At 62.1% G+C, this 186,925-nt stretch carries 184 protein-coding genes, 2 pseudogenes and 1 riboswitch (1 of these 187 running past the window's edge); of the genes and pseudogenes, 92 read left to right on the forward strand and 94 right to left on the reverse strand.

Annotation, left to right across the window (positions count from 1 at the left end; genetic code table 11):
* The 3 genes from BLT00_RS07685 to gcvH form a co-directional block, all read left to right on the forward strand.
* A protein-coding gene (locus BLT00_RS07685) for an ABC transporter permease (protein ID WP_063323877.1) crosses the window boundary here: on the forward strand, positions 1 to 622 show its 3' portion. It extends 995 nt beyond the left edge of the window; 622 of the gene's 1,617 nt are visible here — the last part of the coding sequence; its start codon lies off the left edge, out of view; its stop codon occupies positions 620 to 622.
* 155 nt (positions 623 to 777) lie between these two features.
* Positions 778 to 1,860: a glycine cleavage system aminomethyltransferase GcvT gene (gene gcvT / locus BLT00_RS07690; protein ID WP_063323878.1), complete on the forward strand. Its 1,083-nt coding sequence runs from the start codon at positions 778 to 780 to the stop codon at positions 1,858 to 1,860.
* A 53-nt stretch (positions 1,861 to 1,913) separates the two neighbouring features.
* On the forward strand, positions 1,914 to 2,297 hold the full coding sequence (gene gcvH / locus BLT00_RS07695) for a glycine cleavage system protein GcvH (protein WP_092149147.1): 384 nt from the start codon (positions 1,914 to 1,916) through the stop codon (positions 2,295 to 2,297).
* Positions 2,298 to 2,596: 299 nt separating this feature from the next.
* On the opposite strand, the gene BLT00_RS07700 is transcribed toward gcvH, so the two are convergent.
* The 5 genes from BLT00_RS07700 to BLT00_RS07720 form a co-directional block, all read right to left on the reverse strand.
* On the reverse strand, positions 2,597 to 2,917 hold the full coding sequence (locus BLT00_RS07700; protein WP_170867266.1) for a DUF2388 domain-containing protein: 321 nt from the start codon (positions 2,915 to 2,917) through the stop codon (positions 2,597 to 2,599).
* 65 nt (positions 2,918 to 2,982) lie between these two features.
* Positions 2,983 to 3,432, reverse strand: coding sequence for an NfeD family protein (locus tag BLT00_RS07705; RefSeq protein ID WP_063323881.1), 450 nt, complete (start codon positions 3,430 to 3,432; stop codon positions 2,983 to 2,985).
* Between the two features lie 9 nt (positions 3,433 to 3,441).
* Complete coding sequence (locus BLT00_RS07710; protein WP_063323882.1) at positions 3,442 to 4,362, reverse strand: SPFH domain-containing protein; 921 nt, start codon at positions 4,360 to 4,362, stop codon at positions 3,442 to 3,444.
* Between the two features lie 125 nt (positions 4,363 to 4,487).
* Positions 4,488 to 6,272 (reverse strand): type IV pilus assembly ATPase TfpB, encoded by a 1,785-nt coding sequence (locus BLT00_RS07715; protein WP_092149144.1) that lies wholly within the window; start codon positions 6,270 to 6,272, stop codon positions 4,488 to 4,490.
* A 144-nt stretch (positions 6,273 to 6,416) separates the two neighbouring features.
* The gene (locus tag BLT00_RS07720; protein ID WP_092149141.1) at positions 6,417 to 6,755 is read right to left on the reverse strand and encodes a hypothetical protein; all 339 of its coding nucleotides are present in this window, start codon (positions 6,753 to 6,755) and stop codon (positions 6,417 to 6,419) included.
* Between the two features lie 126 nt (positions 6,756 to 6,881).
* On the opposite strand from BLT00_RS07720, the gene BLT00_RS07725 reads away from it, so the two are divergent.
* Positions 6,882 to 7,352, forward strand: coding sequence for an Lrp/AsnC family transcriptional regulator (locus tag BLT00_RS07725; protein WP_092149138.1), 471 nt, complete (start codon positions 6,882 to 6,884; stop codon positions 7,350 to 7,352).
* A gap of 125 nt (positions 7,353 to 7,477) precedes the next feature.
* Here the strand turns inward: BLT00_RS07725 and BLT00_RS07730 are convergent, their stop codons facing one another.
* Complete coding sequence (locus BLT00_RS07730; protein ID WP_063325205.1) at positions 7,478 to 8,845, reverse strand: CYTH domain-containing protein; 1,368 nt, start codon at positions 8,843 to 8,845, stop codon at positions 7,478 to 7,480.
* 158 nt (positions 8,846 to 9,003) lie between these two features.
* Here BLT00_RS07730 and argE point away from each other — a divergent pair, with 158 nt between their 5' ends.
* From argE to BLT00_RS07745, 3 genes are all read left to right on the forward strand, one after another.
* Entirely contained in the window at positions 9,004 to 10,161 is a 1,158-nt protein-coding gene (gene argE / locus BLT00_RS07735) for an acetylornithine deacetylase (protein WP_063323886.1), read from the forward strand.
* 132 nt (positions 10,162 to 10,293) lie between these two features.
* Positions 10,294 to 11,592, forward strand: coding sequence for an amino-acid N-acetyltransferase (gene argA, locus BLT00_RS07740; protein WP_063323887.1), 1,299 nt, complete (start codon positions 10,294 to 10,296; stop codon positions 11,590 to 11,592).
* Between the two features lie 473 nt (positions 11,593 to 12,065).
* Positions 12,066 to 13,388, forward strand: coding sequence for an OprD family porin (locus BLT00_RS07745; protein ID WP_063323888.1), 1,323 nt, complete (start codon positions 12,066 to 12,068; stop codon positions 13,386 to 13,388).
* A gap of 120 nt (positions 13,389 to 13,508) precedes the next feature.
* On the opposite strand, the gene BLT00_RS07750 is transcribed toward BLT00_RS07745, so the two are convergent.
* A complete protein-coding gene (locus tag BLT00_RS07750) occupies positions 13,509 to 13,937 on the reverse strand; it encodes a type VII toxin-antitoxin system HepT family RNase toxin (protein ID WP_092149135.1) in 429 nt (142 codons plus the stop codon).
* Positions 13,927 to 14,322, reverse strand: a complete 396-nt coding sequence (locus tag BLT00_RS07755) for a type VII toxin-antitoxin system MntA family adenylyltransferase antitoxin (RefSeq protein ID WP_063323890.1) — start codon at positions 14,320 to 14,322, stop codon at positions 13,927 to 13,929. The genes BLT00_RS07750 and BLT00_RS07755 overlap by 11 nt, the downstream gene beginning before the upstream one ends.
* Positions 14,323 to 14,655: 333 nt before the next feature.
* On the opposite strand from BLT00_RS07755, the gene BLT00_RS07760 reads away from it, so the two are divergent.
* From BLT00_RS07760 to BLT00_RS07790, 7 genes are all read left to right on the forward strand, one after another.
* Positions 14,656 to 15,294 carry a peroxiredoxin gene (locus BLT00_RS07760; RefSeq protein ID WP_092149132.1) on the forward strand — a complete coding sequence of 213 codons (639 nt, stop codon included), beginning with the start codon at positions 14,656 to 14,658 and terminating at the stop codon, positions 15,292 to 15,294.
* Between the two features lie 329 nt (positions 15,295 to 15,623).
* The gene (ssuE, locus tag BLT00_RS07765) at positions 15,624 to 16,217 is read left to right on the forward strand and encodes an NADPH-dependent FMN reductase (protein ID WP_063323891.1); all 594 of its coding nucleotides are present in this window, start codon (positions 15,624 to 15,626) and stop codon (positions 16,215 to 16,217) included.
* A gap of 90 nt (positions 16,218 to 16,307) precedes the next feature.
* A complete protein-coding gene (locus BLT00_RS07770; protein ID WP_092149130.1) occupies positions 16,308 to 17,273 on the forward strand; it encodes a sulfonate ABC transporter substrate-binding protein in 966 nt (321 codons plus the stop codon).
* 24 nt (positions 17,274 to 17,297) lie between these two features.
* Positions 17,298 to 18,446 (forward strand): FMNH2-dependent alkanesulfonate monooxygenase, encoded by a 1,149-nt coding sequence (gene ssuD / locus BLT00_RS07775; RefSeq protein WP_092149127.1) that lies wholly within the window; start codon positions 17,298 to 17,300, stop codon positions 18,444 to 18,446.
* 7 nt (positions 18,447 to 18,453) lie between these two features.
* Positions 18,454 to 19,236: an aliphatic sulfonate ABC transporter permease SsuC gene (ssuC, locus tag BLT00_RS07780; protein ID WP_092149124.1), complete on the forward strand. Its 783-nt coding sequence runs from the start codon at positions 18,454 to 18,456 to the stop codon at positions 19,234 to 19,236.
* On the forward strand, positions 19,233 to 20,039 hold the full coding sequence (gene ssuB / locus BLT00_RS07785) for an aliphatic sulfonates ABC transporter ATP-binding protein (RefSeq protein WP_092149120.1): 807 nt from the start codon (positions 19,233 to 19,235) through the stop codon (positions 20,037 to 20,039). The genes ssuC and ssuB overlap by 4 nt, the downstream gene beginning before the upstream one ends.
* Positions 20,040 to 20,127: 88 nt before the next feature.
* Positions 20,128 to 20,343, forward strand: a complete 216-nt coding sequence (locus BLT00_RS07790) for a TOBE domain-containing protein (RefSeq protein ID WP_003177394.1) — start codon at positions 20,128 to 20,130, stop codon at positions 20,341 to 20,343.
* A gap of 178 nt (positions 20,344 to 20,521) precedes the next feature.
* Here the strand turns inward: BLT00_RS07790 and BLT00_RS07795 are convergent, their stop codons facing one another.
* The 3 genes from BLT00_RS07795 to BLT00_RS07805 all read right to left on the reverse strand — a co-directional run bounded on the left by BLT00_RS07795 (position 20,522) and on the right by BLT00_RS07805 (position 22,539).
* On the reverse strand, positions 20,522 to 21,493 hold the full coding sequence (locus BLT00_RS07795) for a CorA family divalent cation transporter (protein WP_092149117.1): 972 nt from the start codon (positions 21,491 to 21,493) through the stop codon (positions 20,522 to 20,524).
* 40 nt (positions 21,494 to 21,533) lie between these two features.
* Positions 21,534 to 21,716 carry a hypothetical protein gene (locus tag BLT00_RS07800; protein ID WP_092149114.1) on the reverse strand — a complete coding sequence of 61 codons (183 nt, stop codon included), beginning with the start codon at positions 21,714 to 21,716 and terminating at the stop codon, positions 21,534 to 21,536.
* Between the two features lie 109 nt (positions 21,717 to 21,825).
* Positions 21,826 to 22,539 (reverse strand): MgtC/SapB family protein, encoded by a 714-nt coding sequence (locus tag BLT00_RS07805; RefSeq protein WP_092149111.1) that lies wholly within the window; start codon positions 22,537 to 22,539, stop codon positions 21,826 to 21,828.
* A 558-nt stretch (positions 22,540 to 23,097) separates the two neighbouring features.
* On the opposite strand from BLT00_RS07805, the pseudogene BLT00_RS30885 reads away from it, so the two are divergent.
* Positions 23,098 to 23,181 (forward strand): annotated as a pseudogene (locus BLT00_RS30885) (transporter); the annotation flags it as partial.
* Positions 23,182 to 23,209: 28 nt separating this feature from the next.
* On the opposite strand, the gene BLT00_RS07810 reads toward BLT00_RS30885, so the two are convergent.
* Positions 23,210 to 23,842 carry a TetR/AcrR family transcriptional regulator gene (locus tag BLT00_RS07810; protein WP_063323896.1) on the reverse strand — a complete coding sequence of 211 codons (633 nt, stop codon included), beginning with the start codon at positions 23,840 to 23,842 and terminating at the stop codon, positions 23,210 to 23,212.
* A gap of 286 nt (positions 23,843 to 24,128) precedes the next feature.
* Positions 24,129 to 25,505 (reverse strand): glutamine synthetase family protein, encoded by a 1,377-nt coding sequence (locus tag BLT00_RS07820; RefSeq protein ID WP_014340747.1) that lies wholly within the window; start codon positions 25,503 to 25,505, stop codon positions 24,129 to 24,131.
* A 278-nt stretch (positions 25,506 to 25,783) separates the two neighbouring features.
* On the opposite strand from BLT00_RS07820, the gene BLT00_RS07825 reads away from it, so the two are divergent.
* The 8 genes from BLT00_RS07825 to BLT00_RS07860 all read left to right on the forward strand — a co-directional run bounded on the left by BLT00_RS07825 (position 25,784) and on the right by BLT00_RS07860 (position 34,964).
* The gene (locus tag BLT00_RS07825) at positions 25,784 to 26,560 is read left to right on the forward strand and encodes a gamma-glutamyl-gamma-aminobutyrate hydrolase family protein (protein WP_092149108.1); all 777 of its coding nucleotides are present in this window, start codon (positions 25,784 to 25,786) and stop codon (positions 26,558 to 26,560) included.
* A gap of 40 nt (positions 26,561 to 26,600) precedes the next feature.
* Positions 26,601 to 27,959, forward strand: coding sequence for a glutamine synthetase family protein (locus tag BLT00_RS07830; RefSeq protein ID WP_018610575.1), 1,359 nt, complete (start codon positions 26,601 to 26,603; stop codon positions 27,957 to 27,959).
* A gap of 58 nt (positions 27,960 to 28,017) precedes the next feature.
* The gene (locus BLT00_RS07835) at positions 28,018 to 29,382 is read left to right on the forward strand and encodes an aspartate aminotransferase family protein (RefSeq protein WP_092149105.1); all 1,365 of its coding nucleotides are present in this window, start codon (positions 28,018 to 28,020) and stop codon (positions 29,380 to 29,382) included.
* Between the two features lie 196 nt (positions 29,383 to 29,578).
* The gene (locus BLT00_RS07840) at positions 29,579 to 30,676 is read left to right on the forward strand and encodes a polyamine ABC transporter substrate-binding protein (protein ID WP_024617271.1); all 1,098 of its coding nucleotides are present in this window, start codon (positions 29,579 to 29,581) and stop codon (positions 30,674 to 30,676) included.
* Positions 30,677 to 30,860: 184 nt separating this feature from the next.
* Positions 30,861 to 31,958 carry a polyamine ABC transporter substrate-binding protein gene (locus BLT00_RS07845; protein WP_092149102.1) on the forward strand — a complete coding sequence of 366 codons (1,098 nt, stop codon included), beginning with the start codon at positions 30,861 to 30,863 and terminating at the stop codon, positions 31,956 to 31,958.
* 62 nt (positions 31,959 to 32,020) lie between these two features.
* Positions 32,021 to 33,163: an ABC transporter ATP-binding protein gene (locus BLT00_RS07850; protein ID WP_063323901.1), complete on the forward strand. Its 1,143-nt coding sequence runs from the start codon at positions 32,021 to 32,023 to the stop codon at positions 33,161 to 33,163.
* Positions 33,160 to 34,080 carry an ABC transporter permease subunit gene (locus BLT00_RS07855; protein WP_063323902.1) on the forward strand — a complete coding sequence of 307 codons (921 nt, stop codon included), beginning with the start codon at positions 33,160 to 33,162 and terminating at the stop codon, positions 34,078 to 34,080. The genes BLT00_RS07850 and BLT00_RS07855 overlap by 4 nt, the downstream gene beginning before the upstream one ends.
* Positions 34,077 to 34,964: an ABC transporter permease subunit gene (locus tag BLT00_RS07860; RefSeq protein WP_063323903.1), complete on the forward strand. Its 888-nt coding sequence runs from the start codon at positions 34,077 to 34,079 to the stop codon at positions 34,962 to 34,964. Before BLT00_RS07855 ends, BLT00_RS07860 begins: the two co-directional genes overlap by 4 nt.
* Positions 34,965 to 35,199: 235 nt before the next feature.
* On the opposite strand, the gene BLT00_RS07865 is transcribed toward BLT00_RS07860, so the two are convergent.
* The 4 genes from BLT00_RS07865 to BLT00_RS07880 all read right to left on the reverse strand — a co-directional run bounded on the left by BLT00_RS07865 (position 35,200) and on the right by BLT00_RS07880 (position 41,031).
* Complete coding sequence (locus BLT00_RS07865) at positions 35,200 to 35,541, reverse strand: carboxymuconolactone decarboxylase family protein (protein WP_003206631.1); 342 nt, start codon at positions 35,539 to 35,541, stop codon at positions 35,200 to 35,202.
* Positions 35,542 to 35,642: 101 nt separating this feature from the next.
* On the reverse strand, positions 35,643 to 38,051 hold the full coding sequence (locus tag BLT00_RS07870; protein WP_092149099.1) for a penicillin acylase family protein: 2,409 nt from the start codon (positions 38,049 to 38,051) through the stop codon (positions 35,643 to 35,645).
* Positions 38,052 to 38,407: 356 nt separating this feature from the next.
* On the reverse strand, positions 38,408 to 40,531 hold the full coding sequence (locus tag BLT00_RS07875; RefSeq protein WP_092149096.1) for a type III effector: 2,124 nt from the start codon (positions 40,529 to 40,531) through the stop codon (positions 38,408 to 38,410).
* An 11-nt stretch (positions 40,532 to 40,542) separates the two neighbouring features.
* Positions 40,543 to 41,031: a type III secretion system chaperone family protein gene (locus BLT00_RS07880; RefSeq protein WP_092149093.1), complete on the reverse strand. Its 489-nt coding sequence runs from the start codon at positions 41,029 to 41,031 to the stop codon at positions 40,543 to 40,545.
* Between the two features lie 185 nt (positions 41,032 to 41,216).
* Between BLT00_RS07880 and BLT00_RS07885 the strand changes: the two genes are divergently transcribed.
* Positions 41,217 to 42,347, forward strand: coding sequence for a transglycosylase SLT domain-containing protein (locus tag BLT00_RS07885; RefSeq protein ID WP_092149090.1), 1,131 nt, complete (start codon positions 41,217 to 41,219; stop codon positions 42,345 to 42,347).
* A 126-nt stretch (positions 42,348 to 42,473) separates the two neighbouring features.
* Here the strand turns inward: BLT00_RS07885 and BLT00_RS07890 are convergent, their stop codons facing one another.
* Positions 42,474 to 43,631, reverse strand: a complete 1,158-nt coding sequence (locus tag BLT00_RS07890; protein ID WP_063323908.1) for a serine hydrolase domain-containing protein — start codon at positions 43,629 to 43,631, stop codon at positions 42,474 to 42,476.
* Between the two features lie 140 nt (positions 43,632 to 43,771).
* Here BLT00_RS07890 and BLT00_RS07895 point away from each other — a divergent pair, with 140 nt between their 5' ends.
* Positions 43,772 to 44,989, forward strand: coding sequence for a cytochrome P450 family protein (locus BLT00_RS07895; RefSeq protein ID WP_092149087.1), 1,218 nt, complete (start codon positions 43,772 to 43,774; stop codon positions 44,987 to 44,989).
* 187 nt (positions 44,990 to 45,176) lie between these two features.
* On the opposite strand, the gene BLT00_RS07900 is transcribed toward BLT00_RS07895, so the two are convergent.
* Positions 45,177 to 45,773, reverse strand: coding sequence for a GNAT family N-acetyltransferase (locus BLT00_RS07900; RefSeq protein ID WP_063323910.1), 597 nt, complete (start codon positions 45,771 to 45,773; stop codon positions 45,177 to 45,179).
* Positions 45,770 to 46,321, reverse strand: a complete 552-nt coding sequence (locus BLT00_RS07905; RefSeq protein ID WP_092149084.1) for an RNA polymerase sigma factor — start codon at positions 46,319 to 46,321, stop codon at positions 45,770 to 45,772. Before BLT00_RS07905 ends, BLT00_RS07900 begins: the two co-directional genes overlap by 4 nt.
* A gap of 310 nt (positions 46,322 to 46,631) precedes the next feature.
* Here BLT00_RS07905 and BLT00_RS07910 point away from each other — a divergent pair, with 310 nt between their 5' ends.
* The 12 genes from BLT00_RS07910 to BLT00_RS31820 all read left to right on the forward strand — a co-directional run bounded on the left by BLT00_RS07910 (position 46,632) and on the right by BLT00_RS31820 (position 57,782).
* Positions 46,632 to 47,759 carry a TyeA family type III secretion system gatekeeper subunit gene (locus tag BLT00_RS07910; RefSeq protein WP_092149081.1) on the forward strand — a complete coding sequence of 376 codons (1,128 nt, stop codon included), beginning with the start codon at positions 46,632 to 46,634 and terminating at the stop codon, positions 47,757 to 47,759.
* On the forward strand, positions 47,756 to 49,843 hold the full coding sequence (sctV, locus tag BLT00_RS07915; protein ID WP_063323913.1) for a type III secretion system export apparatus subunit SctV: 2,088 nt from the start codon (positions 47,756 to 47,758) through the stop codon (positions 49,841 to 49,843). Before BLT00_RS07910 ends, sctV begins: the two co-directional genes overlap by 4 nt.
* Before the next feature lie 157 nt (positions 49,844 to 50,000).
* Positions 50,001 to 50,894: an FHA domain-containing protein gene (locus BLT00_RS07920; RefSeq protein WP_092149078.1), complete on the forward strand. Its 894-nt coding sequence runs from the start codon at positions 50,001 to 50,003 to the stop codon at positions 50,892 to 50,894.
* Positions 50,894 to 52,252, forward strand: coding sequence for a FliI/YscN family ATPase (locus BLT00_RS07925; RefSeq protein WP_072348948.1), 1,359 nt, complete (start codon positions 50,894 to 50,896; stop codon positions 52,250 to 52,252). Before BLT00_RS07920 ends, BLT00_RS07925 begins: the two co-directional genes overlap by 1 nt.
* Positions 52,239 to 52,658, forward strand: a complete 420-nt coding sequence (locus BLT00_RS07930) for a type III secretion protein (RefSeq protein WP_092149075.1) — start codon at positions 52,239 to 52,241, stop codon at positions 52,656 to 52,658. Before BLT00_RS07925 ends, BLT00_RS07930 begins: the two co-directional genes overlap by 14 nt.
* Positions 52,651 to 53,220, forward strand: coding sequence for a type III secretion protein (locus BLT00_RS07935; RefSeq protein WP_256571631.1), 570 nt, complete (start codon positions 52,651 to 52,653; stop codon positions 53,218 to 53,220). Before BLT00_RS07930 ends, BLT00_RS07935 begins: the two co-directional genes overlap by 8 nt.
* A complete protein-coding gene (gene sctQ, locus BLT00_RS07940) occupies positions 53,217 to 54,320 on the forward strand; it encodes a type III secretion system cytoplasmic ring protein SctQ (RefSeq protein ID WP_092149072.1) in 1,104 nt (367 codons plus the stop codon). The genes BLT00_RS07935 and sctQ overlap by 4 nt, the downstream gene beginning before the upstream one ends.
* On the forward strand, positions 54,317 to 54,970 hold the full coding sequence (gene sctR / locus BLT00_RS07945; protein ID WP_063323918.1) for a type III secretion system export apparatus subunit SctR: 654 nt from the start codon (positions 54,317 to 54,319) through the stop codon (positions 54,968 to 54,970). Before sctQ ends, sctR begins: the two co-directional genes overlap by 4 nt.
* A gap of 9 nt (positions 54,971 to 54,979) precedes the next feature.
* Positions 54,980 to 55,234, forward strand: a complete 255-nt coding sequence (sctS, locus tag BLT00_RS07950; RefSeq protein ID WP_092149069.1) for a type III secretion system export apparatus subunit SctS — start codon at positions 54,980 to 54,982, stop codon at positions 55,232 to 55,234.
* The gene (gene sctT / locus BLT00_RS07955) at positions 55,234 to 56,031 is read left to right on the forward strand and encodes a type III secretion system export apparatus subunit SctT (RefSeq protein ID WP_092149066.1); all 798 of its coding nucleotides are present in this window, start codon (positions 55,234 to 55,236) and stop codon (positions 56,029 to 56,031) included. The genes sctS and sctT overlap by 1 nt, the downstream gene beginning before the upstream one ends.
* 15 nt (positions 56,032 to 56,046) lie before the next feature.
* Positions 56,047 to 57,147: a type III secretion system export apparatus subunit SctU gene (gene sctU / locus BLT00_RS07960; RefSeq protein ID WP_063323920.1), complete on the forward strand. Its 1,101-nt coding sequence runs from the start codon at positions 56,047 to 56,049 to the stop codon at positions 57,145 to 57,147.
* 116 nt (positions 57,148 to 57,263) lie between these two features.
* A complete protein-coding gene (locus BLT00_RS31820; RefSeq protein WP_170846014.1) occupies positions 57,264 to 57,782 on the forward strand; it encodes a type III effector in 519 nt (172 codons plus the stop codon).
* 124 nt (positions 57,783 to 57,906) lie between these two features.
* Here BLT00_RS31820 and BLT00_RS07970 read toward each other — a convergent pair whose 3' ends face one another.
* From BLT00_RS07970 to BLT00_RS08035, 14 genes are all read right to left on the reverse strand, one after another.
* Positions 57,907 to 58,356: a type III secretion system chaperone gene (locus BLT00_RS07970; RefSeq protein ID WP_092149063.1), complete on the reverse strand. Its 450-nt coding sequence runs from the start codon at positions 58,354 to 58,356 to the stop codon at positions 57,907 to 57,909.
* A gap of 206 nt (positions 58,357 to 58,562) precedes the next feature.
* Entirely contained in the window at positions 58,563 to 58,940 is a 378-nt protein-coding gene (locus BLT00_RS07975) for a hypothetical protein (protein WP_063323922.1), read from the reverse strand.
* A gap of 6 nt (positions 58,941 to 58,946) precedes the next feature.
* Positions 58,947 to 59,156, reverse strand: a complete 210-nt coding sequence (hrpT, locus tag BLT00_RS07980; RefSeq protein WP_063323923.1) for an HrpT family type III secretion system protein — start codon at positions 59,154 to 59,156, stop codon at positions 58,947 to 58,949.
* The gene (sctC, locus tag BLT00_RS07985; protein ID WP_092149060.1) at positions 59,153 to 61,303 is read right to left on the reverse strand and encodes a type III secretion system outer membrane ring subunit SctC; all 2,151 of its coding nucleotides are present in this window, start codon (positions 61,301 to 61,303) and stop codon (positions 59,153 to 59,155) included. The genes hrpT and sctC overlap by 4 nt, the downstream gene beginning before the upstream one ends.
* A complete protein-coding gene (locus BLT00_RS07990) occupies positions 61,296 to 61,733 on the reverse strand; it encodes a type III secretion system chaperone (RefSeq protein WP_092149057.1) in 438 nt (145 codons plus the stop codon). Before BLT00_RS07990 ends, sctC begins: the two co-directional genes overlap by 8 nt.
* On the reverse strand, positions 61,720 to 61,944 hold the full coding sequence (locus tag BLT00_RS07995) for a type III secretion protein (protein WP_014340714.1): 225 nt from the start codon (positions 61,942 to 61,944) through the stop codon (positions 61,720 to 61,722). The genes BLT00_RS07990 and BLT00_RS07995 overlap by 14 nt, the downstream gene beginning before the upstream one ends.
* Positions 61,945 to 62,506: 562 nt before the next feature.
* A complete protein-coding gene (gene sctL / locus BLT00_RS08000; protein ID WP_092149994.1) occupies positions 62,507 to 63,100 on the reverse strand; it encodes a type III secretion system stator protein SctL in 594 nt (197 codons plus the stop codon).
* Positions 63,078 to 63,668 carry a type III secretion protein gene (locus BLT00_RS08005; RefSeq protein WP_092149997.1) on the reverse strand — a complete coding sequence of 197 codons (591 nt, stop codon included), beginning with the start codon at positions 63,666 to 63,668 and terminating at the stop codon, positions 63,078 to 63,080. Before BLT00_RS08005 ends, sctL begins: the two co-directional genes overlap by 23 nt.
* Entirely contained in the window at positions 63,665 to 64,552 is an 888-nt protein-coding gene (sctJ, locus tag BLT00_RS08010; RefSeq protein ID WP_092150000.1) for a type III secretion system inner membrane ring lipoprotein SctJ, read from the reverse strand. The genes BLT00_RS08005 and sctJ overlap by 4 nt, the downstream gene beginning before the upstream one ends.
* A gap of 14 nt (positions 64,553 to 64,566) precedes the next feature.
* Positions 64,567 to 64,941 (reverse strand): type III secretion system inner rod subunit SctI, encoded by a 375-nt coding sequence (gene sctI / locus BLT00_RS08015; RefSeq protein ID WP_092150003.1) that lies wholly within the window; start codon positions 64,939 to 64,941, stop codon positions 64,567 to 64,569.
* 52 nt (positions 64,942 to 64,993) lie between these two features.
* Positions 64,994 to 65,905, reverse strand: coding sequence for a type III secretion protein (locus BLT00_RS08020; RefSeq protein ID WP_175456258.1), 912 nt, complete (start codon positions 65,903 to 65,905; stop codon positions 64,994 to 64,996).
* A 59-nt stretch (positions 65,906 to 65,964) separates the two neighbouring features.
* Positions 65,965 to 66,174: a type III secretion system major pilin HrpA gene (locus tag BLT00_RS08025; protein ID WP_003177441.1), complete on the reverse strand. Its 210-nt coding sequence runs from the start codon at positions 66,172 to 66,174 to the stop codon at positions 65,965 to 65,967.
* A gap of 93 nt (positions 66,175 to 66,267) precedes the next feature.
* A complete protein-coding gene (locus BLT00_RS08030; RefSeq protein WP_063323931.1) occupies positions 66,268 to 67,191 on the reverse strand; it encodes a sigma 54-interacting transcriptional regulator in 924 nt (307 codons plus the stop codon).
* A gap of 402 nt (positions 67,192 to 67,593) precedes the next feature.
* Complete coding sequence (locus BLT00_RS08035; RefSeq protein ID WP_092150006.1) at positions 67,594 to 68,169, reverse strand: DUF6436 domain-containing protein; 576 nt, start codon at positions 68,167 to 68,169, stop codon at positions 67,594 to 67,596.
* Positions 68,170 to 68,277: 108 nt separating this feature from the next.
* On the opposite strand from BLT00_RS08035, the gene BLT00_RS08040 reads away from it, so the two are divergent.
* Complete coding sequence (locus BLT00_RS08040) at positions 68,278 to 69,225, forward strand: phospholipase BipL (RefSeq protein ID WP_092150009.1); 948 nt, start codon at positions 68,278 to 68,280, stop codon at positions 69,223 to 69,225.
* A 94-nt stretch (positions 69,226 to 69,319) separates the two neighbouring features.
* Here the strand turns inward: BLT00_RS08040 and BLT00_RS08045 are convergent, their stop codons facing one another.
* Entirely contained in the window at positions 69,320 to 70,063 is a 744-nt protein-coding gene (locus BLT00_RS08045; RefSeq protein WP_063323934.1) for a DUF2059 domain-containing protein, read from the reverse strand.
* Positions 70,064 to 70,204: 141 nt separating this feature from the next.
* Here BLT00_RS08045 and BLT00_RS08050 point away from each other — a divergent pair, with 141 nt between their 5' ends.
* Together BLT00_RS08050 and BLT00_RS08055 are read left to right on the forward strand one after the other, a co-directional pair.
* Entirely contained in the window at positions 70,205 to 70,837 is a 633-nt protein-coding gene (locus BLT00_RS08050; protein WP_072349205.1) for a 2OG-Fe(II) oxygenase, read from the forward strand.
* Positions 70,838 to 70,839: 2 nt separating this feature from the next.
* Positions 70,840 to 71,331: a 2-thiouracil desulfurase family protein gene (locus BLT00_RS08055; protein ID WP_092150012.1), complete on the forward strand. Its 492-nt coding sequence runs from the start codon at positions 70,840 to 70,842 to the stop codon at positions 71,329 to 71,331.
* 171 nt (positions 71,332 to 71,502) lie between these two features.
* Here the strand turns inward: BLT00_RS08055 and BLT00_RS08060 are convergent, their stop codons facing one another.
* Positions 71,503 to 72,876: a GTPase/DUF3482 domain-containing protein gene (locus tag BLT00_RS08060; protein ID WP_092150015.1), complete on the reverse strand. Its 1,374-nt coding sequence runs from the start codon at positions 72,874 to 72,876 to the stop codon at positions 71,503 to 71,505.
* A complete protein-coding gene (locus BLT00_RS08065) occupies positions 72,869 to 74,236 on the reverse strand; it encodes a DUF2868 domain-containing protein (protein ID WP_092150018.1) in 1,368 nt (455 codons plus the stop codon). The genes BLT00_RS08060 and BLT00_RS08065 overlap by 8 nt, the downstream gene beginning before the upstream one ends.
* A gap of 86 nt (positions 74,237 to 74,322) precedes the next feature.
* On the opposite strand from BLT00_RS08065, the gene BLT00_RS08070 reads away from it, so the two are divergent.
* Positions 74,323 to 74,835: a dihydrofolate reductase gene (locus BLT00_RS08070; protein WP_092150021.1), complete on the forward strand. Its 513-nt coding sequence runs from the start codon at positions 74,323 to 74,325 to the stop codon at positions 74,833 to 74,835.
* A gap of 60 nt (positions 74,836 to 74,895) precedes the next feature.
* On the opposite strand, the gene BLT00_RS08075 is transcribed toward BLT00_RS08070, so the two are convergent.
* Positions 74,896 to 76,287 (reverse strand): L-cystine transporter, encoded by a 1,392-nt coding sequence (locus BLT00_RS08075; protein ID WP_092150024.1) that lies wholly within the window; start codon positions 76,285 to 76,287, stop codon positions 74,896 to 74,898.
* A gap of 242 nt (positions 76,288 to 76,529) precedes the next feature.
* Between BLT00_RS08075 and BLT00_RS08080 the strand changes: the two genes are divergently transcribed.
* Positions 76,530 to 77,585 (forward strand): HAD family hydrolase, encoded by a 1,056-nt coding sequence (locus BLT00_RS08080; RefSeq protein ID WP_092150027.1) that lies wholly within the window; start codon positions 76,530 to 76,532, stop codon positions 77,583 to 77,585.
* Positions 77,586 to 77,833: 248 nt separating this feature from the next.
* On the opposite strand, the gene ilvD is transcribed toward BLT00_RS08080, so the two are convergent.
* The 4 genes from ilvD to BLT00_RS08100 all read right to left on the reverse strand — a co-directional run bounded on the left by ilvD (position 77,834) and on the right by BLT00_RS08100 (position 83,232).
* A complete protein-coding gene (gene ilvD / locus BLT00_RS08085) occupies positions 77,834 to 79,675 on the reverse strand; it encodes a dihydroxy-acid dehydratase (RefSeq protein ID WP_092150030.1) in 1,842 nt (613 codons plus the stop codon).
* Between the two features lie 258 nt (positions 79,676 to 79,933).
* The gene (locus BLT00_RS08090) at positions 79,934 to 81,139 is read right to left on the reverse strand and encodes an MFS transporter (protein ID WP_092150033.1); all 1,206 of its coding nucleotides are present in this window, start codon (positions 81,137 to 81,139) and stop codon (positions 79,934 to 79,936) included.
* Positions 81,140 to 81,384: 245 nt separating this feature from the next.
* Complete coding sequence (locus BLT00_RS08095; protein ID WP_003206543.1) at positions 81,385 to 82,581, reverse strand: class I SAM-dependent rRNA methyltransferase; 1,197 nt, start codon at positions 82,579 to 82,581, stop codon at positions 81,385 to 81,387.
* 111 nt (positions 82,582 to 82,692) lie between these two features.
* Positions 82,693 to 83,232, reverse strand: coding sequence for a type 1 glutamine amidotransferase domain-containing protein (locus BLT00_RS08100; protein ID WP_063323944.1), 540 nt, complete (start codon positions 83,230 to 83,232; stop codon positions 82,693 to 82,695).
* Between the two features lie 232 nt (positions 83,233 to 83,464).
* On the opposite strand from BLT00_RS08100, the gene BLT00_RS08105 reads away from it, so the two are divergent.
* Genes BLT00_RS08105 through BLT00_RS08115 form a run of 3 tightly spaced genes read left to right on the forward strand, consistent with a single transcriptional unit; the run spans position 83,465 to position 85,496 of the window.
* Complete coding sequence (locus tag BLT00_RS08105; protein ID WP_170845996.1) at positions 83,465 to 84,280, forward strand: HDOD domain-containing protein; 816 nt, start codon at positions 83,465 to 83,467, stop codon at positions 84,278 to 84,280.
* A 30-nt stretch (positions 84,281 to 84,310) separates the two neighbouring features.
* Positions 84,311 to 85,123 (forward strand): bifunctional DNA-formamidopyrimidine glycosylase/DNA-(apurinic or apyrimidinic site) lyase, encoded by an 813-nt coding sequence (gene mutM, locus BLT00_RS08110; protein ID WP_003206537.1) that lies wholly within the window; start codon positions 84,311 to 84,313, stop codon positions 85,121 to 85,123.
* Positions 85,124 to 85,175: 52 nt separating this feature from the next.
* Positions 85,176 to 85,496: a multidrug transporter gene (locus BLT00_RS08115; protein ID WP_092150036.1), complete on the forward strand. Its 321-nt coding sequence runs from the start codon at positions 85,176 to 85,178 to the stop codon at positions 85,494 to 85,496.
* A gap of 161 nt (positions 85,497 to 85,657) precedes the next feature.
* Here BLT00_RS08115 and BLT00_RS08120 read toward each other — a convergent pair whose 3' ends face one another.
* From BLT00_RS08120 to BLT00_RS08140, 5 genes are all read right to left on the reverse strand, one after another.
* A complete protein-coding gene (locus BLT00_RS08120) occupies positions 85,658 to 85,909 on the reverse strand; it encodes a YfhL family 4Fe-4S dicluster ferredoxin (protein ID WP_003206534.1) in 252 nt (83 codons plus the stop codon).
* Between the two features lie 137 nt (positions 85,910 to 86,046).
* A complete protein-coding gene (gene coaD / locus BLT00_RS08125) occupies positions 86,047 to 86,526 on the reverse strand; it encodes a pantetheine-phosphate adenylyltransferase (protein ID WP_003177462.1) in 480 nt (159 codons plus the stop codon).
* A 251-nt stretch (positions 86,527 to 86,777) separates the two neighbouring features.
* Complete coding sequence (locus BLT00_RS08130) at positions 86,778 to 88,373, reverse strand: GMC family oxidoreductase (protein ID WP_063323947.1); 1,596 nt, start codon at positions 88,371 to 88,373, stop codon at positions 86,778 to 86,780.
* A gap of 84 nt (positions 88,374 to 88,457) precedes the next feature.
* A complete protein-coding gene (locus tag BLT00_RS08135) occupies positions 88,458 to 89,003 on the reverse strand; it encodes a twin-arginine translocation pathway signal protein (RefSeq protein ID WP_092150039.1) in 546 nt (181 codons plus the stop codon).
* A gap of 27 nt (positions 89,004 to 89,030) precedes the next feature.
* Complete coding sequence (locus tag BLT00_RS08140) at positions 89,031 to 90,461, reverse strand: coniferyl aldehyde dehydrogenase (protein WP_092150042.1); 1,431 nt, start codon at positions 90,459 to 90,461, stop codon at positions 89,031 to 89,033.
* 148 nt (positions 90,462 to 90,609) lie between these two features.
* Here BLT00_RS08140 and BLT00_RS08145 point away from each other — a divergent pair, with 148 nt between their 5' ends.
* Both BLT00_RS08145 and BLT00_RS08150 read left to right on the forward strand, forming a co-directional pair.
* The gene (locus BLT00_RS08145; RefSeq protein WP_003206524.1) at positions 90,610 to 91,281 is read left to right on the forward strand and encodes a TetR/AcrR family transcriptional regulator; all 672 of its coding nucleotides are present in this window, start codon (positions 90,610 to 90,612) and stop codon (positions 91,279 to 91,281) included.
* Positions 91,282 to 91,314: 33 nt separating this feature from the next.
* Positions 91,315 to 92,169 (forward strand): sulfurtransferase, encoded by an 855-nt coding sequence (locus BLT00_RS08150; protein WP_092150045.1) that lies wholly within the window; start codon positions 91,315 to 91,317, stop codon positions 92,167 to 92,169.
* A 131-nt stretch (positions 92,170 to 92,300) separates the two neighbouring features.
* Here BLT00_RS08150 and BLT00_RS08155 read toward each other — a convergent pair whose 3' ends face one another.
* From BLT00_RS08155 to BLT00_RS08170, 4 genes are read right to left on the reverse strand one after another with little or no spacing between them, the layout of a single operon-like run.
* A complete protein-coding gene (locus tag BLT00_RS08155; RefSeq protein ID WP_092150090.1) occupies positions 92,301 to 93,299 on the reverse strand; it encodes a hydrolase in 999 nt (332 codons plus the stop codon).
* A gap of 31 nt (positions 93,300 to 93,330) precedes the next feature.
* Positions 93,331 to 93,942: a 16S rRNA (guanine(966)-N(2))-methyltransferase RsmD gene (gene rsmD / locus BLT00_RS08160; protein WP_092150048.1), complete on the reverse strand. Its 612-nt coding sequence runs from the start codon at positions 93,940 to 93,942 to the stop codon at positions 93,331 to 93,333.
* Positions 93,942 to 95,432 (reverse strand): M16 family metallopeptidase, encoded by a 1,491-nt coding sequence (locus BLT00_RS08165; protein WP_092150051.1) that lies wholly within the window; start codon positions 95,430 to 95,432, stop codon positions 93,942 to 93,944. Before BLT00_RS08165 ends, rsmD begins: the two co-directional genes overlap by 1 nt.
* Positions 95,425 to 96,780 carry a M16 family metallopeptidase gene (locus BLT00_RS08170; RefSeq protein ID WP_072346190.1) on the reverse strand — a complete coding sequence of 452 codons (1,356 nt, stop codon included), beginning with the start codon at positions 96,778 to 96,780 and terminating at the stop codon, positions 95,425 to 95,427. The genes BLT00_RS08165 and BLT00_RS08170 overlap by 8 nt, the downstream gene beginning before the upstream one ends.
* Positions 96,781 to 97,124: 344 nt before the next feature.
* Between BLT00_RS08170 and ftsY the strand changes: the two genes are divergently transcribed.
* The 4 genes from ftsY to rpoH all read left to right on the forward strand — a co-directional run bounded on the left by ftsY (position 97,125) and on the right by rpoH (position 101,212).
* Positions 97,125 to 98,558, forward strand: a complete 1,434-nt coding sequence (gene ftsY, locus BLT00_RS08175; RefSeq protein ID WP_092150054.1) for a signal recognition particle-docking protein FtsY — start codon at positions 97,125 to 97,127, stop codon at positions 98,556 to 98,558.
* The gene (gene ftsE / locus BLT00_RS08180) at positions 98,555 to 99,226 is read left to right on the forward strand and encodes a cell division ATP-binding protein FtsE (RefSeq protein WP_003177474.1); all 672 of its coding nucleotides are present in this window, start codon (positions 98,555 to 98,557) and stop codon (positions 99,224 to 99,226) included. The genes ftsY and ftsE overlap by 4 nt, the downstream gene beginning before the upstream one ends.
* Entirely contained in the window at positions 99,223 to 100,245 is a 1,023-nt protein-coding gene (gene ftsX / locus BLT00_RS08185) for a permease-like cell division protein FtsX (protein ID WP_063323955.1), read from the forward strand. The genes ftsE and ftsX overlap by 4 nt, the downstream gene beginning before the upstream one ends.
* 112 nt (positions 100,246 to 100,357) lie before the next feature.
* Positions 100,358 to 101,212 (forward strand): RNA polymerase sigma factor RpoH, encoded by an 855-nt coding sequence (gene rpoH, locus BLT00_RS08190; RefSeq protein WP_003177476.1) that lies wholly within the window; start codon positions 100,358 to 100,360, stop codon positions 101,210 to 101,212.
* Positions 101,213 to 101,392: 180 nt separating this feature from the next.
* Here rpoH and mtgA read toward each other — a convergent pair whose 3' ends face one another.
* Positions 101,393 to 102,115: a monofunctional biosynthetic peptidoglycan transglycosylase gene (gene mtgA / locus BLT00_RS08195; RefSeq protein WP_063323956.1), complete on the reverse strand. Its 723-nt coding sequence runs from the start codon at positions 102,113 to 102,115 to the stop codon at positions 101,393 to 101,395.
* 73 nt (positions 102,116 to 102,188) lie between these two features.
* On the opposite strand from mtgA, the gene BLT00_RS08200 reads away from it, so the two are divergent.
* Positions 102,189 to 102,560: a DUF423 domain-containing protein gene (locus BLT00_RS08200; protein WP_092150057.1), complete on the forward strand. Its 372-nt coding sequence runs from the start codon at positions 102,189 to 102,191 to the stop codon at positions 102,558 to 102,560.
* A 23-nt stretch (positions 102,561 to 102,583) separates the two neighbouring features.
* Here the strand turns inward: BLT00_RS08200 and BLT00_RS08205 are convergent, their stop codons facing one another.
* Positions 102,584 to 104,551: an acyltransferase family protein gene (locus BLT00_RS08205; protein WP_092150060.1), complete on the reverse strand. Its 1,968-nt coding sequence runs from the start codon at positions 104,549 to 104,551 to the stop codon at positions 102,584 to 102,586.
* Positions 104,552 to 104,813: 262 nt separating this feature from the next.
* On the opposite strand from BLT00_RS08205, the gene thiS reads away from it, so the two are divergent.
* Genes thiS through trmB form a run of 3 tightly spaced genes read left to right on the forward strand, consistent with a single transcriptional unit; the run spans position 104,814 to position 106,598 of the window.
* Entirely contained in the window at positions 104,814 to 105,014 is a 201-nt protein-coding gene (gene thiS, locus BLT00_RS08210) for a sulfur carrier protein ThiS (RefSeq protein ID WP_018609493.1), read from the forward strand.
* Positions 105,015 to 105,068: 54 nt separating this feature from the next.
* A complete protein-coding gene (locus BLT00_RS08215; RefSeq protein ID WP_003177480.1) occupies positions 105,069 to 105,863 on the forward strand; it encodes a thiazole synthase in 795 nt (264 codons plus the stop codon).
* A gap of 9 nt (positions 105,864 to 105,872) precedes the next feature.
* The gene (trmB, locus tag BLT00_RS08220; protein WP_018609495.1) at positions 105,873 to 106,598 is read left to right on the forward strand and encodes a tRNA (guanosine(46)-N7)-methyltransferase TrmB; all 726 of its coding nucleotides are present in this window, start codon (positions 105,873 to 105,875) and stop codon (positions 106,596 to 106,598) included.
* Between the two features lie 144 nt (positions 106,599 to 106,742).
* On the opposite strand, the gene BLT00_RS08225 is transcribed toward trmB, so the two are convergent.
* The 10 genes from BLT00_RS08225 to BLT00_RS08270 form a co-directional block, all read right to left on the reverse strand.
* On the reverse strand, positions 106,743 to 107,066 hold the full coding sequence (locus BLT00_RS08225) for a DUF3392 domain-containing protein (protein WP_003177482.1): 324 nt from the start codon (positions 107,064 to 107,066) through the stop codon (positions 106,743 to 106,745).
* Between the two features lie 21 nt (positions 107,067 to 107,087).
* A complete protein-coding gene (hemW, locus tag BLT00_RS08230; RefSeq protein ID WP_092150063.1) occupies positions 107,088 to 108,287 on the reverse strand; it encodes a radical SAM family heme chaperone HemW in 1,200 nt (399 codons plus the stop codon).
* Positions 108,284 to 108,880 (reverse strand): RdgB/HAM1 family non-canonical purine NTP pyrophosphatase, encoded by a 597-nt coding sequence (rdgB, locus tag BLT00_RS08235; protein WP_092150066.1) that lies wholly within the window; start codon positions 108,878 to 108,880, stop codon positions 108,284 to 108,286. Before rdgB ends, hemW begins: the two co-directional genes overlap by 4 nt.
* Entirely contained in the window at positions 108,877 to 109,311 is a 435-nt protein-coding gene (locus tag BLT00_RS08240; protein WP_092150069.1) for a DUF4426 domain-containing protein, read from the reverse strand. The genes rdgB and BLT00_RS08240 overlap by 4 nt, the downstream gene beginning before the upstream one ends.
* Positions 109,312 to 109,336: 25 nt before the next feature.
* A complete protein-coding gene (gene metW / locus BLT00_RS08245) occupies positions 109,337 to 109,957 on the reverse strand; it encodes a methionine biosynthesis protein MetW (protein ID WP_003206492.1) in 621 nt (206 codons plus the stop codon).
* A 7-nt stretch (positions 109,958 to 109,964) separates the two neighbouring features.
* Positions 109,965 to 111,104 (reverse strand): homoserine O-succinyltransferase MetX, encoded by a 1,140-nt coding sequence (locus tag BLT00_RS08250; protein WP_063323960.1) that lies wholly within the window; start codon positions 111,102 to 111,104, stop codon positions 109,965 to 109,967.
* 262 nt (positions 111,105 to 111,366) lie between these two features.
* The gene (locus BLT00_RS08255; RefSeq protein ID WP_092150072.1) at positions 111,367 to 111,660 is read right to left on the reverse strand and encodes a DUF167 domain-containing protein; all 294 of its coding nucleotides are present in this window, start codon (positions 111,658 to 111,660) and stop codon (positions 111,367 to 111,369) included.
* Between the two features lie 5 nt (positions 111,661 to 111,665).
* On the reverse strand, positions 111,666 to 112,256 hold the full coding sequence (locus BLT00_RS08260) for a YggT family protein (protein WP_063323962.1): 591 nt from the start codon (positions 112,254 to 112,256) through the stop codon (positions 111,666 to 111,668).
* Positions 112,257 to 112,266: 10 nt separating this feature from the next.
* Positions 112,267 to 113,085, reverse strand: a complete 819-nt coding sequence (proC, locus tag BLT00_RS08265; protein ID WP_072346212.1) for a pyrroline-5-carboxylate reductase — start codon at positions 113,083 to 113,085, stop codon at positions 112,267 to 112,269.
* 35 nt (positions 113,086 to 113,120) lie between these two features.
* On the reverse strand, positions 113,121 to 113,807 hold the full coding sequence (locus BLT00_RS08270) for a YggS family pyridoxal phosphate-dependent enzyme (RefSeq protein WP_077508447.1): 687 nt from the start codon (positions 113,805 to 113,807) through the stop codon (positions 113,121 to 113,123).
* 53 nt (positions 113,808 to 113,860) lie between these two features.
* Here BLT00_RS08270 and BLT00_RS08275 point away from each other — a divergent pair, with 53 nt between their 5' ends.
* On the forward strand, positions 113,861 to 114,895 hold the full coding sequence (locus tag BLT00_RS08275; protein WP_092150075.1) for a type IV pilus twitching motility protein PilT: 1,035 nt from the start codon (positions 113,861 to 113,863) through the stop codon (positions 114,893 to 114,895).
* A gap of 182 nt (positions 114,896 to 115,077) precedes the next feature.
* Here BLT00_RS08275 and BLT00_RS08285 read toward each other — a convergent pair whose 3' ends face one another.
* A complete protein-coding gene (locus BLT00_RS08285; RefSeq protein ID WP_063323966.1) occupies positions 115,078 to 115,689 on the reverse strand; it encodes a C40 family peptidase in 612 nt (203 codons plus the stop codon).
* Positions 115,690 to 115,938: 249 nt separating this feature from the next.
* On the opposite strand from BLT00_RS08285, the gene BLT00_RS08290 reads away from it, so the two are divergent.
* Positions 115,939 to 116,367: an NINE protein gene (locus BLT00_RS08290; protein ID WP_003206477.1), complete on the forward strand. Its 429-nt coding sequence runs from the start codon at positions 115,939 to 115,941 to the stop codon at positions 116,365 to 116,367.
* Between the two features lie 123 nt (positions 116,368 to 116,490).
* Here BLT00_RS08290 and BLT00_RS08295 read toward each other — a convergent pair whose 3' ends face one another.
* The 7 genes from BLT00_RS08295 to gshB form a co-directional block, all read right to left on the reverse strand.
* Entirely contained in the window at positions 116,491 to 117,762 is a 1,272-nt protein-coding gene (locus BLT00_RS08295; RefSeq protein ID WP_072346220.1) for a dihydroorotase, read from the reverse strand.
* Positions 117,759 to 118,763, reverse strand: a complete 1,005-nt coding sequence (locus BLT00_RS08300; RefSeq protein ID WP_003177495.1) for an aspartate carbamoyltransferase catalytic subunit — start codon at positions 118,761 to 118,763, stop codon at positions 117,759 to 117,761. The genes BLT00_RS08295 and BLT00_RS08300 overlap by 4 nt, the downstream gene beginning before the upstream one ends.
* Positions 118,764 to 118,787: 24 nt before the next feature.
* The gene (pyrR, locus tag BLT00_RS08305; RefSeq protein WP_003206474.1) at positions 118,788 to 119,294 is read right to left on the reverse strand and encodes a bifunctional pyr operon transcriptional regulator/uracil phosphoribosyltransferase PyrR; all 507 of its coding nucleotides are present in this window, start codon (positions 119,292 to 119,294) and stop codon (positions 118,788 to 118,790) included.
* Positions 119,295 to 119,379: 85 nt separating this feature from the next.
* Positions 119,380 to 119,817 carry a Holliday junction resolvase RuvX gene (ruvX, locus tag BLT00_RS08310; RefSeq protein WP_003177497.1) on the reverse strand — a complete coding sequence of 146 codons (438 nt, stop codon included), beginning with the start codon at positions 119,815 to 119,817 and terminating at the stop codon, positions 119,380 to 119,382.
* Positions 119,817 to 120,386, reverse strand: a complete 570-nt coding sequence (locus BLT00_RS08315; RefSeq protein WP_003206472.1) for a YqgE/AlgH family protein — start codon at positions 120,384 to 120,386, stop codon at positions 119,817 to 119,819. Before BLT00_RS08315 ends, ruvX begins: the two co-directional genes overlap by 1 nt.
* Before the next feature lie 209 nt (positions 120,387 to 120,595).
* Positions 120,596 to 121,492: an energy transducer TonB gene (locus tag BLT00_RS08320; RefSeq protein WP_057449546.1), complete on the reverse strand. Its 897-nt coding sequence runs from the start codon at positions 121,490 to 121,492 to the stop codon at positions 120,596 to 120,598.
* A 77-nt stretch (positions 121,493 to 121,569) separates the two neighbouring features.
* Positions 121,570 to 122,523 carry a glutathione synthase gene (gene gshB / locus BLT00_RS08325; protein WP_063323969.1) on the reverse strand — a complete coding sequence of 318 codons (954 nt, stop codon included), beginning with the start codon at positions 122,521 to 122,523 and terminating at the stop codon, positions 121,570 to 121,572.
* A 223-nt stretch (positions 122,524 to 122,746) separates the two neighbouring features.
* Here gshB and BLT00_RS08330 point away from each other — a divergent pair, with 223 nt between their 5' ends.
* From BLT00_RS08330 to madM, 15 genes are all read left to right on the forward strand, one after another.
* A complete protein-coding gene (locus BLT00_RS08330; RefSeq protein ID WP_003206467.1) occupies positions 122,747 to 123,175 on the forward strand; it encodes a response regulator in 429 nt (142 codons plus the stop codon).
* Between the two features lie 48 nt (positions 123,176 to 123,223).
* Positions 123,224 to 123,589, forward strand: a complete 366-nt coding sequence (gene pilH, locus BLT00_RS08335) for a twitching motility response regulator PilH (RefSeq protein WP_063325209.1) — start codon at positions 123,224 to 123,226, stop codon at positions 123,587 to 123,589.
* Between the two features lie 10 nt (positions 123,590 to 123,599).
* Complete coding sequence (locus tag BLT00_RS08340; RefSeq protein ID WP_072346228.1) at positions 123,600 to 124,139, forward strand: chemotaxis protein CheW; 540 nt, start codon at positions 123,600 to 123,602, stop codon at positions 124,137 to 124,139.
* Positions 124,140 to 124,232: 93 nt separating this feature from the next.
* Complete coding sequence (locus BLT00_RS08345; protein WP_092150081.1) at positions 124,233 to 126,296, forward strand: methyl-accepting chemotaxis protein; 2,064 nt, start codon at positions 124,233 to 124,235, stop codon at positions 126,294 to 126,296.
* A 185-nt stretch (positions 126,297 to 126,481) separates the two neighbouring features.
* The gene (locus BLT00_RS08355; protein ID WP_092150084.1) at positions 126,482 to 132,415 is read left to right on the forward strand and encodes an Hpt domain-containing protein; all 5,934 of its coding nucleotides are present in this window, start codon (positions 126,482 to 126,484) and stop codon (positions 132,413 to 132,415) included.
* Complete coding sequence (locus BLT00_RS08360; protein WP_072346234.1) at positions 132,408 to 132,887, forward strand: chemotaxis protein CheW; 480 nt, start codon at positions 132,408 to 132,410, stop codon at positions 132,885 to 132,887. The genes BLT00_RS08355 and BLT00_RS08360 overlap by 8 nt, the downstream gene beginning before the upstream one ends.
* Before the next feature lie 764 nt (positions 132,888 to 133,651).
* Positions 133,652 to 135,322: a malonate decarboxylase subunit alpha gene (mdcA, locus tag BLT00_RS08370; protein ID WP_092150706.1), complete on the forward strand. Its 1,671-nt coding sequence runs from the start codon at positions 133,652 to 133,654 to the stop codon at positions 135,320 to 135,322.
* On the forward strand, positions 135,323 to 136,198 hold the full coding sequence (locus tag BLT00_RS08375) for a triphosphoribosyl-dephospho-CoA synthase (RefSeq protein ID WP_092150709.1): 876 nt from the start codon (positions 135,323 to 135,325) through the stop codon (positions 136,196 to 136,198).
* Positions 136,198 to 136,497, forward strand: a complete 300-nt coding sequence (locus tag BLT00_RS08380; protein WP_003206454.1) for a malonate decarboxylase subunit delta — start codon at positions 136,198 to 136,200, stop codon at positions 136,495 to 136,497. The genes BLT00_RS08375 and BLT00_RS08380 overlap by 1 nt, the downstream gene beginning before the upstream one ends.
* Positions 136,490 to 137,341 (forward strand): biotin-independent malonate decarboxylase subunit beta, encoded by an 852-nt coding sequence (locus BLT00_RS08385; protein WP_092150712.1) that lies wholly within the window; start codon positions 136,490 to 136,492, stop codon positions 137,339 to 137,341. Before BLT00_RS08380 ends, BLT00_RS08385 begins: the two co-directional genes overlap by 8 nt.
* Positions 137,338 to 138,141 (forward strand): biotin-independent malonate decarboxylase subunit gamma, encoded by an 804-nt coding sequence (gene mdcE, locus BLT00_RS08390; protein ID WP_092150715.1) that lies wholly within the window; start codon positions 137,338 to 137,340, stop codon positions 138,139 to 138,141. The genes BLT00_RS08385 and mdcE overlap by 4 nt, the downstream gene beginning before the upstream one ends.
* Complete coding sequence (locus BLT00_RS08395) at positions 138,135 to 138,758, forward strand: malonate decarboxylase holo-ACP synthase (protein ID WP_175456265.1); 624 nt, start codon at positions 138,135 to 138,137, stop codon at positions 138,756 to 138,758. The genes mdcE and BLT00_RS08395 overlap by 7 nt, the downstream gene beginning before the upstream one ends.
* On the forward strand, positions 138,755 to 139,675 hold the full coding sequence (gene mdcH / locus BLT00_RS08400) for a malonate decarboxylase subunit epsilon (protein WP_092150718.1): 921 nt from the start codon (positions 138,755 to 138,757) through the stop codon (positions 139,673 to 139,675). The genes BLT00_RS08395 and mdcH overlap by 4 nt, the downstream gene beginning before the upstream one ends.
* Before the next feature lie 67 nt (positions 139,676 to 139,742).
* Positions 139,743 to 140,135 (forward strand): malonate transporter subunit MadL, encoded by a 393-nt coding sequence (gene madL / locus BLT00_RS08405; RefSeq protein WP_072346252.1) that lies wholly within the window; start codon positions 139,743 to 139,745, stop codon positions 140,133 to 140,135.
* 5 nt (positions 140,136 to 140,140) lie between these two features.
* Positions 140,141 to 140,905: a malonate transporter subunit MadM gene (madM, locus tag BLT00_RS08410; protein ID WP_092150721.1), complete on the forward strand. Its 765-nt coding sequence runs from the start codon at positions 140,141 to 140,143 to the stop codon at positions 140,903 to 140,905.
* Between the two features lie 110 nt (positions 140,906 to 141,015).
* Here madM and BLT00_RS08415 read toward each other — a convergent pair whose 3' ends face one another.
* Entirely contained in the window at positions 141,016 to 141,930 is a 915-nt protein-coding gene (locus tag BLT00_RS08415) for a LysR family transcriptional regulator (protein WP_092150724.1), read from the reverse strand.
* A gap of 292 nt (positions 141,931 to 142,222) precedes the next feature.
* Here BLT00_RS08415 and BLT00_RS08420 point away from each other — a divergent pair, with 292 nt between their 5' ends.
* Positions 142,223 to 142,840 (forward strand): PAQR family membrane homeostasis protein TrhA, encoded by a 618-nt coding sequence (locus BLT00_RS08420; RefSeq protein WP_018609564.1) that lies wholly within the window; start codon positions 142,223 to 142,225, stop codon positions 142,838 to 142,840.
* A 40-nt stretch (positions 142,841 to 142,880) separates the two neighbouring features.
* Here BLT00_RS08420 and BLT00_RS08425 read toward each other — a convergent pair whose 3' ends face one another.
* Positions 142,881 to 143,600 carry a 16S rRNA (uracil(1498)-N(3))-methyltransferase gene (locus BLT00_RS08425; protein ID WP_092150727.1) on the reverse strand — a complete coding sequence of 240 codons (720 nt, stop codon included), beginning with the start codon at positions 143,598 to 143,600 and terminating at the stop codon, positions 142,881 to 142,883.
* 156 nt (positions 143,601 to 143,756) lie between these two features.
* Positions 143,757 to 145,163: an adenosylmethionine--8-amino-7-oxononanoate transaminase gene (locus BLT00_RS08430; RefSeq protein WP_092150730.1), complete on the reverse strand. Its 1,407-nt coding sequence runs from the start codon at positions 145,161 to 145,163 to the stop codon at positions 143,757 to 143,759.
* Between the two features lie 224 nt (positions 145,164 to 145,387).
* Between BLT00_RS08430 and BLT00_RS08435 the strand changes: the two genes are divergently transcribed.
* From BLT00_RS08435 to BLT00_RS08445, 3 genes are all read left to right on the forward strand, one after another.
* Positions 145,388 to 147,145: a flavin monoamine oxidase family protein gene (locus tag BLT00_RS08435; RefSeq protein ID WP_092150733.1), complete on the forward strand. Its 1,758-nt coding sequence runs from the start codon at positions 145,388 to 145,390 to the stop codon at positions 147,143 to 147,145.
* Between the two features lie 775 nt (positions 147,146 to 147,920).
* Entirely contained in the window at positions 147,921 to 148,472 is a 552-nt protein-coding gene (locus BLT00_RS08440; protein WP_092150736.1) for a cytochrome b, read from the forward strand.
* A 32-nt stretch (positions 148,473 to 148,504) separates the two neighbouring features.
* The gene (locus tag BLT00_RS08445) at positions 148,505 to 149,101 is read left to right on the forward strand and encodes a YceI family protein (RefSeq protein ID WP_063323987.1); all 597 of its coding nucleotides are present in this window, start codon (positions 148,505 to 148,507) and stop codon (positions 149,099 to 149,101) included.
* A gap of 244 nt (positions 149,102 to 149,345) precedes the next feature.
* Here BLT00_RS08445 and BLT00_RS08450 read toward each other — a convergent pair whose 3' ends face one another.
* The 4 genes and pseudogenes from BLT00_RS08450 to ahcY all read right to left on the reverse strand — a co-directional run bounded on the left by BLT00_RS08450 (position 149,346) and on the right by ahcY (position 154,889).
* Positions 149,346 to 151,214 carry an RNA helicase RhlE2 gene (locus BLT00_RS08450; RefSeq protein WP_175456266.1) on the reverse strand — a complete coding sequence of 623 codons (1,869 nt, stop codon included), beginning with the start codon at positions 151,212 to 151,214 and terminating at the stop codon, positions 149,346 to 149,348.
* A 261-nt stretch (positions 151,215 to 151,475) separates the two neighbouring features.
* A pseudogene (locus BLT00_RS08455) lies at positions 151,476 to 152,257 on the reverse strand (substrate-binding periplasmic protein).
* A 209-nt stretch (positions 152,258 to 152,466) separates the two neighbouring features.
* Entirely contained in the window at positions 152,467 to 153,312 is an 846-nt protein-coding gene (gene metF, locus BLT00_RS08460; RefSeq protein ID WP_092150742.1) for a methylenetetrahydrofolate reductase [NAD(P)H], read from the reverse strand.
* Positions 153,313 to 153,479: 167 nt separating this feature from the next.
* On the reverse strand, positions 153,480 to 154,889 hold the full coding sequence (ahcY, locus tag BLT00_RS08465; RefSeq protein WP_092150745.1) for an adenosylhomocysteinase: 1,410 nt from the start codon (positions 154,887 to 154,889) through the stop codon (positions 153,480 to 153,482).
* A 23-nt stretch (positions 154,890 to 154,912) separates the two neighbouring features.
* A riboswitch (S-adenosyl-L-homocysteine riboswitch) is annotated at positions 154,913 to 155,020 on the reverse strand.
* A 191-nt stretch (positions 155,021 to 155,211) separates the two neighbouring features.
* On the opposite strand from ahcY, the gene BLT00_RS08470 reads away from it, so the two are divergent.
* Together BLT00_RS08470 and BLT00_RS08475 are read left to right on the forward strand one after the other, a co-directional pair.
* Positions 155,212 to 155,613 (forward strand): acyl-CoA thioesterase, encoded by a 402-nt coding sequence (locus tag BLT00_RS08470; RefSeq protein ID WP_003206420.1) that lies wholly within the window; start codon positions 155,212 to 155,214, stop codon positions 155,611 to 155,613.
* 87 nt (positions 155,614 to 155,700) lie between these two features.
* Entirely contained in the window at positions 155,701 to 156,582 is an 882-nt protein-coding gene (locus tag BLT00_RS08475) for a formate/nitrite transporter family protein (protein WP_092150748.1), read from the forward strand.
* Positions 156,583 to 156,620: 38 nt separating this feature from the next.
* Here BLT00_RS08475 and BLT00_RS08480 read toward each other — a convergent pair whose 3' ends face one another.
* Both BLT00_RS08480 and BLT00_RS08485 read right to left on the reverse strand, forming a co-directional pair.
* A complete protein-coding gene (locus BLT00_RS08480; protein ID WP_092150751.1) occupies positions 156,621 to 158,564 on the reverse strand; it encodes a patatin-like phospholipase family protein in 1,944 nt (647 codons plus the stop codon).
* Positions 158,565 to 158,807: 243 nt separating this feature from the next.
* A complete protein-coding gene (locus BLT00_RS08485; RefSeq protein ID WP_063323994.1) occupies positions 158,808 to 159,968 on the reverse strand; it encodes an MFS transporter in 1,161 nt (386 codons plus the stop codon).
* Positions 159,969 to 160,162: 194 nt separating this feature from the next.
* On the opposite strand from BLT00_RS08485, the gene BLT00_RS08490 reads away from it, so the two are divergent.
* Complete coding sequence (locus BLT00_RS08490) at positions 160,163 to 160,996, forward strand: EamA family transporter (protein WP_092150781.1); 834 nt, start codon at positions 160,163 to 160,165, stop codon at positions 160,994 to 160,996.
* Between the two features lie 52 nt (positions 160,997 to 161,048).
* Positions 161,049 to 161,432: an MAPEG family protein gene (locus tag BLT00_RS08495; protein WP_063323995.1), complete on the forward strand. Its 384-nt coding sequence runs from the start codon at positions 161,049 to 161,051 to the stop codon at positions 161,430 to 161,432.
* Positions 161,433 to 161,513: 81 nt separating this feature from the next.
* On the opposite strand, the gene BLT00_RS08500 is transcribed toward BLT00_RS08495, so the two are convergent.
* Positions 161,514 to 162,701, reverse strand: coding sequence for a murein transglycosylase A (locus BLT00_RS08500; protein WP_092150754.1), 1,188 nt, complete (start codon positions 162,699 to 162,701; stop codon positions 161,514 to 161,516).
* A gap of 127 nt (positions 162,702 to 162,828) precedes the next feature.
* Here BLT00_RS08500 and BLT00_RS08505 point away from each other — a divergent pair, with 127 nt between their 5' ends.
* Complete coding sequence (locus tag BLT00_RS08505) at positions 162,829 to 163,278, forward strand: c-type cytochrome (RefSeq protein ID WP_063323997.1); 450 nt, start codon at positions 162,829 to 162,831, stop codon at positions 163,276 to 163,278.
* Between the two features lie 62 nt (positions 163,279 to 163,340).
* On the opposite strand, the gene BLT00_RS08510 is transcribed toward BLT00_RS08505, so the two are convergent.
* Entirely contained in the window at positions 163,341 to 163,736 is a 396-nt protein-coding gene (locus BLT00_RS08510; protein WP_063323998.1) for a DUF1090 domain-containing protein, read from the reverse strand.
* Positions 163,737 to 163,826: 90 nt separating this feature from the next.
* The gene (gene ligB / locus BLT00_RS08515) at positions 163,827 to 165,500 is read right to left on the reverse strand and encodes an NAD-dependent DNA ligase LigB (protein ID WP_092150757.1); all 1,674 of its coding nucleotides are present in this window, start codon (positions 165,498 to 165,500) and stop codon (positions 163,827 to 163,829) included.
* A gap of 206 nt (positions 165,501 to 165,706) precedes the next feature.
* On the opposite strand from ligB, the gene BLT00_RS08520 reads away from it, so the two are divergent.
* Positions 165,707 to 166,327 (forward strand): LysE family translocator, encoded by a 621-nt coding sequence (locus BLT00_RS08520; RefSeq protein WP_092150760.1) that lies wholly within the window; start codon positions 165,707 to 165,709, stop codon positions 166,325 to 166,327.
* Between the two features lie 80 nt (positions 166,328 to 166,407).
* On the opposite strand, the gene metK is transcribed toward BLT00_RS08520, so the two are convergent.
* The 3 genes from metK to BLT00_RS30915 are packed head-to-tail and all read right to left on the reverse strand — an operon-like array spanning position 166,408 to position 168,875.
* Positions 166,408 to 167,598 carry a methionine adenosyltransferase gene (gene metK, locus BLT00_RS08525; RefSeq protein WP_003177547.1) on the reverse strand — a complete coding sequence of 397 codons (1,191 nt, stop codon included), beginning with the start codon at positions 167,596 to 167,598 and terminating at the stop codon, positions 166,408 to 166,410.
* Between the two features lie 19 nt (positions 167,599 to 167,617).
* Entirely contained in the window at positions 167,618 to 168,613 is a 996-nt protein-coding gene (locus tag BLT00_RS08530) for an ArsR/SmtB family transcription factor (protein WP_092150763.1), read from the reverse strand.
* A gap of 31 nt (positions 168,614 to 168,644) precedes the next feature.
* Positions 168,645 to 168,875, reverse strand: a complete 231-nt coding sequence (locus BLT00_RS30915; RefSeq protein ID WP_139197653.1) for a hypothetical protein — start codon at positions 168,873 to 168,875, stop codon at positions 168,645 to 168,647.
* A 30-nt stretch (positions 168,876 to 168,905) separates the two neighbouring features.
* Between BLT00_RS30915 and tkt the strand changes: the two genes are divergently transcribed.
* The 6 genes from tkt to fba all read left to right on the forward strand — a co-directional run bounded on the left by tkt (position 168,906) and on the right by fba (position 175,165).
* Positions 168,906 to 170,903 carry a transketolase gene (tkt, locus tag BLT00_RS08535; protein WP_063324002.1) on the forward strand — a complete coding sequence of 666 codons (1,998 nt, stop codon included), beginning with the start codon at positions 168,906 to 168,908 and terminating at the stop codon, positions 170,901 to 170,903.
* Positions 170,904 to 171,050: 147 nt separating this feature from the next.
* Positions 171,051 to 172,106 carry an erythrose-4-phosphate dehydrogenase gene (gene epd / locus BLT00_RS08540; protein WP_063324003.1) on the forward strand — a complete coding sequence of 352 codons (1,056 nt, stop codon included), beginning with the start codon at positions 171,051 to 171,053 and terminating at the stop codon, positions 172,104 to 172,106.
* A 24-nt stretch (positions 172,107 to 172,130) separates the two neighbouring features.
* The gene (locus BLT00_RS08545) at positions 172,131 to 173,294 is read left to right on the forward strand and encodes a phosphoglycerate kinase (protein ID WP_063324004.1); all 1,164 of its coding nucleotides are present in this window, start codon (positions 172,131 to 172,133) and stop codon (positions 173,292 to 173,294) included.
* A gap of 31 nt (positions 173,295 to 173,325) precedes the next feature.
* Positions 173,326 to 173,550 (forward strand): YajG family lipoprotein, encoded by a 225-nt coding sequence (locus BLT00_RS08550; protein WP_092150766.1) that lies wholly within the window; start codon positions 173,326 to 173,328, stop codon positions 173,548 to 173,550.
* 56 nt (positions 173,551 to 173,606) lie between these two features.
* Complete coding sequence (locus BLT00_RS08555; RefSeq protein ID WP_063324006.1) at positions 173,607 to 173,939, forward strand: MliC family protein; 333 nt, start codon at positions 173,607 to 173,609, stop codon at positions 173,937 to 173,939.
* Between the two features lie 161 nt (positions 173,940 to 174,100).
* Complete coding sequence (fba, locus tag BLT00_RS08560) at positions 174,101 to 175,165, forward strand: class II fructose-bisphosphate aldolase (protein ID WP_003177554.1); 1,065 nt, start codon at positions 174,101 to 174,103, stop codon at positions 175,163 to 175,165.
* Positions 175,166 to 175,261: 96 nt separating this feature from the next.
* Here fba and BLT00_RS08565 read toward each other — a convergent pair whose 3' ends face one another.
* From BLT00_RS08565 to BLT00_RS08590, 6 genes are all read right to left on the reverse strand, one after another.
* On the reverse strand, positions 175,262 to 175,576 hold the full coding sequence (locus BLT00_RS08565) for a type II toxin-antitoxin system RelE/ParE family toxin (RefSeq protein ID WP_092150769.1): 315 nt from the start codon (positions 175,574 to 175,576) through the stop codon (positions 175,262 to 175,264).
* Complete coding sequence (locus BLT00_RS08570) at positions 175,576 to 175,854, reverse strand: ribbon-helix-helix domain-containing protein (protein ID WP_092150772.1); 279 nt, start codon at positions 175,852 to 175,854, stop codon at positions 175,576 to 175,578. The genes BLT00_RS08565 and BLT00_RS08570 overlap by 1 nt, the downstream gene beginning before the upstream one ends.
* A gap of 184 nt (positions 175,855 to 176,038) precedes the next feature.
* Positions 176,039 to 176,323 carry a fructose-bisphosphate aldolase gene (locus tag BLT00_RS08575; protein ID WP_092150775.1) on the reverse strand — a complete coding sequence of 95 codons (285 nt, stop codon included), beginning with the start codon at positions 176,321 to 176,323 and terminating at the stop codon, positions 176,039 to 176,041.
* Positions 176,324 to 177,061: 738 nt separating this feature from the next.
* Positions 177,062 to 177,730: a polysaccharide lyase family 7 protein gene (locus BLT00_RS08580; protein ID WP_063324009.1), complete on the reverse strand. Its 669-nt coding sequence runs from the start codon at positions 177,728 to 177,730 to the stop codon at positions 177,062 to 177,064.
* Positions 177,731 to 178,059: 329 nt separating this feature from the next.
* Positions 178,060 to 178,728 carry a polysaccharide lyase family 7 protein gene (locus BLT00_RS08585; protein WP_092151176.1) on the reverse strand — a complete coding sequence of 223 codons (669 nt, stop codon included), beginning with the start codon at positions 178,726 to 178,728 and terminating at the stop codon, positions 178,060 to 178,062.
* 280 nt (positions 178,729 to 179,008) lie between these two features.
* Entirely contained in the window at positions 179,009 to 179,674 is a 666-nt protein-coding gene (locus BLT00_RS08590; RefSeq protein WP_063324011.1) for a polysaccharide lyase family 7 protein, read from the reverse strand.
* Positions 179,675 to 179,997: 323 nt separating this feature from the next.
* Between BLT00_RS08590 and BLT00_RS08595 the strand changes: the two genes are divergently transcribed.
* Genes BLT00_RS08595 through BLT00_RS08605 form a run of 3 tightly spaced genes read left to right on the forward strand, consistent with a single transcriptional unit; the run spans position 179,998 to position 182,968 of the window.
* Positions 179,998 to 182,121, forward strand: a complete 2,124-nt coding sequence (locus BLT00_RS08595) for a putative bifunctional diguanylate cyclase/phosphodiesterase (RefSeq protein WP_092151173.1) — start codon at positions 179,998 to 180,000, stop codon at positions 182,119 to 182,121.
* Positions 182,122 to 182,163: 42 nt separating this feature from the next.
* Positions 182,164 to 182,667 carry a M48 metallopeptidase family protein gene (locus BLT00_RS08600; protein WP_092151170.1) on the forward strand — a complete coding sequence of 168 codons (504 nt, stop codon included), beginning with the start codon at positions 182,164 to 182,166 and terminating at the stop codon, positions 182,665 to 182,667.
* Between the two features lie 4 nt (positions 182,668 to 182,671).
* On the forward strand, positions 182,672 to 182,968 hold the full coding sequence (locus BLT00_RS08605; protein ID WP_092151167.1) for a winged helix-turn-helix domain-containing protein: 297 nt from the start codon (positions 182,672 to 182,674) through the stop codon (positions 182,966 to 182,968).
* Positions 182,969 to 183,048: 80 nt separating this feature from the next.
* On the opposite strand, the gene BLT00_RS08610 is transcribed toward BLT00_RS08605, so the two are convergent.
* A complete protein-coding gene (locus BLT00_RS08610) occupies positions 183,049 to 183,501 on the reverse strand; it encodes a GNAT family N-acetyltransferase (RefSeq protein WP_092151164.1) in 453 nt (150 codons plus the stop codon).
* Positions 183,502 to 183,760: 259 nt separating this feature from the next.
* Between BLT00_RS08610 and BLT00_RS08615 the strand changes: the two genes are divergently transcribed.
* Positions 183,761 to 184,498, forward strand: a complete 738-nt coding sequence (locus tag BLT00_RS08615; RefSeq protein ID WP_063324015.1) for a substrate-binding periplasmic protein — start codon at positions 183,761 to 183,763, stop codon at positions 184,496 to 184,498.
* A 93-nt stretch (positions 184,499 to 184,591) separates the two neighbouring features.
* Here the strand turns inward: BLT00_RS08615 and yccS are convergent, their stop codons facing one another.
* Positions 184,592 to 186,763 carry a YccS family putative transporter gene (gene yccS, locus BLT00_RS08620; RefSeq protein ID WP_063324016.1) on the reverse strand — a complete coding sequence of 724 codons (2,172 nt, stop codon included), beginning with the start codon at positions 186,761 to 186,763 and terminating at the stop codon, positions 184,592 to 184,594.
* Positions 186,764 to 186,925 lie beyond the last annotated feature (162 nt).

The following is a 186,925-nucleotide window of genomic DNA, read 5'->3' on the forward strand; positions in this document are numbered from 1 at the left end:
GGCCGCGCTGATCACCGTTTGCGTGGCCTTGCTGCTGGCGTTCGCCCGACGGCTGGCGCCAACCCGTCCGATTCGTGCCGGCGTCGGCCTGGCGAACCTGGGCTATGCCTTGCCCGGTTCGGTGCTCGCGGTGTCGATCATGCTTGCATTCAGCTACCTGGACCGTGAGCTGGTCATCCCGCTGTCGACCTGGCTCGGAGGGGCAGGCAAACCGTTATTGCTGGGTAGCCTGTCGGCACTGTTGCTGGCGTATCTGGTGCGCTTTTTGGCGGTGGCCTACGGTCCGTTGGAGAGCAGCCTGGCGCGCATTCGCCCGTCTTTGCCCGAGGCTGCACGCAGCCTTGGGGTCAGTGGGCCACGACTGTTTTTCAAAGTGTATCTGCCCTTGCTGTTGCCCGGCACTTTGAGCGCGGCGTTGCTGGTGTTCGTCGACGTGCTCAAGGAAATGCCCGCGACGCTGCTGATGCGCCCGTTCGGCTGGGACACGCTGGCGGTGCGGATCTTCGAGATGACCAGCGAAGGGGAGTGGGCCCGGGCCGCGCTGCCGGCGCTGACGTTGGTACTGGTGGGGTTGTTGCCAGTCATCGGATTGATACGACGTTCGGCCCATCGAAACAGCTAGGTGCCAGTCCCACCTCATGCGGCTACAATGCGCGGCATTCGGTGCGGTCCGTCTGTCGGACCGGGCAACTGAGAACGTCAGAAAACTCCTTTTTTCAGATGTTCGCGCTATGCAGTGCCCGTCCGCACCTTCGCCAAGCCCGGAAGGAGAAACCCATGGGACAGCGTACGCCTCTGTATGACCTTCATCTCGCCCTCGGCGCGAAGATGGTCGATTTTGGCGGTTGGGATATGCCTTTGCATTACGGCTCGCAAGTCGAAGAACACCATCAGGTGCGTCGCGACTGCGGAGTGTTCGATGTATCCCACATGACCGTGATCGATGTCGACGGCCCCCAGGCCAAGGTTTGGCTGCAGCGTTTGCTGGCCAATGACGTCGATCGCTTGCAGGACACAGGCAGTGCCCTGTACAGCGCGATGCTCAATGAGCGCGGCGGCATCGTCGACGACATGATTATCTACCGTGTCGAGGACGGTTATCGATTGGTCTTCAACGCCTCGACTCGTGATCAGGATCTGGCCTGGATGCAGGCACAGCTCGGTGGCTACGACGTGCAGCTGCATGAGCGCCCCGAATTGGCGATGCTGGCGATCCAAGGCCCCCAGGCCCGGCAGAAGATTGCCGAACTGGTGACGCAACCGCGTGGGCAAATCATCCAGCAACTCAAGCCTTTCGAAGGGCGCGCCGACGGCGAATGGTTCATCGCCCGGACCGGCTACACCGGCGAAGATGGCTTGGAAATCGTCTTGCCTGCCCAGGAGGCCCCGAGTTTCTTCAACGACCTGGTAGGGGCCGGCATTTCGCCAATTGGCCTCGGCGCCCGCGACACCTTGCGCCTGGAGGCCGGCATGAACCTCTACGGCCAGGACATCAATCAAGACGTTTCGCCCCTGGCCTCGAACATGGCCTGGAGCATCGCCTGGGAACCGGCGAGCCGTCCGTTCATCGGGCGCAGTGCGCTGGAAGCCGAGCTTGCCAGCGGTGTACAGCACAAACTGGTCGGGCTGGTGCTGGAAGAGCGGGGTGTTTTGCGCGCCCATCAGGTGGTTCGCATCGCCAATGTTGGCGAAGGGGAGATCACCAGTGGTAGTTTTTCTCCTACGCTTAGCAAGTCGATCGCCCTGGCACGTGTTCCGATGGCAACCGCCGACCGTGCCGAGGTAGAAATTCGTGGTAAGTGGTACCCGGTACGGGTGGTCAAGCCGACCTTCGTCCGCCATGGCAAAACCCTGATCTAACCTTTTTGCGGCGGGCCGCTGGCCGCTGACACTTTCTATTGAGGACACAGAATATGAGTGATATCCCTGCCGAACTGCGTTTTGCCGAAAGCCATGAGTGGGCACGCCTGGAAGCTGACGGTACCGTCACCGTGGGCATCAGCGATCATGCGCAGGAAGCCCTGGGCGATGTGGTCTTTGTCGAGCTGACTGAAGTCGGTAAGGTCTTTGGCGCAGGTGACCAGGCCGGTGTGGTTGAGTCGGTCAAGGCTGCTTCCGACATCTATTCCCCGATTGCGGGTGAAGTGATCGCGATCAACGACGAGCTGAGTGGCGTGCCGGAGTCGCTCAACTCCAATCCTTACGGTGCCTGGATCTTCAAGCTCAAGCCGAGCAACACAGCTGATTTGGACAAGTTGCTTGATGCGGCAGGCTACAAGGCTGCTATCGGCGAATAAGGACGACTGCACCTGTGGGAGCGAGCTTGCTCGCGATAGCGGTGGATCGATCGTTCCCACGCTCCTGCGTGGGAATGTCGCCAGGGACGCTCCGCGTTCCGCTTCTGGAATGTGACGCAGAGCGTCACGGGATGCATCCCCACGCAGAGCGTGGGGACGATCAGCTTCAAGCCAATCCACGGGTTGTCTGGGCTGACGCCTTCGCGAGCAAGCTCGCTTCCACAGGGGGGGTAGCCTCGGGATGTTCGCCGGACAAAAAAATGCCGCTCAATGGAGCGGCATTTTTTATTGGCCGGGAATCACTCCTGGGCGACGGCGTTTTTCGCCAGGATAGCGTTGGCCAGTTCCATGTCGGTGGCTTGCAGGCCTGGGTTGTCAGCACGCACTTTCTGCATCGCCGCTTCCAGGTAAGGGCCACGAATACCGCCGTCACTGGCGACGAAGCTGCCGGCATCATCCTGGGCGGCGACGATCAGCTTGTGATCCTTGAAAGTCAGGTAGGTGGAACCGGTGGTTGCACCGGATGAGATGACGTTACGCCAAAACGTGTCGGCCATTGCCGAGCCAACAGGAAGAGACAGCAAGGCTAGGGTAGCGACAGCAAGTTTGAGACGCATGATAGGTGACTCCACTGGGTTAACTATGACGTTGGATTACCCGCGCCTCTATTCAGTTCCATGACTTCTCAGTCAGCCCGTTCCACCTGCAGCACCGCCCCTTCCTGCGCCACCACCCTGACTCGCGTGCCCACGGACGACTCGGGCCCCTTGGCCAGCCAGACGCTGTCGGCCACCTTGATCTTGCCACGGCCATCGACAATCGCTTCATGAACCTGGAAGACCTTGCCGATCAGCTCTTGCCCGCGCAGGTTCAGGTGCGGTTGATCGCTTTGGCGCACCGCGCTGCGCTGGCGCTGCCACCAGTACAGTGCCGTTGCGATGGCGAACAGGCCGAACAACAGGAACTGCAGCTCCCACGGCATCTGCGGCAGGATGAACGTGAGCACGCCAACTGCCGCGGCGGCCATGCCGATCCACAGCAAGTAGCCGCCGGCACCGAACACTTCGAGGATCAGCAGGATGACGCCCAGCGCCAGCCAGTCCCAGTACGACAGGTGTTGCAGGAACATCCACATAGGCGTGCCTCAGGTTTTCTTGCTATCGAAGGTGGCCTTGACGATCTCGCCAATGCCGCCGACCGCACCGATGACCTGGCTGGCTTCCAGTGGCATCAGGATCACCTTGCTGTTGTTGGCCGAAGCCAGTTTGCCCAGCGCATCGATGTATTTCTGCGCGACGAAGTAGTTCACGGCCTGGACGTTGCCGTCGGCAATCGCCTGGGACACCACTTGGGTGGCCAGCGCTTCGGCTTGCGCCTGGCGCTCGCGGGCTTCGGACTCCAGGAACGCGGCTTGACGGCTGCCCTCGGCCTCGAGGATTTGCGCCTGCTTCTTGCCTTCGGCGGTGAGAATCGCCGACGCTCGCAGGCCCTCGGCTTCGAGGATCTGGGCACGCTTGATACGTTCGGCTTTCATCTGCCCCGACATGGCGGCCATCAGGTCGGCTGGCGGGCTGATGTCCTTGATCTCGATCCGGGTGATCTTGATGCCCCACGGCGCTGTGGCTTCATCGACGGTGCGCAGCAGTTTTTCATTGATACCGTCGCGCTGGCTCAGCATCGCGTCCAGCTCCATGGACCCCAGCACGGTACGGATATTGGTTTGCAGCAGGTTGCGGATGGCGTGCTCGAGGTTGTTCACCTCGTAGGCCGCCTGGGCCGTATTGACCACTTGGAAGAAGCACACGGCGTCGATCTGCACCGTGGCGTTGTCGGCGGTAATGACCTCCTGGGGCGGGATGTCCAGTACGCTTTCCATGACATTGATCTTGCGCCCGATGCGATCCATCACCGGGATGATGATGTTCAGGCCGGGCTTGAGCGTGTTGGTGTAGCGCCCGAACCGCTCGACGGTCCATTGGTAGCCTTGGGGCACGACCTTGAACCCCATGAACAGGATGGCGACCACGAGGCCGATGAAAAGTAAAAGTACGCTACCGATCTGCATGACGGTTCCCTGTGCGAATTGAGATGGACCTGCGAGCCCTGAGTGTAGGGCACGCGGCCAGTATCTTCGCTATGGTCCGTTCCGCTTTGTTTGTGGGATCTTTCTGCCCCTGAGCCAGACAGTTCCTACTTCTGCTCGCTTTGCGGCGTCACCCGCAGCACTTCCTCGACCGTGGTCAAGCCCGCCGCCACCTTTTGCGCCCCCGACAGGCGCAGGCTGCGCATGCCTTCCTTGAATGCCTGGCGGCGTACCGCCAGCAGGTCGGTGTCGGGGTGGATCAAGGCCTTGACGCTGTCGGTCAGTTGCATGATTTCGTAGACGCCGGCGCGGCCGCGGTAACCGGTGTCGCGGCATTCCAGGCAGCCGACGGCCTGTTGGGCATTGCTCGGCAACGGTGCCTGCCAGGGCCGCGTCAGGGTCTGCCAGTCGTCTTCGTCCAGGGTCAGCGGGGCCTTGCATTGCGGGCACAGGGTGCGCACCAGCCGTTGGGCCATGACCCCGAGCACGGTGGCCTTGATCAGGTAATGGGGCACACCCAGCTCCAGCAGGCGACTGATGGCGCTCGGCGCGTCGTTGGTGTGCAGCGTCGACAGCACAAGGTGCCCGGTGAGCGCCGCCTGGATCGCCATCTCGGCGGTCTCCAGGTCGCGGATCTCACCGATCATGATGATGTCCGGGTCTTGTCGCATCAGTGCCCGCACCCCGGCGGCGAAGGACAGGTCGATGTTGTGCTGGACCTGCATCTGGTTGAAGGAGGCCTCTACCATTTCAATCGGGTCCTCGATGGTGCAGAGGTTCACTTCCGGCGTCGCCAGTTTCTTGAGCGTGGTGTAGAGGGTGGTGGTCTTGCCGGAACCGGTAGGCCCGGTCACCAGGATGATGCCGTTGGGCTGGCGGGTCATGTCCTGCCAGCGACGCAGGTCGTCGGCGGAGAATCCGAGTTGGTCGAAATCCTTGAGCAACACTTCCGGGTCGAAAATCCGCATGACCATTTTTTCGCCGAACGCCGTGGGCAAGGTCGACAAACGCAATTCCACTTCGCCGCCATCCGGGGTCTTGGTCTTGACCCGGCCGTCCTGGGGTTTGCGTTTTTCCGCGACGTTCATCCGCCCCAGGCTCTTGAGACGGCTGACGATTGCCATCGTGACCTGCGGCGGGAACTGATAGACGGTGTGCAGCACCCCGTCGATGCGAAACCGCACGGTGCCCTGCTCGCGGCGCGGTTCGATGTGGATATCACTGGCGCGCTGCTGGAAGGCGTACTGGAACAGCCAGTCGACAATATTGACGATGTGGGCGTCGTTGGCGTCCGGTTCCTGGTCGCTGGCGCCCAGGTTGAGCAACTGTTCGAAATTGCTCAGGTTGCTCGGTTGCTGATCGACCGTGGTGGCGCCGCTGACCGATTTGGCCAGGCGATAGAACTCCACGCTCAAGCGCTGGATGTCCACAGGATTGGCGACCACCCGCTTGATCGGTAGCTTGAGCACGTGGGTCAGGTCGGCTTCCCAACTGTTGACGTAGGGCTGTGCGCTGGCGACGGTGACGGCGTCACGATCGACCGCCACCGCAAGGATCTTGTGACGCTGGGCAAAGGCATAGGACATCAAGGGGGTCACGGCCGCGACGTTGATTTTCAACGGGTCGATGCGCATGTAGGGCTGGTCGGCCTGCTGGGACAACCACAAGGTCAGGTTCTCCAGGTCCAGGCGCTTGCCGGGCCGGCTGAGGTCGTCCAGGTGCTGGTTGGCGATGAACTCCAGCGGATGCAACTGGCTATTGGCGCTGTGGCGTCGGCGGGCGTTCAGCGCGGTTTCGGCTGAATCCTGGCTGATGAGGCCCTGGGTGACCAGTTGGCGCAGCAGATCGTTGAGGTCCAGCCAGCGGTCCTGAGTGGCGTGTTTGGTGGACATGCGGGTTCCTATTGGACAATTGCAGCAAAGCCGCGATACAGACGCTTCGGCGTCCTCGCTCGGTCTGCAAAAGAATAGTCCCGACCCCGTAGACCGTTGGGCCACTACCCGACCAATGCGTTACCAATTCTTGCCCGTGGGCGTTCAGCAGACGGCTTGGGCCGGCCCAACGTGCGCAATATCAGCGTCTTGCAGGTCCACCGAACAGACGCTGATCAGGTTACGTAATTTTTCAGCGATGACCTGGGCACGGTGCCAGCTCAGCCCGTCCATGACGATGTCCAGCGATAGCACATCGCCTGGGCGTTCGACATGAACCTGCTGCGGCGTCAGGCCCTGCAAGGCAAACAGGTTCAACGCCCGACACAGTAAATCCGGCTCGGCTTCGGCCAATATCCGGTACTGCACCCGACAATGGGTATTGGCGGCGTGCCAGACGTCGGCGCGGGTCGGGGCTATGGCAACGGCTTCGAGTGGGGGCATGTTCGGTCTCCTTGGTGGCGGGAGAAATATTTACATGCGAGTCGGGGTATTTCTTATCTAAGATGAGTGATTCTGGCGATATTTTGAATCGCTTGATTTTCTAAATCAGTCATTTTGGGTTTGATTATGCACAGCGAATTGGATGGCTACGACCGCAGGATACTGGCGTTGCTGCAGGAGGATGCCTCGCTGTCCAGTGCACAGATCGCCGAACAGGTCGGCTTGTCTCAATCGCCATGCTGGCGGCGGATCCAGCGGATGAAGGACGAGGGCATCATTCGTGGCCAGGTGACCCTGCTGGATCGCAAGAAAATCGGCCTTAACACGCAGATCTTCGCCGAAATCAAACTCAACGCCCGCGGCCGTTCGAACTTCACCGAGTTCACCGAGGCGATCCGCGGCTTCCCCGAAGTACTGGAGTGTTACGTGCTGATGGGGTCGGTGGATTTTCTGTTGCGCATCGTCACGGCGGACATCGAGGCATATGAGCGATTCTTTTTCGAAAAGCTGTCGATGGTGCCGGGGATCCAGGAAGTGAACTCGATCGTGGCGCTGTCGGAGATCAAGTCGACGACGAGTTTGCCGGTGGTGCGCTGAGTTCTGTGGAGGATGTGCTGGCCCCATCGCGAGCAAGCTCGCTCCCACAGTTGATCATCAGCGGCCACTAGATGTGGTTACAACGCTGAACCCCTGTGGGAGCGAGCTTGCTCGCGATGGCGGCGTCACAGGCGCAGCAAAGTCTTCCAAGCCCGATTCTGGTACACCGCAATCGCCTGTTGCTTGCGCGCATCCAGCGTTTCGTCGGTGATCGGTTGGTTGGCCAATTGCGCCAGTTTGTTCAGTTCACCGTAGAGGCGATCCATTTCCGGGATCTCCAGCACATGGCGGGCGTGGTGCAGCCAGGCCTGGATGCGTTCGATGCGCGGCAGTTGCTCGGCCAGGTCTTCCGGCTGCTGCTGGTAGCGTTGCAGTTGCAGGGACGACGACTCTTCGCCGAGCAGGCGCGGCAGCCAACTGCCCAGTTGCGCCGCGCCCTGGCGATTGCCACGGGTGTTGCGCTCGGCGGCCCAGCTGCGAGCCAGCAGCCAGCGTGAAGTGTTGAGGGAAAACAGGCCCCAACGCGGGTCTTGCAGCTCTTCAAGGAACTGTTCCGGTGCCGCCTTGCGCACGTCTTCGTCATCCAGGCCGGCCTGGACCAGTGGGCGCCAGTCTTCCAGCAACGCGTCCAGGGCCAGGCGCAAATCGTGGGTCGATTGGCGCGGCGCGGCCTGGCCGAGGCTGCTGAGCAGGGCACGCAGTTCGGCGAGGTTTTCCACCCAGTCCTGCAGCAGGCGCCAATGGCCGTTGAAACGGTATTGTTCGGCCAGGCGCTGGCTGCTGCCGAGCAGATGCCAGCTCAGCGCGGCGAAGGCGTCATCCAGCGGCGTTTCGGCGGTCAGTTGTGGCGCTGGCAGGCTCAGGGCGTAGCTGCCCGCGTCGTACAGGCGATAGCCACGCTCGGCCTTGCTGATGTCGCAGGGCATCAGGGGCAGGGTCGCGGCCAGCTCGGCGGCCAGTTCCAGCAGGGCGGCGGGTTCGCCTTCGCGCAGTTCCAGCTCCAGTTCGCAGATTTCTTCCTTCTGCTTGCCGACCACCACATGGCCCAGGTCCAGGGCGGCTTCGATGACCACCTTGCTTTTGCCACGGCCCCAGGCAATTTCAGCGCGTTCGCGAACGAAATCGGTGGTGAAGATGGCCTTGAGGGTTTTCTTGTCCAGTTCGGCCAAGGCCTCTGGCCAGCATTCGCCATCGAGCTTCTTCAGGTCGAGCTTGGCCTTGGGCAGGTGCCAATCGTACTCGTTGCGCTCGGACAGGCCGGCGACGCTTTGGCCGCGGGTCTTGAGGGTCTGGATCACTTCTTCGCCATCGCGACGCAGGCGCAGGGCGACCTTGGCCCGGGCCAGGTCACGCTCCGGCGTGTCGAAATACTGGTTCATCAGTTCGTGGCGTTCCCAGCCACTCTTGTTGCGTTTTTTCAGCAGCGGGTGCTCGCGCAGGGCTGCCAGGGTCTCGCGGCTGACGCGGAGTTTGATTTCGGTTTCTTTCTGCATGGCCGGAAAATCCAGGGATCGGGTGTGCAGCCGGGGGAAGGTGTGGCTGCCAAGGTCGTGCAGTGTACAGGACTCGCTCATCCTACGCGCCGCGGCGGTTTATTCCTTGCGCCAGATGGTTCTATGATGGACATCAATCTGTAAGCCCGGAGTCAGCGATGCCTTTGCCGTCCATGAAAGATCAATTCGCTGCCCTGATCGCCGCCCCTTCGGTCAGTTGTACCCAGCCTGGGCTGGACCAGTCCAACAGTGCCGTGATCGAGCTGCTGGCGGGTTGGCTCGGCGACCTTGGGTTCTCCTGCGACATCCAGCAGGTCAGCCCCGGCAAATTCAACCTGCTGGCCAGTTTCGGCAGCGGCCCCGGCGGCCTGGTACTGGCTGGCCACAGCGACACGGTGCCGTTCGACGGCGCGTTGTGGCAGACCGATCCGCTGAAGCTCACCGAGGTCGATGGCCGCTGGGTGGGCCTGGGCAGTTGTGACATGAAGGGTTTTTTTGCCTTGGTCATCGAAGCGGTCAAGCCGCTGCTGGACCAACCGTTCAAGCAACCGCTGCTGATCCTCGCGACCTGCGACGAAGAAAGCTCCATGGCCGGCGCCCGGGCCCTGGCCGATGCCGGGCGACCACTGGGGCGTGCGGCGGTGATCGGTGAGCCGACCGGCCTGCGGCCGATTCGCTTGCACAAAGGCGTGATGATGGAGCGCATCGACATTCTCGGGCGCAGCGGCCATTCCTCCGATCCGAGCCTGGGCCACAGCGCGCTGGAAGCCATGCACGATGCCATGGGCGAACTGCGCGGGCTGCGCCTGCGATGGCAACGTGAGTTCCGTAACCCGCAGTTCACCGTGCCACAACCGACCCTGAACTTCGGCTGCATCCATGGCGGCGACAATCCCAACCGCATCTGCGGCCAATGTTCCATGGAATTCGACCTGCGCCCCCTGCCGGGCATGGACCCGCAAGTGCTGCGGGCGGCGATCCAACAGAAGCTCGACCCCATCGCCGAACGCCATAAAGTCAAGATCGACTACGCACCGCTGTTCCCCGAAGTGCCACCATTCGAGCAGGCCGAAGACTGCGAACTGGTACGGGTGGCCGAGCGACTCACCGGCCATCGTGCCGAAGCAGTGGCGTTCGGCACCGAAGCGCCTTATCTTCAGCGCCTTGGCTGCGAAACCCTGGTGCTTGGTCCTGGCGATATCGCCTGTGCCCACCAGCCGGGTGAGTACCTTGAAATGTCACGTTTGCAACCTACCGTACAGCTGTTGCGTCAGTTGATCGGACATTACTGCCTGACGCCGGTCACCGCCGGCTAAATTGCCCGTATCCGGGCCCGTATTCATGAGGAGAACGCGCGTGTCGCCAAGCCTGTTCCGACGATAACCACCAGCCCGCTGTGCGTTCCGTTTCGTCTTTTTTCGGCTGTTATTTATTACAGGCCCAGGTTCATGCCCGAATACGTCAATTGGCTTCGTCACGCTTCGCCCTACATCAACGCCCACCGCGATTGCACCTTCATCGTCATGCTGCCCGGCGATGGGGTGGAACACCCTAATTTCGGCAACATCGTCCATGACCTGGTGTTGTTGCACAGCCTCGGCGTGCGCCTGGTGCTGGTCCATGGTTCGCGCCCGCAGATCGAAACCCGCCTCGCTGCGCGGGGCCTCACGCCGCATTATCACCACGGCATGCGCATCACCGATGCCGCGACCCTGGAGTGCGTGATCGACGCGGTCGGCCAGCTGCGCATCGCCATCGAGGCCCGCCTGTCCATGGACATGGCGTCCTCGCCCATGCAGGGCTCGCGGCTGCGGGTCGCCAGCGGCAACCTGGTCACTGCGCGTCCCATCGGTGTGCTCGAAGGAGTGGACTATCACCACACCGGTGAAGTGCGCCGGGTCGATCGCAAGGGCATCAATCGGCTGCTGGACGAGCGCTCCATCGTGTTGCTGTCGCCGTTGGGTTATTCCCCCACCGGAGAGATCTTCAACCTGGCCTGTGAAGACGTTGCCACACGGGCGGCCATCGACCTGGCGGCCGACAAGCTGCTGTTGTTCGGCAGCGAGCAGGGGTTGATCGGCGAAGATGGCAGGTTGGTGCGCGAGCTGCGTCCGCAGCAGGTGCCGGCTCATATACAGCGCCTGGGCAGTGACTACCAGGCCGAACTGCTGGATGCGGCGGCCCAGGCCTGCCGTGGCGGCGTGGCCCGTAGCCATATCGTCAGTTACGTCGAAAACGGTGCGCTGCTGGCCGAGCTGTTCACCCGCGATGGCAGCGGGACGCTGGTGGCCCAGGAGCAATTCGAGGTGGTGCGCGAAGCGGCCATCGAAGATGTCGGCGGCCTGCTGGACCTGATCAGCCCGCTGGAAGAGCAGGGAATCCTGGTGCGTCGCTCCCGCGAAGTGCTGGAACGCGAGATCGAACAATTCAGCGTGGTCGAGCGCGAAGGCATGATCATCGCCTGCGCGGCGTTGTACCAGATCGCCGATTCGGATGCCGGGGAACTGGCCTGCCTGGCGGTGAACCCGGAATACCGCCATGGTGGCCGGGGCGATGAACTGCTGGAGCGAATCGAAACCCGGGCCCGCGCCCAGGGGCTCAAGACGCTGTTCGTGCTGACGACCCGCACCGCCCACTGGTTCCGCGAACGTGGTTTCGAGCCCAGCAGCGTCGAGCGCCTGCCGGCGGCGCGGGCGTCGCTCTACAACTATCAGCGTAATTCGAAAATCTTCGAAAAGGCCTTGTAACCCCCTGGTCATTCCTACCTGCGGGGGACTGTCGCAGGTTGCGTCTTTTTGATTTCAAACAATGAATCGTCAGACGCATAGCGATCAAGATCGCAACCTTCGCAGTTCCCGGCGCGTAGCCAATGAGTATCTAGAGCAGGCCTCTACGCCGGGGATTTCCTTTCTGGGAGGTCCCGACAGAAAACCATTCAGTAATCAGCAGGCTGGCCGATACGCCGGGTCACGGTTGACGAAGCTTTGATGGCGGCTATATTTCCAAACGAGCTGAAAACTGTTGAAACAATTCTTTTTGGGATTATAAAAAATCCATTATCCTGCGGGCCGGTGTAGAGGGGTTAGACCATAGTCGTAGTCATAAATGCTTACGATTGACTTGTCAGTCACGGTCTGGCGCTAATCGCGCATCCGCGGAATCCGGGCGTTCGATCCGGAGCCAAAGATACACAAGAATTAGAAAACGAGAGGAGCGAAGCATGAACAAGTCCACCTTGGCCCTGGCAGTGGCCGTTGGGGTTCTGGCGCAGCAGGCAGGCGCCGCCGGTTTTATCGAAGACAGCAAGGCTACCTTGGGTCTGCGCAACTTCTACATCAACACGGATAACCGTGATTCGGCTGCTACAACGAACAAGTCTGAAGAATGGGGCCAAGGTTTCGACCTGCGCTTCACTTCCGGCTACACCCAAGGCACCGTCGGCTTCGGTATCGATGCTATCGGCCTGCTGGGAATCAGGCTGGATTCGGGCGGCGGTACCAACGGTGCCTCCAATAACAGCTACGGCGGCACGGTCTTCCCGAGCAAGTCCAACGGCGAAGCGGTGGATAACTTCTCCAGCCTGGGCCTGACCGCCAAGGCGAAGATATCCCAGACCGAGCTGAAGCTGGGCACCCTGCAGCCAAAACTGCCGGTCATCGTGACCAACGATGGTCGTCTGCTGCCGCAAACCTTCCAGGGTGGCCAGATCACCTCGAACGAGATCAAGGACCTGACGCTCGTCGGCGGCCAGATCGAGCACGCCAAGGGGCGTAACTCAAGCAACAACGAGGAGTTGTCCATTGCCGGTGCGAACGGTCGTACCGCCAGCGGTCGTGACAGCAACAAGTTCATCTACGGTGGCGGTGACTACAAAATCACCAAGGACCTGACTGCCCAGTACTACTACGGCAACCTGGAAGACTTCTACAAGCAACACTTCCTGGGCCTGATCCACAACTGGGCCATCGGCCCGGGTGTACTGAAGTCCGACCTGCGTTATTTCAACAGCCGCAGCGACGGCGCCAATGGTCATGACTCCACCTACTACACCACTGGCTACTATGGCGGCAGCGTCACCAAGGGCAAGGTCGACAACAACCTGTACAGCGGCCTGTTTCTGTACACCGTTGCCGGTCACACCTTTGGTGGTGGTTACCAAGCGAGCAACGGCGACAGTGATTTCCCTTGGCTGAACCAGGGCGACGGGTCGTCGGCTTACCTGACCACCGACATGCAAATCGCCAAGTTCGCCCGTGCCGGTGAACGTACCTGGCAGGGTCGCTACTCGTACGACTTCGCCAAGCTCGGCGTTCCTGGCTTGACCGCTGGTGTCATCTACCTGCGCGGCGACAACATCGACCACGCCACTGGTGACAAGACCGAGTGGGAACGTGACATCACTGTTGGCTACGTCGTACCGGAAGGTGCGCTGAAGAACGTTGGCGTGATGTGGAAAAACGCTACCTGGCGTAACGACATCCCAGGTCAGCGCGACCAGGATGAAAACCGCCTGATCGTCAGTTATTCGATCCCGCTGCTGTAAGCAACGCGCTCACCTGACGAAAAAAAGCCCCGCCCGGCATCACGCCGGACGGGGCTTTTGCGTTTTCGGCGGCAGGTAGCAAGCTCTATCCCTTACTCCTTCTGCCGCGACGACCCAGTGCTATGACGCCGACTCCCTCGCGTCCTTACGCAGGACGAACGCACTGAATGCTAGGAAATCGTCCAGATGGCCGGTAATGATCGCAACCATGATCGGCAGTTGCAGAGCTTGATAGTCATGCACGGCGATGTTCCTGAAGCCCACCATGTTCTTCAGATTTTTCACCAAACCTTCTTCCACCCAGCCACTTTGGAAAAGCAACTCGAACACATCCCGGGAGCTTTGCGGGACACCCAACCGCTCACGTCGAATCAAATGCTGCCCTATATCCAGCGCCGCTTCACATGCACGCTGGATATTCAGAACAGCCGAATCCTGGCGAGTGAAATCGGTGGCAAATGTAGCGGGATCCTTCTCGTATTCCTCCCGCACCCGGGCGATACAACGCTCGATACTCGCTGCTTTGTTGATCAGTACGTCATCGGCCATACACGCTGCCTTCTTCCTGAATATCCTTGAGCAAGCCTGCCCGAGCCTCGTCGAGAGCGGTCTTTTCGCTGAGAACAAAACACTCGAACAACCCCGCCTGTACGTCGCGGGCCCAGAGTCTCTGGCCTCGGGTCACGATCTGATATTGCATGACGGTGGTTGTCGCACGTAGGTCAATCAGATCCACCGGACTGCCAGCGATATCTGCCAAATCCCCTGAAAGCTGCCATAACGACACAGGGTCAACCTCGCCGGACAAGAGCACGGCCAAATCGACATCACTGTCAGGCCCGGCGGTTCCCTGCGCATGGCTACCAAACAGGTAAACCGCCAGCAGACCAGGGAGGTGGTTTTGCAGATGAGTTAATAAGGCTTGAGTGTTCATGCTGCCTATCCTAGCCGCTCGTCCTCAAATCGCCTCAATAATTTCCGTAGTGTGGGTATAAAACAAAAAAAGCCCCGCCCGGCAGCACGCCGGGCGGGGCTCTTGCGTTTCGGGTCTGGCCCACCCCTGTAGCCTTCCCCGAACCTTCTCCTCTTTTCAGCAACTCGAGGCCTTCTCGAACCTCGGAAATGATCTTGGGCCGCTATGCGCCAGGACGCCAGTGAACAGTTTTTTATATTCATTAATGATCTAAATAAATGGGTATTCATTCTTTTTAAAGCAATGAAAACCGGTGCACAGTTGGTCCCACAACAACCATCCAGGAGCCCCACCATGAGCCTCAGACTCGGCGACATCGCCCCCGACTTCGAACAGGATTCCAGCGCCGGCAAGATCCGTTTCCACGAATGGCTCGGTGACAGCTGGGGCGTGCTGTTTTCCCACCCGGCGGATTTCACCCCGGTGTGCACCACCGAGTTGGGCCTGACCGCCAAGCTCAAGGATGAATTCGCCCAGCGCGGGGTCAAGGTCATTGCCCTCTCGGTTGACCCGGTGGACTCGCACCACAAATGGATCGAGGACATCAACGAGACCCAGAACGCCGTGGTCAATTTTCCGATCCTGGCCGATGCCGATCGCAAGGTGTCGGACCTGTACGACCTGATCCATCCCAACGCCAGCGACACGTTGACTGTGCGTTCCTTGTTCGTGATCGACCCGAACAAGAAGATCCGCCTGACCATTACCTACCCGGCCAGCACCGGGCGCAATTTCAATGAGATCCTGCGGGTGATCGACTCGCTCCAATTGACCGACAACTACAAAGTCGCCACTCCGGCCAACTGGCAGGACGGTGATGAAGTGGTGATCGTGCCGTCGCTCAAGGATGAAGAGGAACTCAAGCAGCGCTTCCCCAAGGGTTACCGCGCCGTGAAACCTTACCTGCGCCTGACCCCACAGCCCAATCGCTGAGGCAACACCTGAACCTGATCTGATGATCGTTCCCACGCTTGCGTGGGAACGCCTCAACGGACGCTCCGCGTTCGGCTTTTGGGACGCAGAGCGTCCCTGGCTGCATTCCCACGCAGAGCGTGGGGAACGATCAGTACCTGTGCACCAAGGGTTTTGGCCGTTTCGACGGCCTTTTTTATTGCGCCAAGGAAAAGACATTGCATATCTCAAAATTGCATAACCAAATGAATAAATATGATTTATGGATATATAAATCCCCTGTTATGGTTTGCCCCATACAGCGAGATCGCCCACCGCGAATCGCACGTGACAGTTAAGGAAGGGTAGGCATGTTGGTCGTCTCACTCGGTGGCAGTCCCAGTCAACGCTCCCGCTCCGGGGTGCTGCTGGAGCGGTCGCAACGCTGGTTGCAGCAGCAAGGTGTGGAAGTGGTGAGCTATCAGGTGCGCGACTTCCCGGCCGAAGATCTGCTCCATGCCCGTTTCGACAGCCCTAAGGTGGTCGACCTGCTCCAGCAGATCGAAAATGCCGACGGCCTGTTGATTGCCACGCCGGTGTACAAGGCGTCTTTTTCCGGTGCGCTGAAGACCGTACTGGACTTGCTGCCTGAACGGGCCCTGGCCCATAAGGTGGTGTTGCCGATGGCAACCGGCGGCAGCATCGCCCATATGCTGGCGGTGGATTACGCCCTCAAGCCGGTGTTGTCGGCGCTCAAGGCCCAGGAAATGCTCCATGGGATCTTTGCCGAAGACAGCCAGATCGCTTACGGCGAAGGCAGCGCCCAGGCGCAATTGGCGCCGGCCCTGCAGCAGCGCCTGGACGAGGCGCTGGAACAGTTTTTCAGCGCCATGGCCCGCCGGCCCAGGCCGCTGGACCCCAGTGTATTGAACGAACGTTTGTTGAGTGCTCGCTGGAGCATTTGAACCCCTGACACTCTGATTCAACTCACCTTACTCAGCCGCCAACGGCCCAGCAGGTGCAGCCAAAACCCCACAGCAAAAAGGAGAGGCGCCATGCGCACTGTCATTTTGCGTCGCGGGCTGGTCGCTCTGTTTGCTGCGGCTGTGTCCCTCGGCGTCATTACTCAAGCTCAAGCCGAGACCTTGCGGATCGGTTACCAGAAATACGGCACCCTGGTGCTGCTCAAGGCCAAGGGCTCGTTGGAGAAACGCCTCGCCGCCCAAGGCGTGGACGTGCAATGGACCGAGTTTCCCGGCGGCCCGCAGTTGCTGGAAGGCTTGAACGTCGGCTCCATCGACTTCGGCGTGACCGGTGAAACCCCGCCGGTGTTTGCCCAGGCCGCGGGCGCCGATCTGCTCTATGTCGCTTATGAGCCACCGGCACCCACCAGCGAAGCCATCCTCGTGCCCAAGGGGTCGGCCATCCAGTCGGTGCAAGACCTGAAGGGCAAGAAAGTCGCGCTGAACAAAGGCTCCAACGTCCACTACCTGCTGGTGCGGGCGCTGGAAGATGCCGGCCTGGAATATTCCGACATCCAGACCGTGTTCCTGCCTCCGGCCGACGCCCGCGCCGCTTTCGAGCGTGGCAGCGTCGACGCCTGGGTGATCTGGGACCCGTACCAGGCTGCCGCCGAACAGCAATTGCAGGCACGCACCCTGCGTGACGGCAAGGGCATCGTCGATAACCACCAGTTCTACCTCGCCACCAAACCCTATGCGCAAAAGAATCCTCAGGTCATCACGACGCTGGTGGAAGAGGTGCGCGCAGTGGGGGAGTGGTCCAAGGCCAATCCTGACGACGTGACCAAGCAGGTATCGCCGCTGCTGGGCCTGCCGGCGGACATCACCCTGACGTCGGTGAAACGCCAAGGCTACGGGGCGCTGTTTCTCACGCCGGAAGTGGTGGCGGCACAACAGAAAATCGCTGACAGCTTCTACCAGCTCAAATTGATTCCCAAGCCCTTGAGCATCAAGGACGTGATCTGGACGCCGCCGGCGGCCGTTGCGAAAGCGCAGTAATTCGATCCCTTAGGAGACCACTCCATGAGCCTCAATATTTTCTGGTTCCTGCCTACCCACGGTGACGGCCACTACCTTGGCACCGCCGAAGGCGCCCGCGCCGTCGATCACGGCTACTTGCAACAGATCGCCCAGGCAGCGGATCGACTGGGTTTCGGTGGCGTGCTGATCCCCACCGGGCGTTCCTGCGAGGACTCCTGGCTGGTGGCCGCTTCGTTGATTCCCGTGACCCAGCGCCTGAAATTCCTCGTTGCCCTGCGCCCCGGGATCATTTCCCCGACGGTGGCCGCGCGTCAGGCTGCGACCCTCGACCGGTTGTCCGGCGGGCGGGCGCTGTTCAACCTGGTGACCGGCGGCGACCCGGATGAGTTGGCCGGCGACGGCCTGTTCCTTGACCACGAGCAACGCTACCAGGCGTCGGTGGAATTCACCCGTATCTGGCGTCGGGTGCTGGAAGGCGAAACCGTGGATTACGACGGTGAGCACATCAGTGTGAAGGGCGCCAAGCTGCTCTACCCACCGATCCAGCAACCGCGTCCGCCGCTGTATTTCGGCGGCTCGTCGGAAGCCGCCCAGGACTTGGCAGCCGAGCAGGTGGAAATGGTGCTGACCTGGGGCGAGCCGCCAGCAGCCGTCGCGGAAAAAATCCAACAGGTGCGGGCCAAGGCCGCGAAGCTCGGTCGCACCGTACGCTTCGGCATCCGCTTGCATGTGATCGTGCGCGAGACCAACGCCGAAGCCTGGCAAGCGGCCGACCGGCTGATCTCCCACCTGGACGACGAGACCATCGCTCGGGCCCAGGCTTCCCTGGCGCGCTTCGACTCAGTGGGCCAGCAACGCATGGCCGCCCTGCACGGCGGCCGTCGCGACAAGCTGGAAGTCAGCCCCAACCTCTGGGCCGGCGTCGGCCTGGTGCGTGGCGGCGCGGGTACGGCGCTGGTGGGCGATGGCCCGACCGTGGCGGCGCGGGTCAAGGAATACGCCGGGCTTGGCATCGACACCTTCATCTTCTCCGGTTATCCGCACCTGGAAGAGTCCTATCGCGTGGCGGAACTGCTGTTCCCCCACCTGGACGTGGAGCGCCCGGAACTGCCGAAAAGCCAGGGTTATGTGAGCCCGTTCGGTGAAATGGTCGCCAACGATATTCTTCCCAAAGCCGCGTCCCAGAGCTGAGGCGGCCATGAAGAAAATCATCCACAACCTCGCGCCCTGGGCGGTGCCGCTGCTATTGCTGGCGGTATGGCAACTGTCGGTGTCGACCGGTTGGTTATCCACGCGGATCCTGCCAGCACCCGTGGCCGTGATCGAAGCCGGGGTCAACCTGGTGCGCAGCGGCGAGATCTGGACGCACCTGGCGATCAGCGGCTGGCGGGCAGCCGTCGGATTCCTGATCGGCGGCGGCATCGGCCTGGCCCTGGGCTTCATCACTGGTTTGTCGAAATGGGGCGAGCGTCTGCTGGACAGTTCCGTGCAAATGCTCCGGAACATCCCGCACCTGGCGCTGATTCCGTTGGTGATCCTGTGGTTTGGCATTGATGAGTCGGCGAAGATTTTCCTGGTGGCGCTGGGGACGTTGTTCCCGATCTACCTCAACACCTACCACGGCATTCGCAACGTCGACCCGGCACTGGTGGAAATGTCCCGCAGCTACGGTTTGTCTGGCTTGCGCCTGTTTCGCCAAGTGATCCTGCCTGGCGCCCTGCCTTCGATCCTGGTGGGCGTGCGCTTTGCCCTGGGTTTCATGTGGCTGACGCTGATCGTGGCGGAAACCATCTCGGCCAGCGCCGGCATCGGCTATCTGGCGATGAATGCCCGGGAGTTCCTGCAGACCGATGTGGTGGTGTTGGCGATTCTTCTCTACGCCGTGCTGGGCAAATTGGCCGACCTTGCCGCCCGTGGGCTTGAGCGGGTCTGGCTGCGTTGGCACCCGGCCTACCAGGTGGACAAGGGAGGTGCCGCATGACCGCCCAACAACCTCCGCGCCTGCTGCGTGGCATCCCGCTGGCAGTGCGCAAGCTGCAAAAAACCTTCGGTACACGCCAGGTGTTGCGCGATATCGACCTGCATATCCCGGCCGGACAGTTCGTGGCCGTGGTCGGTCGCAGTGGCTGTGGCAAAAGTACCTTGCTGCGGTTGCTGGCCGGTCTCGATCAACCCACCGACGGCCAACTGTCGGCGGGCTCGGCAGCGTTGAGTGCCGCGCAACAGGACACGCGGTTGATGTTCCAGGAAGCGCGTTTGCTGCCTTGGAAAAAAGTCATCGACAACGTCGGCCTTGGACTAAAGGGCAACTGGCGCTCGCAGGCGCTGCAAGCACTGGAAGCCGTCGGTTTGGCCGACCGTGCCCATGAGTGGCCGGCGGCGCTGTCCGGCGGGCAGAAACAACGAGTGGCCCTGGCCCGCGCGCTGATTCATCAGCCACGCCTGTTGCTGCTCGATGAACCCTTGGGGGCGCTGGACGCACTGACCCGCATCGAGATGCAGCAACTGATCGAAAACCTCTGGCAGCAGCACGGCTTTACGGTGTTGCTGGTGACCCATGACGTCAGCGAGGCGGTAGCGATTGCCGATCGGGTGATCCTGATCGAGGACGGCCAGATCGGCCTCGACTTGCCTATCGACCTGCCGCGCCCACGGGTTCGCGGCTCACATCGCCTGGCGAGCCTGGAAACCGAAGTCCTCAACCGCGTGCTGTCCTTGCCCGGCCAACCGCCGGAACCGGAACCCGTTTCACCCTTGCCCACGCAATTGCGGTGGGCGCAGTGAGGCAGTTGCAAGCTTCAAGCTATAAGCGACAAGTCAAAGCAAATCGGCTTTTTACTTGCCGCTCATTTCAACCCCCAGGAGAAATCGTATGACTATCAAAGCCATCAACGTACGCAACCAGTTCAAAGGCACCATCAAGGAAATCGTCGAAGGCGACGTGCTGTCGGAAATCGACGTGCAGACCGCGTCGGGCATCGTCACTTCGGTCATCACCACCCGCTCGGTCAAGGAGCTGGAGCTGGCGATTGGCAGCGAAGTGATTGCCTTCGTCAAATCCACCGAGGTGTCGATCGCCAAGTTGTGAGCGATGGTTCACCCGCAGCCCCGGACGGCGTGAGCCTTTCGGGGTTTTTACTTGCTCAGGCTGCATCAGTTCTGGCGTGTCCAATGAGAGCTTCCTGCACCTTTTTGCAGCCAATCTTCAAGGCAACTGGCGCGTCGAGAAAGATCACGTTCGTCGACGAGCCAGTAAGCACTTTCAACTAGCGCAGCCAACCCTTGCGCTTGATATAAACAAGCGGGAGAACCGCAGCCGAAAGTGTCAGCCCCATTGAATAGATGAAACCGTGCTCCCACGAAAGCTCGGGCATTACCGCGAAGTTCATGCCGTAGAACGTGCCAACCAGGGTGGGCGGCAGGAAAACGGCGGTGATGATGGTGAACACCTTGACGATTTGGTTCTGTTTTATGTTGAGAATGTTCGTCACGGCATTTTGCAGGTACCGTACTTTTTCGTGTTCGAAGTAGGCATGCTCCTTGACGCCCGCAACGTCGGCTGTGAGTTCATTCACAAGGCCCTGCAAATCAGCTTCGGTGGTGTTGTCCACCTCGCTGCTCAGGTATCGCACTGTGCGTGCAAGCGAGAGTTGTGCCTCAATACAGAGAGAGATCAGCTCTTCCTTGTCGTTGAGTGCGCGCATCGTTTCGATCAGGTCCGGTACGCCCAACTCCTTACCATTCGCGTTGTAGCCATCGGAGATTTCGGAGATCTCCTCGGTACTCCTCTCCAACTCGTCGGCAATACGGTCGATGACAGCGTCAGCGCCGTCGTTGGCCATCTGTAGTAACACTCGTAGTATTGCCTTCGGACTTTGGGTATTGGCCGGCTTTCGGCGCAAGCGCTGAAGGGCGACATCAAAAGGGCGGAAGTGCGCGTCATCGCAGAGAATCGCTACCACCTGCTCACCCAAGACAAAGGTCACGCCTCCAAAATGCGGGGTCCCGCTTGCATCCAATGCAAGCAGTTTCGAGCGCATGTACAGAAAATGACCATCCTCTATGACGCTACTGTTTTTCGGGGCGGTTTCGATGCCAAAACGCTGTTGTAGATTCGCGCTTTCTTCGACCGTTGGTGCGTTTACCTCAAACCAAACGACCTCATGATCATGCTCCGGCTGAGGTAGCCCCTGAGCGATGGAAAGTGTTGCGTGATTGTTGATAATGCTGCGGATCATGTCTGATTACTCGTAGATGGGGCATTGTATGAGCAATGCCCTACTTGGACGTTGGATTGAGCTCGCTGTGGGAAGGCGAGGTTGATGATGTCGTGGTTTCCTGGTCCGGTGGCTGCATGTAGTGCACCGCCGTCATGACTATTGCGAGCACCAGATACAACACGATCACCGCAACGATCACTTCGTTCTCAAGGCTGGTGCGGTTTGGCGGCTTCTTTTTCATGGCAAGCTCCTGGGTTCGTCTTTACGGAGGGGAATAAAACCGGAGGACGAGTTGCTGGTGTCTCCGGTGTGTGCTGACGCCGACGGTGCGGCGTATATCGGCAGGGTGTTTACTCGTCTTGCAGATTGCTGTTGAGCAGTTGCCAACGTACAGAACTCACCCCTTTTTCCAGGCTCACCCGGCTGGCCAACTGTTCCAGTTGCGCCGGGCTTGCGGGTGTGCCGATAAGTTCAGCGCGTACTTCGAGTTTGTCCGGGTTGGCCAAGTCTTCACTGTGCAGTGATTGCAAGCGCAGCGCGCTTCCGCTCAAGCCATGCAGGACGAGGGTGCGCACATGCACTTCATCCTCCGCCCGGCAGACAATGTTGAAAGTAAAGCGCTGATCAACTTCAACGGCGGCGGCTGCGCCCTGGCGATTGATACGCTGGGCGGCCTCGCGTAGGAGGATGTTGGCGCAGAGCACCACCAGCGTTCCGATGGCGGCCTCCAGCATATGTCCCATGCCTGACAAAATGCCTATTGCAGCGGAGCACCAAAGCGTCGCGGCAGTATTGAGACCCCGCACATTCAGGCCTTCGCGCATAATCACGCCGGCACCCAGAAAGCCAATGCCTGATACGACTTGAGCGGCTATCCGCGCGGCCCCCGAGCTGTCACCGGTGGCGGTAAGTAGTGAAACCATGACGAACAAGGCCGCGCCGGTCGAAACCAGGGCATTGGTACGCAATCCAGCCAGACGCTGGCGTAGTTGACGTTCGGCACCTACCAGGGCGCCTAGAGTGAGCGCGACGGTCACGCGCAGAAAAAAGATTGTCCAATCCATTATTCACTTCCATACCGACGATTTGTTCGCAGAGCGAACAGAGTTTTGGGAATGGATCGCGAAGGCTGAGCGAAGGCCCACAGATGCGCTAAGCACTTGCGTGCTGGCACTGGGCGAGTTCATGGGGAAGGAGGCTTTGAATCCCGAGCCGGGACCGAAATACCACTATCCGCCGTAAGACGGCAAGACAGTGGCAGAGAGGGGGTCTGCTGGACTAGCTTGCCGTTTTAGCCTGTCGTGATCGACTGGGGTAACTGTCCAAGACTGGACTCCTGTGTGGACTAAAAAGCGGGGGCGAAAGTAAATTCTTTAAATGCAGAAATCAAGAAACAGCCGGGGGGGATTTGTTTCAGTTCGCGTCAGACATTGTCCCCCGGTCGCTATCACCAGCCCCTTGATCAAAGCAAACCGTGCGCAAGACCGAGGCGGGGACCCTTGCACGGAGTTGTGTTCGTTCAGGTTGGTTCTATGACAATTGGCTCCATGGCCAGGGCGAACACGTCGACGTCGTTGGGCAAGCTCGAGACGGCCAGATCGGCTTCGACCTGCCCATCGACCGGCGTCAAGGAGTTGGAATTGGCCATCGGCAGCGAAGTGCTTGCCTTCGTCAAATCCACCGAGGTGTCTATCGCCAAGTTGTGAGCGATGGTTCACCCGAGCGTGGTAACGATCAATCAGAACGCTTGGGCAAATACGGCGGCAGGTACAACCCCAGGTAGGCATCGAATACCCGCATGCCTTCTTCGGCCATGCGCGGTGTGATGTGGCCGTGCTGTTGTATCGAGCGGGCGTAGACGCGGTCGCCCAGTTCCATGGCCAGGGCGAACACGTCGACGTCGCCGGGCAGGGGCGGCAGGGCGAAATGGTGGTCGAACACCTTGTGCATCAAGTCACTCAGCTCAAGGTCGTGTTGGCGGTCGGCCTGGGTGACTTCGGTCAGGCCGTGCTGGGCCAGGATCAGCTGGCGAGCGGCGGCGTCCTGGTTGTAGATGGCGAGCATGCGCTGTTCCACCAGCCGTGACAGGTCGTGCCAATGGTTCAGCGCTGCATGATCGATCGGTGCTTGCAGGCCCGCGCGAAAAGCGGCGTGGACGTCGGCGGTCAGGGCTTCGAGCAGGGCCGGGACGCTGGCGAAAAAATGGTACACGGAGGAGGGCGGGATCCCGGCGCGCTCGGCGACGCTGTAGATCGACAAGCTGGCCACGCCTTCGGCGGCAAGCAGCGTCCGGGCGGCATCGAGAATGGTGTCGATCCGGGCCTGGCTGCGTGCGCGGGGTTTGCGAGGGGTGGCGATGCGCGTCATGGCTGTCTCCTGCGGGGCTGGCGGGCATTGTACGCAGAGCGAGGGGAGGGTCCATAGCGGCGCTTGGGAAGAAAGGCATCCCTGTGGCGAGGGAGCTTGCTCCCGCTGGGCTGCGAAGCAGCCCCGAAGTCAGCCACTGCGGTGCTTCAGGTTGACCGATTAAGCCTTTTTGGGGCTGCTGCGCAGCCCAGCGGGAGCAAGCTCCCTCGCCACAATGGGTGTTGTGAACAGCCAAAAAAAACGCCGCAGCCTTTAGGGCCGCGGCGTTTTTCTTTACAGCAACCCCTTACACGGTATGCAGGTACCAGTTGTACTCGAGGTCGGAGATGGAGTGTTCGAACTCTTCCAGCTCACTTTCCTTGCAGGCCACGAAGATATCGATGTATTTCGGATCGATGTACTTGGCCATGACTTCGCTGTCGTCCAGTTCGCGCAGGGCATCGCGCAAGTTGTTCGGCAGGCTTTGCTCGTTCTGCTCGTAGCTGTTGCCTTCCACCGGCGCACCGGGCTCGATCTTGTTGACCAGGCCGTGGTGCACGCCTGCCAACACGGAGGCCATCAGCAGGTACGGGTTGGCATCGGCACCGGCAACGCGGTGTTCCAGGCGCACGGCATCGGCCGAACCGGTAGGGACGCGCAAAGCCACGGTGCGGTTGTCCAGGCCCCAGGTCGGCGAGTTCGGCACGTAGAACTGTGCGCCGAAACGACGGTAGGAGTTGACGTTCGGGCAGAGGAAAGCCATCTGCGCGGGCAGGGTCTCGAGCACACCGCCGATCGCGTGACGCAGTGCGGCGTTCTGCTCGGGATCCTCGCTGGCAAAAATATTCTTGCCATCTTTATCAAGAATCGAGATGTGGACGTGCAGACCATTACCCGCCTGGCCCGGATACGGCTTGGCCATGAAGGTGGTGTCCATTTCATGGTCGTAGGCGATGTTCTTGATCAGACGCTTGAGCAGGACCGCATAGTCGCAGGCCTTGATCGGGTCGGCCACGTGGTGCAGGTTCACTTCGAACTGCGCCGGAGCACTTTCCTTGACGATGGCGTCGGCGGGAATGCCTTGCTCCTTGGCCCCTTCCAGAATGTCCTGGAGGCAATCGACGTATTCGTCGAGGTCATCGATCAGGTAGACCTGGGTCGAGTGCGGGCGTTTGCCGGAGATCGGCGAGCGCGGCGGTTGTGGGCGTCCATTCACGTTCTCCTGGTCGATCAGGTAGAACTCCAGCTCGAATGCGGCGCAGATGGTCAGGCCCAGTTCATCGAACTTGGTCACGACTTGGCGCAGGACTTCACGTGGGTCGGCGAAGAAAGGCTCGCCTTCGAGTTCGTGCATGGTCATCAACAGTTGCGCAGTAGGGCGCTTCTGCCAGGGTTCATTGCACAGGGTGTCAGGGATTGGATAACAGATCCGGTCAGCGTCGCCGATGTCCAGGCCCAGGCCGGTGCTTTCCACCGTAGAGCCATTGATATCCAGGGCAAATAAAGAGGCCGGCAGGTTGATGCCTTTCTCGTAAACCTTGTGGAGGCTGGTGCGTTCTATGCGCTTGCCGCGCACCACACCATTCATATCCGCAATCAGAAGGTCAACGTACAGAACCTCAGGATGTTCCTTAAGGAACGCGTTCGCTTCGTTAAGCTGAACGGCACGCGGGGGTACCGACATGATGCAACACCTTTGTTGTTAAAAATATCAATCATTGATCTCTTCGAAAGCCAGTCAACCCGAACGGCATGCCGAAGTCAAGCAGGGCCTTTTTTGCCCTAAAAAAGCACCTCAAGGGCTTTTTTGAGGCAATTTGGGGCGTTTTTTTCCCTTTAGAGGGCTTGGCGCCCGCAGGCTTGAGCGGGCCGTGTTGTATTTTTTACGGGGGTGTTGTGTAAAAAAATGAACAAGGCTAAGCTCGATTCAAACCCATAACAGCAATAATACCGGGGTGCTTCATGTCTCGCCTGCCGTTAATCGGCGTCACCACCTGCTCCAGGCAGATTGGTCTGCATGCTTATCACATCAGTGGCGAAAAATATTCCCGGGCTGTCGCAACAGCCGCCAAGGGCATGCCAGTGCTGATCCCGTCCCTGGCGGAGCTGTTCCCGCCGTCCGATATTCTGGACGCCCTGGACGGCATTCTTCTGACTGGCTCTCCTTCCAATGTAGAACCTTTTCATTACCAGGGCCCGGCCAGTGCGCCAGGCACTGCTCATGATCCTGCACGGGACGCCACCACCTTGCCGCTGATCCGCGCCGCTGTCGATGCGGGTATCCCGGTGCTGGGCATTTGCCGAGGTTTCCAGGAGATGAACGTAGCCTTTGGCGGCAGCCTGCATCAGAAAGTTCATGAAGTCGGAACGTTCATCGATCATCGTGAAGACGATACTCAAGCGGTGGATGTCCAATACGGTCCTGCCCATGCCGTACATATCCAGCCTGGTGGTGTACTTGCAGGGTTGGGGTTGCCCCAGCTAATAGAAGTCAACTCGATCCACAGCCAAGGCATCGAGCGCCTGGCACCTGGGTTGCGGGCCGAAGCGGTGGCCCCCGACGGCCTGATCGAGGCTGTTTCGGTGCCAGGAGGCAAGGCTTTTGCTTTAGGTGTGCAATGGCACCCCGAATGGGAGGTAAGCTCTAACCCGCACTACCTTGCGATTTTCCAGGCATTTGGCGATGCCTGCCGAGCAAGGGCAGCACAACGCGACGCCGATGCGTCAAACAACGCCTGACGACTAATAGCCGTCAGGAAACTCACGCCTAGAGGCATTTATGAGTAACAACCTCGACCAGCTCACCGATTGGTTGAAAGACCACAAGATCACAGAAGTCGAATGCATGATTGGCGACCTCACCGGTATCACCCGGGGCAAGATCTCGCCGACCAACAAGTTCATCGCCGAGAAAGGCATGCGCCTGCCCGAGAGCGTTCTGCTCCAGACCGTTACGGGCGACTATGTCGAAGACGACATCTATTACGAACTGCTCGACCCTGCCGACATCGACATGATCTGCCGCCCGGACGAGAACGCAGTATTCCTTGTGCCCTGGGCCATCGAGCCCACAGCCCAGGTCATCCACGACGCTTACGACAAGCAGGGCAACCCCATCGAGCTGTCGCCGCGCAACGTGCTCAAGAAAGTACTCAAGCTCTACGCCGACAAGGGTTGGCAGCCGATCGTCGCGCCGGAAATGGAGTTCTACCTGACCAAGCGCAGCGACGACCCGGACTTTCCGCTGCAACCGCCCGTTGGCCGCTCCGGCCGTCCGGAAACCGGCCGGCAGTCCTTTTCGATCGAAGCGGCCAACGAATTCGACCCGCTGTTCGAAGACGTCTACGACTGGTGCGAACTGCAGGAACTGGACCTCGACACCCTGATCCACGAGGACGGCACGGCGCAGATGGAAATCAATTTCCGTCATGGCGATGCCCTGTCCCTGGCCGACCAGATCCTGGTGTTCAAGCGCACCATGCGCGAGGCGGCACTCAAGCACGACGTGGCTGCCACCTTCATGGCCAAGCCCATGACCGGTGAGCCGGGCAGTGCGATGCACCTGCACCAGAGCATCATCGACAAGGAAACCGGCAAGAACGTCTTCTCCAATGAAGACGGGACCATGAGCGATCTGTTCCTGCACCACATCGGTGGCCTGCAGAAATTCATCCCCGAGCTATTGCCGCTGTTCGCCCCCAACGTCAATTCGTTCCGTCGCTTCCTTCCGGACACGTCGGCGCCGGTGAACGTGGAGTGGGGCGAAGAGAACCGCACCGTGGGCCTGCGCGTGCCGGATGCCGGGCCGCAGAACCGTCGGGTGGAAAACCGCTTGCCGGGCGCCGATGCCAACCCGTACCTGGCGATTGCCGCCAGCCTGCTGTGTGGCTTCATCGGCATGGTCGAAGGCATCAACCCGAGCGCGCCGGTGGTGGGCCGAGGCTACGAACGCCGCAACCTGCGTTTGCCGCTGACCATCGAAGACGCCCTGGAACGCATGGAAAACAGCACCACCATCGAGAAATACCTGGGCAAGAAATTCATCACAGGCTACGTCGCGGTCAAGCGGGCCGAGCATGAAAACTTCAAGCGCGTCATCAGTTCGTGGGAGCGGGAATTCCTGCTCTTCGCCGTCTGAAGCGCCGGGCGAGGCTGCTTCTGGCAGCTTCGCCCTCACCGATAAAAGGAGAATTGGCATGACCCGCAACAACCCGCAAACCCGTGAATGGCAGGCCCTGAGCAACGATCACCACCTGGCGCCGTTCAGCGACTTCAAACAGCTCAAAGAGAAAGGCCCGCGCATCATCACCCACGCCAAGGGTGTCTACCTCTGGGACAGTGAAGGTAACAAGATCCTCGACGGCATGGCCGGCCTCTGGTGCGTGGCCGTCGGTTATGGCCGCGAGGAACTGGCCGACGCCGCCAGCCAACAGATGCGCGAGCTGCCGTACTACAACCTGTTCTTCCAGACGGCCCACCCGCCAGTGCTGGAGTTGTCCAAAGCCATCGCCGACATCGCCCCAGAAGGCATGAACCACGTGTTCTTCACCGGTTCCGGCTCCGAAGGCAACGACACCATGCTGCGGATGGTCCGCCACTATTGGGCGATCAAGGGCCAGCCGAACAAGAAAGTCATCATCAGCCGCAAGAACGGTTACCACGGTTCGACCGTGGCCGGCGCGAGCCTGGGTGGCATGACCTATATGCACGAGCAGGGCGACCTGCCGATCCCGGGCATTGTCCACATCGCCCAACCTTATTGGTTCGGCGAAGGCGGCGACATGAGCCCCGAAGAGTTCGGCGTGTGGGCGGCCAACCAGTTGGAAGAAAAGATCCTGGAGCTCGGCGTGGACAACGTTGGCGCCTTCATCGCCGAGCCGATCCAGGGCGCCGGTGGCGTGATCGTACCGCCGGACAGCTACTGGCCGCGCATGAAGGAAATCCTCGCCAAGTACGACATCCTGTTCGTGGCCGACGAGGTGATCTGTGGTTTCGGTCGTACCGGTGAGTGGTTCGGTACCGATCACTACGGGTTGAAACCGCACATGATGACCATCGCCAAGGGCCTGACCTCCGGCTACATCCCCATGGGCGGGCTGATCGTGCGTGACGACGTGGTCGCGGTGCTCAACGAAGGCGGAGACTTCAACCACGGGTTTACCTACTCCGGTCACCCGGTGGCCGCAGCGGTGGCCCTGGAAAACATCCGCATCCTGCGCGACGAAAAGATCATCGAGCGTGTCCACAGCGAAACGGCACCCTATTTGCAGAAGCGTTTGCGGGAACTGAACGATCATCCTCTGGTGGGTGAAGTGCGCGGTGTCGGTTTGCTGGGAGCGATCGAACTGGTCCAGGACAAGGCCACGCGCAAGCGCTACGAAGGCAAGGGCGTGGGCATGATCTGCCGGCAGTTCTGCTTCGATAACGGGCTGATCATGCGCGCGGTGGGCGACACCATGATCATTGCGCCGCCGCTGGTGATCAGCAAGGCCGAGATTGATGAGTTAGTGGCCAAGGCGCGGCAGTGCCTGGACCTGACGCTCAGTGCGTTGCAAGGCTAAGTGCTAGGCTCTGAGCGAGGTGCCTGCAAGGGCCTCGCCCAGCGAGAATAAAAGGCTGGGCTTGTGTTGAAAGCCTGGCCTGTAACTTGCCAGACTACCGACCGTTCAAGTTGTCCGCGAGCCGGCTACTGAACGTGGCTAAGAAGAATAACTGGAGCACTTTTTCATGAAGGCATTAGGCATGAAGACATTAGGTATGAAGATAGCTGGCAAGACCCTCCTGGCCATGTCCCTGATGGGCGTGATGGCGGGTGCCGTTCAGGCGGACGATAAAGTGCTGCACGTCTATAACTGGTCCGACTACATTGCGCCGGACACCGTCGCCAAGTTCGAGAAAGAATCGGGGATCAAAGTCGTCTACGACGTATTCGACAGCAACGAAACCCTGGAAGCCAAGTTGCTGGCCGGCAAGTCCGGTTATGACATCGTGGTGCCGTCGAACAACTTCCTGGCCAAGCAGATCAAGGCCGGGGTCTACCAGAAACTCGACAAGTCCAAGTTGCCCAACTGGAAAAACCTGAATACCGACCTGCTCAAGGCCGTTTCGGTGAGCGACCCGGGCAATGAACATGCCTTCCCGTACATGTGGGGTTCGATCGGCATCGGCTTCAACGCCGAGAAGGTCAAGGCTGCCCTCGGTGCCGACGCTCCAACCAACTCGTGGGACTTGCTGTTCAAGCCGGAAAACGCCGCCAAGCTGAAAGCCTGTGGCATCAGCTTCCTCGACTCGCCGACCGAAATGATCCCGGTGGCGCTGCATTACCTGGGCTATCCGACCGACAGCCAGGACAAGAAGCAACTGGCTGAGGCCGAGGCGCTGTTCCTCAAGATCCGTCCTTCGATCGGCTACTTCCACTCCTCCAAGTACATCTCCGACCTGGCCAACGGCAACATCTGCGTAGCGGTCGGCTACTCGGGCGACATCTACCAGGCCAAGTCCCGTGCGGCCGAAGCCGGCGGCAAGGTTAAAGTCAGCTACAACATTCCGAAGGAAGGTGCTGGCAGCTTCTTCGACATGGTCGCCATCCCCAAGGATGCCGAGAACGTCGAGGGTGCCTACAAATTCATGACCTTCCTGCAAAAGCCGGAAATCATGGCTGAAATCACCGACACCGTGAGCTTCCCGAACGGCAACGCGGCCTCTACGCCGCTGGTCAGCAAGGAAATCACCAGCGACCCGGGCATCTACCCGCCGGCAGACGTGCAAGCCAAGCTTTACGCGATTGCCGACCTGCCAGCCGCGACCCAGCGGATCATGACCCGCAGCTGGACCAAGATCAAATCCGGTAAATAAGCCGGCCTGAAGCATCTTCCTGTTGTCGCTGCCATCGCGGCGGCGGCAACAGGAGCCATTAAATAACTAAAAGTTTTGCTGGATCGGTTTATCGAAGGTAAGTTGCGCGCCGGTTTTGTTGCAGGGCCTCTCATGGTCAAGTAACGGGGGCAACTTGGGCCCAACTATTTAAGAGGACCTCCACGTGCCAGTCTTTTCTTTGTTACGCAACGCCTTGCTGGTCGGTGCCGGCCTGACGCTCGCCGTCAGCGTCCAGGCCGCCTCCACCGTGCATATTTATAATTGGTCGGACTACATCGGCGAGACCACCCTGGCGGATTTTGAAAAAGCCACGGGCATCAAGCCGGTGTATGACGTGTTCGATTCCAACGAAACCCTGGAAGGCAAGTTGCTGGCCGGGCGTACCGGTTATGACGTGGTGGTGCCGTCCAACCACTTCCTCGGCAAGCAGATCAAGGCCGGGGCGTTCCAGAAGCTCGACAAGGCGCAGTTGCCCAACTATGCCAACCTCGACCCTGTGCTGCTCAAGCGCCTGGAAAAGAACGACCCAGGCAACCAGTACGCCGTGCCTTACCTGTGGGGCACCAATGGCATCGGCTACAACGTCGAGAAGATCAAGGCGGTCCTGGGCGTCGACAAGATCGACTCGTGGGCCATGCTGTTCGAGCCGGAAAACATCAAGAAGCTCTCCAGCTGCGGCGTCTCGTTCCTCGACTCCGGCGATGAGATGATCCCGGCGATGCTCAATTACCTGGGCCTGAACCCCAACAGCGAAGACCCTGAAGACTACAAGAAGGCCGAGGCCCAGCTCCTCAAGATCCGGCCTTACGTGACCTACTTCAATTCCTCCAAGTACATCTCCGATCTGGCCAACGGCGAGATCTGCGTGGCCGCCGGTTTCTCCGGCGACATCTTCCAGGCCCGCGAACGTGCCAGCGAAGCCGGCAAGGGCGTCGAAATCGCCTATGTGATTCCCAAGGAAGGCGGCAACCTCTGGTTCGACATGCTGGCGATTCCGCGCGACGCCACCAACATCAAGCAAGCGCATGCCTTTATCAACTATGTGCTCAAGCCTGAAGTCATCGCCCAGGTCAGCGACACCGTCGGTTATGCCAACCCGAACCCGAAGGCTGGCGAGCTGATGGATCAGAAAGTACGTACCGACGAAGCGGTTTACCCACCGCAAGCGGTCGTCGACAAGCTCTACGTCAACTCCGAGTTGCCGCCCAAGATCCAACGACTCATGACCCGCAGCTGGACCAAGGTCAAGTCGGGTAAATAACGTCAACATTCTAAAGGTTCGTCCGCGTGGGGCGAACTGCAAATTCTGTGGGAGTTTCGTAAATGGCAGTTGCCTCCGGCGCCTATAAGAAAGCCCTCGAGGGCGACCAGACACCCAAGCAGGTGTTGGTCAAAATCGACCGGGTCACGAAGAAGTTCGACGAGACGATTGCCGTGGACGATGTGTCCCTGGAAATCAAGAAAGGCGAGATCTTCGCCTTGCTCGGCGGTTCGGGATCGGGCAAATCCACCTTGTTGCGCATGCTGGCTGGTTTCGAGCGGCCTACCGAAGGGCGAATTTACCTCGACGGTGTGGACATCACCGACATGCCGCCCTACGAGCGGCCGATCAACATGATGTTCCAGTCCTACGCCTTGTTCCCCCATATGACCGTGGCGCAGAACATCGCCTTCGGCTTGCAGCAGGACAAGATCCCGAAAGCCGAGATCGATGCCCGCGTGGCTGAAATGCTCAAGCTGGTGCAGATGAGCCAATACGCCAAGCGCAAGCCGCACCAGCTCTCTGGCGGCCAGCGCCAGCGCGTGGCCCTGGCCCGTTCCCTGGCCAAGCGGCCGAAGCTGTTGTTGCTCGACGAGCCGATGGGGGCCCTGGACAAGAAGCTGCGCTCGCAAATGCAGCTTGAGCTGGTGGAGATCATCGAGCGGGTTGGTGTGACCTGCGTCATGGTGACCCACGACCAGGAAGAGGCCATGACCATGGCCGAGCGCATCGCGATCATGCACCTGGGCTGGATCGCCCAGATCGGCAGCCCGATCGACATCTACGAAACCCCGACCAGCCGGCTGGTCTGCGAGTTCATCGGCAACGTCAACATCTTCGAGACCGAAGTGGTGGACGACGCCGAAGGCCACGCGGTGCTGACCTGCAAGGACCTGGACCGCAACATCTACGTGGGCCACGGCATCAGCACCTCGGTGCAGGACAAGTCCGTGACCTATGCCATTCGCCCGGAAAAACTGCTGGTCACCGCCGAACAACCGACCTGCGAGAACAACTGGTCCAGCGGCAAGGTCCATGACATCGCCTACCTGGGCGGCCACTCGGTGTTCTACGTCGAGTTGCCGAGCGGCAAGCTGGTGCAGTCCTTCGTCGCCAACGCCGAGCGCCGCGGCCAGCGTCCGACCTGGGGCGACCAGGTATTCGTCTGGTGGGAAGACGACAGCGGCGTGGTACTTCGCTCATGAACATGCGCAAACTCAAACGCCGACTCGACCGAATAACGCCCGGTGGCCGCCAACTGGTCATCGGGGTGCCCTTCATCTGGCTGTTCCTGTTCTTCATGCTGCCGTTCTTCATTGTCCTGAAGATCAGCTTCGCCGAAGCCGACGTAGCCATCCCGCCGTACACCGAGATCTACAGCTACGTCGACCAGAAGCTGCAGGTGCTGCTCAACCTCGCCAACTACGCGATGCTGAGCGAGGACGAGTTGTACATCGCCGCCTACCTCGGCTCGCTGAAAATGGCCCTGATCAGCACGGTCTTGTGCCTGCTGATCGGCTACCCGATGGCCTATGGCATCGCCAATGCCCGCAAAGAGATGCAGACGGTGCTGGTGCTGCTGATCATGATGCCGACCTGGACCGCGATCCTGATCCGCGTCTACGCGTGGATGGGCATCCTCAGCAACAACGGCTTGCTCAACGGCTTTTTGCTGAGCATGGGTTTTATCAACGAACCGCTGCAGATCCTCAACACCAACCTGGCGGTGTATATCGGGGTCGTCTACTCCTACCTGCCGTTCATGATCCTGCCGCTGTACGCCAACCTGGTGAAACATGACCCCAGCCTCTTGGAGGCCGCGTCGGACCTGGGTTCGAGCACCTTCAACAGTTTCTGGAAAATCACCGTGCCACTGTCCAAGAACGGCATCGTCGCCGGTTGCATGCTGGTGTTCATCCCCGTGGTGGGCGAGTTCGTGATCCCGGAACTGCTGGGTGGCCCGGAAACCCTGATGATCGGCAAAGTGCTGTGGCAGGAATTCTTCAACAACCGTGACTGGCCGGTGGCATCCGCCCTGGCGGTGGTGATGCTGGCGATCCTGATCGTGCCCATCATCCTCTTCAACCGCAGTCAGGCCAAAGAAATGGAGGGCAAGGAATGAAGCGCTTCAGTTTTTCAAGCCTGATGCTGGTGCTGGGTTTGCTGTTCATCTACGCACCGATGCTGATCCTGGTGATCTACTCGTTCAACGCCTCGAAACTGGTGACGGTGTGGGGTGGCTGGTCGATCAAGTGGTACGTCGGCCTGCTGGACAACAGCCAGTTGATGGGGTCGGTGGTGCGCTCGCTGGAGATCGCCTGCTACACGGCGATTGCCGCGGTGGCCCTGGGTACGCTGGCGGCTTTCGTGCTGACCCGCATCACCCACTTCAAGGGCCGCACGCTGTTCGGCGGCCTGGTCACCGCGCCACTGGTGATGCCGGAAGTCATCACCGGCCTGTCGCTGTTGCTGCTGTTCGTGGCCATGGCCCAGATGATCGGCTGGCCTCAGGAGCGTGGCATCGTCACGATCTGGATTGCCCACACCACGTTCTGCGCGGCGTATGTGGCGGTGGTGGTCTCGGCGCGCTTGCGTGAGCTGGACCTGTCCATCGAAGAAGCGGCCATGGACCTCGGTGCGCGACCGTGGAAGGTGTTCTTTTTGATCACCATCCCGATGATCGCACCGTCACTGGCAGCGGGGGGCATGATGTCGTTCGCGCTGTCCCTGGACGACCTGGTGCTGGCGAGCTTCGTCTCCGGCCCGGGTTCGACGACCTTGCCGATGGAAGTGTTCTCGGCGGTGCGCCTGGGTGTGAAACCGGAAATCAACGCCGTGGCGAGCCTGATCCTGCTGGCGGTGTCGCTGGTGACTTTCCTGGTTTGGTTCTTCAGCCGCCGCGCCGAAGAAAGCCGTAAGCGGGCGATCCAGCAAGCCATCGAAGAAAGCGCCGCCGACTCCTGGAAACAACCGGAAGTGCGTCGGGCCGAGACCGCTCCGGTTTAATCGGACACTGAGTAACTGTGGGAGCGGGCTTGCTCGCGAAAGCGGTGTGACAGTCGACGAAGATGTCGATCGTTCCCACGCTCTGCGTGGGAATGCATCCGGTGACGCTCTGCGTCACCTTGCAGAAGCGGAACGCGGAGCGTCCCTGGCGGCATTCCCACGCGGAGCGTGAGGAACGATCGATACCTGTGGGAGCAAGCTTGCTCGCGATAGCGGCCGGCAGGTTATTGGCCGTTCACTTCTTCAACGCGTCATGGGCCTCCAGCGCGCGCAGGGAGTAGATATAGGCCGCGCCCGCGTTCAGGGACACCGCGGTGGCCAGGGTGGCGGCGATTTCTTCGCGGGTGGCGCCGGCCTTGATGGCGGCGTCGGTGTGTACGCCGATGCAACCGTCACAGCGCGTGGTGATGGCGACGGCGATGGAGATCAGCTCACGGGTCTTGGCATCGAGCACGTCGTTTTCAGCCGCGGCTTCGTCCAGGGCCATGTAGGCCTTGACCATCTTCGGATTGCTTTTGCCCAGGGCGCCAAAGGCGCTCTTGATGGTAGGCAGCAGCTCGGACCAGTTATTGAACATTGCATTGACTCCTGTGAGAGGGGGCGGGGTGTTGAACCCTTGTAGTCTTGACCATCAATGACGATTGAGCTTGTTGGTAATGAAAATTACACCCGCCAGAATCAGTGCGAGCTCCTCGCCGGTAATAGTTTCAGGGTCGCGCGGGTATTGGCCACCACTTCTTCCTCGGCCAGGTGCGCCTGGTGATAGACCCCTTCGATGTACGCCTCGGCCTGATCCTCGTAATGCTTGTCGAAGGGCACGCCGCTCTGGCCGACCGGATTGATGGTGACGCTATGGGCCGGATCGGCGAAGTCGATGATCCGCCGGGTAGAAGGACCATAGGTCACCGGCCAAGGGGCCGGACCGATTTTGGCCGATTGGTTGTTGGGCACTTCATGGGTGCCGGGGGCCGCAAACGGACCGACATTGAAGATCCGGTCCAGCGGCTTTTGCAGACCCAGCGGATGACCATGGGTCAGGGTATGAGCCTTGCCCCACTGCCATTGCGTGGCATCGTCACCCAGGGTGGTCCGCAGGTGGGCCAGGCTTTTCTTCCAGGCAATGTTCACCGTGTCGGCACGGGTTTCCACGCCCAGCGTCGTGCGGTCATCCCACCACGGTGAATCCTTTGAAGCCGCCAGGCGTGGCAGGGCTGCGTCGATCACCCGGGTCGACAGGGCGGTTTCGAAGAAGCCGTCACCCAGTTCATCGTGCAGGGCGGCGTCGGCCAGGTTGAACAGGAACTGGTTGAACAGCGTGGCGCTGATGGAATCCAGCGGGTAATCGCCTTGCCATTGGGCCAGTTGCTCCACCCATTTGCGCTCCTGCGGATCGCTGACCACCTCGCGCAACACCGGCAACAAAGGCGCGAGCAGGCGCGGGCCGTAGGCGGTGGTGGTGCCCAGTTGCAGTTTCTGGGTGGTTTCGATGTCCCACTTCGCCTGCTTGTCGCTGAGCTGGTGGTTGAGTTGCTGGCCACGGTCGGCGAGGTTGTAATAACCGGGGATCTCGATGCCGCTGGCCGGCACCGGCTGGAAATTGGCCGAAACGATGTAGCCCCGCGCCGGGTTCTCTTCCTGCGGGTTGCTGCTGAACGGATAGAAACCTTCCTTTTCCGCCTCCGGGCTGCTGCCATCGAGAATGAAGCCGGGCTTCACGCCGACTGGCCGCTTGGGCAGTTGCGCGGCGGCCCACCAGCCGATGTCCCCCTTGGCGTTGGCCCACACCACGTTCAGCCCCGGCGCGTGGATCTTGGCCGAAGCGCCGCGAGCCTTGGTGAGGGTGTCGGCGCGGTTGAGCTGGTAAAAGGCATCGAGGATCGGGTTGCGGCTTTCCAGGAACCCCCACCACATCGCGACCGGGGTCTTGCCGGCGTTCGCGCCGAGGGCATCGTTGACGATCGGGCCATGGGGCGACTGGCGCAGCACCAGCGTCACCGGCGCCTGGCCCTTGACCGCGATCTGCTGCTCGCTGCGGGTCATGTCCACCCATTTGTCGCGATACCAGACCTGTTCGGGATTGTCCGGGTTGACCTTCTCGGCGATCAGGTCCAGGTCGTCGTTCTGGAACATGGTGATGCTCCAGCCAAAATCCCGGTTCATACCCAGCGTCGCGAAGGGCAGCAGTGCCTGGTATTGCCCGTAGAGTTCGAACCCCGGGGCCGACAAGTGCGCCTCGTACCACACCGAAGGCGTGGAAAAACGGATGTGTGGGTCACCCGCCAGCAACGGCTTGCCGCTGTGGGTGCGGCTGCCGGAGACCGCCCAGGCATTGCTGCCCTCGAACTGCGGCAGGCCGTTATCAGCCAGGGCCTGCTCGCTCAGGCGGGCCAGGGCGTCGAGGTCTTTCCAGTCGGCGGCAGCCAGCGGCAGGCTGCCCTTGCGACCTTCGGCCAGCACGCCCTGAGGCTGCCAGTCGAGGTCGAAAATGTTCAGGTAGTTGGCACCCAGCACATCGCGCACGTAGGTCAGCAGGGGGTCGGTGCGAAAGGCGGCGGCGAAGCTGTAGGCCATGTAGCCGGTAATGCTCACGGTGTCTTCGGCGGTGAAGGGGCGCTTGGGAATGCCCAGCACATCGAATTCCACGGGACGGGTGTGGCTGTCCTGGTAGGCGTTGATCCCATCCAGATAGGCTTGCATGGCGAGCCAGGCCGGGGATTGTGGGTCCTGCTCGGTCACGTAGGCCGCGGCACGTTCGCGAATGCGCAGGCTGCGCATCAGCTTGTCGGTGTCGAGCAGTTTCGGCCCCAGCACCTCGGCCAGCTCACCACGGGCGAGGCGGCGCATGATCTCCATCTGAAACAGCCGATCCTGGGCATGGACATAACCGAGGGCGCGGTACAGGTCGGTTTCGTTCTCGGCGCGGATATGCGGCACACCGCGTTCGTCGTAGCGCACCGTCACCGAGCCATGCAGCCCTTGCAACTGCACCGTGCCTTGGCGGGTGGGCTGCTTGCTGTAGAGGTAGCCACCCGCGACGATGATCGCGGTGACGATCAATGACAGGAAGGCGATGAGGGTGCGTTTCATGGTGATTCCTTATTCTGGTGACAGCGGTCCCTTGGTGTCGCTGTTGATTCCCTGTGTAGCATAGGGCTGCTTCCCGGCGCATCGTCCGTCGGAGGGATTTTCTCCAAGTCGCCTCGCGGGCCAGAGTATAGGCGGTGGAAGGTTTCAGGCAGCGGCTGGGCTTTGGAGGTCGGCGCGGCGAATCGGAAGGCTATCGTTGATCGGCATGGCAATCACGTCGGTCGTCGTCGAAGCGCAAAGGGATGTGAGTCGGCGTGTGTCGCGAGGGCCGGCCACAGGAGGCTCCTGCGGCCGGCGTAGAAGGACGGTTTCAACCGATGGGCGTCAAGCCAGCGAAAGATAGCCCGGCGGGTTCATCAGCTTGGCCGGGTAGTGGGTGCAGGTTCGTTGGACGGCCCGCCCTGGGGCCGCGCTTCGCCTCGCTCTGCCAGTTGAATGTTATCGCCAGAGGCTTTTTTGGGCCGCGGTGCCAGGCTTTGGGCCCATTCGGTACCCAGGTTAAGCCCCGCGATAGCGGTTTGCGGAACGACCTGGGTAAGGCCGCGGGTCACGTGGTAGGTATTTTCCAGGTCGCGCCGCCAGCCTTCCGGCTGGGTGTGGGGCAGGCCGTCTCGGTTTGGATTTGTCACGTTCTGCAGCGGTACGTTTGCTCGCTTGGTCAGGTCGTCTTTGCCGCTCAGCGCCTTGTTTTCGAGCGGTGCCGCCACACTGTTGGCGAAGAACGGAAGCAGCGTCAGGCCGGAGGAGAAGAAGGTTGTGACAATCTGCTCCATTTTTTCCCGCACTTCCGGGTTTTCACCCACCGCGGCTGCGTCGCCCACGGCTGTACGCATGGCGACCCCTTCGCCTACGCCAACGATCCGGTTGGCGAGGTCGCTGACGTTGGCCATGCTGATCGGGTTGAGCTTTCCTGTCGCTTCGGAAAACGCCTTGGGTAACAGTTCGCCCCAGTTGCGGTTTTCCTTGGTCACCCGGTAGGTGGGAATCTCCTCATCACCGTGGGTTTGCGCATATTTCGCCACTGCCTGGCCCCCCGCCATGAAGGTGCCGCCTACTGCTGAGGCCGTTGTGCGGGCGATGATGCCGCCGGCATTTACCGAGGTGAATTGATCAATGGTATCGCGCACGGCATGGGCGGCACCGAAGGCGAGGTAGCCGGTGAAGTCACCACTCATGGTGCCAAAGTTGTTCGCGTTCTGTTTGAGCTTGAAGTCGTTGCGCTTTTGCTCCTGTGTGAGGTCGAGGGCATCGCGTCCAGCGTTCTCGACCCGACGTCCGTCCTGGGTGACGACTTGCAGGGCCTTGGGATAGACCGACATTGGATCGACTTTTTCCAGGCCGGCGCCGATGGTCTTGTCGACGACGACCTGGACGAATGGGCGGATGCCGTCGCTGATCACCTTGTGGGCGGCGCCTAGGACAGTCGAGGTCGCCGCGACATGCTTGCCGTAGGAGGCGTCCGCCATTTTTTCATCAATCGACGCTGTGATCGCGCCAAAGTGGCCCGCAGACGCCACGCCCTGCGGGATCCCCGCCCCGGCGAACACCGCCAGGCCGGTTACAAAGCCGCTTTTGGTCTTGAGGTCGGCGACATAGTCCTGGCGTGCGACGTTCTTCAGTGCGGTGTCCAGCACCTCGTTTTTCTTCGTCGCCGTCGCCAGTTCGCTTGGCGTGTTCGGCTTGTCGTCATCAGTCTTGAGCAACTCGCCAAGCTCCCCCTGGACCTCGAGCAACTGATCCAGTTGATCTTTCGCCAGGTCGCGTTCGGGTTGGGAAAGGCTCTCGTTGGTCGCGGCACTCTGCGCGTGCTCGATTCGGCTTTCCATGAAGGTATTCAAGCGCGTGGGCATGTCTTGCGTCATGGCTTGCATGACACCCTTGGCATAACCGCGGAAGGCTTCATGGCTATTTTTCAGCAGTTGGCGATCGTTCCCTTCCGGGGTTTTATCAATGACTTCCTGGCACAACGAATGATAGGCGCCAAGGGTATTACCCATGCGCTCGCAGTGTTTGTCCCAGACCGCCTTGAAACCGCCGTCCTCTTTCCGGTCGTCCTCATTCTTGGCCAGGTACTCGTTGAAGTCCTTGACGAATGCCTCGGTTTCTTCGTGGCCCGACAGCATCGGGTGTGGCGTGCCGCCGAGTGCGGCGAGATGCTTCTGTACATCTTGATAACTTGTGCCTGGCGCGTAGCCCAATACCTTGCCTTCCAGGCTCATGTGCTCACGTGCATAGCCAATGGGGTCGCTCTCAGGGTTTTTCTTGCCGAGGCTGGTGACCAGTCCTGTCAGGCGCTGTTGCCTGGTTCGGAGTGTTTGCTGGGTCTTGTCGGTCGCCTGTCCTTCGAAGTGATAAGGCACCAGGGGATTGGTGGAGGGACGAACCTGCCCGGACAGGCTGGTTCCCACTGGCGTGATCCGATCGTCCTGCTGGTGCAACGCCGCCGAGCTGGTGCTTCGTCCTACTGATAAATCTGGCATGTCGTGTTCTCCTAGATTGACAGGGCGCTGTTGAGCCCGGTGCTACGGGGGGTGGGTTTGTGCTGGGTGGTCTTGGCGGTGTCGTTTGGGCTGGCACCGTCGAAGAAGTAGCCATCGCGCCAAATCAGCGCCATGTCGGCGGCACCGCCCATCAGCCCGAGCAGGCGCTCGGCCGTGAGGGTTTCCAGGGGGACGTGGCCGATCAGGATCACCTGTTCGCTGTCGCGGTTGTAAGACAGGGAAGGGCAGAACGCGCCGCTCAGCAGGTACAGGTTGGTTTCCAGCAGCCGTTGCAGGACCGCTTCCCGATTCGCCACCGGCAATGGCCCGAAGCTGCAGTAGATAAAGACGTCTCCCTCACCCACGCCAGGGGTGTGCTTCAGGGAAAAGTCCACATCCTTGACCGACAGGTTCGCCTGCTCGTAGAACGCTGCCGGGGTAGGAATCATTGTGAGTTCGCAGAGCTGATCGATCAGCTTGCAATAGGTGGGTGACGCCATGAGTGACCTCGCATTGTCATCCAGGCGCCGACGAGCGCCTGCTGCCCATGGTGAGTGACAGCTGCGGCATTTCGGTTCCAACCGAGCCCCTGCCGCACGATCACGGCGTGCCGGACGAGCCGCGTGGAACCGCTGCCTTGCGATCTGCCACCCAATGGCGCCACCTCACTCAAGGTTGACCGCCCATGCCTCGATCACTTGCACCTTTGCCGGCCCTTCGCTTCGTCCCCAAAGGGTTGTCCATGCTGGCCATGGGGACCTTGCTGTATGGCTGCCAGCACCTCGAACCGCAGTTGACCATCGGTGATCCGTCCGCCAACGAGCCTTACCGCTCGCAACTGCGCTGGCTTGAGCCGGCGCCTACGGACACGATCATTCAGATCGGCGAGTCATCCCCGCAAGGCGGCGGCAGCCTGTGGACGCGCATGCGCCAGGGGTTTTCCTTGCAGGCCAAGACCCAGGGTGTGGCGCGTATCGATGAGCAACGCCGCTGGCTGATGGATCGCCCGGCTTTTCTCACCCAGACCGGGCGTGCCGGCAGCCGTTACTTGCATTTCATCGTGGGTGAACTGAACAAGCGCAACATGCCGCTGGAACTGGCGCTGCTGCCAGCCATCGAGAGCGGGTTCAATCCGAACGCCCAATCACCGGCCCAGGCCCTGGGCCTCTGGCAATTCATTCCCGCCACGGGGCGCCGCTATCAATTGCAGCAGCGGGGTGACTATGACGAGCGCCGGGACATTCCGTCATCGACGCGGGCCGCCCTGGATTATCTGTCCTACCTGCACGATTACTTCGACGGCGACTGGCTGCTGGCGCTGGCTGCCTACAACGCCGGGGAAGGGCGCGTACGCGACGCCATCACGCGCAATCGCGCCCGCGGCCTGGCGACCAACTATTGGAACCTGTCGTTGCCCGGCGAGACCCAGAACTATGTGCCGCGGCTGCTGGCGCTGTCGCAACTGGTGAATGCGCCCGCCGACTATGGCGTGAGCCTGGCGCCCATCGCCGACCAGCCGTATTTCCAGATGGTCGCCTTGTCGCAGCCGGTGGACCTGGCGCACCTGGCGCAGTTGTCCGGTGTTCATGAACGAGAATTGCGCATGCTCAACCCTGCCGCGCGCGGCAGGGCCAGGGGGCGCCTGCTGATGCCCCTGGACGCATCGCGCAGGTTGCTGGCCCAACCGGACATGATCGCCAAGGCCGCGCTGCCCCGCGTAGCCGGTAGCGAAGAACAAGTGGTTGCCTCACCCGGCACCGGCACCGGCACGGCCGAGCCGCAGGTGGCGGAGGTGGTAGTGCCGCCAGGGGTGTGAGCCGGTTGCTTCCAGAAGCGGAACGCGGAGCGTCCCTGGCGGCATTCCCACGCGGAGCGTGGGGAACGATCTTCCGCAGCCTGATCTTTCGCTTAAGTGAGTAGCATCGAGCCGGTCATCCAGGGTTTACAGGCAGCCCATCGCGACATTGGCCAGGCCGCGCGCGCGTGGGTCCATCAAGACGTAGGAACCAATGGTGTTGCAGGCGAAGCCGAACGCCACGCCGCGTTCAGGGTCGGCAAACCCGATGGTGCCACCGGCGCCCATGTGGCCGAACGCCTCGTTGCCCATGCCATAACTGCCGTTCGCCACGTCCGGCTGGTTGAGCATGATGCCCAGGCCGAAACGCGTTGGGGTCTGGATGGTCGGGTCGTATTCGGCGCTGTGCTCGCGCAACATTTCGTTGAGCAGCGGTGACTCCAGCAGTTGCCCGTCGAGCAGGCCTGCGTAGAACGCCGCCAGGCTGCGGGCATTGCCGTGTCCGTTGGCCGCTGGTTGGGTCATGCGTTTCCAGCCCGTCTCGTTACTGCGTCCCAGCACCATGGGCGGGTTGGCGAAGGCCAGCGCGCTCATGGCGGTCGGCTCGTTGAGCACGTCCTTCAACACCCGGCCAAACGCTTCGTCGTCGATCTCGTCTTTGGTGCGCGCCATGTAGGCACAGCGGGCGATGGTCGCGTCGTCCAGGCCGAGGTGGAAGTCCAGCCCGAGCGGCACCGCCACGCGTTGGTGAATGCTTTGCGCCGGCGTCAGGCCATCCACCCGGCGTAGCAATTCGCCGAGGATCCAGCCGAACAGCAAGGGTGAATAGGTCTGCTGTTCCCCAGCCGCGGCCCAGGGAGTTTCCTCGGCGATCAGGTCGGTCATGGTGTCCCAGTCGTAGAGGGTTTCCGGTGCCAGGGGCGTGCGCAGCGCAGGCAACCCGGCACGGTGGCAAAGCACCTGGCGCAGGGTGATCGACGCTTTGCCGGCGTTGGCGAAGGCCGGCCAGTAGTGGCAGACCGGCGCGTCCAGGTCCAGGCGTCCTTCGCCGACCAGCTGCATGATCGCCACCGCCGTGAAGGGCTTGGTGCAGGAAAACAGATTGAGCAGCGTGTCGCGCTGCCAATGGCTGTCCGGCTCCGGCCCGGCAGTGCCGGCCCACAGGTCGATAACGGTTTCGCCGTCAATCTGGATGCAAAGGGCGGCGCCGCGTTCGAAGGGGCTTTGCATCAGCCGGATAAACGCCTCTTTGACCGGTTCGAAACGAGTGTCGCATTGGCCATGGATTGCAAGTGCACGCGTCATGTCAGCTCCACGCAAGGGTTGGTGTTTTCCCTTGAGTGACCGTGGCCGTGCAAACGGTTCACCGGCAGGTAACCCACATGGATCTTTTTTGGCGCGCCCGGCCACTCAGGAGCAACGATTCATGCCTCTGGAGAGTGTTCATGGCTTACGAGCGTACCCTTGATTTGAATAGCGACGCCTTTCGTGGCGAGGCTTATCGGCATTATGCGGCGCTGCGCCAGGCGTCCCCGGTGTTCCTCAGCCAGGCCGAAGGGCAGTTGCCGATGTGGTACGTCACCGGTGCGCGGGAAGTCGAGGAGGTGCTGCTGGACAACGAGCGCTTCGCCCGTGACCCGTCGCGGATCGATGCGCAGTTCGCCGCGATGCTCGGCGGCGAACAATCCATCGCGTTTCTTAACGACCACATGCTCAACCGCGATGGCGACAGTCATCGCCGCTTGCGTCGCCTGGTCAACAAGGCCTTCACGTTGAAGGCGGTGAATGCCCTGCGGCCGCGTATCGAACAGATCGCCGAGACGTTGCTGGAACCCGTGTGGTCGAGCGGCCAAATGGACGTGGTGAGCCAATATGCATTCCCGTTATCGATCACTGTCATCGCCGAATTGCTTGGTGTCCCCGCACAAGATCGTGACGATTTCCGCCGCTGGTCCCACATGATCGTCCAGCAGGTGGGGCATGACCTGAGCGAGTTGCAGCATTGCTACAAGGAATTCGCGGGCTACATGCTCGCGTTGATCGACCAGCGTCGAGCACAGCCGGGCGATGACCTGGTTTCGGCGCTGGCGCAGGTCGAGGAAGAGGGCAGCATGCTCAGCCAGAGTGAGCTGTGCAGCATGATCGCGCTGCTGATCATCGCCGGGCACGAAACGTCGGCATCGATGATCGGCAATGCGATGCACATGCTCGTGCAGCACCCGAAGGTGCTGGCGCAATTGCGTGACGAGCCGGCGTTAATGCCTGGCGCGGTCGAGGAGCTTCTGCGCTATGACTCGTCGGTGGAACGGGCCATGGTCCGCTTCGTTACCCGGGACACCGAACTGGCCGGACAACGCTTGCTACGCGGGCAACTGCTGATTGCGGTGGTGGGCTCGGCCAATCGTGACGAAACGCTGTGTGCAAACCCTGACACGCTCGACATCGCCCGACCGGCCTGCCCGCACATGTCGTTCGGCAAAGGCACGCACTATTGCCTGGGCGCGTCGTTGGCCCGGCAGGAATTGGAAATCGCCTTGAACACACTTCTTCGGTGCTGCCCTGGGCTGCAATTGGCGGTCGATCCCGGCGCCGTACGCTGGCGCTACGTGCCCAACTTCAGGGGGCCGGAGGCGTTGCCGGTGTGTTGGTCGGTGGATGGATGACCGAGGTCTTCCTGAAAAAGGGGCTGCTGCGCAGCCCAGCGGGAGCAAGCTCCCTCGCCACGGGTTTATCGACTGAACAGCAGGGGCTGCGGGGGCTGTGCAAAAAATGGCATCGGCTCGAATGAGCGCAGGCCCATGCCTTGGAAAGAGGCGGCTCGCCCGACGTCCAGCCGGACGAGCCGTGGACTCACGCCAGGCTGGCCTCCTCGTTTTGCGCTGGCGCTGAAAGGGAGATGGATGCCGTGTCGCCTGGCGTCAGGTGCAGTCCATAGAGCACGACGTCCGCACGGTTATCAGCGAACCGGGCAATCCCTGGGAAGCGTCCCCATTGGGTCGCGCCGAGCCCTTGTACGCCGCGTTTGCTGGCCTCGTTGTGCTCGATGATCCAGGCCACCAGCGTCTCGAAACCATACTGCCTGGCCAACACCACCGCAGCTTGGCCAAGGCGGATGCCGACGCCGCTGCCGATGTGGTCGCTGCGTACGTAGATCGACACTTCACCGGTCAATCGGCAGGCCTGGGCTCCCCAACAGAAGCGGTTGACGATCAACCAGGCGACGACTTCGCCAGCGCGTTCGAGCACGTAGATCGGATCACCCTCCTTGACGAAACAGTCGACGAAAAACGTCATTTCCTTCAGGGAAAACGCTCTGAGCACGGGGGAGCTGGTACCTCCCAGAGCGCTTTCGTTGAAGATATCTGTCATCACCGGCAAGTCGTCGGGGGTGTAGCGGCGCACGCCGCGTGGCAGGTCGGGCCGGCTGTTCAAACGATTGTGGGTCATGGCCGGGCTTCTCCATAGACGCTTCGTTTGAGTTGTTCACGCGCGCGAAACAACCTTGAACGCACGGTACCAATGGGGACGCCCAGCCGCTCGGCGGCATCGCGGTAGCTGCTCTCGGTGTCCACGGCGGTCCACAGGGTATCGCGCATGTCCTTGGGCAACTCGTCCATGGCTAACAGCGTGCGGTCCAACAGCCGACGGTTGTCGCACAGTTCACTCAGGTCAATGTCGTCACTGGACTCGCTGAACTCGCTCTCATCGAACGTGCTCAGCGGTGGCTGCGCATAGAAGCGACGGAAGTGGTTGCGGATCAGGTTGAGGGCGATGCCGCACAACCAAGTGTCCTGCTTTGCCAGCCCTTTGAACTTCTGCTGGTTGCGCCAGGCTTCCAGGTACGTGAGCTGGATGATGTCGTCGGCGTCGTCTTGATTGAGTACACGTTTTTGCACAAACAGACGCAGCTTGCGTTCCTCGCCGAAGCAGATGTCTGGCGCACCTGTGGGGGCCGGGGAGGTTTGCGGGGGGGCCATGAGATTCAGGCTGTTCATTAATAAATCCCTCTGAGTAGGTTCCATAGCGCCGATCAAAATGTCGACGTTTCCCCCGTCAGCAGGACCTGTGCCAAGCCGGATTTGTGAGTTATCTGTCTGATAATTAAGTGTTTTTTACTAGTGCTTTTGCTCTATTTGTGCAAGGGCATGCACAGCCGTCCCAAGCGCCACTGCATGAAATTGCACCGAGCGAACGCTCGGGCAGGAAACCCTTGCGAACCGGTCAGAAAGGGCCATGGCCGCTGATGGAACTGAATGCTGGATAGCCGCCACCCACTGAGCGTCCGAAACCACGCTCACGGCCATCATGAAAGTAGAAGCCCCGACAAATGCGCATATTGCCGCCAACCTTGCCCAGGCCGTTTCGGCCGTCGTGGGCATTGGCAAGCCTGTCGAATCGTTTCAGGCCGTGCAGTCCAATTCGATGGAGGAGGTCGGCATGACCTTCAGCCATCATGTGGAGCGTAATACCAAGGCGCTGAGCCAGCGGCGCATCCGCAATGCCCGCAGTGAGGTGGGCCAGGTGCGCGTCGAGACGCGGGAGCAGTTGGAAGAGTGGTACGACCAACTCGGCCACCCAGGCAAGCAAAGCCTGGGGGCGATGGCCGCCCAGGCGGGTTTGTTGTTATGTGGCGAGCCGGTGCTTGAAGAGGTGGTGCAGTCCACCGGTGGTGACCCGGCCCGTACCGACCTGATCCTGCAGCAAGCCTTGCGCGAGGCCGAAGTTCAAGGTCGTCTCGTCGAAGCCCAGCGCGCTCGCGACTACCTGCAACTATTGCGCGAGCGTTATGGCGCGCAGATCCAGGCGGGCATGAACATCGCCGAGGCCTTGCGCGCTGCGGGCGGCGATCCCGAACTGCGCCAGGCGGTACGGCGGCTCTATTACGACACCGTGGTGCTCAAGCAATCGTTGCCCACCATGATGCAGGCGTTGCTTGGCTTGTTCGGCGAGGCGGCCTTCGTGCCGGGGCTGGACATGATGCGCCGGGCACTGGCTGACGATATCGCGGCGCACACACCGTCACGTCCTACCGCCCTGTTGCGCACGTTGTTGATCGGCCTGGCCGCCTCGACGCAACTGGGCAGTGTCCTGCACAGCTGCCGCCGTTTGCTCGAGCAACTGGCCTGCAGTTGCCCGGCCAGCCAGCTCACGGCGGTGCTGTTGCTCCAACGCATGCTGGGGTTTGTCAGCAGTGGCCTGTCGGCGGCGGAAGTACGGCGTATCGGGCGTGAACTGGGTGGAGAAGAGGAGCGGGACCAACTGGTCTCCCTGAACGGCCTGTACCCTTTGCTCAAGCGTTTGCCGCTACCTCTCTGGCGGGATAGCAAAAGCCGACAGACCGCGCTGAAGAACCTGTTGGTGCTGCTCGATGAGCGTTCCCGTGGCGAGCCCCGAAGCCAGACCGCTGCCCCGGTGATTGGAGCACGCTCATGATCGCCCTGTTGAACAAAGTCGCCAACGAAGCGGTGCGACGCATCGAGGTGGTCGGGGCGTTCGTGGTGCTGGGCATCGTGTTCATGCTGATCCTGCCCTTGCCGACCTCGGTGGTCGATGCGCTGATCGCGATCAACATCTGCATCTCCTGCCTGCTGATCGTGCTCTCGCTGTACCTGCCGCGACCGTTGGCGTTTTCCTCGTTTCCGGCGGTGCTGCTGCTGACCACGCTGTTCCGGCTGGCGTTGTCGGTGGCGACCACCCGGTTGATCCTGCTCCAGGGCGACGCCGGTCATATCGTCCAGGCGTTCGGCGATTTTGTAGTGGGGGGCAACCTGGCGGTCGGGCTGGTCATCTTCCTCATCCTGACGGTGGTCAACTTCCTGGTGATCACCAAGGGCTCGGAGCGGGTCGCCGAAGTGGCGGCGCGGTTCACCCTGGACGCGCTGCCGGGCAAGCAGATGTCCATCGACAGCGACCTGCGCGCCAACCTGATCGATGTCAGCGAAGCCCGGCGGCGTCGCGAGGAATTGAACAAGGAAAGCCAGCTGTTCGGTGCGATGGACGGGGCGATGAAGTTCGTCAAGGGCGATGCCATCGCGGGTTTGGTGATCGTGGTGATCAACCTCATCGGCGGCTTTTCGGTGGGCATGATGCAGCATGACATGGGCGCATCCGAATCGATGCACTTGTACGCCGTGTTGACCATCGGTGACGGTCTGATCGCGCAGATTCCGGCCCTGCTGATTTCTCTTACTGCGGGCATGATCATCACCCGCGTATCGCCGCAAGGGGAGCCGGCAGGCAGTAGCGTCGGCAAGGAAATCGCCCAGCAGTTGACCGCCGAACCCAAGGCCTGGGTGATCGCTTCGGTGGGAATGCTCGGCTTCGCGGCCTTGCCCGGCATGCCCACGCTGGTGTTCATTGTCATCGCCTTGATCACCGGCACCGCCGGCATCGTCCAGCTCTACTCGCGCGCCCGGCTGGCCCGCCAGGGCGACCAGCCAGCGGAGGTTGTGGCCCCGGCACAGAACGGCGCCGAAGACCTGCGCAGCTTCGACCCGACCCGTGCCTATCTTCTGCAGTTTTCCAAAGCCATGGAAGGCAACGCGGCCGCCGAGGAAGCCATCCAGGCGATCCGCAAAAAGCGTAACGCGCTGGTGGCCGGCTTTGGCCTGACCCTGCCGCCCTTCGAGATCGAATACAGCGCGCTGCTGGAAGACGACGAGTTCCGCTTCTGCGTGCACGAGGTGCCGATGTTGCGGGCAACTTTCGGAGAGCGCGTGGCCGTGGCGCGCGGGCCGCTGCCGTTGGAACCGCGCGACGGGCAGGTCGGCAGCGAGGTGCGCGACGAGCAGCAGTGGCTCTGGCTGACGCCTGACGATCCGCTGCTGGCGGATGAACGCGTGGAAGCGGTGTCGGCCGCCGAGTTGCTGGTGGAGCGGATGAGCCGCGCGATGTTTGCCACGGGCCCACAATTCTTGGGGCTGCAGGAGAGCAAGTCGATTCTCAGTTGGCTCGAAGCGGGCCAGCCAGAGTTGGTGCAGGAACTGCAGCGGACCATGCCATTGGCCCGTTTCGCTGCCGTGCTCCAGCGCCTGGCCGGCGAAGGTGTCCCGCTGCGCGCGGTGCGGCTGATCGCCGAGTCCTTGATCGAGCACGGGCAGCACGAGCGCGACGTCGGTGCGCTGACCGACTACGCGCGCATCGCCCTGAAGTCGCAGATCTATCACCAGTACCGCGACGAAGATGGCCTGCACGTGTGGCTGTTGACGCCGGAAACCGAAGGCCTGTTGCGCGATGCGCTGCGCCAGACCCAGACGGAAACCTTTTTTGCCCTGGAAAGCCTGCATACCCGCGCCTTGGTCATGCAGTTGCGCGAAGGCTTCCCGTTGCGCGCCAAGCGCGTGGCCGTGCTGTTGGTGGCGCAAGACCTGCGGGCTCCGCTACGCGATTTGTTGCGCGACGAATTCAATCACGTGCCCGTGCTCGCCTTCAGCGAGTTGCACAGCAACGCCCAGGTCACCGTGCTGGGGCGCTTTGACCTCGAGCAGGAAAAGCTACGGATGGAGGATGCCGCGTGACGGGCTTGTCTTGGCACGCCAGCAGCGGTGGCTCCACGTAACGATGCAAATCCAGGTGCGTTCGATGGCCTGGCTGTGACAGAGGACGGGGGCCGCCGGTGCCCCGTCGTACAACCGGATCGTGGGCGAGCGTCTGTCGCCCCTTGAGGAATTGACCATGTTCGAACTGCGAGTCTTGAGTGGTCTGCACCGAGGTGCGGCGTTGCCGCTGGTTGGCGAGCAATGGGTGGTCGGGGCGGCGGAGGAGGCCGATCTGGCGCTATACGATCCGGGCATCTGTGGGCGTCACGTGGGCCTGCGGCAGGTGCAGGGCCAGTGGCTGCTGGAACGGCTGGAGGGCACGGTTTGCGATGGACAAGGCCAGCCTTGGGCCGCGACCGAGCCCTTGCAGAGCAATGCTCCGTTTGCCGTGGCAGGCGTCTGGCTGTGCCTGGCCCCGGCCGATCAGCCCTGGCCCGAAGAGGCGGCGCTGGACGACGCTGCGCATCTTGCGCTGGACCGGGAAACCCCGAAGCCCGCCGTGCGGCCGTCGTGGCCCAAGCGCCTGGCCATTGCCGCGGCGGTGATCACCGTCGCCTCCAGCGCCTGGGCCTTTACCAGCCAGCCGGCGCAGACTGTGGCACGCAGCCCGGCCCAGCAGCTCAAGCAGACCAAGGTGGCCTTGGACAATGTCGAGGCGGTCCGCCTGGAGCTGGATCGCATGTTGCAGGAGCGCGATTTGGACGCCGGTGTACGGGTCGAGAGCCAGGACGACCGGCTGGTCCTGGTGGGTGAGTTGCCGCGCCCGCGCCTGGCGATGGTCGAACGACTGATCGAGCGCTTCCACGACCGCTACGAAACGCCGATCGGGATCACGGCCAACGTCAAGGAACGGCTGACGAAGCTGCCGTTCCAGATCGCCCAGATCGTGGGCGGCAAGCACGGTCACGTGGTCACCGCCGATGGTCGTCGGTTGTTCCTGGGCGACCAGATCGATGGCCTGCGCTTGACTGCCATCGACAGCGGCAAAGTCACCTTCGAGGGCGACCAACGCTACGAGGTCACCTGGTGATGACGCAGGCGGCCATCGCGCGACTGGAGGCCTGGGAGGCCGGGCAATTGGCGCACTTGCGTCGCTTCGCGCCGGTCATGGTGCGCGGACGGGTGCAGCGGGTCAGCGGCATCTTGTTGCAGTGCCGGCTGCCGGGGGCGCAGATCGGCGACCTCTGCCGGGTCGAGCGCGACGCCCGCGAGCCGCTGCTCGCCGAAATTGTCGGCTTCGACCAGCACGATGCCTTGCTCAGCGCCTTGGGCGGGCTGGAGGGCGTCCGGGTCGGGGCAGCGGTGGAGCCGCTGGGCATGCCGCATCGGGTGTGCGTGGGGCCGCAGTTGTTGGGCCAGGTGCTGGATGGATTCGGCCGGCCGCTGGTGGATGGCGGCGCGGGAGCCTTCGCCGGTGCGCATGTGCCGAATGCGTCGCAGGTGATTGGCGAGGCCCCGGCGCCCACCGCGCGACCGCGCATCCAACGGCCTTTGATGACCGGCGTACGGGCCATCGACGGCCCGCTGACGCTCGGCGAAGGCCAGCGTGTGGGGCTGTTCGCCGGCGCCGGTTGTGGCAAGACCACACTGTTGGCGGAGATTGCGCGGAACGTTGACTGCGATGTCATCGTGTTCGGCCTGATCGGCGAGCGTGGGCGCGAACTGCGTGAATTCCTCGACCATGAGCTGGATGATGAACTGCGTGCCCGTGCGGTGCTGGTGTGCGCCACCTCCGATCGCTCCAGCATGGAACGCGCCCGCGCAGCGTTCACCGCGACGGCATTGGCCGAGGGTTTTCGTGCCCGGGGCCAACGCGTGCTGCTGCTCATCGACTCGCTGACCCGCTTCGCCCGGGCCCAGCGTGAGATCGGCCTGGCCGCCGGCGAGCCGTTGGGGCGTGGCGGCCTGCCGCCGTCGGTCTACAGCCTGCTGCCGCGCCTGGTCGAACGGGCCGGGCTGACCAACGAGGGCGCTATCACCGCGTTTTATACGGTGCTCATCGAGCAGGATTCCATGAACGATCCCGTGGCGGATGAAGTACGTTCGCTGCTCGACGGTCACATCGTGCTGTCACGCAAGCTCGCGGAGCGCGGTCACTACCCGGCAATCGATGTGCTGGCCAGCCTGTCGCGAATCTTGGCCAATGTGGCCGAGGCGGAGCACCTGCGGGCGGGCATCAATCTGCGTCGGTTGTTGTCGGCCTATGAGCAAATCGAACTGATGTTGCGCCTGGGCGAATACCAGGCCGGTGCCGACCCCTTGACCGACCTGGCGGTGGAGTCACGTGGCGCCCTGGACGCCTTCCTGCGCCAGGACCTGCGTGAGCCGGAGCAGTTTGCTTCCACGCTCGCCCACCTGCAGCAGTTGACCGCCTATGTCCCGGGTTGATCTGGACGCCCTGGCGCCGATACGCCGCCACCGCGAAGCGCAAGCCGAACGGGCGTGGCGCCAGCAGCGTGAGCGTTTGCGTGAACGCGAAGCCGCGGTTGTCGCCGCGCGCGCGCAAATGCAGGCGACCCGTGAGCAACAGGCGGTGCAGCGCGAGGCGTTGTACGGCGAGCACCGTGGCCGAGCGTTGAGTGTGTGCGAACTGAATGCGTGGAATACCCAGGAACGTCGCTTGATTGGCGAACTGGCCGAGCAAGCGCGGGCATTGCAGGCGCTGGACGATGAACAGGCGCAGCAGGCCCGGCACACGGCCGCTGCCCAGCAGCGGCTACAAGGGCGCCGGCGAGATCTGGAAAAGCTCAGCGCAATGATGGAGTACCTGGTGGAGCCCCCCAGCGATGAATGAGCACAGCGTGCGCGGTGGGCCGACACCGCATGGCAGTCCCCCGGCGGCCCCCGTTCGGCATCCGCCTCGAGCGTACGAGCAACCGCCTGCCCAGGTGAGTCGGGCAAGCCGTCCGGTGGAGCGTGAGTCCGCCCCTGCCAGCGGACGCGACCCGGACCTGCCGGCAGGCAGCAGTGACGGTTACTGGTTCCGTCAGTGGGTCGATGCGCCACGGGGCGGTGCGCAGGATGACAGCGCCGGCACCGGTTCGCTGTCGGGCCTGGTGAACCTTTCGAGCGGCGAAGAGGAGGCGTTTGTCGACCAGCTCACGCCACGCTTGCGCGCCACCCTCGACCAGCAATTGGACCTGCTACTGCATCTGCCCAATCTGGGCCGCATCAAGGTCTCCGCCCGGCGGCCAGGCGGGGCGTGCGGGTGGGACATCGGCCTGAGCAGCGAAAGTGCAGACGTACAGACGCGGCTGTCGAGTCGATCCGGTCGTCTCGAAGAGGCGCTGACCCAAAGCCTGGGCCAGCCGGTCAGCGTGCGCGTAGCGCAGGAAGAAGAGGTTGGCGCGACATGACAGTCCATGCATTGGTGCTGCCGACGGTGGGCAGCGAGGACGCCACCGCCCGGCGGCTATTGGGAATTGGCGTCCGGTTGCCCTTCGAGGTGGCGGGCGAGACGGGCCTGCTGGAACTGACTCCGGGCGGCGTTGCGGCTGGGAGCACGCCGTGTGTGCTGGCGTGTGCCCATGGTGTCTTTACCTTGGACGAGGCCGGCGCGGTGCTCAGCCTGTTCGGTGAATGCCCGGTGGTCCTGCCTGCCGAACCCGGGCCGGATGACACGTGGTTCTGGTCGCTGTTCCAGCAAACCCTGAGCGAGCCCCTGCGCCAGGCCTTCGGTTTTATCAAACCAGCGGCCGGAGCCGCGGTGCAGGGCATTGCCTGCCGGCTCGACGTGAGGGTGGGCACGGCCCGCGTCACGAGCCATCTGGAAATGACCAGTGCGACCTTGCTGGGGCTGCTTCGCACCGATCCCTGGCAACGGCGAGCCGCGCCAAGGATCGAGGGCTTTGCGCTGCGTGTCCCGTTGGAACTGGGACACCTGGCGCTGGCCGCCGGGCAGGTGGCGACGTTGCGCCCCGGTGATGTGTTGGTGCCGCAAACCCCTTTGTTCGATTCATCCGGCCAAGGGCTGATTCGCCTGGGCCGGCATTGTTTGCAGGTGCGGGTACACAGCCGTGCCGCGCCGTTGCGCCTGACCTTGCTCGCTCTGGAGGAGACCGTTATGAGCACCACCGCCGACACCGACATCCTGACGCCGGACTGGGACGATAGCACCGGCTATGAACCTGACGAGCAAACTGGCGAGGCGACTGAGCACCCGCTGTCGGCCTATGCCGCTGAAACCGAGGTGGCACCGATGACGGAGCCGGTCGCTGCCGATCTCCCCGAGCGTTTCGACGACCTGCCGCTGGCGCTGACGATACGCTGCGGTCATTTGCACCTGACCTTGGGCGAGCTGCGCAATCTGGCGCCCGGCGCGGTGCTGCAAGTGCCAGGTGTGGCACCGGGGACGGCGGCGCTGTTTTATGGCGAACGAGCTCTGGCCCAGGGCGAGCTGGTCGAGGTCGATGGCCGATTGGGTCTGCAAATCGCCCGCGTGGATGTGGCTGGATGAGCTTCCAGGGGGTCGACCCCTTTCTGCTGGCGCTGTTCATTGGTGGGATTTCGTTGGTCCCCCTGCTGCTGATTATCTGCAGCGCCTTTCTCAAGATAGCCATCGTGTTGACGATCACCCGTAACGCCATCGGTGTGCAGCAGGTGCCACCCAATATGGCCCTGTATGCCATTGCCCTGGCCGCGACGCTGTTCATCATGGCGCCGGTGGGCCACAACATCGCCGAACAGCTGAAGGAACAGCCGCTGGATTTCAGCAGCACCGAGGCGTTGCAAGGTTCTGCGCTGAACGCGGTAAAACCGTTGCAGGCTTTCATGTCGCGCAACACCAACCCGGACATCCTCGCCCACCTGCTGGAAAACACCCAGCGGATGTGGCCCAAGGAACGCGCCGAGCAGGCCAGCCGCGACGATCTGATGCTGCTCATTCCGGCCTTCATGCTGTCGGAGCTCGAGGCCGGTTTCCAGATGGGATTCCTGATCTATATCCCGTTCATTGTCATCGACCTGATCGTGTCCAACCTGCTGCTGGCACTCGGCATGCAGATGGTCGCGCCCATGACCATTTCGTTGCCGCTCAAGCTGCTGATTTTTGTCCTCGTGCAGGGCTGGACGCAATTGCTCGACAGCCTCTTCTATTCCTATCTTTGAGGACGTGCGATGGACGCGCTGACGTTGTTTAAGGAAGGCATGCTGCTGGTGGTCCTGCTCTCCGCACCGCCCTTGATCGTTGCGGTGATCGTCGGTGTACTGACGTCCCTGGTGCAGGTCTTGATGCAGATCCAGGACCAGACCTTGCCCTTCGGCATCAAGCTGGTGGCGGTCGGGCTGACCTTGCTGGTGACGGGCCGCTGGATCGGTGTGGAGCTGCTTGGACTGTTGCGTCGGGCATTCGAAATGATGGCCAACACCTGATGACGGCCCAGGCTTTCGTCCCGTATTTCGACTTGCTGCTGTCGATCGCGCTCGGCATGGCGCGGATTTACCCGGTCGCTTACCTGGTCCCGGTGTTTTGCTTCCAGCACCTGCGAGGCTTGCCGCGCCATGCCGTTGTGTTTGCCCTGGGCATGTTGCCGGCGCCCGGTATTCGCCAGGCGCTGATCGATGCCCAGGTCAATTGGTTGTCGCTGGCCGGGTTGATGTTCAAGGAGCTGGTGCTGGGCTTCTTGCTCGGGGTGCTGCTGGCGATGCCGTTCTGGTTGTATGAATCGGTGGGCGCCTTGCTGGACAACCAGCGCGGTGCGCTCATCGGTGGCCAGTTGAATCCGGCACTCGGCACCGACACCACGCCCCTGGGCCTCTTGTTCAAGGAGATGACGATCTTGCTGCTGGTCACCACCCTGGGCATTGGCACGTTGACCCAGGTGATCTGGGACAGCTACCTGGTGTGGTCGCCCACCGTTTGGTTCCCATTGCCTGGCGCGGATGGCTTCGGCGTGTTTCTCGGGCTGCTCGCCGAAATGTTCATGCACATGATGCTCTACGCGGCGCCCTTTATCGGCTTGCTGTTGCTGGTGGAGTTCAGCCTGGCGCTGCTCAGCCTGTATAGCCCGCAATTGCAGGTGTTCGTCCTCGCCATGCCGGCCAAGAGCCTGATTGGCCTGGGCTTCCTGCTGTTCTACCTGCCCACGCTGTGGGACGCGATGACTGGCCGTCTTGCTCGCTATGGCGAAATCCGGCATCTGCTTCACCTGTTGTTGCAGGCGCCCTGAAGGAGGGCTTCGCCCATGAGCGAAGACAGTGGCGAAAAGACCAAGCGGGCGACGCCGAAGAAGATTCGCGACGCGCGCAACAAAGGCCAGGTCGGCCAAAGCCAGGACTTGAGCAGCCTGCTGGTGCTTGCGGCGATCACCGAAGTGGCATTGACCCAGGCCGACGACAGCATGCAGGCCTTGGGGGACATGGTGGCATTCCCGCTGCATCGGCTGGATGTCGACTTCGTGCGTGCCTTCGAGGAAACCTTGGCCCACGCCGGTGGCGTGCTGCTCAACTTCACCTTGATGACCGTAGGGTTGGCGATCGTCACGCGCCTGGTGGCCGGTTGGATACAGTTCGGTTTCCTGTTCGCCCCCGAGGCCCTTCAGCCGGACCCGAACCGCTTGAACCCGATGAACCAGGCCAAACAGATGTTCTCCGGCCAGGCGCTGATCAACCTGTTCATGGGGCTGGTCAAGGCCGTGTTTATCGGCACCGTGATTTATCTGGTGACCCTGCCGGCACTCGGGTCATTGATCAGCCTGGTCAACGGCGACCTGCACAGCTATTGGCGCGGGCTGGCCAGCCTGTTTCGGCACATCATGCACATTTGCCTGGGTGTATTGCTGGTGCTGGCGATCCTCGACTTCGGCCTGCAGAAATATTTCTTCGCCAAGCGCCTGCGCATGAGCGAGGAGGAAGTGCGCAAGGAGTTCAAGGAAATGGAAGGCGACCCCCACGTAAAAATGCATCGCCGCAGCCTGGCCCGGCAATTGGTCGACCAGCCCGTCAACAAAGAGACCAAGCCGGTGGAAGACGCCGACATGCTGGTGGTCAACCCCACCCACTTTGCCGTCGCGCTGTTGTATCGTCCCGAGGAAACGCCGCTGCCGCAGTTGATCGTCAAAGGCGTCGATGCCGAGGCCCGGGCGCTGATCGAGCGGGCCAAGGCGGCCCGGGTTCCGGTCATCCAGTGCATCTGGCTGGCGCGCACGATCTACCGTGAAGATGTCGGCGGCTACATCCCCCGGGAAACGCTCCAGGCGGTCGCCCACATTTATCGGGTGTTGCGCGAACTGGATGACGAGGCCAAGGGCGAGGTCATCGAGATTCCGGAATTGAACCAGCGTTGAGGTCGATGGAACCGATGCATACGCGGTTGCCACTCAGGGAGTGAGCCAGGCTCGTCCGCAGGATCCGGCCTGCCGACAGTGCCCACCACACAGACATCGACTCGTGGAGGATTCCCATGCCCGAACCCAGTTCCCTGACGAGCCCCTTAAGGGGCACAGGTGCCCTGCACGGCACCGACAGCTTATCGCCATCGCGCTCCCCTTCGCTGAGCCAGCGACCCCGTGAGGCGCAGCAGCGCGAAGGCACCCAAAGCCTGCATGGCCGGGGACGTTCCTCCTCGACGCCACCGGCAATGCATCAGCGTGGCCGCCCCCGAGCGCGGGACGCCAATCACGCGGCGCCGTCGAATGACACGCAACCGCTGAATGACACGCAAACGTCCAGTCCCGCTTCGGAATCTCGCACGCCGGACTCTTTCATGCGCGAGATGGAAACCCGTCAAAAGCAGTTGATGGAAAAGCAGTTCGAGATGCAGATGGGGATGGAAGAGCGCCAGAGCACCATGATGCTCATTAAAAGCTCCGCCGACATGGCCAAGTTGATGAGCGATACGGTGACGGAGGTCACCAAGGGCTTCATGGACAGTGCAAGGAAAGTCATGCAGGAGGGTGGCGAGGCGATGAAGCTTCGATAAAGCGATGAGCCCATATAAAGCGGCGCAGGAGCTGTCGAGTGCAACGAGGCTGCGATCTTTTCAATGACACTTGAATTTCAAGCGAAAGATCAAGAGATCGCAGGCTTCGCCAGCTTCTACAGGGTTAGCCCAGTCGGGTGCGGTTGGTGTTGAGCGAGGCCGGACGAGGGCTGCCCGGCGGTGCAGGCACCGCCAAGCGCGCTCGAATGTCGCCGACCTGGGCGACGAAACCGACGATCCAATGGCAGAACCGCGCCTCGTCGAGCATCGCCAGCGGACAATGGGCACATAAGCGAACGCTGCCCTTATCGTCCAGGGCCAGCCAGCTGCCGCCGAGCAGATCCAATCGAAAATTGAGTTCCAGCAGCCGCTTGTGCAAGCCGGGCGCGTGGGCAGGTACATCGATGGAGCTATGGAGGATGGCGACATCGCCGTGATCGGGCAACTCGATGACCACGGCTTCGCGGTTGCTCGCGTCATACAGCGCGCACACGCCACCTTCCAACTGCAAGTGCGCATGCAAATGTTCCGCGAGGGCCGAGATCAAGCGCTGGGCAAGCGGTGCGACGGTCATGGAAAACCTCTCTCATAAAGTCTCTGGATGAATCACTGTGGCGAGGGAGCTTGCTCCCGCTGGGCTGCGCAGCGGCCCCAAAACCATTCAACGCGGTGCACCGGGAGATACCGTTTGCGGTAGTTTTTACGACTGCTGCGCAGTCGAGCGGGAGCAAGCTCCCTCGCCACGGGTTCAGTGTTGCTCCTGGGTGAACAGCATTGCCCTCAATACGTGGCCGAGTAATCATCGAGGTCTTCCAGGCCCAGCAGCGACAGCTGACGGGACTGGATTTCATCAAGCAGCTCAGTGGATAGCGGCGCGTCGGGCAGCGCCTGCCAGACCACGAGTGCCCGCTGCGGATCGAGAAATACGAACAGCTGCGCGTAGTCCGCCGGCTGGGCGAAACGCCGTTCGAGGGCATGCTGGATCTGGTTTGCACGCAGCGCCTGGCTTTGTATTTGTAAGGCGAGCCCCACGCTGTGTGGCTCGCGTCGCAGACAGAACTCAATGCCTGGGGCTATTTCCCAATACGTCGCGATGCCGGCGATGATGTTCTTCTGGAAGGCCTGGCGAGTGCTTACGCTGTGTACCGAAAAAGACATAGCGTTTCAGTTCTCCAATGGGACGACCGTATGGTCCAGTGGGTGTTCGGGGGAGCCAAGGCCGCCGCGCATGCCGGGTGACCACCAGATCACCAGCCGACCGTTGTCCGGTTCGGCGCGGCTGCAGGCATCGCCCTGGCAGCCTGAGCGGTACGCGCAGCCGGCGAATACCGGCAGGCTCAGCAATAAAACGAGCAGCAGTGGCGTGCGACTCATGGCAGGGTCCTCGCGCTGGTTTGCAGAAGAGAAGGGCGCTCGCCGCCTGGCGTGCGTGTGGGTTGTTTCATGACCACGAACACTTCCGTTTCCTCACCGGGCTCAAGCCACACCTTCGGCCAGGCGGAGGTGGCCAGGGCCCAGCGGCTACCGCAACTCGCTTCGTCGAAGCGCAACCTTTGCTGGCCATCGTTGCGTACCACGCCGACGGCGATGCCGTAATCGGGGCCGGCGAACCATTGGGCCCGGGCAGCGTCCAGCGATAGCCCGGGTTGCAACGCGCACAATGTGTCGGGCGAATAAGGAATCGACGCCGCTTGCTTGAACGTGGCCGGAATGTTGCCGTCGGCGAGTTGGGCGAGCACATCGCTGACCTCGATACGACCGACGGGGCGGGTGCCGTTGCGACGCTCTTCCAGGCGGGCCATGGCGCTGTCGACCTGTTCGCGGTCAAGGGCGGAGATGTAGCGGGCCGGGTCGACCTGGTCACCGATCAGGCGAGGCGTCAGGATGAATACCCGTTCGCGGCGACTGGTCTCGCGCGTGGTCGAGGAAAACAGCAGCGGCCCGATCAGCGGGATGCGACCCAGCCATGGCACTCGTTCGAGGTTGTCGCCGGTCTCTTCGGTATGAAAACCGCCTACCACCAATGACCGGCTTTCCCCCATGACAGCCTGGGTGCTGACCACGCCCCGGCGCACGCTGGGCGTCTGCTGGCCGACTTCCGAGGGTTCGATGCGGCCGTCCTCGATGTCCAGGGACATCTGGATCTGATTGCGGCCCCCGGTCTCGATGGCATGGGGCACGACCTGCAAGCTGGTGCCTGCGGTGATGGGCTCGACGGTGGCGACGCGCTCGCCGATGGCCGAGATGTACTCCGTCCGGCTGAAGTCGATGACCGCCGGCTGGTTCTCCAGGGTCAGTACCGAAGGATTCGCCACCACCGAGGCCAGGCCACGGCCCTCCAGGGCCCGCAGTTGCGCGGAAAAATCGCCGTAGTCCTGAATGAACACCGTCGAGCTGGCACCAGGGCGAATCATCGAGGCGCCGCCGATCAGGTCGCCGCTCTCGACGTTCCAGTTCGAGGCCAGCTCAGCCAGTTGCGTGCGGTCGATGTCGAGGATGATCGCATCGATTTCCACCAGCTTGCGCGGCACGTCCACATCGCGAATCAGCGGCGTGTAGATTTCCCGCCGCTTGGGTGCGTCGTAGATGAGCACCGCGTTGTTGCGCACGTCGGCTTCGACGCGGATCTTGCCCCGAGCGCCTGCACCGCTGTTCGCGCCGGACGGTACACGGCTGGTATTCGGCCGACCCATGCCGTTCAACGCCAACTGTTCGATATTGCCCATGGTCATGGACTGCTGGGTCTGCATGTTCTGGAACGATGCTTGGGGCGAGGCCGTCTGCATGCCCCCCGACACGGCGCTGCGACTTTCCAGCAAGCCTTTCAGGATGCTGGCGACGCCGGGGATGACCAGCGTTTCGCCGCGGTACTTGACGTTGCGGTCGGCGGCGGTGGCATAGCGCAGCGGAAAACTGATCACTTCCTGCTTTTCCTCGGGGGTCTTGCGCGCTTCGGCAAACTGCGCCACCAAGCGCACATAGCGTTCCGGGCCGGAGACCAGGACCACGCCTTCGTCGGGTAACTCACCCCAGCCGAAGCGCGGATCCAGCAGGCCGATGTCGGTCAAGGCTTGCTTCATGTCCGGCACGGCGTCGGCGGACACTTCCAGGCGTGTGGAGTCCTGGTTCTGCAAGGGGCTGACGTACAGCGTGTTGCCATACATGAACCACTGGAAGCGATTTTCCAGGCCGAGCCTGTCGAGGAACGCTTGGGGACTTTCGGCGCGCATCCGCCCGTCGACGGTGCCTTTCACCGTGCCGTCGATTACCAGTTGCACGGCGAAGGTATTGGCGAAGTCGCCGAGTACCTTGGCCAGCGGTGTGTTCTGGGCGTCGTAGGCGTAAGGCGTGTTCTTCCAGTCGGTCGGTATGGCCGCCTCTGCCGGCATGCCAGCGCCAAGCGCGCCGGCCAATACCAGTGCGATCAGCGAAGGTTTCGCCCAGCGGCGTGCGATCGACTGGCGAAGGTGTACCTTGCCTGCGGTCATCAAGCGGTACGGTGCAAGCCACCTGTTAGGCATGGCGGATTCCTGTTCCGAGCAAGTGAGAGTGCGAGAGGCGTCGCGCCACAGGCGCGGCAACGGCACGTTGGTCTTTATTGAGAATGGATTGCCAGGTGTCACGCTGGTTGAGCAGTGCTTCGAGCACCTCGATCAAGTCGTCGATGTGCCCGTCCAGCGGCACTTGCGCCAGCAGCCACAACCGACCGTCTTGCGGCGAACGAGCCAGCGCGCCGGGAAATCGCGAGAGGCTTGGGTGCGCCAGCCGAAGCAGGTCTTCCAGAACCACCTCATGGGTCACCGGGACGGTCAGTTCGACCGATGCCAGCAGGCCTTCGTCGAGCTTGCTGAACGTTGCTTCGCCATCGTCGATGACAACGGTGAACCGCTCCGGGCCATCGACGTTGGCGTTCCAGCGGGTGAGCTGTGTGCGCAGCTCATGGCATTGCATCGATGATCGCCTTGGCGAGGTTGTGATGGGCTGTGGTCTGTTGAGTCGCTGCGTTCACCGCGACGGACATGCCGTTCATGCTGGTCAGGAATGAGTGCATGTCGTCGAGCGACTGACTTTCTGCTGCGTTCATCGCAGCGTTGTTGACGTTGTCGGTCGCGCGTTGGAAGTAGGTGTCGAGGCGGCGCTGGACGGCATCGGTGGAAGACATGGGCGGTTCCTCTGGGCTTGGGCATATTCACGAGGTGAGTGGCGCCTGTGCGGTTGGCGGTTCCGCGTGAATGAGGAAAAAATGGGCGTCGGGATGTGGGGCGCGGTTCTCTTGTGTGGGCTTGCTCGCGATGGCGGCCTGACAGCCGGCCATGCTCTTGTTGACTGCGTACATATCCATTGCTGCGGTAACGGCCACTTAGGGTTCCGCCCTTACGGCGTCTCACTTTTGAGAAGCGCAAAAGTAAGCAAAACGCTTTTGCCCCACCACTCGGTGCCTCGCTAGGGCTCGGCATGCCCGAACGCAGGCATTGCTCCGTGGGCCCGCCGCGAAGGGCCATCCATGGCCCAGCGCGGCTATCCCGGCATCCATGCCGGGATGCCCACTACGCAATACCTGCGTTCGGCCAGCGTGGTTAACGGGGCGCCGAGATCAACGTCCACCGCGAGGCGGCCTTATAGCCGACCTGGTTCTGGGTGATCGTGTTTCTCCTGTGGGATCACAGGTATGGCAGTCACCACCAATCCTCTGTGGGAGCGAGCTTGCTCGCGAAAGCGATGGGTCAGCTTGCGGTGATGGGTTGTGGTTCGGGCAGGCGTAGGGTTTCGACGGCGGTGGGCCAGTCGAGCAGGTATGTACCGCCCGGCGTTTCCAGCTTCAGTTGATGTCGTTCCATGTCGACATCGGCCATCGGCGTCCAGGGGCGTCGGCCGTCGATGCCCAGGCTCTGGGTCAGGCTTGCCAGGTCTTCAGGATGACAGCGAAGGGTGGCGCTGACCGGGTCGTCCTGACGCGACGCCAGTTGGCGGACGAGTGCATCGATGCGTGCCTGCTCCGGGACTTCGTTCAACAGCGTCCCCAGGGCCTCGTTGACCACGTGTGCAGCACTCGTCTCGATTCGCTCCCACATGGCTTGACGCTGGGCTTCCCAGGCGGCGAGCACGGTTTCGGCCTTTTCCCAGAATTGTGCTTGAGCCTCGAGCACGGTCGCGTCCGCCTCTGCGCTGGCGCGTCCAAGCAATTGCGCGGCCTGCGCCTGGGCCTGCTCGAGGATGACCTGTGCGCGGGCACAATCGACCAGGGTTTCGCGAGCGATGTAGGGCTGCGACAGGCCTTGGCCATCGGGGCGCAGTTCAAGCGAACGCCGAGCGAGCATCGTGTCTCTCCGTTTGGATAGGTGCCGAGGGTGCCAGGCTTTGCTCAGCTTTCCAGCAGGCGGACTGCCAAAGCGTATTCAGCTTGGCGGCTGGCGGTTGAGGGGCGGGTGCCGATTCGATGGCGATGATTCTGTCGCGTGGGAACGCCAGGCGCGCCCGTTCCCAGGCCTGTTCGCCCAGCCAGGCACGCAGCAGGGCGAGCGGATCCTGGTCTTGTTCGAGCCAGTGTCCCGGGCGCAGGGCTTTGGCTGTGCGCTCGCACCAGGCCCGGTCCTGCACCGAAAGTGCCTGTGTTGCCGTTAACGGTGCGCAGGTGCTTGCCACCAATTCGCAGGCAAGGACCAAGGTCCGGGGCGTGCCGCAGAACAGCGATTGCAGCGCCGGGCTGGGTTGGGGGGGCGTGCACGGCGTCATACCGAAGCTGCGGGCAAGCGCGGCATGCTGCGCTCGGGCGAGGGCGTCGATCTGTGGCGCGGTCAGCAGGCAAAGCGCTGACGAATACCAGCCCCGGTCTGCTTCGCGCCAGGCGAGGGTCCACCAGCGAACCCATGCAATCTCCGCCGTCATGCGGCGGTCCCGTTATGGTCGGGTTTGGTCCCTGGGTTTTTCACGGCGAACAGCCCAGGTGTCATGCTGCTTTGGGGGGCGGCGGGCGTCCCGGCTGGTTTGGTGAGCGTGCGATCGAGAAATCGTGGCAGTACCAACACGCCGTTGCGCCACAGCCGATAGAGGCCATACAAGACGCCCATCAGGATGGCGAGCAAGGTGATACTTGCCGTCACGGTCACCGCCCGCCAATAGCCGATGTCGTCGGCCTGCATGAGGAAGGGGCCGAAATACGCCATCTTGCGCCGTTCCTGATACGGCGCGGCGGGAACGAATACCACCGATAGCTTGGCCGGATTCTGGGCGGCGTCGGCCATGCCGGGAATCCCGCTGGCGACCAGGTTGCGCACGCGCGGGGTGATGCTGTCGGGGTCCAGCGCACGGGTATGCTTGATAAACACCGAGGCCGATGCGGGTTGGACCGGCTCACCCGGGGCCACCCGTTCCGGCAGGACCACATGGACCCGGGCGAGCACCACGCCATCTATTTGTGACAGCGTCGATTCGAGCTCCTGGGACAGCGCATAGATGTAGCGGGCACGCTCCTCCATCGGCGTGGAAATGACCCCTTCCTTGCGGAAGATCTCCCCCAGGCTGGAACGTGAGCGACGCGGCAGGCCGGCGGCTTCGAGTACCTGGACGGCGCTGTTCATGTCGGCAGGCTCGACCAGCACGGTCAACCCGTCTTTGTCGACTTGCTTGCTCGCCTCCACGTTCTTGTTCGCCAACTCGGCGATCACTTCGTTGGCATCCTGCTCGGAAAGATGGCTGTGCAGCGCCGTCCGTTCGTCGCAACCGGTGAGCAGCAGGCACAGCAACAGTGTCGAGAACGCGCGCTTGGACATGACCGGCCTTCCCTTTACTGAAGATTGGTGAGCTTCTCGATGGCCTGGGAGCCTTTGCTGACCACTTTCGCGGTCATCAGGCTTTCCAGGTGGAAGGACGACAGTGAGCGGTTCGACTGCAACATGTCCTGCGGGTCGGCAGTGCGGATGGCCTTGAGCATGTCCCGGTTGGCGCGGTCGTCCAGGCGCTGCAGTTCACCGGAGCGGCTCGACAGCGAGTCAATGATGCGTGCCGCGACATTGTTTTCGCTGTTCGGGGCGGGGGCTTTTTCGCGCATTTGTGCATTGAACCAACTGACATCGCTGGTCTCGGCACTCGCTGGTGGCCTGGCGCTCGTTTTGGCGGACGTGGAGGCGAGGTTGCTGGGGTCGATGGCGTGTATGTCCACGGAATGTCTCCTGTTTCAACGGTCGGTTTGAAAACTCAAAGGTCGGGTGCCTTCAGGCGCACATCAGCCTCAAGACGTTGCGAGCGCTACCGGTGACGCTCAGGTGAAACTCGATTTCTTCCCGGTTGCGCCGGGCACGCTGACGCGGCGGGGCTTGCTGGCCGGCCAGGCGGGCGAGGGCGAAGTCCAGCTCTTCCAGGGCAAGCTGGAACAACCGGGTTTCGCGAGCATCCAGCGCGGTGCCGCGGGCAATGCGTTCGGTCCATGTCCACCGTTCTGCGTCGAGGGTCGCTGGCGGGGGATAGCGCGTCGGATGCTGGTCCATGAACGCGGCGATCTCGAACAACAGGTCCTGGTCGTCTGGTTCATACCGCGCCTGGCCGTCACCTTCGTCGATGTCCAGCAGCGTCAGCAGTTTCCTGCGGCCCAGGACCGCGATGATCTTGAGCAGCAGCGACAGGCTCGCGTCATGACGACTGCGCCGCGTGGCGTGATCGCCCTCGATCTCCCAGGCGCCGAACAGCGCGCCGCAGAAGGGGTTGTTGGCATTGCCGAAATCGCTTTGGCTGTCGACATCGTTGTCACCGATGGGCTGCCGGCGATAGGCGAACATCTGGGCCAGATCGTTGAACAGGTCTTCATTGGAATAGGCGTCATCGATATCGACGTCGAGATTGGAGCCGGTGCCGCTGTTGATTTCTTCGAGGATGTCTTCCAGTACCAGGCGCAAAGGGTCTTGGGTCTCTGCGGCGAATCCGTCCTGGGGGCTCGGCCAACCCGGTCGAGACTGTCCGCCCGCCGAACCCTTTTCGTTGCCCCACTGGACGAGCGACTCTCGCAACCGGTCGCCGGCTCCGTGCAGCGCCAGGTGCAGGCTTGGCGGAGCCGGCGCAGGACGCAGCGTGGGGTCGTCATGGGACAGGTCCCTGAGAGCTCGAAGGCTGTCTGGCAAGTCGATGTGCATAGGGCCTCCTCGCATCGCGCTTGAGGTTACCCCGCCGGAGCGGGGCTGAAGCGGGAGGGTCAGAATCGTATGTTTTTCGAGGCTTCCCCCATGGCGGTGATGGCTTTGGTTGCGGTGTCCATCGACCCTGCCGCGATTGCGTTCATGGTGTCAGCGACCAGTTTCTTCTGGTCGAATTCGGATTTCATGGTTGTCATCGCAGCCGAGGTCGCGTCCATCTGCTGCATGGCAGCCGTGGAAGCCGCGAGAGAAAGTCCACCAAAACTCATAGTCGTATCTCCGGGTTGTGGAATGGCGAGACGATCGTGAGCGTCTCGCTGGTTAAGTGGCGACCGTTGCGTAAACGGTTCCACCAATCTCACTCAACTCGTCGATATTTGCAGGCACTTCATCCGGTAATAAAGCGTGCGCCGGGCGATACCCAGTTCGGCGATGACCTTGTCGATGCAATGATGGTGGCGGCGCATGCAGTCCTCGATGAGGATTTTTTCGAACTGCTGCAGGTGTTCTTTCAACTTGAGTGTCGAGCTGCTGTGTTCCAGTTGCTCGGCGCGGGGCAGTGCCGGCAAGCCGAGTACGTACCGCTTGGCGGCGGACTGCAGCTCGCGGATGTTGCCAGGCCAGGCGTAACCGAGCAGTTGGCGCAACAGCGCTGGCGACGGCGCGACGTAGGGCCGGTCAAGTGCCTGGGCTTCCCGGCGCACCAGCGACTGGAACAGCGGCACGATGCGCTCCTTGCGGCTGCGCAGTGGCGGCAGCTTGAGGCTGATGATGTTCAGGCGAAAATAAAGGTCCCTGCGAAACTCGCCACGTTCGACCATTTCTCCCAGCGGGCACTGGGCGGAGGCGATCACTCGCATGTTCACCGGGATGTTCTGGGTCGAGCCCAGGCGCTGGACCGTCCTGGACTCCAGGACTCGCAGCAGCTTGGCTTGCAGGCCCAACGGCATGCTGTCGATTTCGTCCAGGTACAGCGTGCCGTTATGTGCGGCTTCGACGAACCCCGCGCGATTTTGGCTGGCCCCGGTGAATGCGCCGGTGTTGGCCCCGAAGAGCTGGCTCTCGGCGAGGGTTTCGGGAATGGCGGCGCAGTTGATGGCCACGAACTTGCCGGAGCAGCCGGACATGCGATGGATCTTTTCTGCCAGCGTGTCTTTACCGGTACCCGTCTCGCCGCGCAGCAACACATCGATCATGAGCGGAGCGACGCATTGGACGAACGCCTCGAGGTTGAGGGCATCTTCTTTATAGGGATTGGAAAGTGCAGCGCATAGCAGCTTTTGCATCACTGACGATTCCATTTCTTGTTTGGTTAGAAGGGTCGACAAGTTGAACGATGAAAAGGCGTGTGAAACTTCCTCGAGTTGGCGCCGCCGCGCGACTGCACAGTAATAAACATTTTGCTGGTCACGAGGTTTAGAGAAGAGATTAAAAAAAAGTTCATGCCGGCACGGCCGCTGTTAATCGATTCAGCTAAACGGTCAACCGGGCTGAAATGCCCTGAACAACCCGTCTGGCATGGGGCACAGGCCGAAAATGAGCGGTGATGGCGTCGTTTCGAGAAATTGGATCCGACAAACGGTTCAGCCCAGGCCCTTACTTTGAGCAAGAGCTCTAGAAGCGAGCACTAGTCTCAACTTTGTCGCCGCCCAAGAGGGGTAGGTGTAATACGCGTTGTAGTTAATTCGTCAGTTTGAAACCGCCCATGGGCAATAACAGCCCACCGCCAACGTGTGTGTCGCACTAACTTCCCGGCCGACACTCAACGCCTCGAGAATCGGCTCGATGAAGCTGTTGTTCGAGTTGCAGGTCAGGCCTTCGCTGTAGGGGCCGAAGTACGCCAGTTTGCCGCTGCGATCCCAGATCGCTACGGCCGGGCTTGCAGGAATCTGGCTTGAACCGGGGAGCGCCGGGAGGGTTTTCAAGTGGCTCAACGTGGCCGGCAGCTGACCTTGGCTGCCGGCTTTTTGTACCGCATAAAACTCGACGCCTTGCGGTACATATTTATCGACCAACTCGGCAAGGTGTTGCTGGTTGCCGACGTTGCACGGGCACGCCGGGTCCCAGAAATGCACCAGGCGTATTGCGCCGGGGCCGGCCAGATCGGCAGGCAGGCGCAGCGGGTCGCCGGAAAACACCGCGGTGTGTTGGCTGAAAGCGCGCAGGAAACGGCCTTGGAACCAGTCGTAGGCTATCCACAATACGACGGCGCATCCGAGGGCGAGCAGGCTGGCGAGCAAGGCTGTGCGGTGGGACGGGCGCATGGAGTCGATCCTCTGAAGCCGCGTAGCTTGCCATGCCTGCCGCGACAGATGAATATCGCAGGCCTACAAAGTCTGTTTCGCGCGATGCGCCTATGCCTGGAAATCTTGATGCCTGCCACTTTCGCCCCCGATCTCCTGCGTGCCAGCCTGAAGCCGCTGGCCCAGTGGCAAGCCCTGTCCGAGCAAGCCCAGGCCTACCAGCGGTTCTATGGCCTGGACTTTCCCCAACGCAGCGTGCGCAAGGGATTGGGGCGTTTCGAGGTGGGTGGGTATGAGCTGGTCAGCCAGGTCTGGTGGCCGGAAAAAGCCGTGGCGACCTTGTTTGTGTTCCACGGTTATTACGATCACATGGGGCTGTATCGCCACTTGATCGAGTGGGCTCTGGAGCAGAAGTTCGCGGTGATCGCTTGTGATCTGCCGGGCCACGGCCTGTCCAGTGGCGAGCGCGCCAGCATCGAGGATTTTGCCGAGTACCAGGCCACCCTGCAGGGCCTGTTGGCCGAGGCCGGGACACTCGACCTGCCGCAACCCTGGCACCTGTGCGGGCAAAGCACCGGCGGGGCCATTGTCGTCGATCACGTGCTCAACCAGGGCGCACAGAGCCCGGCCCAGGGCCAGGTCATCCTGCTGTCACCCCTGGTGCGGCCGCGGGCCTGGGGCTGGTCGCGCCTGAGTTATTACCTGCTCAAACCCTTCGTAAGGGGGATTGCCCGACGTTTCAGCGAGAACTCCACCGACCCGGACTTCCTGCCGTTCCTGCAAGCCGACCCGCTGCAACCACTACGCCTGCCCACCGCCTGGGTGGGCGCGTTGGGGCAATGGATCAAGCGTATCGAAGCCGCCCCGAGCAGCCCGCGCCAGCCATTGATCGTGCAGGGACAGGCGGACATGACGGTGGATTGGGTGCACAACCTGCAAGTGCTACGCAGCAAGTTCGATCGGCCGCAGGTGTTGATGTTGCCCGAGGGACGCCATCACTTGGCGAATGAGGCGCTGGCTTTGCGGCAGGAGATGTTTGGGTTTTTGACGAAGCGGATGAGCCGGGTTCGGCGGTGACCGGGCTATTGCTATCGCGAGCAGGCTCGCTCCCACAGAGTGTTGAGCTGCGAGATCCAATGTGGGCGAGCTTGCTCGCGATGGCGGCGCTGAACTACTGCCCGAGATTCTGCCCCACCGCCAACCCCGCCCGAATCGCCGCCAGGGCCGCTTGATAATAAGCCTGGCCCTCGGTCGATTCGGCGAAGGTGGCGAACTCTTCCAGCTCGGTATCCGTCAGGTCACGGTAGACGTACAGCAGCGTGTTGTTCAGGTCCGCGCCGATCTGTTCCATTAACCGCTGGCGCTGGCTGTCGAGCATGCCCTGGGCCTGGCCGCCGCCCAGCAGCCCCGGGATCATCGAACTCAGGCTGTCGGCCGCCACGCCGGCGATCGCCAGGCTGACTTCGGCGCCGGCCTCGCGGGCGGGCAGGGCCTGGGCCAGGTGGCCGATGATCAACAAGCGGTTGTCGCTGGCTGGCATCTTCGGCAGGCCCTTGGCGTTTTTCGCCAATTGATCACGCCGGGTCGCCAGCAACTCGGCCGCCACGACCTTGCGGCCCAGAGGCGACTGGAAAAAGCTCAGGGCCGGGCTGGGGTCACGCAAATTCTTGCGCATTTGCGCCTCGGCCCGCTGGTCCATGGCCTGGGGGGCGAAACGTTGATTGCTGTTGTTCACCAGGGCCTGGAACACCGCCGGCGGCAGGCTGCTCTGATAGCGCTGCTGGGCGGCGCTCAAGGCGTCATTGAAATGCGCCCGCTGTTCCGGCCAACCGGCGACCTTGTACAACTGGTCGTAGCTGTCTGCCCAGGCGGGCAAAACGCAGAACATCAACAGTGAGAAAAGCAAACGGCGCATAGGGACTCCTGTCAGCAGCCGACTATTCTCCGTGGGGTGTGGGGTCTTGTCGAGAATTCGTATCAAGTTCGTACGACGGTGCTATCTGGCGGCAAAAAACCTGCCGAGCGTCGCTGTTGGTTTTACAGGCACAGGCATACTATGCGCGCCATGCAAATACCTTCTGATCACCCGCTGCTGTTACGTATCGTCGACGACCTGGCCGAGCGCGGCTGGTCGCAGCAGGACCTCTTCCTGCCGGAGGCGCTGACCCGCGCCCTGGCGGCCGAATGCCGCCAGCGTGCCGCCGAGGGCGAACTGGCCCCGGCAGCGGTCGGGCGCGGGCCGTTCTCGGAGATCCGCGAAGGGATCCGGGGTGATCACATTCAGTGGATCGAACCCGGCCAGGCGCAAGCCTGCGACCATTACCTGGCGCTGATGGACAGCCTGCGCGAGGCGATGAATCGCGGGTTGTTCCTGGGGCTGGAAGACTTCGAAAGCCACTTTGCCCTCTATCCGCCTGGCGCGTTCTACCTCAAGCACGTCGACCGCTTCCGCGATGACGACCGACGCACAGTGTCGGCGGTGCTTTACCTCAATGACGACTGGTTGCCGGAACACGGCGGCCAGTTGCGCATGTACCTGGACGAAAGCCTGGAACAGGACGTGGTGCCCATCGGCGGTTGCCTGGTGGTGTTCCTGTCGGGGGATATTCCCCATGAAGTACTGCCGGCCACGCGTGATCGCCTGTCCTTGACCGGTTGGTTCCGCCGTCGCGGCAACGAGTTGTTCTGAAGATGGAAAAGATCCTGGTCAGTCGCTGCCTGCTCGGGCATCGCGTGCGCTACGACGGCGGCGCCAGTGGGCCGTTCGATCAATTGCAGCAATGGCTCGACGAAGGCCGGATCGTGGCGCTGTGCCCGGAAGTCGCCGGCGGTTTGCCTACGCCCCGGGCGGCGGCGGAGATTCCCGGCGGACAGGGTGGGCAAGTGCTCGACGGCCAGGCACTGGTCATCACCACTGACGGCGAAAATGTGAGTGCGCAGTTTTTGTCCGGTGCGCATCAAGCGCTGGCGTTGGTGCGCGAACACGGCATTCGGATCGCCGTGCTCAAGGCCAATAGCCCATCGTGCGGCAACCTGTTGACCTATGACGGAACGTTCAGCGGTGCGAAGGTCAGCGGCGAAGGCGTGACGGCGGCGTTGCTCAAGCGCCATGGCGTGCAAGTGTTCAGTGAGCTGGAATTGCCTGAAGCGGCGGCGGCCCTCAAGGCCTTGATCGACGACTGATGGATTGCTTTTGTGGCGAGGGAGCTTGCTCCCGCTGGGCTGCAAAGCAGCCCTAAAACCTGACACCTCGGTGCATCAGATCAATCACATTTTGGGGCTGCTGCGCAACCCAGCGGGAGCAAGCTCCCTCGCCACAGGGTTTTGTGTACTTGGCACAAGGTTTTGTGTCGTTCAGAGCTGCTCAGCCAACTGCTCAATCAGCTCCTGGCGTTCTGCCTGGCTCAATCGCGGTTGAGGGTTCAGCGACGACCACTGCGGATGCGCCCGCGCCTTGTTCAAGGCGTCGGGCAGCTTGCCCTCGCGCCAGGTCTTGTCCTGGGGCGTGGCGATGCGGATGCTGTCCATCGCCGCATGGCCGCGCTGGTCGAGGGCTTGCAGCAGTTGGCGTTGGCGCAGGGCCAACAGGCGCAGCACGCTGTCGTCCACGGTCAATTCCCGTTGCCCCTTGAGCTTGCCCATCAGCCGGTTGCCATAGCTACGGGCGGTTTGCAGGGTGCCGCCGACAATGGCCCCGGCCAGGGCGGCGGCGCCAAGGGTCAGGCCGCCCACCAGCAAATCGACGCCGGCCCCGGCCGCTGCGCCCGCCGCGATCCCGCCACCGACGCGTACGCCCAGTTGCTTGAGGGTCTCGGGGTTGAACAGGTCATCGCCCCAGCGCCCGTCGAGCAGCGGCAGATCGCTGGCAGCGGCGTCCTGGGGACGAAAAGCGTAAAGCTTGAGCAGGGCCTCGACGCAGCGCTGCTCGCGCTGACGCACCGCTTTGCGCAGTTCACTGATGGCCTCGCGTTCCAGTTCGGCGTCGCTGGCGACGCTGCGTCGGCAGGCGGCGCAGTCGATCAGCAGTTCGGCGATCAAGCGCGCCGCGCTCTGCTGGCGGGCCAGGCGTTGGGCCTGTTGATCGGCGACCAGGCGTTCCAGTTGCCCACGGGCGCTTTCCAGCAACAGCGCGAGGCTCTCATACAGGCGTCGCTCGCCGTCTTCGGGCGGAGCCACACTGTCAAAACGCACCAGGGCGTGCAGCCCCAAGCGCGCCAGCGCTTCGCGCCAGTCGGGCTCGCGATGGTGGGCGCTGCTGACGAAATTCAACACCGGCAGCAGCGGCTTGCCACAACTGGCGAGGACTTCCAATTCATCGCGGTACTTGGCCAGCACCGGCTCCCGGGCGTCGATCACATAAAGCCCGGCGTCGCTGGCGAGCAGTTGTCGCAGCACTTTGGCTTCTTGTTCGAAGCGTTGCCGCGCCTCGCTGCCCTCGAGAAAGCGGGCCAGGCGCGCCGGGCCGTCGAGGCGTTCGCCAGGACGCTCCAGGCGCTCGAGGTAATCGAGCAGGGCGATGGCGTCTTCCAGGCCCGGCGTGTCGTACAGTTCCAGCAGCGCTTCGCCGTCCACCGACAGGCGCGCACCTTCGACATGGCGGGTGGTGCTCGGGCGATGGGACACTTCGCCGAAGCCGACGTCGCGGGTCAAGGTGCGCAGCAGCGAGGTCTTGCCCACGTTGGTGTGGCCGACCACCGCCAGCTTCAGCGGCTTCATGGGTTCAGTCATGGCCGGTCTCCAGCCAGTTCAAGGGCATGCAGTCGGCGAAGGGCAACTGCAACTGTTGCAGTGCGGTGTGCCAGTCGCCCAGGCGCTCGGCGTCCAGCGCTTCGCCAGGCGGCGCCTGCAACAACCAGACGCGGGTGGCGCCGGCACTGCGGGCTAGCTCGGCGATCAGCGCCAGGCTGCCGCGGTCCGGCGAACGGCGTGGGTCGCAGGCAATTGCCAGGCGCGCCGGCGCAAAGCGCGACAATTGTTCGAGAAGTTTGTGGCGCGACTCGCGGCTGTCGAGAATGCCGGCGCTTTTCACGGTTTCGGGCAGCTTGGGCGGCCAGGGCCGATCGTCCAACTCGATTGCCACCAGCAGCGCGCCGTCGCTGTTTATTGCACTGACAGCATTTTCGATGGGATGCAATTGCGCGGGGGCGGCGTCGTTGACGCCCAGTCGCTCGCTGCTGGGCATCAGCCGTTCACGCAATTGGGCGTAGCCCGGCAGGTTCAGGTCCAGGCGCAGCGTGGCGCGACCGCGCCGCCAGCGCCACAGGCACAACAGTGCCAGGCACAAGCGCGGCAGCAGGCCATAGACCAGCAGCACACCGACCAGCCAGGCAGCCCAGGCCTGGCGCGCACTTTCGATGTTCAGGGCGGCATCGCCACTGGCGCGGATCATTTCCACCGTCGGCACGCTGAAGCCCAGCAGGGCGGGCAGCGCACCGAGGGCCTGGGTCATGGCGACGAAGGTCTCGCCGCCGAGGAGGGTGGTTTCCCAGACGAAGCCGTAGCGCCGGGTCGCCATCAACATCAGTACGATGACCAGCGCGCTGAGCATCGCCAGCAGCCACAGGCCATTGACCAACACGCCGAGGGCCCAGCGATTGAGCTTGTGCCGTTGCAGCAACAGCAGCAGGGCCGGCGCCAGTTGGGCGGCCTTGGCATCGCGGGCGAGTTTTTCGCTGAGCCACAACCACAGGCGTCCCAGCGTGGCACCTTGCTCGCCAGCGAATACCAGGCCCAGGGCCCAGCTGATGAGCAGGATCAGGTTCAGCCCCAACAGGCTGCCCAAGGCCCAGAACACATTGACCGGTGCCTGCCCGTCGCCGAGTGCGGCAAACCCCAGGCCGGCGCCGCTGATGATGGCGATCAGCGCCAATGCGATCAGCGCCAGGCGCGCCCCTTGCAACCAATGGCGCAGGGCCTCGGTAAGGCCATCGCGCTCGGCCAGCCAGCGGGCGCGGTGGTGGATGCGAGTGGCTAAGTCGCCGCCGGCCGCACGGGCCAGGCGATTGGCTTCCTGGTCCTCGAGCGGGCCGGCGTGTTCTTCACGCAGGCGTATCGTCTCGGTCAACCAGAGGTTCTGCAGTACTGTCACGAGGGTTTCCGTTGCTCGAATGAGGGTTGAGCATAACCGCTGTGAAGCCTGTCGGGGTACGCCGAGCCTCTGGTATCCTCGCCGCCATGAACAAAACTCTCCCCCTAAGCCTGATCGCAGCCCTCGGTGAAAACCGTGTGATCGGCGTCGACAACAGCATGCCCTGGCACCTGCCGGGGGATTTCAAATACTTCAAGGCCACCACCCTGGGCAAGCCGATCATCATGGGACGCAAGACCTGGGATTCCCTCGGTCGACCGCTGCCGGGACGCCTGAACATCGTGGTCAGCCGTCAGCCGGGCCTGGTGCTGGAAGGCGCGGAGGTTTTTTCCACGCTGGAGGCGGCGGTGGCGCGGGCCGAGGCGTGGGCAATGGAACAGGGCGTCGATGAGCTGATGTTGATTGGCGGCGCGCAACTGTACGCCCAGGCGCTGGCGCAGGCGGATCGGCTGTACCTGACCCGCGTGGCCTTGAGCCCGGAGGGGGATGCGTGGTTTCCGGAATTCGATTCGAGCCAGTGGACGTTGGTCTCGAACCAGCCGAACCCGGCTGAAGGGGACAAGCCGGCCTACAGCTTCGAGGTGTGGGAGAAACGTTGAGACAAGCGTAGATCGTTCCCACGCAGCGTGGGAACGATCAATCGATCAGGTGCCACCCCATCAAGCGTGTACCAACTCCCCATGCGCCTCGGCATCGAGCAACGCCTTGTCAGTCTGCTGCATCACCTGGCTGGTAATCGCCCCGGCGGTGATCGAGCCGCTGACGTTCAACGCCGTACGGCCCATGTCGATCAGCGGTTCGACGGAAATCAGCAACGCCACTAGCGCGACCGGCAACCCCATGGCCGGCAGCACGATCAGCGCGGCGAACGTCGCGCCGCCACCGACCCCGGCCACACCGGCCGAACTCAACGTCACAATCGCCACCAGCGTCGCGATCCACAACGGATCCAGCGGGTTGATGCCCACAGTCGGCGCGACCATCACCGCCAGCATGGCCGGATAAAGGCCGGCACAACCGTTCTGGCCGATGGTGGCGCCGAACGAGGCGCTGAAGCTGGCGATCGTCCGTGGAATGCCGAGGCGGCTGGTCTGGGCTTCAATGCTCAACGGGATGGTGGCCGCGCTTGAGCGGCTGGTGAAGGCGAAGGTCAGCACCGGCCAGATCTTGCGGAAAAAGCGCAACGGGTTGATCCCGGCAGCAGACACCAGCAGGCCATGGACCACGAACATCAGGCCCAGCCCCAGGTACGACACCACGACAAAACTGCCGAGCTTGATGATGTCCTGCGGGTTGGAACCGGCCACCACCTTGGTCATCAGCGCCAGCACACCGTACGGCGTCAGCTTCATCACCAGGCGCACCAGGCGCGTCACCCAGCTTTGCAGGGTGTCGATGGCGTTGATCACTTTCTGGCCTTTCTCCACGTCGTCCTTGAGCAACTGCAGCGCCGCGACCCCGAGGAACGCGGCGAAGATCACCACGCTGATGATCGAGGTCGGCTTGGCCCGGGCCAGGTCGGCAAAGGGGTTTTGCGGAATGAACGAAAGCAGCAATTGCGGGACATTCAGGTCGGCGACCTTGCCGGCGTAGTCGCTCTGGATCACTTGCAGGCGCGCCAGTTCCTGGGGGCCGGCCACCAGGCCTTCGGCGGTCAGGCCGAACAGGTTGGTCAGGCCAATACCGATCAGCGCGGCGATGGCGGTGGTCAGCAGCAGCGCGCCGATGGTCAGGAAGCTGATCTTGCCCAGGGACGAGGCGTTATGCAGGCGGGCCACGGCGCTGAGGATCGAGGCGAAGACCAGCGGGATAACGATCATTTGCAGCAACTGCACGTAGCCGTTGCCCACCAGGTCGAACCAGCCGATCGAGGCCTTGAGCACCGGGTTGCCGGCGCCATAAATCGTGTGCAGGGCGAGACCGAACGCCACGCCCAGTACCAGTGCCAGCAGCACTTTCCTGGCCAGGCTCCAGGTGCGGTGACGGGTTTGTGCCAGGCCGAACAGCAAGGCGAGGAACACCAGAAGATTGAGGGTCAGCGGCAGATTCATCAAAAAGACTCCGACAAGGCGTGCCAGTCGCCCGAAGCCGCGACTGTGAGCCGGGAAGCCTAACAGCCTGATAACTAATGAATTAATACTAAAAACGCATGTAGATTGTCGTTTATGGAATAAGGCAGCGACGTTTACGGATATGTCGCTGGCGCAATCAAGACGCAGGCGGTCGCGGGTAGGCGAGGACTGTCACAAGCATTTGTTAGCGTCGAGTTCTTTTGAACCCGGGAGAAATGCCGATGAAACTCGCACCTCGTTTTCTCGCTGTCGCCTTGAGCCTTGGTCTCGCCGGCCAGGCATTGGCCACCGATCTCAAACACTGGCCGGCGGAACAAGCCAAGGCTCTGGAGACGATGATCGCGGCCAACGCCAACAAGGGTAACTACGCGGTGTTCGACATGGACAACACCAGTTACCGCTACGATCTGGAAGAGTCGTTGCTGCCGTTCATGGAGAACAAGGGCCTCATCACCCGGGAAAGCCTGGACCCATCCTTGAAGCTGATGCCGTTCAAGGACACCGCCGATCACAAGGAAAGCCTGTTCAGCTATTACTACCGCCTGTGCGAAGTGGATGACATGGTCTGCTACCCATGGGTGGCCCAGGTGTTCTCCGGCTTCACCCTCAAGGAACTCAAGGGCTATGTCGACGAGCTGATGGCGTCCGGTAAACCGGTGCCGACCACCTATTACGATGGCGACAAGGTGGTCCAGTACAACGTCAACCCGCCGAAAGTCTTCACCGGCCAGGCCGAGCTGTACAACAAGCTGATGGAAAACGGCATCGAGGTCTATGTCATGACCGCCGCTTCCGAAGAGTTGGTGCGCATGGTCGCCTCCGATCCGAAGTACGGCTACAACCTCAAGCCGCAGAACGTCATCGGCGTGACCACGCTGCTCAAGGACCGCAAGACTGGCGAGCTGACCACCGCGCGCAAGCAGATCACCGCCGGCAAATATGATGAGAAGGCCAACCTCGGCCTGGAGTACACGCCTTACCTGTGGACCCCGGCGACCTGGATGGCCGGCAAGCACGCGGCGATCCTGACGTACATCGACGAATGGAAAAAACCGGTGCTGGTCGCTGGCGACACGCCGAGCAGTGACGGCTACATGTTGTTCCACGATGTGGACGTAGCCAAGGGCGGCATCCACCTGTGGGTCAACCGCAAGGACAAATACATGACCCAGATTAACGGCATGATGGCCAAGCACGCTGCCGCCCAGGCCAAGGAAGGACTGCCGGTGACAGCGGACAAGAACTGGGTGATCGTCAAGCCGGAAGATATCCAGTAACACGGCATCAAAGAGGCAAGGTATTGCCTTTGTGGCGAGGGAGCTTGCTCCCGCTGGGCTGCGTAGCAGCCCCAAAACCTCCAAATGCGGAGCATCAGACACACCGCACCTGCCGGTTTACGACTGCTTCGCAGCCGAGCGGGAGCAAGCTCCCTCGCCACGGGGAATCATGTGGTTCCAGAGTCCGAACAGGCGCCCAAAAAAAGCCCCGCACTTGGCGGGGCATTTTTTATTGCGACTAACGACGCTTACAGGCCGTCAAGCATCGCCTTGTTACGCACCGCGCCCTTGTCGGCGCTGGTGGCGAGCAGGGCGTAAGCCTTGAGGGCCGTGGTGACTTTGCGTGGACGCACTTCCACCGGTTTCCAGCCTTTGTTGTCCTGTTCGACGCGACGCCCGGCCAGCTCCTCGTCGCTGATCAACAGGTTGATCGAGCGGTTCGGAATGTCGATCAGGACCTTGTCGCCGTCCCGCACCAGACCGATGGCGCCGCCCGCCGCAGCCTCCGGCGAAGCGTGGCCGATGGACAGGCCCGAGGTGCCGCCGGAGAACCGGCCATCGGTCAGCAAGGCGCAGGCTTTGCCCAGGCCCTTGGACTTCAGGTAGGAGGTTGGGTAGAGCATTTCCTGCATGCCCGGGCCGCCTTTCGGACCTTCGTAGCGAATGATCACGATGTCACCGGCCTTCACTTCGTCAGCGAGGATGCCGCGCACCGCGCTGTCCTGGCTTTCGAAAATCTTCGCGTTGCCTTCGAACACATGGATCGACTCGTCGACGCCGGCGGTTTTCACCACGCAGCCGTCCAGGGCGATGTTGCCGTAGAGCACGGCCAGGCCGCCTTCCTTGGAATACGCGTGCTCGACGCTGCGGATGCAGCCGTTTTCACGGTCGTCGTCCAGGGTCTCCCAACGGGTCGACTGGCTGAACGCGGTTTGCGTCGGAATGCCCGCCGGGCCGGCCTTGAAGAAGTGGTGAACGGCCTCGTCGGTGGTCTGGGTGATGTCCCACTTGGCGATGGCCTCGGCCATGCTCTTGCTGTGCACGGTCGGCAGGTCGGTGTGCAACAGGCCACCACGGGCCAGGGAACCGAGGATGCTGAAGATCCCGCCGGCGCGGTGCACATCTTCCATGTGGTACTTCTGGATGTTCGGCGCGACCTTGCACAGTTGCGGCACGTGACGGGACAGGCGGTCGATGTCGCGCAGGTCGAAATCGATCTCGGCTTCCTGGGCAGCGGCCAGCAAGTGCAGGATGGTGTTGGTGGAACCGCCCATGGCGATGTCCAGGGTCATGGCGTTTTCGAACGCCTTGAAGTTGGCGATGTTGCGCGGCAACACCGACTCGTCGTTCTCACCGTAGTAGCGCTTGCACAGCTCGACGATGGTGCGGCCGGCCTGCAGGAACAGCTGTTCGCGGTCGCTGTGGGTGGCCAGGGTGGAGCCGTTACCTGGCAAGGCCAGGCCCAAGGCTTCGGTGAGGCAGTTCATCGAGTTGGCGGTGAACATGCCGGAGCACGAACCGCAGGTCGGGCAGGCGCTGCGCTCGTACTCGGCAACCTTCTCGTCGGAGGCGCTGGAGTCGGCGGCGATCACCATGGCGTCGACCAGGTCGAGGCCGTGGCTGGCAAGCTTGGTCTTGCCCGCTTCCATCGGGCCGCCGGAGACGAAGATCACCGGGATGTTCAGGCGCAGGGCGGCCATGAGCATGCCCGGGGTGATCTTGTCGCAGTTGGAAATGCACACGATGGCGTCGGCGCAGTGGGCATTGACCATGTATTCGACGGAGTCGGCGATGATCTCGCGGCTGGGCAGCGAATAGAGCATGCCGTCATGGCCCATGGCGATGCCGTCGTCCACGGCGATGGTATTGAATTCCTTGGCAACGCCGCCCACGCGTTCGATTTCCCGGGCGACCAACTGACCCAGGTCCTTGAGATGCACGTGACCCGGTACGAACTGGGTGAAGGAGTTGGCAATGGCGATGATCGGCTTCTTGAAGTCGTCATCCTTCATCCCCGTGGCGCGCCACAAGGCACGGGCGCCGGCCATGTTGCGGCCATGGGTGGATGTTTTCGAGCGGTAATCAGGCATGGAGCACTCCGGGCGGCTAATCAGATATCAAAGGGGAAGTGAGCTTCTGTTGACGTTCTGGAACACCGGGGATTGGCCGAGTGTCCGGAAGTGGCCGATGACTTTGCAGGATCGCTGCGCGCCTCAGCATGAGCTCATAAACCCGCCGGGGATGAATGGCGATGAATGTCGCGATTCTACACCGCTGGCGCCAGGATGAAATGACGCAAAGCGCTGATCGGGCGCCAATGTCGCGCTTGAGATGACGACTGGCAACGCTCAGCCGGCCAACAGCGCCCTGTGACGGTGCCGGGCCAGGCTATTGAGCCCCAGCCCCAGGGCGCTGAGCAGCATCAGGCACAGGGCCAGCGTCATCTGCCTGTCCAGCGGGGTGAGGCTGATCGCAGCACTGGTCAGGCCGCCGACGATGAAGATCAGCACGCTGCCGGCCGAGGCGGACGTACCGGCTTGCTCCGGGAATCTGTTCATTGCCAGGGTATGGGCCGCCGCCCGGGCAATGGTCGTTCCGGCGGTGCACACGATCATGGGCAGCAGCAGGGTGGTGACCGACAAGCCCAATTGGCTGGAGAGCCCAAGCATCAGGATCCCCGCCGCCAGGATCAGGCCAAGGCCTGTGATGATTTGCGTCTGGGGGGCGATTCGATTGCTCAGCACGGTCGCCACCGCTCCGCCGCCGATATAAGCCAGTCCGTAGCCCAGCAGTGCCCACGAAAAGGCCTCGGGCGAGAGTTGTAACTGATCGATGAGCAGCAGCGGCGAAATGACGATAAACGAAAAGTGGCAGGAAAAGGCCAGTGCCGATGTCAACCAATAGGTCATGAAGCTGAAGTCGCCACAGACCTTTCGATAAGACGCAATGAAGTCCAGGCGCTGGCGTGGGCGACCCGCGGGGGAAGGTTTGAGTAACAGGCTGGCGCCCACAAACACGCCGATCGCCAGGGCCACGAACACCAGGAAGCTGCCTCGCCAGCCCATCCAGCTTTGTAGCCCGGTGCCGGCCAGGGGCGAAACGGAAATGAAAATGCCGCCGCAGGTGACCAGGAATATACGCAGTCGCTGCTGCTCCCCGCCTGTGAACAAGTCCTGTATCAACGCCTGGGACAGCACGAAACAACCGCAGCCCAAGGCCTGGACGACGCGGAAGAACAGAAAGGACCAGTAGCCATCGGTGAGCACGCAACCTGTTGCCCCAACCGCTGAAACGCTGATCCCGATCAGCAGCAGGTTCTTTCGCCCCATGACGTCGGAGAGTGGGCCAACCAGCAGTTGCGAAAGGGCGATGCCCACCGCGAACAGGCTGACAGACAGGGCAATGTCCGACGATGGACGTTCGAACTGCTCGGACAGGGCGGGGAACGAAGGCAGCACGACGTCGATTGGAAAGACCCCGAGCAGTGTCAGGGTCAGCAATAGGCCGACGGTGGCGGGTTTGTGGGTGGCCAGGTGGTTTTGCGGATCAGTCATCGAACAGTTCCAGGACGTACCTGAGGGTCGCTTTCAATCCTAATGCGTCATGCCAGCCAGGCGAGGGGGAGATTGAGTAGGAAGGTTCTGGTAATGACGTGGGGGGACTCCTACAGACGTTTGCTACTTATTGACTTTTGCGCCAGGGACTTATTCAGGCACGCAAAAAAACGCAGCCAAGGTTGCGGTCAGAATGCAATTGGAGTGCGCGGGGCACAGCGCTACGGCACTGGCCCCGCCTGGCCTCAGCTGTTGGGCAACAGCCGGCAGGTGATGCTCTTGATGTAGCGGGTTTCGGCAATGGCCGGGTGTACCGGATGGTCCGGCCCCTGGCCGCCGCGTTCGAGCAGTTGAATGTTGCGGTCCAGGTGACGAGCGCTGGTCAGCAGGATGTTTTGCAGGTCGTCTTCGGGCAGGTGCATCGAGCACGATGCGCTGACCAGGATGCCGTCCTTGCTGAGCAGGCGCATGGCTTGTTCGTTGAGGCGGCGATAGGCGCCCTCACCGTTTTTCAGGTCTTTCTTGCGCTTGATGAAAGCGGGTGGGTCGGCCACGATCACGTCGAAGCGTTCTTCGCTGGCCTTGAGCTCCTTCAGGGCTTCGAACACGTCGCCTTCGATGCAGGTCAGCTTCTCGGCGAAGCCGTTCAGCGCGGCGTTGCGCTCGACACCGTCGAGGGCAAAGGCCGAAGCATCGACGCAGAACACTTCACTGGCGCCGAACGCTGCGGCTTGCACGCCCCAGCCGCCGATGTAGCTGAACAGGTCCAGGACGCGCTTGCCCTTGGCGTACGGGGCCAGGCGTGCGCGGTTCATGCGGTGGTCGTAGAACCAGCCGGTTTTCTGGCCTTCCATGACCGGCGCTTCGAACTTCACGCCGTTCTCTTCCAGGGCGACCCACTCCGGCACCAGGCCGAACACGGTCTCGACGTAGCGGTTCAGGCCTTCGGCGTCACGGGCTGCGGAGTCGTTCTTGAACAGGATGCCGCTGGGCTTGAGCACCTGGGTCAGGGCGGCGATCACGTCGTCCTTGTGGGCTTCCATGGTGGCAGAGGCGATCTGCACCACCAGGATGTCGCCGAAACGGTCGACCACCAGGCCTGGCAACAGGTCGGAATCACCGTAGACCAGGCGATAGAACGGCTTGTCGAACAGCCGCTCGCGCAGGGACAACGCCACGTTGAGGCGGTGCACCAGCAGGGATTTGTCCAGCGGCAGCTTCACGTCGCGGGACAACAGCCGGGCGCAGATCAGGTTGTTGGGGCTCATCGCAACGATGCCCAGCGGCTTGCCGCCGGCGGCTTCGAGGATGGCCTGGTCACCGGCCTTGAAGCCGTGCAGCGGGGTGGCGGCTACATCGATTTCGTTGCTGTAGACCCACAGGTGGCCGGCGCGCAGGCGACGGTCGGCGTTGGCTTTGAGGCGCAGGCTAGGCAGGGACATGACGTCGCTCCGGAAAAAAGAGCGGGAGTATACCGTGTTGCAACCGTGGCGGGGCTGGTGGTGGACATGTGGTGAGGAAGCGGGCTCCCTCACCACGGTATCGGGCAGGTTTCAGGCGGACAACGCGCTGATCAACTCGCGGTTGAACGCCGGAATGTCATCGGGCTGACGGCTGCTGATCAACGTGCCGTCCTTGACCACTTCCTTATCGACCCAGTTCGCGCCGGCGTTGACCAGGTCATCCTTGAGGGTCTTGTAGCTGGTCATGGTCTTGCCCTTGACCAGCCCGCTCGACACCAGCAACCAGCCGCCATGGCAAATCACCGCAATGGGCTTGCCCGCCGCCTCGAAGCCCTTGACCAGTTTCTGGGCATCGGTGTCGATGCGGATGGTGTCGGAGTTCTGCACGCCACCGGGCAGCACCACGGCGTCGTACTGTTCGACATTGGCCGCCTTGAAGGTCAGGTCGATCCGAAAGTCGTCGGCCGGCTGGTCATGGTTCCAGCCTTTGACCTGGCCTTCGCGGGCCGAAACGATGTCAACTTTGACGCCGGCCTGTTCCAGCGCCTGTTGGGGGCCGGTCAGTTCGGCCTGTTCAAAACCGTCGGTCACGAGGATGGCGACACGTTTGTTGTTCAGGGAGCCAGGCATGAAAAATCTCCTCAAGCTGAGTGGCTGGGTTGCCGACTCAAGCCTTATGCAGGCTTGGCTGTCGGCCCTGTAAGGTCCGAAGCCAATGCCTGAAGGAAAGTTCCGCCGATCTACCCGGCGGTGTATCGGATCCATCTTTAAGGGTTAGAATCCCCGCCTGACACCGGAGTGTGTACTCATGTCCAAAGAACTTTCCGCCGAACAAATCCAACAGTCCTTGCAAGGCATCAGCGTGCCGCCCCAGCCGCAGATCATGGTGGATCTGCAGATGGAGCAGTACATGCCCGATCCGGACCTGGAGACCATCGCCAAGCTGATCTCCCACGATCCGGGTCTTTCCGGGGCCTTGCTCAAGATCGTCAACTCGCCGTATTACGGCCTGCGCAACAAGATCACCTCGATCCAGCGAGCGGTGAATCTGCTGGGCAGCCGTTCGATCATCAACCTGATCAATGCGCAGTCGATCAAGGGCGAGCTGCACGACGACGCCATCGTGACCCTGAACCGCTTCTGGGATACCGCCCAGGATGTGGCGATGACTTGCCTGACCCTGGCCAAGCGCGTCGGCCTGGAGAACGGTGACGAAGCCTATGCGCTGGGGTTGTTCCACGATTGCGGGGTGCCGTTGATGCTCAAGCAGTTCCCCAGCTACATGGGCGTGCTGGAAGAGGCCTACGCCAATGCCAGCGCCGAGTGCCGGGTAGTGGACACCGAGAATCGTGAGTTCAACACCAACCATGCGGTGGTCGGTTACTACACTTCCAAATCCTGGCGCCTGCCGGATCACGTCAGCCAGGCCATCGCCAACCACCACAATGCCCTGGCGATTTTCAGCGACGAGTCTTCACGCAATAACAGCCAGTTGAAGAATCTGCTGGCGATCCTGAAGATGTCCGAGAACATCTGTGCGTCCCACCGGGTGCTCGGCAATCAGGCCGAAGACCACGAGTGGGATTGCGTCGGGAGCCTTGTGCTCGATTACATCGGGTTGTCGGAATACGACTTCCAGACCCAGAAACAGGAAATTCGCGACCTCGCCACTCGTTGAGTGCGGGGCTTCGCCTGATTCGAGAGCCTCATGCCAGAACTGCCGGAAGTCGAAACCACCCGTCGCGGCATCGCGCCCCATCTTGAAGGCCAGCGGGTCAGCCGCGTGGTGGTCCGCGACCGCCGCCTGCGCTGGCCGATCCCGGAAGATCTCGACGTGCGCCTTTCGGGCCAGCGCATCGTGCAGGTGGAGCGGCGGGCCAAGTACCTGTTGATCAATGCCGAGGTCGGCACGTTGATCAGCCACCTGGGCATGTCCGGCAACCTGCGCTTGGTGGAAGTCGGCATGCCGGCCGCCAAGCACGAGCACGTCGACATCGAGCTGGAATCCGGCCTGGCCTTGCGCTACACCGACCCTCGCCGCTTTGGCGCGATGCTCTGGAGCCTCGACCCGTTCAATCACGAGTTGTTGATTCGCCTTGGTCCCGAGCCGTTGACCGACCTGTTCGATGGCGAACGATTGTTCCAGCTCTCGCGGGGGCGGTCCATGGCGGTCAAGCCGTTCATCATGGACAACGCGGTGGTGGTGGGGGTGGGCAATATCTACGCGACCGAGGCCCTGTTCGCCGCCGGCATCGACCCGCGCCGGGCCGCCGGAGGCATTTCCCGGGCGCGTTACCTGAAGCTGGCGATCGAGATCAAGCGCATCCTCGCCCATGCCATCGAGCGCGGTGGCACCACGCTGCGGGACTTTATCGGCGGGGATGGCCAACCCGGCTATTTCCAGCAGGAACTGTTCGTCTACGGCCGGGGCGGGGAGCTGTGCAAAGTCTGCGGCACGGGGCTGCGGGAAATCCGCCTGGGCCAGCGCGCCAGCGTCTGGTGTCCACGCTGTCAGAGCTGATTTGTCCTACGGTCTATAGTCAGTAGTATTGATTTAGCCGAAGGATCGCCCGATGAAACTGCTTCGACCTGTCGTTCTAGCGCTGCTGCTGAGTGTCGGTTTGCCTGCCCTGGCAAGCGAAGGCAGCGGCGATCCGCGCTACACCATCCAGAACCCGCCGGCCTTCGCCATGCTCGGCGACCTGCTGATTGCTCGTCCGCTGCTGCTCGCCGCCACGGTGATTGGCGCCGGGGCATTCGTGGTGTCGTTGCCCTTTACCGCGCTGGGCGGCGGGGTCGGCGATGCGGGGAAGGCGTTGGTGGTGGACCCGGCCAGGGCCACGTTCGTGCGATGCCTGGGGTGTGTGGGGGAGGGGTTTGAGCGGCAGGAGTGAGGCCGGCAACTGAGTCTTGGTGCTGCTGATGGCCCCTTCGCGAGCAAGCCCGCTCCCACAAGGGATTTGCTTAAGATACACATGCTGTGGACATAGCCGATCTCTGTGGGAGCGGGCTTGCTCGCGAAGAGGCCCGCACAAACGCTACAGAGGCTTCTGGCTCAAGCTTTGCCAGTAATCTTGCGATATTTCGCCATCAACTGTTCTTCAGTTTCCGGATGAGCCTCGTCCAGGGGGATGCAATCCACCGGGCAGACCTGTTGGCACTGGGGTTCGTCGTAATGGCCGACACACTGGGTGCACAAGTTCGGGTCGATGACGTAGATCTCTTCGCCTTGGGAAATGGCCTCGTTCGGGCATTCGGGTTCGCAGACGTCGCAATTGATGCAGTCGTCGGTGATGATCAGGGACATGCGGGCTCCTGCCGGGGCGTTGGGCCCGGGCATATGAAAAACGTATGGGCGCAATTGTGCCGCATTGGCGAGCGCAGTGCACGCGGGCGCGATGGACTGCGCTGTGCCGGGCTGCGAAGCGGGTCGCAGCCCGCGGGTTATTTCTTGAAGCGCAGGGTTAGCGCATCGGCCACGGCCGGGTGGACGAACTTGGTGATATCACCGCCCAACGCCGCGATTTCCCGGACCAGGGTCGAGGAAATGAAGGAATAACGCTCCGACGGCGTCAGGAACAGGCTCTCGACGTCCGGTGCCAGTTGGCGGTTCATGTTGGCCAGTTGGAACTCGTACTCGAAGTCCGAGACCGCCCGCAGGCCGCGCAGGAACACATTGGCGTTCTTTTCCTTGGCAAAGTGCGCCAAAAGCGTCGAGAAGCCGACCACTTCCACGTTGGGCAGGTGCTTGGTGACCTCGCGGGCCAGTTCCACACGTTGTTCCAGCGGGAACAGCGGGTTTTTCTTCGGGCTGGCGGCGACGGCAATGATCACGTGGTCGAACAGGCGCGCGGCGCGTTCGACCAGATCGCCATGGCCCTTGGTAATAGGGTCGAAGGTACCTGGGTACAACACTCGGTTCATCGCGTCGTCCTGGCGGGAGTCCGTTGGGGAGTCGGATGGTATCGCAGCCTTCTCGGTCGGCCAAGTCGGCTGTTGCGTAAGAAAGCACTATAGACGGTGCGAATAATCCGGATATTCAGATGTTCGGTAAGCCCGTGGCGAGGGAGCTTGCTCCCGTTTGAGCGCGAAGCGCTCACAAAATGGGTCTGCTGCGCAGCCCAGCGGGAGCAAGCTCCCTCGCCACGGGTTCGTTGTTTTTTTCAATAAATGGTTCATGGGTTTTTCAGGCGTTCGGCCAGGGCCGTCGCTAATTGCGCGGTCAGCCCATACACCGATAATTGCGGGTTGGCGCCGATGCTGGTGGGGAACAGCGAGCCGTCATGGATCGACAGGTTGCCCAGTTGGTGATGGCGGCCAAGGCTGTCGGTGACAGCGGTTTTCGGGTCTTCCCCCATGGCGCAACCGCCCATCACGTGGGCGCTGCCCAGGCGTGTGCGGTACAAAGCCAGGTCGAGTCCGTCGATCAGTGTGCGGGCTTCGGCCAGGGTCTTAACGTAGCGGGCATCGCTGTGCAAGGGCATGACCGCCTTGGCGCCGCCGGCAAACTGGATCTCGGCCATGCTGTGGAAGGCCCGGCGCAAGCCATCCCAGGCATACGGCGTAACGGGATAATCGAGTACGGGCGTGCCGTCGCTGCGCAATTCGACGCTGCCGCCGGGGCTGTCCGGATGAAAGCCGTCGCGCAACAGTGCCAACATGGCGTGGGTATGGGGCAGTCGGGACATGTGCAAGGCGTTCTCGGGACCGAACCCGCCCAATAGCGTCGCGGCCAGGGCCGGGTGCAAGGGCGGGACTTCAAGCTTGTAGGACATTTTGCCGGTGGTGCCGTCCTGCCATTGGAAATGATCCGAATAAATCGATTGCGGCGCGCCGTAGAACGGGTTGATGACCTCGTCGAATTGCCCGGCGGACATGTTCACCAGATGCAGGAAGGTGCGTTTGCCCAGGCGTCGATGTGGATCCGGCGCGTCGGAGCGCAGCAGCAGGCCTGGACTGTTGATGCCGCCGCCCGCCAACACATAATGCCGCGCCTTGACGGTGATGCGCCGCCCTGTCGGCGCCACGCAACGCTCGTCCATGGCTTGGCACTCGAGGCCGATGACGGCATCGTTTTTGATCGTCAGACGCTCGGCCCGCGCCAGGTAAAGCAGCGCGCCGCCCTTGTCCAGCGTGGCCGGGATGGTGGTGACCAGCATCGACTGCTTGGCGTTGGTCGGGCAGCCCATGCCGCAATAGCCCAGGTTCCAGCAGCCGCGTACGTTGCGCGGGATGACGTGCCAGGCGTAGCCCAATTGTTCACAACCTTTGCGGATCACGTCGTTGTTGGCATTGGGCGGAATCAGCCACGGCGCCACGCCCAGGCGTTGTTCCATCTGCGTAAACCAGGGCGCCATTTCAGCGCGGCCGTGGCCTTTTACGTTGTGCTCGGCAGCCCAGTGGTCGAGGGTCTGGTCGGGCGTGCGGAAGCTGGAGGTCCAGTTGATCAGCGTCGTGCCGCCGACGGCCCGGCCCTGGAGAATGGTGATGGCGCCGTCCTTGCTCATGCGCCCGAGGCCTTCCTGATACAGGCTGCTGTAGGCCTGGTCTTCGAGCAGTGTGAAGTCATGACTGGTCTTGAGCGGACCTTCCTCGATCAGTAACACGCGGTAGCCGGCGGCGCTGAGGATTTCGGCCGTGGTGCCGCCGCCAGCACCGCTGCCGACGATGGCCACGTCCGCTTCCAGGGTCAGGTCCTGGGTCAGTTGCGCACCGTTGTAGGTGGTCCAGCCACGGGCCAGGCCTTCGCGGAAGGGATCGGGTACGGGCATGTGCAGGGTTCTCTTATTATTATGGATTGACGATGAAGAACCCTGTGGGAGTGGGCTTGCTCCCACAGGAGTTGGGCCTGGCTTTCAAATCTTGGGCGGTCCTGGATACCCGCAGTGCGCCCAGGCTTCGGATTGGGTGTACCAGGCCATCATCACCAGTTGCAGCAACGAGCTATGGCCTTGACGCAGCAGATCCAGCGAACTGTTTTCCCACCGCCCGAGGAACTGGTGGATGTCATCGGCGCTGGCGTTTTCCCACGAGCCCCAGACCCCGGTCAGCGGCCCACGGGTAATGCCCAGCGTGAGCACGTCGAACAGCTGGCGCGTGAGTTTGAGCATGGCGGGGGACAGGTGGGCCAGGCTGCTGTCCAGGCTTCGCAGGGTCGCGTCCGTGGCGGTACTAATCTGTCCGGCGGCCACTGCGCCGTCCAGCATCACGGGGATGACGCTGCGTAAAAATGGCAGGTCGCTGTCGCGCAGGGCCGCCAGGCCGTTGCTCGGTTGGCTGGGCGAGCAACCGCTCAGGCTGGCGCCCAGGCCGACGGTGGCCAGGAAGGCGCTGGCGCCGAGGCTGAACGTCAGCAGGCCGCGCCGTGACAGCGCGGGTGTATCGGTGAGGCTTGGGTTCATTATTGTTATTACCCGGGAAGAGGCGCGTCAGCGGACAAACAGCTTCTGGATCAGTTTCTGCAAAGGCTTGCCGTAGGGCGGATAAATCAGCTTCGCGGCGTTGAATCGCTGTTTGGTCAGCACGCCCTTGGCCTTGCTGAAGGTCAGGAAACCCTCATGTCCGTGGTAATGCCCCATTCCCGAGGGCCCGATGCCGCCGAACGGCAAGTCGTCCTGGGCGACGTGCAGCAGCGTGTCGTTCAGGCAGACACCGCCGGAATGGGTTTCATGGAGTACACGGTTCTGTTCGGCCTTGTTGTAGCCAAAGTAGTAGAGCGCCAGCGGGCGGGGGCGCTGATTGATGTAGGCGAACGCCTGATCCAGATTGTCATAGGGCACGATGGGCAGCAGCGGGCCGAAGATCTCGTCCTGCATGACGGTCATCTCGTCGCTGACGTTGAGCAGCAGGCTGTGGGCCATGCGGCGGTCCTGGCCCTGGTCGAACAGTTCGATCAGCAGCGCGCCCTTGCTGGTGGCGTCGCTGATGTAGCCGTTGAGTCGCGCCAGCTGTCGTTCGTTGATGATTGCTGTGTAGTCCGGGTTGTTCGCCAGGGTCGGATAAAACCCGCGTACCGCCTCGCGATAGGCCTCAACGAACTCGCCGACGCGATTCTGCGGTACCAACACGTAGTCCGGGGCGACACAGGTTTGCCCGGCATTCAGGGTTTTGCCGAAGGCAATGCGTTCGGCGGCATCCTTGATGGGGATATCGACCGACACGATGGCTGGCGATTTCCCACCCAGCTCCAGAGTGACCGGGGTCAGGTTTTCGGCAGCGGCCCGCATGACATGCTTGCCGATGCTGGTGGCGCCGGTGAACAACAGGTGATCGAAGGGCAGCTTGGAAAACGCCATGCCGATTTCCGCCTCGCCAAGCACCACGCAGACCAGGTCCTGGGGGAAGACCCGGGCCAGCAATTGCTTGAGCAGCAAGCCGGTCGCCGGTGTCGATTCGCTGAGCTTGAGCATCACCCGGTTGCCCGCAGCCAATGCCCCTACCAGCGGCCCGATGGCCAGGAACAGTGGGTAGTTCCATGGCACGATGATGCCGACCACGCCCAACGGCTGATAGATCACTTTGGCCGATGCCGGTTGAAAGGCCATGCCCACCTTGCGCCGGGAGGGTTTCATCCAACCCTGGAGATGTCGGCTGGCGTAATGGATACCGTGCAGGCTCGGCATCAGCTCGGCCAGCAGTGTTTCGTCGGCGCTGCGGTGGCTGAAATCCTGGCTGATGGCGTCGATCACGGCTTGTCGTTCGTTGCTCAATACCTCGCGCAGTGCCTTGAGCCATTGTCGGCGCTGTTCGGCCGGTGGCATTGGATGGGCGGCGTAGGCCTGGCGCTGGGCATCGAAGAGCGACCGCAGCTCGTCCAGTTGTTGTTGAGACTCGTGCAGGTAGGCAACGTCGGCAGGCATCGTCGGGCACCGGATATTATTAGAGTGGGTGTTTTCTAGAGCTTATACTCTAGAAAGTCAATGGCATCCGTAACGGCGATGGGTTTTTCCTGTGACCGATAGGTCGTAAGATGCCGATCAATGCCTTCGTCGAATTAAAGCCCAAACCATGGCCCCACGAATGAAAACCAGCGAGCGCATCGTGCAAAACAGCCTCGAGCTGTTCAACCAGCAAGGCGAGCGCAGCGTCAGCACCAACCACATTGCCGCCCACATGGACATGTCCCCAGGCAACCTCTATTACCACTTCCCCAACAAGCAGGCGATCATCGCCGTGCTGTTCAGTGAATACGAGAACCTGGTGGACAGCTTCCTGCGCCCGCCCCAGGGCCGTGCGGCCACGGTGGAGGACAAGCGCTTCTATTTGCAGGAGCTGCTGGCGGCCATGTGGCGCTACCGTTTTCTGCACCGGGACCTGGAACATCTGCTTGACAGCGATCCGGACCTGGCGGCGCGCTATCGACGGTTTTCCCAGCGCAGCCTGATCCACGGCACCGCTATTTATGAAGGTTTCGTTGCCGCCGGCATCCTGAAGATGGACCGGGTGCAGATCGAGTCCCTGACCCTCAATGCCTGGATCATCCTCACGTCCTGGGTGCGGTTCCTGTGCACCACGCGGGAAAACTTCAGCCACCTGAGCGAGCAGGCCATCAAGCGTGGCGTGTACCAGGTACTGGTGTTGGAGGCCGGGTTCGTGACCGATCAGGCCCGCGAAGAGGTGGATGCGCTGTTCAAAGAGTATTACGTCCCCCTGGCCCAGACCCTGGAGGAAGGGCAGTAGGACCGACCCCCGACTTAGCCACAGGAGTTCACCATGCCCATTGCGCAACTCATCAGCCCTCAAGCCCTCGAAGAGCGGCGATCACAGCCGGGGCTGGTCATCCTCGATTGCCGTTTTGCCCTGGAAGACCCGGATTATGGCCAGCGCAGTTATGCCGAAGGCCACATCGCCGGTGCGTCGTTCGCAGACCTTGAACGCGACCTGAGCGGGGCGGTGACCAAAGGCGTGACCGGGCGTCATCCGCTGCCGGAGCCGGGGGCCTTGATCGAGCGCCTCAAGGCCTGGGGAATCGATAACGACAGTGATGTCGTGCTGTACGACGACGGTCCCGGTGCCTATGCCGCGCGGGGCTGGTGGTTGCTGGCCTGGCTGGGCAAGCGCGATGGCGTGTACATCCTCGACGGCGGGCTCAAAGCCTGGCATGCCGCCGGCTTGCCCTTGAGCCTGGATCCGCCGCAGAACAGTCGCGGGAACTTCAGCGGGGCACCGGACGCGAGCTTGGTGCTCAGCGCCCAAGCGCTGCAACAACGCCTCGGCCAACCGGACATGACCCTGCTGGATGCCCGGGCGTTGCCGCGATTCAAAGGTGAAGTCGAGCCCATCGACCCGATAGCCGGGCATATCCCGGGCGCCCAGTGCGCGGCGTTTACCGATAACCTGGGCGCCGATGGGCGCTTCCTGCCGGCCGACCAGCTCAAGCAGCGCTTCGCCGAAAAACTGGGCGAGCGCTCGCCCACCGACCTGGTGGCCTATTGCGGCTCCGGCGTGACGGCGTGTCATAACCTGTTTGCCTTGTGCCTGGCCGGGTATCCCTTGGGGCGGTTGTACGCGGGCTCGTGGAGCGAGTGGATCAATGATCCCCGGCGGGGCGTGGCGAAGGGCGAGTGATGTGATTGGCCAGGGCGCTTTTGTGTGGCGAGGGAGCTTGCTCCCGCTTGAGTGCGCAGCACTCACCTGAGGGGGCCGCTTCGCAGCCCAGCGGGAGCAAGCTCCCTCGCCACAGAAAACCAAGCCACGGTTCAGCCCCGACCCAGATGGGCCAGCCATGTCGGAATCCGCCGCTCCAGGTAATACCCCGGGCGCCGCAGGGTTCCGTCGACAAACCCCACATGCCCGCCCCGGGCGTGCAGTTCAATCCGGGTCGAGGCGGATAATTCGTCCGGTTCTGGCAGGCTGTGAGGGAACACAAAAGGATCGTCGGCGGCCTGGATGACCAGGGTCGGCGTGCAGATGCCCGCCATGAAATAACGGCTGGAGGCACGGCGGTAGTAATCCGCGGCATCGGAGAACCCGTGCAGTGGCGCCGTCACCCGGCCGTCAAAGTCCCAGAAGGTGCGCATGTTTTCCAACGGGCCAAGCGCTGCCAGGGTCGCCAAGCCTTCGTGGCGTCCGTCGTGCTGGAACTGACGTTGCTTGTTGCGTACATAGGCCACGAGCTGGCGCATGAAATGCGCCTGGTAGAACCTGGAGAATCCTTGGCCGATGCGATCGGCACACTGGTCGAGGCGAAACGGCACCGAGACCGCCACCGCCCCTTGCAACTGGCTGTCGCGGCCGGTTTCCCCCAGATGCTTGAGCAGCACATTGCCGCCCAGTGAATAACCCACCGCAAACAGCGGTGCCAGGGGGCGGCGGGCGCGCAAATGGGTGATGGCGGCGGCGAGGTCTTCGCTGACGCCCGAGTGATAGCTGCGGGGCAGCAGGTTCGGCTCACCCGAGCAGCCACGCCAGTTCAAGGCCGCACTGGCCCAACCCTGGCGACCGAGAGCCTGTTGCAGTCCGGCCACGTAAGGTGAGTTGGAAGAGCCGGTCAGCCCGTGAAGCACCAGCACCAGTGGTGCCTCGGCGCTGTGGGGGCCGTGCCAGTCAAGGTCGAGGAAATCACCGTCTTCCAGCCACAGGCGCTCGCGTTGGCGCTCGATGTGTGTGGTCTTGCGCCATAGCGGACCCCACAAAGTCTGCAGGTGTGGGTTGCCAAGGCCCGGGGCGGGGACGAAACGCTCAGATGCGGCGGACATCATTATTGTTCTCGATGCACTGGTCAGCCGTTCAGTCAATGTCCTTTGCCAAACGCTGCCACAACGCGTAATACACCCGTCCGGATTTCTGCTCGCGATGCAAGCGCCAATTGCCCGGCAAGCCCAAGGTGGACGGGGCGGTCTCGCTTTCAGTGTAGACCCAGGCATCCTCGGCCAACCACTGACGTTCCTCGAGCAAGGTGCAGACCGTCGGCAACAGGTTTTGGTTGAAAGGTGGGTCGAGGAACACCAGGTCGAAAGGCGTTGCCGGTTGGCTGTCCAGGTAGCGCAGGGCGTCGGCGGTCTGCACCTGGCCGACGGTGCAGCGCAGGGTGCCCAAATGTTCTTTCAGGCTGGAGACAGCCAGGTTGCTGGCGTCCAGCGCCTGGCCCATGGCGGCGCCACGGGACAGGGCCTCGAGAAACAGCGCGCCGCTGCCGGCGAACGGGTCGAGCACCCGGGCACCCGCCACGTAGGGTGCGAGCCAGTTGAACAGGGTTTCGCGCACGCGGTCCGGCGTGGGGCGCAGGCCCGGGGCGTCCGGGAAGCTCAAGCGCCGGCTGCGCCATTCGCCGCCGATGATACGCAACTGGTTCACACCGTTATGCACGGGTTTCTTGCTGGAATTCGATGGGCGGGCCATTAGTGCTCCGGAACTCCGAGCGGCTGCTCGGCAGGTTTGTCAGTGGGGGGCGGCAGCGGCTTTTGCGGCACGCTCGGGCCGGCGGTGACGATGACCATTTTGTCGGTGCTCAGGTGCTTGTTCAGCGCGGCCTTGACCTGATCGACCGTCAGTTCCTGGGACTGACGCATGAAGTCCTCCAGGTAGCTCAGCGGCAAGTCATAGAAGCCCATGGCGCCAAGCTGGCCGACGATATCGGAGTTGCTGGCAGTGGACAGCGGGAAACTGCCGGCCAACTCACGCTTGGCGTCGTCGAGTTCTTTCTGGGTGGGACCGTTCTTGAGGTAGTCGGCGAACACGTCCTGCACCAGTTTCAAGGTGCCTTCGCTCATCTCGGCGCGGGTCTGCAGGTTGATCATGAACGGGCCCCGGGCCTGCATCGGCGTAAAGCCGGAATACACGCCGTAGGTCAGGCCACGTTTTTCCCGCACCTCGGTCATCAGTCGGGTACCGAAACCACCGCCGCCAAGAATCTGGTTACCCAGGGAGACGGCGGCAAAGTCCGGGTCGTCCCGGTCGATGCCCAGTTGCGCGAGCATCAGGTTGGTCTGCTTGGATGGGAACTCGATGTGCTGGACGCTTGCTTTCGGCTCTACCGGCGCCGGGGTTTTCGCCAGGGCCGGGCCCTTGGGCAACGCAGCGGACACCTGGCTGGCGACCGCTTCGGCCTCGGCGCGGGACAAATCCCCCACCAGCGCGATCACCGCGTTGCCGGCGGTGTAGGCCTTGGCGTGGAATGCCCGGGCCTGGGCCAGGGTGATCGCTGGGATGCTTTGCGCGGTGCCGTCGCTGGAATGGGCGTAGGGGTGATCGCCATACAGGCGCTTCATCAGTTCCAGGCCCGCCAGTTTGCCGGGGTTCTGTTTCTGGTACTCGAAACCGGCGAGCATCTGGTTCTTGATGCGGGCGAAGGAGTCGGCAGGAAAGGTCGGTTTGCCGACGACTTCGGCGAACAGCTTCAACGCCGGCTCACGCTTGTCGGCTGCGCTGAGGCTGCGCAGGGACGCCACGGCCATGTCGCGGTAGGCGCCGTTGCCGAAGTCTGCACCGAGGCTTTCGAAACCTTGGGCAATGGCGCTGACGTCCTTGCCGGCCACGCCTTCGTTGAGCATGGCGTTGGTCAGCAGCGCGAGGCCAGGGGCGTCGCCGTCCTGGCTGCTGCCGGCGGCGAAGGTCAGGCGCAGGTCGAACATTGGCAATTCGCGGGCTTCGACGAACAGCACCTTGGCGCCGTCGGCGGTTTTCCAGGTTTGCACGTCGAGCTGGCGGTGGCTGGGGGCTTTACCGTCCAGTTCCGCCAACGATTGCAGCTTGTTGCCGGACTTGGCGTTATCCAATGCCTGGCTGGCGGTGACGTCGGTGGTCGGCGACAGATAGAACGCCAGGGAGCCGGCCAGGACGATGAGCGCCAGGCCGATCAATGCCGGGCGCCGTGATTTGCGCTCACTCATGAGCTTTCTCCTCGGGCAGGACATGCGCAACGCTCAGGCGCGAGCGGGTGAAATACAGCTGGGCTGCCTTCTGGATATCTTGCGGAGTCACGCTTTGTAGTTCAGCGAGTTCGGTGTCCATCAGCTTCCAGGACAAACCGACGGTCTCCAGCTGGCCGATGGCGGTGGCCTGGCTGGTGATCGAGTCGCGCTCATACACCAGGCCAGCGATGACCTGGGCGCGTACGCGTTCCAGCTCTTCGGCAGTCGGGGCGGTGGTCTTCAGTTGATCGAGCAAGCGCCAAAGCCCTGCCTCGGCCTGGGCCATGGTTTTGTTTTTCTGGGTATTGGGCGCCGCCGACAAGGTGAACAGCGAATCCCCACGGGTGTAGGCGTCGTAGTTCGACGAGCCGCCGGACACCAGTTCTTCGCCGCGCTCCAACTGGGTCGGGATCCGACCGCTGTAACCGCCGTCCAGCAAGGCGGAGATCAGTCGCAGGGCATTGACCGAACGCTTGTCGGTCGCCGTGGCGATGCTCGGGACGTTGAAGGCCAGCATCAGGCTCGGCAGTTGGGTCTGTACATGCAGGGTGATCTGGCGTTCGCCGGGTTCGGCCAGCTCCAGGGGAATCTTTGCGGTCGGTACGTCACGCCGGGCCACCGGACCGAAATAGCGCTGGGCCAGGGCCTTGACCTCATCCGGCGTCACATCGCCGACCACCACCAGGGTCGCATTGTTCGGGGCGTACCAGGATTCGTACCAGTGGCGCAGCTCGCCGACGGTCATCCGGTCCAGGTCGGCCATCCAGCCGATGGTCGGCGTGTGATAACCGCTGGCCGGGTAAGCCATGGCCTTGAAGCGCTCGTAGGCCTTGGACATGGGCTTGTCGTCGGTGCGCATGCGGCGTTCTTCCTTGATCACTTCGATCTCGCGGCTGAACTCCTCCGGCGGCAGGCGCAGGCTGGCCATGCGGTCGGCTTCCAGTTCGAAGGCCACGCCCAGGCGGTCGCGGGCCAGTACCTGGTAATAGGCGGTGAAGTCATCGCTGGTGAAGGCGTTCTCTTCGGCACCGAGGTCGCGCAGGATCAGCGACGCTTCGCCGGGACCGACTTTTTCGCTGCCCTTGAACATCATGTGCTCAAGGGCGTGGGACAAACCGGTCTGGCCTGGCGTTTCGTAGCTGGAGCCAACTTTGTACCAGACCTGGGAGACCACCACCGGCGCACGATGGTCTTCGCGCACGACGACTTTCAGGCCGTTGTCGAGGGTAAATTCGTGGGTGGGTTGTGGATCGGCAGCCAAGGCTGAAAAGGGCAGACAAACTGTGCTGAGCAGCAGGCCTGCGGCGCGGCGGGCAAGAGCATTCATTCGTGTTTAAACCTGTTGGGTTGCCTGCTTGGCCTTAGCCTCAGCAGGCGAGGAGGTGCTAGGATACTGATCCGTTTTACTGGCGGCCACGCCTATCGGGCCTTTTATCGGTCCGGGGTTGTCTGGGTTCCCCGGAGAAATGTCGGGTTTACTCGTTGATCCCGGCGTTTTCGCCGATGATGCCGTACCAGTCCTTCGAAAAAATCGACTTTGTGGTGTCCTTGGGACGCTTCGACAAAATGTTGCGCGTGAACAAGCTGGATCAAACGCAGTCTGTTCAGCATTGAATATTTATCACCGAGGCGCCCTTGTGGCGCGTCGCTACCGTGAGATAGCCGTCCTCCATGTTTGGTTCCAACGACGACAAGAAGACCCCAGCTGCGGCTGGCGAGAAAAAAGGCCTGTTCGGATGGCTGCGCAAGAAGCCGCAGGAAACCGTCGTCGAACAGCCACAACCGCTGCCTGAATCCGCCGCCGAGGCAGTGGCCGAAGAAACCGCGCCCATCGTCCTGCCGATTGCCGAGCCGGTGCTGCAACCGGTCGAGCCTGAGCCCGTTGTCGAGCCGGTGGCCGAGCAGCCGCTGACCCCGCCCGCCGAGCAAACCCCCTGGCTGACCTTGCCGGTGGCGGAAGAACCGGTCGCGCTGGTCGAGGAAGCGGCGCCGCATGTCACCCCGCCGATTCCAGCGCCGACGCAGGTTGTCGAGGCGCCAGTCATCGACGCTGTCGTTGAGCCGCCGGTCGCCGTCGTTGCGCCCGTGGTTGCGCAAGCCGCACCTGAGTCGGCACCTGCGCTGTTGGAAACCATCGCCCCCGTCGAGCCCGTCCGTAGCACCGAGGAAAACAAGGTCGGTTTCTTCGCCCGCCTCAAGCAGGGCTTGTCCAAGACCAGCGCCAGCATCGGCGAAGGCATGGCCAGCCTGTTCCTGGGCAAGAAAGTCATTGATGACGAATTACTGGAAGACATCGAGACCCGCCTGCTGACCGCCGACGTCGGTGTAGAGGCCACCTCGGTGATTATCCAGAGCCTGACCCAGAAGGTCGCGCGCAAGCAGCTGACCGACGCCGATGCACTGTACAAGTCCCTGCAGGGCGAGCTGACCAGCCTGCTCAAGCCGGTGGAAAAACCGCTGGTGATCGCCTCGCAGAACAAGCCGTTCGTGATCCTGGTCGTCGGTGTCAACGGTGCTGGCAAGACCACTACCATCGGTAAGCTGGCGAAGAAGCTGCAGCTCGAAGGCAAGAAAGTCATGCTGGCCGCCGGCGACACCTTCCGCGCCGCCGCCGTCGAACAGCTGCAAGTGTGGGGGGAACGTAACAAGATCCCGGTCATCGCCCAGCACACCGGCGCGGACTCCGCTTCGGTGATCTTCGACGCCGTGCAGGCCGCCAAGGCCCGTGGCATCGATGTGTTGATTGCTGACACGGCCGGTCGCCTGCACACCAAAGACAACCTGATGGAAGAATTGAAGAAGGTGCGCCGGGTGATCGGCAAGCTCGACGCCGACGCACCCCACGAAGTGCTGCTGGTGCTGGACGCCGGTACCGGCCAGAACGCCATCAACCAGGCCAAGCAATTCAACCAGACCGTCGAACTGACCGGGCTGGCCCTGACCAAACTCGACGGCACCGCCAAGGGCGGGGTGATTTTCGCCCTGGCCAAGCAATTCGGCCTGCCCATTCGCTACATCGGCGTGGGTGAAGGCATCGACGATTTGCGCACCTTTGAAGCCGAGCCCTTTGTCCAGGCACTGTTTGCCGAGCGGGAGCATTCATGATTCGTTTCGAACAGGTCGGTAAACGCTATCCGAACGGTCACGTCGGCTTGCATGAGCTGAGCTTTCGGGTCCGTCGGGGCGAGTTTCTGTTTGTCACCGGCCATTCTGGCGCCGGTAAAAGTACCTTGTTGCGCCTGCTGCTGGCGATGGAGCGGCCCTCCACCGGCAAACTGCTGCTGGCCGGCCAGGACCTGAGCACCATCAGCAATGCCCAGATCCCTTACCTGCGGCGGCAGATCGGCGTGGTGTTCCAGAATCACCAGTTGCTGTTCGATCGCACGGTGTTCAACAACGTCGCGTTGCCGTTGCAGATCCTGGGCCTGTCCAAGGCCGAGATCATCAAGCGCGTGGATTCGGCCCTGGAGCGGGTGGCCCTGTCGGACAAGACCGACTTGTACCCGGGCGACCTGTCCACGGGTCAGCAACAGCGCGTTGGCATCGCCCGCGCCATCGTCCACCGCCCGGCCTTGCTGCTGGCGGACGAACCCACCGGTAACCTCGACCCGCGCCTGGCGGCGGAGATCATGGGCGTGTTCGAAGACATCAATCGTCTGGGGACCAGTGTGCTGATCGCCAGTCACGACCTGGCGCTGATCGCGCGCATGCGTCACCGCATGCTCACGTTGCAACGCGGTCGATTGATCGGTGACGGGGAGGCTGGCGTATGAGTGCTACTCGCAGCCCAAAAGTGGCCGAACGCGTGGCCCCGAAGGCCTCCGATCCGCAGCCGCAAAAGAAAAAACGCGACGATGACGACGGTCCGGACTTCGCCACGCTGCTGCGCGCCTGGATCGAAAGTCATCGCGCCAGCCTGCTGGACAGCCTGCGGCGCCTGGGCAAGCAGCCTATAGGCAGCTTCTTTACCTGCATGGTGATGGCGGTTGCCCTGAGTCTGCCCATGGGGCTGTCATTATTGCTAAACAATGTCGAGCGCCTGGGCGGTTCCTGGCAGCGCGCGGCGCAGATTTCCCTGTACCTGCAGATGGACGCGAGCCCCGGTGAAGGCCAGGCGCTGCGCGAGCAGATCAAGGCCATGCCGGGCGTAGCCGATGCCGAATACATCGGGCGCGAACAGGCGCTTGAGGAGTTCCAGCAGCAGTCCGGCCTGGGCGAAGCCCTCAAGGAGCTGCCGGAGAATCCGCTACCGGGCGTGGTGCTGGTGACGCCGAATGAGGTCGACAAGCCGACCCTTGAAGCATTAAGACAAAGACTTTCCGAGTTGCCGAAGGTACAACAGGCGCAACTTGATCTAGTCTGGGTCGAGCGTCTTGCGGCGATCCTCAAGCTCGGCGACCGGTTTGTCTTCGGTCTGACGGTGCTGCTGGTTTCTGCATTACTTTTGGTGATAGGCAATACCATTCGTCTTCATATTGAAAACCGCCGCACCGAGATAGAAGTGATTAAACTCGTCGGCGGTACGGACAGTTATGTACGCAGGCCCTTCCTTTATATGGGGGCGCTGTATGGCTTCGGTGCCGGGATTCTATCCTGGGGCGTATTGGCGTTTGGCCTGGACTGGCTGAACGATGCGGTTGTGGGGCTGGCCGGTTTGTACGGCAGTGATTTTGCGCTGGCCGGAGTGCCAGTCGCCGACGGTCTATCGCTCTTGCTTGGCGCGGTGCTGTTGGGTTATATCGGTGCATGGATTGCGGTCGCACGCCACTTGCGTGAGCTTGCGCCAAAATAGAGTTTTTTGCGCGTATTGACCTTTCGGTTTTTGTGGGAACTTGTCCTACGGTTCCCGGTCAATTTTCGCAGTGCTGAACTGCACGAGTTATGTGAGTCGGAGGTTTTTTCGTATGACCACTTCTTTGCAACCTGCTTATGCTCTGGTCCCGGGTGCGAACCTGGAGGCCTATGTGCACACGGTGAACAGCATCCCCTTGCTGACCCCCGAGCAGGAGCGTGAACTGGCCGAGAGTCTCTATTATGAGCAGGATCTTGAGGCGGCTCGGCAGATGGTGCTCGCCCACCTGCGTTTTGTCGTACATATCGCCCGCAGCTATTCCGGCTACGGGCTGGCCCAGGCCGACCTGATCCAGGAAGGCAACGTCGGCCTGATGAAGGCGGTCAAGCGCTTCAACCCGGAAATGGGCGTGCGCCTGGTGTCGTTTGCCGTGCACTGGATCAAGGCGGAAATCCACGAGTTCATCCTGCGCAACTGGCGCATCGTGAAAGTCGCGACCACCAAGGCCCAGCGTAAGCTGTTCTTCAACCTGCGCAGCCAGAAGAAGCGCCTGGCCTGGCTGAACAACGAAGAAGTCCACCGCGTGGCTGAAAGCCTGGGCGTAGAGCCGCGGGAAGTGCGCGAGATGGAAAGCCGCCTGACCGGCCATGACATGGCCTTCGACCCGGCCGCCGAAGCGGACGACGACAGCGCTTTCCAATCGCCGGCCAACTACCTGGAAGACCACCGGTACGACCCGGCACGTCAACTGGAAGATGCCGACTGGAGCGACAACTCCAACACCAACCTGCACGAAGCCCTGGAAGTGCTGGACGAGCGCAGCCGCGACATCCTCTACCAGCGCTGGCTGGCCGAGGAAAAAGCCACGCTGCACGACCTGGCGCAGAAGTACAACGTGTCGGCCGAGCGGATTCGTCAGCTTGAGAAGAGCGCGATGAACAAGCTCAAGGTGTCGATTGCGGCTTGACCTGCGGCAATGCCCTTAAAAAACGCCCCGATCAGCGATGATCGGGGCGTTTTTGTTCGGGCTTGATAGTTTGAATTCACTGCCAATTCTGTTGGAGCGAGCCTTTGTGGCGAGGGAGCTTGCTCCCGCTGGGCTGCGTAGCAGCCCCAAGCATTTGCCTGACACACCGAGTCGTCGGGGCTACTGCGCCCAAGGTGCTCGCCGCGAATCATTGAGCCCCAGCAAATAACTGTCGCCCCCCAACTGGCTCATCTGCTGGCGAATCCAGCTCGCCCTGCGCAGCACGTAAGGGCTCGGCCGGCTGGCGCTCCATTTCCGCGGGTTAGGCAAGACCGCCGCCAACAGGCTGGCCTGCTGCCGGGACAGCGCGTCGGCGCTGACGCGAAAATGATGCCGTGCTGCGGCTTCGGCCCCGAACACACCGTCATCCCACTCGACGCTGTTGAGGTACACCTCAAGGATCCGCTGCTTGGGCCAGAACACCTCGATCAGTGCGGTGAACCAAGCCTCGAGCCCCTTGCGCAGCCAGCTGCGGCCCGACCACAGGAACAGGTTCTTGGACACTTGCTGGCTGAGGGTGCTGGCGCCGCGAATCGAACCGCCACGGCCGTTGTGGGCGAACGCCGCCTGGATCGCGCCGATGTCGAAGCCCCAATGCTCGGGGAATTTCTGGTCTTCGCCAGCAATCACTGCCACTTTCAGGCTATCGGAGATCTGGTCCCAAGGCTGCCAGGTGCGCTGCAGGTCGATCGGTTCGCCGCCGAACCAGGATTCAACCTTGCGCTCGATCATCAGCGCCGTGAACGGTGGCGGCACCACGCGAAACAACAGCACCAGCACAACACTGCCGACGGCGAACCAGAGCAGGGCTTTAACGAATCGTCGAAACAGTAAACGCAGCATAGAGATGGCTTGGCCGAACCCGTCGAGCGGGCCATTATACAGACCCTGCCCACCGAGTCTGATTGGAGTTCTCATGTTGCGTAGCTTTCTGATGCTGGCTGCTTTTTTCGGCTTCACGGGCGTGGCACTGGGAGCATTTGCCGCCCACGGCCTGAAAAACCGCCTGAGCGCCGAGTACCTGGCGATTTTCCACACCGGGGTCACCTATCAACTGGTGCATACCCTGGCGTTGCTGGGCGTTGCGCTGCTGGCCACGCACATCCCCGGGCGCATCGTCACTTGGGCTGGGGTCTCTTTTGTGGTGGGCATCCTGTTGTTCTCCGGCAGCCTGTACCTGTTGACGCTTACGGGCATCAGCAAGCTGGGCATCATCACACCGTTCGGCGGCGTGGCGTTCCTGATCGGTTGGCTGTGCCTGGGTCTTGCCGCCTGGCGCCTCGGTTAACGGTGCCGACAATTTGCACGCTTTCAGCCATTGAGCAGGGCTTTCATGAAAGAAGGCGCAAGGAGGCGATTGCCATGGCCGCTGAGGTGATCACCGTCGCGAAAAATCGGTTTGTCGTCGCGATAGGCCGAACAAGTCGGGCCTGGACACAGCAGCGGCAGCGGATCCCAGATGCGTAGCATCGAATATTGACGGGCCAAGCGGTCGAGCAGCGCCATTTGAGCTGCCCGTAGCTGATCAAGTCGATCTCGCGTGATGGTGAACCCGGGGGTGCAGATCGGGTTCATCCGGTTGAACCAGTCCGAGCAGCGATAGGGCGGGGCTTTGAACAGCGGCATGGGCGCATTGATCAGCACCCGCACCTCGGCAGCCATCAAGCGCCTCAGGACCGTTTCAGCAGAAATCCGAGCCTCCTCCATCTTCCCGGGCGTGAGCTCAGCAAGCACGTCATTGAACACGGTTTCCTCGCCCCGTGCCCATTCGCGCCCTGCCAGCTCCGGCATGCGTAAAGAGGCGAGAAAGACGATATCACCCGGTTTGGCCCGCGCCTCGATGTCGCGCAAGGCCTTTTCCCGGGCTGGGGCGCAGGCACCCTGTGGGTCGGGTGCGATAAGACTGGCCACCGGGCAGCCGCCGCGCTCGTATTCCACGACCCTGATGCCGAGTTGTCGTGAGGCGAGGCTCAGCATTGTGCGATAGGCCGCTGCGTGCGAATCACCGAAAACAAACAACTGGCGACCCTGCAATGGCGAGTCATTGATGGATTCGCTGGCCGGCCGTTGCGGTAGCCGCCTGGAGAACCAGGTATAGGCATCGCGGGTCTGGCTCAGTGACACGGCTTCGGGGTTTTCGCTGACCCAGCGCGCACCTGACCATGACAGGGCGAGCGCGCAAAGCCCTGAGGTAATGGTGATCCAGGCGCGGCGTTGGAACATCGAATCGCCGGTGCGCAGCGGGGTCTCGACCCAGTGATAGGAGGCAGCAGCCAATGCCATGACGATCACCGGGTAGGCCAATTGCACGACCAGCAGCTCCAGGCCGGTGGTCCAGCGCAGGAGCACCAGAACCGGCCAATGCCAGAGATACAGGGAGTAGGACAGCCGGCCGATGTAGGTTGCGGGCGACGATTGCAGCAATCGCAACAGCCGCGATGAGGGCGCGGTTTCCTGCGCCACGGCTGCAATGATCAACAGCGTGCCCGAAACCGTGATGAGCGCCCAGGGGAAGGGGAACTGTCTTTCATCGGCGAGAAACAATCCGCTGGTCACCAATGCGAGTCCGCCGAGCAAGGCGACCTGGGATACGAAAGGCGATGTTGGAGCGAGGCGTCCTGTTGCGATCATCTGGAAGAGGATCGCTCCTGCGGCCAACTCCCAGAATCGACTGGGCAGCAGATAGAAGGCTTCATGAGGGTGGTCCCGTGTCTCAAAGGCGCTATAGGCCAGTGATACCTGCGCCAGCAGAGGCAGCAAGGTCCAGACCAGTTTGCTGCGCTCCCGGTAGCGCAACCAGAGGAAATGGATGAGGGGAAAAACCAGGTAGAACTGCTCTTCTACCGCCAGGGTCCATGTGTGGGTGTAGGGGTTAAGCTGAGTGGAAGGTGAGAAGTAGGTGTCGGTGTTCCACGCCAGCACGAAGTTGCTCAGGCCGAAGAAGGCGGCCAGCCTGGTGCGGTCATTCTGGGCGCTGAGCCAGGCTTGCGGCACGAACATCGCCGAGAGCATCCCGCACGCCAGCAGCATTGATAGCAAGGCCGGCACGATACGCAGGAATCGTCGGCGATAGAAATCCGCCAGATAGGCCACGAAGCTCAGGTTGGCGCGAGCGGACAGCGACTGGCTGATGACGTAGCCCGAGATGACGAAGAAGATATCGACGCCGGTAAATCCACCGGGCAAAGCCTTCAGAAAGTCGGCGTGGAAAATGATCACGCTCAGGACTGCAAATGCGCGCAAGCCGTCGATGGCGGGAATATGCTGAGTGCTGGCCACAGGCGCCTCTCGTGGTTCTTCCTTTTGTGAGATTCATTTGGAGGCAAAGAATATAGGTGGGGTACGGCGCGGCTTGAACCGTGAAGTTGTTTCAGGGTTAGTCCCCGTTTACGACATGGGTGGTTGAGGTGCGTCCTGAAAGCCGAGCCTTGCCGCCGGGCGGCTGGGCTGACCGGGCGGTCCATTTCATGACGAATGGCTTGGGTCCCCCAGACTGATCGGGCTAGAATGCCAGCCCCTAAAAATGATGGCGGCATCCGGCATGCGCATTCAGTTGAACGGTGAACCCCTTGATCTGCCCGACGGTGAAACCGTTGCGGCCCTGCTGACCCGTCTGGAACTCACCGGGCGTCGGGTGGCGGTGGAACTCAATCTGGATATCGTCCCGCGCAGCCAGCACGCCGAAACCACCTTGAACGACGGCGACAGCGTCGAAGTGGTCCACGCCATCGGCGGCGGCTAGTCGCCTCGGTTTCGCAGCCTTTCGCAAGAACCTCACCCCAACAGAGGATTTCCCATGAGCATCGTTCGTAGCGACAAGCCCTTCGTCCTGGCCGGTCGTACCTACCAGTCGCGCTTGCTGGTAGGCACCGGCAAATACCGCGACATGGAAGAAACCCGCCTGGCCATCGAAGCCTCGGGCGCCGAAATCGTGACCGTCGCCGTGCGCCGGACCAACATCGGCCAGAATCCGGGCGAACCGAACCTGCTGGATATCCTGCCGCCGGATCGCTACACGATCCTGCCGAACACCGCCGGCTGCTTCGATGCCATCGAGGCCGTGCGCACCTGCCGCCTGGCCCGTGAACTGCTCGACGGCCACAACCTGGTGAAGCTGGAAGTGCTGGCGGACCAGAAAACCCTGTTCCCCAACGTGATCGAAACCCTCAAGGCCGCCGAAACCCTGGTCAAGGAAGGTTTCGACGTGATGGTCTACACCAGCGATGACCCGATCATCGCCCGCCAGTTGGCGGAAATCGGCTGCATCGCGGTCATGCCGCTGGCCGGCCTGATCGGCACGGGCCTGGGGATCTGCAACCCGTACAACCTGCAGATCATCCTGGAAGAAGCCAAGATCCCGGTGCTGGTGGATGCCGGTGTCGGTACCGCCTCCGACGCCACGATCGCCATGGAGCTGGGTTGCGAAGCGGTGTTGATGAATTCCGCCATCGCCCACGCCCAGCAGCCGATCCTGATGGCCGAAGCGATGAAACACGCGATTGTCGCCGGTCGCCTGGCGTACCTGGCTGGCCGCATGCCGAAAAAACTTTACGCCAGCGCCTCCTCGCCGCTGGATGGTCTGATCAAGTAAGAGCCATTGATGACTGAATCGAACGACACGCCGGTCCTGCCGGAAGAAGGCGAAGAGCGCCAGCACCGCCGCATCAAGAGTTTCGTGATGCGCGCCGGGCGCATGACTGAAGGCCAGCAGCGCGGCCTGGAGCAGGGTGCGCCGCTGTTTGTCCTGCCGCTTGCCGATGCGCCGGTGGATTTTGACCAGGTGTTCGGCCGCTCGGCCCCGCGCTCGCTGGAAATCGGCTTCGGCATGGGGCATTCGTTGCTGGAAATGGCCGCCGCTTCGCCGGAGCAGGATTTCATCGGTGTGGAAGTCCACCGTCCCGGTGTCGGTGCGCTGCTCAACGGCGTGCTGACCCAAGGGCTGACCAACCTGCGGGTCTACGATTGCGACGCCATCGAAGTGCTCAACCGCTGCGTGGCCGACAACAGCCTCGACCGACTGATGCTGTTCTTTCCGGACCCTTGGCACAAAAGCCGTCACCACAAGCGCCGTATCGTCCAGGCGTCGTTCGCTGAGCTGGTGCGCAGCAAGTTGAAGGTCGGTGGTGTGCTGCACATGGCCACGGACTGGGAACCCTACGCCGAATACATGCTGGAAGTGATGAACGTCGCGCCGGGCTATCGCAACCTGGCCGAAGACGGCAAGTGCGTCCCGCGCCCGGCTGAACGGCCGATCACCAAGTTCGAGCGCCGTGGCGAGCGGCTGGGGCATGGGGTTTGGGATTTGAAGTTCGAGAAGTTGGCGTAAAACCCGAAGATCCTGTTGAAATGGGATCTCCTGTGGGAGCGAGCTTGCTCGTGATGGCGGCATAGCAGCCAACATTGATGTTGGATGTTATGGCCCCATCGCGAGCAAGCTCGCTCCCACAGTTGTTTTGTGGTGTCTGAGGGATCAGCGCCGATCCGCCACCACGCCAATCAACACCAGCACCACCAACAACACCGGCGCCAGGCTGTAGTTGTTGAACTGGCTCAAGCCCCGGACGACCCACGGCGTGGCATAGATCAGTGCCGCGCCGCTGCCGATCATGCACAGCAGGGCGATCAACGGTACGCGCAAGGCGCCGGCGATGCTGCCCAGGCGTTGCTCGACCCAGCCCTTGATGTCGGCACCAAACAACACCAGCAGGCAGCCTACCAAGGCCAGGGAGATTTCCGACAGGTTGCTGCGGCTCCAGCGGGACACGGTGGCGAGCAGGTCGAGTACCAGATCCATTCGATTTCCTTGTTTGGGTAATTAGCTCAAAAATGTCTGCAGCAAGTCGTTGAGAAACAGCTGTCCGCGCTCGGTGGCCGCCAGACGTGTCGGTTCGACCTGCAACAGCCCGCTTTGTTCGGCCTCGCGCCGGCCTTCGGCCAGGCTTTGCAGGGGCAGGCCGGTGCGCTGCGGAAATAGTTGCGCGTCAACGCCTTCGGTCAGGCGCAGGGCGTTCATCAGGAACTCGAACGGCAGCTCTTCGTTGGTCAGGGTTTTCTCCCCGGCCAGGAAGCGCTTGGCCGGGTTGAGATAGTCCTTGGGCAGGCGGGTCTTCCAGGTGCGTACGATGCGCCCGTCCGGATGGCTGAGCTTGCCGTGGGCACCGGCACCGATGCCGATGAAGTCGCCGAAACTCCAATAATTGAGGTTATGCCGCGCCGCCCGACCGGGTTGGGCGTAGGCCGAGACTTCGTATTGGGCGTAGCCGTGCTCGGCCAGCAGGGCTTGCCCGGCTTCCTGGATGTCCCACAGCGTGTCGTCTTCGGGCAAGGTCGGCGGCTGGTTCCAGAACACCGTGTTCGGCTCCAGCGTCAGTTGGTACCAGGACAGGTGGGTCGGCTTCAAGGCGATGGCTTGGCGCAGGTCGCCCAGGGCGTCGTCGAGGGACTGCTCGGGCAGGCCATGCATCAGGTCCAGGTTGAAGTTATCGAACCCGGCCCGACGGGCCATGCCGGCGGCGCGTACCGCCTCGTCACCGTTGTGGATCCGTCCCAGGGCCTCGAGCTTGGCCTGCTGGAAGCTCTGGATGCCGATGGACAGGCGATTGATGCCCAAGGCCCGGTAAGCGACGAATTTTTCTTGCTCGAAGGTGCCGGGGTTGGCTTCCAGGGTGATTTCAATGTCCTGGGCGAAGGGTATCCGCGCCTCGACACCCTTGAGCAACCGCCCCAGGGCTTGGGCGCTGAACAGGCTCGGGGTGCCGCCACCAAAAAAGATCGAGCTCAACGGGCGACCATGGGCCGCATGCAGATCCTGGTCGAGGTCGGCCAGCAAGGCGTCGACATATTCCTCTTCCGGCAACTGCGGGCTGGCGGTGTGGGAGTTGAAGTCGCAATACGGGCATTTGCGCACGCACCACGGGATGTGGACGTACAACGCCAGGGGCGGCAGCACTGGCAGTGGCACCCGAGGTGTTTGTGCACCGCCGTGAATCAGCGGTGCGGGAGAATCAATGGTCATTGCAGGCCCAGGCGTTGACGCAGCAGGGCCATGGCGCGGGCGCGGTGGCTCAGCTGGTTTTTTTCCACCGGGCCCAGTTCGGCGCTGGAGCAATTGCGCTCCGGCACCCAGAACAACGGGTCATAGCCAAAACCGTGCTCGCCGCTGGCTTCGGTGAGAATGCGCCCGTGCCACAGGCCTTCGCAGAGGATCGGCAGCGGATCATCGGCATGGCGGACCAGGGCCAGCACACACACGAACTGCGCGCCGCGCTCGGCTTCGGGCACGTCCTTGAGGGCGTCGAGCAGCTTGGCGTTGTTCGCCGCGTCACCTTTGCCGTCAGCGTAACGGGCCGAGTAAATGCCTGGCGCGCCGCCCAGGAAGTCCACGGCCAGCCCGGAATCGTCGGCCAGCGCTGGCAGGCCCGAGATGCGTGCGGCATTGCGGGCCTTGAGGATGGCGTTCTCGACGAACGACAGGCCGGTCTCTTCCGGCTCCACCTGGCTGAACTCGCCAATCGAGCGTAACTGCACCGCCCCGCCGAGCATGGCCTGCAGTTCCTTGAGTTTGCCGGCGTTGTGGCTGGCCAGTACGAGTTGGGTGAAATTGATCATTGGCCCGGGAACAGTTCCTGGTTGAAGTTGATGGTGTTGATCTTGTCGCCGGTTTTCACCTTGATCTCGAAGGTGCGGGTTTCCTGTTGGTCCACTGGATACTGGGCGATGTAATAGATCGCGCCTCGTTCGGTGATCTGGCGGAAGGAGAGGGGGACTGTCTTGCTGGTCAGGTCCTTCACCGTGCCGCTGACGTCGGCGATCAATGGCTTGCCGCTTTTGATCACCGAGACATTGATCACGCCTTGGTTCTTGCTGCGAATCAGCTCGGCAGCCTTGGCGATATCCGGCGTCAGGAAGGTGGAGTTGAAGGTGTTGTAGTGCACGGTGATATCACCGAACACTTCCTTGCGCTCGCCCTTGATAGCGTCGGCGGCCATGGCGCCAACGCTCAGGCAAGCGGTGATGAGAAACAACGCTAGACGGTTCATGTCGTGCTCCTGGTGAGGCCGGGGCTCACACCGCGACCTGATAATCGGTAAGGCCTGGGCTGCTGACCCGATAGATGCCTATTTCACCTAACAGATTAGGCCATAGCTTGCTGGCCCACCCGTGGCGGTGCTGCTGGTCCACGGCCAGGCGATCGATGACCTTGGCTTCACGCTCGCGGCACAGCGCTTCGAAATCCTCGAAGGTGCAGAAGTGGATGTTCGGCGTGTTGTACCAGGTGTAGGGCAGGAACTCCGAGACCGGCATGCGGCCCTTGCTCGCCAGGTACCAGCGGCAACGCCAGTGGCCGAAGTTGGGAAAGGTGATGATGCACTGGCGCCCAACCCGCAGCATTTCGTCGAGGATCTTGTCCGGGTAGTGCACCGCTTGCAGGGCTTGGGTCATGACCACGATGTCGAAGCTATTGCTGGCAAAGTTGCCCAGGCCCTTGTCCAGGTCCTGCTCGATCACGTTGATGCCCTTGGCGACGCACTCGGCAATGTTGTCCGGGTCGTTTTCCAGGCCGTAGCCGCTGACTTGCTTGTTGTCCCGCAGCCAGGTCAGCAGTTCGCCGTTGCCGCAGCCCAGGTCGAGCACGCGGCTGCCGGCGGGGATCCATTCCTGGATGATTTCCAGATCGGCTCTCATGGCATCCTCACAGCGTTATACGGTTCATGTAGTTGCCGAACGCCTGCAGGTAGCGCGGGATCGGGATCAAAAAGGCGTCGTGACCCTGGGGCGCGTCGATTTCCAGGTAGCAGACGTCCTTGCGCGCGGCCATCAGCGCGTCCACCAGCTCCCGCGAGCGCGCCGGGGAGAAGCGCCAGTCGGTGGTGAACGACATCACGCAGAACTTGGCGGTGGCATTGGCGAAGGTTTTCGCCAGGTTATCGTCGAAGTTCGCTGCCGGATCGAAGTAGTCCAGTGCCTTGGTCATCAACAGGTAGGTGTTGGCGTCGAAACGCCCGGAGAACTCTTCACCCTGATAACGCAGGTAGCTCTCGACCTGGAACTCGACGCTGTGGAAGTCGTAGTTGAGCTTTTCGCTCTTGAGGCCACGGCCGAATTTCTCGCCCATGGAGTCGTCGGACAGGTAGGTGATGTGCCCGACCATCCGCGCCAGCATCAGCCCGCGCTTGGGGATCACGCCGTGTTCCTGGAACGAGCCGCCGTGGAATTCGGGGTCGGTGAGGATCGCCTGGCGCGCCACTTCGTTGAAGGCGATGTTCTGCGCCGACAGCTTGGGCGCCGAGGCGATTGCCAGGCAGTGGCGCACGCGGTCCGGGTAGGTGATGGTCCACTGCAAAGCTTGCATGCCCCCCAGGCTGCCGCCGATCACGGCGGCCCACTGGCCGATCCCGAGGCGGTCGGCCAGGCGTGCCTGGCTGTGGACCCAGTCTTCCACGGTCAGCACCGGGAAGTCGGCACCGAAAGGTTTGCCGGTGTCCGGGTTGAGGCTGCTGGGGCCGGTGGAGCCGTTGCAGCCGCCCAGGTTATTCAGGCTGACCACGAAGAACTTGCTGGTATCGATGGGCTTGCCCGGGCCGATGCAGCTGTCCCACCAGCCGGGCTTGCGGTCGTCGACGCTGTGGTAGCCGGCGGCGTGGTGATGCCCCGACAAGGCGTGGCAAATCAGCACGGCATTGCTCGCCGTGGCATTGAGGGTGCCGTAGGTTTCGTAGATCAGGTCATAGGCTGGCAACGAACGGCCGCAGGCCAGGGCCAGGGGCTCGCTGAAATGCGCCATTTGCGGCGTCACCAGACCAACGGAATCGGGGGGAAAGGCAGCTGGCATCGACCCTGCTCGCGTTGAAATGAGGCGTAAGTCTAAAGACCGCTGTGGCAGGCGGCAAGCAACGGGCGGCGCTGATTGTTCCTTGAGTGAAAACCCTGTGCCGGATGAGTTTCCTTGTGGCGAGGGAGCTTGCTCCCGCTGGGGCGCGAAGCGGCCCTATCAGGCCGATGTCCCGTACCATAGGTAATAGCGCGTTGCCTGGTTGGGGGCTGCTTCGCAGCCCAGCGGGAGCAAGCTCCCTCGCCACAGGGTTGGTCATTCATCAGGTGGGCCGGACGAGGCCCGGCAACTCCGGCAGCTTCTTCGGCGAATGAATCCGCACCCGCTTCTGCCGGTTCAACTCGCCACTGATCAGGCTGACCTGGCTCTTGGACACGCCAAACGCCTTGGCCAGGAACGCCATCAGGTAGGCGTTGGCCTTGCCCTCGACCGGCGGGGCGGTGAGGCGGATCTTCAGGCGGTCACCGTGCAGCCCGGCGAAATCATCGCTGCGGGCGGCCGGTTGCAGGTGACACTCCAGGATCAGGTCGTCGCCATCCCAGCGAAAGTAGCTCACTGGGGTCAGATCAGCAGGCGCAGGATTTCCGGCATCATGGTGATCGCCGCCAGGTTGTTGATCACCAGCATGTCGATCAGCTTGAGCACCATGAACGCCAGGATCGGCGAGATATCCAGGCCGCCAAGGTTCGGCACGATACGACGGAACGGCGCCAGGGCCGGTTCGCAGATCTGGTTGACCAGTTCGGCACCTGGGTTATGGCTGCCCGGCGCGACCCACGACAGGATCACGCTGATGATCATGGCGAAGAAGAAAATCTTCAGGAACAGCGCGGTCACGCCAATGAGCGACCAGATCAGCAGTTGCAACGGGTTGCCGGTGGTGCCGTAGGTCAGCAGCAGGGTCAGGGCCATCAGCGCCAGTTGCACCAGGATCGCCAGTACCAGCGAGGACATGTCCAGGCCGAACACGCTTGGGATGATCCGGCGCAGTGGCTTGAGCAGCGGCTGGGTGGCCTTGACGATGAACTGGCAGAGCGGGTTGTAGAAGTTCGCGCGCACCAGTTGCAGCACGAAACGCAGCAGCACGATCAGCAGGTACAGGCTGCCGAGGGTTTGCAGCACGTAGACCGCTGCAGTGTTCAATCCAATCATGAATAACTCCTTATTGGCCCAGTTGTTCGGCCATTTCGGCCGAGCGGTGCGCGGCGGCGCCGAGTGCTTTTTCCACCAGGGCTTCGAAGCCCCCGGCCTGGAACGATTTGATGGCCGCTTCGGTGGTGCCGGCCGGCGAGGTCACGCGGCGGCGCAGCTCGGCCGCGTCGACGTCGCTGGAGACAGCCATGTGTGCGGCGCCTAGTGCGGTCTGCAAGGTCAGTTGGGCAGCGGTTTCCCGGGGCAGGCCGAGTTTCTCACCGGCGGCGGTCATGGCTTCGATCAGCAGGAAAAAGTACGCCGGGCCCGAGCCGGAGACGGCGGTGACGGCGTCCAATTGCTGTTCGGTGTCCAGCCACAGTGCCAGGCCGACAGCCGACAGCAGTTCCTCGGCCTGCTGGCGTTGTGCGGCGGACACTTGGGAAGTAGCGAACAGGCCGCTGACGCCCTGGCGCAGCAGTGCCGGGGTGTTGGGCATGCAGCGTACGATCGGCTGCTCGCCGAGCCAGTTGTTCATGCTGGCGCACGTGATGCCGGCGGCAATCGACACCACCAGTTGATGAGGCTTGAGGCTTGGGCGCAGGGCCGCGCAGACGGTTTTCATCGCTTGCGGCTTGACCGCCAGCACGATGACGTCCGCGCCGTCGATGGCCTGGGCGTTGTCGGCGAAGGTTTGGATGCCGTGTTCGCGGCTCACCCGGTTGCGGGTCTCTTCACCCGGATCGCTGGCGCGGATCAGGGAAGCGTCCAGGCCCTTGGCCCGCAGGCCGCCGATCAGGCTGGCGGCCATATTGCCGGCGCCGATGAAGGCAATACGCGTGTTGCTCATGACAGGTCCTTATAAAGAGATGAGTCGGCCATGTTTCAGGATTGACCGTAGTCGCGGGCGCCGAACAGGGCCGTTCCGATGCGCACCCAGGTGGCGCCTTGGGCAATCGCTGACTCAAGGTCGTGGCTCATGCCCATGGAAAGGGTGTCCAGCGGTAGCGCCAGGCTGGCTTGCAAGCGTTGGACCGCGGCGAAGGCAGCATCCTGGGCGGCGCGGTCTTCGGTGGGTTCGGGAATCGCCATCAATCCGCGCAGTTTCAGGCGGGGCAGGGCGCTGATAGCGCTGGCCAGGGCGGGCAGGTCCGCTGGGGTGCAGCCGGATTTGCTGGCTTCACCGCTGACGTTGACCTGAATGCAGATGTTCAGCGGTGGCAAGTCGGCCGGACGCTGCTCGGACAGACGCTGTGCAATTTTCAAGCGATCCACGGAATGCACCCAGTCGAAATGTTCGGCGATAGCGCGCGTCTTGTTCGATTGAATGGGGCCGATGAAGTGCCAGATCAAGGGCAGGTCGGTCAGTTCGAGCTGTTTGCCCAAGGCTTCTTGCAGGTAGTTCTCGCCGAAGTCCCGCAGGCCGGCGGCATAGGCTTCGCGCAGGGCCTGGACGGGTTTGGTCTTGCTCACGGCCAGCAGTTTGACACTGTGTTCGGCACGCTGGGCGGCCTGCTCCGCAGCGCGGATGCGCGAACTAACCTGAGCGATGTTGTCTGCTATCGTGGACATAAAGAAGCGCCAGCGGTGAGGTTCGCGGCATTCTACTGGAATTGAGGAGCGCTATGGATATCACTGAGTTACTGGCGTTCAGCGCCAAGCAGGGCGCGTCGGACCTGCACCTGTCCGCCGGGCTGCCACCGATGATCCGCGTTGATGGCGATGTCAGGCGCATCAACCTGCCGGCATTGGACCACAAGCAGGTTCATGAACTGATCTACGACATCATGAACGACCGGCAACGAGTAGATTACGAAAAGTTTCTGGAGACCGATTTTTCCTTCGACGTGCCGGGCGTGGCGCGGTTCCGGGTCAACGCCTTCAACCAGAATCGCGGTGCGGGGGCGGTGTTTCGGACCATTCCGTCGAAAGTCCTGACCATGGAAGACCTGGGGATGGGCGAGGTATTTCGCAAAGTGACCGAGGCGCCTCGCGGACTGGTGTTGGTGACCGGGCCCACCGGTTCAGGCAAGTCCACCACCCTGGCGGCCATGATCGATTACTTGAACAGCCACAAGCACCATCACATCCTCACTATCGAAGACCCTATCGAATTCGTTCACGAACCGCGCAAATGCCTGATCAACCAGCGTGAGGTGCACCGCGACACCCAGGGTTTCTCCACGGCCCTGCGTTCGGCCCTGCGGGAGGACCCGGACGTGATTCTGGTGGGGGAGATGCGCGACCTGGAGACCATTCGCCTGGCGCTGACAGCCGCGGAAACCGGGCACCTGGTGTTTGGCACCCTGCACACCACATCGGCGGCCAAGACCATTGACCGGGTGGTGGACGTGTTCCCCGGTGACGAGAAGTCCATGGTTCGTTCGATGCTGTCGGAATCACTGCAGGCGGTGATTTCCCAGACGCTGGTCAAGAAGATCGGCGGCGGCCGAATCGCGGCGCATGAAATCATGCTGGGCACCTCGGCCATTCGGAACCTGATCCGTGAAGACAAGGTGGCGCAGATGTACTCGGCCATCCAGACGGGGGGGGCGCTGGGAATGCAGACGCTGGATATGTGTTTGAAGGACTTGGTGAGCAAAGGCCTGATCAGTCGCGAGCATGCGCGGGAGCGGGCGCGTACGCCGGATAATTTCTGAGGCGGGGAAACGGTCAGTAAGGCCTGATACGGTCCCTGTGGCGAGGGAGCTTGCTCCCGCTGGGCCGCGAAGCGGACCCAAAATAATGGGGTCCACAGAGATCATTGGTCTGTTTTGGGGCGGCTGCGCCACCCAGCGGGAGCAAGCTCCCTCGCCACAGGGGGGCCGGTGAGCGCTTCAGATTAGCGCTGAACCACGCGCATCGCACCCGGCTCTTTCGGCAGCACGCGCTTGGCCACCACGTAATGGGTGTCCCAGTACGGTTTGTTCAAGGTGTCGATGCTCACCGACTTGCCACGGCGCGGGGCGTGGATGAAGCGGTCGTTGCCCAGGTAGATGGCCACGTGGTTGACCCGGCGGCTCTTGAGCTTGAAGAAGATCAGGTCACCGGGCTTGAGGTCCTTGCGCTCGACTTTCTCGCCATGACCGGCGGCCATGGCGTTGGAGGTGCGCGGCAGGTCGAAGGTGGCGTCGTTGAAGGCGTATTTCACCAGTCCGCTGCAATCGAAACCTTTACTTGGGCTACTGCCGCCCCAACGATAAGGTGTGCCCAGTACATTCACGGCGCGACTCAACACATTGCTGCTCGCTTTGGTCGCCATCGGCGGGACCAGCTTGCTGTTGGTCGTGCTCACGCGCTGGGCGCTTGGCTTGTCCTTGCTCAAGGAGGCAGAGACATGGGATTTCGGGGTATAGCCGTTGACGTTGGGAAGACGTTGCTCACGATTGGTGGCGTGGGCGGCCAGTGGCAATAATAGGCAAATGGTTAGCCATGTCTTGAAAAATGGACGCATTAGGCAAGGCTCTTAAAGGTTGGCGCGCAACTTTATAACAGCTTTTTTTGCCATTCCGAGGCCGTTTGTCGATTCGAAACGCAGCGAAAAACCCGGCGAAATGCGACAAGTTGACCTGATTGTCCGACAGAACCCCTATATCACGGGGCTTTCGCCGGTTCGAATCGCCCAGGACCGCTTGTCGGCTGGACACGAAAAAGTCACAAAAACTCCGAAAAAATTTATCTATCGAGGCAAAAGAGGCCATTCATGAACAGCTATCAGCAGGACGCAATCCGCGATACCCACAGCAAAGTCATTGGGTATCTGCTGTGGATTTTCGGTTTTACCGGCGCCCACCGTTTCTATTACGGCAAGCCGGTCACGGGCACGATCTGGTTCTTCACCTTCGGCCTGCTGGGCATTGGTTGGCTGATCGACCTGTTCCTGATCCCGGCCATGGATCGCGAAGCGGACCTGCGGTTTACCCCGGGGCCTATCGAGTACAGCGTGGCGTGGATTCTGCTGACGTTTCTCGGGGTGCTGGGCGTACACCGCATGTACCAGGGCAAATGGCTCAGCGGGATCCTTTACTTGCTGACTGGCGGGGTATTTTTCCTGGGGGTGCTATATGACTTCTGGACGCTGAATGATCAGGTGTCGATCCGTAATGCGCAGAAGCGTGGGGCTTTTCAGTAAGACCTGGTCGCCTGCATCGCGAGCAAGCTCGCTCCCACACTGGATTGAGGTGTTCACACATCATGTGTTCACCAAAGATCCACCTGTGGGAGCGAGCTTGCTCGCGATAGGTGCGGCGCGGTATCAGGCCTGGTGAGTAATCCGCCCATCCATCAGGGTGTAACGCACCGCACCCGGCAGGCTATGGCCGATGAACGGGCAGTTGTCACCCTTGGAGCGCCAGGCTTCCCCGGCCACGGTGGACGCGGCGGGGTCGAACAGCACCAGGTCCGCCGCGGCGCCCACCGCCAGTTTCCCCGCCGGCAATTGCAGCGCCTGGGCCGGGCCGTCGCTCAGGCGTGCCAGCAGGGTCGGCAGGTCCAGCAAGCCGTCTTCCACCAGCGTCAGGGCTAGCGGTAGCAGCAGTTCGACACTGCTGATGCCCGGCTCGGTGGCGCCGAACGGTGCCAGCTTGGCATCGCGCTCATGGGGTTGGTGGTGGCTGGAGATGGCCGAGATCACCCCGGATTTCACCGCCTCGCGCAGGCCATCGCGGTCGGCGCGGGTGCGCAGTGGCGGCTGGACGTGGTAGACGCTGTTGAAGTCGATCAGCGCTTCGTCAGTCAGGATCAACTGGTACAGCGCCACATCGGCGGTCACCGGCAAGCCGCGGGCCTGGGCCTGGGCGATCAGTGCCGCACCGCGAGCACTGGTCAGTTGGCTGAAGTGCGCGCGCACGCCGCTTTGCTCGACCAACAGCAGGTCCCGGGCCAGGGCCACGGTTTCGGCGGTTTCCGGGATGCCCGGCAGGCCGAGGAAACTGGCGGTCGGGCCTTCGTGGGCCAGGCCACCTTCGGCCAGGTCGTGGTCCTGGGAGTTGAAGATCACCGTCAGGCCGAAGGTCGCCGCGTATTCCAGGGCACGGCACAGGGTACGGGTGTTGCGGAAACTGTTCAGGCCGTTGCCGAACGCCACGCACCCGGCGTCGCGCAGGGCGATGAGTTCGGCCAGTTGCTCGCCGTCCAGGCCCTTGCTCAGTGCGCCAATCGGGAAGACCTTGGTGTTGCCGGCCTCGCGGGCACGGTCGAGGATCAGTTCGGCGACGGCCGAGGTGTCCAGCACCGGTTTGGTCTGCGGCGGACAGCACAGGCTGGTCACGCCCCCGGCGGCGGCGGCCCGGGTTTCGCTGACGATGCTGCCTTTGCGGCTGTAGCCCGGTTCGCGCAGGGCGACGTTCAGGTCCACCAGGCCAGGGGCGGCCACCAGGCCATGGGCGTCGAGGACCTCGACGGCCACGAAGCCGACCGGAGCGGCGCCCAGGGCGACGATCTTGCAGGCATCGATATGGATATCAGTCACTTGATCCAGGCCACTGGCTGGATCGATCACGCGTGCGCCGAGAATGCTGAGCTTCACTGGGCGTTCTCCTGGTCGAATTGGCGCTGGGCCGTTTGCCCGCTCATGGCCATGGACAGCACGGCCATGCGGATGGCGATGCCGTAGGTCACCTGGTTGAGGATCACTGAGTGTGGCCCGTCAGCCACCGCTGATTCGATTTCCACGCCGCGGTTGATCGGTCCCGGGTGCATGACGATGGCGTCCGGCTTGGCCCCGGCCAAACGGGCGGTGGTCAGGCCGAACAGGCGGTAGAACTCGCCTTCGCTGGGCAGCAAGCCGCCGGTCATGCGTTCGCGTTGCAGGCGCAGCATGATCACCACGTCCACATCCTTGAGGCCTTCGGTCATGTCGGTGTAGACCTTCACGCCGTATTGCTCGACGCCGATGGGCAGCAGGGTCTTCGGCGCGATCACGCGGATGTCCGGGCAGCCGAGGGTCTTGAGGGCCAGCATGTTCGAACGGGCCACCCGCGAGTGCAGGATGTCGCCGACGATGGCCACCGACAGGTTCTCGAAGCTGCCCTTGTGTCGACGGATGGTCAGCATGTCCAGCATGCCCTGGGTCGGGTGGGCGTGACGGCCGTCGCCGCCGTTGATGATCGCCACCTGTGGGCAGACGTGCTCGGCAATGAAGTGCGCGGCGCCGGAATCACCGTGGCGCACGACGAACATGTCGGCGGCCATGGCTTCGAGGTTGCGCAGGGTGTCGAGCAGGGTTTCGCCCTTGCTCGCCGAGGACGTGGACACGTTGAGGGTGATCACGTCCGCCGACAGCCGCTGGGCCGCCAGTTCGAAGGTGGTGCGGGTGCGGGTGGAGTTTTCGAAGAACACGTTGCACACGGTCTTGCCGCGCAGCAACGGGACTTTCTTCACCGCCCGGGCGCCGACTTCGAGGAACGAGTCGGCAGTGTCGAGGATTTCCGTCAACAGCTCGCGGCGCAGGCCGTCGAGGGACAGGAAGTGCCGCAGCTGGCCCTGATCGTTGAGCTGCAGCGGGCGCTTGGTTTCGAGAGGCGTCATCGCGATGGACTCTTACAAGGGCAGTTAAAGGGCAAGGTCTTGCAGTTCGAGTTGCAGTGGCGACGGCCCGGAGAGCTTGACCCGCTCATGGGCGGCCAGCGTCAGCGTCGCGCCGACCACGTTCGGCCGGATCGGCAGCTCGGCGGCATCCAGGTCCAGCAGGCACACCAGCGTCACGCTGGCCGGGCGGCCGTAGTCGAACAGTTCGTTCATGGCGGCGCGGATGGTCCGGCCGCTCATCAGCACGTCGTCGATCAGCACCAGGTGCTGACCTTCGATCTCGAACGGCAGGGCCGAGGGGCGCACTTGCGGGTGCAGGCCGTTCTGGCTGAAGTCGTCGCGGTAGAAGGACACGTCCAGGGTGCCCAGTGGTGATTGGCTGCCCAGTGCTTCGAGCAAGGCCTGGGCGACCCAGACACCCCCGGTGCGAATGCCAATGTAACGCGGGTCGCTGATGCCGCGGTGTTCCAGGTGTGCCTTGAGACGAATCGCCATCTGGCTGATCAGTTCGGCAGGATTGGGCAGGCTCATGCTGGCTCCTTCAGGTTCCCGGGCCGGTGGTGAGTGGCGCGGCTTATCGCTAAAAGAAAGCGCCTTGGCGGCGCTTTGTAAAAAATCAGGTTTCGAACAGGGCGGCGTTGGCGTCGAGCCAGCCTTGCAACAGCAGGGCGGCGGCGATGGCGTCCACCGGGTTGTCGCGGTAACTGCCTTTCTGCCCGCCACGCACCAGGCGCTCGCCCTTGGCCTCGAAGGTGGTCAGGCGCTCGTCATGGGTATAGAAGGGCAGGTTGTAGCGGCCATTGAGCCGGCGGGCGAACTTTTCGGCGCGCAGGCACATGTCGCTGGGCGTGCCGTCCATGTTCAGCGGCAGGCCGACCACCACGGCATCGGGTTTCCACTCCTTGATCAGCGCTTCGACCTGGTTCCAGTCCGGAACGCCATTCTGCGCCTTCAAGGTGCACAGCTCACGGGCCTGGCCGGTAATGACCTGGCCGACCGCGACGCCGATCTGTTTGGTGCCGTAATCGAAGCCCAGCAGCAAGCGCAGCGCCATCAGGCGTGTCCTGCCTGGCTGGTGAGCAGGCTGAGGTTGACCCCCAGCCGGCTGGCCGCCGCTTCCAGGCGCAGTTCGCTGCTGGTGTTGAACAGGATATCGGCGTCGAACGGGCAGGTCAGCCAGGCGTTGTCGGCCAGTTCGGCTTCCAGTTGCCCGGGTTCCCAACCGGCATAGCCGAGGGCGATCAGGCTTTTCTCCGGGCCGACGCCGTCGGCGATGGCGAACAGCACGTCCTGGGAGGTGGACAGTGACACCCCGTCCAGGTCCACGGTGGCCTGGTATTTGGGGCCCGACGGGTGGAGCACGAAACCGCGGTCAGTCTGCACCGGGCCGCCGATGAAAATCGGCACGTGCTGGCACAAGAGTGGCGGTTCGACCTCGGGGCGCAACTGCTCCAGGATGTCCGCCAGGTTCAATTCCTGCGGGCGATTGATTACCAGCCCCATGGCCCCATTGGCCGTGTGCTCGACGATGTAGGTCAAGGTGTGGGCAAAATTCGGATCGGCCATGTGCGGCATGGCAATCAGGAAGTGATGCTTGAGGTAGGTGGGGCTGACGTTTTTCATAGGCGCTAGTGTGGCGGGGCGGGGGCGAACTGACAAGCTGGGGATGTGCAGGAAATACCCGAAACCGACATGAAACCCCTGTGGGAGCGAGCCTGCCTGATCGTTCCCACGCTCTGCGTGGGAATGCCTCACTGGACGCTCCGCGTCCACCATGCTGGGACGCGGAGCGAGCCTGGCTGCATTCCTACGCAGAGCGTAGGAACGATCAATCAATTGCTCGAAAGCCGATCACCACGGGCAAACTTCCAGGTGCGGATGATTTCCAGTCGGTCGATGTCCGACAGGTCCCCGGTAAACGGCGCGAACGGCGCAGCCAGGCGCACGATCCGCTGGGCGGCCTGGTCCAGCAGCGGCTGGCCGGAGGACTCTAGTACCAGCACTTCATACAGCGAGCCATCGCGGTTGATCGAGACCATCAGCCGCAGGTTGCCGTAGATCTGTTTGCGCCGGGCTTCGTCGGGGTAGTTGAGGTTGCCGATGCGCTCGACCTTCTTGCGCCATTCGTCCTTGTACCAGGCGCCCTTGTCGCGCATGGTCGAGGCGGCGCTCAGGCGATGGATGCGCGGGCGCTTGGCGTAGAGCTGTTGCTCCTGGGCCAGTTCGGCTTCCAGGCTGGCGATGTCGCTGGACAACTGTGAGCTGTCGAAGGTGGGTTCGGGGGCCTTGGGCTTGGGATCAGGCTTGACCTCTTCCTTGACCGGGGCCTTTTTCGGTTTTGGCGCCACGGTGGTCACGGCGGCCTTGGGCGCCGTCTCCTGCACCTCGGGCTTGGCGGCTGGCGGCGGGGTGACTTTTTGTACCTTGGTATCCTGGAATGGCGCGATCTCGGTGGTCTTGGGGATCGCCTTTTTTTCCAGGGTGCCGCTGCCTTGCTGGTTTTCCTGGGCGAGGAAGTCGGCCTTCTTGGGCTTGGTCTCGCTCTTGAAGGTGGCCAGGGTGATTTCCAGGGTCTGGCTGATCTGCTTGGGCTCGACCGTGGCAAACCCGACGCCCAGCAGCAGGGCCAAGTGGATCAGCGCCGCCAGGAACAGGGTAAAACCGAGGCGATCGGCCGGGCGCACGCCACGATGGGCGAGCTCTTGGGGCAGATCGGACGGGAGTGTCATGACAAGGAAACCAACATCGCGTTTTTTTCAGGCCGGGCATGATAGCGCAATGTGGGTTTCCTTCAGCAGGATCTGGATCAACGAGCCTTGAGCTTCTGATCGATGGCATCCATCAGCATCCCGCCGATGTCGGTGCCAAAGGCGTTGTCGATCTCGCGGATGCAGGTCGGGCTGGTGACGTTGATTTCCGTCAGGTGCTCGCCGATCACGTCCAGGCCCACGAACAGCAGGCCTTTCTCGCGCAGGGTCGGGCCGACCTGGGCGGCGATCCAGCGATCCTTCTCGGTCAATGGACGCGCCTCGCCACGCCCGCCGGCCGCCAGGTTGCCACGGGTTTCGCCGGCGGCCGGGATGCGCGCCAGGCAATAATCCACCGGTTCGCCGTCGATCATCAGGATGCGTTTGTCACCGTCGACGATGGCCGGCAGGTAGCCCTGGATCATGATCTGCTGCTTGCCGTGCAAGGTCAGGGTTTCGAGGATCACCGACAGGTTCGGGTGGCCGGCGGTGTGGCGGAAAATCGAAGAGCCGCCCATACCGTCCAGAGGCTTGAGGATCACGTCGCCGTGGTGGTCGGCGAACTCACGCAACACGTCTGGGCGACGGCTGACGATGGTCGGCGGCGTGCACTGCGGGAACAGCGTGGCGAACAGCTTTTCGTTGCAGTCGCGCAGGCTCTGGGGCTTGTTGACCACCAGCACGCCGGCGTTTTCAGCCTGTTCCAGCAGGTAGGTGGAGTACACGAACTCCATGTCGAACGGCGGATCCTTGCGCATCAGGATCACGTCCAGGTCGCTCAGCAGCGCGTCGCTCTCGGTGCCCAGCTCAAACCACTTCTCGGGGTTGGCGAAGACTTTCAGCGGCTTCATCCGCGCCCGAGCCTGGCCTTCGGCCTGGTAGAGGTCGCGCTGTTCCATGTAGAACAGCTCCCAGCCGCGCTTCTGAGCGGCCAGCAGCATGGCCAGCGAGCTATCCTTTTTATAGGAAATACTGGCGATAGGGTCCATGACAATGCCGACGCGTACGCTCATGGCTTGGTTCCTCGAATGTGATGGGCACATATTGGTGCGAAAAAGTGGCGTCAGAGTGGCGCCCGGAAGATTGGCGGTCAAGGAAAAACCACCGCGCCGAGCGGCCGATAGATCGGCGATGGAGACTGTGCTAAAAAGGCTGCCATGTGACGTGCGGGCCTTGAACATCAAGGGTTTGCGCTGTCGATCACACTTACGCGTTAAAAACCGGTTTGCAGTGGCAATGGCAGAGCATCTCACGCAGCAGCAACCCAGCGCCTTGAAGGTCATGGTCATCGACGATTCGAAGACCATCCGCCGCACCGCCGAAACCTTGCTGCGCAACGTGGGCTGCGAGGTGATCACGGCCGTCGATGGTTTCGATGCCCTGGCCAAGATCGCCGACCATCATCCGGGCATCATTTTTGTCGACATCATGATGCCGCGCCTGGATGGCTACCAGACCTGTGCCCTGATCAAGAACAACAGCGCGTTCAAGGCCACGCCGGTGATCATGCTGTCGTCCCGCGACGGGTTGTTCGACAAGGCCAAGGGGCGCATCGTCGGTTCCGATCAGTTTTTGACCAAGCCGTTCAGCAAGGAAGAACTGCTGGGCGCGATACAGGCCCATGTCCCGGGCTTTGCCGCTGTCCAGCCGCACCAGGCACATTAATGACACTTGGCCAACGGGCCAGGGGTCAACAAGAAAATGGGGAACACCATGGCACGAGTTCTGATCGTCGATGATTCGCCGACTGAAATGTACAAACTGACCGGCATGCTGGAAAAGCACGGCCATCAGGTCCTGAAGGCCGAGAATGGCGCCGATGGCGTGGCCCTGGCCCGCCAGGAAAAACCCGATGCGGTGCTGATGGACATCGTCATGCCCGGCCTCAACGGTTTCCAGGCCACGCGCCAGTTGACCAAGGACCCGGACACCGGCCACATCCCCGTGATCATCATCACCACCAAGGACCAGGACACCGACAAGGTCTGGGGCACGCGCCAAGGTGCGAGGGACTACCTGACCAAACCGGTGGACGAAGAAACCCTGATCGCGACCCTGAACAAAGTGCTGGCGGGTTGACGGCACGGCCATGAGCCAATCCCTGACTGCATTCGAACTGCTGCTGCAGATCGACCGGCGCTGCCGGTTGCTGGGGGCGGACCTGCCCTCCCAGCCGGCCCATCGCGCCGGTTGGAGCGGCATCGGCTTTCGCTTGGGCGAGCACTGGTACGTGGCGCCGATGGGCGAAGTCAGCGAAGTGCTGCACGAACCACGTCACACGCATTTGCCCGGGGTCAAGCCGTGGGTGCGTGGAGTGGCTAACCTGCGCGGGCGCTTGTTGCCGTTGATGGACTTGTGCGGGTTCTTTGGCCACGAGCTGTCGACCGTGCGCAAGCAGCGGCGCGTGTTGGTGGTGGATCACGACGAGGTGTTCGCCGGGTTGTTGGTGGACGAGGTCCTTGGGCTGCAGCATTTTGCCCAGGAAAGCCTGGAACCGACGCTGGTGGACGACCTTGACGGCCCCGAAGCGGCCTTCGTCAAGGGGCGGTTTGGCGGCGAGCGCGAGTGGCAAGTGTTCAGCCCGTTTGCCCTGGCGCGGTCGCCGGGGTTCATGGATGTGGCGATTTAACGAGGTGCAGCGCAGGCCCCTTGTGGGAGCGAGCTCGCTCCCACATTGGTTCGGCGGTGACTGGGTTGGATTGGGCAGTACAGGCGAGAACCGATGATCAAAGCAAAAACAGGCAAGCCACTGGAAGCGTCGCGCAGTCGTTCGCAGATCATCGTGCTGTTCGTCGCGCTGATCGTCTTCATCATGCTGCTGTTCGCCAACTTCGCTTACCTCAACACCCAGTCCGCCTACGACAAGCAGTACATCGGCCATGCCGGTGAGCTGCGGGTACTGTCCCAGCGCATCGCCAAGAACGCCACCGAGGCTGCCGCCGGCAAGCCCGCGGCATTCAAGCTGCTGAGCGATGCGCGCAATGACTTCGCCCAGCGCTGGGGCTACCTCAAACAAGGCGACCCGGTGACCGGCCTGCCCCCGGCGCCCGCCACCCTGCGCCCGCAGATGCGCGCCGTGCAGTTGGATTGGGAACGCCTGCTCAAGAACACCGATGCCATCCTCTCCAGCGAACAGACCGTGCTGTCGCTGCACCAGGTGGCGGCGACCCTGGCCGAAACCGTGCCGCAGTTGCAGGTCGAGTACGAAAAAGTCGTCGAGATCCTGCTGCAACGCGGCGCGCCGGCCGCCCAGGTGGCCATGGCCCAGCGCCAGTCGTTGCTGGCCGAACGGATTCTCGGCGCGGTGAATACCGTGCTGGCGGGGGACGAAAACGCCAGCCAGGCCGCCGACACTTTCGGTCGCGACGCCGCGCGTTTTGGCCAGGTGCTCAACGGCATGTTGCAAGGTGACCCGGCCCTGAAGATATCCCAGGTCCAGGACCGCGATGCCCGGGCACGCCTGAGCGAAATCAGCGAGCTCTTCGAGTTCGTCTCCGGCTCGGTGGACGAAATCCTCGAGACCTCCCCGGAGCTGTTCAAGGTCCGCGAATCGGCCGGCAACATCTTCAACCTGTCGCAGACCCTGCTCGACGAGGCTTCGCACCTGGCCACGGCCTTCGAAAATCTCGCCGGCGGGCGGTCCATCAATACCATCGGCGGCTATGTGCTGGGTTTGCTGGCGCTGATGTCGATCATCCTGATTGGCCTGGTGATGGTCCGCGAAACCAACCGCCAGTTGCACGAAACCGCACAAAAGAACGAACGCAACCAGAACGCGATCATGCGGTTGCTGGATGAAATCGAAGACCTGGCCGATGGCGACCTGACCGTCACGGCCTCGGTCACCGAGGACTTCACCGGCACCATCGCCGATTCCATCAACTATTCGGTGGATCAACTGCGCGACCTGGTGGCGACCATCAACCTGACCGCCGGCCAGGTCGCCGCTGCGGTGCAGGAAACCCAGGCCACGGCGATGCACCTGGCCCAGGCCTCCGAGCACCAGGCCCAGCAGATTTCCGAAGCTTCGACTTCAATTAATGAAATGGCCCAGTCCATCGACCAGGTGTCGGCCAATGCCGCCGAGTCGTCGGCGGTGGCCGAGCGGTCGGTGGAAATTGCCAACAAGGGCAACGAGGTGGTGCACAACACCATTCACGGCATGGACAACATTCGCGAACAGATCCAGGACACCGCCAAGCGCATCAAGCGCCTGGGTGAGTCATCCCAGGAAATTGGCGACATTGTCAGCCTGATCGACGACATCGCTGACCAGACCAACATCCTGGCACTCAACGCCGCCATCCAGGCGTCCATGGCCGGTGATGCCGGGCGCGGGTTCGCGGTGGTGGCCGATGAAGTGCAGCGCTTGGCCGAGCGCTCTTCGGCGGCGACCCGGCAAATCGAGACCCTGGTGCGGGCGATCCAGGCCGACACCAACGAGGCGGTGATTTCCATGGAGCAGACCACCACCGAAGTGGTGCGCGGTGCGCGACTGGCCCAGGACGCCGGCGTCGCCCTGGAAGAAATCGAAGGCGTGTCCAAGACCCTGGCGGCGCTGATCCAGAGCATCTCCAACGCTGCGCAGCAACAGACCACCTCGGCGGGGCAGATTTCCTTGACCATGAACGTGATCCAGCAGATCACCTCGCAGACCTCATCCGGTTCCACCGCCACTGCCGAGAGCATTGGCAACCTGGCGAAAATGGCCAGCCAGCTGCGCCGTTCGGTGTCGGGTTTTACCTTGCCGGCGGCGGCAGCGGCTGGCGATGAGGAAAAAGGGTGACTGACCTGTTGGGAGGGAATGTACCTGTGGCAAGGGCGCTTTTGTGGCGAGGGAGCTTGCTCCCGCTGGGTGGCGCAGCCGCCCCGAATATTTTGTGAGCGCTGCGCACTCAAGCGGGAGCAAGCTCCCTCGCCACGGGGTTCTGGGCCGTACCACAGGCATACGACTGTTGATTTGGAGTGGTTATGGGTGATCGGCACGACTATGTGGCCCTGGAATGGGTCAAGGGCGAGATTGCCGAAACGCTGAAGCAGGCTCATCTGGCCCTCAACCGCTTGGTGGACGATCCGCAGGCGTCGGACGCCCTCGGGCAATGCCTGGCCTGCATTCACCAGGTCCACGGCGGCCTGCAGATGGTCGAGTTCTACGGTGCGGCGCTGCTGGCCGAGGAGATGGAGCAGCTGTGCGCCGCTCTGCAGGACAACCGCGTCACCCATCGCGACGAAGCCATCAGCCTGTTGAGCCAGGCCTTGGGGCAGTTGCCGATCTACTTGGACCGCGTACAAGGTGCCCGTCGCGACCTGCCGCTTGTGGTGCTGCCCTTGATCAACGACCTGCGTAGTGCCCGGGGCGAGAGCCTGTTGTCGGAAACCAGCCTGTTCAGCCCCGAGTTGCCCGATATCGCGCCGCTCAGCGACGAGGCGTTGCAGCGCCTCGAACCCGCGGACCTGCCAAACACCTTGCGCAAACTGCGCCAGACCCTGCAAATGGCCCTGGTGGGCCTGTTGCGCGAACAGGATGACGCGACCCACCTGGGTTACCTGGCCAAGGTCTTCCACCGCCTGGAAACCTTGTGCGCTGGGGCGCCGCTCAATGCGTTATGGCAGGTGGCCTCGGCGCTGGTCGAAGGCATGCGCGACGGGCGTATCGCCAACAGCCCGGCGCTGCGCAGCCTGTTCAAGGAAGCCGACAAGGAGCTCAAGCGCCTGCTGGACCAAGGCATGCCTGGCATCAATCAGCCGGCACCGCCCCACCTGCTCAAGAGCTTGTTGTTCTATATTGCCAAGGCCGAACATCCCAGCGGGCAGATGCAGATCATGAAAGAACGCTACTCACTGGACGACGCGCTGCCCGACAGCGCCATGGTCGACGAAGAACGCGCGCGCCTGGCCGGGCCCGACCGCGATGCCATGCGCTCGGTGCTTGCCGCGCTGTGCGAGGAGTTGGTACGGGTCAAGGAGCGCCTGGACCTGTTCGTGCGCAGTGACCGCCAGCATGCCTCGGAGCTGGACAGCCTGTTGGCGCCGCTGCGGCAGATCGCCGACACCCTGGCGGTGCTCGGTTTCGGCCAACCGCGCAAGGTCATCATCGATCAACTGGCGGTGGTCCTGAGCCTCGCCCAGGGCCAGCGCGAGCCGGATGACGCGACCCTCATGGACGTCGCCGGAGCCTTGCTCTACGTCGAGGCGACCCTGGCCGGCATGGTCGGCACCGTCGAGCCCGAGAGCCGCGAAGACACCCACCTGCCCACCACCGACCTGACCCAGATCCACCAGATCGTCATCAAGGAAGCCCACACCTGCCTGCAACAGGCCAAGGACATGATCGTCGACTACATCGACGCGGACTGGAACAGCGAGCAACTGCAACCCTTGCCGGCGCTGCTGACCCAGGTGCGCGGCGCGCTGGCGATGATTCCCCTGAGCCGTGCCGCCAGCCTGGTGGAGGCCTGCAACGCGTTCATCCGCGACCACCTGTTGCTGGACCAGGCCCAGCCGGGGTGGGAAGAACTCGACCACCTGGCCGACGTGATCACCGGCCTCGAATACTACCTGGAGCGCTTGAGCGAGGACCCGGAAACCTCCGGCGAGCCGTTGCTCAATGGGGTCGAGCGGAGCTTGGCTGCGCTCGGTTATTTCCCTGACGAAGCGCGGGTGCCGGTGCTCGACGATGTGTTGAGCCCCAACGAAGCCCAGGTCATGCAGGACTTGCAGGAACTGGATGACCCGCAGACGGTGCAATCCTTGGCCGAAGTGCTGGCCAGCCCGATCTCGGCGGTCAATCCGCCGGCCAGGAGCACCCCGGGCAGCCTGTTGCCGCCACCGTTGGATGAACGTCCGGTGGACGACGAGTTGCGCGAGGTCTTCCTCGAGGAAACCGGCGAGGTGTTGGACGTCCTGCGTGAATACCTGCCGCGCTGGAGTGCTCATCCCGACGACCACGGCGCGCTGAGCGAACTGCGCCGGGCCTTCCATACCCTCAAGGGCAGCGGCCGGATGGTCCGGGCGCTGGTGCTGGGTGAACTGGCCTGGGCCGTGGAAAACCTGCTCAACCGGGTCCTGGAGCGCAGCGTCGAGCCGCAGGCCTCGGTCCGCCAGTTGGTTGAAGACACGGTGCAGTTGTTGCCGGCCCTGGTGGCTGAATTCGCGGCCAATCACCAGCGCCAGCGCGACGACGTCGACCGCTTGGCCGCCCGCGCCCATGTCCTGGCCAAGGGCGGCGACGAGGAGGATGAAGACGAGCAGGACGTGGCCGCTCTCGATCCGCTGCTGTTGAAGATCTTCGACAACGAAGCCCAGGGCCACCTCGCCAGCCTCAATCGCTTTCTCGATCAGTCGGCCGACCACCTGCCCTTGCAGGCCAGTGATGAATTGCAGCGGGCCTTGCATACGCTCAAGGGCAGCGCTTCGATGGCCGGCGTGCTGCCGATCGCCGAACTGGCGGGGGCGATGGATGAGCTGGCCCGGGAATACCGGGCGCATCTGATTGCCCTCGACCTGGATGAAGTCGAATTGCTGCTGGAAGCCGAAGGGCTGCTGCGCCGTGGCTTGCGCCAGTTGCACAGCGAGCCGCTGGCGGCGATCCCCGGGGCCGAGGATCTGATCCTGCGTGCCCAGGCCCTGCTGGCCGAGCGTCTGCACGCCGCCAACAATGCGCCAGACAAAGTGCTGCGAACCAAGCGCGACCCACAACTGATCAACAACTTCCTCGCCCAGGGCATGGACATCCTGCTGGACGCCGAAAGCCTTTTGCAGCGCTGGCAGCAGCACCCCGGTGAAGGCCAGGAACTGAGTGCGCTGCTCGATGAGCTGACCACCCTCGGCGAAGGCGCGCACTTGGCCGACTTGCACCCGGTGGACGAACTCTGCGAAGCCTTGCTCGACCTCTACGGTGCGGTAGAGGAAAGCAGCCTGGCGGTCAGCAATGAATTTTTCCAGGAGGCCCAGCGCGCCCATGAAGCGCTGATCGACATGCTCGATGAGCTGGCGGCCGGGCAGCATGTGCATCCGCAGCCGGCGCGGGTACAAGCCTTGCGCCGCCTGCTCCAGGAGAGCCTCGACCCGTCGGCCACCGGTCTGATCCGCAGCGACGGCAGCCGCACCCTGAGCATCCGCGAACTGGGCCACGCAACGGCGGAAATGGAGCGTGACGCGCCCGTCGATACCTCGATGGAAGATGATCTCTCGGCGATTTTTCTCGAAGAAGCCCAAGACATCCTCGAAAGCGCCGCACAAGCCTTGCAACGCTGGTTGGCCGATCCGGATAACGGCGCGCCGCTGTCCTCGCTGCAACGTGACTTGCACACCCTCAAGGGCGGTGCGCGAATGGCCGACATCCGGCCGGTGAGCGACCTGGCCCAGGAGTTGGAAAACCTTTACGAAGGGCTGGTGGACCGGCGCTACAGCTACAGCGAGGAGCTGGCGCAACTGCTCGCCAGCAGTCATGAACGCCTCGACCTGTTGCTCGGGCAGTTGCAGCAGGGCCAGCCGTTGGGCGATCCCGTTGCGCTGATCGACGCCATTCGACGGTTCCGCCAGGACAAGCCGAACGCCATCGAGACGAGCGCAGCGGCCCAGGCCGACGGCGCCGGCCATGATCCCGAGTTGCTGGAAATCTTCCTTGAGGAAGGCTTCGACATCCTCGACAGCTCGGGCGCGGCGCTGCTGCGCTGGCAGGAAGAACCGTCGAATCGCCAGGCCGTGGAAACCTTGCTACGGGATTTGCACACCCTCAAGGGCGGTGCGCGCATGGTGGAAATCGTCCCCATCGGCGACCTGGCCCACGAGTTGGAAAACCTCTATGAAGGTCTGTCGGCGGGTCTGCTGCAGCCGACCCCGGCGCTGTTCACCTTGTTGCAAAGCAGCCATGACCGACTGGCGCAGATGCTCGACGCCGTGCGCGCCGGCCACCCGTGCCCGCTGGCGGACCGGCTGATTGCACAGATCCAGGCGGTGAATCATCCCCAGGAGAATGCCGCGCCGCAGGCTGTCTCGGCGCCGGAGCCGGTGCCTACTCCCATCGTCAGCCCACCCGCGGCGCCTGCAAGACCGGACCCCGGCGCGGCGGGCGACGGTGCGGACATGGTCAAGGTCTCCGCCGAACTGCTCGACGACCTGGTGAACCTGGCGGGCGAAACGTCGATCTTCCGTGGGCGTATCGAACAGCAGGTCAACGACGCGCGCGTGGCCCTGGGCGAAATGGAAACCACCATCGAGCGCATGCGCGATCAGTTGCGACGGCTGGATACCGAAACCCAGGGGCGAATTCTCAGCCGACAACAGGTCGAGGCCGAGCGCCTGGGCTATGAAGAGTTCGACCCGCTGGAGATGGACCGCCATTCCCAGTTGCAGCAGTTGTCCCGGGCGCTGTTCGAGTCCGCCTCGGACTTGCTTGAGCTCAAGGAAACCCTTGATCGCAGCAATCACGATGCCGAGGTCCTGCTGCAACAGCAGGGGCGTATCAACACCGAGCTCCAGGAAGGCCTGATGCGTACGCGCATGGTGCCCTTCGAGCGTATGCTGCCCCGGCTCAAGCGCATCGTCCGGCAAGTGGCGCAGGAGCTGGGCAAGGACGTGGAATTCCTGGTCGGCAACGCCGACGGCGAGATGGACCGTAACGTGTTGGAGCGCATGGCTGCCCCTCTTGAACATATGCTGCGCAACGCCGTCGACCACGGTCTGGAGCCGGCCGACGTGCGCATTGCCGCCGGCAAGCCGGCACGAGGACGTATCAGCCTCGACCTGTCCCGGGAAGGCGGCGACATCATTTTCGACATCCGCGACGACGGCGCCGGCGTGCCGCTGGAGGCGGTGCGCAGCAAGGCGATCAAGCGTGGCTTGCTGGCGCCGGACAGCGACATCAGCGACCGCGACGTGCTGCAGTTCATCCTGCAACCAGGGTTTTCCACTGCCGAGAAAATCACCCAGATCTCCGGGCGTGGCGTCGGCATGGACGTGGTCCACGAAGAGGTGCGGCAATTGGGCGGCAGCATGGTCATCGATTCCACGCCGGGGCAGGGCGTGCATTTCCGCATTCGCCTGCCGTTTACCGTGGCGGTTAACCGGGCGTTGATGGTGCACTGTCACGAAGACCAGTACGCGATCCCGCTGAACACCATCGAGAGCATTGTGCGGGTGTTGCCCGCCGAACTGGACGGCCATTACCAGCTCGATCCGCCAACCTACACCTACGCCGGGCAGCGGTACGAGTTGTGCTACCTCGGTGAGCTGCTGAAAACCGGCGCCCGGCCGAAACTGCTGGGCCAGAGCCAGCCCTTGCCGGTGCTGCTGGTGCAGTGCAACGAGCGGCATGTTGCGGTGCAGGTGGACGCTACCGCCGGGACCCGGGAGATTGTGGTCAAGAGCCTCGGACCGCAGTTCTCGGCGGTACAGGGCCTGTCCGGGGCGACGATCCTGGGGGATGGCCGGGTGGTGTTGATTCTCGACCTGCTGGCGCCGATCCGCGCCTTGCCCCACCAGGTGCCGCGCCGCCAAGTGCCGGTAGAAGGCGAGGGCGAACCGCAACGGCCGCTGCTGGTGCTGGTGGTGGACGACTCAGTGACCGTGCGCAAGGTCACCAGTCGCCTGCTGGAGCGCCACGGCATGCACGTCCTGACTGCCAAGGATGGCGTGGATGCCATGGCGCTGCTGGCCGAGCACGCCCCGGACCTGATGCTGCTGGACATCGAGATGCCGCGCATGGACGGCTTCGAAGTGGCCACGCAAGTGCGCAACGACCCGCGCCTGGCGCATTTGCCGATCATCATGATCACCTCCCGCACCGGCCAGAAACACCGCGACCGTGCCATGGCCATCGGCGTCAACGACTACCTGGGCAAGCCGTACCAGGAATCGGTGCTGCTCGACAGCATCGCCCACTGGAGCAAGACCCATGCATGACCTGCACCACTCGCGTACCGACCACCTCACCGGCCTGCTGCTGCCACTGGCCGACCGCCACCTGATCCTGCCCAACGTGGCCGTGGCCGAGTTGATCGACTACCAGAGCAGCGCCTTCGACATGGACACCCCGCCGTGGTTTCTGGGGTGGGTGAGCTGGCGCGAACGGCAGATCCCGCTGCTGAGCTTCGAATCGGCCTGTGGCCAGAAAACCGTGATTGGCGAACGAGTGCGCATCGTCGTCCTCAACGCCCTGGGCGGGCGTCCGGAGCTGAGGTTCATCGCACTGTTGGTGCAGGGCATCCCACGCTCCTACAAGCTCGACACTCAACTGAGCTACGTCGACGTGCCGCTGTGCGGGTTGGAGCAGGCGGCGGTGCAGGTGGGGGAGCATGTAGCGAAGGTGCCGGATTTGTTGGCGTTGGAGGAGTTGGTGGTGGCTGCGGGATTGGTTCGGCAGCACAAATCCTGAGACATACGAAGTTCCAATGAGCTTGCCCGCGAGGTGGCCTGATAGTCGTTGACCGGGTGCATATCCATTTCTGCGGTAACGGCCACTTAGGGTTCCGCCCTGACGGCGGGTCACTTTCGAAAATCCGGAAGCCGGCCCAGGCGAAAGTAACCAAAGCGCTTTTGCCCCACCACTCGGTGCCTCGCTAGGGCTCGGCATGCCCGAACGCAGGCATTGCTCCGTGGGCCCGCCGCGAAGGGCCATCCATGGCCCAGCGCGGCTATCCCGGCATCCATGCCGGGATGCCCACTCCACAATGCCTGCGTTCGGCCAGCGTGGTTAACGGGGCGCCGAAATCAACGTCCATCGCGAGGCGGCCTTATAGCCGACCTGTTTCGCCCGGGTGTACTCAATTCCAATGTGGGCTGGCCCGCGAAGGCGGCGGCACATTCTGCATTGATGCGAGCAGAGCCGCCGCCATCGCGAGCAGGCTCGCTCCCACACGGGGCATCGTTGCGCCGTGATTAACCGGCCTACCAATACCCTGTGGCGAGGGAGCTTGCTCCCGCTCGGCTGCGTAGCAGCCGCGAACCCGGCAATGCGGTCTGCCTGAAAATACACAGGGGCCTGCTTCGCAGGCCAGCGGGAGCAAGCTCCCTCGCCACAGGGCGGTGTGTCCATCCCACCATTACTCCAACCGTAACGATCCGCCGCTGAGCTTGATTGATGCCCTCGCCACAACACTCCTAAGGTAACCCCCACGACAGCGAATCCGTGGAGTGGTCATGACAACAACAATATCCCCCGACTCGCGCTGGACGCGGCGACGCAGCGAAAAGCAGCGGCGTCTCGAGCTGGTGAAGGGGCTTGCCGACGGTGTGGTGTTGCCCACCGACAAGATCGTTGCTGCGCTGGAGGCGTTGATTCTGCCCGGTGACCGCGTGGTGCTGGAGGGCAATAACCAGAAGCAGGCGGACTTCCTTTCCCGCTCCCTGGCGAAAGTCGATCCTTCGAAGCTGCACGACCTGCACATGATCATGCCCAGCGTCGGCCGTTCCGAGCACCTCGATCTGTTCGAACGCGGCATTGCCCGCAAGCTCGATTTCTCCTTCGCCGGCACCCAGAGCCTGCGCATCAGCCAATTGCTGGAAGACGGCCTGCTGGAAATCGGCGCGATCCACACCTACATCGAACTCTATGCCCGCCTGGTGGTGGACCTGATTCCCAACGTGGTGCTCTCGGCCGGTTTCATGGCCGACCGCGCCGGCAATATCTACACCGGTCCCAGCACTGAAGACACGCCGGCGCTGATCGAACCGGCGGCCTTCAGTGACGGCATCGTCATTGTCCAGGTCAACCAGTTGGTGGACGACGTCAGTGACCTGCCGCGAGTCGACATTCCGGCGTCCTGGGTCGATTTTGTGGTGGTGGCCGACAAGCCGTTCTACATCGAGCCGCTGTTCACCCGTGACCCGCGCCACATCAAGCCTGTGCATGTGCTGATGGCGATGATGGCGATCCGCGGGATCTACGAAAAACACAACGTTCAATCCCTCAATCACGGCATCGGTTTCAACACCGCTGCCATCGAACTGATCCTGCCGACCTACGGTGAGTCCCTCGGTTTGAAGGGCAAGATCTGCCGTAACTGGACCCTCAATCCTCACCCGACCTTGATCCCGGCCATTGAAAGCGGCTGGGTCGAAAGCGTGCATTGTTTTGGCACTGAGTTGGGCATGGAAAACTATATCGCCGCGCGACCGGATGTGTTTTTCACCGGTCGCGATGGCTCGCTGCGTTCCAACCGCATGGTTTGCCAATTGGCCGGACAGTACGCGGTGGACCTGTTCATCGGCGCAACGCTGCAAGTGGACGGCGACGGCCATTCCTCAACGGTGACGCGCGGTCGATTGGCCGGTTTTGGCGGTGCGCCGAACATGGGGCACGACCCGCGTGGTCGCCGTCACGGCACGCCGGCCTGGCTCGACATGCGCCACGGCGATGGCGAGGCGCCGCTGCTCGAGCGCGGCAAGAAACTGGTGGTGCAGATGGTCGAAACGTTCCAGGAGGGCGGCAAACCGACCTTCGTCGAGACGCTCGACGCGGTGGACGTGGCGAAGAAAGCCGGCATGCCCCTGGCGCCGATCATGATCTACGGCGATGACGTCACCCATTTGCTCACCGAAGAGGGCATCGCCTACCTGTACAAGGCTCGTTCCCTGGAAGAGCGCCAGGCGATGATCGCGGCTGTGGCCGGGGTCACCGCCATCGGCTTGCGCCACAACCCGAAAGACACCGCGCGCATGCGCCGCGAAGGGTTGATCGCTTTGCCGGAAGACCTCGGCATCCGCCGGACCGACGCCACCCGCGAGCTGCTTGCGGCCAAGAGCGTGGCCGACCTGGTGGAGTGGTCCGGTGGCCTCTACAACCCGCCCGCCAAGTTCAGGAGCTGGTAAATGCACGCCTTCAACCTGCAACCGAAAAAACTGTCCTTGGCCGAACGTCTGGCGGACATGGCGGTGGATGCGCTGATCGACGAGGCCGACCTGTCGCCCAAACCCGCCCTGGTGGACCGGCGCGGCAACGGCGCCCACACCGATCTGCACCTGGGCCTGATGCACGCCTCGGCGCTGTCGCTGTGGCCCGCGTTCAAGGAAATGGCCGAAACCGCCCTCGATTGTGGCGAAATCGGCCTGCCATTGCGCGAAGCCCTCGGCCGGATCGGCCGTGAAGGTGAAGCCGCGATGCTTGTCACCACGGGCGGCGTGAACACCCACCGTGGCGCGATCTGGGCCTTGGGCTTGCTCGTGGCGGCGACGGCGCTGGAGCCTGAATCCAGTGCGCCAGGCGCAGTCACCCTGAGAGCCGCACGTCTGGCCTTGCTCAACGACCGCTATGCGCCCCAGCCCTTGAGCCATGGTGCCCAGGTGGCTCAGCGCTACGGCGTACGCGGTGCCCGGGAAGAAGCGCAACTGGCGTTCCCGGCGGTGACCGGCCTCGGCCTGCCGCAACTCAAACGCAGCCGCGCGGCGGGGGCGGGCGAGCAGAACGCCCGGCTCGATGCCTTGCTGGCGATCATGACCACCCTGGCTGACACCTGCGTGCTCTACCGTGCTGGCGAACCCGGTTTGCAGGCTATGCAGTTGGGCGCCAAGGCGGTGCTCGATGCCGGTGGCAGTGCCAGCCTGGGCGGACGCCGCCAGTTGCACGCGCTGGACCAACAACTGATCGCCTTGAACGCCTCGCCCGGCGGCGCTGCCGACCTGCTCGCCGCCTGCCTGTTCCTCGATCGTATCGAACGCGGCGATGGCCTCTTCCCTGGAGTGTGCTGATGGAAACCTTATCCTTTGAATTCCCCGCCGGGCAGCCGCCACGGGGGCGGGCGCTGGTGGGCTGCGTCGGCTCGGGCGACCTGGAAGTGCTGATCGAACCCGGCCTGGCGGGCAAGTTGACCATTCAGGTGCAGACCTCGGTCAACGGCAGTGAACAACGCTGGCAGCATCTGTTCGCCCGCATGTTCGACGGCCAGACACCGCCGGCCTTGTCTATCGACATCCACGATTTCGGCGCCACCCCCGGCGTGGTGCGTTTGCGCCTGGAGCAAGGCTTCGAGGAGATCGGCCATGACTGACAGTGCAGCGTTGCTCAACAAGCACAGTTTCGTCGAACTCGGCGCCCGGCAGCGGGCCAAGGCCTTGCTCGATGACGGCACTTTTCGCGAACTGCTCGACCCGTTCCAGCGGATCATGTCGCCCTGGCTGCTGCGCCAGGGCGTGGTGCTACAAAGCGACGACGGCGTGGTGATCGCCAAAGGCAGCCTCGATGGCTTGCCGGTGGTGATCGCCGCCATCGAAGGCGCGTTCCAGGGCGGCAGCCTCGGCGAAGTCGGCGGGGCGAAGATTGCCGGTGCGCTGGAGCTGGCCGCCGAGGACAACCGCAAGGGCATCCCGACCCGCGCCGTGCTGCTGCTGGAAACCGGCGGCGTGCGTTTGCAGGAAGCCAACCTCGGGTTGGCGGCGATTGCCGAGATTCATTCGGCGATCGTCGACCTGCGCCAATACCAACCGGTGGTCGGTGTGGTGGCCGGCAGCGTCGGCTGTTTCGGCGGCATGTCCATCGCCGCCGGGCTGTGCAGTTATCTGCTGGTGACCCAGGAAGCGCGGCTGGGCCTCAACGGCCCGCAAGTGATCGAGCAGGAGGCCGGGATCGACGAATACGACTCCCGCGACCGGCCGTTCATTTGGAGCCTGACCGGCGGCGAACAGCGTTTCGCCAGTGGACTGGTGGACCGTTACGTCGCCGATGATGTGGCGCGGATCCGCCAACAGGTCAGCCAATTGCTGCACCTGGGCGTTCCCGCGCAACACCGCAGCGGCCAGGCCGAACTGTTCCTGCAACGCCTGGCCCGTTTGGACACTGAAGTGCAAATCGAGCCGGCCACGGTTCGTCAGCTGTATCAGGGAGAACGCCCATGAACTCGTATTCATTGAGAGGCTTGCGCTGGTTCGAAGCCTTGAGCGGCGGCACCAAACCGTTGGAAAGCTTGCCTGCTTCGTTGAAGGTCGCGGACGTCACGCTGGGCGGGCAACACGTGCGCCTGCTGGCGGTGGTGGCGGATCCCGACAGTCGTTTTCCCCGTGCCCGCAACGGCGAGGTGGGTTTGCTCGAGGGTTGGGGCCTGGCCAAGGCCGTGGACGATGCCATCGACGCCGACCGTGATGCCTCCCACAAGCGTGCGTTGATCGCCGTTGTCGATGTGCCGAGCCAAGCCTATGGCCGGCGCGAAGAAGCCCTCGGTATTCATCAGGCCTTGGCCGGTGCAGCGGACAGCTATGCCCGCGCACGATTGGCCGGGCATCCGGTGATCGGTTTGTTGGTGGGCAAGGCGATGTCCGGAGCGTTTCTGGCCCACGGCTACCAGGCCAATCGGCTGATTGCACTGCGCGATCCGGGGGTGATGGTCCACGCCATGGGCAAGGCCTCGGCGGCGCGGGTGACCCTGCGCAGCGTCGAGGAGCTTGAAGCCCTGGCCGCCAGCGTGCCGCCGATGGCCTATGACATCGACAGCTTTGCCAGCCTGGGGTTGTTATGGGAAATTTTGTCGGTGGAGCAAATCGAACAGCCCTTGGCGGAGGATCTGACGCGGGTGACGGATTGTCTGCTCCAGGCGATTGAAGATGTCGAGGCGGGGCCGCGTGATCTGAGCGGCCGTCTGGGGGCGTACAACCGTATCGCGTCGAGCCGGGTTCGCCAACTGCTGAGAGAGCAGTGGTGAGTACGTATCTGGCCCATGACCTGCTCTGGGGGCTGACTCCGGAGCAGTTGGCTGCGGATGCGCCAACATGGGTAGTCGAGTCGATCACCGCCGGTCAACCGGTGGTGGTTCGGCGCGCATTGACGGCACCGGATCAAATCGCGGTCGGCGTGCGCGGGCGCTTGCGCGAGCAGCGTTATGCAACCTCGATGGCGATCGCGGCGATTGCCCGTCGCGTCATGCCAGAAGACCTTTGTCACGTTGCCTCGACTCGCGACTTGCCAGCCCTGCAAGCACTGTCCCGCCTGCGTCCGCTGCTCGATGCCAGTGGCTGGACCTGGGGCGTCAGCGGCAGCGCCGGGTTCGAGCTCGCCACGGGTATCGAGGCGCTGCATGAACGCAGCGACCTGGATTTGATTCTGCGGGTGCCGCATTTTCTCGATCGTCTCCAGGCCGGGGAATTGCTGGCGCAACTGGATGCCTCGGTTTGTGCCGTGGATATGCAGTTGCAAACACCCTGCGGTGCCGTCGCCTTGCGCGAGTGGGCGGGTTCGTCGCGGCGGGTCTTGCTCAAGGACGACGTGCAGGCACGGCTGGTGAGCGATCCTTGGCAGCCTGCATTGGAGCAAGTCGCGTGAGCAGCCTCTTCGTCTTTCCCGGTCAGGGTGCGCAGCGCGCGGGCATGCTCCATGGCCTGGCGCCGCAAGTCCTTGACGAGGCGACTGACGTGCTCGGTGAGGACGTGTTGCAACTGGACAGCGCCGAGGCCTTGCAGTCGACCCGCGCCGTGCAGCTGTGTTTGTTGATCGCTGGTGTGGCGGCGGCCCGTCAACTGCTGGAGCAGGCACCTGCCCCGGACTACGTGGCGGGACTGTCCATCGGTGCTTATCCGGCGGCGGTGGTGGCCGGGGCGCTGGGGTTCGAGGATGCTTTGCGGCTGGTCAGCCTGCGGGGCGAATTGATGCAGCAGGCGTATCCGCAAGGTTATGGCATGACCGCGATCATCGGCCTCGACCTCGCGGCAGTGGAGGCATTGCTGGCGCAGGTGCACAGCGACCACACTCCGGTCTACCTGGCCAACATCAACGCGGATAACCAGGTGGTCATCGCTGGCAACGATGAGGCCATGAACAACGTTGCCAGGCAGGCGCGAAGCCTGGGCGCCGGGAAGGCCTGTCGGCTGGCGGTGAGCGTGCCGTCCCATTGCCCGTTGCTGGAAGCACCGGCCCGGGCATTGGCCCAGGCATTTGCCGACGTGTCGTTGAAGGCACCGGCCTTGGGTTATCTCAGCGGTAGCCGCGCGCGACCGCTGATCGACACCGAGGCTTTGCGCGACGACCTGGCGTTCAACATGTGCCGCGTGGTGGATTGGCGCGGCACCGTGCAAAGCGCCTACGAGCGAGGCGTGCGACTGCAGATCGAACTGCCGCCCGGTGCGGTGCTGACCGCCCTGGCGCGCCGGGTATTCGAGCAGGGCACTGTCATGGCTTTCGACGGCGCCCGGCTCGACACTTTGCAGGCGCTGTTGCGTGAGGAGGGAAACCGCCAACCCTAAACCACCGACTCAAGCTGGCGAAGCACAAAAACAACAACTTCGACGATGCACTTTGAGGACTACAACAATGATTATCTACGGTGTGGCATTTTTGGCCTTTTGTACCCTGGCGGGTATTTTTATCGGTGAACTGCTGGGCAAATTGATCGGCGTGCCGGCCAACGTCGGCGGCGTCGGCATTGCGATGCTGTTGTTGATCGGCCTGGGCAGTTACCTGAGCAAGCGTGGCCTGTTCAAGGGCAAATCCGAGGCCGGCGTGGAATTCTGGAGCGCGGTCTACATTCCCATTGTGGTGGCGATGGCGGCGCAGCAAAACGTCTACGGCGCGCTCAAGGGCGGACCGATGGCGATCCTGGCCGGAACCCTGGCGGTGGTGATTGCCTTTGCGTTGGTGCCGGTGCTGGTGCGCATTGGTAACAAAGGGCCCCAGGGCAACGTCTCCGTTAAGACGGTCGGGTGATTGCCATGTACGAATCCATGATGAAAGTCATCACCGGCTACGGCCTGATCAGCGGTTTTGCGATTGTCGGCATCACCATGTGGGTGTCCTACTGGATCAGCAACACGTTCACCAAAGGTCGGCTGCATGGTTCGGCCATCGCCATTCTCCTGGGGCTGGTGCTCTCCTACATTGGCGGGGCTATGACGGGTGGGCAGAAGGGGGTGGTGGACATTCCGCTGCTGTCCGGGATTGGTTTGCTGGGCGGTGCGATGCTGCGGGACTTTGCCATCGTCGCCACGGCGTTTGGCGTGAGTATCGAAGAACTCAAGCGCGCCGGTTTCGTCGGGGTGCTGGCGCTGTTCGTCGGGGTCGCTACGTCGTTCATCGCTGGCGTGGGCGTGGCGATGGCGTTCGGTTACACCGACGCGGTGAGCCTGACCACCATTGGCGCCGGGGCGGTGACCTACATCGTCGGGCCGGTGACCGGGGCGGCGATTGGTGCCAGTTCCGAGGTGATGGCGTTGTCCATTGCCGCCGGGTTGATCAAGGCAATCCTGGTGATGGTAGCGACGCCGTTCGTGGCACCGTTGATTGGCCTCAACAATCCGCGCAGCGCGGTGATTTTCGGTGGCCTGATGGGCACCTCCAGCGGCGTGGCCGGTGGCCTGGCGGCCACCGATCCGAAACTGGTGCCATATGGCTGCCTGACGGCGGCATTCTATACGGCGCTTGGGTGCTTGTTGGGGCCTTCGTTGTTGTTTTTGATCATGCGGGAGTTGATGGGGTAGGGCCTGGTCTCTTTGTCGACAGGACTGTCCCATCGCGAGCAGGCTCGCTACCACAGTTGACCGCGTGTCCCTGTGGGAGCGAGCTTGCTCGCGATGAAGGCAACACGGTCTCAAGCCTGGCGGTTGGCATACATCCGGCACTCAGCCAACAGCGCCAGCAGATTCGGATCACGCTCCTTGGCCTTCAGGAACACCACGCCAATGCGCTGTTGTAGCCGATACCTTTCCTGCAACGGGATCAATTTCACCCGGTTTTCATACACCGCCGCAATTCGTCCCGGCAGCAACGCGTAGCCCACCCCGGAGCTGACCATGCTCAGCAGGGTGAAGATGTCGTTGACCTGCATTGCCACCTTCGGTTCGAACCCCGCCTGCTTGAACACCCGGATACCGTCCTGGTGCGTGGCAAAACCCTGGGTCAGGGTGATGAACGTCTCGTCGCGCACCTCGGCCAGATCGACCTCGCTGCGCCGGGCAAAGGGTGAGTCGGCCGGCGTGGCGAGGAAGATGTCATCGCAAAACAGCTCGATATGCTCACAGTCCGGGTCGTTAACGCTGTCGTCCAGGGAGATCAGGATCGCGTCCACTTCCATGTTCTTGAGCTTGTAGAGCAGGTCGATGTTCGAGCCCAGGATCAGGTCGATATTGAGCTCGCTGCGACGGATTTTCAGGCCCATGATCAGTTGCGGCACGGTCTTGACCGTCAACGAATACAGCGAGCCGAGCTTGAAGCGTTCGGCGGAGAAACCAGCGGCTTCGCGGGTCAGGCGTACGCTTTCGACCACGTCCTGGATCAGCTTCTGCGCCCGCTCTTCCAGCACGTAAGCACTTTCCAGCGGCGTGAGGTTGCGGCCTTCGTGCTTGAACAACGGGCAGCGCAGGGCGCTCTCCAGCGAGTGAATGGCCCGGTGCACACTGACATTGCTGGTCTGCAACTCGGCTGCCGCCCGCGCCAGGTTGCCGGTGCGCATGAAGGCCAGGAACACCTCGAGTTTCTTCAGGGTCAATTCTTCGTCGATCAGCATGGGGTGGGCTCTTATTCGTATCGCCCGATTGTGCCCCAATCGACTCTTTTTGGAGGGGTTAATCTGTGGCGAGGGGATTTATCCCCGCCGGGCTGCGCAGCAGCCCCAATTCTGCCGCATCACCGTGTCAGGCAAATTGCATTCAACTGTATTGGGGCCGCTTCGCAGCCCAGCGGGGATAAATCCCCTCGCCACAGGGTGTCGTGTGCCCTGAGGACTACAGCAAACCATTGCACTTTGCAGCGCCAGGCCTGAGCCTTGGCGTCTGCTCTGGAATGTGAGGTGGGACTGGATGTATCACGGAGAACGACTCAATGCCTGGACGCACTTGGTCGGGGCGGTGGCGGCTTTTATCGGGGCGGTGTGGTTGCTGGTGATTGCCGGGATGGCGGGCGATCCGTGGAAGATCGTCAGTGTGGCGATCTACGGGTTCACCCTGCTGGTGCTGTACAGCGCTTCGACGGTTTACCACAGCGTGCGCGGGCGCAAAAAAGCGATCATGCAGAAGGTCGATCACTTTTCGATCTACCTGCTGATCGCCGGCAGTTACACCCCGTTCTGCCTGGTGACCCTGCGCGGGCCGTGGGGCTGGACCTTGTTCGGGATCGTCTGGGGGCTGGCGCTGATAGGGATACTGCAGGAGATCAAGCCACGCTCCGAAGCGCGGATCCTGTCGATCGTCATCTACGCGGTGATGGGCTGGATCGTGCTGGTGGCGGTCAAGCCGCTGCTGGCGGCCCTGGGCAGCGCCGGGTTTGCCTGGCTGGCCTCGGGCGGCGTGTTGTACACCGTGGGCATTATCTTCTTCGCCCTCGACCATCGGCTGCGCCACGCCCATGGCATCTGGCACCTGTTCGTGATCGCCGGCAGCCTGCTGCACTTCGTGGCGATTCTGTTTTATGTGCTCTAACCCCTGAGCAACCTGGATTCAATGTGGGACCTGCGGCGGCTTAGAAATCCCCCCACAACTGCTGCGCCACCGCCAGCGCCACCACCGGCGCGGTTTCGGTGCGCAGCACGCGAGGGCCGAGGCGGGCGGCATGGTAGCCGGCGGTCTTGGCCTGTTCGACTTCGGCGTCCGACAAACCGCCTTCAGGACCAATCAGGAACGCCAGTGTCGACGGTTTGTCATGGCTGGCCAGCGGCTCGGCCACCGGATGCAGCACCAGTTTGAGCTCGGCCTCGGTCTGCTTCAGCCAGTCGGCCAGCAGCAGGGGCGGGTGGATGATCGGCACGCTCGAGCGCCCGCATTGCTCGCAGGCACTGATTGCCACCTGGCGCCAGTGCAGCAGGCGCTTGTCGGCGCGCTCGTCCTTGAGGCGCACTTCGCAGCGTTCGCTGAAAATCGGCGTGATCTCGCTGACCCCCAGCTCCGTGGCTTTCTGGATCGCCCAATCCATGCGCTCGCCTCGGGACAAGCCCTGGCCGAGGTGGATGCGCAGCGGCGATTCAGGTTGTCCGGCGAACTGCTCGTCCAATTGCACCCGCACGCGTTTCTTGCCGACTTCGGCCAGGGTGCCGCGAAACTCCTGGCCCGAGCCGTCAAACACCTGCACCGCATCGCCTTCGGCCATGCGCAGCACACGGCCGATGTAGTGGGCCTGTGCCTCGGGCAGTTCGTGGTCGCCGAGGCTCAGGGGCGCGTCGATGAAGAAGCGGGACAGTCTCATGTTTTGTTCTCTATTGAATCTGAATTCGGCAGTGCTGCAAGGGAGCTTTTGTGGCGAGGGAGCTTGCTCCCGCTCGGGTGCGCAGCGCCCGCTCTTCTTTAGGGCCGCTTCGCAGCCCAGCGGGAGCAAGCTCCCTCGCCACAGAGAGACTTGTTGTCAGCCCGGGTCGCGATAACCCGGATGAAAGTCCTTCGGCACCGCCACGCTGACCTTGTCCCGGGTGGCGATGTCGATGCCCTCGCTGGCCACTTCGGCCAGGAAATCGATCTGCTCCGGGGTGATGACATACGGCGGCAGGAAATACACCACGCTGCCCAGTGGGCGCAGCAAGGCACCACGCTCCAAGGCATGCTGGAACACACTCAGGCCGCGCCGTTCCTGCCACGGATAAGCGGTTTTGCTGGCCTTGTCCTTGACCATCTCGATGGCCAGCACCATGCCAGTCTGGCGCACTTCGGCGACGTTCGGGTGATCGGCCAGGTGCGCGGTGGCGCTCGCCATGCGCTGGGCCAGGGCCTGGTTGTTTTCGATGACGTTGTCGTCCTCGAAGATATCCAGCGTCGCCAGGGCCGCCGCGCAGGCCAGCGGGTTACCGGTGTAGCTGTGGGAGTGCAGGAAGGCGCGCAGGGTCGGGTAGTCGTCGTAGAACGCGCTGTAGACCTCGTCGGTGGTCACGCACGCGGCCAGCGGCAAGTAACCGCCGGTCAGGGCCTTGGACAGGCAGAGGAAATCCGGCGTGATGCCGGCCTGCTCACAGGCGAACATCGTCCCGGTACGGCCAAAGCCGACGGCGATTTCGTCGTGGATCAGGTGCACGCCATAGCGATCGCAAGCCTCGCGCAGCAACTTCAGGTACACCGGGTGGTACATGCGCATGCCGCCGGCGCCCTGGATCAGCGGTTCGACGATCACTGCCGCCACCGTGTCGTGGTGCTCGGCCAGGGTCTGTTCCATGGCCGCGAACAGGTTGCGCGAATGTTCTTCCCAACCCATGCCTTCAGGGCGGTGGTAGCAGTCGGGGCTCGGCACCTTGATCGTGTCCAGCAGCAACGCCTTGTAGGTTTCAGTGAACAACGGCACATCGCCCACCGACATCGCCGCGATGGTTTCGCCGTGGTAACTGTTGCTCAGGGTGACGAAGCGCTTCTTGTCCGGCCGACCGCGATTGATCCAGTAGTGGAAGCTCATCTTCATTGCCACTTCGATGCAGGACGAGCCGTTATCGGCGTAGAAGCACCGGGTCAGGCCTTCGGGCGTCATCTTCACCAGGCGCTCGGACAGCTCGATCACCGGCTGGTGGCTGAAGCCGGCGAGAATCACATGCTCCAACTGATCGACCTGGTCCTTGATGCGCTGGTTGATGCGCGGGTTGGCGTGGCCGAACACGTTGACCCACCAGGAGCTGACGGCATCGAGATAGCGCTTGCCTTCGAAGTCCTCCAGCCACACGCCTTCACCGCGCTTGATGGGGATCAGCGGCAGCTGTTCGTGATCTTTCATCTGGGTGCAGGGATGCCACAGCACTGCGAGGTCGCGTTGCATCCACTGGTTATTCAGGCCCATTAACAGTCTCCTCGAGGCGGCTCGCGGCGGGCGCGGGCAAAACAATCGCGCAAGCCTATGCAATGGCGGCCCTGGGGACAACCCATTGTGTCATCGCGGCGACTTTGAGCGAGGCGATAGACGCCGCTGGCGGCGCTTTGATGGCTGACGTATTCTTCGCGGCTCTTCTGGGCTGTCTGGCTCGAAAAACTGAAATTACCTACGTTTACTCCGGAGTTCGTTGAATGTCTGCTGGTTGGCTGCGCGCCTGTGCGCTGGTGATGATAGGGCTGTTCAGCGTTTCGGCGCTGGCCAAGGACAAGCAACCGACGGCCATCGTCATCGGCGGCGGCCTGGCGGGACTCACGGCGGCCTATGAGCTGCAGAACAAAGGCTGGGTCGTGACCCTGCTGGAAGCCAAGCCGAGCCTGGGCGGTCGTTCGGGCATGGCCACCAGTGAGTGGATCGGCAACGAGAAGACCCAGCCGGTGCTGAACAAATACGTCTCCACATTCAAGCTGAGCACCACGCCGGCGCCGGAGTTCGTGCGCACCCCCAGCTACCTGATCGATGGCACCTACTTCACCGCTGCGGACCTGGCGACCAAACAGCCGGCCACGGCTGAAGCCCTCAAGCGCTACGAAACCACCCTGGACGAACTGGCGCGCTCCATCGAAGACCCGCAGAACCCCGCGGCCAACAACACATTGCACGCGCTGGACCAGATCACCGTGTCCAACTGGCTCGACCGTCTGCAACTGCCGGCCACGGCGCGGCAGTTGGTGAACCAGGAGATTCGCACCCGTTACGACGAGCCTTCGCGTCTGTCGCTGTTGTATTTCGCCCAGCAGAACCGCGTCTATCGTGGCGTGTCCGACCGCGACCTGCGGGCCTCGCGCCTGTTGGGTGGCAGCCCGACCCTGGCCCAGGCGTTCGTCAAGCAACTGAAAACCATCAAGACCAATTCGCCCGTGTCGGCCATCTCCCAGGACAAGGACGGGGTGACCGTCAAGGTTGGCGCCGTTGGCTATCAGGCTGACTACGTGGTGCTGGCGGTGCCGCTGCGGGCGCTGAACAAGATCCAGTTGACCCCGGCCCTGGACGCCCAGCATCAAGGCGCGATCAAGGGCACCAACTACGGTTGGCGCGACCAGATCATGCTCAAGTTCAAGAACCCCGTCTGGGACAGCAAGGCGCGCATGTCGGGTGAGATCTACAGCAACGCCGGCCTGGGCATGATGTGGATCGAGCCGGCCATGAAGGGCGGCGCCAACGTGGTCATCAACCTGTCCGGCGACAACGCCCGGGTGATGCAGGCTTTCGGCGACAAGCAGATGGTCGACCAGGTGCTGATCCGCCTGCACGCGTTTTATCCCCAGGCCCGTGGCGCGTTCACCGGTTATGAGATTCGTCGCTACAGCACCGACCCGTCCATGGGCGGCGCATACCTGGCCTTTGGCCCGGGCCAGATCAGCAAATACTGGCGCCTGTGGGAAAAGCCGTTGCAGCGCGTAGCCTTTGCCGGTGAACACACCGACACCCTGTATCCGGGCACCCTGGAAGGCGCGCTGCGCAGCGGTCAACGGGCCGCCAGCCAGGTTGAAGACCTGGCGGCGGGCAAGTCGTTCGAGCCGCCCAAGGTCGCGCCGGCTGCAACGGCGGCAGCTGCCGGTGCCGTGGCCGCGAAGAAGGGCAACTTCTTCAGCAACCTGTTCGGTGGCTCGGATGACGACAAGAAGCCGGAGCCGGTCAAGGCGCCCGAGCCGGTAGCACCGCCAGCACCGACGCCTGCGCCAGCGCCAACCCCGGCACCTGCGCCGGTAGAAGCGCCGAAGGCCGCGGCCCCGGTAAAAGCCGAGCCTGCCAAGAAAGCACCGGCGAAGAAAGCGGCAGCCAAGACCCCGGCAAAAAAAGCCCCGGCCAAGGCGCCGGTGAAAAAGACTGAACCGGCGAAGAAGCCAGCGGCGAAGCCGGCGACGACCACTGAAACCAAGGTTCAGTAGTCGTCCTGGCGAAACGCGCGGCTCAAGGGTCTAGCACTGTTCGCTCAAGGCTTGTCTGAATCATTGTGGCGAGGGAGCTTGCTCCCGCTGGGCTGCGTAGCAGCCCCTTTTTGTGAGCGCTTCGCACTCAAGCGGGAGCAAGCTCCCTCGCCACGGATTCATCGCTTTTCTTAAGTGAGCAGCACACCCAGGGCCCGGCGTTGTACAACGAGCGCTAACGTCCTACACGCCGCGGCGATATATCGGAAACTTCCCACCCATTAACAGGATGGAAGTGATAGAGCGCACCAGTCATCGGCTCTAGGCTCCTCAAAAACTGGAGCGCTTATGAAAATCCTAATATCGATGGTTGCATTGGTAGTACTTTCTGGGTGTGTCTATGGCGAATGCCGGGATCCTTTGAGAATTCCGATGATCCCAAAAAGAGATCCGCAGTTGGCATACAAGTGCACGATGGATTCATACAAGCCCGAGTGCTCGGTGAACTAGCACATCAACTGTCAGGCTATCCTAGGGTATTAGAGCTGGAGGAAGCCCCAGCACACATGTTTCATGGCACAAAACCGCCGTGAGCAGGCTGCGATAGGGCCCTTTCCATCACGCGATCACTGCTTGCGCCGGTCGCCATCACCCACCATTTCCCCCTTTAATCTTTCCTTAACCCACCTCTCCCAGACTGATCATCGTATTTCTCGATATTTCAAAGCGAAAATTTCCGCTTTAAATCGATAGATAACTCGCTAGTCTTGGACGCAGTTTTTACAGGATATGAGCAATGCAGCTACGCAACTCTTCTTCTCGTTATGGCTGGGTCAGTATCACCCTGCACTGGGGCATTGCGCTGGTGGTGTATGGGTTGTTCGCCCTGGGCCTGTGGATGGTCGGCCTGGATTACTACAGCACCTGGCGCAAAGACGCGCCAGACCTGCACAAGAGCATTGGCCTGGTGCTGCTGGCAGTCATGTTGCTGCGGGTGATCTGGCGTTTCGTCAGCCCACCACCACCGACCCTGCCAACCTATGGCCGCCTGACCCGCGTCGGCGCCAAGCTTGGCCATAGTGCTCTGTATCTCGGGTTGTTCGCCGTGATGATCGCCGGTTACCTGATTTCCACCGCAGACGGTGTCGGGATCCCGGTGTTTGGTTTGTTCGAAGTCCCCGCGCTGGTGTCCGGACTGCCCGATCAGGCAGACGTCGCTGGCGAGATTCACCTGTACCTGGCATGGGCGTTGGTCATTTTCTCCGGCCTCCATGCGTTGGCAGCATTGAAACACCACTTTATCGACCGTGACGCGACCCTCAAGCGCATGCTGGGACGCCAAGCCTGATGTTCAACCTCGACTCCAAAGGAATAGAAAGCATGTTGAAAAAGACGCTCGCCGCCCTGGCAATCGGTTCTGCCCTGCTGTCAGCCGGCCAGGCCATGGCTGCCGACTACGTGGTCGACAAGGAAGGCCAGCACGCCTTCGTCGACTTCAAGATCAGCCACCTGGGCTATAGCTACATCACCGGTACTTTCAAGGACATCGACGGCAAGTTCAGCTTCGACGCCGCCAAGCCAGAAGACAGCAAGATCGAGTTCAACGTACGTACCGCCAGCGTGTTCACCAACCACGCCGAGCGCGACAAGCACATCGCCAGCAAGGACTTCCTGGAGGTGTCCAAGTACGCCGATGCCAAGTTCGTGTCCACCAGCGTCAAATCCACCGGTAAGAATGCCGCTGGCAAAGAGACTGCCGACGTGACCGGCGACCTGACGCTGCACGGCGTGACCAAGCCAATCGTGGTCAAGGCCACCTTCCTGGGTGAAGGCAAGGACCCATGGGGCGGCTACCGTGCCGGCTTCGAGGGCACCACCAGCATCAAGCGTTCCGACTTCGGCAAGATGATGGACCTGGGTCCACAATCCGACGCCGTTGAGCTGTACATCTCGTTTGAAGGTGTCAAAGCGAAGTAACCTTCGCACTGACAAAAAACGCCCCTGGTCTTGCGATCAGGGGCGTTTTTTATTACGCGGATTCGGGCAGCACAGAAAACCCTGTGGGAGCGAGCTTGCTCGCGATGGCGTCTTGCCGGTCGATTTGATGCTGACTGACATACCGCTATCGCGAGCAAGCTCGCTCCCACATTTGGAATTGTGTTGGACCAAAAAAAGCCCCAGGTCGCGAGACCTGGGGCATTTTTTCAACGCTTGGAAAAACTCAGCGATTGCGCGTCAGCAATGCCGGTTTTTCGCCCCGTGGACGGCTTGGCAGTTGATCCAGCTGTTCAGGCGTCGGGAAACGATCGGCTTTCGATTCCTTGTGCATGATCTTCGGCTGGTTGCTGCGCGGGTTCTGCACGGCGGGTTCCTGACGAGGCTGGTCCTCACGGGCCGGACGGCGCGGGCGGGTGTCATCGCGGCGAGCCTGACCGTCACGCGGGGCACCGTTGCGTGGGCCGCTGCGCTTGGCCGGTGGCGTGCCGGTGGACGAGCCGTTGCTGTTGCGCGGGCCATTCTGGCGACCTTGTGGCTGGCCGCTGCGCGGCGCGCCTGCAGTTGCACCCTGTGCCGGGGCACCCGGGCGACGACCACGGCCCTGGGCCGGTTTCTGCTGGGGCACGTAGTCGACGCGGTTACCGAAGTTATCGATATCGTCGTCCAGGAACTCGTCCGGGGCACGATCAGCCGCGGCGCGCGGGGCTGGACGCTGCTGTTCACGGGCTGGCGTGCCTTCGCGGGGCTTCTGTTCGCGGGCTGGGCGTTCGCCGCGGCTGTTGCTGTTGCTGGCTGATTTTTCCTTGCCCTTGTCCTTGCCTTTGTCTTTGCGGCCGCCACCACCACCGCCGCCATTCGGACCGTCGCCGCGCGGGCCACGGGCATTGCGCGGATTGCGCACGTCCGGACGTTCGCGCACTTCAGGCTTCTCGGCCTCGATGGTGCTGGCATCGAAGCCCATCAGGTCGCCGTCGGCAATTTTCTGCTTGGTCATGCGCTCGATGCTTTTGAGCAGCTTTTCTTCGTCCGGTGCGACCAGTGAGATCGCTTCGCCCGAGCGCCCGGCCCGGCCGGTACGGCCGATACGGTGCACATAGTCTTCATCGACGTTCGGCAGTTCGAAGTTGACCACGTGAGGCAGTTGGTCGATGTCCAGGCCACGGGCCGCGATGTCGGTGGCCACCAGGATGCGCACTTCGCCGGCCTTGAAGTCGGCGAGGGCTTTGGTGCGGGCGTTCTGGCTCTTGTTACCGTGGATCGCCACAGCCGGCAGGCCATGCTTGTCCAGGTACTCGGCCAGGCGGTTGGCGCCGTGCTTGGTGCGGGTGAACACCAGGACCTGTTCCCAGGCACCGGCGGTAATCAGGTGCGCCAGCAGGGCACGCTTGTGGCTGGCCGGCAGGCGGAAGACGCGTTGCTCGATGCGCTCGACCGTGGTGTTCGGTGGCGTGACTTCGATGCGCTCCGGGTTGTGCAGCAGCTTGCCAGCCAAGTCGGTGATGTCCTTGGAGAACGTCGCCGAAAACAGCAGGTTCTGACGCTTGGCGGGCAGGCGAGCGAGGACTTTCTTCACGTCATGGACAAAGCCCATGTCGAGCATGCGGTCGGCTTCGTCCAGCACGAGGATTTCCACGTGGGACAAATCGACGCTGCCCTGGCCGGCCAGGTCCAGCAGGCGACCGGGGCAGGCCACCAGTACATCGACGCCACGGGACATGGCCTGGACTTGGGGGTTCATGCCCACGCCGCCAAAAATGCAGGCGCTGACGAACTTCAGGTCGCGAGCGTAGACCTTGAAGCTCTCGTGTACCTGGGCCGCCAGTTCGCGGGTTGGGGTCAGGACCAGTACGCGCGGTTGGCGCGGGCCATGACGCTGGGACTTGTCTGGGTGACCGTTGGGGAACAACCGCTCCAGGATCGGAAGGGCGAAACCGCCGGTTTTACCAGTACCTGTCTGCGCCGCGACCATCAGGTCACGACCTTGCAACACGGCGGGAATGGCCCGCTGTTGCACGGGGGTAGGCTGGGTATAGCCGGCGGCTTCGATGGCGCCGACTAAAGCCTCGGAGAGACCGAGGGAAGCAAAGGACATGAGTAATCCTGTTTTAGTGAGGGCCTGGCCCAATGGGATAGTCTTGCCTGGCGCGAATGACGTTCAACATGGAAACGTCATCCCGTCCGGTCCTGCCGGGTCTGAAAGACGGGTCCGGACAGGGCTCGCGCGGGCTGGAAGCTGCGCTGTAGCGGTGTCGGGATGCCTTTTGCAAGACCGGGCGTCCGGGCGTGAGCCTGGCGGGAAGGCCGGAGTATAACAGAGCAAACGCCGTGCGCCGCTTTCCTGCTGCTCAACGGTTTATTTCAACGTTGACCCAGGCCGGGCGAGATGACCTTGGCCACTGGGCCGGCGCCGTAGCGGGCGCTCAGTTCGGCATAGGCGGGTTCGCGCTTGAAACGCTTGAGTTCGGCACTGAAGCGTTGCACCAGCAAATCCATCCCGGCATTGCGCCGCACCGCCAGGTATTGGCTTTGGCGGCTCACGACCATCGGGTTTTCGGTAATCTGGTCGCCCAACTGCATGTGTTCGAGCACATGTCGGCCCACCCTGCGGTCGGTGATGAGCAGGTCGATGCGTCCCAACTGCAACTTGCCGAAATTGGCTTCGTGGGTTGGCGCCGTTTCCCGGGTGAACAGGGTCGACTCACTGAAGGCCTGGCTGTAGAGATAACCGGGTGAGGTGCCGACGGTCAGGCCGCGCAGGTCATCGAGCGTGCGAAACGGATGGGGCCGGGCATTGGCGTAGAACATCACGAACTCTACGTCCGATAGCGGTTCGCTGGGGTAAAGCAGCATGGCATCGCGTTCATCGCTGTGGAAAATGTCCAGCGCACCGTCCGCCAACCCCTGCTCCAGCATCACCAGGCAACGCTTCCACGGCAGGAACTGCCATTCCACGTCGATACCCAGGCGCTTGAAGACAATGGCCGTGGTTTCGTAGTCCAGGCCCAGCATCTTGCCGTTCTCTTCGTAGACATACGGGGCCCAGGGTTCGGTGACAATGCGCAACTTCTCGGCCCGGGCAGTCATGCTCAGGCACAAGAGGAGAAGGGCTGTCAGTAACTGGGCAATAACGGGCATGGCCTGAGGTTACGACGAGAACTCCTCAAATAGCTAGAGCGCTCTGGCTCGCGCCTTAGTTGCCTTTTACTTGCAGTCGGTGCAGATCGAAGGCTTCGCGGTATTTGTCCCGAGGCAAACACATCCATTCGGGGCCGAAGACCCTCACGACAACTGGATAAAAAAGGCCCTGGTTTTCACCAGGGCCTTTTGTACCACTGTATGGGCTGTTAACGCGGCAGCTTGAGGTTGTTCCATACCGCCAGGCTGGCTTCGGCCTGGTTCAGGGTATAGAAGTGCAGCCCCGGGGCTCCACCTTGCAACAATCGCTCGCACATTTGCGTGATGACTTCCTCGCCGAAGCTTTGGATGCTCGACGTGTCGTCACCATAAGCTTCCAGTTGCTTGCGGATCCAGCGTGGGATTTCTGCACCGCAGGCGTCGGAGAAGCGCGCCAGCTTGCTGTAGTTGGTGATCGGCATGATCCCCGGTACCACAGGAATGTCGACGCCCAACTTGCGTATGCGCTCGACGAAGTAGAAATAACTGTCGGCGTTGAAGAAGTACTGGGTGATCGCGCTGTTGGCGCCAGCATTGGCCTTGCGGACGAAGTTGCGCAAATCGTCTTCGAAATTGCGCGCCTGGGGGTGCATTTCCGGGTATGCCGCGACTTCGATATGGAAGTGCTCGCCAGTTTCTTCGCGAATGAACTCAACCAGGTCATTGGCGTGGCGCAGCTCGCCGCTGGCCATGCCCATGCCTGACGGCAGGTCGCCGCGCAGGGCAACGATGCGCTTGATGCCAGCGGCCTTGTACTGGGTCAGCAGGCTTCGCAGGTCGTCCTTGCTGTCACCCACGCAAGACAGGTGAGGGGCGGCCGGGACTTTGACTTCGCTTTCAAGTTGCAACACGGTGTTCAGGGTGCGGTCACGGGTCGAGCCGCCGGCGCCATAGGTGCAGGAGAAGAAGTCGGGGTTGTAGCTGGCCAGCTGACGGGCAGTGGCGATCAGTTTTTCATGCCCAGCATCGGTCTTCGTCGGGAAGAACTCGAAGCTGTAGCGACGGTCTTGGGACATGGTCATATCCTTGGAAACTCGTAGGCCGGTGAGGCGCTCAGGCTTGTGTGGGAGCGAGCTTGCTCGCGATTGCCATCGCCTCGCTCCGGCAGTTGGGCCGAGGTGTCTGCATCGCGAGCAAGCTCGCTCCCACAAAGAGCCGGCTCCCCCTGGGGGAGCCGCGCCGATCAGTAGCGGTAAGCGTGCGGCTTGAACGGGCCTTCGACGGTGACGCCGATGTAGTCAGCCTGTTGCTTGGTCAGTTTGGTGACCACGCCGCCGAAACCGCGGACCATTTCCAGGGCCACTTCTTCGTCGAGTTTCTTGGGCAGTACTTCCACGGTCAGGCGCTCGGCTTTCTGGGCCGGCGACAGGTCGGCGTATTTCTGGCCGAACAGGAAGATCTGGGCCAGGACCTGGTTGGCGAACGAACCGTCCATGATGCGGCTTGGGTGACCGGTGGCGTTGCCCAGGTTAACCAGGCGGCCTTCGGCCAGCAGGATCAGGTAGTCGTCGTTCTGTGGGGCGAAGCTGCCGGTGCCGGTGCGGTGCACCTTGTGGACCTGTGGCTTCACTTCTTCCCATGCCCAGTTCTTGCGCATGAAAGCGGTGTCGATTTCGTTGTCGAAGTGACCGATGTTGCAGACCACGGCGCGCTTCTTCAGGGCCTTGAGCATGTTGGCATCGCAGACATTGACGTTGCCGGTGGTGGTCACGATCAGGTCGATCTTGCCCAGCAGCGCCTTGTCGATGCTGGCTTCGGTGCCGTCGTTGATCCCGTCGATGAACGGCGAAACCAGTTCGAAACCGTCCATGCAAGCCTGCATGGCGCAGATCGGGTCGACTTCGGACACCTTGACGATCATGCCTTCCTGGCGCAGGGACTGGGACGAACCCTTGCCCACGTCACCGTAGCCGATCACCAGCGCCTGCTTGCCCGACAACAGGTGGTCGGTGCCGCGCTTGATGGCATCGTTGAGGCTGTGACGGCAGCCGTACTTGTTGTCGTTCTTGCTCTTGGTCACCGAGTCGTTGACGTTGATGGCCGGGATCTTCAGTTCGCCCTTGGCCAGCATGTCCAGCAGGCGGTGAACGCCGGTGGTGGTCTCTTCGGTGACGCCGTGGACCTTGTCCAGCACGGCCGGGTACTTCTTGTGCAGCAGCTCGGTCAGGTCGCCGCCGTCGTCGAGGATCATGTTGGTGTCCCATGGCTGGCCATCCTTGAGGATGGTCTGCTCCAGGCACCACTCGTACTCTTGCTCGGTCTCGCCCTTCCAGGCGAATACCGGGATACCGGCGGCAGCGATGGCGGCAGCGGCCTGGTCCTGGGTCGAGAAGATGTTGCAGGACGACCAGCGCACTTCGGCACCCAGGGCAACCAGGGTTTCGATCAGCACGGCGGTCTGGATGGTCATGTGGATGCAGCCGAGGATTTTTGCGCCCTTCAATGGCTGTTCGCCAGAGTACTTGCGGCGCAGGCCCATCAGGGCTGGCATTTCGGATTCGGCGATGATGATTTCGCGACGGCCCCAGGCAGCCAGGGACATGTCGGCGACTTTGTAGTCGGTAAAATCGGCAGGCGTGATAACAGCGCTCATGAAGAGTCTCCATTCGTAATGTATGCGAATGGGCGCCGTTGTGCGTTTAGTGTCCGTGCGGGGAGCCCCCGTACAAACAACGCCCCATCCGAGCCTGACAGGTCGAGCCTGCTGCAGCGCCCCTCGGACAGGTGGCGGGAACGGTCCAACGGGTGGACCGGGTAAAGCGGTGGCGATTATAACGGGCTAATCGGATCTTCCAAAAGGGTTTCTGTCGGCAAATCGAAATTGCCGATGATCGTCATAGGGCCCGCGACGTAGAGCCGGGCAGCCTGGTCTGCCATGATGCAGGCATTCATCGGCCAGACACTCAGGAGTGAACATGAATTTCCACACCCGCAAATGGGTCAAGCCCGAAGACCTCAATCCCAATGGCACGCTGTTCGGCGGCAGCCTGTTGCGTTGGATCGACGAGGAGGCGGCGATCTACGCCATCGTCCAGCTGGGTAACCAGCGCGTGGTCACCAAGTACATCTCGGAAATCAATTTCGTCAGCGCTTCGCGCCAGGGCGACATCATCGAGCTGGGCATCACCGCCACCGAGTTTGGCCGTACTTCCATTACCCTGACCTGCGAGGTGCGCAACAAAATCACCCGCAAGAGCATCCTGACCGTGGAGAAGATGGTCTTCGTCAACCTCGGCGAAGACGGCTTGCCGGCGCCTCACGGGCGGACCGAGATCAAGTACGTCAAGGATCAGTTCAAGGATGCTGTCGTCGAGTGAGATCGATAGCGGTTTCAGGCCCAGGTGACTGAACAGCGCCGAACGCCGCGTGTCGTAGGTACATCACGCCACCGGTTCAGGAGCTGTATGGACACCCATGAAGAAGGCAAGACCCCTGACCTTTCGGCCCAGGAGCAACACGAAGTCGACCGCAACCAGCCGCCACGGGCCGCGGTGCTGCATGAAATCATCCGCACCCAGGGTAATCAGGAATTGGAGCGCAGTATCGCCGCGCTCTGGTGGTCGGCCCTGGCGGCTGGGTTGACCATGGGCCTGTCGCTGATGGCGATGGGCTTGCTCAACTCCCGGTTGCCGGACCACGAAGGCTTCAAGGTGATCGCCAGTTTCGGTTACTGCGCCGGCTTTCTCGCGGTGATCCTCGCCCGCCAGCAGTTGTTCACCGAAAACACCCTGACCGCCGTGCTGCCGATCATGAGCAAACCCACCTTGGGCAACTTCGGTCGGCTGTTGCGGCTCTGGGGCGTGGTGCTGGTGGGCAACCTGTGTGGCACCTTGCTGGTGGCCTACGTGATGCTGCACCTGCCGATTTTCGACCCGCGCACCGACCAGGCCTTCCTGGAAATCGGCCGCAAGGTGATGGAGAACGACACTGGCCAGATGTTCGCCAAGGGCATCGTTTCCGGCTGGATGATCGCCACCATGGTCTGGATGATCCCATCCATGGAAAGCGCCAAGATGTGGATCATCACTCTGATTACTTACCTGATGGCGCTGGGGGATTTCACCCACATCGTCGTCGGCTCGGCCGAGGTGTCGTATCTGGTCTTCGCCGGGCAGTTGTCGTGGGAGGACTTCTGGATGGTGTTCGCCGGGCCGACGTTGGCGGGGAATATCATCGGTGGCAGCTTTATTTTTGCGCTGATCAGCCATGCGCAGATTCGTAGTGAAGTGGGCTTGCCCAAAGATAAAGGCGCTGCTGAACCAGCGCGTCGCATCGACCCGGACTAGGCGGGAGCCGGTTCATAGGCTCCCGGTGGGCGTGGCGGCTATTTGAATTGCATGTCGCGCAGTGTCTTGCGGGTTGTTGACTCTGGATTGAGTAGCCCGGTGTAGCGCGACCTGTAGTTCGCGATGACCCGTTCAAGTGAATTGTTGAACGCGATCTTCTGTTCTAGTGAGTTCTTGGAGGCCTTTGGATCTTGCACTTCCTGCAATTCCCGGATGGCCCCGTTGATCAGCTTGATGTTCGCATTGGGCTGGCCGCCGAGAAAGCGCGCGGGGTTCAGTACGCGTTGCACGACGTTATGGGCGCGGGTGGCAATGTCCTGCAGGTGCATTTGCTCGACGGCGTGCTGGGTCACCACGGAAATGGCGCTGGGCGCGCCTTTGTCCCACTCGGCGGCGGCCTGCAGGAACTGCATGAAGTCCGGGTCATTGCCGTGATTGAGGCGTTTTGCCAGCCATTCCAACTGGTCGGGTTGATCCGCAAGCTGGTCGAGGGCCCAGATAGGCATGTGCATCTCTGGGGTGGGTTCAAGCTTGGAGGACGTTTTGTTGGCTATCTTGATCGCTTCCTTTAATCCTTCCAGCGCCCCTTGTGCGTGCCGCCTGAAGGCGATCACCTCGGCGCAGGCTTCGTCGTGCTCCAGTTCTGCGCTTAGTTGCTCTAACGTTTCGTCGTCAAACGCCAGCAGGGCCTCCCTGATCGAGGCAAACGAATAGGTTTGCTGAGTGGCGTTTCGCTCGTCCAAATGGGTTTGAACAGCCTTACGCAGTTCTTCCTGAAGAAAATTCTTTGTCTTCTTGGGCATACTGAAATTGACCGTTCCATTCAACAGGTCGGAGTAATTGCCTGTTTTGAATATCAGCGGCACGACGACAGTATGTTCGGCAAAACGCTTCAGTTGCTCGGCATTCCACACAGAGCTGGCCGTATGGGGAGCCTTGAGAAGTCTATCGATCAGGGCTGACATGCCCGTACCCCGCTGGGGTCCCTGGTCTGATTCTTCGGCCTCGAATACCAGGATCAAGTGTTCGCCGTCCGGGATCGGGCTCATGGCGGTAACCGGGTTATAGATAGCGGGTACCGGTGTGTTGTTCAGGATGCCGCCATCGGCAAATGCCGTGGTGGTGCCCATGGGTTGGAACGGCTGCCCTTGCAGGGTCGGCTTGCTGAACACCACTGGCAGCGACGCGGAGATATGCGCTGCTACGGCAATGTCCATATCCGGGGTCAGGTCCGCGCTGAAGACCACCGATTGCGTGCCTTCCTCGAACATGGCGGTGCCGGTCATTTCTAACGTCTTGATCTGCGGGATATCTTTGCTCAGGACCGCCAGGTCGGCAAAAGTGACGTATTTTTTCACTTGCACTTTGGCGACGATTTCTAAGGCCTCCTCGGAAAGTGGAGTCTTGGCTTCGGCACAACGCTGTAGAAACGCCGCGCAGGATTCCTTTCTGATCAGTTCCTCCAGCGGTATCCCCTTGGAGCCCAGACGTGGCAACAAATCACAGAGCAATTGCGCCAGCGGAATGTTTTTCAATTGCTCGCCCAATTTCGACAATCTGTTTTGCCAGATCGAAACCTCGGGCTTGCTGCTGTTGAGCAACTCAACGAGGGAGATGTCATCGGAGATCCTGTCGAAGCCCGCATGACTCATGCCGCTGGCGAGTAAAGCGGCCGATATCGCCCCCGCAGAGGCACCTGAAATCTTTTCGATTAGATCCATGACACCGTTGGCTTCGAGTGCATCGACGAAGCCGGAATAAGCCACCCCCTTGGCACCACCGCCACTCAGGACCAGTATTGTGATGGTAGGCCGATTCATACTGACTTGGACGCTACCGTCCTCATTTCGAACGAGGGTGATCGACCGGTCTGTCGCGCCGCAGACCAACTGTTGGGGGCCTTCAGGGGAAGCTTGTTCGGCAAGCAGGTGTACGTTTTCATAAACGCGAAAGGAAGGTGTGTGTTGCGAGATATCTAGCATTCTGGCTCGTTCCGTGTACCCAGGAGGTGGAGACGAACTGTAAGCAATATCTGAAGGCTAATTGCGTTGTGACTCAACTGGACAAATATCCGCCGACTGCAAACGGCAGTCGGCGAATCTCGATGAAAAGCGCTCTAGAACAAGGCTTCTAGGCGGTCGGTAAAACAGCTCGCACGCATGAGGACAAAATCCTACTGAAAGCGTCGCCCATTCGCTCGCGGGCCGGGTAGGTTTCTCAGGTGATCAAACAGCCACCGCCGCCAAGCGTCGTTGTCGATGAATAAAGAACAAGGCCGTCAATACCGTGAGGCCGCCGACAGCGGCCCCCGTCCACGGCAAGTCCGCCAAATCAGCCCCACTGGCCACCACCAGCCCACCGATCCAAGCCCCGGCCGCGTTGCCGAGGTTGAAGGCGCTCTGGTTCAGGGTCGAGCCGAGGTTCGGCGCCTCAAAGGCCTGGTCGATGATCAGCAATTGCAGGATCGGGCACAGGGCGAAGGCGAAGATGCCCCACAACACCAGGGTGATCGCCGCCGGAATCACTGACTGGCTGGTTTGGCTGAACGCGGCGAGCACCAGCACCACGGCCAGGGCCATGCCCACCAGCGAGGGTAGCAGGCGGCGGTCGGCCAGGCGTCCGCCGAGGAAGCTGCCCGCCGTCAGGCCGACCCCGAACAACAGCAGCATGACGGTGATGCCATGGGGGCTGACGCCGGTAATGTCCTGCAGGATCGGCGCGATGTAGGTGAATACGCTGAACAGGCTGGTGGAGGCCAGCACGCTCATGCCCAGGGCCAGCAATACGTTGGCCTTGCCCAGGACCTTGAATTCGCTGGCCAGGTTGGCTTTGTCCATGGGGATGTCCTTGGGCAGCCAGACCCATTGGGCAATGGCGGCGATCACCCCGATCACCGACACCGCCCAGAAGGTCGAGCGCCAGCCGGCGTATTGGCCCAAGGCTGTGCCCAGCGGTACGCCCAGCACATTGGCCAGGGTCAGGCCGGTGAACATCATCGCAATCGCCTGGGCCCGTTTGTTCGGCGCCACCAACCCGGCCGCCACCACCGAACCGATGCCAAAGAAGGCGCCGTGACACAGCGCGGTGATGACCCGGGCGGCCATCAGCGTGGCGTAGTTCGGCGCCAGGGCGCAGAGCACGTTGCCGAGGATGAACATCAGGGTCATGCCCAGCAGCGTGGCCTTGCGTGGCATGTTGGCGGTGCCAATCGCCAGGATCGGCGCACCGAACACCACGCCCAGGGCGTAGCCAGTGATCAGCAGCCCGGCTTGGGGAATGCTCACGGCCAGGTCACGGGCGACATCGGGCAACAGGCCCATGATGACGAATTCAGTCGTGCCGATGCCGAAAGCGGCGACGGCCAAAGCAAGCAAGGCGAGTGGCATGCGCAGGGTCTCTGTCTGTAGTCTTGACGCTCTGATCAGGCATACGCATGCCGGCGTCCTGGTTCGAACGAACAGGACAGCAGCAGAATTATTGGAATAGGCTTATGCGCAACTGAGTGCGGCGTGGTCGCTAGCAGTATAAACGGCTGCCGATGGATGGCGAATCAATTCTCTGAATGGATAAGGAGCGTGCCGTGCTTGCAACGGCCTTGGTGTTGGTAGCGGCGCTGTTGCATGCGGCATGGAATACGCTGATCAAGTTCAGCGGCGAGCGTTTGCTGGTGGTGGCTTGCATGGACAGCGTTGCGTTGCTGTTCGTCGCCTTGGCCCTGGGCTTCGTGGCACTGCCGCCGTTGGCGATCTGGCCGTGGATCCTGGCTTCGGCGGCGTTCGAGCTGCTGTATCGCTATTTGCTGATCCAGGCGTATCGGGTCGGTGACCTGGGGTTGGTCTATCCGCTGATGCGCGGCCTGTCGCCGCTGGTGGTATTGGCCCTGACTATCATCTTTGCCGGTGAGGCGCTGACGACCCAGCAAATCTTCGGCATCCTGCTGATCCCGTTCGGCATGCTCTGCCTGTTGTGGCAGGGCGGTGGCGGGGCGCGGTTGCCCTGGTCGATGCTGCCGGTGGTGGCGCTGATCGGCCTGTGCATCGGTTGCTACACCTTCATTGACGGCCATGCCTTGCGACGCTGGTCCCATCCGCTGGATTACCTGGTCTGGGTCACGCTGCTCAGCGCCTGGCCATTCCCGTTGCTGGCGTTGGTGGGCAAGCGGCCGGCGTTCATGCGGTTCTGGCGTGAGCAGTGGCGGCTGGGGTTGGCGGTCGGATTCTGCGTGTTATTCAGCTACGCTCTGGTGCTGTGGGCCATGCAGCTGGGGTCGATTGCCGAGGCGGCGGCCCTGCGGGAGATCAGCGTGATCCTGGTGGTGCTGTTTGGCATGCGTTACTTGAAAGAACCTTTTGGTTTGCCGCGGCTCTTAGCCTGCGGGCTGGTGTTGGTTGGCATGCTGGTGATGAAGTTCTGACCGGCGCCCGAACTCGCGATTTTCTATAAAACTCAAAGAAGGAACTGCGTCAATGACGGTTGCCCTGTGGTGTATTTTGATTGCCTTTCTCCTGCCTTACCTGTGCGTCGCCATTGCCAAGATTGGTGGAAGATACAGGCTGGCAGATAACCACGACCCTCGGGACTTTCTGGACACACTCGAAGGCGCTCCCCGGCGGGCATACGCGGCGCAACTGAACAGCTTTGAAATCAGCCCTTTTTTTGCCGCCGCCGTGATCGTCGCGCACCTGGCCGGCAATGCCGAGCTGGTGACCATCAATGTGCTGGCGGTGCTGTTCATCACCAGTCGCCTGCTCTACATCATTTGCTATCTGGCTGACTGGGCGATTCTGCGTTCGCTGGTGTGGTTCGTGGGGGTGGGGTTGGTGTTGAGTTTCTTCTTCGTTTCGGTCTGAACCTGGCGGCGGAATCCCGGAGTCGGTGCTGGCCCCATCGCGAGCAAGCTGGCGATGGGGTCGACACAGTCAGCCCATTCCCTAGGGATTGGCGGTAACCGTATTCGCCACCTGTGGCACTTGCGGCAACGCCATGCCCTTGGGCCAGAACATCCAGATCTGCCCCTGTTGCTTCATGTCCCCGGCCAGTTGTCCGGCCGCCTCGCCTGTGCCCCAGAACAAGTCCGCCCGCACTTCGCCGGCAATTGCACCGCCAGTGTCCTGGGCGGCGACGGGCCGGTTCAATGTGCTGCCGTCGGGTCGGGTGGTGGATAGCCAGAGCAGGCTGCCCAGCGGAATTACCTTGCGGTCCACCGCCACGCTGTAGCCGGCTGTCAGCGGTACATTCAGCGAGCCTCGCGGTCCTTCGTTGCTGTCGGGGTTACGGTTGAAGAACACGTAGCTGGGGTTGCTGCCCAGCAATTCGGGAATACGGTTCGGGTGGGCCTTGGCCCAGGCACTGATGGCGCCCATGGTCACGTCTTCTTTCTTCAGCTCGCCCTGTTCAACCAGCCAGCGCCCGATGGGACGGTAAGGGTGGCCGTTCTGGTCGGCATAACCGATGCGCAGCTGGCGGCCATCGGCGAGTCGAATGCGTCCCGAACCCTGGATTTGCAGGAATTGCAGGTTCATGGGGTCGGTCAGCCAGGCGATGATCGGTGCCTTGACTCCGTTGGTTTCGATGGTGGCCGCGTCGTCGTATGGCTTGAGCACGCGGCCTTCGAGGCGGCCACGCAGGCGTTTGCCCTTGAGTTCAGGGTAAATGCTGTCCAGCGACACAATGATCATGTCCTCCGGCACACCGTAGACAGGGATATTCGCCGTGGCGGTCTGGGTGAGGCTGCCGGGGTAGACCGGCTCGTAGTAGCCGGTAATCAGGCCATTGGGGCTGTTGTCCCCCGAGCGCAGGCCATAGACGTCCAGGTTCTGTTTCAGGAAATTGCGTACATCCTGTGCGGTTTGCGGCACATTGGCCGCCGCCGCGCAGGTCGGCCCCCAGTTCGCATCGGCCTTGAGCCGGGTGCAAGCGCTGCGCCAAGAACCGAACCCGGCCAGCAGGTCTTCATCGGACACCGCCGGCAAGGCCTCCCACGGTACGCTGACATAGGTGGCGAGGGCGTGGGTCTGAGGTTCTTCGACCTTTTCGCCGCGATTACAACCGGCCAACAGTGCGATCAGCGGTAGGGTCAACGCCAGGCCTTTGTGCCAGGTCTTGAAGCGGCTGTTCATGAAGATTTCCCTTGCAGTCATTCGAACGCTGTCTAGGGCGCCCGAATAACCCGTATTGTTGATAAGGCCATTGGTCTTTGCCGATGACCCGAGGATACTAACCGCCGTTTCCTGCCCCGAGGCCAAGATGTTTGTAAAACGATTTTCCATGGCAGTGCTGGCTTGCCTGATGTTGTCCGCCTGTGGCGGCGTCGACCCCAATTCTCCCCTTGGCCAGCGCAAGGCGATCTTCAAGCAGATGCTCAAGACCAACGAAGAATTGGGCGGCATGTTGCGTGGCCGGGTCCCGTTCGATGGCCCACGATTTGCCGAAGGCGCGGCGCAACTGGATCAACTCTCCCATGAGCCGTGGAAACATTTCCCGCAAGTGCGCGAGCAAGACCACACCAGCGCCCGGGATGAAGTCTGGCAAAAGCAGGCGCGTTTCCAGGAAATGGCCCGCCACCTTGAAGCCGCCACCGGTGAATTGGTGACCGCCAGCAACGTTCAACCCTACAAGGCCAGTTACTTGGGGCCGGCGGTGCAAAAGGTCGAAGATGCGTGCAGCGCCTGCCATAAAGAGTTTCGCGATCATTGAATGAAAGCAGCTGCGAGCTTCAAGCTTCAAGCTCAAAGCTCCACACTTGCAGCTTGCAGCTGCTACTGATCCAACTCATCCACCGCTTCCTGCAGTTCCTTGCGGGAGGCTGCCAGCTTGTCCTTGCGTTTGTTGATCCGCTCGGCGTCGCCTTTCTTCATGGCCTTTTCCAGGTCGGCCTGACGCCGACTGACCTCGTGCTTGGCATCGAGCACCTTGTTTTCACGCTCCTTGCGCAAGGACGCATCGGTGCAATGGCTGGTGACTTCGTCCAGCGCAGTTTCCAGGCCAGCCTGCTGGTCCTGGTTGCCACGGGACTTGGCCAGTTCGATCTGGTTGATGATGCCCTGGCGCTTGGCCGCGCAACCGGTGAGCTCCGGGGTTTGCTCGTCCGCCATCAAGGGGGCGGCCATGGCACTGCATAAGACCAGCAGGGCAACGGGGGACAGGAAATTCATAGCAACTCCGTAAAAAATCTCGAGCGGTCGGTACAGATGCGCTGTTGGAACGCATGCTTGCCCCTTGGGTTCAACCGCACAGGGCCCGGATTAAAAACCGTCGACCCCGGCAGTGCGTAATACGTCACTCAAGGCCTGTACCTGCGGGTCGCGAAAAAATGCGCTCAGTTGCGCGGCGCGTCCCGGTCCGATACCGGCCTCGGCTTGCCATTGTTCGGTGCTGCGCTCGACCAGCACCTGCCACGGCCCTTCCAGCCGGGCCTCACCAGCGGGCGGCAGGCCCAGGGCCTTGAGCCATTGCGCGAAAGGGCGTTGCCGGGCGCTGTGCAGGCTGGCGAGCAGGCGGGTGCTGCTGTGTTCGCCGAAGCCGGCAATATTAGCAAGCTCGGCGGCATCGAGGGTCATCCAATCCAGCAATCCGTCGAGTCGTCCGGCGGCCAGCAACTTTTCCCAGGTGCCCGGGCCGACGTGGGGCAGGGCAAGCCCTTGTTTGCCACTGAGCCAGCCCAGTCGTGCGAGGAACTGGCTTTCACAGCCGGCTGTCGGTTGCCAGCAACTCAAGAAGTGATAGTCGGTTTGCGCAGGGACGTTGAGGTCCTGCCGCTCGGCGCTGCGCAGCACGACGCTGTCGAGTCGTGGGATGGTCAGCCCGGCCAGGCTGATAGCGACCCGGTCGCCGGGACGAATGTCCATTTCCTTCCAGCGCTTGAGGGAGCTGACGCTTACCCGGCGAATCCACCGGTCGTCGAGCCGGATGCGTTCAAGCTCCAGTACGGGCGTGATGCGTCCGGTACGACCGACCTTGAAGTGCACCTTGCGCACTTCGGCCAGCGCCTGGGCAAACGGGTATTTCCAGGCCACGCTCCAGAACGGCGCCCTGGCCTGCCAGCGGTCGGCGGGTGGGCGGCGGCTCTGGTGCAGGACGATCCCGTCGCTGGCGAATGGCAGCGGTGTGCGGTACCAATGGTCGCGCCAGTGCTCGGCATCGGCTAGAACCTGGATAGGCTGGTTGTAATGGAGCGTGTCAGCGAAGCCCAGTTCATTCAGCGCGGCCATCCGTTCCGGCAGGGTGGCCGGCCCTCCAGGCCAGTCCCAGACAAACAGGCCAATGTCCGCCGCCTCCTGCGCCGTCATGTTCGTGCGCGCCATCAGGCCCGCCACGGTCCCCCGGGCGTTGAGACTGCCGCTACTGGCCTGGACATGGGTGAGCAAGCGCCAATACAACTCGCCTTGGACGACCAGGTCCAGAGGCTGGCGCAGCCGTTGTGGGATGGCGCCGATCTTGCGCGCATTCGGGGTCCAGTCGTGCCCTTGCACGCCATCGCCGCGGCTGATTGCCTGATGCAGGCGACCCTTGCGATAGACCAGGGTTACCGCCACGCCATCGACTTTCGGTTGTGCCCAGACGTCCTTGCGACCCCGCAACCAAGCCCCCACGGCGTCGGCGTCCTTAAGCTTTTCCAGGCCGGTGTGGACCACGGGGTGCGGTATCTTCCCGCCCGCTGAGCGCAGCGGATCGTCGGGCGCTGCGAGGTTGAAGCAGTGGCGCCATTGGCCCAACTCTATGCGGGATTGATCATACAGTTCATCGGCCACCAGCGATTGGCCGAGGCGGTGATAGCTGTCGTCCCAGGTGTCGATTTGCTGCTGCCGCGCGGCGATCTCGGCCTGGGCGCGTTCAGTGGGCCAATCGGGGCAGGGCGCGGCGAGCGCAGGAATGGCAATGAAGACAAGACAGGCGAGTGCATACAAAAACGGTGGCATCGAAGCATCCTTGCTTGGTTGAGTACTGAAGGCTAGCCACCGTCCCGGAAGTTGCGAGGCCCGGAGCGTTACCGGATTTTGCGGGGCCTGGTGGCAAAATCGCGGCGGTACAGTGCGAGGCGATTTAGTCGCGCAACTGTGCCTTGTCCTCGTCAACGGCCGGCGCAGAATGGACTTTCGATTCGCCGCTGCCTGGAATGCTCCCGATGGAACTGTCGACGCTCGCTGTTTTCATCCCGGCCTGCTTCGCGCTGAACATGGCGCCGGGGCCGAACAACCTGCTGTCCATCAGCAACGCCTCGCGTTATGGCTTCGTCCGGGCGTGCAGTGGCGGCATTGGTCGATTGCTGGCATTTGCGATCATGATCGCCCTGGCAGCGGTGGGGCTTACCGCCGTGCTGCACACCTCGGAATTGCTGTTCCTGGGGATCAAGCTCGTCGGTGCCGGTTACCTGTTCTATTTGGCGGTGCAATTGTGGCGGGCCCAGCCCGAGGCCGGCAGCGAAACCGTGGTTGCGTCGATGAGCCGGGCCGGCCTGGCGCGCCAGGAGTTCCTGGTGGCGATCGGCAATCCGAAGGCGATCTTGTTGTTTACCGCGTTCCTGCCGCAATTCGTAGACCGTACAGGCGCCATCACCCAACAATTCGCCGTGCTGGGTGGTTTGTTCCTGGCACTGGAGTGCATCGCCATCGGCTTGTATTGCTACATGGGCATTTACGCGCGACGGCTATTCGCCCGGCCCAGTGGCAAGCGCCTGTTCAATCGGATGTGTGCGGGGCTGCTGGCCAGTGCGGCTTCGTTTTTGTTGGTGGCACGCAGGACCTAACTTCACTGAGGGTTATCTTTTGGCACAAAAAAAGCCCCTGGCGACCCAGTCGCCAGGGGCTTTTTCTTTACACGCCGGTATTACAGGCCGGCAGCGGCGCGCAGGGCGTCGGCGCGGTCGGTTTTTTCCCAGGTGAACGTGGTGAAGGTGTCGTCACCCACGGTCTTGGTCTGCGGCGTACGACCGAAGTGGCCATAGGCGGCAGTGTCCTGGTACATCGGGTGCAGCAGGTCGAGCATGGTGGTGATGGCGTATGGACGCAGGTCGAACACTTCACGGACCAGGTTGATGATCTTGTCATCACCGATCTTGCCGGTGCCGAAGGTATTCAGCGAGATCGACGTAGGCTGGGCCACGCCAATGGCGTAGGACACCTGGATCTCGCAGCGCTCGGCCAGGCCGGCGGCGACGATGTTCTTGGCTACATAACGGCCGGCGTAGGCCGCCGAGCGGTCAACCTTCGATGGGTCCTTGCCGGAGAACGCGCCGCCGCCGTGACGGGCCATGCCGCCGTAGCTGTCGACGATGATCTTGCGACCGGTCAGGCCGCAGTCGCCCACCGGGCCGCCGATGATGAACTGGCCAGTCGGGTTGATGTGGAACTGGGTGTCCTTGGACAGCAACTCGGCAGGCAGCACGTGCTTGACGATCAGCTCCATCACGCCTTCGCGCAGGTCTTTGTAGGACACGTCAGGGTTGTGCTGGGTCGACAGGACCACGGCGTCGATACCGACCACTTTGCCGCCTTCGTAACGGCAGGTCACCTGGGACTTGGCGTCCGGGCGCAGCCAAGGCAGCAGGCCGGATTTGCGGGCCTCGGCCTGACGCTGGACCAACTGGTGCGAGAAAGTGATCGGGGCCGGCATCAGCACGTCGGTCTCGTTGCTGGCGTAGCCGAACATCAGGCCCTGGTCGCCGGCGCCCTGGTCTTCAGGCTTGGCCCGATCAACGCCTTGGTTGATGTCGGGAGACTGCTTGCCAATGATGTTCATCACGCCACAGGTCGCGCCGTCGAAGCCGACGTCGGAGCTGTTGTAGCCAATGCCGAGGATCACGTCGCGGACGATCTGTTCCAGGTCGACCCAGGCCGAAGTGGTGACTTCGCCGGCGATGATCGCCACGCCCGTTTTCACCAGAGTCTCGCACGCCACGCGGGCGAACTTGTCTTCAGCAATGATGGCGTCCAGCACCGCATCAGAAATCTGGTCGGCGATTTTGTCCGGATGCCCTTCAGACACGGACTCGGAGGTGAAAAGGGAGTATTCGCTCATCTCGATGTTTTCCTACAAGTTACCGTTGGTGAGTGTCGCCAGTCGGCCGCTGAAAGTGGCGAACCTGGATCTGGAAACCATTGCGTAAGCCTACATAGAGGCTTTCCCCGGGCACGAGGCCCGCAGCGGTGGCCCAGCGGGCCAGGTCGTCCTGTTCGAATCCGAGCCAGAGATCGCCACAGGCCTCCCTGGCCCAGCTCTGGTTGTGACTGCATAACTCCGTCACCAGCAGGCTGCCGCCCGGTTGCAGCAGGCCGGCCATGTGCCTGAGTGCATCGGCCGGCGCGGCGAAATGATGCAGCACCATGTTCAATACCACGCAATCGGCCTGCAAGCTCATGCCATCCAATGCATCGGCCAGTTGCAGGCTGACATTAGCCAGGGCCTCGCGTTCACACACCTGGCGCGCCAGTTCAAGCATGGCCGGGCTGTTGTCCAGCGCCGTCACCTGGCTGAAACGCTGCGCCAGTTCCGGCAGGAAAGCACCATCACCGGGGCCGACTTCGATCGCCGTGGCCGTGGCTTCGAAGCTTAGTTTGTCGAGCAGTGCCACGACGCTTTCGCGGTACTGCGGCAGACCGGCGATCAGGTCTTGCTGGGCGCGAAATTTCTCGGCGACCCGGGCGAAAAAGTCCTGGCTGGCGGCGGCCCGTTGCCCGTGTACCTGGGCGATGCGAGCCTGCACGTCCGTCGGCAGGTTCAGCGTGTCCACTTCGTCCAGCAGCGCGGCGTGCAGCTTGCCGCCCAGCAGGTCGGTGTGGGGCAGGGCGCGGCGATAGAAAATGGCGTTGCCTTCCCGGCGGGTCGCCACCAGGTCCGCCTGGGCCAAGACCTTGAGGTGGTGGCTCATGCCGGACTGGCCGATGCCGAAGATCTGCGCCAGTTCCAGCACGCCGAACGAGTCGTTGGCCAGGGCGCGCAATACATTGAGCCGCAACGGATCGCCGCCGGCCTTGCAAAGGGCCGCCAGCTCATCGCAGTCGTCATGGCGAATGGAAGGCGCAGGTAAGTTCATAGTGCGGCAGTCTGTTTCATAGTGGGGCAGTCTAGTGAGGGGTTTGGATCACCGCAAGTTCAATATCAAAAAGTTTTGATATTGCTGGATAAATGGCACTTCCCAGCCTGTGCTTGACTCTACAAGCCATCAGCGGAAAGGTTTCACCTGGTGAATGCGACTTTATCTGCCGGAAAAACGCCCAAGGATGACTATCTGTCATTGCCCCGGGGCGGGTGGGTGAGGGAAAATGCTCGCCTTTTTTCAGTTCCATTTTATTCATTCTCGATTCAATACCCGCAGGAGAACAGCGATGCCCAGCCGTCGTGAGCGTGCCAATGCCATTCGTGCCCTCAGCATGGATGCCGTGCAGAAAGCCAACAGCGGCCATCCCGGTGCCCCCATGGGTATGGCGGATATCGCCGAGGTGCTTTGGCGCGACTACCTCAAGCACAGCCCGAGCAACCCAGCCTTCGCCGACCGTGACCGTTTCGTACTGTCCAACGGTCACGGCTCGATGTTGATCTACTCGCTGCTGCACTTGACCGGCTACGACCTGTCGATCGATGACCTGAAAAACTTCCGTCAACTGCACAGCCGCACCCCGGGCCACCCGGAATACGGCTACACCCCAGGCGTGGAAACCACCACCGGTCCATTGGGCCAGGGCTTGGCCAACGCCGTGGGTTTTGCATTGGCAGAAAAAGTCCTGGCGGCGCAATTCAACCGTCCCGGCCATAACGTCGTCGATCACCACACCTACGTATTCCTGGGTGATGGCTGCATGATGGAAGGCATTTCCCACGAAGTCGCCTCCCTGGCCGGCACCCTGGGCCTGGACAAGCTGATTGCTTTCTACGACGACAACGGCATCTCCATCGACGGCGAAGTCGAAGGCTGGTTCACCGATGACACCCCCAAGCGCTTCGAAGCCTACAACTGGCTGGTGATCCGCAACGTCGACGGCCACGACCCGGAAGAGATCAAGACCGCCATCGAGACGGCCCGCAAAAGCGCCCAGCCGACCCTGATCTGCTGCAAGACCACCATCGGTTTCGGCTCGCCGAACAAGCAAGGCAAGGAAGACTGCCACGGCGCGCCATTGGGTGCCGAGGAAATCGCCCTGACCCGTGCCGCGTTGAAGTGGAACCATGGCCCGTTCGAAATCCCGGCCGACATTTACGCCGAATGGGATGCCAAGGAAAAAGGTCGCGCGGTCGAAGCCGAATGGGATCAGCGTTTCGCCGCGTATTCCGCCGAATTCCCTGAACTGGCCAATGAACTGGTGCGTCGCCTCAGCGGCGAGCTGCCGGCCGACTTCGCCGAAAAAGCCTCGGCGTACATCGCTGAAGTCGCCGCCAAGGGCGAAACCATCGCCAGCCGCAAGGCCAGCCAGAACACCCTGAACGCCTTCGGCCCGTTGCTGCCGGAACTGCTGGGCGGTTCGGCCGACCTGGCCGGTTCCAACCTGACCCTGTGGAAAGGCTGCAAAGGCGTCAGCGCTGAAGATGCCAGCGGCAACTACATGTACTACGGCGTTCGCGAGTTCGGCATGAGCGCGATCATGAACGGCGTGGCGCTGCACGGCGGCCTGGTGCCTTACGGCGCGACCTTCCTGATGTTCATGGAATACGCCCGCAACGCCGTGCGCATGTCGGCGCTGATGAAAAAACGCGTCCTGTATGTGTTCACTCACGACTCCATCGGCCTGGGTGAAGACGGCCCGACTCACCAGCCGATCGAGCAACTGGCGAGCCTGCGTTGCACGCCGAACCTGGATACCTGGCGCCCATGCGATGCCGTGGAATCGGCGGTGGCCTGGAAATACGCGATCGAGCGTAACGACGGCCCGTCGGCGCTGATCTTCTCCCGCCAGAACCTGCAGCACCAGAACCGTGATGTCGACCAGATCGGCGACATCGCTCGTGGCGGCTATGTGCTCAAGGACTGCATCGGCGAGCCTGAGCTGATCCTGATCGCCACCGGTTCCGAAGTCGGCCTGGCCGTCCAGGCCTACGACAAGCTGACCGGGCAGGGCCGCAACGTGCGCGTGGTGTCCATGCCTTGCACCAGCGTGTTCGATGCCCAGGACGCCGGCTACAAGCAAGCGGTGTTGCCGCTGCAGGTCAGTGCACGGATCGCCATCGAGGCTGCCCATGCCGATTACTGGTACAAGTACGTGGGCCTGGAAGGTCGCGTGATTGGCATGACCACCTACGGCGAATCGGCGCCTGCGCCAGCGCTGTTCGAGGAATTCGGTTTTACCCTGGAAAACATCCTGGGTCAGGCTGAAGAGTTGCTGGAAGACTGATCCGCAAACAGGTTGTCTGTTCTGCCGCCATCGCGAGCAAGCTCGCTCCCACAAGGATTTTCACCGATCCTGTGGGAGCGAGCTTGCTCGCGATAGCGGTGGCTCAGACGAACTGCCTCAATGGATTCAACTAGGTCAGAGAACCCCATGCCCCAACCGCGTCCCTACAAAGTTGCACTCAACGGCTACGGCCGGATTGGTCGTTGCGTCTTGCGTGCGTTGTTCGAGCGAGGGGCCAAGGCCGGGTTCGAGATTGTGGCCATCAACGATCTGGCCGACATGGCCAGCATCGAATACCTGACACGCTTTGACTCCACCCACGGCCGGTTTCCCGGCGAAGTGCGGGTCGAGGGCGATTGTCTGCATATTAACGGCGACTGCGTGAAGGTCTTGCGCAGTGCCACCCCCGAAGGCATCGATTGGGCGTCCCTGGATGTCGATCTGGTGCTCGAATGCTCCGGTGCCTACCACACCCGCGAAGACGGCCAGCGTTTTCTCGCTGCCGGCGCGCCACGGGTGTTGTTCTCCCAGCCGATGGCCAGTGAAGCGGACGTGGACGCCACCATCGTCTACGGCGTGAACCAGGATTGCCTGACCGGCGACGAACTGCTGGTGTCCAACGCGTCCTGCACCACCAACTGCGGCGTGCCGCTGTTGCGCCTGCTGGACCAGGCCATTGGCCTGGAATACGTGTCGATCACCACCATTCACTCGGCGATGAACGACCAGCCGGTGATCGACGCCTACCACCATGAGGACTTGCGCCGCACCCGTTCGGCATTCCAATCGGTGATTCCGGTGTCCACTGGTCTGGCGCGCGGCATTGAACGGCTGCTGCCGGAACTTGCGGGGCGAATTCAGGCCAAAGCCGTGCGGGTGCCGACGGTCAACGTGTCCTGCCTCGACATTACGATGCAGACCGTGAGCGATACCGACGCCACCGAGGTCAACCGGATCCTGCGCGAAGCCGCCACCAGCGGTCCGCTCAAAGGCCTTCTGGCTTACACCGAGTTGCCTCATGCCAGTTGTGATTTTAACCATGACCCGCATTCGGCCATCGTCGATGCCAGCCAGACCCGTGTTTCCGGGCCTCGGCTTGTGAACATCCTGGCCTGGTTCGACAACGAATGGGGGTTTGCCAACCGAATGCTGGATGTTGCCGAGCATTACCTGCAAACCGCTTCAAAAAAACCTGCTCTCTAAACAGTTACCCAGGAATTGCGACCCATGACCGTGTTGAAGATGTCCGACCTCGATCTGCAAGGTAAGCGCGTACTGATCCGCGAAGACCTCAACGTCCCCGTCAAGGACGGTGTTGTCACCAGCGACGCGCGTATCCTGGCTTCGCTGCCGACCATCAAGCTGGCCCTGGAAAAAGGCGCGGCCGTGATGGTCTGCTCCCACCTGGGCCGTCCGACCGAAGGTGAGTTCTCGGCGGAAAACAGCCTCAAGCCTGTGGCCGATTACCTGAGCCGTGCCCTGGGCCGCGATGTGCCATTGGTGGCTGACTACCTGGGCGGCGTGGACGTGAAGGCCGGCGATGTCGTGCTGTTCGAAAACGTGCGCTTCAACAAGGGCGAGAAAAAGAACGCCGACGAACTGGCCCAGCAGTACGCCGCCCTTTGCGACGTGTTCGTGATGGACGCCTTTGGCACCGCCCACCGCGCGGAGGGTTCGACCCACGGCGTGGCGAAGTTCGCCAAAGTCGCCGCAGCAGGTCCGTTGCTGGCTGCTGAACTGGACGCACTGGGCAAGGCCCTGGGCTCCCCGGCCCAGCCGATGGCCGCCATCGTCGCCGGCTCCAAGGTCTCCACCAAGCTGGACGTGCTCAACAGCCTGAGCCAGGTCTGCAACCAGTTGATCGTCGGTGGTGGCATCGCCAACACCTTCCTCGCCGCTGCGGGTCACCCGGTCGGTAAATCCCTGTACGAACCGGACCTGCTGGACACCGCTCGGGAAATCGCCGCCAAGGTCAGCGTACCGTTGCCAGTGGACGTGGTCGTGGCCAAGGAATTCGCAGAAAGCGCCACCGCCACCGTCAAGCTGATCGATGACGTAGCCGAGGACGACATGATCCTCGACATCGGCCCGCAAACCGCAGCCAACTTCGCCGAACTGCTGAAGTCTTCCAAAACCATCCTGTGGAACGGCCCGGTCGGCGTGTTCGAGTTCGACCAGTTCGGCAACGGCACCAAGGTGCTGGCCCAGGCTATCGCCGACAGCGCTGCGTTCTCCATCGCAGGTGGCGGCGACACCCTGGCGGCCATCGACAAATATGGCGTGGCCGAGCAGATCTCCTACATTTCTACGGGCGGCGGCGCATTCCTCGAGTTCGTCGAAGGCAAAGTGTTGCCAGCCGTGGAAGTCCTGGAAAGCCGGGCCAAGGCCTGAAGCTGCGTTGACCAGGCAAAGGAGTGTTCTGATGGTCAAGACGATCCCGTTGCTGTTGGCGGCGACGATGCTGGTGGCCTGCTCAAGCGGCCCGCAGGCTACGGCCCCGCAACCCGGCACGCCGGCGCCTGAAGATGGCTGTTACCAGGCCGACTGGCAGGCCGAGACCAACCCGGTGCTGAACAAGCGTTCCGGGCCGGACGGCCTGGACAAATACGAGACGCAAACCCCGACCAAGGAACATGGCTGTCCTTGACGGGTCTGACTCTTAACTCATGGCTGGCGGCGTGTGCCGTCAGTCGAGGAACACGGATGAAAGGCTTGATCGCCGTCGTGGCGTTGGTATTGCTGGGCGGTTGTGCGCAGTTGGACTTTTTACACTCGTCCGAACCTGTTGAAGGTTGGACGACCTGGACCTGTGACAGCGAGGCCAAAGTGCTCTGGCGCTACACCGATACCGCCCACAAGGAAGTCGATGTACGCCTGGGCGGCGCCGATAAGGTTTATCGCCTCAAGCTTGAACCGGGTGCTGAAGGTTCACTGTACAGCGATGACATGCTGGCGTTTCACGTCAAGGGTGAGGAAGGCCTGGTGTATTGGGTCGCCACCAATGACTTGATTGGGCGGGGTTGCAAGGCCAATTGATCCACGGAGACCCAATGTGGGAGCGGGCCTCTTAGTTTTGAGATTTTGTTTCACCGAACACGCAGGCCGGGGCCGACCCCCGATCCGCAATGACTTGAATAGCCGCCGCCGCTCCGGCAGGCTGGCACGATTAACGACCCTCGACCGGGAGAGACACACTAATGGCACTTATCAGCATGCGTCAGATGCTGGACCACGCAGCCGAGTTCGGCTACGGCGTTCCAGCCTTTAACGTCAACAACCTTGAGCAGATGCGCGCCATCATGGAAGCCGCTGACAAGACTGACTCTCCGGTGATCGTCCAGGCTTCGGCCGGCGCCCGTAAATATGCCGGTGCGCCATTCCTGCGTCACCTGATCCTGGCGGCGATCGAAGAGTTCCCGCACATCCCGGTGTGCATGCACCAGGACCACGGCACCAGCCCTGACGTCTGCCAGCGCTCCATCCAGCTGGGCTTCAGCTCGGTGATGATGGACGGCTCCCTGGGCGAAGACGGCAAGACCCCGACCGATTACGAATACAACGTGCGCGTCACCCAGCAAACCGTGGCCATGGCCCACGCTTGCGGCGTTTCCGTGGAAGGCGAACTGGGTTGCCTGGGCTCGCTGGAAACCGGCATGGCCGGTGAAGAAGACGGCATCGGTGCCGAAGGCGTGCTGGACCACAGCCAGATGCTGACCGACCCGGAAGAGGCTGCGGACTTCGTCAAGAAGACCCAGGTCGACGCCTTGGCCATCGCCATCGGCACCAGCCACGGCGCCTACAAGTTCACCAAGCCACCTACCGGCGACGTACTGGCCATCGACCGCATCAAGGAAATCCACAAGCGCATCCCCAACACTCACCTGGTGATGCACGGTTCGTCCTCGGTACCGCAGGAGTGGCTGGCGATCATCAACCAGTACGGCGGCGACATCAAAGAAACCTACGGCGTGCCGGTTGAAGAAATCGTCGAAGGCATCAAGTACGGCGTGCGCAAGGTCAACATCGACACCGACCTGCGCCTGGCCTCTACCGGTGCCATGCGTCGTTTGATGGCGACCAACCCGAGCGAGTTTGATCCACGTAAGTTCTTCGGCGCTACTGTGACGGCCATGCGTGATGTGTGCATTGCGCGTTATGAGGCGTTTGGGACGGCGGGGAATGCTTCGAAGATCAAGCCGATTTCGTTGGAAGCGATGTATCAGCGGTATTTGAAGGGTGAGTTGAACGCTAAGGTCAACTGAGTTTCAGGTGTCAGAAAAAACCCGCAGTGATGCGGGTTTTTTTGTTTTGTATTTGTGTGTAAATCCCCTTTGACCCTACACAGAATCTACTGCACGTTAATCGTCCAGTTCACATTGCAAAGCGACTTCAAAGTCCTGCCCCCCATAAAAAACGCCCAAGATGGAAACCTGCTCGGCATCAACGACAAAGGCAATCACGGTCCGCTTGCGGTAGTTTGTGATACGCAGCCCAGGGCGTATGTCGTCCCTCTGGTTGCCTCGGTGCGGGAACGTCCGTAGTTCTTCGCAATAGGTCACGATGGCGTTGGTATACCGCTGCGCGGTTTCTGGCGAAGACGCCGTGGCAATGTAGCTATATAGCGCAGCTAACTGCTCCAGGGCTTCCGGGACAAAATCAACGCTATACGCCATTACGATTTGATAGTGGCATTCTGGTGCTCCGCCGCCAATCGGGAGCGCACTTCATCGACGCTCAGCGCGCGTGAGGGGTCAGCTTTCAATGCATCATAAGCGGGGGCTACTTGGCCTACGAGCCAGTTTTCCAAAGCGCGATCACGGGCCAGCAGCGCCCGGAGGCCATCACGAATGACTTCGCTTTCAGTGGCGTATTCACCGGCAGCAACCTTGGCTTTCACCACGTCGGCCATCTGCTTAGGCAGAGTTATGCTGAACTGTTGAGTGCTACGCATGATGGGCTTCCTGAATAAGATAGGATTTAATCCTACTCTGCTCTGGAGAATATGCACATGACTTCCTGAGTCAGCGATGACTGTAGGCGGACGATAGGCGAGCCCGCTCGCGTTAATAGTGCGTCAGCCAACAGCTCTTCCTGCTGCGCCAACAGTATCGCGAGCAGACTCCTCCCGCAGGTTTTTACTGTCCTTCGAGCCCGCGCTGTTCAATCACCCCAAAAACATCCGCCACATCCTGGACCATGATCCGGGCGATGTTGGTGATGGTGTTGATGTCGGTCTCGGCCGAATCGCGCAGTGTGGTGCAGGCCATGAGCGTCAGGTAGTCGAGGGTGGCGTGCAGGCGTTCGCTGGCGCAGGCGTGGAGTTCGGTCAGTGGGGCGGTTTTATCGATGAACAGGACGGGGTGGGTGGTGGCTGTTGGGGTAAGCGGGGTGAAGTTGCTGGATGATTGATTTGTCGACATAAGGTTGAAGTCCTCGAAGAAAAAGAAATGCCATGTATTCCTCGATAGGGCTGCGAAACCCTCCGCTAACCAAAGCCAGCAGGTGAACCGAACTATAGAAGGGGATTTTTGAGGCAACAACCGACCTGTAGGACGCCCACAACCTCTGTGACGAGGGAGCTTGCTCTCGCTCGGTGGCGCAGCCGCCGTAAATCCTGGGTATGGGGCTGGTCTGACGAAAAGAGGGGGCTGCTTTGCAGCCCAGCGGGGATAAATCCCCTCGTCACAAAAGGGGAGATTCCTACGAGATTTTCAGAAGGCCAGGGGAGCGATCAAAATCTCCGGCCATCCCACCAATCCTGGTCGGCTGTCAGGCCGCCATCGCGAGCAAGCTCGCTCCCACAATTGGAGCGGAGTACGACAAGGAGACAGGCCGGCTATAAGGCCGCCTCGGGCATGCTTTTGATCTGGGGCGCCCCGTTAAACCACGCTGGCCGAACGCAGGCATTGCGCAGTGGGCATCCCGGCATGGATGCCGGGATAGCCGCGCTGGGCCATGGATGGCCCTTCGCGGCGGCCCACGGAGCAATGCCGGAGTGAGGGCACACCGAGCCTAGGCGAGGTGCCGAGTGGTGGGGCAAGAGCGTTTTGCTTACTTTTGCGCTTCTCAAAAGTGAGCCGCTGTAAGAGCGGAACCGTCAGCAGCCGTTACCGCAGCAACGGATATACACACGATATCTCTCTATCGAAAGCACACAATCAAGTGTTGTGATCGATATCCAACTTACTGAACGTCACTTTCCCACCCTCGCTGGTATACCCACTGTTGTCCTGCACATACACGCCAGCCTTGAAGTACAACGGCTTGACCCGCCACGTAGAGCTGATAGTGGTGTACCAACTACGACCCGCCGCAGTAATACCCAAGTCACCCGTACGATCAAGGTGAAGCCGGTAACTGAAGGACTGAGAAAGCTTCACGCCGCTGGCCACGGTAATAACCCGACCCTCGTCGTCATCGGGGCGCATGCGCACTTTGGCGACGATGTTGCCGGTCTTGCTGTCGTCCTTGTACTGGTATTCCAGCTTCACCATGGGTTTGCTGCTGTCCTTGGCATGAATCTGCCCGATCACGATCTTGCCGGTGCTGGGTACCTGGTTGACCACCAGGGTCGCACTCAATTTATTGTCGGCAGCGGGATACAGCCAGTTGCGCAAGGTGCCGTCTTTATAGGTCTCTCGTAATTCGCTGCGCGGGTAGATCGCATTTTCAGTCTTGGTGCCGGTCACCGGTGACCAGAAATACACCGTGCTGCCTTCGGAATTGAAGTATTTATCTTGGAAGCCATCCAACAGCCGAGGCGTTTCAATGGTTTTCGGCGGGCTGCCCTCGGGGATGCTCAAGTTCCAGGTTGCAAGATCGACCATGTTCGGATCCTTTCTGTACATAAGAAATGATTTACGCCACAGCCGAAGGCTCTAGGACGCGCTTTCACTGACGCCAGGAGGAAGCGGGAGCTCGCGTTTTTCACGGGGACCCGGCGGAGGGTTGGCGTCAGCAGACCGTCAGAGTGACGTTTGCCGCTTTGGTGCCCGAGACAGACGACCGTTAGTCGGCTAAAGCAGATTTTTTTTGAACGATGGCGATATGGCACTGCTGCGTGCCTTGTGCTCGATTGAGCGTGAGATGGGTTGCCGAAGCGTCGAGGAGGGCCCCGCAAGCAGCATCCGTGCTGCCATGGCGCCAGGAAAAGTGATCAGATGTTGTGTTTGATTTCCAGCAGGCTGAACGTCACTTTGCCGCCTTCGGTGGTGTAGCCGGTGTTGTCCTGCACATACGCCCCTGCTTTGAAATACAGGGGCTTGACCTTCCAGCTAGGATCGACGGTGGTTCTCCAGTTGTAGCCCGCTGCGCTGATACCCAGTGCGCCCTTCGGGCTCAGGTGGATCATGTAGGAGAAGCTGCGGTCCAGCTTCACGCCGGTGGCGATGGTAATGACTTGGCCGGTTTCATCGTCGGGACGCAGGCGCACCTTGGCGACGATGTTGCCGGTGGAGCTGTAGGTTTTGTACTGGTACTCCAGTTTCACCATGGGGCTGGTGCTGTCTTTGGTGTGGATCTGGCCGATCACGATCTTGCCAGTGCTGGGCACTTGGTTGACGGTCATGGTCGCGCGCAGGATGTTGTCCGCCGCCGGGTACAACCAGTTGCGCAGGGTGCCGTCGCTGTAGGTTTCCCGCAGTTCGCTGCGTGGGTAGATCGCGTTTGCAGTCTTGGTGCCGGTCACCGGTACCCAGAAGAACAGCGTGCCGGTGTCGGAGTGGAAGTATTCATCCTTGAACCCCTGGGCCAGCCGAGGTGTTTCGATGGTGATGGCGGGGCTGCCTTCGGGAATGCTCAAGTTCCAAGTGTTGAGATCGATCATGGTCGGATCCTGCGTAACGGGCGTAAAAATGCTGAGTACCAAAGCGGGAGGCTCTACTCCGAGCATTTGGAGTGTGTTGATCACGCAGGAAGGGTTTTTTGAATGGCCATCCGGCGGATGTTTGACGTCAATTGTCCGTCAAGCATGTCAATTGCAGCATTTATGCCTGGATGGATAACCGTTAGTCGGTAGTTTCGAGCTCGCCATGAACTATTGCGCATCCATAGTGTCTGGCTGGGCTGGCAGCATTCCGTTGCTGCCCTGGCGCCACGCAAAGCGCCTAGATGTGATCGATATCCAGCAGGCTGAACGTCACGGTCCCACCTTCGGTGGGATAACCGGTATTGTCCTGCACGTACACGCCCGCCTTGAAGTACAGCGGCTTGTCGCTCCACGTGGAACTGATGGGGGAGCTCCACTGGTAACCCGCGCCATTGATGGTCAGGACGCCGGCGGGGCTGAGATGGATCAGGTAAGAGAAGGATTGATTCAGCTTGATGCCCGTGGCGATGGTGATGACTTGGCCTGTTTCGTCGTCCGGGCGCATGCGCACCTTGGCGACAATGTTGCCGGTGGAACTGTAGGTTTTATATTGGTATTCCAGCTTCAACAGGGGGCTGGTGCTGTTCTTGGTATGGATCTGACCAATCACGACCTTGCCGGTGCTGGGCACCTGGCTGACGGCCAGGGTGGCAGCCAGCTTGTTGTCCGCCGCCGGGTACAGCCAATTGCGCAAGGTGCCGTCGCTGTAGGTTTCACGAAGTTCACTGCGCGGATAAATAGCATTAGCGGTTGTGGAGCCGGTCACCGGCGCCCAGAAAAAAACCGTGCCGGAGTCGGAGTGGAAATATGGGGCCTGGAACCCTTGCACGAGCTGGGAGGTTTCGATGGTAGCCGGCGGGCTGCCTTCGGGGATGCTCAGGTTCCAGGTTGAGAGATCGATCATGGCGGGATCCTATGTCACTCGATGAAAAAGCTGCACACCACAAGGCAAGGCTCTAGGCCGGTCTTTTCGGGCGTACGAGTAAGCGACGGAAGAAACTGCCCGGCAACTTTTCGGCGGGTGGTTGACGTCAATTGTCCGTCGAAGGGGTCTTTGCAGTTTCTGTGCCCGAGGAGGGTGACCGTTAGTCGGCTATTTCGGGCTTTGTCTGGATGATGGCGCGTTGACACCTACTGCTTTTGACAATCCCGGTCTAGAGTGAGGGGACAGTATTTGTCCGCTTTGCTACGTAAAAAACGGACGTGGCGCCCGATAAGAGAAGCAGCATGGAATGCGCGCAACCACCGCTCGGCGAAGACAGCTCTGTCCTTTTGATTGTTGATGATTACCCTGAAAACCTGCTCAGCATGCGAGCCTTGTTGCAGCGTCAGGATTGGCGAGTCATGACCGCGTCCTCGGGGGTCGAGGCGCTTAACCTGTTGCTTGAACACGACATCGATCTGGTTCTGTTGGATGTGCAGATGCCCGACATGGACGGTTTTGAAGTGGCGCGCCTGATGCGCGGCAGCCAGCGTACGCGGCTCACGCCGATCATTTTCCTGACGGCCAACGAGCAATCCCAGGATGCGGTGATCAAGGGCTATGCCAGTGGCGCCGTGGATTACCTGTTCAAACCCTTCGATCCGCAAATCCTCAAGCCCAAGGTCCAGGCGCTGCTCGAGCACCAGCGCAATCGCCGGGCCTTGCAGCGCCTGAGCCAAGATCTCGAAGCGGCCAGGGCCTTCAATGCCTCGGTGCTGGACAACGCCGCCGAAGGCATCCTGGTGGTGGATGAGAATGGCTGTATCCGCTTCGCCAACCCTTCTACCTGCCGCTTGCTCAATGCCACCGCCGAGCAGTTGCAGGGCATGCCGTTCCTGGATTTCCTGCAGAAACCGCACATCCCAGAGTGGGTCGATTCCGATATACACAACGCCTATCGGCGCGGTGAAACCTGGCGACTGCATGACGCGGTGCTACGCACGGCGCCTGGCCAGCAGGTGTCGGTGGCCTTGTCCTGTGCGCCATTGCCGTCGGAGCAGAAGGCGATGGTGGTGACGCTCCAGGACATGTCCGTGGTTCGCCATTTGCACCAACAACTCGAATACCAGGCCGTCACGGACCCGCTGACCGGTTTGCTCAACCGCCGGGGGTTCTACCAGACCGCCGAAAACCTGTTGATGCGCAGCGAGCGCCTGGAAAGCAACTGGGTGTTGCTGTACCTGGACCTCGATGGCTTCAAGCGGGTCAATGACTCGCTGGGGCACGATGCCGGGGACCGGGTATTGCGCTGGGTGTCGGAACAGTTGAAGGCGTGCCTGCGCCCATTCGATATCCTGGCGCGCCTGGGCGGGGACGAGTTCACGGCGCTGCTGGACCTGGAGTTCCCCGAGCAAGCGGCCAAGATCGCCGAGAAACTCATCGAGCGGGTCGCGATCTGCCAGCAGATAGAAGGCATGGACGTCGCATTGGGGGCCAGTATCGGCATCGCGACGTACCCCGATTGCGGCGCCAATCTCGATGGGTTGCTGCGGGCGTCCGACATCGCCATGTACGAAGCCAAGCGTGCCGGTCGCCAGCAATACCGCTTTTACGATCATGAAATGAACGGTCGCGCCCGTTCACGGCTGATGCTGGAAGAGAGCGTGCGCTCGGCCATCGAGAACCGCGACTTCAATATGGTCTACCAGCCGCAGGTAAGCATCATCGATGGGCGGATCCGTGGGTTCGAGGCGCTGTTGCGCTGGCAGCACCCCAGCGTCGGTGATGTTCCGCCGGGCCTGTTCCTGCCCTTGCTGGAAGAGGCGCGGTTGATCAGTCGCCTGGGCAGCTGGATTTATCATCGCAGCGCGGCCCAGCGCAAAGTCTGGGAGCGCTTGTTCGCTGACGACCTGGTGTTGGGGGTGAGCCTGAGTAGTACCCAGTTCGGCATGCCCAACCTGGTGACCGAGTTGCGCCAGGTCCTGGAGCGTCATGCCTTGAAGCCTCGGCAACTGGAGGTCGAGGTGACCGAGGATGCGCTGATGCGCAACCCCGATGAAACCCAAAAGCAATTGCGACTGCTGCGTCACCTCGGGGTGCGGGTGGCATTGGATGACTTTGGTTCGGGACCCTGCTCATTGACGCATCTGCGCGACCTTGAGCTCGATACCCTCAAGCTCGATCGGCATCTGATCGCCCGCGTACCGGGGTCGCCCCGGGATGCCGCGTTGGCCGCCTCGGTGATTGACCTGTGTACGCAACTGGGCTTGCGGGTGATTGCCGAAGGGGTGGAGACGCGCGAGCAATATGAGTGGCTGCAGGCCCATGGCTGCGAGTATGTGCAGGGGTTCCTCGTGGCGCGGCCCTTGATGGCCGAAGACACCGATGCCTTCGCCACACCGTTCGACTGGAGCGCGGTGCAGGCTTGAATTCGCTACACTGGCGGCCTCTTGTGACTGTGTTGCCCCTTGATGACCGCGCTCAAATACCTCCAGGCCTACCCCGCCGCCCTGCAAGCCCAAGTGCAGCAATTGATCGCCCAGGACCGACTGGGCGATTACCTGCAACAGCGCTATCCGGATCGGCATCCGATCCAGAGCGACAAGGCCCTGTACGGTTATGCGCTGGACCTCAAGCAGCAATACCTGCGTAACGCGCCAGCCATCGACAAGGTGTTGTTCGACAGTCGCCTGGACCTGACCCATCGCGCCCTCGGCCTGCATACCGCGGTGTCGCGGGTGCAGGGTGGCAAGCTCAAGGCCAAGAAGGAAATCCGCATCGCTGCGTTGTTCAAGGACGCGGCGCCCGAGTTCCTGAACATGATCGTGGTGCACGAGCTGGCGCACTTCAAGGAGTCGGACCACAACAAGGCGTTCTACCAACTCTGCGAGCACATGCTGCCGGGGTATCACCAGTTGGAATTCGACCTGCGGGTGTACCTGACCTGGCGGGATCTGCAACCCCACAAGGAATGACCGAATGGATGTCAGCAAGACCAAGAGCAGCTTCTACCGTCGCTTGTACGTGGCTTACCTGATCGACAGCGGTGTCGCCAGCAACGTCCCGGCCCTCACCGAAACCACCGGCATGCCACGGCGTACCGCCCAGGACACCATCGCCGCGCTGGCTGACCTGGATATCGTTTGTGAGTTCGAGCAAGAGGACGGCGCGCGCAACCATGCCGGGCGTTATCGGATTCGCGATTGGGGGGCGATTGATCGGGGGTGGATCGAGGGGAATTTGCAGCGGATCAAGGCGGTGCTTGAATATCCCTGAATACTGGTTATGCCTGGGCTGACGCCTTCGCGAGCAAGCCCGCTCCCACAGTGGGGTCGGGCTTGCTCGCGAAGAGGATCTTAAGGCCGATGCATACCAATGTGTGGAATCCCATCCTCCATGTATTCCACACCCACCACTTCAAACCCATACCGCCCGTAGTACCCCTGCAAATGCGCCTGGGCCGACAGTGAGATCGAGGTGCCGGGCCAGTGTCTCTCGGCGTGCTTGAGGCCCTGTTCCATCAGTTGATGGCCCAACCCCTTGCCCCGTGCTTCTGGCGCAATGATCACGCGCCCGATCACCACGTCACTGTTTTGCGAATGCGGGTCGAGCAGGCGCAGATAGGCCACCAGGTGGTTGCCCTGCCAAGCCATCAAATGGCACGTGTCGCCCTCAAGGTCCAGGCCGTCAACGTCCGGGTAGGCGCAGTTCTGTTCGACAACGAACACTTCGGCACGCAATTTGAGGATGGCATACAGCTGTTCCTTGCTCAGGTCACTGTGATGTTTACAGACCCACTCGATATCCATTTTTGAATTTCCTGAAGAGCTTGATGCCGATATTAAGCGTGCTTGGCCCGGAAGTCTCTTTCTCGGTCGACTGGAAAATCTGCGATAAAGACCAAAATGCCATCATTCCTCTGTCGCGGCGTTGTCGTCTTTGTGTAATCTTCGTGACAGCGCTGCGCAGCGGTTCCAATGAGCTAATGTTAGGACCGGGTGTCTGAGGATGCCTGTTGAGTGTCGGCTAAAAACAAACCGGGCTTTGAACCCGTCAAGGACGTTTGGCATGCCGCGATTGCATCGAGCTCTTGCATTGATCGGATTGCTGTTACTGAGCTATGAGGCCTGCGCGCAAAAGCTGCGTCTGGTCGCCGATGCCTGGCCGCCCTTTACCGATTCCACATTGATCAATGGTGGCCTGGCGACCGATATCGTCAGCACGGCGCTGGCGCGGGCCGGCTATGCCACGGACTTCGAACAGGTGCCTTGGGCCCGGGCGATGCTGGGCATCGGCGAGGGCCGCTATGATGTGCTGGTCAACGCCTGGTACAGCGAGGAGCGCACTCACATTGGCCAGTTCTCGGCTGAGTATCTGCTCAACCGTGTGCGTTTCATCAAGCGCAAGGACGAAACGATCCAGTTTGACAGCCTGCAACAGCTGCGTGCCTATCCCATCGCCGTGGTTCGCGGCTACGCCTACTCCAAGGACTTCGACGAAGACCTGCAAATGCAGAAAGTCCCTGTGCATAACTTTGCGATGGCGGTGCGCATGCTGGCTGCCGATCGTGTGAAGTTGACCCTGGAAGACGAGTACGTCGCCCGCTATTACCTGGCCCGCGAATCCGCCAAGGTACGCAGCGCCGTGGAGTTCCTGCCCAAGCCCTTGAGCGAAAACAGCCTGCACATCCTGGTCAGCCTGAAGAACCCGGAGCATGAGCAGATTGTGGCCGGATTTGATCGGGAGATCGCGGCGATGAAGGCGGATGGGAGTTATGCGCGGCTGTTGAAGGCGCATGGGATGTAGGGGGGAGCAGCTTCAAGCCTCAAGCCATAAGCTGCAAGCAGAGCGCACGAACTTTGCTTGCAGCTTATGGCTTGAAGCTTGAAGCTGAGGCCGTCAGGCCTTCATCAAATGCGCCGCCAAGGTCCGCAATGGGCCAAGCTGACGGCAGATCAACGCCAGTTGCGTCTGCACCAGGCGCTGTCCTTCGTCGATTTCATCGGGCATCCGCTCAAGCTCGCTGGCCAGGGCTTCTTCTTCGTCGCTCTGGATCGCGATCGGCTGTTTACTTGCCAGGCCCTGGGCGATTTCGTCGATGCTCGCTGCCAGTTTCACCCCAGCCCCGTCGATCAACTGTTCGCGCACTTCGGTCGGCAGTTCGGTGCCCCGGTGGGCGCCCAGGCCCGACAGGTAGCTGAGCAGGGTGTGGGACAGCACCAGGAAACGGAACCCCACATCGGCTTCCTTACGGAAATGCCCCGGCTCCATCAGCATGTTGGCCAGGGTGGTGGACAATGCGGCATCGGCATTGTGGGCGTTGCGTCGGGCCAGGCGATAGGCCAGGTCGTCGCTTTTGCCGGCGGCGTACTGCTGCATGATCTGGCGCAGGTAGATGCTGTTGCAGGTCAGCGTATTGGCCAGCACCTTGTTCAGCCGACGGCCCTGCCAGTCGGGCAGGAACAGGAAGACCGCCAGCCCGGCAATCAGGCTGCCGAGCAAGGTATCGAACAGCCGTGGCAACAGCAGCCCGTAGCCGTCGCCCACCTGGTTGAAGCAGAACAGCACCATGATGGTGATCCCCGCTGTCGCCAGGGTGTAGCGGGTCGTGCGGTTGGTAAAGAACACTACCCCGGCGGCAATGGCGAAGCTCGATTGCACCAGCGGATTGGGAAACAGATCGAACAGCGCCCAGGCCACCGTCAGGCCGATGGCGGTGCCGATGATCCGCTGGCCGAGCTTGCGCCGGGTGGCGCCGTAGTTGGGCTGGCACACGAACAGTGTGGTAAGGATGATCCAATAGCCCTGGGACGGATGGATCAGGTGCACCATGGCGTAGCCCACGCTCAGGGCCAAGGGCAAGCGCAGGGCATGCCGGAACAGCAGCGAAGTGGGCGTGAGCTGGGTACGCAAGCGCAGCCAGACATCCTTGAGGTTGCGCGGCGAGCGGTCGAGCAGGCTGCTGTCGGTGGCGTCGGCCAGGGCGTCGGGGTTGCTCGCGTCGCTGAGCAGGCGGTCCATGGTAGCCAGGTTCACCGACAGTGCCCGCAACGAACGCAGCAAGCCGCGCCAGGCCGGGTTGCTCTGGATGCGCAGGTGTTCGAGGGACGCGTGCAGGTCGTTGAGGGCCTCGGCAAAGGTGTCGTCGTAGACGAACGGCTGGCGCAGTTGGATCGACTCGGCCAGCGCCTGGCAGGCCTTGCCTTGCTGACGCAGCAGGCGTTGGCAGCGGAACAGTACGTCGCTGTGAAAGAAGGCCTCGGCCAGGGCGTTGTAGGGATAGTGAGAAGAGCTGGCGCGTTCGTGGATGTCCTGGGCCAGGAAGTACAGTTTCAGGTACCGGCTGACTTTCGAGCCGGGGCGGCCATTGCCCACGCGGTGCAGGATGATTTCCTTGGCGCTGTTGAGCGCAGCGACCACCCGGCCATTTTGCTGGGCCAGTTCCAGGCGTCGGGCTTCGACGTCCAGTTGGCGGATCGGCTCCAGCAGCGACGATTTGAGTTTCAGGTAGCGTCCCAGCTCGCGAAACAGCCGAGCCAGGCTTTGTTGCACCGGTTGGTTGGAAAACAACGCCTGCCACAACACCGACAGCAAGCCGTACCACGCGGCCCCCGTGACCAGTAGCAGGGGTTCATGCCAGAAATCATTGACTGCGCCGCCGCGCTGGTCCACGCCGATCATGGTGTAGACCGACAGAATCAGCGTGGCCGAGGCGATGGCGCCATAGCGCTCACCCAGGGCGCCAAGCATGGTCAGGCCAAAGGCCGCCAGGGCCAGGGCGATGATGAACAGGACGGGATAGGGGAACAATAATTCAACCGACAGTGCCGCGACGGTGAAGCACACCAGGGTCACGGCCAGCGCGTTGAGGCGGCCCTGCCAACTGTCGTCCGTCTCGGCCAGGGCGCTGGCGATGATGCCCAGGAACAAGGGAATCAGCAGCCCCATCTCATCCAGGTACCAGCACAGCCCCATGCTGCCGGTCAGGGCGATGAAGACCCGCACGCTATAACTGAACTTATCCAACGCCCAAAGGCGACGCAAAGACTGGCTAAACGAGTTTGCTGACATGAAGTGCACGGGCCTGACGGGCAATGACGCTAAATTGAGGCAGTAATGACGCCGACGCAATGGCGGCGATCACATCCGACAGCAAAAAGTGTTCCGCGATGCACCTGAGGCCACTTCCCGGTGGCGAGGGAGCTTGCTCCCGCTGGGGCGCGCAGCGGCCCT

This window comes from Pseudomonas sp. NFACC51 (assembly GCF_900103575.1).
Classification (GTDB): domain Bacteria; phylum Pseudomonadota; class Gammaproteobacteria; order Pseudomonadales; family Pseudomonadaceae; genus Aquipseudomonas; species Aquipseudomonas fluorescens_Q.

What these genes read in the sequence shown, in the direction of transcription:
- gcvT (WP_063323878.1), top strand. Translation starts at nt 778, where the DNA reads ATGGGACAGCGTACGCCTCTGTATGACCTTCATCTCGCCCTCGGCGCG.
- gcvH (WP_092149147.1), top strand. Translation starts at nt 1,914, where the DNA reads ATGAGTGATATCCCTGCCGAACTGCGTTTTGCCGAAAGCCATGAGTGG.
- BLT00_RS07705 (WP_063323881.1), bottom strand. Translation starts at nt 3,432, where the DNA reads ATGTGGATGTTCCTGCAACACCTGTCGTACTGGGACTGGCTGGCGCTG.
- BLT00_RS07710 (WP_063323882.1), bottom strand. Translation starts at nt 4,362, where the DNA reads ATGCAGATCGGTAGCGTACTTTTACTTTTCATCGGCCTCGTGGTCGCC.
- BLT00_RS07715 (WP_092149144.1), bottom strand. Translation starts at nt 6,272, where the DNA reads ATGTCCACCAAACACGCCACTCAGGACCGCTGGCTGGACCTCAACGAT.
- BLT00_RS07720 (WP_092149141.1), bottom strand. Translation starts at nt 6,755, where the DNA reads ATGCCCCCACTCGAAGCCGTTGCCATAGCCCCGACCCGCGCCGACGTC.
- BLT00_RS07725 (WP_092149138.1), top strand. Translation starts at nt 6,882, where the DNA reads ATGCACAGCGAATTGGATGGCTACGACCGCAGGATACTGGCGTTGCTG.
- BLT00_RS07730 (WP_063325205.1), bottom strand. Translation starts at nt 8,845, where the DNA reads ATGCAGAAAGAAACCGAAATCAAACTCCGCGTCAGCCGCGAGACCCTG.
- argE (WP_063323886.1), top strand. Translation starts at nt 9,004, where the DNA reads ATGCCTTTGCCGTCCATGAAAGATCAATTCGCTGCCCTGATCGCCGCC.
- argA (WP_063323887.1), top strand. Translation starts at nt 10,294, where the DNA reads ATGCCCGAATACGTCAATTGGCTTCGTCACGCTTCGCCCTACATCAAC.
- BLT00_RS07745 (WP_063323888.1), top strand. Translation starts at nt 12,066, where the DNA reads ATGAACAAGTCCACCTTGGCCCTGGCAGTGGCCGTTGGGGTTCTGGCG.
- BLT00_RS07750 (WP_092149135.1), bottom strand. Translation starts at nt 13,937, where the DNA reads ATGGCCGATGACGTACTGATCAACAAAGCAGCGAGTATCGAGCGTTGT.
- BLT00_RS07755 (WP_063323890.1), bottom strand. Translation starts at nt 14,322, where the DNA reads ATGAACACTCAAGCCTTATTAACTCATCTGCAAAACCACCTCCCTGGT.
- BLT00_RS07760 (WP_092149132.1), top strand. Translation starts at nt 14,656, where the DNA reads ATGAGCCTCAGACTCGGCGACATCGCCCCCGACTTCGAACAGGATTCC.
- ssuE (WP_063323891.1), top strand. Translation starts at nt 15,624, where the DNA reads ATGTTGGTCGTCTCACTCGGTGGCAGTCCCAGTCAACGCTCCCGCTCC.
- BLT00_RS07770 (WP_092149130.1), top strand. Translation starts at nt 16,308, where the DNA reads ATGCGCACTGTCATTTTGCGTCGCGGGCTGGTCGCTCTGTTTGCTGCG.
- ssuD (WP_092149127.1), top strand. Translation starts at nt 17,298, where the DNA reads ATGAGCCTCAATATTTTCTGGTTCCTGCCTACCCACGGTGACGGCCAC.
- ssuC (WP_092149124.1), top strand. Translation starts at nt 18,454, where the DNA reads ATGAAGAAAATCATCCACAACCTCGCGCCCTGGGCGGTGCCGCTGCTA.
- ssuB (WP_092149120.1), top strand. Translation starts at nt 19,233, where the DNA reads ATGACCGCCCAACAACCTCCGCGCCTGCTGCGTGGCATCCCGCTGGCA.
- BLT00_RS07790 (WP_003177394.1), top strand. Translation starts at nt 20,128, where the DNA reads ATGACTATCAAAGCCATCAACGTACGCAACCAGTTCAAAGGCACCATC.
- BLT00_RS07795 (WP_092149117.1), bottom strand. Translation starts at nt 21,493, where the DNA reads ATGATCCGCAGCATTATCAACAATCACGCAACACTTTCCATCGCTCAG.
- BLT00_RS07800 (WP_092149114.1), bottom strand. Translation starts at nt 21,716, where the DNA reads ATGAAAAAGAAGCCGCCAAACCGCACCAGCCTTGAGAACGAAGTGATC.
- BLT00_RS07805 (WP_092149111.1), bottom strand. Translation starts at nt 22,539, where the DNA reads ATGGATTGGACAATCTTTTTTCTGCGCGTGACCGTCGCGCTCACTCTA.
- BLT00_RS07810 (WP_063323896.1), bottom strand. Translation starts at nt 23,842, where the DNA reads ATGACGCGCATCGCCACCCCTCGCAAACCCCGCGCACGCAGCCAGGCC.
- BLT00_RS07820 (WP_014340747.1), bottom strand. Translation starts at nt 25,505, where the DNA reads ATGTCGGTACCCCCGCGTGCCGTTCAGCTTAACGAAGCGAACGCGTTC.
- BLT00_RS07825 (WP_092149108.1), top strand. Translation starts at nt 25,784, where the DNA reads ATGTCTCGCCTGCCGTTAATCGGCGTCACCACCTGCTCCAGGCAGATT.
- BLT00_RS07830 (WP_018610575.1), top strand. Translation starts at nt 26,601, where the DNA reads ATGAGTAACAACCTCGACCAGCTCACCGATTGGTTGAAAGACCACAAG.
- BLT00_RS07835 (WP_092149105.1), top strand. Translation starts at nt 28,018, where the DNA reads ATGACCCGCAACAACCCGCAAACCCGTGAATGGCAGGCCCTGAGCAAC.
- BLT00_RS07840 (WP_024617271.1), top strand. Translation starts at nt 29,579, where the DNA reads ATGAAGATAGCTGGCAAGACCCTCCTGGCCATGTCCCTGATGGGCGTG.
- BLT00_RS07850 (WP_063323901.1), top strand. Translation starts at nt 32,021, where the DNA reads ATGGCAGTTGCCTCCGGCGCCTATAAGAAAGCCCTCGAGGGCGACCAG.
- BLT00_RS07855 (WP_063323902.1), top strand. Translation starts at nt 33,160, where the DNA reads ATGAACATGCGCAAACTCAAACGCCGACTCGACCGAATAACGCCCGGT.
- BLT00_RS07860 (WP_063323903.1), top strand. Translation starts at nt 34,077, where the DNA reads ATGAAGCGCTTCAGTTTTTCAAGCCTGATGCTGGTGCTGGGTTTGCTG.
- BLT00_RS07865 (WP_003206631.1), bottom strand. Translation starts at nt 35,541, where the DNA reads ATGTTCAATAACTGGTCCGAGCTGCTGCCTACCATCAAGAGCGCCTTT.
- BLT00_RS07870 (WP_092149099.1), bottom strand. Translation starts at nt 38,051, where the DNA reads ATGAAACGCACCCTCATCGCCTTCCTGTCATTGATCGTCACCGCGATC.
- BLT00_RS07875 (WP_092149096.1), bottom strand. Translation starts at nt 40,531, where the DNA reads ATGCCAGATTTATCAGTAGGACGAAGCACCAGCTCGGCGGCGTTGCAC.
- BLT00_RS07880 (WP_092149093.1), bottom strand. Translation starts at nt 41,031, where the DNA reads ATGGCGTCACCCACCTATTGCAAGCTGATCGATCAGCTCTGCGAACTC.
- BLT00_RS07885 (WP_092149090.1), top strand. Translation starts at nt 41,217, where the DNA reads ATGCCTCGATCACTTGCACCTTTGCCGGCCCTTCGCTTCGTCCCCAAA.
- BLT00_RS07890 (WP_063323908.1), bottom strand. Translation starts at nt 43,631, where the DNA reads ATGACGCGTGCACTTGCAATCCATGGCCAATGCGACACTCGTTTCGAA.
- BLT00_RS07895 (WP_092149087.1), top strand. Translation starts at nt 43,772, where the DNA reads ATGGCTTACGAGCGTACCCTTGATTTGAATAGCGACGCCTTTCGTGGC.
- BLT00_RS07900 (WP_063323910.1), bottom strand. Translation starts at nt 45,773, where the DNA reads ATGACCCACAATCGTTTGAACAGCCGGCCCGACCTGCCACGCGGCGTG.
- BLT00_RS07905 (WP_092149084.1), bottom strand. Translation starts at nt 46,321, where the DNA reads ATGAACAGCCTGAATCTCATGGCCCCCCCGCAAACCTCCCCGGCCCCC.
- BLT00_RS07910 (WP_092149081.1), top strand. Translation starts at nt 46,632, where the DNA reads ATGAAAGTAGAAGCCCCGACAAATGCGCATATTGCCGCCAACCTTGCC.
- sctV (WP_063323913.1), top strand. Translation starts at nt 47,756, where the DNA reads ATGATCGCCCTGTTGAACAAAGTCGCCAACGAAGCGGTGCGACGCATC.
- BLT00_RS07920 (WP_092149078.1), top strand. Translation starts at nt 50,001, where the DNA reads ATGTTCGAACTGCGAGTCTTGAGTGGTCTGCACCGAGGTGCGGCGTTG.
- BLT00_RS07925 (WP_072348948.1), top strand. Translation starts at nt 50,894, where the DNA reads ATGACGCAGGCGGCCATCGCGCGACTGGAGGCCTGGGAGGCCGGGCAA.
- BLT00_RS07930 (WP_092149075.1), top strand. Translation starts at nt 52,239, where the DNA reads ATGTCCCGGGTTGATCTGGACGCCCTGGCGCCGATACGCCGCCACCGC.
- BLT00_RS07935 (WP_256571631.1), top strand. Translation starts at nt 52,651, where the DNA reads ATGAATGAGCACAGCGTGCGCGGTGGGCCGACACCGCATGGCAGTCCC.
- sctQ (WP_092149072.1), top strand. Translation starts at nt 53,217, where the DNA reads ATGACAGTCCATGCATTGGTGCTGCCGACGGTGGGCAGCGAGGACGCC.
- sctR (WP_063323918.1), top strand. Translation starts at nt 54,317, where the DNA reads ATGAGCTTCCAGGGGGTCGACCCCTTTCTGCTGGCGCTGTTCATTGGT.
- sctS (WP_092149069.1), top strand. Translation starts at nt 54,980, where the DNA reads ATGGACGCGCTGACGTTGTTTAAGGAAGGCATGCTGCTGGTGGTCCTG.
- sctT (WP_092149066.1), top strand. Translation starts at nt 55,234, where the DNA reads ATGACGGCCCAGGCTTTCGTCCCGTATTTCGACTTGCTGCTGTCGATC.
- sctU (WP_063323920.1), top strand. Translation starts at nt 56,047, where the DNA reads ATGAGCGAAGACAGTGGCGAAAAGACCAAGCGGGCGACGCCGAAGAAG.
- BLT00_RS31820 (WP_170846014.1), top strand. Translation starts at nt 57,264, where the DNA reads ATGCCCGAACCCAGTTCCCTGACGAGCCCCTTAAGGGGCACAGGTGCC.
- BLT00_RS07970 (WP_092149063.1), bottom strand. Translation starts at nt 58,356, where the DNA reads ATGACCGTCGCACCGCTTGCCCAGCGCTTGATCTCGGCCCTCGCGGAA.
- BLT00_RS07975 (WP_063323922.1), bottom strand. Translation starts at nt 58,940, where the DNA reads ATGTCTTTTTCGGTACACAGCGTAAGCACTCGCCAGGCCTTCCAGAAG.
- hrpT (WP_063323923.1), bottom strand. Translation starts at nt 59,156, where the DNA reads ATGAGTCGCACGCCACTGCTGCTCGTTTTATTGCTGAGCCTGCCGGTA.
- sctC (WP_092149060.1), bottom strand. Translation starts at nt 61,303, where the DNA reads ATGCCTAACAGGTGGCTTGCACCGTACCGCTTGATGACCGCAGGCAAG.
- BLT00_RS07990 (WP_092149057.1), bottom strand. Translation starts at nt 61,733, where the DNA reads ATGCAATGCCATGAGCTGCGCACACAGCTCACCCGCTGGAACGCCAAC.
- BLT00_RS07995 (WP_014340714.1), bottom strand. Translation starts at nt 61,944, where the DNA reads ATGTCTTCCACCGATGCCGTCCAGCGCCGCCTCGACACCTACTTCCAA.
- sctL (WP_092149994.1), bottom strand. Translation starts at nt 63,100, where the DNA reads ATGCTCGCTCGGCGTTCGCTTGAACTGCGCCCCGATGGCCAAGGCCTG.
- BLT00_RS08005 (WP_092149997.1), bottom strand. Translation starts at nt 63,668, where the DNA reads ATGACGGCGGAGATTGCATGGGTTCGCTGGTGGACCCTCGCCTGGCGC.
- sctJ (WP_092150000.1), bottom strand. Translation starts at nt 64,552, where the DNA reads ATGTCCAAGCGCGCGTTCTCGACACTGTTGCTGTGCCTGCTGCTCACC.
- BLT00_RS08020 (WP_175456258.1), bottom strand. Translation starts at nt 65,905, where the DNA reads ATGCACATCGACTTGCCAGACAGCCTTCGAGCTCTCAGGGACCTGTCC.
- BLT00_RS08025 (WP_003177441.1), bottom strand. Translation starts at nt 66,174, where the DNA reads ATGAGTTTTGGTGGACTTTCTCTCGCGGCTTCCACGGCTGCCATGCAG.
- BLT00_RS08030 (WP_063323931.1), bottom strand. Translation starts at nt 67,191, where the DNA reads ATGCAAAAGCTGCTATGCGCTGCACTTTCCAATCCCTATAAAGAAGAT.
- BLT00_RS08035 (WP_092150006.1), bottom strand. Translation starts at nt 68,169, where the DNA reads ATGCGCCCGTCCCACCGCACAGCCTTGCTCGCCAGCCTGCTCGCCCTC.
- BLT00_RS08040 (WP_092150009.1), top strand. Translation starts at nt 68,278, where the DNA reads ATGCCTGCCACTTTCGCCCCCGATCTCCTGCGTGCCAGCCTGAAGCCG.
- BLT00_RS08045 (WP_063323934.1), bottom strand. Translation starts at nt 70,063, where the DNA reads ATGCGCCGTTTGCTTTTCTCACTGTTGATGTTCTGCGTTTTGCCCGCC.
- BLT00_RS08050 (WP_072349205.1), top strand. Translation starts at nt 70,205, where the DNA reads ATGCGCGCCATGCAAATACCTTCTGATCACCCGCTGCTGTTACGTATC.
- BLT00_RS08055 (WP_092150012.1), top strand. Translation starts at nt 70,840, where the DNA reads ATGGAAAAGATCCTGGTCAGTCGCTGCCTGCTCGGGCATCGCGTGCGC.
- BLT00_RS08060 (WP_092150015.1), bottom strand. Translation starts at nt 72,876, where the DNA reads ATGACTGAACCCATGAAGCCGCTGAAGCTGGCGGTGGTCGGCCACACC.
- BLT00_RS08070 (WP_092150021.1), top strand. Translation starts at nt 74,323, where the DNA reads ATGAACAAAACTCTCCCCCTAAGCCTGATCGCAGCCCTCGGTGAAAAC.
- BLT00_RS08075 (WP_092150024.1), bottom strand. Translation starts at nt 76,287, where the DNA reads ATGAATCTGCCGCTGACCCTCAATCTTCTGGTGTTCCTCGCCTTGCTG.
- BLT00_RS08080 (WP_092150027.1), top strand. Translation starts at nt 76,530, where the DNA reads ATGAAACTCGCACCTCGTTTTCTCGCTGTCGCCTTGAGCCTTGGTCTC.
- ilvD (WP_092150030.1), bottom strand. Translation starts at nt 79,675, where the DNA reads ATGCCTGATTACCGCTCGAAAACATCCACCCATGGCCGCAACATGGCC.
- BLT00_RS08090 (WP_092150033.1), bottom strand. Translation starts at nt 81,139, where the DNA reads ATGACTGATCCGCAAAACCACCTGGCCACCCACAAACCCGCCACCGTC.
- BLT00_RS08095 (WP_003206543.1), bottom strand. Translation starts at nt 82,581, where the DNA reads ATGTCCCTGCCTAGCCTGCGCCTCAAAGCCAACGCCGACCGTCGCCTG.
- BLT00_RS08100 (WP_063323944.1), bottom strand. Translation starts at nt 83,232, where the DNA reads ATGCCTGGCTCCCTGAACAACAAACGTGTCGCCATCCTCGTGACCGAC.
- mutM (WP_003206537.1), top strand. Translation starts at nt 84,311, where the DNA reads ATGCCAGAACTGCCGGAAGTCGAAACCACCCGTCGCGGCATCGCGCCC.
- BLT00_RS08115 (WP_092150036.1), top strand. Translation starts at nt 85,176, where the DNA reads ATGAAACTGCTTCGACCTGTCGTTCTAGCGCTGCTGCTGAGTGTCGGT.
- BLT00_RS08120 (WP_003206534.1), bottom strand. Translation starts at nt 85,909, where the DNA reads ATGTCCCTGATCATCACCGACGACTGCATCAATTGCGACGTCTGCGAA.
- coaD (WP_003177462.1), bottom strand. Translation starts at nt 86,526, where the DNA reads ATGAACCGAGTGTTGTACCCAGGTACCTTCGACCCTATTACCAAGGGC.
- BLT00_RS08130 (WP_063323947.1), bottom strand. Translation starts at nt 88,373, where the DNA reads ATGCCCGTACCCGATCCCTTCCGCGAAGGCCTGGCCCGTGGCTGGACC.
- BLT00_RS08135 (WP_092150039.1), bottom strand. Translation starts at nt 89,003, where the DNA reads ATGAACCCAAGCCTCACCGATACACCCGCGCTGTCACGGCGCGGCCTG.
- BLT00_RS08140 (WP_092150042.1), bottom strand. Translation starts at nt 90,461, where the DNA reads ATGCCTGCCGACGTTGCCTACCTGCACGAGTCTCAACAACAACTGGAC.
- BLT00_RS08145 (WP_003206524.1), top strand. Translation starts at nt 90,610, where the DNA reads ATGGCCCCACGAATGAAAACCAGCGAGCGCATCGTGCAAAACAGCCTC.
- BLT00_RS08150 (WP_092150045.1), top strand. Translation starts at nt 91,315, where the DNA reads ATGCCCATTGCGCAACTCATCAGCCCTCAAGCCCTCGAAGAGCGGCGA.
- BLT00_RS08155 (WP_092150090.1), bottom strand. Translation starts at nt 93,299, where the DNA reads ATGTCCGCCGCATCTGAGCGTTTCGTCCCCGCCCCGGGCCTTGGCAAC.
- rsmD (WP_092150048.1), bottom strand. Translation starts at nt 93,942, where the DNA reads ATGGCCCGCCCATCGAATTCCAGCAAGAAACCCGTGCATAACGGTGTG.
- BLT00_RS08165 (WP_092150051.1), bottom strand. Translation starts at nt 95,432, where the DNA reads ATGAGTGAGCGCAAATCACGGCGCCCGGCATTGATCGGCCTGGCGCTC.
- BLT00_RS08170 (WP_072346190.1), bottom strand. Translation starts at nt 96,780, where the DNA reads ATGAATGCTCTTGCCCGCCGCGCCGCAGGCCTGCTGCTCAGCACAGTT.
- ftsY (WP_092150054.1), top strand. Translation starts at nt 97,125, where the DNA reads ATGTTTGGTTCCAACGACGACAAGAAGACCCCAGCTGCGGCTGGCGAG.
- ftsE (WP_003177474.1), top strand. Translation starts at nt 98,555, where the DNA reads ATGATTCGTTTCGAACAGGTCGGTAAACGCTATCCGAACGGTCACGTC.
- ftsX (WP_063323955.1), top strand. Translation starts at nt 99,223, where the DNA reads ATGAGTGCTACTCGCAGCCCAAAAGTGGCCGAACGCGTGGCCCCGAAG.
- rpoH (WP_003177476.1), top strand. Translation starts at nt 100,358, where the DNA reads ATGACCACTTCTTTGCAACCTGCTTATGCTCTGGTCCCGGGTGCGAAC.
- mtgA (WP_063323956.1), bottom strand. Translation starts at nt 102,115, where the DNA reads ATGCTGCGTTTACTGTTTCGACGATTCGTTAAAGCCCTGCTCTGGTTC.
- BLT00_RS08200 (WP_092150057.1), top strand. Translation starts at nt 102,189, where the DNA reads ATGTTGCGTAGCTTTCTGATGCTGGCTGCTTTTTTCGGCTTCACGGGC.
- thiS (WP_018609493.1), top strand. Translation starts at nt 104,814, where the DNA reads ATGCGCATTCAGTTGAACGGTGAACCCCTTGATCTGCCCGACGGTGAA.
- BLT00_RS08215 (WP_003177480.1), top strand. Translation starts at nt 105,069, where the DNA reads ATGAGCATCGTTCGTAGCGACAAGCCCTTCGTCCTGGCCGGTCGTACC.
- trmB (WP_018609495.1), top strand. Translation starts at nt 105,873, where the DNA reads ATGACTGAATCGAACGACACGCCGGTCCTGCCGGAAGAAGGCGAAGAG.
- BLT00_RS08225 (WP_003177482.1), bottom strand. Translation starts at nt 107,066, where the DNA reads ATGGATCTGGTACTCGACCTGCTCGCCACCGTGTCCCGCTGGAGCCGC.
- hemW (WP_092150063.1), bottom strand. Translation starts at nt 108,287, where the DNA reads ATGACCATTGATTCTCCCGCACCGCTGATTCACGGCGGTGCACAAACA.
- rdgB (WP_092150066.1), bottom strand. Translation starts at nt 108,880, where the DNA reads ATGATCAATTTCACCCAACTCGTACTGGCCAGCCACAACGCCGGCAAA.
- BLT00_RS08240 (WP_092150069.1), bottom strand. Translation starts at nt 109,311, where the DNA reads ATGAACCGTCTAGCGTTGTTTCTCATCACCGCTTGCCTGAGCGTTGGC.
- metW (WP_003206492.1), bottom strand. Translation starts at nt 109,957, where the DNA reads ATGAGAGCCGATCTGGAAATCATCCAGGAATGGATCCCCGCCGGCAGC.
- BLT00_RS08250 (WP_063323960.1), bottom strand. Translation starts at nt 111,104, where the DNA reads ATGCCAGCTGCCTTTCCCCCCGATTCCGTTGGTCTGGTGACGCCGCAA.
- BLT00_RS08260 (WP_063323962.1), bottom strand. Translation starts at nt 112,256, where the DNA reads ATGATTGGATTGAACACTGCAGCGGTCTACGTGCTGCAAACCCTCGGC.
- proC (WP_072346212.1), bottom strand. Translation starts at nt 113,085, where the DNA reads ATGAGCAACACGCGTATTGCCTTCATCGGCGCCGGCAATATGGCCGCC.
- BLT00_RS08270 (WP_077508447.1), bottom strand. Translation starts at nt 113,807, where the DNA reads ATGTCCACGATAGCAGACAACATCGCTCAGGTTAGTTCGCGCATCCGC.
- BLT00_RS08275 (WP_092150075.1), top strand. Translation starts at nt 113,861, where the DNA reads ATGGATATCACTGAGTTACTGGCGTTCAGCGCCAAGCAGGGCGCGTCG.
- BLT00_RS08285 (WP_063323966.1), bottom strand. Translation starts at nt 115,689, where the DNA reads ATGCGTCCATTTTTCAAGACATGGCTAACCATTTGCCTATTATTGCCA.
- BLT00_RS08290 (WP_003206477.1), top strand. Translation starts at nt 115,939, where the DNA reads ATGAACAGCTATCAGCAGGACGCAATCCGCGATACCCACAGCAAAGTC.
- BLT00_RS08300 (WP_003177495.1), bottom strand. Translation starts at nt 118,763, where the DNA reads ATGACGCCTCTCGAAACCAAGCGCCCGCTGCAGCTCAACGATCAGGGC.
- pyrR (WP_003206474.1), bottom strand. Translation starts at nt 119,294, where the DNA reads ATGAGCCTGCCCAATCCTGCCGAACTGATCAGCCAGATGGCGATTCGT.
- ruvX (WP_003177497.1), bottom strand. Translation starts at nt 119,817, where the DNA reads ATGGCGCTGCGCTTGCTGCTGGGCTTCGATTACGGCACCAAACAGATC.
- BLT00_RS08315 (WP_003206472.1), bottom strand. Translation starts at nt 120,386, where the DNA reads ATGAAAAACGTCAGCCCCACCTACCTCAAGCATCACTTCCTGATTGCC.
- BLT00_RS08320 (WP_057449546.1), bottom strand. Translation starts at nt 121,492, where the DNA reads ATGACACTCCCGTCCGATCTGCCCCAAGAGCTCGCCCATCGTGGCGTG.
- gshB (WP_063323969.1), bottom strand. Translation starts at nt 122,523, where the DNA reads ATGAGCGTACGCGTCGGCATTGTCATGGACCCTATCGCCAGTATTTCC.
- BLT00_RS08330 (WP_003206467.1), top strand. Translation starts at nt 122,747, where the DNA reads ATGGCAGAGCATCTCACGCAGCAGCAACCCAGCGCCTTGAAGGTCATG.
- pilH (WP_063325209.1), top strand. Translation starts at nt 123,224, where the DNA reads ATGGCACGAGTTCTGATCGTCGATGATTCGCCGACTGAAATGTACAAA.
- BLT00_RS08340 (WP_072346228.1), top strand. Translation starts at nt 123,600, where the DNA reads ATGAGCCAATCCCTGACTGCATTCGAACTGCTGCTGCAGATCGACCGG.
- BLT00_RS08345 (WP_092150081.1), top strand. Translation starts at nt 124,233, where the DNA reads ATGATCAAAGCAAAAACAGGCAAGCCACTGGAAGCGTCGCGCAGTCGT.
- BLT00_RS08355 (WP_092150084.1), top strand. Translation starts at nt 126,482, where the DNA reads ATGGGTGATCGGCACGACTATGTGGCCCTGGAATGGGTCAAGGGCGAG.
- BLT00_RS08360 (WP_072346234.1), top strand. Translation starts at nt 132,408, where the DNA reads ATGCATGACCTGCACCACTCGCGTACCGACCACCTCACCGGCCTGCTG.
- mdcA (WP_092150706.1), top strand. Translation starts at nt 133,652, where the DNA reads ATGACAACAACAATATCCCCCGACTCGCGCTGGACGCGGCGACGCAGC.
- BLT00_RS08375 (WP_092150709.1), top strand. Translation starts at nt 135,323, where the DNA reads ATGCACGCCTTCAACCTGCAACCGAAAAAACTGTCCTTGGCCGAACGT.
- BLT00_RS08380 (WP_003206454.1), top strand. Translation starts at nt 136,198, where the DNA reads ATGGAAACCTTATCCTTTGAATTCCCCGCCGGGCAGCCGCCACGGGGG.
- BLT00_RS08385 (WP_092150712.1), top strand. Translation starts at nt 136,490, where the DNA reads ATGACTGACAGTGCAGCGTTGCTCAACAAGCACAGTTTCGTCGAACTC.
- mdcE (WP_092150715.1), top strand. Translation starts at nt 137,338, where the DNA reads ATGAACTCGTATTCATTGAGAGGCTTGCGCTGGTTCGAAGCCTTGAGC.
- madL (WP_072346252.1), top strand. Translation starts at nt 139,743, where the DNA reads ATGATTATCTACGGTGTGGCATTTTTGGCCTTTTGTACCCTGGCGGGT.
- madM (WP_092150721.1), top strand. Translation starts at nt 140,141, where the DNA reads ATGTACGAATCCATGATGAAAGTCATCACCGGCTACGGCCTGATCAGC.
- BLT00_RS08415 (WP_092150724.1), bottom strand. Translation starts at nt 141,930, where the DNA reads ATGCTGATCGACGAAGAATTGACCCTGAAGAAACTCGAGGTGTTCCTG.
- BLT00_RS08420 (WP_018609564.1), top strand. Translation starts at nt 142,223, where the DNA reads ATGTATCACGGAGAACGACTCAATGCCTGGACGCACTTGGTCGGGGCG.
- BLT00_RS08425 (WP_092150727.1), bottom strand. Translation starts at nt 143,600, where the DNA reads ATGAGACTGTCCCGCTTCTTCATCGACGCGCCCCTGAGCCTCGGCGAC.
- BLT00_RS08430 (WP_092150730.1), bottom strand. Translation starts at nt 145,163, where the DNA reads ATGGGCCTGAATAACCAGTGGATGCAACGCGACCTCGCAGTGCTGTGG.
- BLT00_RS08435 (WP_092150733.1), top strand. Translation starts at nt 145,388, where the DNA reads ATGTCTGCTGGTTGGCTGCGCGCCTGTGCGCTGGTGATGATAGGGCTG.
- BLT00_RS08440 (WP_092150736.1), top strand. Translation starts at nt 147,921, where the DNA reads ATGCAGCTACGCAACTCTTCTTCTCGTTATGGCTGGGTCAGTATCACC.
- BLT00_RS08445 (WP_063323987.1), top strand. Translation starts at nt 148,505, where the DNA reads ATGTTGAAAAAGACGCTCGCCGCCCTGGCAATCGGTTCTGCCCTGCTG.
- BLT00_RS08450 (WP_175456266.1), bottom strand. Translation starts at nt 151,214, where the DNA reads ATGTCCTTTGCTTCCCTCGGTCTCTCCGAGGCTTTAGTCGGCGCCATC.
- metF (WP_092150742.1), bottom strand. Translation starts at nt 153,312, where the DNA reads ATGTCCCAAGACCGTCGCTACAGCTTCGAGTTCTTCCCGACGAAGACC.
- ahcY (WP_092150745.1), bottom strand. Translation starts at nt 154,889, where the DNA reads ATGAGCGCTGTTATCACGCCTGCCGATTTTACCGACTACAAAGTCGCC.
- BLT00_RS08470 (WP_003206420.1), top strand. Translation starts at nt 155,212, where the DNA reads ATGAATTTCCACACCCGCAAATGGGTCAAGCCCGAAGACCTCAATCCC.
- BLT00_RS08475 (WP_092150748.1), top strand. Translation starts at nt 155,701, where the DNA reads ATGGACACCCATGAAGAAGGCAAGACCCCTGACCTTTCGGCCCAGGAG.
- BLT00_RS08480 (WP_092150751.1), bottom strand. Translation starts at nt 158,564, where the DNA reads ATGCTAGATATCTCGCAACACACACCTTCCTTTCGCGTTTATGAAAAC.
- BLT00_RS08485 (WP_063323994.1), bottom strand. Translation starts at nt 159,968, where the DNA reads ATGCCACTCGCCTTGCTTGCTTTGGCCGTCGCCGCTTTCGGCATCGGC.
- BLT00_RS08495 (WP_063323995.1), top strand. Translation starts at nt 161,049, where the DNA reads ATGACGGTTGCCCTGTGGTGTATTTTGATTGCCTTTCTCCTGCCTTAC.
- BLT00_RS08500 (WP_092150754.1), bottom strand. Translation starts at nt 162,701, where the DNA reads ATGAACAGCCGCTTCAAGACCTGGCACAAAGGCCTGGCGTTGACCCTA.
- BLT00_RS08505 (WP_063323997.1), top strand. Translation starts at nt 162,829, where the DNA reads ATGTTTGTAAAACGATTTTCCATGGCAGTGCTGGCTTGCCTGATGTTG.
- BLT00_RS08510 (WP_063323998.1), bottom strand. Translation starts at nt 163,736, where the DNA reads ATGAATTTCCTGTCCCCCGTTGCCCTGCTGGTCTTATGCAGTGCCATG.
- ligB (WP_092150757.1), bottom strand. Translation starts at nt 165,500, where the DNA reads ATGCCACCGTTTTTGTATGCACTCGCCTGTCTTGTCTTCATTGCCATT.
- BLT00_RS08520 (WP_092150760.1), top strand. Translation starts at nt 165,707, where the DNA reads ATGGAACTGTCGACGCTCGCTGTTTTCATCCCGGCCTGCTTCGCGCTG.
- metK (WP_003177547.1), bottom strand. Translation starts at nt 167,598, where the DNA reads ATGAGCGAATACTCCCTTTTCACCTCCGAGTCCGTGTCTGAAGGGCAT.
- BLT00_RS08530 (WP_092150763.1), bottom strand. Translation starts at nt 168,613, where the DNA reads ATGAACTTACCTGCGCCTTCCATTCGCCATGACGACTGCGATGAGCTG.
- BLT00_RS30915 (WP_139197653.1), bottom strand. Translation starts at nt 168,875, where the DNA reads ATGAATAAAATGGAACTGAAAAAAGGCGAGCATTTTCCCTCACCCACC.
- tkt (WP_063324002.1), top strand. Translation starts at nt 168,906, where the DNA reads ATGCCCAGCCGTCGTGAGCGTGCCAATGCCATTCGTGCCCTCAGCATG.
- epd (WP_063324003.1), top strand. Translation starts at nt 171,051, where the DNA reads ATGCCCCAACCGCGTCCCTACAAAGTTGCACTCAACGGCTACGGCCGG.
- BLT00_RS08545 (WP_063324004.1), top strand. Translation starts at nt 172,131, where the DNA reads ATGACCGTGTTGAAGATGTCCGACCTCGATCTGCAAGGTAAGCGCGTA.
- BLT00_RS08550 (WP_092150766.1), top strand. Translation starts at nt 173,326, where the DNA reads ATGGTCAAGACGATCCCGTTGCTGTTGGCGGCGACGATGCTGGTGGCC.
- BLT00_RS08555 (WP_063324006.1), top strand. Translation starts at nt 173,607, where the DNA reads ATGAAAGGCTTGATCGCCGTCGTGGCGTTGGTATTGCTGGGCGGTTGT.
- fba (WP_003177554.1), top strand. Translation starts at nt 174,101, where the DNA reads ATGGCACTTATCAGCATGCGTCAGATGCTGGACCACGCAGCCGAGTTC.
- BLT00_RS08565 (WP_092150769.1), bottom strand. Translation starts at nt 175,576, where the DNA reads ATGGCGTATAGCGTTGATTTTGTCCCGGAAGCCCTGGAGCAGTTAGCT.
- BLT00_RS08570 (WP_092150772.1), bottom strand. Translation starts at nt 175,854, where the DNA reads ATGCGTAGCACTCAACAGTTCAGCATAACTCTGCCTAAGCAGATGGCC.
- BLT00_RS08575 (WP_092150775.1), bottom strand. Translation starts at nt 176,323, where the DNA reads ATGTCGACAAATCAATCATCCAGCAACTTCACCCCGCTTACCCCAACA.
- BLT00_RS08580 (WP_063324009.1), bottom strand. Translation starts at nt 177,730, where the DNA reads ATGGTCGATCTTGCAACCTGGAACTTGAGCATCCCCGAGGGCAGCCCG.
- BLT00_RS08585 (WP_092151176.1), bottom strand. Translation starts at nt 178,728, where the DNA reads ATGATCGATCTCAACACTTGGAACTTGAGCATTCCCGAAGGCAGCCCC.
- BLT00_RS08590 (WP_063324011.1), bottom strand. Translation starts at nt 179,674, where the DNA reads ATGATCGATCTCTCAACCTGGAACCTGAGCATCCCCGAAGGCAGCCCG.
- BLT00_RS08595 (WP_092151173.1), top strand. Translation starts at nt 179,998, where the DNA reads ATGGAATGCGCGCAACCACCGCTCGGCGAAGACAGCTCTGTCCTTTTG.
- BLT00_RS08600 (WP_092151170.1), top strand. Translation starts at nt 182,164, where the DNA reads ATGACCGCGCTCAAATACCTCCAGGCCTACCCCGCCGCCCTGCAAGCC.
- BLT00_RS08605 (WP_092151167.1), top strand. Translation starts at nt 182,672, where the DNA reads ATGGATGTCAGCAAGACCAAGAGCAGCTTCTACCGTCGCTTGTACGTG.
- BLT00_RS08610 (WP_092151164.1), bottom strand. Translation starts at nt 183,501, where the DNA reads ATGGATATCGAGTGGGTCTGTAAACATCACAGTGACCTGAGCAAGGAA.
- BLT00_RS08615 (WP_063324015.1), top strand. Translation starts at nt 183,761, where the DNA reads ATGCCGCGATTGCATCGAGCTCTTGCATTGATCGGATTGCTGTTACTG.
- yccS (WP_063324016.1), bottom strand. Translation starts at nt 186,763, where the DNA reads ATGTCAGCAAACTCGTTTAGCCAGTCTTTGCGTCGCCTTTGGGCGTTG.